This window comes from Vibrio antiquarius (assembly GCF_000024825.1).
GTDB lineage: Bacteria > Pseudomonadota > Gammaproteobacteria > Enterobacterales > Vibrionaceae > Vibrio > Vibrio diabolicus.
This window is the reverse complement of sequence record NC_013456.1, coordinates 2,074,511-2,305,196: the sequence shown is the minus strand read 5'-3', so window position 1 is coordinate 2,305,196 and position 230,686 is coordinate 2,074,511. Positions and strand designations below refer to the sequence as shown.

203 protein-coding genes, 2 tRNA genes and 1 riboswitch (2 of these 206 cut by a window edge) are annotated in these 230,686 nt (G+C 44.3%); of the genes, 110 read left to right on the top strand and 95 right to left on the bottom strand.

What is annotated here, in order from left to right:
* The 3 genes from sbcB to VEA_RS10760 form a co-directional block, all read right to left on the bottom strand.
* Window positions 1-358 carry the beginning of an exodeoxyribonuclease I gene (sbcB, locus tag VEA_RS10770; RefSeq protein ID WP_006741652.1) on the bottom strand. Its footprint begins 1,064 nt before the window's first position, so 358 of the gene's 1,422 nt are visible here — the first part of the coding sequence; its start codon is at window positions 356-358; its stop codon lies beyond the left edge, outside the window.
* A gap of 156 nt (window positions 359-514) precedes the next feature.
* A complete protein-coding gene (locus VEA_RS10765) occupies window positions 515-1,888 on the bottom strand; it encodes an L-cystine transporter (protein WP_006741651.1) in 1,374 nt (457 codons plus the stop codon).
* Window positions 1,889-2,088: 200 nt separating this feature from the next.
* Complete coding sequence (locus VEA_RS10760) at window positions 2,089-2,778, bottom strand: NAD(P)H-binding protein (RefSeq protein ID WP_006741650.1); 690 nt, start codon at window positions 2,776-2,778, stop codon at window positions 2,089-2,091.
* A 248-nt stretch (window positions 2,779-3,026) separates the two neighbouring features.
* On the opposite strand from VEA_RS10760, the gene cobT reads away from it, so the two are divergent.
* From cobT to btuD, 8 genes are all read left to right on the top strand, one after another.
* Entirely contained in the window at window positions 3,027-4,070 is a 1,044-nt protein-coding gene (gene cobT, locus VEA_RS10755) for a nicotinate-nucleotide--dimethylbenzimidazole phosphoribosyltransferase (protein ID WP_006741649.1), read from the top strand.
* Window positions 4,070-4,876, top strand: coding sequence for an adenosylcobinamide-GDP ribazoletransferase (locus VEA_RS10750; RefSeq protein WP_006741648.1), 807 nt, complete (start codon window positions 4,070-4,072; stop codon window positions 4,874-4,876). Before cobT ends, VEA_RS10750 begins: the two co-directional genes overlap by 1 nt.
* The gene (gene cobU, locus VEA_RS10745) at window positions 4,873-5,406 is read left to right on the top strand and encodes a bifunctional adenosylcobinamide kinase/adenosylcobinamide-phosphate guanylyltransferase (RefSeq protein WP_005397778.1); all 534 of its coding nucleotides are present in this window, start codon (window positions 4,873-4,875) and stop codon (window positions 5,404-5,406) included. The genes VEA_RS10750 and cobU overlap by 4 nt, the downstream gene beginning before the upstream one ends.
* An 11-nt stretch (window positions 5,407-5,417) precedes the next feature.
* Complete coding sequence (cobC, locus tag VEA_RS10740) at window positions 5,418-6,032, top strand: alpha-ribazole phosphatase family protein (RefSeq protein ID WP_012841905.1); 615 nt, start codon at window positions 5,418-5,420, stop codon at window positions 6,030-6,032.
* Between the two features lie 128 nt (window positions 6,033-6,160).
* Window positions 6,161-7,957 carry a M3 family oligoendopeptidase gene (locus VEA_RS10735; protein ID WP_006741646.1) on the top strand — a complete coding sequence of 599 codons (1,797 nt, stop codon included), beginning with the start codon at window positions 6,161-6,163 and terminating at the stop codon, window positions 7,955-7,957.
* 274 nt (window positions 7,958-8,231) lie between these two features.
* The gene (locus VEA_RS10730) at window positions 8,232-9,260 is read left to right on the top strand and encodes a succinylglutamate desuccinylase (protein ID WP_006741645.1); all 1,029 of its coding nucleotides are present in this window, start codon (window positions 8,232-8,234) and stop codon (window positions 9,258-9,260) included.
* A gap of 82 nt (window positions 9,261-9,342) precedes the next feature.
* The gene (gene btuC / locus VEA_RS10725) at window positions 9,343-10,338 is read left to right on the top strand and encodes a vitamin B12 ABC transporter permease BtuC (protein ID WP_006741644.1); all 996 of its coding nucleotides are present in this window, start codon (window positions 9,343-9,345) and stop codon (window positions 10,336-10,338) included.
* A complete protein-coding gene (btuD, locus tag VEA_RS10720) occupies window positions 10,325-11,092 on the top strand; it encodes a vitamin B12 ABC transporter ATP-binding protein BtuD (RefSeq protein WP_006741643.1) in 768 nt (255 codons plus the stop codon). Before btuC ends, btuD begins: the two co-directional genes overlap by 14 nt.
* A 69-nt stretch (window positions 11,093-11,161) precedes the next feature.
* On the opposite strand, the gene VEA_RS10715 is transcribed toward btuD, so the two are convergent.
* From VEA_RS10715 to VEA_RS10705, 3 genes are all read right to left on the bottom strand, one after another.
* Window positions 11,162-11,737 (bottom strand): nucleoside triphosphate pyrophosphohydrolase family protein, encoded by a 576-nt coding sequence (locus VEA_RS10715; RefSeq protein WP_012841902.1) that lies wholly within the window; start codon window positions 11,735-11,737, stop codon window positions 11,162-11,164.
* Window positions 11,738-11,847: 110 nt separating this feature from the next.
* Window positions 11,848-12,420, bottom strand: coding sequence for a DUF1415 domain-containing protein (locus VEA_RS10710; protein ID WP_012841901.1), 573 nt, complete (start codon window positions 12,418-12,420; stop codon window positions 11,848-11,850).
* A gap of 89 nt (window positions 12,421-12,509) precedes the next feature.
* Window positions 12,510-13,733 (bottom strand): MFS transporter, encoded by a 1,224-nt coding sequence (locus VEA_RS10705; RefSeq protein WP_006741641.1) that lies wholly within the window; start codon window positions 13,731-13,733, stop codon window positions 12,510-12,512.
* A gap of 106 nt (window positions 13,734-13,839) precedes the next feature.
* On the opposite strand from VEA_RS10705, the gene VEA_RS10700 reads away from it, so the two are divergent.
* Window positions 13,840-14,709 (top strand): LysR family transcriptional regulator, encoded by an 870-nt coding sequence (locus VEA_RS10700; RefSeq protein WP_006741640.1) that lies wholly within the window; start codon window positions 13,840-13,842, stop codon window positions 14,707-14,709.
* Window positions 14,710-14,736: 27 nt separating this feature from the next.
* On the opposite strand, the gene VEA_RS10695 is transcribed toward VEA_RS10700, so the two are convergent.
* On the bottom strand, window positions 14,737-14,967 hold the full coding sequence (locus VEA_RS10695) for a glutaredoxin family protein (protein ID WP_005377871.1): 231 nt from the start codon (window positions 14,965-14,967) through the stop codon (window positions 14,737-14,739).
* A 138-nt stretch (window positions 14,968-15,105) separates the two neighbouring features.
* On the opposite strand from VEA_RS10695, the gene VEA_RS10690 reads away from it, so the two are divergent.
* Window positions 15,106-15,621 carry a M48 metallopeptidase family protein gene (locus VEA_RS10690; RefSeq protein WP_005377870.1) on the top strand — a complete coding sequence of 172 codons (516 nt, stop codon included), beginning with the start codon at window positions 15,106-15,108 and terminating at the stop codon, window positions 15,619-15,621.
* On the top strand, window positions 15,608-16,735 hold the full coding sequence (rlmF, locus tag VEA_RS10685; protein WP_006741638.1) for a 23S rRNA (adenine(1618)-N(6))-methyltransferase RlmF: 1,128 nt from the start codon (window positions 15,608-15,610) through the stop codon (window positions 16,733-16,735). Before VEA_RS10690 ends, rlmF begins: the two co-directional genes overlap by 14 nt.
* Before the next feature lie 71 nt (window positions 16,736-16,806).
* Here the strand turns inward: rlmF and VEA_RS10680 are convergent, their stop codons facing one another.
* The 6 genes from VEA_RS10680 to VEA_RS10655 form a co-directional block, all read right to left on the bottom strand.
* A complete protein-coding gene (locus VEA_RS10680) occupies window positions 16,807-17,127 on the bottom strand; it encodes a hypothetical protein (RefSeq protein WP_012841900.1) in 321 nt (106 codons plus the stop codon).
* Window positions 17,128-17,197: 70 nt separating this feature from the next.
* Window positions 17,198-18,790 (bottom strand): S41 family peptidase, encoded by a 1,593-nt coding sequence (locus tag VEA_RS10675; protein ID WP_006741637.1) that lies wholly within the window; start codon window positions 18,788-18,790, stop codon window positions 17,198-17,200.
* Between the two features lie 363 nt (window positions 18,791-19,153).
* Window positions 19,154-19,918 (bottom strand): hypothetical protein, encoded by a 765-nt coding sequence (locus VEA_RS10670; protein ID WP_006741636.1) that lies wholly within the window; start codon window positions 19,916-19,918, stop codon window positions 19,154-19,156.
* Window positions 19,919-19,948: 30 nt separating this feature from the next.
* The gene (locus VEA_RS10665) at window positions 19,949-20,623 is read right to left on the bottom strand and encodes a GntR family transcriptional regulator (RefSeq protein WP_005377862.1); all 675 of its coding nucleotides are present in this window, start codon (window positions 20,621-20,623) and stop codon (window positions 19,949-19,951) included.
* A gap of 152 nt (window positions 20,624-20,775) precedes the next feature.
* Entirely contained in the window at window positions 20,776-22,308 is a 1,533-nt protein-coding gene (locus VEA_RS10660; RefSeq protein WP_012841899.1) for an aldehyde dehydrogenase (NADP(+)), read from the bottom strand.
* 21 nt (window positions 22,309-22,329) lie between these two features.
* The gene (locus VEA_RS10655) at window positions 22,330-23,331 is read right to left on the bottom strand and encodes a 4-hydroxyproline epimerase (RefSeq protein ID WP_005389764.1); all 1,002 of its coding nucleotides are present in this window, start codon (window positions 23,329-23,331) and stop codon (window positions 22,330-22,332) included.
* A 109-nt stretch (window positions 23,332-23,440) separates the two neighbouring features.
* On the opposite strand from VEA_RS10655, the gene VEA_RS10650 reads away from it, so the two are divergent.
* From VEA_RS10650 to VEA_RS10620, 7 genes are all read left to right on the top strand, one after another.
* Entirely contained in the window at window positions 23,441-24,697 is a 1,257-nt protein-coding gene (locus VEA_RS10650) for an NAD(P)/FAD-dependent oxidoreductase (RefSeq protein ID WP_006741634.1), read from the top strand.
* 123 nt (window positions 24,698-24,820) lie between these two features.
* Entirely contained in the window at window positions 24,821-25,894 is a 1,074-nt protein-coding gene (locus VEA_RS10645) for a polyamine ABC transporter substrate-binding protein (RefSeq protein WP_005393504.1), read from the top strand.
* An 87-nt stretch (window positions 25,895-25,981) separates the two neighbouring features.
* Window positions 25,982-26,956, top strand: coding sequence for a bifunctional Delta(1)-pyrroline-2-carboxylate/Delta(1)-piperideine-2-carboxylate reductase (gene lhpI / locus VEA_RS10640; RefSeq protein WP_012841896.1), 975 nt, complete (start codon window positions 25,982-25,984; stop codon window positions 26,954-26,956).
* A gap of 56 nt (window positions 26,957-27,012) precedes the next feature.
* The gene (locus tag VEA_RS10635; protein WP_006741632.1) at window positions 27,013-27,927 is read left to right on the top strand and encodes a dihydrodipicolinate synthase family protein; all 915 of its coding nucleotides are present in this window, start codon (window positions 27,013-27,015) and stop codon (window positions 27,925-27,927) included.
* 73 nt (window positions 27,928-28,000) lie between these two features.
* The gene (locus VEA_RS10630; protein ID WP_006741631.1) at window positions 28,001-29,122 is read left to right on the top strand and encodes an ABC transporter ATP-binding protein; all 1,122 of its coding nucleotides are present in this window, start codon (window positions 28,001-28,003) and stop codon (window positions 29,120-29,122) included.
* Window positions 29,119-30,399 carry an ABC transporter permease gene (locus tag VEA_RS10625; RefSeq protein ID WP_006741630.1) on the top strand — a complete coding sequence of 427 codons (1,281 nt, stop codon included), beginning with the start codon at window positions 29,119-29,121 and terminating at the stop codon, window positions 30,397-30,399. Before VEA_RS10630 ends, VEA_RS10625 begins: the two co-directional genes overlap by 4 nt.
* Window positions 30,400-30,401: 2 nt before the next feature.
* Window positions 30,402-31,250: an ABC transporter permease gene (locus tag VEA_RS10620; protein WP_006741629.1), complete on the top strand. Its 849-nt coding sequence runs from the start codon at window positions 30,402-30,404 to the stop codon at window positions 31,248-31,250.
* Between the two features lie 120 nt (window positions 31,251-31,370).
* Here the strand turns inward: VEA_RS10620 and VEA_RS10615 are convergent, their stop codons facing one another.
* Window positions 31,371-31,805, bottom strand: coding sequence for a hypothetical protein (locus tag VEA_RS10615; RefSeq protein ID WP_012841895.1), 435 nt, complete (start codon window positions 31,803-31,805; stop codon window positions 31,371-31,373).
* Between the two features lie 445 nt (window positions 31,806-32,250).
* On the opposite strand from VEA_RS10615, the gene VEA_RS10610 reads away from it, so the two are divergent.
* Together VEA_RS10610 and VEA_RS10605 are read left to right on the top strand one after the other, a co-directional pair.
* Entirely contained in the window at window positions 32,251-32,784 is a 534-nt protein-coding gene (locus tag VEA_RS10610) for a hypothetical protein (RefSeq protein ID WP_012841894.1), read from the top strand.
* Window positions 32,785-33,134: 350 nt separating this feature from the next.
* The gene (locus VEA_RS10605; protein WP_006741628.1) at window positions 33,135-35,579 is read left to right on the top strand and encodes a collagenase; all 2,445 of its coding nucleotides are present in this window, start codon (window positions 33,135-33,137) and stop codon (window positions 35,577-35,579) included.
* A gap of 159 nt (window positions 35,580-35,738) precedes the next feature.
* On the opposite strand, the gene VEA_RS10600 is transcribed toward VEA_RS10605, so the two are convergent.
* The 7 genes from VEA_RS10600 to VEA_RS10570 all read right to left on the bottom strand — a co-directional run bounded on the left by VEA_RS10600 (window position 35,739) and on the right by VEA_RS10570 (window position 44,514).
* The gene (locus VEA_RS10600) at window positions 35,739-37,535 is read right to left on the bottom strand and encodes an aminopeptidase P family protein (RefSeq protein WP_006741627.1); all 1,797 of its coding nucleotides are present in this window, start codon (window positions 37,533-37,535) and stop codon (window positions 35,739-35,741) included.
* A complete protein-coding gene (locus tag VEA_RS10595) occupies window positions 37,535-38,527 on the bottom strand; it encodes an ABC transporter ATP-binding protein (RefSeq protein WP_006741626.1) in 993 nt (330 codons plus the stop codon). The genes VEA_RS10600 and VEA_RS10595 overlap by 1 nt, the downstream gene beginning before the upstream one ends.
* A 9-nt stretch (window positions 38,528-38,536) precedes the next feature.
* A complete protein-coding gene (locus VEA_RS10590; protein ID WP_006741625.1) occupies window positions 38,537-39,520 on the bottom strand; it encodes an ABC transporter ATP-binding protein in 984 nt (327 codons plus the stop codon).
* 9 nt (window positions 39,521-39,529) lie between these two features.
* Window positions 39,530-40,462, bottom strand: coding sequence for an ABC transporter permease subunit (locus VEA_RS10585; protein WP_005377839.1), 933 nt, complete (start codon window positions 40,460-40,462; stop codon window positions 39,530-39,532).
* Between the two features lie 9 nt (window positions 40,463-40,471).
* On the bottom strand, window positions 40,472-41,392 hold the full coding sequence (oppB, locus tag VEA_RS10580; protein WP_006741624.1) for an oligopeptide ABC transporter permease OppB: 921 nt from the start codon (window positions 41,390-41,392) through the stop codon (window positions 40,472-40,474).
* A 144-nt stretch (window positions 41,393-41,536) separates the two neighbouring features.
* Window positions 41,537-43,147: a peptide ABC transporter substrate-binding protein gene (locus tag VEA_RS10575; protein ID WP_006741623.1), complete on the bottom strand. Its 1,611-nt coding sequence runs from the start codon at window positions 43,145-43,147 to the stop codon at window positions 41,537-41,539.
* A 260-nt stretch (window positions 43,148-43,407) separates the two neighbouring features.
* Window positions 43,408-44,514 (bottom strand): M20/M25/M40 family metallo-hydrolase, encoded by a 1,107-nt coding sequence (locus VEA_RS10570; protein WP_006741622.1) that lies wholly within the window; start codon window positions 44,512-44,514, stop codon window positions 43,408-43,410.
* A 538-nt stretch (window positions 44,515-45,052) separates the two neighbouring features.
* Here VEA_RS10570 and hppD point away from each other — a divergent pair.
* The 8 genes from hppD (at window position 45,053) to VEA_RS10530 (ending at window position 50,664) form a co-directional block, all read left to right on the top strand.
* Window positions 45,053-46,126, top strand: a complete 1,074-nt coding sequence (hppD, locus tag VEA_RS10565) for a 4-hydroxyphenylpyruvate dioxygenase (RefSeq protein WP_005377835.1) — start codon at window positions 45,053-45,055, stop codon at window positions 46,124-46,126.
* Window positions 46,119-47,249, top strand: a complete 1,131-nt coding sequence (locus tag VEA_RS10560; RefSeq protein ID WP_006741621.1) for a homogentisate 1,2-dioxygenase — start codon at window positions 46,119-46,121, stop codon at window positions 47,247-47,249. Before hppD ends, VEA_RS10560 begins: the two co-directional genes overlap by 8 nt.
* A 9-nt stretch (window positions 47,250-47,258) precedes the next feature.
* A complete protein-coding gene (locus VEA_RS10555) occupies window positions 47,259-48,296 on the top strand; it encodes a fumarylacetoacetate hydrolase family protein (protein ID WP_006741620.1) in 1,038 nt (345 codons plus the stop codon).
* A gap of 21 nt (window positions 48,297-48,317) precedes the next feature.
* Window positions 48,318-48,986 (top strand): maleylacetoacetate isomerase, encoded by a 669-nt coding sequence (maiA, locus tag VEA_RS10550; protein WP_006741619.1) that lies wholly within the window; start codon window positions 48,318-48,320, stop codon window positions 48,984-48,986.
* 194 nt (window positions 48,987-49,180) lie between these two features.
* Entirely contained in the window at window positions 49,181-49,840 is a 660-nt protein-coding gene (locus VEA_RS10545; RefSeq protein WP_006741618.1) for a DUF2726 domain-containing protein, read from the top strand.
* Window positions 49,841-49,960: 120 nt separating this feature from the next.
* Window positions 49,961-50,299 carry a hypothetical protein gene (locus tag VEA_RS10540; RefSeq protein ID WP_005377830.1) on the top strand — a complete coding sequence of 113 codons (339 nt, stop codon included), beginning with the start codon at window positions 49,961-49,963 and terminating at the stop codon, window positions 50,297-50,299.
* Between the two features lie 179 nt (window positions 50,300-50,478).
* A tRNA-Val gene (locus VEA_RS10535) sits at window positions 50,479-50,555 on the top strand.
* A gap of 32 nt (window positions 50,556-50,587) precedes the next feature.
* Window positions 50,588-50,664, top strand: a tRNA-Val gene (locus VEA_RS10530).
* 138 nt (window positions 50,665-50,802) lie between these two features.
* Here VEA_RS10530 and VEA_RS10525 read toward each other — a convergent pair.
* Window positions 50,803-51,099 carry a YkgJ family cysteine cluster protein gene (locus VEA_RS10525; RefSeq protein WP_074191235.1) on the bottom strand — a complete coding sequence of 99 codons (297 nt, stop codon included), beginning with the start codon at window positions 51,097-51,099 and terminating at the stop codon, window positions 50,803-50,805.
* 223 nt (window positions 51,100-51,322) lie between these two features.
* Window positions 51,323-51,769 carry a DUF3291 domain-containing protein gene (locus VEA_RS10520; RefSeq protein ID WP_005393454.1) on the bottom strand — a complete coding sequence of 149 codons (447 nt, stop codon included), beginning with the start codon at window positions 51,767-51,769 and terminating at the stop codon, window positions 51,323-51,325.
* A 388-nt stretch (window positions 51,770-52,157) separates the two neighbouring features.
* On the opposite strand from VEA_RS10520, the gene VEA_RS10515 reads away from it, so the two are divergent.
* On the top strand, window positions 52,158-53,654 hold the full coding sequence (locus VEA_RS10515) for an EAL domain-containing protein (RefSeq protein ID WP_006741617.1): 1,497 nt from the start codon (window positions 52,158-52,160) through the stop codon (window positions 53,652-53,654).
* Window positions 53,655-53,827: 173 nt separating this feature from the next.
* On the opposite strand, the gene VEA_RS10510 is transcribed toward VEA_RS10515, so the two are convergent.
* Window positions 53,828-54,715 carry a DMT family transporter gene (locus VEA_RS10510; RefSeq protein WP_005393452.1) on the bottom strand — a complete coding sequence of 296 codons (888 nt, stop codon included), beginning with the start codon at window positions 54,713-54,715 and terminating at the stop codon, window positions 53,828-53,830.
* 110 nt (window positions 54,716-54,825) lie between these two features.
* On the opposite strand from VEA_RS10510, the gene VEA_RS10505 reads away from it, so the two are divergent.
* The 5 genes from VEA_RS10505 to VEA_RS10485 all read left to right on the top strand — a co-directional run bounded on the left by VEA_RS10505 (window position 54,826) and on the right by VEA_RS10485 (window position 57,544).
* Window positions 54,826-55,308 carry a MarR family winged helix-turn-helix transcriptional regulator gene (locus tag VEA_RS10505; protein WP_012841890.1) on the top strand — a complete coding sequence of 161 codons (483 nt, stop codon included), beginning with the start codon at window positions 54,826-54,828 and terminating at the stop codon, window positions 55,306-55,308.
* A 24-nt stretch (window positions 55,309-55,332) separates the two neighbouring features.
* Window positions 55,333-55,686 (top strand): MmcQ/YjbR family DNA-binding protein, encoded by a 354-nt coding sequence (locus VEA_RS10500; RefSeq protein WP_005393450.1) that lies wholly within the window; start codon window positions 55,333-55,335, stop codon window positions 55,684-55,686.
* Between the two features lie 77 nt (window positions 55,687-55,763).
* Window positions 55,764-56,198 carry an Mpo1 family 2-hydroxy fatty acid dioxygenase gene (locus VEA_RS10495; protein WP_012841889.1) on the top strand — a complete coding sequence of 145 codons (435 nt, stop codon included), beginning with the start codon at window positions 55,764-55,766 and terminating at the stop codon, window positions 56,196-56,198.
* A 211-nt stretch (window positions 56,199-56,409) separates the two neighbouring features.
* A complete protein-coding gene (locus VEA_RS10490; RefSeq protein ID WP_005393448.1) occupies window positions 56,410-56,721 on the top strand; it encodes a hypothetical protein in 312 nt (103 codons plus the stop codon).
* A gap of 208 nt (window positions 56,722-56,929) precedes the next feature.
* A complete protein-coding gene (locus tag VEA_RS10485) occupies window positions 56,930-57,544 on the top strand; it encodes a sugar O-acetyltransferase (protein ID WP_006741616.1) in 615 nt (204 codons plus the stop codon).
* A 44-nt stretch (window positions 57,545-57,588) separates the two neighbouring features.
* Here VEA_RS10485 and VEA_RS10480 read toward each other — a convergent pair whose 3' ends face one another.
* From VEA_RS10480 to metA, 7 genes are all read right to left on the bottom strand, one after another.
* Window positions 57,589-58,680, bottom strand: a complete 1,092-nt coding sequence (locus VEA_RS10480; protein WP_006741615.1) for an outer membrane protein — start codon at window positions 58,678-58,680, stop codon at window positions 57,589-57,591.
* 1 nt (window position 58,681) lies between these two features.
* A complete protein-coding gene (locus VEA_RS10475; protein ID WP_012841887.1) occupies window positions 58,682-59,158 on the bottom strand; it encodes a hypothetical protein in 477 nt (158 codons plus the stop codon).
* A gap of 9 nt (window positions 59,159-59,167) precedes the next feature.
* Window positions 59,168-62,335: a response regulator gene (locus tag VEA_RS10470; RefSeq protein ID WP_012841886.1), complete on the bottom strand. Its 3,168-nt coding sequence runs from the start codon at window positions 62,333-62,335 to the stop codon at window positions 59,168-59,170.
* A gap of 157 nt (window positions 62,336-62,492) precedes the next feature.
* Window positions 62,493-64,652, bottom strand: coding sequence for a GGDEF domain-containing phosphodiesterase (locus VEA_RS10465; protein ID WP_006741613.1), 2,160 nt, complete (start codon window positions 64,650-64,652; stop codon window positions 62,493-62,495).
* On the bottom strand, window positions 64,652-65,581 hold the full coding sequence (locus VEA_RS10460; protein ID WP_006741612.1) for a phosphate/phosphite/phosphonate ABC transporter substrate-binding protein: 930 nt from the start codon (window positions 65,579-65,581) through the stop codon (window positions 64,652-64,654). Before VEA_RS10460 ends, VEA_RS10465 begins: the two co-directional genes overlap by 1 nt.
* 269 nt (window positions 65,582-65,850) lie before the next feature.
* Window positions 65,851-66,576 carry a type IV pilus biogenesis/stability protein PilW gene (pilW, locus tag VEA_RS10455; protein ID WP_006741611.1) on the bottom strand — a complete coding sequence of 242 codons (726 nt, stop codon included), beginning with the start codon at window positions 66,574-66,576 and terminating at the stop codon, window positions 65,851-65,853.
* 178 nt (window positions 66,577-66,754) lie between these two features.
* Window positions 66,755-67,696 (bottom strand): homoserine O-acetyltransferase MetA, encoded by a 942-nt coding sequence (gene metA, locus VEA_RS10450; protein WP_006741610.1) that lies wholly within the window; start codon window positions 67,694-67,696, stop codon window positions 66,755-66,757.
* Between the two features lie 340 nt (window positions 67,697-68,036).
* On the opposite strand from metA, the gene VEA_RS10445 reads away from it, so the two are divergent.
* Together VEA_RS10445 and VEA_RS10440 are read left to right on the top strand one after the other, a co-directional pair.
* Window positions 68,037-68,423 (top strand): DUF6559 family protein, encoded by a 387-nt coding sequence (locus VEA_RS10445; RefSeq protein WP_012841885.1) that lies wholly within the window; start codon window positions 68,037-68,039, stop codon window positions 68,421-68,423.
* A gap of 173 nt (window positions 68,424-68,596) precedes the next feature.
* Complete coding sequence (locus VEA_RS10440) at window positions 68,597-68,932, top strand: DMT family transporter (protein WP_065646842.1); 336 nt, start codon at window positions 68,597-68,599, stop codon at window positions 68,930-68,932.
* 74 nt (window positions 68,933-69,006) lie between these two features.
* Here the strand turns inward: VEA_RS10440 and VEA_RS10435 are convergent, their stop codons facing one another.
* Window positions 69,007-70,434, bottom strand: coding sequence for an APC family permease (locus tag VEA_RS10435; protein ID WP_006741609.1), 1,428 nt, complete (start codon window positions 70,432-70,434; stop codon window positions 69,007-69,009).
* Between the two features lie 696 nt (window positions 70,435-71,130).
* On the opposite strand from VEA_RS10435, the gene VEA_RS10425 reads away from it, so the two are divergent.
* Window positions 71,131-72,081, top strand: coding sequence for an LpxL/LpxP family Kdo(2)-lipid IV(A) lauroyl/palmitoleoyl acyltransferase (locus tag VEA_RS10425; RefSeq protein ID WP_041853039.1), 951 nt, complete (start codon window positions 71,131-71,133; stop codon window positions 72,079-72,081).
* Between the two features lie 70 nt (window positions 72,082-72,151).
* Here VEA_RS10425 and VEA_RS10420 read toward each other — a convergent pair whose 3' ends face one another.
* A complete protein-coding gene (locus VEA_RS10420) occupies window positions 72,152-73,624 on the bottom strand; it encodes a carboxypeptidase M32 (RefSeq protein WP_012841884.1) in 1,473 nt (490 codons plus the stop codon).
* Between the two features lie 223 nt (window positions 73,625-73,847).
* On the opposite strand from VEA_RS10420, the gene VEA_RS10415 reads away from it, so the two are divergent.
* Together VEA_RS10415 and VEA_RS10410 are read left to right on the top strand one after the other, a co-directional pair.
* Window positions 73,848-74,483 carry a LysE family translocator gene (locus VEA_RS10415; RefSeq protein WP_005393419.1) on the top strand — a complete coding sequence of 212 codons (636 nt, stop codon included), beginning with the start codon at window positions 73,848-73,850 and terminating at the stop codon, window positions 74,481-74,483.
* Window positions 74,483-75,049, top strand: a complete 567-nt coding sequence (locus tag VEA_RS10410) for a hypothetical protein (RefSeq protein ID WP_005393418.1) — start codon at window positions 74,483-74,485, stop codon at window positions 75,047-75,049. The genes VEA_RS10415 and VEA_RS10410 overlap by 1 nt, the downstream gene beginning before the upstream one ends.
* Before the next feature lie 115 nt (window positions 75,050-75,164).
* On the opposite strand, the gene VEA_RS10405 is transcribed toward VEA_RS10410, so the two are convergent.
* Window positions 75,165-76,541 (bottom strand): alanine/glycine:cation symporter family protein, encoded by a 1,377-nt coding sequence (locus VEA_RS10405; RefSeq protein WP_006741605.1) that lies wholly within the window; start codon window positions 76,539-76,541, stop codon window positions 75,165-75,167.
* A 122-nt stretch (window positions 76,542-76,663) separates the two neighbouring features.
* A riboswitch (glycine riboswitch) is annotated at window positions 76,664-76,763 on the bottom strand.
* 529 nt (window positions 76,764-77,292) lie between these two features.
* Between VEA_RS10405 and VEA_RS23930 the strand changes: the two genes are divergently transcribed.
* Together VEA_RS23930 and VEA_RS10395 are read left to right on the top strand one after the other, a co-directional pair.
* Complete coding sequence (locus VEA_RS23930; RefSeq protein ID WP_005377784.1) at window positions 77,293-77,451, top strand: hypothetical protein; 159 nt, start codon at window positions 77,293-77,295, stop codon at window positions 77,449-77,451.
* Window positions 77,452-77,482: 31 nt separating this feature from the next.
* Entirely contained in the window at window positions 77,483-78,217 is a 735-nt protein-coding gene (locus VEA_RS10395; protein WP_012841883.1) for a hypothetical protein, read from the top strand.
* Between the two features lie 91 nt (window positions 78,218-78,308).
* Here the strand turns inward: VEA_RS10395 and VEA_RS10390 are convergent, their stop codons facing one another.
* The gene (locus tag VEA_RS10390) at window positions 78,309-78,692 is read right to left on the bottom strand and encodes a hypothetical protein (protein WP_012841882.1); all 384 of its coding nucleotides are present in this window, start codon (window positions 78,690-78,692) and stop codon (window positions 78,309-78,311) included.
* Window positions 78,693-78,792: 100 nt separating this feature from the next.
* The gene (locus VEA_RS10385; protein ID WP_012841881.1) at window positions 78,793-79,158 is read right to left on the bottom strand and encodes a VOC family protein; all 366 of its coding nucleotides are present in this window, start codon (window positions 79,156-79,158) and stop codon (window positions 78,793-78,795) included.
* Between the two features lie 219 nt (window positions 79,159-79,377).
* On the opposite strand from VEA_RS10385, the gene VEA_RS10380 reads away from it, so the two are divergent.
* Window positions 79,378-80,634, top strand: coding sequence for a hypothetical protein (locus VEA_RS10380; protein WP_006741603.1), 1,257 nt, complete (start codon window positions 79,378-79,380; stop codon window positions 80,632-80,634).
* 113 nt (window positions 80,635-80,747) lie between these two features.
* Here the strand turns inward: VEA_RS10380 and VEA_RS10375 are convergent, their stop codons facing one another.
* The 11 genes from VEA_RS10375 to proV all read right to left on the bottom strand — a co-directional run bounded on the left by VEA_RS10375 (window position 80,748) and on the right by proV (window position 92,859).
* Complete coding sequence (locus VEA_RS10375; protein ID WP_006741602.1) at window positions 80,748-82,697, bottom strand: LTA synthase family protein; 1,950 nt, start codon at window positions 82,695-82,697, stop codon at window positions 80,748-80,750.
* 186 nt (window positions 82,698-82,883) lie between these two features.
* On the bottom strand, window positions 82,884-84,296 hold the full coding sequence (locus tag VEA_RS10370) for a sensor histidine kinase (RefSeq protein ID WP_043884574.1): 1,413 nt from the start codon (window positions 84,294-84,296) through the stop codon (window positions 82,884-82,886).
* Window positions 84,286-84,942, bottom strand: a complete 657-nt coding sequence (locus tag VEA_RS10365) for a response regulator (RefSeq protein ID WP_006741600.1) — start codon at window positions 84,940-84,942, stop codon at window positions 84,286-84,288. The genes VEA_RS10370 and VEA_RS10365 overlap by 11 nt, the downstream gene beginning before the upstream one ends.
* Window positions 84,943-84,945: 3 nt before the next feature.
* Window positions 84,946-85,581: a tetratricopeptide repeat protein gene (locus VEA_RS10360; protein WP_006741599.1), complete on the bottom strand. Its 636-nt coding sequence runs from the start codon at window positions 85,579-85,581 to the stop codon at window positions 84,946-84,948.
* A 14-nt stretch (window positions 85,582-85,595) separates the two neighbouring features.
* A complete protein-coding gene (locus VEA_RS10355) occupies window positions 85,596-86,390 on the bottom strand; it encodes an SDR family oxidoreductase (RefSeq protein ID WP_006741598.1) in 795 nt (264 codons plus the stop codon).
* Between the two features lie 8 nt (window positions 86,391-86,398).
* On the bottom strand, window positions 86,399-87,082 hold the full coding sequence (locus VEA_RS10350) for an iron-containing redox enzyme family protein (RefSeq protein ID WP_006741597.1): 684 nt from the start codon (window positions 87,080-87,082) through the stop codon (window positions 86,399-86,401).
* 25 nt (window positions 87,083-87,107) lie between these two features.
* The gene (locus tag VEA_RS10345) at window positions 87,108-88,667 is read right to left on the bottom strand and encodes an AMP-binding protein (protein WP_006741596.1); all 1,560 of its coding nucleotides are present in this window, start codon (window positions 88,665-88,667) and stop codon (window positions 87,108-87,110) included.
* A gap of 80 nt (window positions 88,668-88,747) precedes the next feature.
* Window positions 88,748-89,359, bottom strand: a complete 612-nt coding sequence (locus tag VEA_RS10340; protein WP_006741595.1) for a thermostable hemolysin — start codon at window positions 89,357-89,359, stop codon at window positions 88,748-88,750.
* Between the two features lie 216 nt (window positions 89,360-89,575).
* Complete coding sequence (gene proX, locus VEA_RS10335; protein ID WP_005393392.1) at window positions 89,576-90,583, bottom strand: glycine betaine/L-proline ABC transporter substrate-binding protein ProX; 1,008 nt, start codon at window positions 90,581-90,583, stop codon at window positions 89,576-89,578.
* Window positions 90,576-91,667, bottom strand: coding sequence for a glycine betaine/L-proline ABC transporter permease ProW (gene proW / locus VEA_RS10330; protein ID WP_005393390.1), 1,092 nt, complete (start codon window positions 91,665-91,667; stop codon window positions 90,576-90,578). The genes proX and proW overlap by 8 nt, the downstream gene beginning before the upstream one ends.
* Before the next feature lie 4 nt (window positions 91,668-91,671).
* The gene (gene proV / locus VEA_RS10325) at window positions 91,672-92,859 is read right to left on the bottom strand and encodes a glycine betaine/L-proline ABC transporter ATP-binding protein ProV (protein ID WP_005393388.1); all 1,188 of its coding nucleotides are present in this window, start codon (window positions 92,857-92,859) and stop codon (window positions 91,672-91,674) included.
* Window positions 92,860-93,297: 438 nt separating this feature from the next.
* Between proV and VEA_RS10320 the strand changes: the two genes are divergently transcribed.
* From VEA_RS10320 to VEA_RS10290, 7 genes are all read left to right on the top strand, one after another.
* Window positions 93,298-95,178, top strand: a complete 1,881-nt coding sequence (locus VEA_RS10320) for a DUF294 nucleotidyltransferase-like domain-containing protein (RefSeq protein WP_006741594.1) — start codon at window positions 93,298-93,300, stop codon at window positions 95,176-95,178.
* A complete protein-coding gene (locus VEA_RS10315; RefSeq protein WP_006741593.1) occupies window positions 95,178-95,924 on the top strand; it encodes a 3'-5' exonuclease in 747 nt (248 codons plus the stop codon). Before VEA_RS10320 ends, VEA_RS10315 begins: the two co-directional genes overlap by 1 nt.
* A 191-nt stretch (window positions 95,925-96,115) precedes the next feature.
* Entirely contained in the window at window positions 96,116-97,777 is a 1,662-nt protein-coding gene (locus VEA_RS10310; RefSeq protein ID WP_006741592.1) for a BCCT family transporter, read from the top strand.
* A 315-nt stretch (window positions 97,778-98,092) separates the two neighbouring features.
* On the top strand, window positions 98,093-98,626 hold the full coding sequence (gene ectA / locus VEA_RS10305) for a diaminobutyrate acetyltransferase (RefSeq protein WP_005393379.1): 534 nt from the start codon (window positions 98,093-98,095) through the stop codon (window positions 98,624-98,626).
* Window positions 98,627-98,660: 34 nt separating this feature from the next.
* Window positions 98,661-99,926, top strand: coding sequence for a diaminobutyrate--2-oxoglutarate transaminase (gene ectB / locus VEA_RS10300; protein WP_005393371.1), 1,266 nt, complete (start codon window positions 98,661-98,663; stop codon window positions 99,924-99,926).
* Between the two features lie 15 nt (window positions 99,927-99,941).
* The gene (locus VEA_RS10295) at window positions 99,942-100,328 is read left to right on the top strand and encodes an ectoine synthase (RefSeq protein WP_005393369.1); all 387 of its coding nucleotides are present in this window, start codon (window positions 99,942-99,944) and stop codon (window positions 100,326-100,328) included.
* Window positions 100,329-100,412: 84 nt separating this feature from the next.
* The gene (locus VEA_RS10290; RefSeq protein WP_005393366.1) at window positions 100,413-101,834 is read left to right on the top strand and encodes an aspartate kinase; all 1,422 of its coding nucleotides are present in this window, start codon (window positions 100,413-100,415) and stop codon (window positions 101,832-101,834) included.
* A gap of 184 nt (window positions 101,835-102,018) precedes the next feature.
* Here VEA_RS10290 and VEA_RS10285 read toward each other — a convergent pair whose 3' ends face one another.
* Window positions 102,019-103,584, bottom strand: coding sequence for an arylsulfatase (locus VEA_RS10285; RefSeq protein ID WP_012841879.1), 1,566 nt, complete (start codon window positions 103,582-103,584; stop codon window positions 102,019-102,021).
* A 393-nt stretch (window positions 103,585-103,977) separates the two neighbouring features.
* Between VEA_RS10285 and VEA_RS10280 the strand changes: the two genes are divergently transcribed.
* Window positions 103,978-106,299: a multiheme c-type cytochrome gene (locus tag VEA_RS10280; protein WP_006741589.1), complete on the top strand. Its 2,322-nt coding sequence runs from the start codon at window positions 103,978-103,980 to the stop codon at window positions 106,297-106,299.
* Between the two features lie 58 nt (window positions 106,300-106,357).
* Here the strand turns inward: VEA_RS10280 and VEA_RS10275 are convergent, their stop codons facing one another.
* Window positions 106,358-107,146, bottom strand: a complete 789-nt coding sequence (locus VEA_RS10275; RefSeq protein WP_006741588.1) for a formylglycine-generating enzyme family protein — start codon at window positions 107,144-107,146, stop codon at window positions 106,358-106,360.
* Between the two features lie 177 nt (window positions 107,147-107,323).
* Here VEA_RS10275 and VEA_RS10270 point away from each other — a divergent pair, with 177 nt between their 5' ends.
* From VEA_RS10270 to VEA_RS10240, 7 genes are all read left to right on the top strand, one after another.
* Window positions 107,324-108,646, top strand: a complete 1,323-nt coding sequence (locus VEA_RS10270; RefSeq protein ID WP_006741587.1) for an anaerobic sulfatase maturase — start codon at window positions 107,324-107,326, stop codon at window positions 108,644-108,646.
* A 40-nt stretch (window positions 108,647-108,686) separates the two neighbouring features.
* Entirely contained in the window at window positions 108,687-109,769 is a 1,083-nt protein-coding gene (locus VEA_RS10265; protein WP_006741586.1) for a tetratricopeptide repeat protein, read from the top strand.
* A 159-nt stretch (window positions 109,770-109,928) separates the two neighbouring features.
* Window positions 109,929-110,930: an HAD family hydrolase gene (locus tag VEA_RS10260; protein WP_006741585.1), complete on the top strand. Its 1,002-nt coding sequence runs from the start codon at window positions 109,929-109,931 to the stop codon at window positions 110,928-110,930.
* Between the two features lie 187 nt (window positions 110,931-111,117).
* Entirely contained in the window at window positions 111,118-111,891 is a 774-nt protein-coding gene (locus tag VEA_RS10255) for a DeoR/GlpR family DNA-binding transcription regulator (protein ID WP_006741584.1), read from the top strand.
* Between the two features lie 11 nt (window positions 111,892-111,902).
* The gene (locus VEA_RS10250; RefSeq protein WP_012841876.1) at window positions 111,903-112,943 is read left to right on the top strand and encodes an oxidoreductase; all 1,041 of its coding nucleotides are present in this window, start codon (window positions 111,903-111,905) and stop codon (window positions 112,941-112,943) included.
* The gene (locus VEA_RS10245) at window positions 112,940-113,416 is read left to right on the top strand and encodes a heme-degrading domain-containing protein (RefSeq protein WP_005393342.1); all 477 of its coding nucleotides are present in this window, start codon (window positions 112,940-112,942) and stop codon (window positions 113,414-113,416) included. Before VEA_RS10250 ends, VEA_RS10245 begins: the two co-directional genes overlap by 4 nt.
* Window positions 113,417-113,605: 189 nt before the next feature.
* Window positions 113,606-115,183, top strand: a complete 1,578-nt coding sequence (locus tag VEA_RS10240) for a sensor domain-containing diguanylate cyclase (protein WP_006741582.1) — start codon at window positions 113,606-113,608, stop codon at window positions 115,181-115,183.
* Between the two features lie 51 nt (window positions 115,184-115,234).
* Here VEA_RS10240 and VEA_RS10235 read toward each other — a convergent pair whose 3' ends face one another.
* The gene (locus VEA_RS10235; RefSeq protein WP_012841873.1) at window positions 115,235-115,792 is read right to left on the bottom strand and encodes a DUF3750 domain-containing protein; all 558 of its coding nucleotides are present in this window, start codon (window positions 115,790-115,792) and stop codon (window positions 115,235-115,237) included.
* Window positions 115,793-116,272: 480 nt separating this feature from the next.
* Between VEA_RS10235 and VEA_RS10230 the strand changes: the two genes are divergently transcribed.
* The 5 genes from VEA_RS10230 (at window position 116,273) to VEA_RS10210 (ending at window position 120,606) form a co-directional block, all read left to right on the top strand.
* Entirely contained in the window at window positions 116,273-116,635 is a 363-nt protein-coding gene (locus VEA_RS10230) for a hypothetical protein (protein ID WP_012841872.1), read from the top strand.
* 35 nt (window positions 116,636-116,670) lie between these two features.
* Window positions 116,671-117,138 (top strand): GNAT family N-acetyltransferase, encoded by a 468-nt coding sequence (locus tag VEA_RS10225; RefSeq protein WP_012841870.1) that lies wholly within the window; start codon window positions 116,671-116,673, stop codon window positions 117,136-117,138.
* A 248-nt stretch (window positions 117,139-117,386) separates the two neighbouring features.
* Window positions 117,387-118,805, top strand: a complete 1,419-nt coding sequence (locus VEA_RS10220; RefSeq protein ID WP_005394158.1) for an SLC13 family permease — start codon at window positions 117,387-117,389, stop codon at window positions 118,803-118,805.
* Between the two features lie 3 nt (window positions 118,806-118,808).
* Window positions 118,809-120,146, top strand: a complete 1,338-nt coding sequence (locus VEA_RS10215; RefSeq protein WP_005394159.1) for a sensor histidine kinase — start codon at window positions 118,809-118,811, stop codon at window positions 120,144-120,146.
* Window positions 120,133-120,606: a response regulator gene (locus VEA_RS10210; RefSeq protein ID WP_012841869.1), complete on the top strand. Its 474-nt coding sequence runs from the start codon at window positions 120,133-120,135 to the stop codon at window positions 120,604-120,606. The genes VEA_RS10215 and VEA_RS10210 overlap by 14 nt, the downstream gene beginning before the upstream one ends.
* 128 nt (window positions 120,607-120,734) lie before the next feature.
* On the opposite strand, the gene VEA_RS10205 is transcribed toward VEA_RS10210, so the two are convergent.
* On the bottom strand, window positions 120,735-122,438 hold the full coding sequence (locus VEA_RS10205; protein WP_006741581.1) for a putative bifunctional diguanylate cyclase/phosphodiesterase: 1,704 nt from the start codon (window positions 122,436-122,438) through the stop codon (window positions 120,735-120,737).
* 486 nt (window positions 122,439-122,924) lie between these two features.
* On the opposite strand from VEA_RS10205, the gene VEA_RS10200 reads away from it, so the two are divergent.
* The 4 genes from VEA_RS10200 (at window position 122,925) to VEA_RS10185 (ending at window position 127,622) form a co-directional block, all read left to right on the top strand.
* Window positions 122,925-124,142 (top strand): cyclic di-GMP phosphodiesterase, encoded by a 1,218-nt coding sequence (locus VEA_RS10200; protein ID WP_006741580.1) that lies wholly within the window; start codon window positions 122,925-122,927, stop codon window positions 124,140-124,142.
* Between the two features lie 192 nt (window positions 124,143-124,334).
* A complete protein-coding gene (locus VEA_RS10195) occupies window positions 124,335-124,958 on the top strand; it encodes a LysE family translocator (RefSeq protein ID WP_012841868.1) in 624 nt (207 codons plus the stop codon).
* A 214-nt stretch (window positions 124,959-125,172) separates the two neighbouring features.
* The gene (locus VEA_RS10190; RefSeq protein WP_012841867.1) at window positions 125,173-126,717 is read left to right on the top strand and encodes a YjjI family glycine radical enzyme; all 1,545 of its coding nucleotides are present in this window, start codon (window positions 125,173-125,175) and stop codon (window positions 126,715-126,717) included.
* Between the two features lie 23 nt (window positions 126,718-126,740).
* Window positions 126,741-127,622, top strand: a complete 882-nt coding sequence (locus VEA_RS10185; RefSeq protein ID WP_006741577.1) for a YjjW family glycine radical enzyme activase — start codon at window positions 126,741-126,743, stop codon at window positions 127,620-127,622.
* Between the two features lie 24 nt (window positions 127,623-127,646).
* On the opposite strand, the gene VEA_RS10180 is transcribed toward VEA_RS10185, so the two are convergent.
* The gene (locus VEA_RS10180; protein ID WP_041853038.1) at window positions 127,647-128,585 is read right to left on the bottom strand and encodes a LysR family transcriptional regulator; all 939 of its coding nucleotides are present in this window, start codon (window positions 128,583-128,585) and stop codon (window positions 127,647-127,649) included.
* 414 nt (window positions 128,586-128,999) lie between these two features.
* Between VEA_RS10180 and VEA_RS10175 the strand changes: the two genes are divergently transcribed.
* The gene (locus VEA_RS10175) at window positions 129,000-129,770 is read left to right on the top strand and encodes a TerC family protein (protein ID WP_006741575.1); all 771 of its coding nucleotides are present in this window, start codon (window positions 129,000-129,002) and stop codon (window positions 129,768-129,770) included.
* Window positions 129,771-129,930: 160 nt separating this feature from the next.
* On the top strand, window positions 129,931-130,533 hold the full coding sequence (locus tag VEA_RS10170) for a 2OG-Fe(II) oxygenase (protein WP_041852966.1): 603 nt from the start codon (window positions 129,931-129,933) through the stop codon (window positions 130,531-130,533).
* A 62-nt stretch (window positions 130,534-130,595) separates the two neighbouring features.
* Here the strand turns inward: VEA_RS10170 and VEA_RS10165 are convergent, their stop codons facing one another.
* Entirely contained in the window at window positions 130,596-131,861 is a 1,266-nt protein-coding gene (locus VEA_RS10165; protein WP_006741574.1) for an HD domain-containing phosphohydrolase, read from the bottom strand.
* 625 nt (window positions 131,862-132,486) lie between these two features.
* Between VEA_RS10165 and VEA_RS10160 the strand changes: the two genes are divergently transcribed.
* From VEA_RS10160 to VEA_RS10125, 8 genes are all read left to right on the top strand, one after another.
* A complete protein-coding gene (locus VEA_RS10160) occupies window positions 132,487-133,680 on the top strand; it encodes an iron-containing alcohol dehydrogenase (RefSeq protein ID WP_006741573.1) in 1,194 nt (397 codons plus the stop codon).
* Window positions 133,681-133,841: 161 nt separating this feature from the next.
* Complete coding sequence (locus tag VEA_RS10155) at window positions 133,842-135,047, top strand: aromatic amino acid transport family protein (RefSeq protein WP_006741572.1); 1,206 nt, start codon at window positions 133,842-133,844, stop codon at window positions 135,045-135,047.
* Window positions 135,048-135,321: 274 nt separating this feature from the next.
* Window positions 135,322-136,446 carry an HD-GYP domain-containing protein gene (locus tag VEA_RS10150; protein WP_005394178.1) on the top strand — a complete coding sequence of 375 codons (1,125 nt, stop codon included), beginning with the start codon at window positions 135,322-135,324 and terminating at the stop codon, window positions 136,444-136,446.
* A gap of 87 nt (window positions 136,447-136,533) precedes the next feature.
* The gene (locus tag VEA_RS10145; protein ID WP_005377723.1) at window positions 136,534-136,752 is read left to right on the top strand and encodes a hypothetical protein; all 219 of its coding nucleotides are present in this window, start codon (window positions 136,534-136,536) and stop codon (window positions 136,750-136,752) included.
* 325 nt (window positions 136,753-137,077) lie between these two features.
* Window positions 137,078-137,842, top strand: coding sequence for an ABC transporter ATP-binding protein (locus tag VEA_RS10140; protein WP_006741571.1), 765 nt, complete (start codon window positions 137,078-137,080; stop codon window positions 137,840-137,842).
* A gap of 10 nt (window positions 137,843-137,852) precedes the next feature.
* On the top strand, window positions 137,853-138,737 hold the full coding sequence (locus tag VEA_RS10135) for an ABC transporter substrate-binding protein (RefSeq protein WP_006741570.1): 885 nt from the start codon (window positions 137,853-137,855) through the stop codon (window positions 138,735-138,737).
* Complete coding sequence (gene fhuB / locus VEA_RS10130) at window positions 138,734-140,710, top strand: Fe(3+)-hydroxamate ABC transporter permease FhuB (protein WP_006741569.1); 1,977 nt, start codon at window positions 138,734-138,736, stop codon at window positions 140,708-140,710. Before VEA_RS10135 ends, fhuB begins: the two co-directional genes overlap by 4 nt.
* Window positions 140,711-140,920: 210 nt before the next feature.
* Window positions 140,921-143,143 carry a TonB-dependent siderophore receptor gene (locus VEA_RS10125; protein WP_006741568.1) on the top strand — a complete coding sequence of 741 codons (2,223 nt, stop codon included), beginning with the start codon at window positions 140,921-140,923 and terminating at the stop codon, window positions 143,141-143,143.
* A 41-nt stretch (window positions 143,144-143,184) separates the two neighbouring features.
* Here VEA_RS10125 and VEA_RS10120 read toward each other — a convergent pair whose 3' ends face one another.
* The 6 genes from VEA_RS10120 to VEA_RS10095 form a co-directional block, all read right to left on the bottom strand.
* Entirely contained in the window at window positions 143,185-143,733 is a 549-nt protein-coding gene (locus VEA_RS10120; RefSeq protein WP_012841863.1) for an MSHA operon transcriptional regulator, read from the bottom strand.
* A gap of 251 nt (window positions 143,734-143,984) precedes the next feature.
* Complete coding sequence (locus VEA_RS10115; protein WP_006741567.1) at window positions 143,985-145,760, bottom strand: ABC transporter transmembrane domain-containing protein; 1,776 nt, start codon at window positions 145,758-145,760, stop codon at window positions 143,985-143,987.
* 3 nt (window positions 145,761-145,763) lie between these two features.
* The gene (locus tag VEA_RS10110) at window positions 145,764-147,503 is read right to left on the bottom strand and encodes an ABC transporter transmembrane domain-containing protein (RefSeq protein WP_012841862.1); all 1,740 of its coding nucleotides are present in this window, start codon (window positions 147,501-147,503) and stop codon (window positions 145,764-145,766) included.
* 273 nt (window positions 147,504-147,776) lie between these two features.
* The gene (locus tag VEA_RS10105; RefSeq protein ID WP_041852965.1) at window positions 147,777-148,289 is read right to left on the bottom strand and encodes a prepilin-type N-terminal cleavage/methylation domain-containing protein; all 513 of its coding nucleotides are present in this window, start codon (window positions 148,287-148,289) and stop codon (window positions 147,777-147,779) included.
* Window positions 148,290-148,482: 193 nt separating this feature from the next.
* Complete coding sequence (locus VEA_RS10100; protein ID WP_041852964.1) at window positions 148,483-149,826, bottom strand: sodium/glutamate symporter; 1,344 nt, start codon at window positions 149,824-149,826, stop codon at window positions 148,483-148,485.
* Window positions 149,827-150,401: 575 nt separating this feature from the next.
* Entirely contained in the window at window positions 150,402-151,088 is a 687-nt protein-coding gene (locus tag VEA_RS10095; protein ID WP_012841859.1) for a DNA-3-methyladenine glycosylase I, read from the bottom strand.
* Between the two features lie 86 nt (window positions 151,089-151,174).
* Here VEA_RS10095 and VEA_RS10090 point away from each other — a divergent pair, with 86 nt between their 5' ends.
* On the top strand, window positions 151,175-151,369 hold the full coding sequence (locus VEA_RS10090; protein WP_005394200.1) for a hypothetical protein: 195 nt from the start codon (window positions 151,175-151,177) through the stop codon (window positions 151,367-151,369).
* Window positions 151,370-151,467: 98 nt separating this feature from the next.
* Here the strand turns inward: VEA_RS10090 and VEA_RS10085 are convergent, their stop codons facing one another.
* From VEA_RS10085 to VEA_RS10075, 3 genes are all read right to left on the bottom strand, one after another.
* A complete protein-coding gene (locus VEA_RS10085; protein ID WP_012841858.1) occupies window positions 151,468-154,278 on the bottom strand; it encodes an Hsp70 family protein in 2,811 nt (936 codons plus the stop codon).
* A gap of 61 nt (window positions 154,279-154,339) precedes the next feature.
* Window positions 154,340-156,295: an Hsp70 family protein gene (locus VEA_RS10080; protein ID WP_006741563.1), complete on the bottom strand. Its 1,956-nt coding sequence runs from the start codon at window positions 156,293-156,295 to the stop codon at window positions 154,340-154,342.
* Complete coding sequence (locus tag VEA_RS10075) at window positions 156,295-156,927, bottom strand: DUF2760 domain-containing protein (RefSeq protein ID WP_006741562.1); 633 nt, start codon at window positions 156,925-156,927, stop codon at window positions 156,295-156,297. Before VEA_RS10075 ends, VEA_RS10080 begins: the two co-directional genes overlap by 1 nt.
* A 289-nt stretch (window positions 156,928-157,216) precedes the next feature.
* Here VEA_RS10075 and VEA_RS10070 point away from each other — a divergent pair, with 289 nt between their 5' ends.
* Together VEA_RS10070 and VEA_RS10065 are read left to right on the top strand one after the other, a co-directional pair.
* Window positions 157,217-158,758, top strand: a complete 1,542-nt coding sequence (locus VEA_RS10070; protein WP_006742955.1) for a sensor domain-containing diguanylate cyclase — start codon at window positions 157,217-157,219, stop codon at window positions 158,756-158,758.
* An 83-nt stretch (window positions 158,759-158,841) separates the two neighbouring features.
* The gene (locus tag VEA_RS10065; protein ID WP_005394213.1) at window positions 158,842-159,372 is read left to right on the top strand and encodes a 3'-5' exonuclease; all 531 of its coding nucleotides are present in this window, start codon (window positions 158,842-158,844) and stop codon (window positions 159,370-159,372) included.
* A gap of 251 nt (window positions 159,373-159,623) precedes the next feature.
* Here VEA_RS10065 and VEA_RS10060 read toward each other — a convergent pair whose 3' ends face one another.
* The 3 genes from VEA_RS10060 to VEA_RS10050 form a co-directional block, all read right to left on the bottom strand.
* Complete coding sequence (locus tag VEA_RS10060; protein ID WP_005394215.1) at window positions 159,624-160,064, bottom strand: tellurite resistance TerB family protein; 441 nt, start codon at window positions 160,062-160,064, stop codon at window positions 159,624-159,626.
* Window positions 160,065-160,254: 190 nt separating this feature from the next.
* A complete protein-coding gene (locus VEA_RS10055) occupies window positions 160,255-162,195 on the bottom strand; it encodes an alkaline phosphatase D family protein (protein WP_012841857.1) in 1,941 nt (646 codons plus the stop codon).
* Between the two features lie 9 nt (window positions 162,196-162,204).
* Window positions 162,205-162,555, bottom strand: coding sequence for a VC1380 family protein (locus VEA_RS10050; RefSeq protein ID WP_041852963.1), 351 nt, complete (start codon window positions 162,553-162,555; stop codon window positions 162,205-162,207).
* Between the two features lie 237 nt (window positions 162,556-162,792).
* Here VEA_RS10050 and VEA_RS10045 point away from each other — a divergent pair, with 237 nt between their 5' ends.
* A complete protein-coding gene (locus tag VEA_RS10045) occupies window positions 162,793-164,097 on the top strand; it encodes a MipA/OmpV family protein (protein WP_006742954.1) in 1,305 nt (434 codons plus the stop codon).
* A gap of 62 nt (window positions 164,098-164,159) precedes the next feature.
* Complete coding sequence (locus VEA_RS10040) at window positions 164,160-164,579, top strand: hypothetical protein (protein WP_244265467.1); 420 nt, start codon at window positions 164,160-164,162, stop codon at window positions 164,577-164,579.
* A gap of 79 nt (window positions 164,580-164,658) precedes the next feature.
* Here VEA_RS10040 and VEA_RS10035 read toward each other — a convergent pair whose 3' ends face one another.
* The gene (locus VEA_RS10035; RefSeq protein ID WP_012841853.1) at window positions 164,659-165,243 is read right to left on the bottom strand and encodes an FMN-dependent NADH-azoreductase; all 585 of its coding nucleotides are present in this window, start codon (window positions 165,241-165,243) and stop codon (window positions 164,659-164,661) included.
* 335 nt (window positions 165,244-165,578) lie between these two features.
* Between VEA_RS10035 and hrpA the strand changes: the two genes are divergently transcribed.
* The 5 genes from hrpA to VEA_RS10010 all read left to right on the top strand — a co-directional run bounded on the left by hrpA (window position 165,579) and on the right by VEA_RS10010 (window position 173,256).
* Window positions 165,579-169,415, top strand: a complete 3,837-nt coding sequence (gene hrpA, locus VEA_RS10030) for an ATP-dependent RNA helicase HrpA (protein ID WP_041853037.1) — start codon at window positions 165,579-165,581, stop codon at window positions 169,413-169,415.
* A gap of 182 nt (window positions 169,416-169,597) precedes the next feature.
* On the top strand, window positions 169,598-170,077 hold the full coding sequence (locus tag VEA_RS10025; RefSeq protein WP_005394221.1) for an outer membrane beta-barrel protein: 480 nt from the start codon (window positions 169,598-169,600) through the stop codon (window positions 170,075-170,077).
* 199 nt (window positions 170,078-170,276) lie between these two features.
* A complete protein-coding gene (locus VEA_RS10020) occupies window positions 170,277-170,792 on the top strand; it encodes an outer membrane beta-barrel protein (RefSeq protein ID WP_005394222.1) in 516 nt (171 codons plus the stop codon).
* Window positions 170,793-171,164: 372 nt separating this feature from the next.
* Window positions 171,165-172,745, top strand: coding sequence for a BCCT family transporter (locus VEA_RS10015; RefSeq protein ID WP_006742951.1), 1,581 nt, complete (start codon window positions 171,165-171,167; stop codon window positions 172,743-172,745).
* A 121-nt stretch (window positions 172,746-172,866) separates the two neighbouring features.
* Window positions 172,867-173,256, top strand: coding sequence for an ATP-binding protein (locus VEA_RS10010; protein ID WP_012841851.1), 390 nt, complete (start codon window positions 172,867-172,869; stop codon window positions 173,254-173,256).
* Between the two features lie 19 nt (window positions 173,257-173,275).
* On the opposite strand, the gene VEA_RS10005 is transcribed toward VEA_RS10010, so the two are convergent.
* The 16 genes from VEA_RS10005 to VEA_RS09930 form a co-directional block, all read right to left on the bottom strand.
* A complete protein-coding gene (locus VEA_RS10005) occupies window positions 173,276-173,914 on the bottom strand; it encodes a sugar transferase (protein ID WP_012841850.1) in 639 nt (212 codons plus the stop codon).
* Between the two features lie 10 nt (window positions 173,915-173,924).
* Window positions 173,925-175,112 carry a glycosyltransferase family 2 protein gene (locus VEA_RS10000; protein WP_006742949.1) on the bottom strand — a complete coding sequence of 396 codons (1,188 nt, stop codon included), beginning with the start codon at window positions 175,110-175,112 and terminating at the stop codon, window positions 173,925-173,927.
* Complete coding sequence (locus tag VEA_RS09995) at window positions 175,105-176,223, bottom strand: glycosyltransferase (protein ID WP_006742948.1); 1,119 nt, start codon at window positions 176,221-176,223, stop codon at window positions 175,105-175,107. The genes VEA_RS10000 and VEA_RS09995 overlap by 8 nt, the downstream gene beginning before the upstream one ends.
* A 220-nt stretch (window positions 176,224-176,443) precedes the next feature.
* Window positions 176,444-177,877: a GumC family protein gene (locus VEA_RS09990; RefSeq protein WP_006742947.1), complete on the bottom strand. Its 1,434-nt coding sequence runs from the start codon at window positions 177,875-177,877 to the stop codon at window positions 176,444-176,446.
* A complete protein-coding gene (locus tag VEA_RS09985) occupies window positions 177,874-178,998 on the bottom strand; it encodes a glycosyltransferase (RefSeq protein WP_006742946.1) in 1,125 nt (374 codons plus the stop codon). Before VEA_RS09985 ends, VEA_RS09990 begins: the two co-directional genes overlap by 4 nt.
* Before the next feature lie 115 nt (window positions 178,999-179,113).
* On the bottom strand, window positions 179,114-180,478 hold the full coding sequence (locus tag VEA_RS09980; protein WP_006742945.1) for an O-antigen ligase family protein: 1,365 nt from the start codon (window positions 180,476-180,478) through the stop codon (window positions 179,114-179,116).
* Window positions 180,475-181,905 carry a lipopolysaccharide biosynthesis protein gene (locus tag VEA_RS09975; protein ID WP_006742944.1) on the bottom strand — a complete coding sequence of 477 codons (1,431 nt, stop codon included), beginning with the start codon at window positions 181,903-181,905 and terminating at the stop codon, window positions 180,475-180,477. The genes VEA_RS09980 and VEA_RS09975 overlap by 4 nt, the downstream gene beginning before the upstream one ends.
* Complete coding sequence (locus tag VEA_RS09970) at window positions 181,898-183,070, bottom strand: glycosyltransferase family 4 protein (RefSeq protein ID WP_006742943.1); 1,173 nt, start codon at window positions 183,068-183,070, stop codon at window positions 181,898-181,900. The genes VEA_RS09975 and VEA_RS09970 overlap by 8 nt, the downstream gene beginning before the upstream one ends.
* An 11-nt stretch (window positions 183,071-183,081) precedes the next feature.
* Window positions 183,082-184,266, bottom strand: a complete 1,185-nt coding sequence (locus tag VEA_RS09965) for a glycosyltransferase (protein WP_006742942.1) — start codon at window positions 184,264-184,266, stop codon at window positions 183,082-183,084.
* A 155-nt stretch (window positions 184,267-184,421) separates the two neighbouring features.
* Complete coding sequence (locus tag VEA_RS09960; RefSeq protein ID WP_006742941.1) at window positions 184,422-185,492, bottom strand: glycosyltransferase family 4 protein; 1,071 nt, start codon at window positions 185,490-185,492, stop codon at window positions 184,422-184,424.
* The gene (locus VEA_RS09955; protein ID WP_006742940.1) at window positions 185,467-186,990 is read right to left on the bottom strand and encodes a sigma-54-dependent transcriptional regulator; all 1,524 of its coding nucleotides are present in this window, start codon (window positions 186,988-186,990) and stop codon (window positions 185,467-185,469) included. Before VEA_RS09955 ends, VEA_RS09960 begins: the two co-directional genes overlap by 26 nt.
* A gap of 276 nt (window positions 186,991-187,266) precedes the next feature.
* Window positions 187,267-187,647: an Hpt domain-containing protein gene (locus VEA_RS09950; protein ID WP_012841848.1), complete on the bottom strand. Its 381-nt coding sequence runs from the start codon at window positions 187,645-187,647 to the stop codon at window positions 187,267-187,269.
* An 11-nt stretch (window positions 187,648-187,658) separates the two neighbouring features.
* Complete coding sequence (locus VEA_RS09945; protein ID WP_006742939.1) at window positions 187,659-188,345, bottom strand: AAA family ATPase; 687 nt, start codon at window positions 188,343-188,345, stop codon at window positions 187,659-187,661.
* Window positions 188,345-190,447 carry an SLBB domain-containing protein gene (locus VEA_RS09940; protein ID WP_006742938.1) on the bottom strand — a complete coding sequence of 701 codons (2,103 nt, stop codon included), beginning with the start codon at window positions 190,445-190,447 and terminating at the stop codon, window positions 188,345-188,347. The genes VEA_RS09945 and VEA_RS09940 overlap by 1 nt, the downstream gene beginning before the upstream one ends.
* Entirely contained in the window at window positions 190,444-191,310 is an 867-nt protein-coding gene (locus tag VEA_RS09935; protein WP_006742937.1) for an OmpA family protein, read from the bottom strand. The genes VEA_RS09940 and VEA_RS09935 overlap by 4 nt, the downstream gene beginning before the upstream one ends.
* 26 nt (window positions 191,311-191,336) lie before the next feature.
* Window positions 191,337-191,657, bottom strand: a complete 321-nt coding sequence (locus VEA_RS09930) for an STAS domain-containing protein (RefSeq protein WP_005394270.1) — start codon at window positions 191,655-191,657, stop codon at window positions 191,337-191,339.
* Window positions 191,658-192,080: 423 nt separating this feature from the next.
* Between VEA_RS09930 and VEA_RS09925 the strand changes: the two genes are divergently transcribed.
* Complete coding sequence (locus VEA_RS09925; protein WP_006742936.1) at window positions 192,081-192,926, top strand: DNA ligase; 846 nt, start codon at window positions 192,081-192,083, stop codon at window positions 192,924-192,926.
* A 15-nt stretch (window positions 192,927-192,941) separates the two neighbouring features.
* Here VEA_RS09925 and VEA_RS09920 read toward each other — a convergent pair whose 3' ends face one another.
* Together VEA_RS09920 and VEA_RS09915 are read right to left on the bottom strand one after the other, a co-directional pair.
* The gene (locus VEA_RS09920) at window positions 192,942-193,940 is read right to left on the bottom strand and encodes a DUF3080 domain-containing protein (protein WP_006742935.1); all 999 of its coding nucleotides are present in this window, start codon (window positions 193,938-193,940) and stop codon (window positions 192,942-192,944) included.
* A gap of 133 nt (window positions 193,941-194,073) precedes the next feature.
* Complete coding sequence (locus VEA_RS09915) at window positions 194,074-195,444, bottom strand: MATE family efflux transporter (RefSeq protein ID WP_005396222.1); 1,371 nt, start codon at window positions 195,442-195,444, stop codon at window positions 194,074-194,076.
* A 394-nt stretch (window positions 195,445-195,838) separates the two neighbouring features.
* Here VEA_RS09915 and VEA_RS09910 point away from each other — a divergent pair, with 394 nt between their 5' ends.
* Window positions 195,839-196,450, top strand: coding sequence for a riboflavin synthase (locus tag VEA_RS09910; protein WP_012841845.1), 612 nt, complete (start codon window positions 195,839-195,841; stop codon window positions 196,448-196,450).
* Window positions 196,451-196,525: 75 nt separating this feature from the next.
* Here the strand turns inward: VEA_RS09910 and VEA_RS09905 are convergent, their stop codons facing one another.
* Both VEA_RS09905 and VEA_RS09900 read right to left on the bottom strand, forming a co-directional pair.
* Window positions 196,526-196,720, bottom strand: coding sequence for a CPXCG motif-containing cysteine-rich protein (locus VEA_RS09905; protein WP_005396219.1), 195 nt, complete (start codon window positions 196,718-196,720; stop codon window positions 196,526-196,528).
* 253 nt (window positions 196,721-196,973) lie between these two features.
* Window positions 196,974-197,840: a fructosamine kinase family protein gene (locus VEA_RS09900; protein WP_005396217.1), complete on the bottom strand. Its 867-nt coding sequence runs from the start codon at window positions 197,838-197,840 to the stop codon at window positions 196,974-196,976.
* A 224-nt stretch (window positions 197,841-198,064) separates the two neighbouring features.
* On the opposite strand from VEA_RS09900, the gene VEA_RS09895 reads away from it, so the two are divergent.
* From VEA_RS09895 to VEA_RS09885, 3 genes are all read left to right on the top strand, one after another.
* On the top strand, window positions 198,065-199,039 hold the full coding sequence (locus tag VEA_RS09895) for a response regulator (protein ID WP_005396215.1): 975 nt from the start codon (window positions 198,065-198,067) through the stop codon (window positions 199,037-199,039).
* Entirely contained in the window at window positions 199,039-200,001 is a 963-nt protein-coding gene (locus VEA_RS09890; RefSeq protein ID WP_005396213.1) for a GGDEF domain-containing protein, read from the top strand. The genes VEA_RS09895 and VEA_RS09890 overlap by 1 nt, the downstream gene beginning before the upstream one ends.
* Window positions 200,002-200,191: 190 nt before the next feature.
* Window positions 200,192-200,536 carry a DUF3802 family protein gene (locus VEA_RS09885; RefSeq protein ID WP_005396212.1) on the top strand — a complete coding sequence of 115 codons (345 nt, stop codon included), beginning with the start codon at window positions 200,192-200,194 and terminating at the stop codon, window positions 200,534-200,536.
* 44 nt (window positions 200,537-200,580) lie between these two features.
* Here VEA_RS09885 and VEA_RS09880 read toward each other — a convergent pair whose 3' ends face one another.
* Window positions 200,581-201,075 carry an NlpC/P60 family protein gene (locus tag VEA_RS09880; protein WP_005396208.1) on the bottom strand — a complete coding sequence of 165 codons (495 nt, stop codon included), beginning with the start codon at window positions 201,073-201,075 and terminating at the stop codon, window positions 200,581-200,583.
* 134 nt (window positions 201,076-201,209) lie between these two features.
* Here VEA_RS09880 and VEA_RS09875 point away from each other — a divergent pair, with 134 nt between their 5' ends.
* The 4 genes from VEA_RS09875 (at window position 201,210) to VEA_RS09855 (ending at window position 205,291) form a co-directional block, all read left to right on the top strand.
* Window positions 201,210-203,228: a methyl-accepting chemotaxis protein gene (locus tag VEA_RS09875; RefSeq protein ID WP_006742570.1), complete on the top strand. Its 2,019-nt coding sequence runs from the start codon at window positions 201,210-201,212 to the stop codon at window positions 203,226-203,228.
* 280 nt (window positions 203,229-203,508) lie between these two features.
* Entirely contained in the window at window positions 203,509-203,922 is a 414-nt protein-coding gene (locus VEA_RS09870; RefSeq protein WP_012841842.1) for an NUDIX hydrolase, read from the top strand.
* 710 nt (window positions 203,923-204,632) lie between these two features.
* Window positions 204,633-205,013, top strand: a complete 381-nt coding sequence (locus VEA_RS09860) for a hypothetical protein (RefSeq protein WP_012841841.1) — start codon at window positions 204,633-204,635, stop codon at window positions 205,011-205,013.
* Window positions 205,014-205,060: 47 nt separating this feature from the next.
* The gene (locus VEA_RS09855) at window positions 205,061-205,291 is read left to right on the top strand and encodes a hypothetical protein (protein WP_012841840.1); all 231 of its coding nucleotides are present in this window, start codon (window positions 205,061-205,063) and stop codon (window positions 205,289-205,291) included.
* A gap of 90 nt (window positions 205,292-205,381) precedes the next feature.
* On the opposite strand, the gene VEA_RS09850 is transcribed toward VEA_RS09855, so the two are convergent.
* A complete protein-coding gene (locus VEA_RS09850; protein WP_012841839.1) occupies window positions 205,382-206,203 on the bottom strand; it encodes a sterol desaturase family protein in 822 nt (273 codons plus the stop codon).
* A 149-nt stretch (window positions 206,204-206,352) separates the two neighbouring features.
* On the opposite strand from VEA_RS09850, the gene VEA_RS09845 reads away from it, so the two are divergent.
* Together VEA_RS09845 and nagK are read left to right on the top strand one after the other, a co-directional pair.
* Window positions 206,353-207,102, top strand: coding sequence for a tRNA-uridine aminocarboxypropyltransferase (locus VEA_RS09845; protein WP_041853036.1), 750 nt, complete (start codon window positions 206,353-206,355; stop codon window positions 207,100-207,102).
* Window positions 207,103-207,275: 173 nt separating this feature from the next.
* Complete coding sequence (gene nagK / locus VEA_RS09840; protein WP_006742573.1) at window positions 207,276-208,184, top strand: N-acetylglucosamine kinase; 909 nt, start codon at window positions 207,276-207,278, stop codon at window positions 208,182-208,184.
* 204 nt (window positions 208,185-208,388) lie between these two features.
* Here nagK and VEA_RS09835 read toward each other — a convergent pair whose 3' ends face one another.
* The 6 genes from VEA_RS09835 to VEA_RS09810 all read right to left on the bottom strand — a co-directional run bounded on the left by VEA_RS09835 (window position 208,389) and on the right by VEA_RS09810 (window position 213,363).
* The gene (locus VEA_RS09835) at window positions 208,389-208,655 is read right to left on the bottom strand and encodes a DUF2960 domain-containing protein (RefSeq protein WP_005377584.1); all 267 of its coding nucleotides are present in this window, start codon (window positions 208,653-208,655) and stop codon (window positions 208,389-208,391) included.
* A gap of 74 nt (window positions 208,656-208,729) precedes the next feature.
* Window positions 208,730-210,508: a bifunctional molybdopterin-guanine dinucleotide biosynthesis adaptor protein MobB/molybdopterin molybdotransferase MoeA gene (locus VEA_RS09830; RefSeq protein ID WP_006742574.1), complete on the bottom strand. Its 1,779-nt coding sequence runs from the start codon at window positions 210,506-210,508 to the stop codon at window positions 208,730-208,732.
* On the bottom strand, window positions 210,505-211,092 hold the full coding sequence (mobA, locus tag VEA_RS09825; protein WP_005453897.1) for a molybdenum cofactor guanylyltransferase MobA: 588 nt from the start codon (window positions 211,090-211,092) through the stop codon (window positions 210,505-210,507). The genes VEA_RS09830 and mobA overlap by 4 nt, the downstream gene beginning before the upstream one ends.
* Window positions 211,070-211,789, bottom strand: a complete 720-nt coding sequence (locus VEA_RS09820) for an energy-coupling factor ABC transporter ATP-binding protein (RefSeq protein WP_005396189.1) — start codon at window positions 211,787-211,789, stop codon at window positions 211,070-211,072. Before VEA_RS09820 ends, mobA begins: the two co-directional genes overlap by 23 nt.
* 50 nt (window positions 211,790-211,839) lie before the next feature.
* Window positions 211,840-212,538 carry an ABC transporter permease gene (locus VEA_RS09815; RefSeq protein WP_005396188.1) on the bottom strand — a complete coding sequence of 233 codons (699 nt, stop codon included), beginning with the start codon at window positions 212,536-212,538 and terminating at the stop codon, window positions 211,840-211,842.
* A gap of 6 nt (window positions 212,539-212,544) precedes the next feature.
* Window positions 212,545-213,363 (bottom strand): ABC transporter substrate-binding protein, encoded by an 819-nt coding sequence (locus tag VEA_RS09810; RefSeq protein WP_005396187.1) that lies wholly within the window; start codon window positions 213,361-213,363, stop codon window positions 212,545-212,547.
* Window positions 213,364-213,696: 333 nt separating this feature from the next.
* Between VEA_RS09810 and VEA_RS09805 the strand changes: the two genes are divergently transcribed.
* The 3 genes from VEA_RS09805 to VEA_RS09795 all read left to right on the top strand — a co-directional run bounded on the left by VEA_RS09805 (window position 213,697) and on the right by VEA_RS09795 (window position 218,987).
* Entirely contained in the window at window positions 213,697-215,148 is a 1,452-nt protein-coding gene (locus VEA_RS09805; RefSeq protein ID WP_006742576.1) for a sigma-54-dependent transcriptional regulator, read from the top strand.
* A complete protein-coding gene (locus tag VEA_RS09800) occupies window positions 215,138-217,177 on the top strand; it encodes a sensor histidine kinase (protein ID WP_041852961.1) in 2,040 nt (679 codons plus the stop codon). The genes VEA_RS09805 and VEA_RS09800 overlap by 11 nt, the downstream gene beginning before the upstream one ends.
* A gap of 217 nt (window positions 217,178-217,394) precedes the next feature.
* Complete coding sequence (locus tag VEA_RS09795) at window positions 217,395-218,987, top strand: ABC-F family ATPase (protein WP_012841837.1); 1,593 nt, start codon at window positions 217,395-217,397, stop codon at window positions 218,985-218,987.
* A gap of 362 nt (window positions 218,988-219,349) precedes the next feature.
* Here VEA_RS09795 and VEA_RS09785 read toward each other — a convergent pair whose 3' ends face one another.
* Window positions 219,350-220,183 carry a formate dehydrogenase accessory sulfurtransferase FdhD gene (locus VEA_RS09785; RefSeq protein ID WP_005396179.1) on the bottom strand — a complete coding sequence of 278 codons (834 nt, stop codon included), beginning with the start codon at window positions 220,181-220,183 and terminating at the stop codon, window positions 219,350-219,352.
* Window positions 220,184-220,508: 325 nt separating this feature from the next.
* On the opposite strand from VEA_RS09785, the gene VEA_RS09780 reads away from it, so the two are divergent.
* The 10 genes from VEA_RS09780 to VEA_RS09735 form a co-directional block, all read left to right on the top strand.
* A complete protein-coding gene (locus tag VEA_RS09780; protein WP_005396177.1) occupies window positions 220,509-220,973 on the top strand; it encodes a DUF3305 domain-containing protein in 465 nt (154 codons plus the stop codon).
* On the top strand, window positions 220,963-221,592 hold the full coding sequence (locus tag VEA_RS09775) for a DUF3306 domain-containing protein (RefSeq protein WP_006742579.1): 630 nt from the start codon (window positions 220,963-220,965) through the stop codon (window positions 221,590-221,592). Before VEA_RS09780 ends, VEA_RS09775 begins: the two co-directional genes overlap by 11 nt.
* Before the next feature lie 308 nt (window positions 221,593-221,900).
* The gene (locus VEA_RS09770) at window positions 221,901-223,562 is read left to right on the top strand and encodes a 4Fe-4S dicluster domain-containing protein (protein WP_005396174.1); all 1,662 of its coding nucleotides are present in this window, start codon (window positions 221,901-221,903) and stop codon (window positions 223,560-223,562) included.
* Between the two features lie 9 nt (window positions 223,563-223,571).
* On the top strand, window positions 223,572-224,198 hold the full coding sequence (locus VEA_RS09765; protein ID WP_006742580.1) for a TorD/DmsD family molecular chaperone: 627 nt from the start codon (window positions 223,572-223,574) through the stop codon (window positions 224,196-224,198).
* 73 nt (window positions 224,199-224,271) lie between these two features.
* Window positions 224,272-224,472, top strand: a complete 201-nt coding sequence (locus VEA_RS09760; protein WP_005396171.1) for a twin-arginine translocation signal domain-containing protein — start codon at window positions 224,272-224,274, stop codon at window positions 224,470-224,472.
* 10 nt (window positions 224,473-224,482) lie between these two features.
* Window positions 224,483-227,338 carry a formate dehydrogenase subunit alpha gene (locus VEA_RS09755; protein WP_006742581.1) on the top strand — a complete coding sequence of 952 codons (2,856 nt, stop codon included), beginning with the start codon at window positions 224,483-224,485 and terminating at the stop codon, window positions 227,336-227,338.
* A gap of 11 nt (window positions 227,339-227,349) precedes the next feature.
* On the top strand, window positions 227,350-227,958 hold the full coding sequence (gene fdh3B / locus VEA_RS09750; protein ID WP_005377536.1) for a formate dehydrogenase FDH3 subunit beta: 609 nt from the start codon (window positions 227,350-227,352) through the stop codon (window positions 227,956-227,958).
* Between the two features lie 14 nt (window positions 227,959-227,972).
* Window positions 227,973-229,025, top strand: a complete 1,053-nt coding sequence (locus VEA_RS09745) for a formate dehydrogenase subunit gamma (protein ID WP_006742582.1) — start codon at window positions 227,973-227,975, stop codon at window positions 229,023-229,025.
* Entirely contained in the window at window positions 229,009-229,425 is a 417-nt protein-coding gene (locus tag VEA_RS09740; RefSeq protein ID WP_012841836.1) for a membrane protein, read from the top strand. Before VEA_RS09745 ends, VEA_RS09740 begins: the two co-directional genes overlap by 17 nt.
* A gap of 423 nt (window positions 229,426-229,848) precedes the next feature.
* On the top strand, window positions 229,849-230,686 hold the beginning of the coding sequence (locus tag VEA_RS09735; RefSeq protein ID WP_006742583.1) for an RHS repeat-associated core domain-containing protein. Its footprint extends 3,317 nt past the window's final position; the window shows 838 of its 4,155 coding nt (coding positions 1-838); the start codon lies at window positions 229,849-229,851; its stop codon lies beyond the right edge, outside the window.

Below are 230,686 nucleotides of genomic sequence, written 5' to 3'. Positions count from 1 at the left end.
CGATAAAGTTGCGATAACAAGTATAACGGGTCACTTCGTCATCAAAGCGAATGCTGTTGTAGCCTAAACTGGTAGTATTTGGTTTCGCGAGTTCAGCGTGAATCTTAGCGATAAACTCTGGCTCAGAAAGGCCTTCTTGAACCGTTTTTTGCGGAGTAATACCAGTAATAAGCGCAGCTTCAGGAGACGGAAGATAATCAGCTGGTGGTTGACAGTACATGACTAAAGGCTCGCCGATGACATTAAAGTTTTCATCTGTACGAACACCAGCAAACTGGCTTGGGCGATCTTTCGCGGGGTTGGTTCCCCATGTCTCATAATCAAAGAAGAAAAAAGTGGGCTGATTATCTTGGTGCATTCTGCTTACCGTTTACAAAACCGATGACAGTATTAGACCATTCAACGCTTTGACTAGCAACGAAAGATGCAAGTTGAATTTTTGAAAATGAAAAAACCGATGGCGAACCATCGGCTTGATATTTTACGTTTTATCGCTTTGGAAGGAATGTGAGTTCTATGCTCGTGTTTCTTCCAATGTTGCTTCACTTTCTGGTGACTTCAGCACTCGGCTAGCAATCGTACCCGCAGTCATTGATCCTGAAACGTTCAGTGCGGTACGTGCCATATCGATCAATGGTTCAATAGAGATAAGCAGCGCCGCGATGGTGACAGGCAAGCCCATTGCAGGAAGAACAATCAATGCTGCAAACGTTGCACCGCCGCCTACACCAGCAATACCAAATGAGCTGATGGTGATAATCGCAATCAATGACAGGATAAAGTGCAGATCCAGTGGGTTGATGCCCATTGTCGGAGCTACCATCACTGCCAGCATTGCAGGATAGATACCTGCACATCCGTTTTGGCCGATAGTGGCACCAAACGATGCTGATAGGTTTGCAATAGCTGGTGGAACGTTAAGCTTCGTGATTTGCGCTTCTACGTTTAGTGGGATCGTTGCTGCTGAGCTACGAGATGTAAACGCGAAGGTCAGTACAGGCCAGATTTTCTTAAAGTATTCCGAAGGGCTAACGCCGACAAAAGAGACTAATACGCCGTGAACAACAAACATCAGAGCGATAGCAACATAAGACGCCACAATAAAGCCAAGTAGGTTTAGGATGTCGCCTGCGCTTGATGTCGCTACCACTTTTGCCATCAGTGCTGCGATGCCGTATGGCGTTAACGCCATGATCATCTTCACTAATCGCATAACGATTGACTGAGCTGCTTCTACGAAAGTACGAATCGGTGATTCTAACTCTGCTTTTTCCATCATCACTTTACGAGCGGCGATACCGGTTAATACACCGAAGATAACGACAGCGATAATTGAGGTCGAGCGAGCACCTGTTAGATCAGCAAATGGGTTGGTTGGAATGAAGCTAACTAGCATTTGAGGAATAGTCAGGTCACTTACTGTACCAGCACGGCTTTCTAAAACGGCGATACGAGCGGTTTCACGAGCGCCTTCAGTTAAACCTTCTGCTGACAGGCCAAAGGTTGTTGTCACCAAGATACCGATAAGTGCAGCAATTGCAGTCGTTACTAGAAGAACAGAGATGGTCAGGCCAGAAATTTTACCTAATGATCCACCTTTCTCCAATTTAACAACTGCAGAGATCATCGATACCAATACTAGTGGCATGATGACCATTTTCAGTAGACCAACGTAGCCACTGCCTACAATGCCTACCCATTCAAGTGTTTGAGCAATTGCGCTGTTGCCTTCACCGTGAATGAGTTGCAAAGCAAGACCAAAAAGAGAACCAGTAACAAGACCGATTAAAACGAGACGAGAGAGTGTGTGTTTCTTTTGTTGTTGGTTAAATAGAAAGAACAATATGCCAACAAAGACGGCTAGAGAGGCTATCACTGCAAAATTCATAATCTGACCTTATCAACCTGCCGAAATGGCGGTTGTTTTTTATACGGGGTTTTATACGGATTTGTTTATGGGGCGTAAGATAACGCTCGCGATATAACTTTAAAAATGACAAACGGGTATTAGCTAGATCTAAAATGAATATAAAAACGAGATCTAAGTCGCGTGAGAGTGTGAATTAGCACGTTAAATGTACAAAATGGTTATTCGTAGTGATGCAGTAAGTCACGCATTTCTTGCCTTTGTAAGTAAACCACCGAGTCTTCTTGATAACTGAAAAGTTGATAAATCATCGCTTTGGCGACATCTTCCGCTCGAATAGGTAAAAAGTTGGACAGTTTGCCAAGCATGAATGGGCGAATTACCTTAAACAGAGTTTGCACTAACTTCTCGTCCGTTCTTGGGCTTTGACGTTGACCAACAAGCGGGCCTGGGCGAACAAACACGATTTCCTCAAAACCCATAGCTTCGATTCTTTGTTCCATTTGTCCTTTACAGGCTAAGTAATGGGATGGTGATTTACTATTTGCACCAAGGCTAGAAACAACCGCAAGGCGTTTGACTCCGATCGTTTTCATCTGTTGGGCGACTTTACACACCAGATCAACATCTACTTTACGTAAATTATCCTTACTGCCTGCTTGCTTAAGAGTTGTGCCTAAACAAATAAAGCCGATGGTCGGTGTTGGTTGGTTATCATCCCATTGGTGGATAGAGAGGTCGGCATCAATGAGAGGAACAAGCTTATTGTCCGCATCTAGGACGCCATCGAGTGGGCGGCGAGAAAGATAATATAAGGTACCAACACCTGATTGATTTATGAGGTTTGTAATGACTTTTGAACCGACTAAGCCAGTCGCCCCAGCGATGATGGCGCAGGTGTTGTTATCCATGTCCTTTCTCCTATATGGGAATATAGCCTAAGCTATTGTAGCGGATTTCAAGGAGTTACTTATAATCGAATGCTCGAAAGGTGAGACGCTCTGCGAACTCAGTAGACTATCCTGAGATAAACTTGATTAGCGCTGCCCCAATTGGATGCAAGTGTATACAATAGTGGGCGCGCAAAAACTGTCGCTGAACAAGACCTCTTGAACAACAGAACACCTCTCACCCAGACAACATCAAAGGAACGTAAAAAATGGATGACTCTTTTGCAGCGGAGATACAAGCGCGCATAGATAACAAAACCAAACCCGTCGGTTCTTTAGGCTTATTGGAAAAGGTGGCACTACAGCTAGCTCTTATTCAAAGTCAGGATAAACCTCAGCCAGTTGATTCCATCGCTATCTGTAAACCGAGCATGCTGGTATTTGCTGGAGATCACGGCGTTGCAGAGGAGGGCGTAAGCATTGCGCCAAGCGAAGTCACTCAGCAAATGGTGGCTAACTTTCTCGCCGGCGGCGCAGCCATCAACTGCTTTTGCGACATCAATGGCATCCAACTCAAAGTAATAGATTGCGGCATGTTGGCACCTATTGATGTGCTGGTTCCAGAATTTAAGTTTCATCCAAACTTGGTTGAACAACGGTTGGGTAACGGTACGGCTAATTTCTCTAAACAATCAGCGATGTCCCCAGAACAAGTGGCGCTAGGTTTAGAGTATGGTGCGAAGATTGCTGAGCAAACCATTTTGTCTGGCTCAAATCTATTGATGTTCGGTGAGATGGGCATTGGTAACACCAGTTCGGCTTCCGCACTGTTATCGGCGCTGAGTTCATTAGATATTGATTATTGTGTTGGCGTTGGCACCGGAGTCAATCAACAGCAGTTGAGCCGCAAATATAAACTGGTTGCACAGGGAGTAAACCGATGTCGAGGTCTTGATACTAAAGCGATTCTCGCACAGGTTGGAGGCTTTGAAATCGTACAAATGGTAGGCGCTTTTTTAGAAGCCAAGCGGCTTAAAACCCCAGTTTTAGTGGATGGGTTTATCGTATCGGTTGCTGCGTATATAGCAACGTTGCTAGACGAAGAAGCACGCGAATACATGTTGTTTGCCCACCGCTCCGAAGAAAATGGACATAAGTTTGTATTAGAGTACCTAAAAGCAGAACCTCTACTCGATCTTGGTTTACGATTAGGGGAGGGAACCGGAGCCGCTCTTGCCTTACCCTTGTTAAAAGCTGCTGCCCAGTTTTACAACAAGATGGCGAGCTTTGAGAGTGCAGGAGTTACAGTATAGTGTCAGTCCCTGATAATTCTGAGAACGTCACGCCGTCATCGTTAAGATACCAGTGGGAGTTGTTTCTATTAGCTATCAGTTTTTTTAGTCGCTTACCCGTACCCCAAGCGTTGCCATACAGTGAAGAACGCATGAATCAGGCTGGCCGTTACTTCGCGTTAGTTGGTCTCGTGCTTGGAGCACTTTGTGCTCTGGTATTTTCGCTCTCCTCAATTCTTTTCCCAGAATCGGTTGCCATAGTATTAACGATGGTGTTTAGCTTATTGTTAACAGGGGCATTTCACGAAGACGGCTTGACTGATATGGCGGATGGCATTGGCGGTGGCATGACTGTCGAGCGACGCCTCTCTATTATGAAGGACAGCCGCATTGGCACTTATGGTGCAGCCACTCTCATTATGGCGTTATTGGCTAAGTATGTTTTTTGGAGTGAACTGGCTAACTTGCCGCAGTTTTGGTTGGTCATTGTCGTCGCTTATACCGCAAGCCGAGCACTAGCCGCGACGCTTATTTATGACATGCCTTATGTCAGTGACAGTGATACGTCGAAAAGTAAACCGCTGGCAAATAGCCAGTCTTCTTTAGAAGTCTCCATTTTGTTGTTTACTGGTGGCATAACATTGCTTGTGCTTGGTATCACGCAGGCGATCTTTATATCGCTTGTTCTCGTGGTATTTCGTTTGATGTTCAAACGTTGGTTAACCAAGCGAATTGGCGGATTTACGGGGGATTGTCTTGGCGCAGCGCAGCAGCTATCGGAACTGCTTGTTTATCTCACTATGATTGGGTTTTATCACATCTCATGAAGCAATTGATACTCGGTGGCGCGCGCTCTGGGAAGTCGCATTTGGCGGAAAAAACAGCCAAGCAATTATCGACCACTTCTCAACACTCATTACATTATGTTGCAACCGCGCTGCCATTTGACCAAGAAATGCGAGAGCGAATAGCGCATCATCAAAAGCAACGAGGGGGCGAGTGGCAAGAGCATGAATGCCCCCTTCATTTATCTGAGTTATTGACAAATTTCGCTAACACCGATGTTGTATTGGTCGATTGTTTAACCTTATGGCTCAACAATTGGATATTTGAGTTAGGTGATGAATGTTCCAATGAGAAGCTAGAAGCAGAAATTGAAAAGCTTATACAGGTGGTACGTGGCTCAGATGCGACGTTAATATTCGTCTCTAACGAGGTTGGAATGGGTATTGTGCCTTTGGGGGCGGTTAGTCGTTACTTTGTGGATAATGCAGGACGGATGAATCAAAAACTAGCCAGTGTTTGCCATCGTGTTACCTTTGTTGCTGCTGGTTTGCCGTTGGTTCTTAAAGAGTAGGGTGGAACAAAATGAAAACACTCAATATCTATCTTGTGCGTCATGGAAAAGTAGATGCTCCACCAGGACTTCATGGCCAAACGGATGTAAAAGTTACGCCTGCTGACCAAGAAAGCATTGCTCGGGCTTGGATCGAGAGTGGACGAGGTGTGGGTGGAGTGATTTGTTCTCCTCTTTCACGTTGTCAAGAACTGGCAAATATAATTGCTGAACAGCAATTATTACCAGTAATGACGGATGAATCTTTACAAGAGATGGCATTTGGTGATTTTGATGGTGTGCCTTTTGATATGCTTACTGAACAGTGGAAAAAGCTAGATGCTTTTTGGCAATCGCCAGCACAGCACACGTTGCCGAATGCTGAGAGCTTAAGCACATTTTCTGAGCGCATATGTCGCGTGTGGTCTCAAATCATCAACGATATCAATGACAATCTACTTATCGTCACGCATGGTGGCGTCATTCGTATGATTCTTGCTCATGTATTGGAGTTAGATTGGCGTAACCCAAAGTGGTACTCGACGTTGTCGATAGGAAACGCGTCTGTCACGCATATAACAATGACCATCGATGAGCAAATTTACGCCTCGGTCCGTTCGATTGGCGTACCTCTTTTAACTCGTTAACTTATAAAAATTAAAATGCCCAGAGCGATATTGCTTGTGGGCATAGTCACGGAAGATGTCAGTGGAAGCCCATCTGCTAGGTGCAGGAAGCGAAAATTGACTCAGTTACATAAAAAGGAAATATAGAAATGACCACGCCGAGTTGGGATTTGTCCATCGTTTATAACGACCTTTCTGACCCACGAATTCAAGACGATATTGCTCTTGTTGAACAATGTATTGATCTTTTGAATAAACAATCAGCAGATTGTGGCAACGTAGAGATCATGCAAAATGCGATTTTGACCAATGAAGCCGCGAGTCGTTTAGCGGGCACAGTTGCAAATTTTGCGAGTTGTTATGCTTCTGTTGATGCAACAAACGCCGAAGCGAAATCGTTACTTGGTAAAATGACCCGCATCTTTTCGGAGCTTTCTCAAGCGTTTAGTCCCTTTGATTTGACACTAACGCATGCCGACGAAGAGTTTATCTTGCGCGTGTTAGATCATGAGAATCCTGATATCAGTGGGCAAGCATTTTCTATCTTGAATTCTAGAAAGTTGGCGGATACTCGTCTTAGCAACGCAGAAGAACAGTTACTGGCTGCGATGAGTGTGGATGGCAAATCGGCTTGGGGTAACCTATACGATAACCTGACTGGCTCATTGAAAGTGAAGCTTAAGTATGCAGATGGTAAGAGTGAAGTGCTTGGGTTTTCTCAAGCGGCAAGCATTCTTTATGGTTCTGAATTCGAGCGTCAAGAAGCCGCTTGGCGAGGCGTACAAGATGCAATGCAAACGCACCAAGAATCATTCGCTGCAATTTTGAATGCGTTAGCAGGATGGCGTTTAACTGAAAACAAAAAGCGTTCGACGAAGCGTGAAGTTCACTTCCTAGAGCCGAGTTTGCATGGTAGCCGAATCCAAGCTGAAACTTTAAATGCGATGATGACCGTAGCCAAAGACAGTCGAGCTATTGGTCAGAAAGCGGGTTTATTGATGGCGAAAGTACATGGTCTGGATGAGATGAAACCTTGGAATCATCTGGCGGCTATGCCTGCTTTGAGCGGTGAAGCGAAGGTCTACGACTTTGATGAAGCGATTGATGTTATTTGTGAAGCATTTGAAACAGTAAACCCTGAGATGTCGGAGTTTGTCCGTTTGATGGTACAAAACGGATGGATTGATGCCGCGCCAAATGCCAGCAAGCGCCTTGGTGCATACTGCACCAAACTGCCAGCAACGCGAACACCACTTGTGTTTATGACTTGGAGTGGCAGTCGCTCAGACCTGATGACTCTGGCGCATGAACTTGGCCATGCGTTCCATAACTGGGTTATTCGTGATTTGCCACTTTGCCAAACTTACTACCCAATGACGTTAGCAGAAACCGCCTCTATTTTTGCAGAAAACATCGTTCGTGATCATTTGATTTCGAAAGCGGAGAGCGTCGATGAAAAGCTAGAGATGTTGTGGGAGGAGTTGTCATCTGCGCTAGCTTTAATGATCAACATTCCGGTCCGCTATGAGTTTGAGAAATCGTTCTATGAACGCCGCCAGGATGGAGAGTTAACCGCAGATGAATTCTGTGAGTTGATGTCTGAAACTTGGAAAGAATGGTATGGCGACGTAATGAGCGAGCCGGATCCGTACTTCTGGGCAAGCAAGCTGCACTTTTCTATCGATAGTGTGAGTTTTTATAACTACCCATACCTGTTTGGTTTCTTATTCAGCAAGGGTATTTATGCACAGCGAGAAACCAAAGGCGAAGCGTTTTACACCGATTACATCAATTTGCTGCGCGATACTGGCTGCATGATGGCGGAAGATGTTGTCGAAAAGCATCTATCGATGGATTTAACTCAACCAACGTTTTGGCAGCAGAGCGTTGAGCTAGTGCGTGAAAAAGTCGATGAGTTTGAGCGTTTGCTCGCACAGCGCGGCTAAGTTTTTCGCAGTGTTGATGCATAATCTGCTTTATAGCTACAAAAATTTGATCAAATCATAATGATCTTAATCAGGGCTGTGGTAAAGTTCACAGCCCTAACACTTTGTAATTGTTTAAAAATTAAACGCCTCAATGCTTGATTTGAGTGCCTGGCGCGAAAAGGTATCGGATTTTCGAGGGAAATAGTGATTTCTACTCATAAGTGAGATCGCAGCAACAAAAATCCTTTGTACAATTTATTAACATACCCGCCGTGCTATTAAGGAGTAACGCATGACGAAGTCTCTCTTTCGCCAATCGTTTTTAACTGACACGTTAGATGTTCATATCGATGTTGCACCAGCGGAGCAGGTGCTTTCTAACGGTGTAAAACTTAAACTCTATCAGCGTGGTGTACTAGAAGTGATCCCTGAGAACTATACTCAGGATACGAAGAACGTCATCATCTCTTGTGGGGTTCACGGAGATGAAACGGCACCGATGGAGCTGGTGGATTCCATTATTCAAGACATAGAATCTGGGTTCCAGACGGTCGATACCCGTTGTCTGTTCATTATCGCTCACCCAGAATCCACTCTGGCGCACACGCGATTCCTTGAAGAAAACCTCAACCGTCTTTTTGACGAAAAAGAACACAAGCAGACAAAAGAGCTTGTCATCGCTGATACACTAAAGTTGCTCGTTCGCGATTTCTATCAAGATACCGACCCGACAACACGCTGGCATCTTGATTTGCACTGCGCGATTAGAGGTTCGAAGCACTATACGTTTGCAGTAAGTCCTAAGACTCGTCATCCTGTGCGAAGCAAGGCATTAATCGATTTCTTGGACAGTGCACACATTGAAGCTGTGCTCTTATCAAACTCACCATCGAGTACGTTTAGCTGGTACAGTGCCGAGAACTTTGGTGCGCAAGCTCTCACAATGGAGCTTGGTCGTGTGGCTCGTATTGGTGAAAATGACCTCGATAAATTGACTGCGTTTGATTTGTCTTTACGTAATTTGATTGCGGAAACGAAGCCAGAACACCTACCAAAACCATGCATTAAATATCGCGTAAGTCGCACAATCGTTCGACTGAACGAAGACTTTGACTTTATGTTCGACGACAATGTTGAAAACTTCACTTCATTTGTTCACGGCGAAGTGTTTGGTCATGATGGCGACAAACCATTAATGGCGAAGAACGAAAACGAAGCGATTGTCTTCCCGAACCGCCATGTCGCAATAGGTCAACGTGCAGCTCTGATGGTTTGTGAAGTGAAAACCCGTTTTGAAGAGGGTGAGTTGGTTTACGATTAATCCAACATTGCTTTGAGAAGTTAATTGCAATTTACCGAGGCTTAACTGTAAGGTTAAGCCTCGTTTGTTTTTATCGGCCGCTATGGATTTTCAACAACTTATCCTGAACAAGGAACGACGCTGGCAACGTAACCTGATGGTTATGTCGATCGTGCTCGCTGTACTCTCTGCCATCCACTTGATGGTCGGAGAAATTTTCCTTTCTCCTTTTCAATCTTTATCTGCATTTGAACATAAGCTACTGGTGGACTTGCGTTTACCGAGGTTGGTGTCTGCGGCAATTATTGGTGCTGCGTTAGCGGTATCTGGCGCGACGTTACAAGTGTTGCTTGGGAACGTTTTGGCTGAACCCGGCGTGCTTGGTATATCTGGAGGTGCAAGCTTAGCAATGGTCTTAATCATGTTCGCGTCACCTGTTCTTCCCACCCCGATTGTTTTTATGTTGGCAGCGATTGCAGGCTCGATGGTGTTCACGTTTGTTTTGGTAGCGATAGCAAGGGCAATGCACCTGACGACGGCTCGATTGCTTTTGGTTGGTGTCGCATTGGGTATTTTATCGAGCGCGATTGTGACGTGGGCATTTTACTTCAGTGATGATCTCAGCTTACGCCAACTGATGTATTGGTTAATGGGCAGTATTGGCGGTGCGAGTTGGTATCAACATACCGTTACCTTGGTGATGTTACCTGTGCTTACCTGGTTGTGCTGTAAAGGCAAGTCGCTTGATAAATTGATGCTGGGTGAGATTCATGCGACCCAATTGGGCGTCGATGTACATCAAATGCGTTGGAAACTGATCCTCGCCATTTCTGTTTTGGTGGGTGGTTCAGTCGCTTTGGGGGGCATCATCAGTTTTGTTGGTTTGGTGGTACCGCACTTGTTGCGTTTGGCTTTTGGTACGGAAAACCGTTATTTATTGCCACTTTCTGCAATATCTGGTGCTGCGTTGCTTGTATTTGCTGATATTGGCGCAAGGCTGTTATTGGACGCCGCAGAGTTACCTTTAGGTGTCATGACAACATCGATTGGCGCACCTATTTTCATCTGGATGCTGGTGAAGAGTCATGATGCACGTTAAACATATGTCGGTTGGTAGTCGATTATTGCCTCTTTCTTTTGAATGCAAAGCAGGCGAAATCGTACATGTCGTTGGGCCTAATGGTTCAGGTAAGAGTACTTTATTGGCTGCGATTTCTGGCACGTTAAGCCACCGAGAGGGTATGAGTGGTGAAGTTTATGTTGGCAACAAAAACTTGCTTACTTTACCGTTGTCAGAGCAAGCACATGTTCGAGGTTATTTGTGTCAGCAATCACGTCCAGCATTTAATGTCGATGTTTTTCAGTATCTCGCTCTATCTCTACCGAGTGGCGCTGAGATTGCGGATATCAAAGTGCGTGATGCCGTCAATATGGTGGTGGAGCTGGTACAGCTGCAAGATAAGCTTCATCGCAGTATTCAAACATTATCCGGCGGTGAGTGGCAACGTGTCCGATTAGCAGGTGTATGTTTACAGGTGTGGCGTACCATTAATCCTTTTTCGCAGTTTTTAATTTTGGATGAGCCAGCAGCACCGTTAGATATTGCGCAAGAGGGTCTGCTCTATCAATTGATTAACGCTATGGCGGCGCAGGGAATTGGAGTATTGGTTGCTAATCACGATCTCAACCGCACATTAAAGCACGCAGATAAAGTATTGCTGCTTAACAACGGTGTGCTGCACTCATCAGGAAATGCCGATACTGTGCTAACGGAAGAAGCCCTCGGGAAAGTATTCAATACTCAAGTCAAAAAGGTCATCGTAGATGAGCAACCTTATTTAATCTTTGATTAGTATTTAAGAGACAATAAAAAACGACCTACTTGAGGTCGTTTTTTTAATCGAGATAGCCAAACTCAACGCTTACTGAGTTAGCGGTTTTAGATCTGCTGGGCGATAGTAAACTGATTTGAGTACTTTGCCTTTACAAATGGTTTTACCTTCCGATACGAAATCTTCGGCGCATTTTGCGATGATGTATTCACCTTTCTGTACCGCCATCAACTTGATGCCTTGTTCCGCGTAGAATGCCTCTGTTTCTGAGTACTCTTGCTCGTTACGGCATACTTTGCTCATGTTGCTTGAATGTACTTCATCCCAGCAAGGAATAAATTCGATACCACGGTTTACCGCAACGTTTAATAGAAGATCAATTAAGTAGCTGATCGCCAGGTTGTCTTCTACTTTGCTGTGGCCAAGATGAACGAGACGGCCCATTAATACATACACGCTGTCTACGATGGCATCTGCTTGCTCAGTTTTACAATCTGCTTCTGCTAGCTCTGTTAGCTCTTCGATCGCCAAAGAGGTGTGTAGTGTGTCTGCTTGCGCATCAAGGCTTGCAGCGTCTGCGACTGGTAAGTCGAACGTACTACGGAACTCGGTGATATCACGGTATAAGTGATCAAAAATCTCTTGGGTTAGCTTTGACAGTTGCATTCTAATTTCCATTGAATCGATTGAAGCGGCAATGATATCAAACCGCACTTTGAACCCCAAGGGCATTGCATCTAACTGGTGATAAATCTGCCTTTGGGGAATGGTGGTGCTTAACGAAATAGGTAAGGGAACAGCTTTTTACGTTCTTCCTCTGAAAGGGCGGAAACACGAGCGATGTTTGAATCGGGAATGGACTCAGGGTCAGGATAGTGTTTTAGTACCTTTTCCATACTCTCTTCGCGAATCAAATGGAAGATCGGGTAAGGAGAACGATTGGTTAGGTTTTCGTCGTCTTCAGGCCTTGCGCCGCCAAAACAGTAATCAGGATGGAAAGTCGCTACTTGGAAAATACCTTCCCAGTTCTGCTGCTTAATTAATCCTTCAACCCAATCTATGCAAAAGTTGTAGTCCCAGAAATCTTGTAGCATGTTGGGAACCACAACCAACGTTGTCTCAAGCTGTTCGGGTTCTGTGTTACTCAGCTCAATCAGCTGCAATAAAATATCTTCAAGAAGCGCTTCTTCTTGAGTCGCTTCACTAACAAAAATTTTGATTTGTTTATTACGTTGCGGTTTGGCAGCAAACGGACAAAGGTTGAGCCCGATTACCACATCGTTGAGCCATTGATCGACCTGTTGAGTGATCGCTTCGATATCTGTGTTTTGTGTTGAATGCGTTGACATACGACTTTCTGGTTTTTATTAAAGTAGCGCAAGCATAGCAGAGTTGGTTATCCAAGTAATCAGAGAGGTATTACGCAAATGAGCGTACCTTAGCTACTCTTTAAACTCGCTGCGTCAGGTGTTTGGTCAGTATGCTTTCTTTCGGCAATGTGTTTCAAATACGCAATCGCAGCAAACATCGCTAGGTAGACTGCGCTTCCCCCCATAAGAACACTCGACCAACCACCATGCTGCCAACAATAAAGAAGTAAGAATCCTCCTAAGCTACCGCCTACGTAGTAGTGTACTAAGTAGAGCGCTGTCGCGGTGGCTTTGGCGCGAGTGGCGTTCTGACCGACCCAACCGTAGGCGAGGGTATGAGTAAAGAAGGCACCAAAACTTATCAGCAACAACCCAAATAGCATTGCAGTCAAGCTTTCAACCGCCGCAATCCACATCCCCGTCATGCTCACTATCGCGCCCAAGAACATACCGAGGATTGAGGAATAACGTTTACTCCAGTGGCCTGCACAACGAGAGGAGAAAGTCCCTCCCAAGTAACAAATAAAGATCAGTGAGGCCAACCCGACGGGCACATTGTGAGGTTCACTCACCAGACGGAAACCCATTACGGAATAAAGGTTGACGAACAAAGCAAAGTTGAGTCCTCCTATCAGCATCGCGAACCACACGCGTTGGTTTTTAAAATGACCAATAAGCGCACGATTTTGATGGCGCAAACTGCTTGATGACGGGGTGAAGTTGCGCTGTGTTGGCAATAAATAGTGAACACCAATGACACCAAGAAGAGTGAACACCATCATAACTTCAATGGCAACATCAACACTGAAATTGTCCGCCAATAAGCCGCCGCTAATACGCCCTGCAATACCGCCTAATGAGTTAGCCGCAATGTACGTTCCAATTGCCATCGAGAAAGCGTGCTTGTCGAGCTCTTCTGCCATGTAAGCCACGGCGACCGCCGCAAAAGCTGCGAGCGCGACACCGATCAATGCTCGACATACCACCAAAAACAGAAATGAGTCACCAAACAGCATCAAAGCGGAAAGGGTAGGAATCGAAAACAGACCGGCCATCATGACTGGCTTTCGTCCCACTGACTCTGATAACACAGCCATTGGAACGAGGCTAAAAGAGAGAGCGAGTGTTGAGGCCGCAAATAGCCAGTTAACTTGCGTTTCTGAGATCGTGAAAATTTGGGCAAAAGTGGGCAGCATTGGCTGTAGTAGGTATAAATTTGAAAAAACCAAGAAGGAACCAAGCGCTAGCGAGAGCGTAATGCGTTTGTATTCCGGTGTGCCAAAACTGACCATGAATCCTGCCTAATGTGAGCAAATGGAGAGACTGTGATCAATCTATCAGTTCGTTGTAAATTAAAAAAATATATTAAAAATATGGATACCATATATTTTTGATCTAATGGAATCGAAACAACTTAAACATTTTCTGGCGGTCGCTGAACATGGAAACATTACCCATGCGGCGAAAGCCCTGCATATTGCCCAGCCCGCTTTAAGCATTTCTATCAAAAAGTTTGAGCAGTCTTTGGGCGTGACCCTATTTCGCCGTGATGATAAAAAAATCAGCTTAACGAAAGAGGGCGAAACGCTACTTGTACATGCCAAGCGGGTGATTCAACAGTTGCACGACGCGCAGCTCGCGATTAATGAGTTGAAAGGCTTAGCGAAAGGAGAAGTACGACTCGGAACGCCATCAATGATGGGCAGTTATTTCTTTCCACGAATTGTGATGGCGTTTAAAAGCCAGTTCCCGGAGTTAAAATTGACCTTGGTCGAAGCTGGGACTCAATCGATTCGTCGTATGCTGCTCAATGGTCAACTCGATATCGGTGTGATCAGTTGTGATAACGTGCCTGATGACCTAGAAACTGACCATTTATTTACTAGCCAAATGGTCGCAGTTGTTTCACCTGAGCATGAGTTAGCCCAGCGAGACACTCTTACTTTTGATGAGTTCTTTGAACACGATTTGGTTATGTTTCAGCATGGCTATTTTCACCGCGAATTTTTGGATCAGGTGAGTGAGGAGCATGGGTTTACCATGAAGTCATCATTCGAGACCAACTTACTGCCTTTGATTTTGAGTATTGTGAAACAAGAGTTTGCGATTACCGCGTTACTGGAATTGGTGACTCAACATGAGTCGGGCGTTGTTGGCCTACCGTTTGAACCACCCGTTACGCTGGATCTGGCACTTGCTTGGCGCAAGCAGGGGTATTTATCAATAGCAGATCGAACGTTTATCGACTTTATCAAGCGCTACGTTTAAACGCAGCGCAGATTCATCGTTCGAGCACTAGTCGCCTTTGTACATCTTCTCGAAGTTCTTTGGGTTCCAGCCAATCATTACCCGATCACCAATTTTTAAAACTGGCACTGAACGAGCACCAAGCGCATCAAGTTCTTTGCGACCGCGTTGCATCTTAGCATTGCACAAACGATAGTTAATATTTTTCGAATCCAGATAACGTTGAGCATCTTTGCAGTGAGGGCATTTGTCTTTGACGTAAAGAACGACACGTTTCATTGAATTTCTCTCCATTATCATTGGGAGGCGAAGTTTAACGGCCTTTCACCATAAATGAAAGGCGAAAGCTAAGGTGAAACTGTCCTTTATCTCAGGTATATTGAGCGCCTTTATTTTGTCATAACAGACGTTAATTCTATGCATCCGTCACTTCGATACATTCAAGGTTACCCACAAAATATCGTAGAGCAGGTGAGCTCATTGATAGCGAGTGGCAAGTTTGTTCCTTGGTTCGAAAAGCGTTATCCCGATAGGCACCAAATCAAAAGCGAAAGGGCGCTCTATGAGTACGCCATGGCAATCAAAAACCGCTACATGAAGAAAGCTGCGCCAATCAGTAAAGTTGTCTACGATAAGAAAATTCACGCGGTAAACAATGCGCTTGGTTTACACAGTGTTATCAGTAGAAACCATGGCGGTAAGCTGAAGTCGAAAAACGAGATTCGCATTGCCAATGTATTTAAGGATGCGCCCGAGCCACTATTAAGAATGCTGGTGGTACATGAGTTGGCGCATACTCGTGAGAAAAACCACGACAAGGCGTTCTATCAGCTATGTTGCTACATGGAGCCTGAGTATCACCAACTCGAATTTGATGCTCGTTTGTTTATGATTTACCTCGATTTAAAAGCGAATTTGAATGAAGAACAATAATCACAACGCGAAGCAAGCAAAGCCAAAGGCTTCAAAGGCGGCTCAGAATACAGACGCGAATAAAGCCAAGCCGAAGCGTGTTAAAGACAAAGTTGCGCGCAAATCTCCGCAGCCTGCAGGAAAGAGCGAAGTCGAGTTTATTAAAATAGCGAAGAATGGCTTGCATGAGCGTAATGCTCATCGAGGTCGTTACGATTTTAAAAAACTTGTGGAAAGTGAACCACAGTTAAAGCCATTCGTTATCAAAAATCCGAAAGGGGAAGATTCCATAAACTTCTCTGATCCTAACGCTGTCAAAATGCTCAATAAAGCATTGCTTGCTGCGTATTATGGTATCGAGTTCTGGGACATTCCCGACACCTACCTTTGCCCGCCGATTCCGGGCCGCGCTGATTACATTCACCGAGTGGCAGAGCTACTTGATGGTGAAGCAAAAGGTCAGTACACGCACCAAAAAGTGAAAGCGTTGGACATTGGCGTGGGAGCAAACTGTATTTATCCGATTGTTGGTGTAACAAAATACGGTTGGCACTATACGGGCAGCGATGTCGATCCAAAATCCATCCAATCGGCTCAAACGATCGTAGAGCACAATCGTGTTTTGACGGGAAAAATTGCACTGGTACAGCAACACAGTGATGCCAATATTTATCGCGGTATCATTCAACCGAATGACCGTTATGATGTGACGACATGTAATCCGCCATTCCACCGTTCGGCGGAAGATGCCGCTATGGTCAGCCAGCGTAAAATCGATAATCTAAAAGCAAACCAGCGTAAGAAGGGGCTAAAACCTCAAACCGCACAAGTAAAGACAAGTAAACCTGCGTTGAATTTTGGCGGTCAAAACGCTGAATTGTGGTGTGAAGGCGGAGAAGCGGCGTTTATCCGAAAAATGGCGAATGAAAGCCAAGCTTTTGCTGCGCAGGTCTTGTGGTTTACAACACTTATATCCAAAAAAGACAACGTTCGCCCGATGCGCAAGCAGCTTGAAAAATTGGGTGTGAAAGCCATTCGTGTGGTTGAAATGAGTCAAGGGCAGAAAGTGAGCCGCTTTGTAGCTTGGTCATACATGGATAAGCAACAGCGCAAAGCATGGATTGAACTAAAGTAACGTTGACCGTTTCACACTGAGCAATAAAGTAGAAAGCCCGCTGATATCAGCGGGCTTCTATTTTGGGAGATCTAAAACTTAATGATGGGCTCACAATCTAGTGAACTGAGAGTGACAAAGGTATCTGTTTTGGCGTAGTACAAGCCACAGGTTTCACCTCTTATCTGCAACGTATATTGGTCTGGAAGAACCGTATAGCTGCCATCCAACAGTTGATTGTTGTTCCCTTTTACTCGTCCTTTTTCAATCAACAAATGCGGTGAGGATTCAAATACGTTATTTGCGATTCTAGGTGCTGGTGTCCCTTGGATTTCTGCGATCGCGTTTTGAATCTCTATGACTGTTTCCGGAGAGTTCTTTTTACTCAATGCTTCAACGGGTTCTTGTGACATAGCTTGGCATCCTATCAAAGAAATCGAAGTGCCTAAGAAAAGCGCAACCCGAATTAGCATTCGTAAAAAGTTAGTTGATCTCAACATGAATTGCCTCTGTTCGTAGCGGAGAGCGAAGATCGCTTAACTCCGGAGATGAAATGTTACGCGGCATGGCGTTGAAACTAGAAGAGGAGACCGGCGGACAGGTTCCAGTTTCCATGTAGTTTAGTGCCGCAGAAAGCATACCTTCAGACGGATCGCCTAATGGTTTTGTTAGGTCATCATTGACCCAGCAACCTTCCACTCTATTGTTTAAGCCTAGCTCGGTATTGATTTGGCTCTTTGGAGTAGGAATAAAACCATCAGAGAAGTCGCCAAATTTTTTCTCGTTCGCTGACTTGAACTGAATAGTGTAGTACATAGTGCCGCAGTTTTGTTCTGCTGAGAACCCATACGGTTTACCTGTGGTTGTTGAGCCTATTTGGATAACCTCAACATCAATGCCGCGCAAAGCGTTGATCAACAGTTCACTTGAGGAAGCCGTGCCTCCTGAAGTCAGCACATATACCCGCTTTTTGTTCAGTGTCGGCAGCATTTGGTCCGAATACTTTTGTGCTGCCCAGTCTATTGCTAGATTCGTAAAGCGATAGATGTTATCCCCATCTTTAATGGTACGCATCACTTTGTCGTTGTGAATCAACTCACTGAAGACTCGGTTCTGACCAGCACCGCTTAGCATGTAGCCTACTTGCGAAGACTGAAGTACTAAGCCACCGCCGTTGTAACGTAAATCAACGACGATCTCGTCAACATTCTCTGCCGAGAGCGTACTGAACGCCTCAATAAGTGGGGCTTGAGCGCTTGGTTCAAAGGAGTTGTATTGTAGATAGCCGATCTGCATACCATTGTGTGCGATCACTTTGGCATTTTTAACTGGAGAAGTCATGACATCAGAGGCGGTAAGTGTCACGGTTTTCTCTAGGCCGTCAACACTCTCAAATGTGAAGGTGTAATCTTGATTGATGTCAGGGTTAAATAGAGTTTTATTAATAAAATCAATGTCGGACTGACTACCGGTGTTAACAACATCAATATTATTGATTTTTAGAAGCTTATCACCACGAGCAATGCCGCTTCTATCAGCTGGAGAGGCTTCTTCAGTGTAGGAAATACGAACGTCTCTAGGTTGTACGCCGCGTAGGAATGCCCAGTTAAAACCAAATCCAGCGACTAAACCAGATTGCGATGATTTCATCTCATCTTCATAAGGGACGGTAAAGTGGAAGCGATCTTTCGGTTTACCAGTCGTGGTAGTAGCAGAGGTGACCAGTGTGTTGAAGTAATCCGTCACGGTTTTGTAGTTTGCTGGATTATTATCAGGAACTTCGTCATACCAAAGGTAAGTTTCGTTAGTAAAAGCTCTTAAAAAGAGTTTTTCGTGTAAAGCAGAACCTAATTTATCTGGATAGGCGGCATAATTGTTATATGGGTCTCGACCCACTCGTGGGGTTTCACATTGGTTGACAAACGAGCTTGATGGTTGGCTAAAATCACCGGCTTTCCATGTTGGTCCGGTTGCGCTGCTAGTTGACGGAGTAGATGAACCATCACCGCCGCCACCGCCACAACCTTGTAATAATGCGAGAGTGACTGCCGTTGCTAAAGAATACTTAAATTTCACTTTTCTATGTCCTTATAAATAATAGAATTGTAATTATCTGTTTTGCTTTTGTTTTTATTAGCTAAGTGAATGTATTAATTTAATTCGTTCGTCTGCAAATTTATATTTAAAGAGTGTGAGGTAAATAACGTAAAAATGTTTATCTTTTATTCTTATAAATCCATTAGTTATTCCTTAAGTTCCTTAGTAGTGTAAACGTAATAATAAGGAAAAAACAAAGATGAAATGGAGGGTTCTCTTAGTAGACTAATTGTTGTTTGCTAAATAGAAAGTAAGTTTCGGGACGGGAAACTCTACTTATTAGAGATTTGGCAGGAATAAATGATGCATTTTAGGTTTGGGGTGAATTTTTAATCTAATGTTTTAATTTATTTTAGTCAATTGGGCGACGTGCTTTAACAGGCTTCCATCAATATCCGGTAAGTCATCTGCGAAAAATATCTGAGCGCCAGGAGTGCAGCGCATTAATATATTTGTTAGTTCACCTTCGTTGTTGGAAGTGTTAACTGCGTTAAGTTTCGCTAATTTATTACAAAGCTCGTCCTCTATTTGCACTTTTTGCTCTTCGGTGAGCCTAATGCGACCCACACACACACCTGGGTTGATGTTATGAGAAAGCGACTCTTGCTGAAATCGCTCTTTGAATAAGGTGTCCAATGCGGTACCTTCTTCCATAATAAATCGACGACCAGAACGGTAAAACAAGCCGTCTCCGAAGTTTTCGACATATCCTAGAATTTCCGCGATACGCAAATAGAATCGTAAGCTTGTATCAGAAAGTCCGTAAGTATGGGCTATCTCTTGCGGTTTAATATCACGAGAAGTCAGCATATAAATAAAATCAAGTAAATAAGGATGCTCAACGAAAAGGGCACTCTCTTCATCTGTTAGCATTTGCTCGTTTTGGTGCTGAAGCTCGTTGGCTAAGGTTGCGAGTTCGATGAGATCGGTATTCAGGTAGTTCAGATAAATAAGTACTTTATCCAAACCTAAAGCAGGATTATGTAGGTGGCGTTTAATACTAGATAAAGGGATGCCACTTTTCTCTGACAAGGAATTATAGCAAAGCCCTTCTTCTTTAATCTTTTGTCGTAGCGCTGCGAGTAAAAACTTTGGTCCAACATTCATCCTTGAATATCACCTTATTCGTTATTCCGTTTACTGGCTGATATTTTGCCTTTCAAGCAGCAGGTTTCGAATCGCTGTGCCTGCTTCTAGAATGTGTTTTTTCAGCAGGTACTTGGCGCCTTCTATATCGCGATTTTGGCACATTTCAAACAAGCTTAAGTGCTCTTCTTCTGCCTTTTTAATGCCTGTTGTGAACAATAGCTGCATACGTATGTATCGGTCACACTTTGTGTTCAAGTTGTAAATGACGTCCATAGTTTCAGGCATGTTGGCTGGCGCATATAGGGCTTTGTGGAACTCGTAGTTGTAGTTGCTCCATTCTTCTACTTCGTCGCCACTGTTCACTACTGACTCGAAACGTTCGCGAACTTCTCGCGCGCGTTCAAGGTCAGCGTCTGTCATATTTTGAATCGCACGCTCTAAAATGTGGCATTCCACGACAGCGCGCAGTTCAAATAGCTCATTGATTTTCTCTGGAGATAGCTCAGTGACCGTCGCACCTTTGTGAGGTTCAAAGCTAACGAGTCCTTGTGCTTCCAATTGAACTAACGCTTCACGCACAGGAATCCGGCTAACATTAAACTCTTTTGCTAACGCATCTTGACGTAAAGGTTGACCAGTTTTTAACTCGCCCTTCAAGATCTGAGTTCGAATTGCTTCCTCAACGAGCTGAGTGCGCGTTTTAAAAACAGGTTTCTGTGACATTGAAGTCTCCCGTGAAATTAATATTGTATCCAATCCATTTTACTTTAGTAGTTTATTGTTTTTCTGGCACAAACCAACTAGGAAAGAAGGTTTTGAGAAGTAGAGTTAAATAAAAGGCATCAGTTGATGCCTTTTTGAGCCATTTGGTGAGCTTATTGGGACACTCTGCCGTCTATGGCGCGTTGAATACCCAGTGGGTTCGACGCTTTTAATGAATCTGGTAATAAAGATTCTGGCAAAGCTTGATAAGCTACGGGACGCAACCAACGATGAATAGCCTCCGCTCCGACAGATGTTGAGGCAGAATTGGTTGAAGCAGGATATGGTCCACCATGAACCATAGCGTAACCAACCTCGACGCCAGTTGGCCAACCGTTGAATACAAGGCGTCCGGCGATTTCTTCCAAACTTGGAAGCAGTTGCTTCGCTTGTTCTTCGTCTTCAGCGGTGGCGTGAAGGGTTGCGGTGAGGGAACCTGCCAGTGAATCACTCAGTTTCAACATGTCATCGAAATCTTCACAGGTTACGATTAACGATTGAGGACCAAATATTTCTTCCTCCCATTGCGGGTTTTTACGCCAGTTTTTACTGTCTGTCACGAACAGTACTGGTGATACATTGGTCGCTTCTGCTTGTTCAGAACGAGTGACGTTAATGCCTGTTTCGGAAGCTCGCTTATCCACTTCGGATTCATACGTTTCTCGGATTCCTTGCGTTAGCAAAGTGGCCGTTGATTGTTGTCGAATTAACCCTTGAGCGGTTTCGATAAAGGCTTGCGTTTCTGGGCTATTCAAGACAAATATAACGCCGGGTTTTGTACAAAATTGTCCACAGCCCAAGGTCATAGAAGCCACAAACTCTTCAGCCAATGATGCGTTTGCTCGTATGGCTGAAGGGAGAATAAATGTTGGATTAATCGCCCCTAGTTCGCCATAGAAGGGGATTGGCTCTGGTCTTTGCTGAGCTAGATTAAACAGCGCACGGCCACCACCGACTGAGCCTGTAAACCCGACCCCTTTAATTTTTGGATGGGTAACGAGTGCTTGGCCAAGTGCGCGTTTGTTGCCTTGCAATAGCGTGAAGATGGCTTGCGGTAAGCATTCTTTCTCAAGTGCAGCCTCAATACACTCAGCAACAAGTTGACTGGTGCCAGGGTGGGCGGTATGGCCTTTTACAATCACAGGACAGCCAGCTGCCAGTGCCGAAGCCGTATCACCACCTGCAGTAGAAAATGCGAGCGGAAAATTAGACGCACCAAACACGGCGACAGGGCCAATTGCGATTTGCTGACGACGAATATCTGGTTTCGGCAGTGGTTGACGGTCTGGGTTTGGCGTATCGAAAATTGCTTGATGGTGATTACCCGAGCTCACAACCTCGGCAAATAGTCGTAATTGGTTGGCGGTACGTCCTATTTCACCGCTTAAACGTGCTTCGGGAAGGGCAGTTTCTAAATGAGCACGAGCAACGATTTCTTCACTCTTCACTTCCAATTCAGAGGCGATAGAGCAAAGTAAGCTCGCTCGCTTTGCATTGCTTAGTTGGCGAAACTCACGCGCAACGTTTTGGGCGGCTGAGGCGGCTTGATTAACTTCTTGCTCTCCATGTACCGGAAACGCTGTGGGTAGAGGCTCACCAGTAAAGGCGTTGACTGCGTAAAAAGTGGTTGGTTCTTGTGGGTTCATCATTCTTCCTTACTATCCTTATTACTTCACTTCAAATCCGTACGCATATGGGTCTTCATCGTCTACCCATATCGTGTTGTGACCGTATACTTGTGCCCATCCTTCAATACTTGGCAAAATAGCGGCTTTGCCATTCACTTCGGTGATGCCTTCTATACGTCCTTGAAATAGGCTGCCGATGATACTTTCGTGAACAAAGTCTTCTCCTTGATTGAGTTTGCCTCTTGCATGCCATTGCGCCATGCGCGCACTAGTGCCCGTACCACATGGCGAGCGATCCAACGCTTTGTCGCCGTAAAACACAGCATTTCGAGCGGTGGCGTTTTCTTGAGTGGGCTCTCCGGTCCATAGCACGTGAGAAACACCGCACACTGTCGGATCTTCTGGATGTACGCATTCAACCGCTCGAGATACCGCTTCGCGAACTTTTGGTGAAAGCATCAAAATTTCATCTGGAGAGTAGTGTTCAAGTCCGGCGTAGTTTTCTTGAGGATCGACGATTACGTAATAGTTTCCGCCATAAGCAACATCGACAGTGAGCTCACCTAAGCCCTCTATGTCCACGGTTACGTCTTGGTGGGCAAGGTAAGCCGGTACGTTAAATATCTTTACCGACGTGACCTTGTCACCTTTTGTTTGGTAGTGCACTTCGATTTGTCCTGCTGGGACATCAAGTATCAAACGACCTTCTTTTTTGGGAGTGATAAGGCGATTCTCGATAGCGGTGGTGACGGTTCCAATGGTGCCGTGGCCACACATTGGTAAGCAGCCACTGGTTTCAATAAACAGAATAGAAGCGTCTGCGTTATCACTGCAAGGAGGCAAGACAACTGACCCCGACATCATTGAGTGGCCGCGAGGCTCAAACATGAGTGCCTGGCGAATCCAATCATAATGCTCAAGAAAGTATTGGCGCTTTTCGCTCATGGTATTGCCTTCGAGTGGAGGCACACCGCCTGCTACCAGCCTAACTGGGTTGCCGCAGGTGTGGGCATCAATACAGAAAAAAGTTCCTTGTCTCATTTTTCGCTCCTTGCTGAAAAAATGGTTGAATTAAACAATAGTGATGTTAACGTAATGTAAAATATATTGTATACAATCTACGTTTTCAAGTGTGACTCGGAGCATATTTATGTTGGTCAAGGATGAAACTAAAAAGGAAAGGATCGCTGTGATAGGTGCGGGGATTATTGGCTTATCAATTGGTTTGAAATTGCAGCAGCAAGGTTATCAAGTCACGATTTTTGATCCCAATGGCGTGGGGAATGGATGCTCTAAGGGAAATGCAGGTCATATCGCGACTGAGCAAATCTTCCCTCTTGCAACGCCAGCGCTGCTTCCGCAATTACCTAAAATGCTGCTAGATCCCAAAAGTCCGGTTTCGATCCGTTGGCAAGATATTCCAAACACAATCGGGTGGATGATTCGTTTTCTATTACAAACAAAGCCATCAGCTGCGGAGCGGGCAAAAAACGCGATTAAGAGTCTTAACGAGCGGTCAGTGGCAAGTTGGCGTGGCGTGCTTGATTCAATCGGAAAAGCACATCTAATAAAAATGAATGGTTCATTGCTCACTTTTGAAAACGAGAAACTGTTTCAGAATTATCAAAGTACGCTTAACTCACTGGCTAAAAACGGTGTGACGTATCAAGTTTGGACACAAGAGGAGATTCGAGAGCGGATACCTGATCTCAGCCATAAGGTTCGTGTCGGAGTCTTTTTTCCCGAAACAGGTAATACACTAGACCCTTATCAGCTCTGTGTTGAGCTAAATGAAGCTTTTGAAGTTCTTGGCGGTAAGGTTTTACAAAAAGGTGTATCTGCGTTGGCGAAAAATGGTGATGTGTTGGTTGAGTCTCAAACACATTCATTTGACCGAATCATTGTTGCCGCTGGTGTACATTCTAAGCCTTTGATACGGCAACTAACCGGAGTCAAAGTGCCGATTCAAGCCGAGCGCGGTTATCACCTAATGGTGGATGACAAGCGTGATGTATTGCCTTTTCCTATTAGCTCTGCCGATAGAAAATTCATCATGACTCCTATGTCAGGTGGGCTACGATTGGCAGGCACTGTTGAGTATGCCGATGTAGAGTCACCACCCAATATGAAACGTTCAGAAATGCTTTTTCAGTTAGGCGATGAGATGTTTGAATCGGGGTTACATCCACTCAAGCAAGGAGAAAAGTGGATGGGTAATCGGCCTTCAACAGTCGACTCGTTACCGGTTATTGATAGCATTTGGGATGGAAATGTATTACTGGCATTTGGCCACCAACACCTTGGATTAACTCAAGCGGCGATTACGGCAGATCTCCTTTTAGAGCTTATCGAAGGAAAGCCGACATCGATTGATCTTTCACCTTTTTCATTACAACGATTTGCCTGAAAAATTTAATATTAAATATTGTATAAAATATATTAAATGCTAGTGTTAACTTAATTTTAACAAAACTGGTATCCAACAGCCGTACTCGGATGCCTCCAGAAAAACAACCAAAAGGAGTAAAACATGTCACGAATGACCAAAGCACCATTGGCGCTGTTGATTTCAGGAATGCTGTTGGGGACCTCTGCTTATGCTGAAGACAAATTGACGGTCGTATCTTGGGGTGGTGCATTCACCAAGAGCCAAGTGGAGGCATATCACAAGCCTTTCATTAAAAAAACAGGTGTCGAGATCGTATCCGAGGATTTCAGCGGCGGATTAGCCGAAATTAAAGCGCAGGTGGAAGCGAACAACGTGCGCTGGGATTTGGTTTCTCTCGACAAGCCGGACATTGTTCGTGGTTGTGCAGAAGGGCTATTAGAACCAGTGAGCCCAAGTATTTTGCCTCCGGGCGCAGATGGAACACCAGCACAAGAGGATTTCATTGATGGTGCGATTCACGAGTGCGCAATTAATACCATCGTTGTGTCCACAGTATTAGCGGTGAACGAAGACGCGTTTAAAGGTAAGGTTTTGCCAAGCAAGTTGACCGATCTTTTTGACCTAAAAACTTTTCCAGGTCGACGTGCATTGCAAAAACAACCTCAGGGCAATCTTGAGTGGGCACTATTGGCTGATGGTGTAAAGCCAGAAGAGGTCTACAGCCTGCTCGAAACCGAAGCGGGGCGTGAGCGTGCTTTTGCTAAGTTGGATACGATCAAATCAGAAGTGCTGTGGTGGACAACTGGTGCCCAGCCACCTCAAATGCTTGCTGACAAAGAAGTGGTGATCGCCTCGGCGTTTAACGGCCGAATTCACAATGCCCGTAAAGATGAAGGTCAACCATTTCGGATTATATGGGACCGTCAAATGGGTTACATGAATGGATGGGCGATACCTAAAGGGAGCGAGAACACAAAGCTTGCATTGGACTTCATCGCTTTTTCTTCAGGAACAAAACCATTAGCTGATCAAGCTAAGTACGTTGCCTACGGGCCTACGCGTAAATCGTCTTCGGCGGAGGTGAACCCAGACATTTTAGCGAACCTTCCTACCGCACCTCAAAACTTCCAAACCGCCTTCCTGATTAACGATGAATGGTGGTCAGACTATGCGGATGAACTAAATGAAGAGTTCAATACCTGGCTGCTTAACTAGGCGTTAATTTGTGTATGGGGCCGAGTTTTCATCCATAAGCGAGGTTCCGTACTTTTCCTCAACTGTATTTATGTTTTCGGAGAAATGATGAAAGTCATCGAAGCACAGCAAGTCGCGCAATGTTTAACAATGAAGTCTCTTATTGAAACGATGCGTGAAATGTACTCGCGGCCAGCGACAATACCTCAACGCCGAGTCATGCCCTTAGAAGAGGGAGAATACGAGGCGTTTGCGCTACTTCCAGCTTGGAACCAGGAGTTGATTGCGGTGAAAGCCTTTACGTATTTCCCGCATAATCCTGAGCAAGGCAAAGATACGCTTGCATCTAAGCTGCTTGTTTTCAGACGAAACGATGGTGAGCCGCTCGCACTCGTGGACGGTAAAGTTTTAACGTTTTGGCGCACCGCCGCAGCTTCTGCGTTGGCAGCGGACTATTTAGCGCGTCCCGATGCTGATCGTCTGTTGATCTGCGGAACGGGCAATCTTGCGCCTTATTTTGCGTGGGCATACGCTGCGGTTCGCCCACTTAAGCAGGTTTATATTTGGGGGCGTAACTCAGACAAAGCCGAGGCGACGGTAGATGCCATTGTGTCATCTTCAGAGTATCAGTCGCTTCCTGATGAGCGTCGGTTTCGCGTTTCAGTCGTAGAAAAAGTGGACCACGTTATCAAACACGTTGACATCATCAGTTGTATTACCGCATCAGCAGAGCCTTTGTTTAATGGCGCGGACGTGCAGCCGGGTACCCATATTGATTTGGTCGGTAATCATGACTTGGATAAGCGTGAATGCGACTCAGAAGCAGTGCAACGAGCGCAGGTGTATGTCGATAGCCGCATTAACGTATTAGCCGAAGCGGGCGATCTTCTCATTCCAATTCAAGAGGGCGTATTCACGTCAGACGATATCAAAGGGGAATTACCGCAGCTTTGCGCCCAACAAATCTCAGGACGTCAAAACGATGAGGTCATTACTTTATACAAATCAGTTGGCAGTGCTTTGGCTGATTTGGCCGCTGTAAAGGCGGTGTTGTTAGAAAATGGCATAGATAGCCATGCCTGAGCATTTTTGCTCGTTTATTTAAATTGCATACAATATACATATAAGGAAAGTAGTTCATGAAAATTGATTGGAAAGGTGTTTATCCGGCGGTCAGTACGCAATTTCGTCAAGATCAGTCAATCGACTTAGACGCAACGCAAACCGTTATAGATAACCAAATTAAAGATGGTGTGAATGGCATTATCTGCTTGGGTACCGTCGGTGAGAACTGCGCGTTGTTCCCGGAGGAGAAACGCCAGGTCTTGCAAGCGGCAAAAGAAGTCGTAAATGGCCGTGTGCCTTTGATTGCTGGTACAGCAGAGTCTATTACCACAGCAGCTGTTGATTACATGCAGGATGCGTACAAAATTGGTATCGATGGTTGTATGGTGATGCCTGCCATGGTTTACCGCACGTCTGAGAGCGAAACGTTCGAATATTACCGCACGCTAGCAGAAGCAACGCCAGAAATGCCAATCATGATTTACAACAACCCGGTTGCTTATGGTGTCGATGTAAACCTCGATATCATGGCGAAACTGGCTGAGTTTGAAAGCATTGTGGCTATCAAAGAGTCGACCACTGATACTCGTCGTATCACCGAGCTTTACAATAAATTTGATGACCGCTTTACCGTGTTCAGTGGTGTTGATGACATCGCTCTTGAATCATTGATGCTAGGCGCGACTGGCTGGATTTCTGGTTTAACCAACGCATTCCCAGAAGAGTCCGTCGCGATTTATAAACTGGCAAGCCAAGGTCGTTATGCTGAAGCGTTAGAAATCTACCGTTGGTTCTTACCGCTACTGCGTTTAGACACCATTCCTACGCTGGTTCAGTGCATTAAACTGGCCGAGCAAGTCTGCGGACGTGGATCTGAACAAGTTCGTGCGCCACGCCAACTTTTACAAGGTGAAGAGCGTCAACAAGTCATTCAAATGGTTGAACATGCGTTAGAAACCCGCTTAGACCTATCCAAATACAATCTGTAATTGTGCTGTTTAGTAGAGCGTTAACTGACGCTCTACTCATTCGTAATATTCAAAAAATGAGAAGAGGGAAGTCATGAGCACGGAAAACAAGGACTATGTCAGCTTTCAACACGTTAAGAAAACCTACGATGGCACGAATTTGGTGGTGAAAGACTTCAACTTAGATATTGCTCCTGGAGAGTTCGTTACTATGTTGGGGCCGTCAGGATCGGGCAAGACCACTTGCTTAATGATGCTAGCGGGCTTTGAAACCGCGACCGGTGGAGACATTTATATCGATGGCGTTCCCGTTAATCATCTCGCGCCGCACAAGCGCGATATCGGTATGGTGTTTCAAAACTATGCGTTGTTTCCACATATGACCATTGCCGAGAATCTTGCGTTTCCTTTAAAGGTGCGAAAACTCGACAGTTACACGATTCAAAGCAAAGTTCAGAGTGTATTAGAAATGGTCGAGCTTGAGCATGTTGCGACTCGATACCCAAAGCAGTTATCAGGTGGTCAACAACAGCGTGTTGCGTTAGCGCGAGCATTAGTGTTTGAGCCTAAACTCGTGTTGATGGATGAACCGCTCGGCGCATTAGATAAGCAGCTGCGTGAGCAAATGCAGATGGAAATTAAACATTTGCATGAAAAGCTTGGCATCACCATTTTGTATGTGACGCACGATCAAGACGAAGCTCTCACTATGTCCGACCGTATTGCGGTTTTTAATCACGGCGAAGTGCAACAACTCGCGACACCAACCGAGCTTTATGAATCTCCGAGTAATACGTTTGTGGCGCAGTTTATCGGAGAAAACAACCAACTCTCAGGTTTAGTCAAAGAGTGGAACGGAAAGTATTGCCAAGTGCTCGTTGGGAAAGAGTTATTTACTGCGAAACCTGTCAGAGTATCTGAGCAAAGGCAGAGAACAACACTTTCCATTCGACCAGAAAAGATTGTTATTCAACCAGAGAAAGCGTCTTGTGAGAACCAAGTCTCGGGTGTCTTACGAGAATTGATTTATCACGGTGATCATTATCGTCTGGTCGTCGAAGTAGAGAGCGTTGGTCACTTCATCGTTAAAGTACCTAACGATAATCGTAAACACTTGCAGTTAACGCCTGGCTCAATTTGTCGTATTGGTTGGCAAAGTGACGATTGCCATGCTCTTGATGGGACACAAACTCAAAGTAGCGAGGTAGCAGCATGAGTCGAGAGCTAACCGCATTAGATTCTGTATTGGAAATCGAACGTCAAGTTCATCAACAAGAAACCAATCTTAAAGCGCAGTTGCAAAAGGCGGAGCGCCGAAAAAAGCTTCGCTCCATTATGCTCACAACGCCATTGGTGTGTTTTATTCTGCTTACGTTTGCTTTTCCTATCCTCGACATGCTTTATCGAAGCGTGGATAACCGAGAAATATCCCAGTCACTGCCACAAACTATTCAAGCCTTGGAAAGTTGGGATTATCAAGGTCAGCCTCATCAAGAAGTCATTGAGGCATTCTCTGTTGAAGTACTTGCGCTTTATCAAAGCAAAGAGCTACCGAAAATAGCCAGCCGGATGAATATTGAAGAGTCTGGTATGCGCAGCTTATTGATGAAAACAGGTAGAAAGTTGTCTCGTTTGACGTCGCTGCCTAGCTCGGTGACACTGTTGGCCAAGCTTGATAAGCGATGGACTAATCCTAAATATTGGGCGGCGTTTAAGAATCTTAGTGGCGCATTAACATTCAGTCATTATCTTGCTGCGCTAGACTTGCAAGTGAATGAGTTTGGAGACATTGAGCCCCAACCAGAAAAACGCCAAATATACGTCGACCTTTTCTTTAAAACTTTTTGGATGTCTATTTCAATCACCTTAATTTGTTTGGTGATGGCGTACCCCGTTGCTTACCTGCTTGCCAATTTACCTGATAAGCGCGCGAACTTACTTTTAATCATTGTGCTGCTGCCATTTTGGACGTCATTATTAGTCAGAACCACGTCTTGGATTGTTCTGCTGCAAAACCAAGGGGTCATTAATGATCTCCTTATTTGGTCGGGTTTTACTTCCGAGCGAATTCAGATGATTCACAATACCTTCGGAACGGTGGTGTCTATGGTTCACATTCTGTTGCCGTTTATGATCCTGCCTCTGTATAGCGTAATGAAAGGAATTAGCCCAACTTATTTCCGTGCCGCTCGTTCTCTAGGCGCGACGCCTTTCATTGCGTTCATCAAAGTTTATATGCCGCTTACGTTACCGGGGATAGGTGCGGGGGCCTTGCTCACTTTCATTCTTTCTATTGGTTTCTACATTACGCCCGCTTTGGTTGGTGGAAGAAGCGGACAGATGATCTCCAATATGATTGCCTATCATATGCAGACATCACTGAACTGGGGGATGGCTGGCGCATTGGGTGGACTGCTTTTGTTCGTTGTACTGGTTCTGTTTTATATGTTCAACCGTGTGGTTGGCATGAATAATCTTAAGGTAGGAGGATAACCATGGCATTACCAAACTATGCATCAAAAGTAGAGAGAGTTGCTTACGCAGGTTACTTAGCTTTTTGTGGGGTGGTGCTGTTCTTTTTAATCGCTCCAATTCTGACCATCATCCCGTTATCGTTTAATGCAACGCCTTACTTTACTTTTACCGAGGGGATGTTAAACCTTGATTCGGCAGCGTATTCTACTCGCTGGTATCAAGAAATGTTTACTAGTGATCAGTGGCTGTTGGCGCTGAAAAACAGCACGTTTATTGCTTTTATGGCGACACTCGTTGCAACAGGGCTGGGAACTCTGGCGGCGTTGGGTTTAGCCAGTAGTAATTTGCCTTTTCGTAATACCATTATGGCGCTGTTGATCTCACCCATGATCGTACCAGTCATTATCTCTGCTGCTGCGATGTACTTTTTCTACACACGCCTTGGCTTATCACAAACTTATCTAGGCGTCATTTTGGCACACGCTGCGTTAGGTACGCCTTTTGTCGTCATTACCGTTACTGCGACGTTAAGCGGCTTTGACCATAGCTTGGTAAAAGCGGCGGCTAGCTTAGGAGCAAACCCTGTTTATACTTTCAGACACATTACCTTTCCGCTGATTCGTCCGGGGATGATTTCTGGCGGCTTGTTTGCCTTTGGCACCTCGTTCGACGAGGTTGTGGTGGCGTTATTCCTGACTGGGGCAGAACAAAAAACCGTTCCGAGGCAGATGTGGTCAGGAATTCGAGAGCAAATTAGTCCGACCATATTGGCGGTCGCTACGTTGTTGATTTTTATGTCGGTGTGTTTGCTCGTGACATTAGAAGTTTTACGTAGACGTAATGTACGCATTAGAGGCATTCAAGAATAACCAGACTTTTTCTTTGTTGGTCACTTTGCACTTTTGTTTAGGGGCACCTCAATTTTTGAACAAATGCGCCTCATTGTAGGCGCTTTTCTTTTGTGTTTGTCGTCAGCGATGACTGACATATCACTCTTGTAGCTTAATGCCAGCTTGCTCGAAACGTGCCAAAGGCGACTTGTTCGATTGCTGATACCAACTAGCTGGCATGTTTGGTTTAAGTTGGGCTTTTTCTTCCTTGCTAATCACAACATAGTGTAAAAACGCATCAAGTGTAGTTCCCATCACGTCAAACGTCATTTCCCCGTCTTTGCTGATGGCTTTCAATAACCCAACGACGGCTTCCTCAGGGACTAACGATTCAACCACCGCCTTTTTTCGCTCTTTTATTGATGTTGAAGCGGGCAGGTTTGCACGTGCCGTCTCCCAGCAAACTTTGTTGGTTTTACTGATAAGGTTGTGCTTGTAGCAGTAGTAACTGAATAAAAAGCGTGGCAGGTTTTGCCAGCGTTCGGCTTGGACTTCTAACCAAAGGTGTTGTAGCTCGATATCAGCGTCGGTCATAAATATTATGCTAGGTTACCAGAGTAGTGGCATTCTAACGTTTCATCAGTAACCCCGTCTATGATCAGCATAGTCCGATGTAGTATGTTGAAATTTTGGTTCTCAATGAAATAGTGGCTTTTCATTACTGTAAATAGTGAGTGTTTTGTCCAATCTCTGACATTGATATTTGACTTTGGTAGTAGAGTGTGAGCGTTTTTGTTTTTATAGTGTCAATTTTATACCGTTACATACTTGGGATTGCCTTTTCTAAAATAAATACTTTTATCAAAGTAACTGTGTGATTTTCATTCAAATAGTTGGTGGTTCTAAGTGATGAAAATTCTGTTTATTACGTTACAATCGAGATTAGGTAGTAATGTGTAGCGTGCTGACGAAAACCTCGCGTCTTCTATCTTGCTTTTTGTGTGCTACTTTTTAGTAAGTATCTTTTGGGTGGATTTTTATGTTTGGAGTTAAAAGAAATGCTGCTATATCTGGCTTGTATCAAGCAAGTGAGTTAAAAGCAAAGCTGTTCTCCAAGGAGTTGGAAATCTTAAGACTTAGGGCTGAGTCTGAGTTTAATAAAGTGCTCGATGAGTTACTAAGAATTAAAGATAACAATACCAGACTACGTGAAAGTGGACTTATTGATAAGCTCGAGCAAGAAAAGTCTAAGTGGAACAGCGGTCAGCTTAAAGATATCGAACAGCGCATAAGTAACGTTGAGCTCTTTATCAAGGATTGTGTTTTATATATCAGCAACATTGAAACCCAATTCGCTAAAGATAGCGACTCAGGGTATGGTGAATTGAGTTGCCGTGCTCTTGAAGATGAATTGGAAACACTGTCTTTTAGTAAGATCCTTAACGCATCAGCGCATGAGTACTTTTATAATTCTAAAGAGTATGAAATGTACCTTGAAAACACACCAAATACCGAATTTTTGCACGCGTTAAAAGAACAAATTACCGCACTCTTCGACCACAAAGCAGCCTAGAACCTACAGAGTATTAGCCCATTGTCCGATTCCTTCTTTAGGGGCTTTGATTCGCGAGTTTTTACCGACCCGCTTTGTAGTATACCTAGCCATTTAACGTGCTGGGTATACCCGTTTAACTACACGTTTCTTCTCTAGCTCATCTCTATTTTTTAACAAATACGAATTTTTAAAGCTCACTCCGTGTTCCTTCTGGTACCAAAAACTGATACCGCCACACCCAGTTGTTAACAAAATGTTTCTTCTTGTCTTGCGAGTAGATTATATGGAGATGCTCTTGCAGTAATAAGGGCAGTGGCGATGCAAAAGACGTAATGCATCTAAGGAAAACTCAATATAGAAGAAATTAGATGGAACTGAAGATTTTGAGTGTCGCGATTGCGACAACATTAACCAGCACTGGCGTATTTGCGTTAAGCGAGCCAGTTTCTCAAGTTACAGAGCAACATGCACATTCGGCTCATACACACGGTGTTGAATCCAATCGAGTTGAATACCAACCAACCGCAACTCTCCCAATTCAGCCCTCTAAGGCAACTCGAGTACAGTCACTTGCAAGCCTTGATGAGTCGAGCACTGCTTGTGATTTGGAGGCATTGGTTACCGAAAGCAGTAACCAATTGATCAGCGAAATTTTAAGTCAGGGCGCGACGTGTGTGAACCAGTTATTCTCTGCTGAAAGTCGGATTCAAGAGTCGGTATTTAGCTCCGATCATATGTACAACATCGCTAAGCACACTACGACATTGGCGAAGGGGTATACGGGTGGCGGGAGCGATGAACTAGAAACGTTGTTCTTATACTTACGCGCGGGTTATTACGCCGAGTTTTACAATGACAACATCTCATTTATTGAATGGGTAACCCCTGCGGTGAAAGAGTCCGTGGATGCGTTTGTTAACAACGCAAACTTCTACGAGAACAGCGATCGTCATGGCAAAGTGCTTAGTGAAGTTATCATCACTATGGATAGTGCGGGCTTGCAGCACGCGTACTTACCGCAAGTGACCCAGTGGCTTACACGTTGGAATGATCAATACGCCCAGCACTGGTATATGCGCAATGCGGTTAATGGTGTTTTCACTATTTTGTTTGGTGGGCAGTGGAACGAGCAATTTGTGCAAGTAATTGGTAACCAAACAGACCTTGCCAAAGCTTTAGGCGATTTTGCTCTAAGGGCGTCATCAATCGGTGCTGAAGATGAGTTTATGGCCGCGAATGCAGGGCGAGAGCTCGGGCGTCTGACCAAGTATACGGGTAACGCGAGTTCTGTTGTGAAGAGTCAGCTGAGTCGAATCTTTGAACAGTATGAAATGTATGGTCGGGGTGACGCGGTTTGGCTTGCGGCGGCGGACACCGCCTCATATTACGCAGATTGTAGTGAGTTCGGAATTTGTAATTTCGAAACTGAGCTAAAAGGCTTGGTGCTATCGCAAACTTATACTTGTAGTCCGACAATTCGAATATTGTCCCAGAATATGACGCAAGAGCAACACGCGGCCGCATGTTCTAAAATGGGCTACGAAGAGGGTTACTTTCATCAGTCATTAGAAACTGGTGAACAGCCAGTAAAAGATGACCACAATACTCAGATCCAAGTCAATATCTTCGATTCAAGCACCGATTATGGTAAGTACGCAGGGCCAATTTTCGATATTAGTACTGACAATGGCGGTATGTACTTGGAGGGCGATCCTTCCCAGCCGGGGAATATTCCCAACTTTATTGCTTATGAAGCCTCTTATGCGAACGCGGATCACTTTGTCTGGAACTTAGAGCACGAATACGTGCATTACTTAGATGGTCGATTTGATCTCTATGGAGGGTTTAGTCATCCAACTGAAAAAATAGTGTGGTGGAGTGAAGGCATTGCAGAGTATGTCGCTCAAGAAAATGACAACCAAGCAGCACTTGAGACGATTTTAGACGGCTCGACGTATACCTTAAGTGAGATTTTCGAGACTACTTATGATGGGTTTGATGTCGATCGAATTTATCGTTGGGGGTACTTAGCTGTACGTTTTGTGTTTGAAAATCATAAAGATGACGTAAACCAAATGCTGGTGGAAACACGCCAAGGGAATTGGAGCAATTACAAGGCCACGATCACCCAATGGGCGAATTTGTATCAAAGTGAGTTTGAGCAGTGGCAGCAAGCCCTTGTCTCAAATGGTGCACCTAATGCAGTCATAACCGCAAACAACAAGGGGAAAGTCGGTGAAAGCATTACATTTAGCAGTGAAAACAGTACAGACCCAAACGGGAAGATCGTCAGCGTCTTATGGGACTTCGGTGATGGCTCGACAAGTACACAAACCAAGCTGACGCACCAATATGGGAGTGAAGGGGAGTATTCGGTCAGCCTAAGTGTGACAGACAGTGAAGGCTTGACGGCAACCGCCACTCATACTGTTGTTATCTCAGCGTTGGGCGGTAATGACACATTGCCACAAGACTGCGCGGTGCAAAGTAAAGTAAGCGGTGGGCGCCTAACAGCAGGAGAACCAGTTTGCTTGGCAAATCAACAAACCATTTGGCTAAGCGTGCCAGCGGTGAATGAGAGCTCAAACCTGGCGATAACGACGGGGAATGGTACGGGCAACCTAAAGCTTGAATACAGTAACTCTGGTTGGCCGGATGATACTAATCTTCACGGATGGTCAGATAATATTGGTAATGGAGAGTGTATTACGTTGTCAAATCAGAGTAACTACTGGGGCTACGTTAAAGTCTCTGGTGACTTTGAGAATGCCGCCATCGTCGTTGATTTTGATGTTCAGAAGTGTCGTCAGTAGGACAATTTAACTACGTCATTTAAACTAAGTGGAGCGCCTCGCTAACATCGCGGGGCGTTTTTGTTTTTACGCCGTTATCTCTATAAAAAAACCAGCCCGAAGGCTGGCAAACAAGGAGTTTGAGATGAAAATGAAAACGTTATAAAACTGGCTTATATCCTATTTCTCAATAAGTTGGGTTGTGCTTTGCAGCCAGTTTTTATCTTGCGCATCAAGAAAAGGGCTAAGCGCCTGATAGACACGTGAATGGTAATGATTGAGCCAGTCTAGCTCTGCTTGATCTAGCATTGATAAATCAAGGGCGTTGGTCGCAATTGGAGCAAGAGTGATGGTCTCAAAACCGTAGAACGTGCCGAACTCATTTTGTTCTACTTCTACAACTTTAAGAATGTTCTCTATTCTTACCCCGTACTCACCTTCGCGATAAACGCCTGGTTCATTAGTAATGACCATACCCGGTTTTAGCTCAACCTCGCGGTGGCTTTGCGAGAAATTTTGTGGGCCTTCGTGAACATTCAAGCAAATGCCTACGCCGTGTCCAGTGCCGCACTTGTAATCAATACCATGTTGCCATAAGACGCCACGCGCCATGATATCAAGATTGGCACCCGTAGAGCCTTTCATGAATCGAGTTTGAGTCAGTCGGATGACCGCTTTGAGCACCAAGGTATAATCTTTGCGCTGCTTAATGGTCGGTGACCCGAAGTGGAAAGTACGGGTGATGTCTGTTGTCCCGCCAAGGTACTGACCACCAGAATCGACGAGAAAGAAGTTGCTTTCATTGACTGCCGCATTGCTTTCTTCATCGGCGGCATAATGCATTTTTGCCCCGTGAGCTGCGAAGCCTGCGATAGTGCGGAAACTGTCACTCACATAATGTCGGGTTTGACGGCGATAGTGATTCAGTTGTGCTTCAGCAGACAATTCTGTAACGAATCCGCTTGGAACTTGCTCTTCTAGCCAGTTCATAAACCTTACGATTGCCACACCATCATCTGTTAATGCCTGTTCTAGGCTAGTTAGCTCGGTCGCATTTTTTATGGCCTTCATTGCCGTTACAGGGCAAGCCATTGGCTTTAGATTCACATTCCGTTCAATCGAACTCACCAATAAGCTGTCTGTGTGAGTCGGGCTAAAGGCGAGCGATAATCCCTCACATTGCTGATTTAAATACTGGCTTACGTAGTTGTAATGGCGAATGTGTACACTCTGCTCGGTCAGCGCTCTTTCAACGTCTTGAGGCAGTTTGGCTTTATCAATAAACAGTGTCGCAAGTGATTGCTCTACGATTAGATACGCTTCAGAAACTGGGCAGTAATTCGTATCACCACCTCGAATATTCATTGTCCACATGACATCATCTAGCGTTGACACTAATAAGCTATCTACTTGGTTCTCGGTTAACCAAGAACGGATTCTCGCTAACTTATTTTCTGTGTCAACGCCAGCAAAAGCGGTGGGGTGCTCGAATACGGGTGCACTTGGGCGAGGTGGTCTTTCAAGCCAAATCGGTGCGAGTAAATCCAGGTCGAGAATGATCTTAATGTTTTTCGCTTCAAAGGCTTGTTTGAGGCCTTGATAAAAAGCGTAACTGATGGCGCGCCCGTCAACTGCGACAATACTGCTTTCTGGGAGCGTGGTAGCCAGCCATTTGGCAATTGTCGGCGTTTCTGGTTGTTTGGCTTTAAACAGTTCAAGTCCTGTGCCGTGTAACTGTTCTTCAGCTTGAATATAGTAACGACCATCAGTCCAAAGGCCACCACCTTGTTGGGTAATGACGACATCGCCTGCTGAGCCGGTAAAACCTGAAATCCAGCTTCGCGCTAACCAATGATCCGCTGAGTATTCGCTGTTATGCGGGTCATTATTGGTCACGATATATGCAGACACGTTGTGAAAAGACATTGCCTCACGCAATAATGTAAGGCGTTGGTTTACTGAGTTAGTATTGTTCATTAAATGGTTCCTAAAGTCATATTTGAGCAATAGATATGATGCTGATCCGAGCCTGTTTTTATTGGGTTCTGTTGCCCGCATACTTCTGTGGCTTCTGGACATCGAGTACGAAAAACGCAACCGCTCGGTGGATTAAGTGGAGACGGGAGATCACCGGGCAATAGTTGTATTTCACGGTCACGTGCTAATTGCGGATTAGCTATCGGGACGGCGGATAACAGTGCTTTGGTGTAGGGGTGTTGAGCATCATCAAATACTTTATCGTAACGTCCTACTTCCATAGGTTTACCAAGATACATCACCATAACGCGGTCGCTGATGTGGCGCACCACGCTTAAGTCGTGCGCAATCATTACCAGTGTTAACCCCATTTCTTGTTTAAGATCATCTAGAAGATTGATGACCTGAGCTTGTATGGAGACATCTAGCGCACTAACGGGTTCATCACACACGACCAAATCTGGATTGAGAATTAACGCTCTAGCAATGCCCACACGCTGGCATTGACCTCCGGAAAATTCATGTGGATAGCGGTTTCGCTGGCTCGCCAAGAGACCCACTTTATCCATCATAGCGATGACGCGCTTTTCTACCTCTGCTCGTTTAAGTTGTGGCTCATGGGTGAGCAGTGGTTCGGCGATGCATTCTGAGATGGTTAATCTCGGATTCAAACAAGCGGATGGGTCTTGAAACACCATCTGAAATTCTCTACGTCGAGAGGAAAGCTCTTTTTTACTAAACCCGAGCATGTCTTGACCTTTCCAAGTCAACTCGCCATGTGTAGGATCAATTAAGCGAAGTAAGGCGCGTGCAAGCGTTGATTTTCCGCAGCCCGATTCCCCCACAATGCCAAGTGTTTCACCTCGATAAACATCTAAGTCGATACCATTGACCGCTTTCACGATTTTACGTCGACTTGGAATAAGGTGACGCGACACTGGAAAGTGGACGTTTAAATCACGAGCAGACATGAGGACTTCTTTTTTATTCATAATGCCTCCTTAAGCTTTTATTTGAATAGGAGTGATAACGCTGGGTGCTTTAACGTGACAGGCAATGGACTGGCTCGTGTTCAATGGGGAAAACCGTGGGGTTTCGTATTGGCAACGCGTCTCTCGATGCTCGCACCGCTCTCTAAACGGACACCCTTGATGGTTAATCAACGCACTTGGTGGGTTACCTGGGATGGTTGGTAAACGTGGCATATCTTCAGTGATAGAAGGAATAGCCTTTAGCAGGCCTTGAGTGTAGGGGTGCGCAGGTTGAGCGAACAATGTCTCGGTATCGGATTGCTCCATTTTTTGACCACCATACATGACCAATACGCGATCACACATCTCGGCGACGACGCCCATATCGTGAGTGATCAGTAAAATTGCGGTGTTGAACTCTTGTTGTAAGTCTCGTAATAGCGTCAAAATTTGAGCCTGAACGGTCACATCCAGCGCGGTAGTTGGTTCGTCTGCAATTAACAACTCGGGCTTACACAACAATGCCATCGCTATCATGATTCGCTGACGCATTCCGCCAGATAATTCGTGAGGGTATTGATTCATCCGAGTCTCGGGAGAGGGAATACGCACCGCATCCAACATGTGAATCGATTCAACTTTTGCTTGTTTTCGGCTCATTCCTTTATGAATCATGAGAACTTCACAAAGCTGTTTGCCAATTTTCATGAATGGATTGAGTGACGTCATCGGATCTTGAAAGATCATTCCGATTTTCTCTGCAAGGATGCGGTTGAGCTGCTTTTTAGACATCGCGAGTAAATCATCACCGTGGAACATCGCGCTGCCAGACACGGCGCCGTTATCCGCGGTTAACCCCATTAACGCGAAGACAGACTGGCTTTTTCCCGAGCCTGACTCTCCAACAATCCCAAGAGTTTCGCCTGCTTTAATCGAGTAGGAGAGATTACTGACCGCTTGCACTTGCCCATCTGGCGTATCGAAGCGCACGTTCATGTTTTCAATAGATAGCATGGTTTGTCCTTATCGGTCTTTCGGGTCAAGAGCATCACGCAAGCCATCGCCGATGAAGTTAAAACAAAAGAGGGTGGCAACTAAAAACAGAGAGGGAAAAAGCAGCATCCACAATGCAACGTCAATCGTTTTTGCGCCTTCGGAGATTAGGATTCCCCAGCTTGTATCCGGTGGTTGAACACCAAGCCCTAAGAAGCTTAAAAACGATTCGAACATAATGAATCCAGGCACCATTAAGGAGGAATAAACCATCACGATACCAAGCACATTAGGCAGAACATGGCGTCGGACAATTGTCAATTTAGAAACCCCAATAGAGTGTGCGGCTTCGATGAATTCTCGCTTTTTGAGACCGAAGGTGACACCACGTACAACACGGGCAATGCCTAACCAAGATACCATTCCGATCACAATAAAGATCAGATAGATGTTGTTGCCAAAAAGGGTAACAAACAGGATAACCATAAACATAAATGGCACCGAATCGAGCACCTCAATAATGCGCATCATTACGCTATCGACAACGCCGCCAAGATAGCCGGAAATACTTCCCCAAATCGTACCAATAACAACGGCGACTAAGGCGCCAACAAAACCTACCAAAATAGAGAGCCTGCCGCCTTGCATCGTGCGAGCAAAGACATCTTGCCCGAGATCATCGGTACCAAAGTAATGACCACTGCTCAGTGAAGGTTTTCCTAGCTCGTATGGATCGATGAGCACTTCCCAGTCAATTTCATCATGGCCAAAAGCGGCAAGAGAGGGGCCGAAAGTGATGCATAAGGTAATGAACGCCAAAACATACACTGATGTCATCGCGGCTCTGTTTTTACGAAATCGAGTCCATGCATCCTGCCAAAGACTGCGACCTTCGACGGCTTCAATATTGTCGACGACTTGATCTTGAAGAGCTTGTGTATCCAGTTTTTTGATCGTTAACATGCTGGACTCCTAAACGCGTATGCGAGGGTCGATAATCGTATATAACAAGTCGACCACAAGGTTAAAGAAGATAGTGAGTGAAGCGACAATCAGAGTAATACCCATTACTAGGCCGTAATCGCGGTTGAGAGCCCCAGACACAAAGTGTTGTCCCATGCCACCTGTACCAAAGAAAATGTCGATAATCACCGATCCTGTCACAACAGACACAAACGCAGGGCCGAGCATCGCAACGACGGGAATCAGGGATGGTCGCAAAGCGTGATGGAATAAAATGTAGGTTGTGGACAAACCTTTGGCTTTTGCCGTTCGAATGTATGGTTGGTTGAGCGTTTCAATCATTGCGCCACGCATGACGCGTGCAATACTCGCAATGGAGCCAATCGCTAAGCTGAGCACGGGAAGAACAAGAAAAGCCAGCTTTCCTCCTTCCCAACCACCAGCAGGGAACCAGCCGAGCTGAATAGCGAAAATCATGACTAAAACCGGAGCAAGCACGAAAGCTGGAACCACAACTCCAGTCATCGAAAGTGTCATCAGGCCGTAATCTAGGCGGCTATTTCGGTTCAATGCCGCAATGGTGCCAAGTAACATGCCAAGTGGAACGGAGATACAAAAAGAGAGTACGCCTAATACTGCTGAAACTGGCCATGATTGTGCGACGAGCTGTGTAACACTGAAGTCTTGATAAACGAAGCTCGGACCGAGATCTCCTTGTATGAAATTACCAATGTAAATCCAAAACTGAGTAAGGAAGGGCTGGTCCAAATGGAATTTTGCTTCGATATTCGCACGTACCACTTCTGGCATAGGCCGTTCCATATCAAATGGTCCCCCCGGTGCAATGTGCATCAGCCAAAATGATACGAGTGCGATGAATAGAAGCGTGGGGATAGCGATAGTTAATCGCTTAACAATGTACCAAATCATGATCCATCATCCTTTGGTCATCCGAAATCACTTCGAACGGTTATGAATAAAAAATGGTCTGAGCTCAGGTTGCCTTCTCCACCGAGAGATATGAGGAACGACAAGTAAACATTGAACTTGCCGACTCAGACCGAAAACATGCTTTTAGTGGGCTTTCACATAGACATTCTTGCGGTAATACGAAGACTCAGGGTTTGTCAGTTCGTAGCCGCCCACATAAGGCTTGATGAGGTATTGATCGTTACCCGGACGATAAATAGGAATAATGGCCATGTCTTCAATCAGCATGCTTTCTGCTTGTAGATACAGTTCTGATGGATTGCTCATGGTCTTTGAACGAGCCATTAACTCGTCGTATTGCGGGTTGTTATAACGAGAATCGTTGTACTCGCCACTAGAAACGAAGATATCCAACCATGTAGAGGCTTCATTGTAGTCGGCCGTCCAGCCGCCGCGAGTAATGTCGGTCGGCTCTTTAAGTGCGTAGAACACTTTCGGTTCTAGCTGCTTTATCGTGACTTGCGCACCCAATCGGCTTTTCCACATGCCTGCCATGGTTGTTGCCATTTTTACGTCCATCGAGAAAGTTGGTACGGTAAACGTTAACTTAAGCGGATTGCTTTTATCGTATCCAGCTTCTGACAGTAATTGCTGCGCTTTTTCGATACGTTTATGGCGGTTCCAAGTTGCGAACTCAGGAGTGTGAGATTTAAAACCATCTGTTTGAGGGGGCACAAGGGTATACATTGGAACCCCACCGTTTCTCAAGATAGCACTCGTTAACAGTTGACGGTCAATGGCATATGAGAGGGCTTTACGGACCCGCACGTCTTTTGTTGGCCCTTGTTGAGTGTTGAGGTAATAGAATGTGGAGCCAAGAGACGCACTGGTGCTTGCCACTTCTTGTGGGCGCTGTTGAATTAGCTTTTTCTTCTGAGCGGCAGGAATGGAAACCGCTTGGTCTATCTCACCGGCTAGGTAGCGGTTTAGCACTACATTTGCATCACCAATTGGTAGCCAGGTGACTTTTTCCAGCACTACATTGCTTGCGTCCCAATAATGTGGGTTTTTAACCATCACTAGTTTTTCGTTAACTTTCCATTCAGAGACAGTAAACGCCCCATTTGTAACGATATGCTCAGGCTGGGTCCAACGGTTGCCATGTTTTTCAACGGTCGCTTTATGAACGGGTGCAAGCACTGGATGACTTAATAGTTTCGTAAAGAAGGGAATCGGCTCTTCGAGTGTTACCTGGAACGTTGTTTCATCCAGCGCCTTCACGCCCAAAGACTCGGGTTCTGCTTCGCCTTTCATAATGGCTTGTGAGTTTGCGATATTTGGAATGGCCGCAAACCAAGCGTACGGTGAAGCAGTGCTCGGATTCAGTAAGCGTTGCCAGCTGTAGACAAAATCTTGCGCAGTGACCGTTTCGCCATTTGACCATTTTGCATCACGTAAGTGGAAGGTATAAACCGTATTGTTGTCATTGACTGACCAAGACTCAGCAACACCAGGAATGGTTTTACCTTGCTTATCTTGAATGACCAGGCCTTCAAATAGGTCTCGACCGAGATTAAAAGCGGGCTCTGCGGCTTGCTTGGCTGGGTCAATAGAAGTAACTTCAGCCCCATTGTTTAGCGTAATTTCTTGTGTCTCATCGAGGGTCACACCTGCGGGATGCGGCGCGGCATAGCTTGGTGTTGCCAGTATTGGACTCATCATCGACGCTAATAAAAGCAACTTAGGTAATTTCATCCTTGTCTCACTCTTTTCATCCTGAAAGATGCTAGAAATGTATATTGTATAAATTATCTACACAATTGAGTTTTAACAATGTTGTAACAGGGTGCCAAATGTTGGGCTATTTGGTATCAAAAAGTGAGCTGGGGGATTGATATGGAGCCAGTACTAAGTCTGCATTACGGGGTAGGCTTTGTTTCGCGCAAATAAAAAATCCCCTTCAAGCGCGCGCTAAAAGGGGAGGGTAGTTCGTCTGTTCTTCAAAAGGTACGACGTTAACTGACTAGGAAATGTTTTACGAACTCAGTGATTTTGACCATATCACTTACCGCGATAAACTCTTCTGTCGTGTGTACTTTTGCCATGCCAGTTGAAAGATTGACCGTTGTGAGACCTTTCTTGTTAAAGTTGTTAGCATCGCTACCGCCGCCAGTGCCTTTTGTGAAAGCCTCAATTCCCAACTCTGCAAACGCCGCTTTTATAGCGCTAACGTGTGGGTGGTTTTCTTCAATAACAAATGCATCGTAGGCTCGGCTAGATTCAATGTCGACTTCTGCACCGTGTTTTTCACAGACAGACTCTAATGTTGAGATCATATGATTGACCTGAGCATCTAGTTTATTGCCATTCAGGGAGCGTGCTTCTGCGACGATTTTTAATTCAGGCATGACAATGTTTGTGGCCTGACCGCCATTCACTACACCGATGTTGGCTGTCGTTTCTTCGTCGATGCGAAGCAGCTTCATTTGGTTGATGGCATTTGCCGCCACCATGATCGCACTGATGCCTTCTTCTGGCGCAAGCCCTGCATGTGCTGGTCGACCTTTGATTGTTACCACGATTTTTTGCTGGCCTGGGGCTGCGGTCACAATAGTGCCAATAGGACCACCCGTATCTAACACGATTGCTTCCGTTGAAGTGACGTGTGACATATCGAAGTATTGTGAACCGAATAAACCGCCTTCTTCATACACGGTGAAAGCAAGTTCTAACGTTTTGTGCTCACGGTTTTCCGCTTGAATACAACGAACGGCTTCCATGATGGCAGCAATACCAGATTTATCATCGCCACCAAGAATCGTATTGCCTTTTGAACGGATAATGCCGTCTTCGATGATTGGCTCAATGCCAATACCTGGAGTGACCGTATCCATATGACAGCTCATTAGGATAGAGCCGTCTTTTTTGCCGTCTAAACGGGCGTACAGGTTAAAGCCGTTAGAAATGTGCTCAGGTACTGGAAGTTTGCGTACGGTAAAGCCTAGCTCGCCTAGCTGTTCTGCCAGTGTTTCTGCAATTTGTTTTTCGTTTTTTGATTCGCTGTCGATACGTACTAGTTGGCAAAAGTGTTCAACTAAGCGTTCTTGATTGATGTGTGTCATTAGATGTCTCTTTTTCTGATCGAGCGTGAAGCCTTGTGGCTCGGCTCGATAGGGAACAGAGCACCACTTATGGCACAGTTACTTTTGAATAAAACTGAGGTGAATCAATAAAGGAGTATCCATGACACGATTCTGACCGATGAGCCTTTCGAACTGTATGAAGCGTCACGAAACATTACTTTTGATGTTTTGCAGGATCAAATGAATAAATCGGATAGAGATAGGGTGCAATAGACTTTCCATCCCCTTTTACTTTTTGAGCTACGTTGCCAAGATAAAATGCCAAAGTAACAACTTTTTTACATTTTGTGTGTTGGCGTAAAGCCGAAAATATCAATCTAATATATTGAAAATAAGCGGTTTGTTTGATGTTTACGAAAGTGGGTTCGATGTGCCTCCTGTGTGTAACATATATTTTACAATTATGCGTAAAAATCGCCAAGGTAAAGATTTCTCCCCACGTATTCCAATTTCTCAAGACCTGCGCCAAGTTAGAAAAATAAGTCCAAACAAAAGCTACTGAGACAAGGAGAAAGTCATGGTTGATGCATATAACCCACTAGGAACAGACGGATTTGAGTTTGTTGAATATACCGCTGCTGACAACAAAGGCATTCAACAGCTTAAAGATCTGTTTATATCGTTAGGTTTTGCGGAAATCGCAAAGCATCGCTCAAAAGAAGCGTGGTTATATCGACAAGGTGACATTAGCTTTATTGTGAATGCGCAGCCGCATAGCCAAGCTGAGGGATTCGCCAAAGTCCACGGTCCGTCGGTTTGTGGCATGGCATTTCGAGTGAAAGACGCGACCGTTGCTCTGGCGCATGCGTTAGAGAATGGCGGTAAAGAATATAAAACGGAAATTGGGCCGATGGAGCTTAGCATTCCTGCTATTTATGGCATCGGTGAAAGCTTGCTTTATTTTGTCGATCGTTATGGAAAGCAGAGCATTTATGATGTCGATTTTCGTTTTTATGATGATGCTGATGAGCGTTTATCAAAAGCGAATGTTGGTCTTTACGAAATCGACCACTTAACGCACAACGTTAAGCAAGGCAACATGGATGTCTGGTCTGGTTTCTATGAGCGCATTGGTAACTTCCGCGAAATTCGTTATTTCGATATCGAAGGTAAGCTGACTGGTCTTGTCAGCCGCGCGATGACCGCACCTTGCGGCAAAATCCGAATTCCTATCAATGAGTCGTCAGATGATAAATCACAGATTGAAGAGTTTATCCGTGAATACAATGGCGAAGGCATTCAACATATCGCATTGACCACAGACGACATCTACGAAACGGTCAAAACATTGCGTGAGCGAGGCATGGACTTTATGCCAACGCCAGATACTTATTACGAGAAAGTCGATCAGCGTGTTGAAGGCCACGGTGAAGATGTAAGCAAGCTTCGTGATTTGCAGATTCTTATTGATGGTGCGCCAACGAAAGATGGCATCTTGCTACAAATCTTTACTCAAACCGTTATCGGCCCTGTGTTCTTCGAAATCATCCAACGTAAAGGCAATGAAGGCTTTGGCGAGGGTAACTTCAAAGCGTTGTTTGAATCGATAGAAGAAGACCAAATTCGCCGAGGAGTATTGAGCGATGCATAAATGGATCACATTCCCTCATCGGGAGGGAGTGTGCTCTAAACAAGCGCATGCTGACTTCCCGGAAGAGGCAATTTATGAACGTGAGGCAGGTCGAAGTGGTTTCTTCGGCCCCGCAACACATTTTCATCATCAACATGCCCCAACGGGATGGACTGAGTGGGAGGGCGAGTTACGTCCACGAGCGTTCGATTTTAATCTAGTCGAGAAAGCCAGCCATATTACCCCGTGGGCAGTCCCGCATCTGTTACACAACGCGAATTGTAAAGTTCGTGTCTGGCGTATGGATGAAAAAATGGACTTCTTGGTGAGAAACGCTGATGGCGACGAACTGCTATTCATCCACCAAGGTACGGCAGATCTGTATTGTGATTATGGTCATTTGAAAGTGAGCGAAGGGGATTATGTCATGATCCCACGCTCAACGAGCTGGCGTTTAGAGCCAAGCGAGCCGATGTTCATTCTGATGATAGAAAACACCGATGCGGCCTATACATTGCCCGAAAAAGGCATGGTTGGAAACCACGCGGTGTTTGATCCGGCAGTTTTGGAAACGCCGTCGATCAACGATCAGTTCCGTGCTCAATATTCCGAGAATCAAACGCAGGTTCAGGTGAAACGCCACGATAAAGTCAGTGTTATAACTTACCCATTCAACCCGTTGGATGCGATTGGCTGGCATGGTGATTTGGCGGTAGTAAAAGTGAACTGGCGTGATATTCGTCCACTTATGTCACATCGTTACCACTTACCGCCTTCTGCACATACTACATTTGTAGGAGCAGGATTTGTGGTGTGTACCTTTGTTCCTCGTCCGATTGAAAGTGATCCCGGAGCGCTCAAAGTACCGTTCTATCACAACAATGACGATTATGATGAAGTCTTGTTCTACCATGCAGGTGATTTCTTCAGCCGTGACAACATTGAAGCAGGCATGGTGACATTCCATCCAGCAGGCTTTACACATGGCCCTCACCCGAAAGCTTTCAAAGCAGGGCGAGAGCATAAGAAGACTTTTACCGACGAAGTCGCGGTCATGATTGATACGCGTCACGCACTTCAGTTTTCGGATGAGCTGGAAAAAGTAGAAAACAAAGAATACGTCTATAGCTGGCAAGAGAAGTAAGAGGCAAGGATGAAATTAGCAACCAAGAAAAATGGCACTCGTGACGGTTTGTTGATGGTCGTGAGCAAAGACTTAACGCGCTGCGTACCTGCGACAGAAATATTCCACCCCATGAACTTAGCTCCGACGATGCAGGTGGCACTTGATAACTGGGATGCGCTAGCACCGCAACTGGAAGAGCTATACGTTGCACTGAATAATGGCACAGTCGCAGGGTATGAAGAGTTTGAAGCGCACTACTGTGAGTCGCCGCTTCCTCGCGCTTATCAGTGGGCTGATGGCAGTGCTTACGTAAACCACGTTGAGTTGGTTCGAAAAGCTCGCGGCGCTGAAATGCCAGAGAGTTTTTGGACGGATCCGCTGATGTACCAAGGAGGCTCTGATGCCTTTATTGGTCCTTGTGACAACATCGAGTTTGCGAGTGATGAATGGGGTATTGATTTCGAAGGCGAAGTTGCTGTGGTAACTGGTGACGTACCAATGGGCGCAAGTGTTGCAGAGGCTCAGGAGTCGATTCGTTTGATCATGCTGGTGAATGATGTCTCACTGCGTGGGCTAATTCCCGCAGAATTAGCTAAAGGGTTTGGTTTTTTCCAATCTAAACCTTCTTCTGCGTTTTCTCCTGTGGCAGTAACACCTGACGAACTAGGCGATGCGTGGTACGAAAACAAAGTGCATTTACCACTGGTCTCGACCTACAACCACAAGCCGTTTGGTCGCCCGAATGCAGGTATCGATATGACGTTTGATTTCGCAGACTTAATTGTTCACGCGACTAAAACGCGCCCGCTATCTGCTGGGGCGATTATAGGCTCAGGTACGGTATCCAACAAGCAGGGAACGGAACATGGCACTTCTATTGAAGAAGGTGGCGTTGGCTATTCATGTATCGCGGAAGTTCGCATGATTGAAACCATTCGTGATGGTAAACCGTCGACTAACTTCATGTCGTTTGGCGACTCAATCAAACTGGAAATGTTTGATGCGGATGGCAACAACATCTTTGGCTCGATTGACCAACAAGTTAGCCAATATCTCAAGCATTAAGAGCGCCAGTTGGGAGATGATATGAGCGATGGCATGATTTTATACGGATACTGGCGATCATCGGCGGCGTATCGTGTGCGTATTTGTTTGAATCTTAAAGAGTTATCGTATGATTCAAAATCGGTACACTTGGTGCGCAATGGTGGCGAACAACACAGTGACGAGTACCATGAGTTAAACGCTTCTGAACTGGTTCCTGTGCTGGTGGATGGGGAGGTTCAGTTAACCCAGTCACTGACCATCATTCAATACTTAGAAGAACACTATCCGGATGTCACTGTGATCCCCGAGCAAACGCCGCTTCGATACCAAGCGCTAGCTTTGGCTCAGGATATTGCAATGGAGATTCATCCCCTGAATAACTTAAGAGTTCTACAGTATTTAGAGGGGGAGTTAGCTTGCGAGCCAGAGCGCAAAGTCGCTTGGATTCATCACTGGATCCACAAAGGTTTTACGGCATTAGAAGAGAAACTTCAGAAGCATCGTAAACTAAATGGTGATTGTAAGTTTAGCCTGACAAGCTCGCCATCTATTGTCGATATTTGTCTGGTACCACAATTTTATAACGCACAACGCTTTGGTGTAGATACTTCTCTTTACCCAACCATTAACGCTGTTGTGCAAGCATGTAATCAATTGCCTGCTTTTATTGATGCGATGCCAGAGAATCAGCCAGACGCTAATAGTTGATTCTTAGCATCATAATGTACTAACAAAATTTAAACGAGCCAATCAGAGTGTGTGATTGGCTCTTTTTTATTGGGGAGCAAAATTTTCTGTTTCTCGCTATCGTCGTGGATCCTCAAAATTGCGAGGTTTTGTTGCTCTGCATAGCATTTCCATTTACGCTTTGAGCAACGAGTTGTTTTGGATGCACTTTATTTATGACCAACATTTTTATCATTGTTGTTCTTCTGGTTTTATTCTTCTTTGTTATTCAAAAGTACGTGATTAAGCACGACGACACGCGTGATTATCCTTATCGCTCGAAAGGACCGTTACTCAGGGGGCAAGAGAGCGCATTCTATAATGCGTTGAGGGCAGCGGTAGGTGAACATGCGGTGGTATTCGCGAAAGTAAACATGTCCAGTTTGGTTACGCCAAAAGAAATCAAAAATAAGAAGCAGTTTTTTGTCGCGAACAATCGCATATCTCGAAGTTATTTTGATTACGTTATTTGTGATCCTAGGACGCTAGAGCCGCGTGTGATCGTTGAATTGGATAACGGGCAAGAGTTAAGCAAGGGCAAGGTAGAAAGACAAAAGTTACTGATCCATGTTTGTAAGACAGCAAACCTACCTTTAATCGGCGCTTCGATAAAGCACAGTTATCAAGTTGGGCGATTACGTCGTTTGCTTGCGGCACATATAGATTTGATTGAGCCTGATAAAGAAGTGCGCTTTTGCAAAAAATGCGGCAGTCCGATGATCATTAAAACCGCAAGCCAAGGTGAATTCAAAGGTCGACGCTTCTTTACTTGCAGCCGCCAACCAAATTGTACTTACACCGAGAATTACAATGTGGTGTTTGAGTCGGACGACTAAAGACGACAGTTGAACAGCAAAACGGATGAGGCTTTGATTCGATATGATCAAAGCCTTTTTTGTATCAGTCCCCAAGGCAAGACCTATACTTTGAAAAAGAGTGCAGAATAGGGAAGCCATATGCGATACGGATGGATTTTGTCAGCGTTGTTCATCGCATCTAATGTTAGTGCGATACCTAATTTGAAACCACTGGAGTGTGAGTTAACAGAGACACCCCAAGATCATTTCTTGTTTTACCGAGAGCAAATGGTTTATCACAGTGAGCAGTTTGTCATATTTCAAAACTTCAAAGGCAGGGTGAGCACTCAAGTGGATGTCAAAACAGGAGAGTTGATCCGTACAACCTATATCGGCGAACCATTTAAACCTAAATATCAGATTTTATTTGGTACTTGCCCTAAGGTATCGCAAACCTTACAGATTTGGATGCTCAGTGAAGTGCCTTACGACAATTAAGTGAGATAATAAAAGTTATATAGATCACACTTTTAAACCCTGCAGGCTCAGTCCTTGTCGATAAAATCATCTGAAAACGCGTGTTGAGTTTACATTTTCGCCAAACGGTTCAAAGTTGGTAAATTTGTGCTTGCACCGTCGTTCGCTTATAGCTAATATCCTCGTCGTTCCAGAGAAATGCGTCCGTAGCTCAGCTGGTTAGAGTATCGCCTTGACATGGCGGGGGTCGGTGGTTCGAGTCCACTCGGACGCACCATTCTGAATTGAATGGTTAGGAACACAAAATTTGGGTCCGTAGCTCAGTTGGTTAGAGTACTACCTTGACATGGTAGGGGTCGGCGATTCGAGTTCGCCCGGACCCACCAAATTTTAGAAAAAGCCCACCAAACGGTGGGCTTTTTTGTATCCATAATTTGTTGATACTCAGATTTAAACACCTTACTTTTCCTTTGCACACTTTCTACAAATACTCCGCATTGCCATCAGTGTAAATTTGAGTGGTTTTACAAGAATTTAACTCGTTCATCTAAACATTCATTGGAGCCCATTTCGAATTCGCGGCAAATCCAAGGCCTATTTTCGTAAATCGTACACATTAATGTGTCTCTGTCTAAAGCTGCACACCAACCATCATTTAGCCGCATCATTGTTTCGCCTCCATATTGGTCACGCGCAATAAACTCTTCAGGTACGCCAGTATCTGAAATAATCATAACCTCGAGACGGCAACAACAAGCCTTACAGTTAGAGCAAGATACATCAGAGGGCAGGGGAGAGGGAGTCTTAGTTGGTATAATCATGAATAACTACAATTTGGTCAATTGTGCATGGTACCGTAAATTTAACACGAATGAACTTTATTTCTGAAATAGAACACCCTATGAACGATAAACCTAGTGAACGCATTTTATGCGTTCACTTGCATTTCTTTCCGAGTAAGTCGGTAGAACTGACAGTGATTCACACCAATTAACCTTATAGTCAGTGTAAATTTGAACGCCGGTTCTTTGGCATACGTGTACTTTACACAAGATCTGCTTCTGTAAAGTTTGTTTTAAATGTGAAAGCAAATGGCGTATCTCCGTTTTCGCGCAAATGCTGAAGGCGTAACAAGGCTTCTTGTGGTGTTGGTATATAACCGTCTTCTACCCACCACAGAACATAGCTATCCTCCGCTAGACGATGAAACCATTCGCTTTTTCGGCGCATAAAATCTCTATGACCGGTACGAAACATAAAGTTTTTAAGTGAGTCAGTACTTTCCCAAATAGACATGTTTACAATCATGTTCGGGTCATCAAATAATTTAATGCTTGTTGCATCACCGGAGTCGTCTTTTAGACGCCAGATAAAGCCTTCACTTTCTTCAGCTATACCATTAATTAAGTCCAAATTGTCTACGAAATCTTTAATTTCTGGTGCATCCAAAGGATATTTAGCAAGCGCAATATTTAATTGAGCTAATTTCATTTCATGACCCTCCCTGGTCGATAAGCCTGTAATGCTGGTAAAAAGCTCTAAGTAGCTTTTCCTATTTTATCATGCAGTGTGTTGCTAGTGCCTTCAAAGGTCAATTAGAAAGTTAGTGACTGTGGCGAGTCATTGGATGGCAAAAAAGTCGTTTTATACATTGGTTATGTTGAGCATAAGCCCCTCTTTTCTCGCGATTATCGTCGGTAAGTCTCACTCAAGAGAGTTGCTATCTTGGATATGCAGCAGTACTCTCATTTTCTGTGGCAAGCCTTGCGCTTCTATACTTCTTATTGAGATTCGATCCTCACTTTTTGGTGTGTGAACGTGAGATAGTGTTCATGTCACTCTTTAATTTAAGTTGTTTGGCTGAACGTTAGGAGGAACTTTGATTACAAAGATAACAAGAAATGCCATTTTGCTTGGCCTAGTTCCCATTGCAGTTTTTGTTGTGGCTTTTAATTCAATAGCCAATTTTTACATCAGCTATATCAAAGAGACTAAAATAGACACCTATGTCGATTATTTACACCAACGATCCATGTATTTGGATGAGGCGATTGTAAAGCAGGTTTCGCAGTTAGATTTCACGTGCAGTAATAGTGATGTTAGAACATTACGCGACCCACGTTTTTATAATCGTTACATCCGTTTTATTGCGATGGAAACGAATGACGGTAAAACATGCTCCACGATTGGTCGCGAAGTATCTCATTTATCCAATGCGCAACGATTTCAGCTTGGCGAAAACTTTTTTGTATCACTTATTTTACCGGAACACCAAGATCAAGTTGAGTGGATGGTCATTTATGAAAATGAACATGTCGAAGTTATCTGGGTTCTCGATAATAGTTGGGTTAAAGAAGTGATCAAAACGCCTTGTGAAGACTGTTTGTTCGTCGAGTTTATATATGATGAGCCTGTATTTGGAGATTTAACAATAAGTCGAGGAAAACCAGCCATTGCAGCAGAAGAAGCGGCAGTTTCAAAGGAGTTATTCTTCTCGGCTGATTCTCAAGCCAATATGCTCATCAAAATACACAGTGGCGAGAAACTGAAGAGCTATGCTCAGGAAAGAGTCTTTCTATGGGGAGGCCTAGTCAGTGTGCTTATGGGGCTGGCTTTTGCGTTTGTATATGTGTCCAGTAAGAGCTTGAGAAAGTCTATCAAAGGCTTGATCCAGAATGGGATTAATAATGCGGAATTTGTCCCTTATTACCAAGCGATTGTCGATAGCCGTGATGGTGCGACAGTGGGGTATGAAGCACTGATTCGGTGGTCTCGTCGTGAGGGTATGGTGTCGCCAAACATGTTCATTGGCGCTGCAGAAGAAAGTGGTCTGATTGTCCCAATGACGAATCAGCTTATTCGTAAAATCATACAAGATCTTAGTGTATTGCCTGAGCATGTGTGGGTCAGCATCAATATTGTTTCTTCCCATTTAGAATCAGGTGAACTCACTAAGTTACTGTCAGAACTGAATTGGCCATGTCCGAAGAGAGTGCATTTTGAGTTGACCGAGCGAATTCCTGTAAAAGATACAGAGGCAGCGAAAAAAGAGATTTTGTATCTGGCGAATAAAGGCTACAAGTTCAAAATTGACGATTTTGGGACTGGGTATGGCGGCTTTTCTTATTTGCAAGATCTGGGTATCCGATGCTTAAAAGTGGATAAGATGTTCATCGATCCAATAGGCTCTGATGACCAAAAATTGAAAGTGTTAGATTCTATTGTCTCGGCAGCAAAGAAAGCGGAATGTGAGATGATTGCAGAAGGTGTAGAGAGCGAGGCTCAAGTCGCGTATTTGGCTCAGCATTCTATTTACCTTATTCAAGGGTATGTCTACGCTAAACCAGAGCCTATTAACAACCTTGTGATGACTTAAAGCAAGGCATAATGGGGCGTATTCATTATTAAAGGTGTCTTTCGGCACCTTTTTTATTGCTGAACCTTTTTGGGTTCACTGTTCCATAAAAAACCTGTTGAAGTCTTAGAATTCAAACAGAGTTTACAGAGAATATGAACGCCCGATTTTAGCATCGGGCGTTAGGATTTTACTTAGGAAGAAAGGGCGGCTTTTTTAGTTTTTAATGAAGCGATCAATTGAGGGAGCAATGACATAACAATCATCCCTAGCATCAAGCTGTATTGGAGAGGGGTGAAAGTCTCACCTAATAGCAGCAAACCTGACACAATGCCCGCAACGGGGTTGGCAATGCCACCAAAAGTAAAGTCAACGACCGACATACGCTGCAATAGCCAAACATACATGCCGTAGCCTAATGCAGTGTTCAGAATGATCACCCACAGCAGCCCAAGGGTGTTCGTCATTGATAAGTTTTGAATGGCTGTAACGTATGGCTCTGGATTGTTTATTGCTAGCACGCTTGTTGCGACAGACATAATCACACCACCCAAAATGAGCTGCCATGTTAATACTGTCCACCAATGCATTTTCGTTCCTAGTGATTTCGTTACGCTACTACCTACCACAATACACATGATGGCGGAGATCATCGCCAGCAAACCCATAGGGTTGAGCGAAATAGAACTAGGATCAAATAAGAACCAAGCCAAAGCAATCAAAGTCGCTCCACTTATTGCCTGTATTGCGCTTGGCTGGCGCTTATAGACTGCCCAGCCAAACAGCATCGCAAAAACGGGCACTGATACCATACCGACACCTGAGATCGCAGAAGGAAGCGTCAACGCCATGACAAAAATGAGACCAAAGAAGCAAGCGATGTTGATAGTTCCTAAAACAAGCAGCACTTTCCATTCACTCTTTTTCGGGAAAGATGGCTTTATTGCGAGGAGCAAAAGACCCGCAGGCAATGCTCTTAGCGCACCAAGTAAAACGGGAGGCCAGTCCGGAAGCGTAAACTGAGTAACAGCATAAGTTGTCCCCCAAAAAAAAGCCGGGATCATTGCAAGCAAAATATTCATGTTAAATATCTTTACGTTGAGATAATTAATTGTAAAGATATCGGTAAGGTTACTTTTTGTAAAGTATCTTTATGTTAAAATAAAAATTAAATGACGTTTGGAGAGAAACCATGGACGCAATTGATAGAGTGGTAGAGCAGTGGGCTAAGGAGAAGCCAGAGCTCGACACTGAACCGATGGCAATTATGGGGCGGCTAATGCGAATTGCTAAGCACATGGAGTGTCGGGTCGCAGACCTACATAAGAAGTACGATCTTAAGATGGGTGAATTTGATGTGTTGGCGACACTTCGCCGAGCAGGTTCACCATACTGCCTTACTCCCTCGGCGCTAATTGATTCGATGATGCTCACTTCGGGCGCGATGACGAACCGATTAGATAAACTCGAGAAGAAAGGCTTTATTACCAGAACACACAGTAAAGAAGATAGACGCAGTGTCACCGTTGAGTTAACTGAAAAGGGCTTAACCTTAATTGACAAGTTGATCTTAGAGCATGTGGACGTTCAGCAATCGCTACTACATGGTTTAGAAGGTAATGAGAAAGAGCAGGTTAACCAGGCGTTAAGGCTACTATTGCCTTTGTTTGAGTAAAAGATACAGGAAGGGTGGGACGGAATGAGAAGCAAAGAGTTAGAAGGCTATTTAAGTACCTTTATGTGTGCAGAGAGTGATTTCCCATTTGGGCCAGAAGCGCTTGTATACAAAATCAAAGGTAAAATGTTTGCGATTATTGCAGAGAGAAACGGTCGGGAGTATGTCAGCGTAAAAGTAAAGCCAGAAGATGGAGAAGTCTTAACATCGCAGTTTACGGACATCACTCCTGGTTATCACCTAAATAAGCGTCACTGGATAACGGTTTATTTTAATGGTGATGTGGAAGATGGATTGATTCAGGATTTATGTGAGCGCTCTTATACTCTCGTCGTTGCCAAACTACCAAAAGTGCAACGAGCATTGCTTGGTCAGTAATAGCTATTACAGAAAAATTCGCACCTTTTCCATCCTCAAGCTATATAAGAATAAGTAGGCGGAAAAGTAGGAATGATATGCGAGCATTATCTGAATGGCTAAAAGAATATGGGGAGAGCCATCAAAACCCCATCAACCAAAAGATTCACACAATCGCAGTTCCGGGTATTTACCTATCTGTGGTCGGTCTAATTTGGTCAATTCCTCAAATCTCCATCTTGGGTTTCGAGTTTAACTGGGTCTGGATTGCTGTCATACCGGTATGGGTTTTCTATTTTCGTTTGTCTCTCAGCGTCTTTATGATGATGTTAGGGTATACATTAGCGTGCATCGGCCTGATATGGTCTTTGGAGGTATTGGCGCTGCCCGTACTGCATATTTCGATGCTCCTATTCGGTGTCCTGTGGATCTTGCAGTTCATTGGTCACAAAATAGAAGGGAAGAAACCGTCTTTTTTCGAAGATTTGCAGTTTCTTCTTATTGGTCCAATTTGGGTGTTCCGAAAACATTAACTCACTCCGTAATTAACAAGCTGATATCTCTCTGTATTGCACGATCATGCTAGCGTCCATAAGGTCGTAAAATGCGCAGCATGATGTGCCGCTTTCTCATTGCCATGACAAGCATTCGCTTCTGATTCACACTATCATTAGAGTGCAGCTAAAGCCGTTACTTTGCCTGAATGTTTGTGGCTAGTGACATTGTCACTTGGGGGGGGGATGAATGTACGACCGACAACATAAATATGCCTATTGGCGAGAAGAGCGTAAAAAAGGCAAATGGCATTACATCATGAAGTCTTTTTTTATGATTTGTTGCGCACTATTGCTTGGTAAAGTCATTGGTTTATTCATTTTTGGTGAGCTGCACTCCCTGAGTGATATTTTGGAGCAGCTGCCCGCGGATCTTTTTATCATGATGCTAGTGGGCTTCCCGGTTAGTGTTATCGGCTGGTATCACGAGGAGTCGAAGTTTTTCCGAGCGTTACGACGTAAAGAAAAGCGCTTGAAAATGAATCGAGATAAACAAAGCTAACTCTGCATCGATCTTTGTGTTATTTAATCGTCTGATTCACATATTTCTTTCAAGTTATTCGGTATTTTGCGTTAGGCCTCGCAAGCATGTCATTAAACTTATTGCAAAAAACGACATCATGCATTCTGTTAGCCAATCTTGACAGGAACTCGTACTGCGAGGTGTTCCAGCAGCCTGAGGCTACTGGGCAGATAGAACGGAGGATATTATGGATAGTGAATCAATGCTTCATAGTCAGAAAATATATTTTTGTAATGATGAAGCGTTAGTCGAGCAGCAAACACAGTGTTTAGAAGTTCTTTACGATTACAATCAAACTCGGCCTTCTGAATCTGAAAAGCGTACAGAAATATTACGACGTTTGCTCGGCGCTGTTGGTGACAACTGCTATTTTGAGCCGCCGCTTCGAGCGAATTGGGGGAGGCATACATACGTTGGTGATAACGTGTATGCAAACTTTAACTTAACCCTAGTCGATGATACGTATATCTACATTGGCAATAGCGTCATGATTGGACCCAATGTGACACTAGCAACGGCAGGCCACCCGATTGAACCGGAGCTCAGAAGAGAAGTTGCGCAATTCAATATCCCTATTTATATTGGTGATAATGTATGGATCGGCGCTAACTCAGTGGTATTGCCTGGCGTCAAGATTGGAGAAAACAGCGTAATTGGTGCCGGTAGCGTGGTAACAAAAGATATTCCAAGTAATGTTGTTGCGGTAGGGAACCCGTGTCGTGTATTGCGAGAGATAGGCAAACATGACAAAGAATTCTATTACAAAGAGCGTCAAATCACGCACAACATGTATCAACGATAACAAAGGTAAATGCCCACGGTTTATACGGTGTCAGTATAGAAAAGTTAAAAAACGAAATTTAACATCAGGGTGTAAAGATTGGCGCTGTTATCTTCTGGTATCGATGAAAACGCTCCAGTATCGTTATTGTGGGCGTTAAACTTTTGCCATTCAGCATTCAGTGACACGTTATAATCTAGGTCGTATCTCACCCCAAGCAGATAGCTGTCCCCATTTTTTGTATCATTGTTATTAAACTGTTGGCCGTAAACTATGTAGGGCGTCAATTTATTCACGTTGTAACCCGTTGTTGCGTACCAAGAGGAGGAAATGTTGCTGGTTTGTCCTTCAGCCATTATCACAAGGTTATCAAGCTCATACCTTACTCCTAGAGAAAACTGGTCAATCGTGTTGCCTTTTTCTTTTAGAACCAAGCGGTCAATTAACATGGCTCCCCCTTCAGGTGTGGATTGCTTGGTATTGGAGAGAACCGTAGTTTGGTCATAATCGCCATGTAGATAAGAAAAGTTCAAACGGTAGGCATTTCCGCTGAGTGTTAAGTTTATTCCGGCTGTGTTGTCTGATTCGATCTTCAGTTCAGTCTCTTCGTTGAGGGTGACATCACTGCTGTCTTTAAACCCTATAAATGGCATTGCAGTAAGCATGATTTGCTCATTGAGGTCGTGATTCCAGCGAATGGATAAACCATTGTAAGCGGTGATGCCTAATATGCTGTCATACACTTCATTTGGTGGTCGAGCTTGGGTAAAAGCGTGACCGACATAATTATACTCAGACATCAAAAACAGCGGCAGCCTCAATCGTCCCCCACGTATCTCTATATTTTTATAGGTATAAGCTAAATATGCCCACTCTAATTGGGGCGAGCTCCAATGATCTTGCGGACGCTTGACTATCTGTGCGGATGCTCGAAATGCCTTGTAAAAGTAATCAAGCTGCAGGCCGAAGGTTGTGTCACAATCGTAGCAGGCTTCATCATGAATAAAGCGGTTGACGAGAACCGTTGTGGAGTTATCCGACTTAGACCAAGATGTCGAACCAAAACCACTCAAAGACAGGTGATCTGATAACTCAATGGTGGCTAAGCTCGGAAAGGCGACAACACTCAGTGATAACATGGTCAAATATTTTTTCATATTAATCCTCCGAGCTCACCACACACAAAATACGAGCATTTCCAGGCACGCTCGACGCAGGGGCATAACCAATCCGATTGGGCTTTTCTTGCATCCACATGATCAGCGCATCAATGCTAGAGTTTGCAATCACTTTGGGTGGTCTCGCTTTGCCTGAAAAAGACAAGCTCGCCCAGTGCGCGTTCATTTGCGCCAAGTTTTTATTGAGAAGGTAGCGATAGAACTCCGCTCTCTCCGCTGATGTCGCTGGCCAGTCAGATAGCTCAATTCTCTGCCCTTGTAAGAGTTGCGTTTTTCCTCTGTACAACTTTCGCGCTTTATTGATGGTTAGGGGCGAGAACTCACTATTAAACGAGAAAACGGCGTAGCTCTCTGCAGCAAGTACTTGACTATCTATGGGTAGAAGGAAAACAACAATGAATAGGTAGCGTTTTATGCAGCGCAAAAGAAAACAGAGGAGAGAAATGTCGCCGCTCATCATCGCTACCTATATCGCATTTTCAATCTGGTACAACAGCTTTTCTCTACGAACAGGCTTGGGTACATAAGCGTCCATGCCTGAATCGAAGCAGCGTTGAATGTCATCATCCACAACACTTGCCGTTAGCGCGATGATGGGAGTCTTAGGAAGACCTTTACTTGCTTCATAGGCGCGTATTTGTCGTGAGGCTTCGAACCCATCCATGATCGGCATCATGCAGTCCATCAAAATGATGTCAAACCCACCATCTTTTTGGAACATTTCGACCGCAACCTGTCCGTTTTCGGCCACTTCAAATTGATAACCTGCTTTGGATAAAAGCAGCGAAGCGACTTTTTGATTTACTCTGTTATCTTCGACGAGCAAAATCCGTTCTGAGCGAATAGGCGTCACGGTCGCTTCTGATTGTTCAGCATGCGAGGTTTTTTCAGGAGTGTGAGTGGTGTTTGTTGCCAGTCGCTTTTCATCAGAAACAATATTGGAAATGCGTAGTCCAATGGCTTTATCTAATTTCTCTTTCAACAAACCCGCTTTAAAAGGTTTGGGCACATAATCATCCATTCCAACATCAAAACACTTTTGAATGTCATCATCGACTACACTTGCTGTTAGCGCGATAATTGGGATTTTGACCGTCCGTTTTTCTTTTGCTTCAATTTGACGGATCATTTTGGTTGCTTCAAACCCATCCATCACCGGCATCATGCAATCCATTAGGATTAAGCAGTATTGATTCTGTTGAAACATATCTACGGCTTCTTCTCCGTTTACGGCGATATCAAAGTCGAAGCCCGCTTTTGTGACGTGTAATCCTGCGATTTTTTGATTGACGGTGTTGTCGTCGACCACCAAGATTTTTGGGAGAGTCTTAGCATTGGGTGTTGTTGTGTTCTCTTTGTTTGCTTGAGGGAAGTTTGCAGCACAAGTCTCAAGTGCTTTTACTAAGCGCTGTCCTAAGAGGGGTTGAGTGACCAATGCACTAATGCTGTTACCAAAATCACGCTGGGCACTATGAAGGTGTTTAATAAGACAAACTCGAACATTTTGCATGCAAAGTCTTTTCATTTCACCTAGATGTTTGGCTGCGGTATTTGGAGAAGTTTCTACGTTGATAACAATGATGCGCTCGTTATCAATCCACGTTGGCAGAGCATCCAGTGTATTTACTGATTGCTGAACATTGATGTGGAAAAAGCTCAACTCGTCACGCAGCTTTTGCTCCAAAGTAGGGTTGTTGCAAACTATCCATATATCGTTGTGATTAAGGGAGTGATAGCCATTGAACTCTTGAGTCACAATTGGAGCCGTAAGTTCGAAGAAAAATCGGCTACCTTTTCCTTTCTCGGATTCAAGCTGAATCTCACCGCCCATCAACTCTACCAGCTGCGTGCTAATTGCAAGCCCGAGCCCTGTCCCTCCAAACTGTCGGGTGGTGGAGTTATCTTCTTGGGCGAAAGGAGCAAATATCTTTTTTTGTTGCTGCTCATCAATACCGATCCCTGAGTCTTTGACTGAAAACTCGATGCTCGCTTCACCATTTTTGATTTCTCTAGTGATGACAGAGAGTTCAACGCAGCCTTGTTCGGTGAACTTTACGGCATTGGACATGAAGTTCATGATAATTTGGCGTATACGGTGATCATCCAACATAACGTGATAGGGCGTATTGCGGCTGATGCTGACTTGAACGTCGATGCCTTTTTCTTTCGCTTTCGGGGAAATAATAGAAGCAATATCGTAGATGGATTCACGAACACAGGTTGAATGAGGGCTGATAAGCAACATACCAGATTCAATTTTAGAGAAGTCCAGAACGTCATTTATTAGGCTCAACAGTAATTGCGAGGAGGTTTCTATCGTGTCGACATAATCACGCTGTGTCGCCGTTAGCGGCGTGTCTGACAAAACTTCTGAAATGCCAATAACGCCGTTTAACGGGGTTCGAATCTCATGAGACATATTCGCCAGAAAGCTACTTTTGGCTTTGCTTGCCTCGATGGCATCATCTTTCGCCTTTTCAGCATCTTCTTTGGCTTGAGTTAACTTTTGTCTTGACTGCTCACGTTCGTAACTCAGTTTTTTTACCTCTTTAGCAAACTTACTGAGCTCATCTTTCCCTTTGGTCAACTCTGTCAGTGGTGAGTTTTCATTGTTGTCCTCTTCGTAAGTGTCTCGACTTAGGAATTCGAGGACTAAATTCAAGTTGCCAGTGACTTTGCGCACTAACCTCAGTGTCAAACTCACAATCAGCAATGTCACGAGGCTCATTAGCGCAATGAAGCCAATGCGGTGCTGTGTTGTTTCACTGATCGTCTTGGATATATCCTTAATAAGTTGCTGTTCCATCTGGTCATCAACGTTACGTAATAAACTTAAGCGTTTATAAAGCGCAGATAACCCGTCATCTATTTGAGTGGGTGTCAATACTCTAAGGTTTGATGGCTGCAACAAATTGGCTCGAAATGCTTGGCTTTTAGCAAAGACATTATCGGTAAAGGTTTCGATGAGGAGGTTGACTTGCTGCTTATTCGCATTAAGTGTGACAAAGCGTTCAAACAGCAGTTGTTGGTTCTGGATTAATGATTGGATACTGGCTTGGATAGCTGGATCGTAAATCTGCCCCTGCTCTGTAGATTCCACTAAGTATTTGCTGAGTCTATGCTCTTCTGTTGACCAAAACATTAACCACTCAAGCTGCATCAATGAGGAGAGGTGAGTATTGGTTTCATAACTTACATGGCTGAAATAGACTCTATCCAAACTCAAAAGAATCTCTTTGAATGTGTCGGCACGCCACTCAGCAGCATCTAACTTATCTTCTGTATTATTGGACGAGAGCATTGACAGTGTTGCTTCTTCGAAATTCGTGAGCTGATTTAATATATCGGCATTGTCGCCAAAAACAGGTGAAGCTGTATCTTGTAAAGTTTGAACGAGCTGGCGGGTTTCTTGAGCGTTATTCGCGACCCTTGGATCGCTCGTCAAATAATACAGTGAGGAAACACGATCTATATATTGGGAGAAGAGTTGTGCTTTTTGAAGTTCTTGAGCTTGGATAGAGAGGTTTTGTACATGTTTACCTGCAAGAAGCAATAACAATAAGATTGGTAGTAGGACCAATCCAAAAAGTTTCTGCTTTACAGACAGGTTGTTCCAAGCAAATATCCCGACCACACGCGTTTCCATATCCAAAGAGTTGATATGAAAAGTGTAGTGTACCTATCTCAAATGTTGGATTTTAAGAGGAAATTCATACTTGTGAGATGGCGAAGTGTGACCGATATTGCAGAACGAATCCCCTTTAATTCAATGAACGCGATAAATTATTCAGTTAAGCATAGTTGCTGGCGGTTGAGTCATCTATTGCTTGGCGTTGTTGCTCAAACTCTATGATTTCTTCTGCCGGCACCGGTCTACCCAAGAAAAAGCCTTGAACAACGTCGCAGTGAAGTGATTCCATCCTTGTTAGTTGGGTCTGGGTTTCTATGCCTTCAGCTACCACTCTCATTCTTAGGTTATGAGCCATGGATATAATCGCACGGACTAATGAATCATCTTGTTCATTTTTTTGGATTTGAGCAATAAATGAACGGTCAATTTTAAGCCCATCAAACGACATTTGTTGTAGGTAGGCGAGGGCAGAGTACCCAGTTCCAAAATCATCTAGCCACACTTCTACGCCGTTAGCTTGTAATTTTTTGAGCACGTACTGCGCTTTCTCAATATCATCAATAAACAGAGACTCTGTCACTTCAACATGAATGGTTTTAGGGGGGACTTGATATTGTTGTAAATATTTCGAAAAGAGCTGACTTAAATCTTGGCGGTAGATCTGCCTAGGAGACAAATTTAATGCGATATGAAAATCAGCAGCGAAATGATCCGCCCATTGTGCTCGCTGGCTAATTGCTGTCTCGATGAGGTATTCACCAAGCTCTAAAATTAAGTCACTTTGTTCTGCAATCGGGATAAATAATTCTGGGCTAATATAACCCTTCTCCGGATGATTCCACCTAACCAATGCTTCAACACCAATCAACTGGTAGGTGTTGAGGTCGAACTGGGGTTGATACCAAAGCTCGAACTGAGACAAATCACGTATTGAGCGGCGCAGTTCTTTTTCTATGTATAAGCGCTGCTTCACTGTCTCATCAAACGCGGAATCGTATATCGTCATGATATCTTTACCGCGTCGTTTAGATTCTTGCGCCGCCAGTGAGGAGAGTTGTAAAAGAGACTCTGCGTTTGAGCCAAATTCCGGATACACCGCGACTCCAAGGCTTGCCGTAATTTGAATATCGTTCTCTTCCAAGTTAAAAGGAGAAAGCAATTGGCGATGAATATCGTCCGCTTTTTCTCTAGCGTGGAGGCTGTCTTTGCATGGAAAGACCAGCACAAATTCGTCAGCGCCGACTCGGCTTACGATGGTTGAAAGACGGTAAAGAGGCTGGAAGTAACTCGGCAAACGACCTTGAAGTTCTGAGGCGAGATGACCTAGCAATTTATCTCCGATGCTATGCCCGTAGTTATCGTTAATATGTTTAAAGTCATCCAGATCAATAAAAACAACCGCGAGTGAGGGTGATTTGCGGTTCGTTATTTGCTTTTGGATATCAATGAGCAACTTTTCTCGGTTAGGCAGGGAGGTAAGAATGTCGTGATACGCCATGAACTCCACCCGGCTTGTGTATCGGTTCACTTTGTTGGACATTTTGTTATACGCCGAAATAAGATCACCCACTTCATCTTTACTTTTTATATCAGTGATTGGCAGTGCTTGAGTATTTGACTCTGTAAATTGTTCTTTAAGTTGTTTGAGTGGTTTTATTAATGAGCGACCCAAAGCATACGCGATGGCACTTCCGAGCAGAACGGATATCGCACTGATCGTGAGCAGCAAGTTAAACATCTTTTGCTTATCGTTTGAGGTAAGCGCTTGTACTTGCGCAATGTTTTGTTCTTTCTCTTCTAATAGATGTGCTAGGTTGAGTTCAAGATACACCGCGCCCAGTGTGATATTCGATTGCTGAATCGGTGCAGCAATTTCTAATTGATGTTTAGAAAAAGAAATGAGAATTCTAGACTCTTCTATTGCTTTTAAAATAAAGCGAGAACGGTAATGAGGCTGGGCAAACATACTCAGCTGAGTCGTACCGTCGTGAAAGATTAGCCCTTCATTATCAACAACGTGTATCTTCGAGACATCTGGTTGGCTTAATGTCGCTTTAATTTGCTCGTACGCTTGGCTGATATTATCCGTATAGAGTGGGTCAAAAAGTTGTTTTGATAATAACTCTGCGTAAACCAATCCTTTTTGCTTGACGTAAGACTCTGTTTTTTCTTGTGAGTTCTCGGTGATTTGGCGGGTTAAGTTATTTGAGTACGTATCGTAACCATGCATGTATAGTGCGAGGTTTATCACTACGACAAACAGGACAACAAAAATGGTCGAGCAAATGTATTTAGTTTCGAGTGAGAGTTTGTGGAACATCAATCCACCTTCGGTAACAAGTGAATAGATGTTCGAACGGTATTTAAGGACGCGGACATTTCTGGCGTTAGAGCGGTGATCTTTTTCGTGTTTTGGAACTGTTTAAGTGCTAAAGCACCTTGCTGAGATGCCTCCATACCGAGCAATATTGACGTGATTTTATGTTGCTGATCTTGGCTTAAGGTCGGAGAGGCGAGAATTAAGTCTCTAGGTATTTCTACCGAGCGAGCGAAAATCGTTAGTTTGTCTTTCATGCTTTCTGGAAGATCTTTAGGGTTGCTCCAATTGAAATTGCTGAACGCTCCTGCAGTGGCTCTCTGCTTATACACCCATACTGAAAGGTTGATTTCATTCGATTGAGCCAAGTGCTCGTCAAGGAATAAATATCCAATACTGTCTTTGGCTGGTTTGTCATCGGAGGAGGGGAGGTATTCTAATTTCTCCCCTTGATTAAGCAGTGTAATAGCGGGTAAGTAATAGCTGCTGGTGGATGTACGCTTTTCAAAAACAAGTGTTTTTCCGCGCAGGTCAGAAATCGACTCGATACCACTCTCTTTGTGGGTAAAGAATACCGTATGATATTTTTGTAAACCTTTTTTCCAGCGTATGGCAATGGCTTGGCTACCAGACTCTGCCTCGAGGGTCATTGCATTGAAGGGGGTGGCTGTTGCAATTTGAACGGTGCCATTTTCAAGTGCCACCGCGAGCTGGCGATAATTTTTAAATACTTTTACTGCACCCTTGGTGTATCCGTATTCAGCCAAACCATTGGTCACGTACTGCGTAAAAGGCGTCGACTTTTTGATTTTGCTTTGAGCTTTATTGGAAACAATGCCAAACGTGAATGTTTTTTCAATATTTTCTTGTGCACTGACGACAAAAGGCGAACTCAGCAAAGTGAGTGATAACAGAGTGCAGGCAGGTTTCATCCGGCTTCAACTTCCTTCTGGTGCATGTCAGTAATATTTAGCATTTATCAATGCGCCCCAAATCAATAGTAGAAACAGTATGATGTACAAATTTCGTTTTACTAGCGCACTTTTATAATGTGACTTGGTCACTTATTCCGTTCAAATAGTACCGAATTTGAAGTTTATGTACAGGATGAATGTGTCACCGTGGGTTTTAATTCACTGGATTCTTAGTCAAGTTCAGTAGTGTCTGTGAGCGAGTACACCTTCTTTATCATGATGTCGTGTTAAGAAAATATCTCCAATTGCTTTTGATATTTTTTCTCGAGTGCTTCATTACCTGCTGCACGTTCAAGTTGAATCATGAGCTGTAAAGAGGGTTTCTTAACGCCATACATTTGATTAAATCTCATTAATCGAATTCTGGCTTCAGTGTAATTGCCGCTATCAATTTCTAGCTTGGCTAGCTGCAAAATAGATTTTGGCCTATGAGGGTCATGATCAATAGCTCGGGCGAAGTAGTATTTCGCTTTGTCTTTATCTTGTGACTTCAACGCGCAAAATGCGGCGTTTTCATAACTGGCCGGAATGAGATAGTAATAAGGCTGCTCAATGGCTCGATTAAACATTTGATCGGCTTTCTCGAAGTCACCCCGCTTGCAAAGAAAGGTGCCGTAGTTATTGAGCACGTTACCGTTTTTGGTGTGTTGGCGTAGAGAGCGTTTATACATTTGCTCGGCTTTAGCATCTTCGCCAACCGTTTCATAGTAGTGAGCCATCGATAACTGAGCACGATAGTATTGAGGTGCGTGGGTTAAGGCTTGTTGCAAGTTATCATGCGCGCGAATCATATTGCCGCCTTCTAAATAACCTAGGCCAAGTGCGATACGTGATTCTGCCATTGCTACAGGATCGGCTTTAACGACAGGACTACCATCTTTTTTCACCGTCACGCAGCCCACAAGTGCAAACTGAGAGATTAATAGTAGTGCACCGAGCTTTGTTGTTTTCATTCTTTGTCCCTACATCCCTGAATCTCCCAGCATGATATGAATTACGTAGCAAAAGCCTATTGAGGAAAAAACACTATGCGATCAGGTTTGCAAACTGGTATGAAAAAGCCGCCATATGGCGGCTTGGTTCACATATTACATTTAGGCATCATAAGCGCTTTGTTTGCGAGCTTTGAGGTTAATCGTCTTTAGTAAAAGCGTCTTCACTGAAGTGATCAAGATCATAAGGTGTTTGCTGGTAAACGCAGTAGTTCAGCCAGTTTAAAAAGAGGAGATGTCCATGACTTCTCCAACTGGCAATTGGTGGATTATCAGGATTGTTGTTTGGATAGTAGTTGACGGGAATGGCTGGTTCCATGCCTTCGCTTAAATCGCGGATATATTCGTTATGTAAGGTATGCGAATCGTATTCAGGATGCCCAGTAACAAACACATTTCTCTTGTCTTTTGTTGTAGCTAAATAAACACCTGCAACATCCGATGTGGCTAGGATGTCTAAGTCGGTATGTTCTTCTAAAAAGTGAGGTGAAAAGTCGGCATAGCGTGAATGAGGCGCTAAAAATGTGTCATCAAACCCACGTAACATAGGATGGAATTGATGATGAATCTGGTGATGGTACACGCCTGAAAGTTTCTCTTTACGCGTTTTTTTAGGTAGATCGTAGAGCAACTTCAGTCCTGCTTGTGCTGCCCAGCAGACATAAAGAGTCGATGTCACATGATCTTTTGCCCATTCCATGATGGTTTTTAGGTGGTCCCAATAAATGACATCTTCAAATTGAACCAAACCTAGTGGGGCACCAGTAATGATCATGCCATCGAAATTTTTATCTCTCACCATTTCAAATTGACGATAAAAAGTATCCAAATGTTCGGTTGGCGTATTTTTGCTTGGGCGGTTATCAATGCGTAATAACTCGACATTGACTTGTAATGGGCTGTTTGAGAGTAGACGCAAAAACTGAGTTTCAGTTTCTATTTTTTTGGGCATCAGATTCAGGATCAGCACTCGTAAAGGACGTATTTCCTGACTCGCAGCACGCGTTTCACTCATTACGAAGATGTTCTCTGTCCTTAGCACATCGGTGGCTGGTAATTGATCTGGAATTCTAATTGGCACGACTTTCTCTCCCTAAGCATAGTCAATCTAGACGTCTATACTTCTAAAGCTAACTTAATTAAGTTTAGATGTCGATACGAAATATGACTTTTCAATCTACTCTTTACATTATGGTAAACCGAGCTCGAAGCTGTCACACAATTGTGACTAGAGCGGAGTTTCTGATGAGATATGTTTGAAACGCTGGTCGTACTATTTGCTGGTAATTATGTGATCACGTTAATATGCGAAAGTGACTTCGTTGTAAGGAAGTCTCAGATTAATGAGCCATACTAAAAACAATCAGCTCACCAATATGCATTAAAGTGTGTATTTGGAAACATCGTCAGTGGAGGACATTATGTTCGGTATTTTTAAAAGAAAGACAAAAATTCAGAGCATCGCTCAAGAGGTTCCTAGCGTACTATTGCGCTTGTTTGGCGATAAAGATACTTATACGCCGAAAGAAATTGATCAAGCCCTTCAAGAGCTTGGTCATGATAAGAGCAAGGATCTAAGTCATTATCAGTATGCCTATGGAATGTTTGCCAATGAAGCTTCTTACGAGCAGCTAGGGCTGACGGATGAGTTAGGTAATTATGGTCACTTTCAACGAGAAGTGGGCAAGATGCTACTCAATACACCAGAGCCAATTGATATGCACATCTACTTTGAAATTGCTCGGCAGCACCAAAAAGCAGGCCTGTCGCTTACTCATCAAGAAGTGAGTGAAAGCGATGGCGTGTGAATGTCTCTATATTCAAGTGATCACGCTGTGAATCCTGCATTTTGAAGCTGCTTGAGTAAGAGGTATTCCATCGAGAGATGAGTTGGGTATAATGCGCGACCTAATTATCCGGACGTGTTGTCGGTTACATTTCTGTTGAGCGTTAATGCCTTATGTTCAAAATGCTTGTCTCTATGCCGCCAATGTTGGCGCTGTCGATCGCGATTGTATGTGAAGTGATTGCCACTTCCTATATTCCCAAAACAGAGCAATTTACGAAAATGATGCCGAGTACAGTCGTTCTGATTGGTTACGGCATTGCTTTCTTCTTGCTTTCCGTCACGGTAAAAACGATGCCTGTTGGGGTTGTTTACGCCATATGGAGTGGGGCGGGTATTGTTTTAGTTGCGACGGTTGGCTACTTTGTTTATGGACAGCGGCTAGATTTGCCGGCGCTTGTTGGCATTGGGTTTATCCTCACTGGTGTGATGATTGTTAACCTGTTATCCAAGACTGTAGGACACGGATAACTAACACAACTTGTGATGCCAAATAAAAAGCCGTAGCGAGAAATTGCTGCGGCTTTTTAATGTCAATCCAATAGTTAACTTACTAGTACCTCAAGCATTTTGCTTTGTTGACGATGTTTTCGATTGCGATACATCACGGCGGCGAACGCTGGGAGGCTAAATGTGATAAATCCTAATATCAGTACATATGCACCAGTTTTTGCGCTAATTCCTGCTGGCACGTCAAAAGATACAACAATCGTCACCAAGCAACTCATCAAGCCTAACCCAGCCACTAAACACATTCCTATTTTTCCGCCCGAAACTCGAAATGGGCGCTCAATATCTGCGTGTTTGTAGCGTGAGACCAAAAAGCTAACAAAAATACAGATGTACATCACCATATAGAGCTGAGTCATCAGGATATTCAATAACCACATGCCTTGATTGACGTTAGGAACAAAAATGAAAACCAAAGAGAGCACGCTAACAATCGTGCCTTGCAAGAGCAACAATGAGACGGGGGCTTGGTTGCGGTTTTCTTTGGCGAGCGACATCGGCATGAAACTATCTTTTGCGGCAACATGCAGACTTTTAGTTGGGGCGATTATCCAGTTATTCAGGCTTGCAAGCGTGCCAAAAACAATAGCAAGGGCAATGACAGGCAGCAGGAATGAGAGGTGCAGATCATCAAAAAAAGCTTTGAAGGCAAGTATCACTCCTTCACTCAAACTAGAATGGTCACTTGAGACGACCGAAGAAATAGACAGTGAGCACGCCGTCAGAGAAACCAAGATTAAGATTGTGGAGATCAGCAGAGCTTTGGGATAGGCTTTTTGCGGATTTTCGACTTCGCTTGCATAAGAGGTCGTGATTTCAAGGCCTGTAAGTGACAGAACTACCGCAGTAAAACCAGCTCCGATCCCATCTTGAGAAAGATCCGGTAACCAGTCAGATACGTGGCGAAGCGAGATATGAGACTCACTAGGGTGGGTATACGCCCAGTACCCGCCTAATCCGATAATCAATAGAATCGGAAATATCAAACCTAGGGTGCCGAATACATTTGTAATCAGGGAAGAGAGGCGCAAGCCAAAGATATTAACTAAAGTTAACGCCCAAAAAATTACATTAATCATCACCAACATAAACATGTTGTTTTGCGCCAGGTCTGGGAAAAAAGGGTAGGCCCCCGTTGCAACAATGAATGAAATTAAAGGTGGATAGTAAACAATATTTTCAGCGTATTGATACCACACGGTGGCAAAGCCAAAGTTTGGCCCTAGTGTTTCTTTGCCCCAAAGATATACACCACCTTGCTCTGGATAAGTGGTACTTAGCTCAGCACACACTAGCGCTGTAGGGACAAAAAAACAGAGTCCAGCAAGTAAGAAGAAAGAGATGGCATGGCTACCAAACAAAGCCGCCCCAGGAATGTTCCTTATGCTGTCGACCGAAGTTACGGTGATCATGATGATAGAAAAAACACTCAATTTAACGGCGGATTTAACGATATTGCTCATTCGATACCTTTAATGGATGAGCGCACAACTTCTAGGTTGTAAAAGTAGCGTGCTACAAGTAAGACTCGCGTATTGTAGATTCCTCATAAATAGTGGGTATATAGCGAAAAACGGTATGTATTTATCCGAAAATGAGCTGAAAACAACGCGCTTTATTTCTTTGGGATATAAACGAGTGATATGTCGGATAAATAAACACTTATAGCGGTGAATTAGAACCTTTGGGTAAAGGTTTGACTTTCCTCTAAGGTCAAGGAGTACATTAATGCCATATCGAAATGAAACGATGGAGAAACACAATGGGATGCTGTAACCAAGCGCCAAAAGGTGGCACCGGAAAGTTGTCTTACTTGTTCAGGGTAATGATTATCATGTTTATTGTTATTTTCATGATAGCTGCATTATGGGGTTAAAAAAACACCATTATCTAGCGCATTGAAAACACAAAGTTATGTTTGTCCAAACTTTATGAAAGTGCGGTAGATTAATCACTCCAATCGATGTTAACGTGGTGATTCATCTTTGCTGCTTTTTCATCCCCCTACATATTTCTGCAAAGTTCTTATTGTGTAGTGTGTCGAAGAACCATAGAATCCGCGCGCTTTAATTTATGTTATTAGCGCTATCAATGATAAAAGTGCAGTCCATTATCATTGTTTTTATCACTTATAGATGGGCACATCTGACAATACTCACATGAATAAATACCAAAAGCCTGAATTCAAGGCTGAATTTCTTTTGCCTCGTTACTGGGGAACCTTAATTATCATCAGCGTGATGTACTTACTCAGTCTCCTTCCTTTCAAAGTTCAGTTAGCATTAGGACGTGGCATTGGCCGTTTAGCTATGCGAATCATGAAAAAACGTCAAGTTACGATTAGGCGCAATCTTGAACTTTGCTTTCCTCAGATGGAAGAATGCCAACGCGAAGCAATTTTAAAAGACAATATCGACAATACAGGTATTGCGCTATTTGAGACCGCGATGGCATGGTTTTGGTCTGATAAACGGGTAAACAAACACGTTACGATAAAAGGAATGGAGCACCTCGAGGCTTTAGAAAAATCAGGCAAGGGGGCATTAATGTTGGCCGTACACTCGATGAACTTAGAGTTAGGTGCTCGTGCTTTTGGCATTAAAAAGTCTGGAACTGGTGTTTATCGTCCAAACAACAATCCTTGTTTTGATTACTTTCAATACAAGGGTCGTTCTCGCTCTAATCGTACGCTTATTGATCGCAAGAACGTTAAAGCCATGCTTGAAGCGCTTAGAACGGGTGAGCGGGTCTGGTATGCACCGGATCATGATTATGGAAACCGACGCTCAACGTTTGCGCCATTATTTGCCGTTAAAAATGCTTGCACGACGACAGGTACAAGTCTGCTGGTTGATTCGACAGATTGTGCCATCGTGCCTTTTACGATGGTAAGAGGAAAGGACGGACACTATACCTTGACGATTAGTGCGCCAGTCGACGGTTTCCCGAAAGAAGATCCTCAAGGTGCGGCAGTTTTCGTGAATAAGATAGTTGAAACGTCAATCATGGCAAGTCCGAGCCAATATATGTGGCTTCACCGTCGGTTTAAAACCAGACCTGAAGGCGAGGATTGTTTGTACAAGCCTAGACTTATCCCTAGCTTGGCATAGCATAGAAAGAGCTTAAAAAAGCCCAAGGAACATACGAACCTTGGGCTTTTACGTTCTATTCTTTTTCTATTTACAGGTAGCGGCCTTTTAGGTGCGCTTGGAAGTGCTTAGCATTTAGTGTTTCACCCGTTGCTTCTCTTACGAGATCATCCGTTGTTAATAAGCTGCCTTTACTCCAGATGTTCTTCGACAGCCAATCGAATATCGGCGTCAGATCGCCAGAGCGAATAACCGCGTCCACATCTACTGTTTGCTTCATTGCGGCCATGAACTGGGCTGCGTACATCGCACCGAGAGTGTAAGACGGGAAATATCCAAAACTTCCATCCGTCCAATGAATGTCCTGCATACAACCATTTTTGAAATTCCCTTCCGTTGAGAGCCCCAAATACGCTTTCATTTTTTCGTTCCAGAGCTCTGGTACGTCTGTATGCTTGATGGCACCGTTCATAAGATCACGTTCAATCTCATATCGAAGAATAACGTGGGCAGGGTATGTTAATTCGTCCGCATCTACGCGAATAAAGCCTTTCTCTACTCGAGTGTAGATTTTGGCTAGATTGTCTTTTTCAAATTCATCCCCAGAAAAATGCTTGGAAGCCATGTGAGCAAGGTGGTCGATAAATGCGTTGTTTCGTCCTATTTGCATTTCAAAGAAGAGCGACTGTGACTCATGAATTCCCATAGAGCGGGCTTGACCAGCTGGCGTTCCTGCTAAATTTTTTGGTAGCCCTTGCTCGTATCGGGCATGGCCAGTTTCGTGGACGATCCCCATTAATGATTGGACAAACTCGCTTTCATCATAACGTGTTGTAATACGCACATCTGTTGGCACACCGCCACAAAATGGGTGGACACTTTCATCAAGCCGACCGTGTTCAAAATCGAATTGAAGTAGCTTCATGACTTCCAGTCCCAGCGCTTTTTGTTTTTCCGCAGGGTAGTGCGCAGTTGGCAATAAGATGTTGTCTGATTGCTGTTTTTCAAGCGCTTCGTCTATCAAGGAAGGTAGCCACGTTTTTACGTCAGCAAAAAGCGTGTCTAACGATGCAGACGTTGTGCCTGGTTCATAAATATCTAGCATGGCATCGTAAGGCGTTGTGCCGTTTGCTTCGGCTCTAATTTGCGCTTCTTCTTGCGATAGCTTGACGACTTCTGCCCAGTTCTTTTCAAAGCCAGACCAGTCATTTTCTCCGCGTTGCGTACGCCATGCATGTTCACATTTGGAGCCAGCAAGAGATTGAGCTTGAACTAATGATTCTGGTAGCAAGTTAGCTTGTTGCCATTCACGTTTCATTTCTCGTAGGATGGACTTTTCACTTGCAGATAGCGTCTCTTCTTCTGCCTGAGCGAAAAGCTCGCCCAAGTGTGGCTGAGTCATCAATGAGTGGACGTGTACATCAAGCTCTGCCATAGCATTGGAGCGCGCTTCAGCGCCACCAGATGGCATGACCGCTGCTTGGTCCCAACCTATGATGGCAGAGAGGTGCTCAAAATTTGCCACTTTTTTGGAATGTTCAATGAGTTTTGTAAATGCTTTCATGTGACTACTCTTATTCTTTTGTTCTTTCCCTAAACACCTGATAACGGGTCCTTTACGTCGAGTTGCACGAAACAACCTGCGTTAATTTACTAATAATTAACAATTAATCGTCACTCATTGTCCATAAATTCACTCAGTTGTATAGCTCTCTTAAAAAAGAAGCTTGCGAATCTCGTGGATTGACGGTATTGATGACGGATTAACAATTAATTATCACGATAATATGGATATCTTGAATTTTGAGGCATTTATTATTGCCATCACTATTTTAACGCTAACGCCGGGTTTAGATACGGCCCTTGTTATCCGTAATACCAGTCGCGCGGGTTTAAAAGACGGATGTACAACCAGTTTAGGGATTTGCTTTGGCTTATTTGTGCATGCTTTCTTTTCAGCGGTTGGTATTTCGGCCATTCTGGCGCAATCTGCAGAGTTGTTCCAAATCGTAAAAATGATTGGTGCAGCTTATCTTATTTGGCTTGGTCTGAGCAGTTTAAAAGCCCTGATGTCGTCGAAGAATGGTTTGTCAGTGACTGAGCAGGTTCATGAAGTGTTTAATGGCAAACGCTCTTTTAGAGAGGGCTTTCTTTCTAACGTCTTGAACCCAAAAACGGCAGTTTTTTACTTGGCGTTCTTGCCACAGTTTGTGAATCCAGAAGGTTCTCCTTTGCTTCAATCAATGATGATGGCATCCGTGCACTTTATTATTGCGATGGTTTGGCAGTGTGGTTTGGCTGGCGCACTTAACTCAGCTAAGAGCCTGTTAAAGAATGCAAGCTTTATGAAGTGGATGGAAGGAGCGACGGGCGCTGTCTTAGTCGCACTTGGCGTAAAGTTATTGATTGAAAAGCCCGTGTAATGCGCAATATTTACCACCTTTTGATATTGCTCGTTGTGTTTATTACTGGCGTGGTTGGTGCCATTGTTTGGCAGACATGGCCACAGGTACAGTTTGCGCAACGTGGCATGACCTGGTCTTGGCACTGGGGCTATTTCGAGCCATTTTCCAATGGAATACAACAGACGCGAACTCAAGATACGAAACAGCTATTACTTCGACGTGTGTATATGAATGACGGTATTGTCGTTTTTGTCTCGACAACAATGGACAATAAATTTGAAGTTGATGTTGTAAAAGAGCAAAGCTGCGAACCTAAAACGACAACTTGGGCTTCAGTATCCGTCAACCATCAACGCATGAGACATGTGCCGATGGTTTGTGATGCACTGGGGCAGAGCTACTTTTATCGCTACATCGGGAAGCATCTTGAATCGATTGAAGTTGGGGTTGGAGATTCGTTCGTAACAGAGGCGTTTTCAGACTGGCCTCTATCAGAGCTGAAGTCGGATCAATTCAAGCAAAAAAATGCGAAGTTTTTTCAAGAACGTGGAGAAAAGGTTGAGCATCAATGGTTGAGAGATTAACCGCCTAGCTTAAGATAAAATAAAGCCCGCTGAATACCAGCGGGCTTTATGTTTTTTACCATTTCCAATTTACTTTCAGCGATTGACGGTTCATTACTGAACACTTGTCATGTCACTAAGCTTTTACTGCTTCAATTTCATCAGATTGCGATGCTGAGCTAAAGAACAGCTTGGTTTCTGCCAGCACGACGTGACGCAGTGCGATCAAACCGATTAGGTTAGGAATCGCCATCAGACCATTTACGATATCGGCGAGTAGCCAAATCATGTCTAGATGGAGGAACGCGCCTGATGCCACCAAACCAACGAAAATCAGCTTATAAGGAAGCACCGCTTTTGTACCAAAGAGGAACACAACGCAACGCTCACCGTAGTAGTTCCATCCAAGAATGGTTGTGAATGCAAAAAACATCAAACCAATTGACACCAGCATTGGGCCAAATGTATCCGCATTCAAACCTACCGCAAAGGCATGAGTCGTCATTGCTGCACCAGAAAAGTCGCTTTGCCATGCGCCAGTAAGGATCAAGGCTAGGCCCGTCATGGTACAAATAATGATGGTATCAAAGAAGGTACCTGTCATTGAAATCAGGCCTTGTTTCACACAAGAGTCTGTTTTCGCTGCCGCTGCTGCCATAGGCGCGCTACCCAAACCAGATTCGTTTGAGAATACGCCACGAGCGATACCTGATTGGATCGCCAGCATGATACTTGCACCTAAGAAACCGCCAGTCGCTGCTGTTGATGTAAATGCTGATACCAACACTAATTCAACGGCGTTGAACAATTGGTCTGCATTCATGATGATCACGCTTAAACACGCCAACACGTAAAATACAGCCATGGTAGGAACCACTTTTCCTGCAACGTTAGCAATGGATTTGATGCCACCCAAAGTTACGAAAGCAACCAAAAGAGTCAGTACAAAGGCAGAGAGCTCACGGTCAACACCGAGAGATATCTCACTTGCATCCAGAATCGCGTTTACTTGTGGAAACGTACCAATACCAAAACAAGCAACACCCAAAGCAAACACTGCAAACATGATCGCGAGGGCTTTTGAGCCAACACCGTATTGCAGATAGTACATTGGGCCACCAATCATTTGGCCTTTATCATCTACTCTTCGGTATTTAACCGCTAACAAACATTCGGCGTATTTAGTCGCCATTCCGAAAAGGGCGGCGAGCCACATCCAGAATAGGGCACCTGGTCCACCAAGTTTGATCGCGGTGGCAACACCAACAATGTTACCAGTACCAATCGTTGCTGAGAGCGCAGTACAAAGTGCTGCAAAGCTAGAAACGTCACCTTGTTTATCAGATGACTTATCTTTACTGAATACCATCGCTAGCGCTGTTGGGAGATGTTTAAACTGGATCAAGCCGAGGCTAAAAGTGAAGTAAACACCGGTACCCACTAGCAAAATAAGCAGTGGTGGACCCCAGACAAAATTATCGATGGTTTGTAGTAAAGATTGTAGGTCGTTCATGATTTCCCCTTAATAAAACAACTAATAAGGAGAAGAGGGAAAGGACGAGATCAACGATCTCTAAAAGAACTAAGCTATTGGTTGTAGGCGGGAAGGCCAAGCAAAATAGTTAGGTTGTAACTTTCCACTCCTCTGTCCTTTTGCCTGAGAGTTTCACCTTGCGTGAGTGCAAGACTTGCTCCTTCGGCGACCGATTTAACGGTTCTCTCCAGAGGTTCCTCCAACTACAGTCCCCGCTACCTAGGTAGCACCTGAAATAGTTAATTCTTCGGCGAGTTATGCTAATCAAATGTTAAAATTTGATTAATAACCACTCTCCTGCAGTCTTCATCGGAACAATTACTCAATTAAATGAGTAAAGGTTAGTTAATGATGCTGGTCATCATTAACGTGTGAACTCTATCATGTTTTTGGTCCATTTCAACACCCTATGTCAATTTATTTTCAACGAAATAACCCCACTTATTTTCACGAAGCTATGTTTACCCAAGTTTTTTGTGTGAGTAACTGCAAAAACAAAACTTATTGGGCTAGGGAATAGAACCAAGAACACACTTCAGAACGATAAATGTGTTTCGATTATTACGGCATAAGTTATTCAATTGAGAACACAAATTTGATTAAAATCGAAGCACTTATTTTAAAATCTACGCTAAGTTGACCTTATGGGGCGTATAAATGAGTTACAATAAATCTTTGTGAAACCGTCTATGGACCTAGGCAGTTTTTCATGAGTGGACAAGGAGGCGGTATGACCAGATTATTAGCCATTGCGGTGTTGATTGCAGTAGCATTTGTGCTGTTTCGTTATCGAACCAATGAAAAAGTCCAAAAAGCGACCGTTATAACATTAATTGGCGCCTTTCTGATTTATACAGCATCGATTATGTTTGCGGAATTGATCCGCTAGCAAAGTAAAAGAGTCCTTGGAGTAGTATACGGTGAGTTCTCAGAACAAGATGGAAGAACAAGACGACGTTGTTGTCATTGAAGAGCGTGACAAACGTACTCATATCTATATCGCGATTGCTGCGGTATTAGGCTTGGCATTTGGTGGCCTTGTTGGATCGATTGTCACTGCGAACAAGTGGGAATCGACTTATCATGTGCTAGAAGAAAAATACCAAGCGTTGACGCAAGATAAAACGCAGTTGGTGTCTCAAGTAAAAGTGCGCGAAGAAGCGCTCGACCAAGAAATACAAGATAAAGTCACTGAACTGCTCGTTGCGAAAGATGAAGCGCACGAGAAAGCGCTTAAGAAGTTACAAAAGCAATTGACTGAGGTCGAGAAAGTTAACTTGTCGCTAGAGTCTCAATTGAAACAACAGGCAGATAAGATCAATACGACGAAGTCGGAAAATGAGAAGTTGAGTCGTCAAGCGGATATGCAAGCGACTATCTTTGAACGATCGCGCGAGGTGTTTCAAAAAGAGCTGAAAATTTCGCAAGAATTGGAGTCTCTAGAGAAAGAAAGGGCGAAATTATTGCCTAAGATCGAGAAACTCAAAAAAGAGTGTGATGTATTTTTGGAAGGTAAATCTTGGGACGTGAAATCGGACGCGTGTGATAAACACGATGAAGCCAATTCACGACTAAGTCAGGTCGATCAAATGATTGAAGTTTATAAAATGGATCTCAAGCAAATCAAAGCAATAACTGAAGATATCGGCCTCTAGATCTTTTATACCTGATTTTGGAAAGTAAAAGGAGCTCTTTAAGAGCTCCTTTTTCGTTGCTAGCTTTAAACTCGGGAGCTAGCGTTTATTCTTAGATACGCGAGGCGTCATAGCCTGAAGCAAGCAGCAATTCTCGCTCATGTTTAATCAGTTGGGCGCGATCTTCAATCAGTTCATTGAGAGCTAGTGAGGGCTTGCCTGCTAAAGCCTTGAACGACTCAAAAGATTCCGCGGTGTCGATTTTTTCAATCATCTGACTGATGACATTACGAGCCTCACACGGGTTACTCGTAGTGGTAAAGTATTCCACTTGCTTTGCTGCCGATTTCATCTCTGTCAACAGCTCAAGTGGGCTGCTCTCTTTTGCTACTGCCATGTAGTTATCCAGCACGCGCTTTGCATAAAGCAGTTCTTTGAGGGGGATATCTCTTCCACTCTCGATTAGAGATTCGCTAAGGATCATACTTGAGCTCATGGGCATTCCTTCTTATATACAACGCAGCTTTTGATGTTTCCCTGAGTCTAATTTATTGAAGTCACATTGGGAATGGGTAAAAAGCATTTTTAACGCATTTTTATTCACTAATGAAAACGCGAATGCGATGTTTATCCGGATCGGTAGCCACAAAATTTAAGCCATACACCGAAGTCATTGGTGGTTGAGCAAACTCAACGCCCATGTTTTTCCAACTGTTGTAAACGTGCTCTAACGTATGGCGGTTGCGCACTGCAAATGATAACTCGGTGCCACCACCTTTGATGTCGCTGGAAGGGGAAAGAACATCACTTTGCTTGAGTGTCAGTTTTAAGCCATTTGCGAGTGGCATAGAAGCAAATGTTGGAGACAAAAACGTGACCTCACAATCAAACAGTTTCGAGTAAAAAGCTTGGCTTACTTGGATGTCCTCAACATAGAGAACGAATGAATTGATAGTTAGCATGGTCTGTTTCTCAATTTACTAGAAGTATGAGGTTGAATCTAACGGAAGGCTAAGACAGGTTTTGTCAGTAGACCAAGTTAAAGTACCTTGTTTGAAATAGTGAGAAGTATCACTTTCAATTTTATTGGCTCAGGATCGAGCATATGAACATATCGTTTGCTTTGTATTTGATTCCATTTATCTTCTTGACATTTCCTTGTCAAAAGCAATCCCGTTCATATGTGTAAAACGATTAGTTTACTGTTAATTATTATTTTTTGTGTTACATGTTCATTAAGTATTTCAGCAAAAAATATAGAAAAGAAAGAAAGTCAAATTTTAGCTATCAATGAAATTAATAATAAAGAAAAAATTCGTGATCTTACAGAAATAGAAAGAGTGAGCCTTTCAACTATCTATCTTCTTTACAAAAATGGAGTGATAACGGAGAGTGAAGCAAGCCAAGAGTTTGGACACTTTCTCGAAAATGAAGACAGAAAAAATGCTTTATTGAAACTCGCTCACATTGATGACGCTCAAAAAGAACTGAAGCAAGCCGAAGAAAGCAGTGACTGGGTGAAACTATTTAACTTAGTTAACTTGATGAAACTATGTGGAGTGTTGCTTCTTATCGCTGCTGTTGCTTATTTTATCGCTCAAACCTACGAACTTCTTCAAGATATCGGTAGGGTATTTTGGCGACTTATTTGCACATTACCCGCGATTTGTTACCAGATTCTATTTGTTATCATTGGCTTAACCCTAGCCTTAGTTCCAATGATTATCAGTATCTCAGAAGCGCAATATGTTGTCATTTTTGGTGTGTTGCTCGCTTATGTCGCACTAGTATGGTGGACTATTCATTACGAAGAGCAGTCAGAAATTCTCCTAGAAAAACTCTCTTTGGGTTTACCAATTGGTATGGTTTGGTCTTTTTATCATGCTATTTACTTTGGCTTTTTTGCCATCCGCGAAGAGATCGCATTTTTACAGCTAGTGACATTTGCATGGGTTGTTCTTGGTATTGCAGTGGGAATTTTTAGGTTATTTAACTTTGAAGACAAACCTTACAAAGGAACAAAGTGTTTTTCTTTAGCGTTATCATCGACCATTGTTACTTGCATAATACTATTCTTAAACCAGAGTTCAGATTGGATTACGCCATATTACAAATTTACTTATTATGGGTTAGTGCCATTGCTGTTGTTGTCCTTTTCTATTTCGGGTTTTTATCTACAAAAACCAAGTTGGGTTAAAAAAATTTCAAATATTATGATGTTTTCACTCCTATTTATTAGCGCACCCTTACCAAGTTTTGGTCTGGATAATTTGTACGCTATGATTAATAGTGGTGTATTTGCCTATGGTTTTATCACGATAACAACGATGGTATTTCGGGTCAGTTTTCTGTTTGGCTTGATATCAACAAGCCTCGTTGTTTACGTGTTGGCCTTAGTCATCGAACACAATCCTGAAAAGTTCATGCTCTACATATGACTATGATTTTCTAGATACAAAGTGTGCGTTCCTCCATGTACTCTAAGAGTGAAGAGTCTTACAGAATAAAGAAAAGGAGCCATTTGGCTCCTTTTTAACTGAATCAGCAGATATTAGTTGGTACATTTCGAAGCGTACCAGTTGTTTTGATACGCCTTAGATGCAAACAATGCGTTTGCTTTTGCGCGTTCAATAACGGATTCATCGACTTCTAGCGGTTTCATGGTTTGGCTTTCAAAGTCGTATTCCATGGTCGACACTTTTTCACCAGGAGAAAGCACAACTAGGTTGTCACGCGTTAAATAACCAAAGTTTTTGTCGTATTGCATCATTGCGCGTTCATCTTCGCGAGCCAGTGGTTTCGTTAAGTCACGACCAATCATCGGCGTTTTGGCGTCTACGCCAATAAGAGACAACAGCGTAGGCGGCATATCTATGTTGTTTGCGATACGGTCATCTTTACGTGGTTGAATGTCTTTACCAATGATCAATGCAGGAATGTGGAAGTGCTTAACTGGAACCAAGTTAGCGCCAGACACGCGGGCATCGTGGTCTGCAATGACAATGAAAATAGTATCATCCCAGTAGGATGAGTTTTTCGCTTTGTCAAAGAACGTACCCAAAGCGTAATCTGAATATTTCACCGCGTTGTTACGCGTCATGTGTTCGGAATCGTATGGCTCAATTTTACCTTTCGGATACTCATAAGGACTGTGATTGCTTGACGTAAAAACTAAGCTGAAAAAAGGTTTGTCGCTTTTTGAAAGACGTTCAAACTCTTCGTCTGCTTTGTTGTATAAATCTTCATCACTGACCCCCCAAGAGCCAACAAAGCTTGGGTTATTGTAATCATCTTCTTCGACGATTTGATCAAAACCATTACCGAAGAAGAAGGTTTTCATGTTATCGAAGTTTGCTTCACCGCCATAAATAAATTGCGTGTGATAGCCTTGTGCTTTGAGTAAGTCTGCGATGGTAAAGAAGCCTGTTTGGCTTTTGCTTAGTTTCACCACTGCGCGAGAAGGGGATGGTGGAAAACCCGTGGTTACGGCTTCGATACCACGAACAGAACGAGTACCCGTTGCGTACATTTGCGTGAACTGCCAACCTTCAGCCATGAGTTCATCCAGGTTTGGCGTAAGAGGCAGACCACCCAAAGAACCCACAAATTGCGCTCCTAAGCTCTCTTGTAGCAAGATCACTAAGTTCTTACGTTTACCATGGTAAGTCGCGGGGTTACTGTTCATGGTTGGAAGTAATGTTGGATCAAAGTCGGACTTTTTTGACGAAGCGCGAACGAGATCCAACATCTTTTGATTATCCATCTTGCCGTAGAACTGCTCTGCGCTTTTTTCTGACTTCATGCTGTTGACAGCAAACAGCAGTGAGTAAGATGAGTTTAATGCTAAGTCGTTAAGAAGTGGATCGTTAGAAAATGCCACCATGGCAGGGTTTAGCGGGCGGTGGCCTAAAGACGAGCGTGCGCCTGCAACACCAAGAAGCACAACAAAAATGGCTAATAGTGGGCGCCACTTCCAGTTGATCTGCTGTGCATTGTCGGTCAGTTTTTTGCTCCACTTCCAACCCAAAACTAGAGTTAATGCCGTGCCTAACGCGCCAAAAAACAGCTCTAGCTTATAGCCAGTCCAAAGCATGCCCATGACCTCTTTCGGATAGATAAGGTATTCCACAAACAGACGGTTTGGGCGTAGGTCATATTCTTGAATGAATGGTGCCGTTGCCAGTTCCATGTACACGAGAGTCCAAAGCCCTAAAACCATCCATATGCGCAATATCCATTTCCAGCATTGCCCAATCTTGCCGTTTAATGGCATTAGGGCAGAAAGCAGTGCAGGGAGGATGAATAACCAGCACAGTGTTGCAATGTCTACGCGTAAGCCTTGGCCTAGGATGTAAATTAAGTCGTTGAAAGAGTCAATTCGATCAAGTTGCCAAAAGGCGAGCAAAACGCGTGAGATAGACAAAAATATAAGTGAAAACAAAGAAAAAGCAGCAATTGGCTGCAAAGGCCCCCACACAGAGCCCTTAGATAAGTTTTTCATATTTATTCGAATAGTTTAATTGTTATGTTGTGTTGTTTTTAACAAAGCAAGCGTGAAATAAACGTGAATTATAATGTGGGTTTATGGTCGAGTAGTGTAAGTGTTGGTATGTCTATGTAAGTGTGGAATGAAGCTCATGTTCGGCTAGAACATAAATTAAACAGGTTATGGTCTGTATCGCTTTTGTTAGCACTTTGGGAAAGTGACGACAAACGTATTCCTACTATTTTCTCTGGGAATGAGCTCAAGTGTTGCACGGTGTAGTGCTGTAATGTCTTTGCAAATTGACATCCCTAAACCCGCACCGTCGCCATGTTCGGAATGACCCCGATAAAACTGTTCGAAGATTCTTTCACGAGTTTCTTTCGGGATTTCTGGACCAGTATCGGAAATTAAGACTTTGATTGTATTATTGTTCTCTGTGACGCTGACTTTTATGTCACTGTGCTCGCCGGAGTAACGAATCGCATTATCGACGAGGTTACGAAATAACACCTCTAACAACATTCGATCACCGGATATAGCGATGTTGGAAGATGATAAACTGATGTCTTGCTTATGCTTCAATGCTAACGGTGCCAAATCAGCAACAACGGTTTGCAACAAAGGGGTTAGCTCAACGGTGTCGAATACAAGTTCTGATAAGCTATCTACTTTAGCTAAAGTCAGTAGCTGATGGATAAGGCGGTCAGTGCGTTCAATGCCTTGCAGAATGTTGTGTAAATCTCCTCTCAGTTGCTCCGGATCATTACTTTCAAGTGCATTTTCTACGTTAAGACGAAGGATTGTTAGTGGGGTTTTTAGTTCATGCGCTGCAGCACGTGTAAAGCGTTTCTCTCTTTGCCAGGCTAACTCTAGTTCAGAGAGGAGCGAGTTGAGCGAATCGACAAGTGGTGCGAGTTCAACGGTGTTGTCTTTTACATGAATGCGATCTAATCGGTGTACGTTTCTTTGTGTGATGGCGGTGCGCAGGTCGTTAATCGGTCGGAAATGTTTATCGATCAACCAAAACAGCAAAAGCAACAAAGTTGGTAGTATCAGCAATTGTTCTATTGATGTGGATAGGGCAATTTCGTGGATGATCTCTTTACGTATCTTGTATTTTTCTGCAACCACGACGTATTCATTATCATGTTTTGTTTGTGGCAGTGAAATCTGAAATGTACGCCATTGTGTAGCGTCTTTTACGATATCAGCGTAGCCGTTATTATCAAAGGACGTAGAGAGCGCGTGCAAGGTTTGATCAGAGCTCCAGAGCAGTGTGTTGTCTCGATAGAATTGAAAAACCAAGTTTTGTTCATAAGGGTGGCCGAACTTTGTGACATTGTCGTCGTCAGACTTTGACATTGACTCAATGTTTTCCATCCACTCATTAAATAATTCTCGATGGTTAGCGAGAGTCCTCTCTTCCGTTGAAATTGAGAGCGTCAGCAACATTAATTTTGCGGATTGTCCAAGCCTAGCGTCATAAACTTCTTCGACCTCGTGCTTCGCAGATTGGAAACTGAAATAAAGTGAGATGAGTAAGAGAACACTTACCAACACGCCTACTGATAGAGTTAACTGACGTTTGATCGAGTACGACTTCTTATCTTTCAAGAATGTACCCCACACCGCGAATATTTTTAATGACCACTTTGGGCGCTTTTTTACGCAAATTGTGAATATGAACTTCGATAGCGTTGTCGCTTGAACCTTCATCCCAGCCGTGTAGTGATTGTTGCAATTGCTCCTTACTTTGCACGCGTCCGGCGTTCGTCATCAAGCTGGTGAGGATTTTAAATTCATTGCGTGTGAGTTTAAGCGGCGCGTCATCGTAGCGAATGCTTTGTTCCGATAAGGATAAAGACAACTGTCCAACTTGAATGATTTCCTCTGCACTACCGGATTGACGGCGAATCAACACACGCAAGCGAGCGAGCAACTCTTCGAGTGCAAACGGTTTTCCGAGGTAATCATCTGCGCCGCCATCAAGGCCTTGAACGCGATCGCGAATGTCGTCTCGGGCGGTAAGTATCATCACGGGGAGCTTAAATCCGCCTTTGCGAATATTACGCAGAACTTCCAATCCATCGATATCGGGGAGAGTGAGATCCAATATTACGGCGGTGAACGCTTCTGTTTTGAGTGCGCTAGTCACGCCATAGCCTTTTTCCACCCAATCCACGGTGTACCCATGGCGACTTAATGAAGTCACCATGGATTGACCGAGTAGTTTGTCATCTTCTACGAGTAATAAGCGCATGGATTATTTCAAACTCCCAAGAGTCGCTTCAATTTCCAGTTTTCGACCTTTATCAGCCAAAGGTCGGTCAGGGCGAGGTGACGCCTGCATTGCGCGAGTCAAATACACTTTCGCTTCCTTGTCTCGACCTTCTTCTGCAAGGAAGTCTCCATAAAAATAGTTCGGATCGATGCCTTTTGGATTGATCTCTAACGCTTTTTTCAACATTTCTTCGGCTTTATCGTCATCACCAAAGCCAATTGGCCAGCCCGGAACTTTGTAATACAGAGAACCTAAACTGGTGTATGCAGATCCATCAAGCGCTTGCGGTGACGTTGCGATTACCCCTTCGAGTAAAGATTTGGCTTCTTTGGCGAGTGATAGTGCACCCAAGCCACCTTGAGCACCAGCCAGCGATGCTTTATTGATTGCCAGCCAAACAGTGAGTTCGGGATTGCCCGGTTCTCTGTCGAGATAAATACTGGTTTTGGCAATCGCGCGATGGAAGCATTGTTCCTTTTCGTCACCGTCAGGCGTGCTGTACTGACATTCCGCCCATTTCTTTTGAACCTGTTGCAGTGGAGCATTACCTGCCAACGCAGCGGTCGAAGCTAACGTTGAACAAATCGTCAAAGCGCAAAGTAGTTGTTTGGTATTCATCGTCCATGTCCTCTTCAGTGACTGACTCGGTTTACGTATTGATGAATGGTTTCTTGCTGCTTACGAATCGCAGAAGAAACCACGCTTGGAAGCAGTTGATTGATGCGCGCAAAAAGCTTTTCTGGCCAACCAATCCATTTCGCGGAAATTTCTTTTTCCAACATGGTGACAACGTGATCGGCTACAACTTGCGGTGAGTCCGTTTTATTACCCAGTTGTCGATTCATTTCATTGACGGCATCACTATTGAGTGAGGTTTCTGTCGCCCTTGGTGCCAAATACAGCGCACGGATTCCGGTTGCGAACAGCTCTCTGTCGAGCGATTCGGTAAAGCGGTGCAACCCCGCTTTTGCCGCGCAATAGGACGTATAGCCTGGGTAGCCAATTGAGCCGAATGTGGAACCTATATTGAGAATCACCCCAGGCTGCTTTAACCACGTCAACGCCGACTGGCACAGCAGCATCGGCGCAACGAGATTGAGTTGGATTTCGTCTGCAATCTGCGTTGGTCGTTTGTGGCTTAACAACGAGAAATCGTTGCTGCCCGCATTGTTAATTAGTGCGTCCACTTTTTGATGTTGGCGCGCTCGATCTTTAATCGCTGTTAATCCTTCTGATGAGGTGATGTCTGCAACGACTAGGTTATGGCGCTCTGGATTCGACAGTTCACGCTGTAGTGTTTGCAAGCTCTCTTCGTTTCGCCCAACAAGAATGAGGCTGGCACCGCGTTTTGCTAACTCTTGCGCGATGGCTTGCCCAATTCCGCCCGTTGCGCCTGTCAGGAGAATGGTGCTGTTGTTAATGATCATGCTTCACCTCACGCCGCTTGTTGGGTTGAGAAAGAAGGCAAAGAACGCAGCATTTGTCCGTACAATGCGAACACCATTTTTGCGGAGTCGATGATGACTTGTTGATCTTCCACTTTGGTGATTTTGTTCATCAGTGATTCAAAAAATTGCAGATGATCTTGGTCTAACACGCTGTGTGAAACTAGGTAAGTCATTGCAGAAGGCGGTAGGCTTAGCGTTGACTGGATTTTTTCAGCCATTTGGCCACCAATGCCGACGCTGGTGCCTTCTAATACCCACACCATGCCAAACAGCGCGAGTGGGTTGTGGCGGTCAATGTTGTGGTAAAGGTAGGAAACCATCAGTTCAATCGGTGCACCTACTTGACCTACATCTTTGTTATTGCGCACTGCTTCGGCATCGCCGCCGCACGCTTTGATGTCATTTAAAATCCATTCTTGATGGCCTTTCTCTTCCTCGATGTACTCGGCAATGGCATCTCGTACCCATTCGTATTCGCCAGATAGTCGGCCTCCACACGCCATCAGCAAGGGAACAGTGTGCTTAACGTGATGGTAAGCTTGGGTTAGAAATGCGATATACATATCTTTGGAAATGTTGCCTTGTTGAACGTCTGCGATGACTGGCGCAGTTAACATTGCTTGTTGAGCAGCGGCAGTGCTTTGTTTGAGTTGTTCGAAAAATAAAGTCATAACCTTCTCCTTAAGAAGCCGTTAACTAAGATGCAGTTTGGAAAGACGTAATGTGTTGCTGGAAGGGCAAATCGATGCGTTGGATCTTTTGCGCTTGCAGCGTTAATTCAGGCGTTGTGCTCGCTAATAACTGAGCCACATCATGTTCGATTTGATTTCGTTTGAGCTTGCCGTTATCCGTGTACCAACCAGAGATGGTTCGGGGGTTGTCAAACAGCAATAAGGTTCGGATTTGAGCGTAATCGGGTAGGGTTCGGTTTAATGCATGAACCTTTGCTTCGACGTCTTCGCTATTGGCAATGACAGCGCATAATGTTTGTTGGTTATCGCCCGTAACGATTAGTGGCGTCATCGGCAAAAACGCCAACGCTTCTGATTCAATCCATTCCGGTGAGACATTTCTGCCGTATGCGGTGACGATAAGGTTCTTCTTGCGTCCTGAGAGAGTGACAAAACCTTGCGCGTCAATTTGGGCTAAGTCGCCAGTTGCTAACCATTCTTGAGTAAACGGCTCATTCAAATAACCAAGAGCAACGTTGCCTTTGACGAGCAGTTCACCATCTTCCGCGATACGAATCTGAGTGTGCGGAAGCGGTTTGCCACACGTTCCTGCTTTAAATGTGGCTGGTGTATTCAAACAAACGACGGAGCCACATTCAGACAAGCCATAACCTTCAAACGCAGGGATGTTCAGCGCATGCGCGGTGTTAATCAGTTGCGACGACACTCTTGCGCCGCCAACGGCAACAAATTTTAGAGAATCTACAAGAGAGGGCTGTTGTTTCGCGATGGGAATGAGCGCAAGCAATAAAGCCGGTGTTAGTACTAAGCTTTCTGGTTTGATGGTCGCTAATGCTTGTGCAAACAAACCCGGTTCGAATTGGCTTGAACCGAGTAAGCCGGTTTGTTCTCCGGGTAAAATATATGACGTCACGCCCAACATGAGTGGAACATAAACGCCTGTTATGTTCTCGAGAAGCGTCGATAACGGAAGCAGCACTAAGTGCGAGTGCGCCGCGCTGTTTACTGCGTCGGCGAGCGATTTCGCCACCAAACACAAATGATCATTGCTTAAACACACACCTTTAGGCTGACCAGTCGAGCCAGACGTAAATGTGATTTTTCCGGTTTCTGGTAGATAAGCTACCTGTGTATCTTCATCTCCCAACTGGTTACGACGCAGCAAAGGCAAATTGGTAATGGAAAACGGATGGTCTTGCTGATTAAAGCTTTGCTTAGGGTTAGAAGCCAACCATGCTTGCCAATCGCCGACTAAAGCATCGACGCGTGATTGCTCTAACGTATGTTCAACCTGTGCATCAGAGAAAAAAGTCGGAATAGGTACGACGACTATGTCTGCCGCCATCGCCGCCAAATCAACAATGGCCCAATTGATGCTGTTTTCTGCGCGTAGCGCGAGTGCTTTGATGTTCTGTGCAATAAGCTCGGCGGCAACGAGTTCGATCTTGTTTAACAATTCAGAGTAAGTCAGTTCAACGGTTTGATTCGCTTCGTAGCCGACAAGTGCTACTCGATCTGGTGTCGTTTTTGCCCATTTTGTAATGGCATCGAGGAGAATATTCATACGTCACCTATATTCTGGAGTGGTGTTTAACCAAGTTGTTCTGGCTGTGTTTGCGGTTTTAACGACGTTTACTTTTCTATCTAGGCTTGTTTGCGTTTTCTTTCTTGGACTAATCGAAGGCGCTCTAGTCCTTTTTGCAAATTACCAGCTAACACACGCGGTTGATGTTCGTAGTACGAACCCCAAGTGGACTTGGCATAGGGGACTTTATTTTGATCGGCCTGCGCGATGATATGAGGCTCCAATCCTAGACGCGCCATCATTGCGTGAAGAGGGTCTGTCGCGGTGAAGATGCACCATTCAAAACCGAGATTGACCAGCATTTCTGCGATCAGGTAGAAGTGCAGAGATGACATGCCCTTAGCGAAAGATGCCAAGTGACCAAACTCCACTAAGTTCGAACGTTTTACGTCGCAGTTAAATACGTTAGAAACCAGCTTTTGAGCGTCGTCTTCTAAATACTGTTCAAGGAACAAGGGCTCATCTTCGGCGATGCGAAAGCCGCATACGGAAATAATTTGAGCGCCTTCAATGAGGGTTAAATACGCCGGCATAAATTGTTTCAGCTCGGCAAAGAATGCTTCTTGATAACGCTGAGAAACATGCTCGATAACTTGGCTCCAAAGCGGATGCATTGGATAGACGATGTCTAAAGTAAAGCCATCTGCAGAAATTTGTGCATGGTGTTTCATGAGCGCTTCCTTTGTTTGATTGGTTATCAACAAAATAAAACGCGAAACTTAAGAAATTCTTAAGGAATGAAATTAAGTAGAAACTTTAAGAAAATACTGAGGAGCAAGGCTCAGTATTGTTGCAATCCTTTTTACTAATGTGAATAAAATAAGAGCCAACCGATGTGATCGGTTGGCTCTAAAGTTAGGTGTCACGTATTTTAATGGTCGTGTCGGTTACATGGCTGCTTTTTTAGCTTCGTCTACCCATGCGTCGAACTTTTTCTGGTTCGCTTTGATCCAGCCATTTACATGAGACTCGATGTCTGCTGAGCTGTTCTTACCTTGGCTCATCATCATATTCTGCGCACTAACATCATTGATGTTTAGCTTGATGATTTCAAACAGCTTCGCTGCTGCTGGGTTCTTTTCAGTAAACTCTTTGTTCGCAACGATGCGCATAGAGTTCATCTCAAAGCCGTAGTTCTTACCGTTCTCTAGTGTTGTGTCGATGTCCTTACGCTCACCAGGAAGTGAAGAGAATGGCACTTCTAACCAAACAACATCTTTACCCGGAACTAAGACGCCACTTACCCAGTAAGGTGTCCAAGTGTAGTAAAGAATCGGATCGCCTTTTTTGTAACGAGAAATCGTGTCAGCGATAATCGCAGCGTAGTTACCTTGGTTGTGCGTTACTGTGTCACGAAGCTTGAACGCATCCAACTGATGCTCAACGACCATTTCACAACCCCAACCTGGGTTACAACCTGTTAAGTCCGCTTTACCGTCACCGTTGGCATCGAAAAGTTTCGCCAGTTTTGGATCTTTTAATTGACCAATATTTGTGATGCCATATTTTTCAGCGGTTTTTTTATCGATCAAGTAACCTTGAGCAGCACCACTTACATATTGACCTTTGCGGAAAAACTTATCATCACCGCCAGACATCGTGTACTTATCGGCGTGAAGAGGGAACCAACCTACAGCTAAGAAAGTGGCGTCGCCTTTAGCAATAGAGGTATAGCCTACGTTGTAATCGACTTCTTTAGTCGGTTTTACGTCGTAACCAAGCTCTTCAAGTGCACGGTTTACGATCAATGTTTGAAACGTTTCCTCTGCAACGGTTGATTGAACTGGCTGAACAGTCACACCTTCACCCGGTAGTTCGCTTGCCACACCATAAGTTGAAAATGCGATAGTACTTAGAGCTCCAACAGAGAGCGCTTTCTTCCATGAATTATTCATTGATGTTTCTCCTAAGTTTTAGATCGTCTTGGTTCGTCTTTGTTTTCAGTTTTAATAGGTATGAAACAGGACCTGTGTGATACCAGCGAAGCTTGGTGTTACCCGCATTAACCCCTAATACTTGGGTAATACGGTCTAATAAAATGGCAAGAATTACGATGCCTAAGCCACCGACAGCAGCAAGACCCATATCAAGTCGGCCGATACCACGAAGTACCATTTGGCCCAAGCCGCCAACCGCAATCATTGAAGCGATCACTACCATAGAAAGCGAAAGCATCAAGGTTTGGTTTACCCCTGCCATAATCGTTGGTAACGCCAATGGCAATTGGATGCGGTAAAGCATCTGTTTTTTGTTTGCCCCGAAAGAGTGGCCCGCTTCGATCAGCTCTTCAGGTACTTGCTGAATCCCTAAAATAGTCAGGCGCACAACGGGAGGCAGTGCGAAAATGATGGTTACTACAACGCCAGGAACGTTACCAATACCGAATAGCATAACGATTGGCACTAGATAAACGAACGCGGGGGTCGTTTGCATTGCATCGAGTATTGGTCTAACAAATTTGGCTGCGGTTTGGCTTCTCGCCAACCATATCCCCATCGGTAGCCCGATAAGCAAACAGAAGAAGACGGCGGTTAAAACCAGTGCGAGCGTTGTCATCGCCTGTGACCACGCACCAATTAGGCCGATAAAAACAAGGGATACAAGTGTTGAAAAACCGAGTTTTACATTGGAAAACTGCCACGCCAGCAAAAATAAAATGAGCACCATGATAGGCGCAGGTGTAGACACCAAAGCAGTTTCAAACGAGGTAAGAATAAAGTCGATTGGAACTCGAATTGCTTGGAAAACAGGACGACCATGTTCCACCAACCAGTTCAATCCCGATTCTACCCAGCTATCAAGTGGTAGAACCGCATCTTGGAATGGGTTCATAATGTCGAATGGCGCTTGCTCTACAGTTTCTGAGCTTAACCAGTCATTACTTGGGGCAGCGTCAGCACCTACACCTTGTGACCAAGGATCATCTTGTGCAGGAGCGGTATTCGACCAGGGATCATTGTTAGTTTGCTCTGAAGACATCGTGTTAATCCTTATCTAGTGTTTGTAGAAGACGTGATTTAGTCACGACACCAAAGTAAGTACCTTGCTCATCAACGACAGGTACGGCATAAGGAACGCCTGCAACTAGCCCCAAAATGTCATTGATTGACTGCTCTGGCTGAAGAGTGACTTCATCCGTCAATTGAGCACTGGCTAGAGAGCGGTTTTCTTTGTGAGCCAAACGTAGTGAGTCAAGAGACACGATGCCGGAATATCGGCTAGATTTATCGACGACAATGCCGTAATCACGGTCATGATCCATCAGAATCTGCATCGCAGAGCCCGGGCCATCATTTTCCGATTTCTTAAAGACGGCGGCTGGCTTCTTGCGAGCGATATCTTTTGCTGTCAAGACACTTGCGATGTTTACGCCGCGGAAAAATGCTTCAACATAATCATTTGCTGGGCTGTGCAATATTTCATCAGGTGTGCCAACCTGAACAACCTCACCGTTTTGCATGATGGCGATACGATCACCAATACGCATTGCTTCGTCCAAATCATGAGATATGAAGACAATTGTGCGTTTATCATCGTTTTGTAGACGAATAAGCTCATCCTGCATCTCAGAACGGATTAATGGGTCTAAAGCGGAAAACGCCTCGTCCATTAATAGAATGTCTGGGTCACAAGCCAATGCCCTTGCTAGACCCACGCGCTGTTTCATACCACCGGATAACTCGTCAGGGAAAGATTCTGCATAAGGGTCTAAGCCAACTCTTTCCAAGGCGGAAAGGGCACTTTTCTGACGTTCATTAACATCAATGCCAGCAAGTTCTAAACCGAATGCAGCGTTTTCGATCACCGTCATGTGAGGCATAAGTGCGAAACTTTGAAACACCATTGAGATATTGTTGCGACGAACTTCTCGAAGTTCGTCTTCAGAGATATGGGCAATATCTTTCCCTTTTAGATAAACACTGCCTTTCGTTGGCTCAATGAGTCGGTTTAGGAGTCGAACGAGAGTAGATTTTCCCGAACCAGAAAGCCCCATGATTACGAAAATTTCACCTTCGTTAATGGTGAGAGATACATCGTTTACGCCGACTGTTAAACCTGTCTGTTCAAAAATACCGTCCTTATCGATACCTTTTTCGATAAGCGAGAAGGCTCTTTCTGGGTCTTCTCCAAACACTTTATACAGTCCCTTAACTTCCAGTATGGGATCCATGTTATCTGTCCTTTTTTGTGTGTTTATAACTGTTTAACGATTTGTACTCTAATTAATTTTAGTTCAACTTTCAACGAATGGGGTTCGGTTAATTGGATTTTATGTGCATACAATAAACAATGAAGGTGGTGTGGTTAAATAGTGTTTTTATTAATAAAAATAGATGTTTATGGTTGATTTTGTCTTCGCTTAACTTTTCCATGACATTGGTTTGAATTTATTTTGAAGTTTTTAGTACATTTCAACTCAGCCCATCTGCATAGCTATAAGGAAAAATAGATTAGAGGTCTATATTTAAAAACATTAGAGCTCTAATTTTTGGTTGGAGTTTTATTCTGCGAACTAGGTTAGGTGTTGTTATTCTTAGATTTATTCATTGATTGATTTCAATCTTGGTGATATTTATCGCTGTAGTTTAGGCAACGTATGGAATAAAAGATGGAAGCCGAACAGTTAGAAGTGCTCAACTTCATTAGCCAGTACCCACCTTTCGATGATCTACCCGAAGAGCAGTTAAAAAAGATCGCTCTAAATGCCGAGGTTGCATACTTTCGGCAAGGCACAGAGATACTCAATTTTGGAGACACGATCCGCGACTTATATATGGTGAGAAGCGGCGCTGTGGAGATCTACCGACGTAAAGGCGAACTCTATAACAGGATTGACGCTGGTGGACTGTTTGGACAGATGGGGTTGTTAATGAACAACCGTGTGCGTATGCCTGCCAAAGCGATAGAAGACACCTTGGTTTACTGTATTCCGGAGGATATTTTCAACGAGCTTTGTGATGAGTTTGAAAACTTTGCTGACTACATGGAACTGGAAGACAGCGCGCGTTTGCGAAGCGCAATATCCAGCCGCTCAGAAAGCAATGACTTTACCACTGCCAAGGCACGTAAAATCTTAGCGAGAGATCCGGTAACGTTGGAGGCGACGGCATCGATTCAAGAAGCCGCGATACTGATGGCGGAGGAAAATGTCACCTCTTTGCTTATTGTTCGCCCAGCAGAAGAACTCACAGAAGAAGATGATGAACAACTACTTGGAATATTGACTGATCGCGATCTATGTATTCGCGTATTAGCTCAGGGCATTGATACCAATATCCCAGTGAGTGAGGTCATGAGTTATGACGTGGTGTCTCTGGATTACAACGCTTATGTCTTTGAAGCCATGTTAACCATGTTGCGCTACAACGTGCACCATCTCCCTATTTTAAAAGATAAAAAGCCGATAGGAATTATTGGCATGACGGATATTGTCCGTTATGAATCTCAAAACAGTTTGTTACTCGTTAGCTCCATCTTCCAACAAACCAGCGTTGAAGATCTCAAGCAAGTTTCTGAACAAGTGAAAGACTGCTTTGTACGAATGGTGAATGAAGATGCCAACGCTCATATGATTGGTCGAGCCATGTCGGTAATTGGTAGTAGCTTTAAACAGCGTTTGGCTGAATTAGCAGAGCAAGAACTTGGCCCTGCGCCAATTCCGTATTGTTTGGTCGCTATGGGATCGATGGCCAGGGATGAGCAGTTAATTGTAACGGACCAAGACAACGCCCTTATTCTCGACAACAGTTATGATGTTGAGATGCACGGGGAGTACTTTGAAAAGTTTGCCAAATTTGTTTGTGATGGTTTAGCAGCATGCGGCTATGCTTACTGTACTGGCGACATTATGGCAACCAATCCAGAGTGGCGAAAAACCCGAGCGGAGTGGGAGGAGTGCTTTGGCAACTGGATAGATAACCCAACTCCTGAAAGGTTGTTAAACAGTAATATCTTTTTTGATTTATTAGGTGTTCATGGGCGAGTGAAGTGGGCGGAACAATTAAGCAGCTTTATTGTTAGGCGCGCGAAAAGAAACAACCGCTTCCTTGCATGTATGGCTTACAACGCGATACGTCGTACACCGCCATTGGGCTTCTTCAAAGATTTTGTTATGGAAAAAGATGGTCGTCACCGCAATTCTATTAATTTGAAAAGAAGAGGTACTGCGCCATTGGCAGATTTGATTCGAGTACATTCATTGGCAATTGGTTCCCGTTCGCAAAACTCGTTTGACCGATTAGACGATATCAATGATGCGGGCATTTTACCTAAAGGTCGAGGAATGGACTTGAGGGATGCAATGGAATTGATCTACATGGTTCGAATTCGTCATCAAGCACTCGATATCGAAAATGGAGATGAACCAGATAACAACATTGAGCCAGAGAACATGTCAGAGTTTGAGCGCCGAAACTTAAAAGCTGCTTTCCAAATCCTTAGTAATGCACAGAACTTCATCAAGTTCCGATACCAGAGAAGTAGCAAATAATGTGGTTCTCAAAAAAGGCAGCAAAAGATCAGCCGTTGTTGGATACGTCTCGGACGCCAGAGTGGTCAACGTTATTTAAACAGCTCGCGACCGAAGCAAGAGACGAGAGACTCAAACGTTATTACTCGACACCGATGGTTAATGGGGAAACCCCAGTTGAGGAAGTGCCATTTGTCTCGGTAGATTTTGAAACGACAGGTTTGAATGCGGAAGAGGATGCAATTCTCACGATTGGACTTGTGCCGTTTACTATTGATCGTGTTCAATGTAGTGGCTCTGCGCATTGGGTTGTTAACCCTAATCGTGAGTTAAACGAAGAGTCAGTTGTGATTCATGGCATCACTGATTCTGAAGTCAAAAACGCGCCCCAATTAACCCACATTTTAGGGGAAATATTGGATGCGCTGTCAGGCAAAGTTGTGCTTGTTCATTATAAAAATATCGAAAGGCAGTTTTTTAATAACGCGTTGCTAAATAGCATTGGGGAGGGGATACACTTTCCCGTTGTCGATACGCTAGACATTGAACACGCGATACAGCGCCGTGAATGCAGTGGCCTATTCAATAAGTTAAAAGGTAAGAAGCCAGGCTCTGTCAGGCTGGGGCATGCTCGTGAAAGGTATCGCCTTCCTGCTTATCAACCTCATCATGCTTTGACCGATGCGCTGGCAACTGCTGAACTGTTTCAAGCACAGTTGCAATACCATTTTAATCGAAGCATGCCAATCTCTTCGATTTGGCAATAAGCGTTGTTTATGATGAAGACAATAAAATGCAATGAAAGGTAGGGGGCTTTGCGATTATGATGGCGGACTGAGTAACCGCTTATAAGAACTATGTTTTTTGAACATGTGCTTGGTAGTGATGGGAGGTTTCATCACTCAAACTCCGACGAAAGTAATTTAAATTTGGTCACGTATTTTTAAGGAGATTATCCGTGAGCACCGATAATAACGGTGGCATTCAACGCCCCGATGGAAAGGTAAACGCGATAGACACTGACTATCAAATTGGTCAGGATAACGTCGCGTTAAAAGTAGGCCCGTTTGGCCTTGATATTCATAACCGTGTTTTTGCAATTTCTGGTTTAGCAATCATCCTATTTGTTGTAGTAACACTATTATTTCGAGAACAGGTAGAGCCGTTTTTCGCAGATCTAAGAGCGGGTTTGTTACACCATTTGGATTGGTTCTTTCTCGCATCTGGTAATATTTTTGTCATTGTCTGTGTTGGGTTGATTTTTACACCGCTAGGTCGCGTACGAATCGGCGGTACAGAAGCGACGCCAGATTATTCCTATGCGGGTTGGTTGGCAATGCTCTTTGCAGCAGGTATGGGTATCGGTCTGGTGTTCTTTGGTGTATCAGAACCTATGTCTCATTTTAGTTCTGCTATTGGTGGCGTGAACGTTGAGAATGGTGTTCGTACTGACTGGGCCCCTCTAGGTGGTGCAGAAGGCGATGCAAGTGCTGCATCTGCACTAGGCATGGCGGCGACGATTTACCACTGGGCGCTTCATCCGTGGTCAATCTATGCGCTATTGGCCCTTGGTTTGGCGATTTTCTCGTTTAACAAAGGCTTACCACTTACCATGCGATCCATTTTTTACCCACTGTTTGGTGAGCGTGTATGGGGTTGGACTGGTCACATTATCGACATTCTTGCTGTTGTAGCGACAGTTTTTGGTCTGGCAACGTCCCTAGGTTACGGTGCGTCTCAAGCCGCAACGGGTTTGAACTTCCTATTTGATGTCCCAATGACGAATACTACGCAGGTACTATTGATTATTGGCATCACCGCACTCGCTTTAATCTCAGTTGTTGCGGGACTAGACAAAGGCGTGAAAATCTTATCTGAGATCAACATGGGTCTCGCTGCGCTTTTACTGCTTTTCGTTATTGTTGTCGGCCCGACGATCGCGATTTTAACGGGCTTCTTCGAAAATATAGTGTCATATGTGGCTAATATTCCTGCCCTATCAATGCCATTTGGACGAGAAGACGTAAACTATTCTCAAGGTTGGACAGCATTCTACTGGGCTTGGTGGATTTCTTGGTCACCATTTGTCGGTATGTTCATTGCGCGTGTATCTCGTGGTCGTTCAGTTCGTGAGTTCATTATTTGCGTTATCCTTATCCCTTCTTCTGTTTGTGTGTTATGGATGACCGCTTTTGGTGGTAACGCTATAAGCCAATACGTGAGCGATGGTTATGAAGCCGTGTTCAACGCGGAATTACCGTTAAAACTATTTGCCATGTTAGATGTGATGCCGCTAGCTGAAATTACATCTTTCGTCGGTATTATTTTGGTGGTGGTATTCTTCATTACCTCTTCAGACTCTGGTTCACTGGTTATTGATACTATTGCTGCGGGCGGTAAGGTCGATGCGCCAACGCCTCAACGCGTGTTCTGGTGTACGTTTGAAGGCTTAGTTGCGATTGCATTGATGCTTGGTGGTGGCCTAGCGGCAGCTCAAGCAATGGCCGTGACCACAGGCCTACCATTTACGATTGTTCTGCTTGTTGCAACGGTTTCTCTAGTAAAAGGCTTGATGGATGAACCTCGTCCAAAAGCGGCTTCTAAGAAGAAATCGAAATAACCAACATCAGCAGTTAAATATTTGAATAAAGCGGCATGCGAAAGCACGCCGCTTTTTTTTTGATTTTTGAATTTTTTGCTGAGAAATGAAGACCATGGAGGACTGTTTTTTCTGTTCGTTTTTTATATTTATTCTTTAAGTGATTTTTTAATAAATTAGACCTCGAACTATTTTAAGATTTGGTTAAATGGCATGCTTTTGCGACATTTGTCACAAAAATGCCGATAAAAAGGCGGATTATTTGATTTTTAGTCGCGAGGAATGCCCATAATAAAAAGGAAATTTAATTAGACCTCAAAGGATATGTATTTCCACATGATCACATCAGCACCTTGGGTTCTTTATCCAGAGATTGGAGAAGACTCAAGTAAAAAATGGATTTTTCGTGAGCCTAAAATCTCTGATGGTGACGACATTTACAGCTTAATTGCAGACTGTCCTCCATTGGACATGAACTCATCTTATTGCAATTTCCTACAGTCTACGCATTTCAGCAAAACCAGTATTTTGGTTGAGCAAAAAGGCGAAATCGCAGGTTTCATTTCCGGTTATCAGAAACCAGACGAGCAAGACGTTTTATTTGTCTGGCAAGTTGCAGTCTCACCTCGCTTTAGAGGTCACGGTTTAGCATTCCGCATGTTGAAAGAACTTCTCACCCGAGAGGAATTGGGCGGTGTTAAATCGGTAGAAACTACCATCACGGAAGATAATAAAGCCTCTTGGGCATTGTTCAAAAAGTTAGATGCGATGAACGGCAACTCTGGCCAAGTAAGCACATTTTTGGACGAAGAAGCCCACTTTAAAGGCAAACACGATACAGAATATTTGTATCGCATTCCTCTCAAATAATCCTCAAACAATAGGAATTAAAAACGGTCTCATCATGGATATTTTCAAAAAGCAGGAATCCAACGTACGCTCATATTCAAACAATTTCCCAGTCGTTTTTCGTAAAGCGAAAGGCTGCTGGCTGGAAACAGAACAAGGTGAACGATACTTAGACTTCCTTGCTGGAGCGGGATCTCTAAATTACGGCCATAACAACCCAGTACTTAAGCAAGCACTGCTTGAGTACATTGAGATGGACGGTATTACTCACGGTTTGGATATGCACTCAGAAGCGAAAGCATCGTTTCTTGAAGCGTTGGATACTTACATCCTTAAACCAAGAAACTTGGACTACAAAGTTCAGTTTACTGGCCCAACCGGTACTAACGCCGTTGAGGCAGCACTTAAGTTAGCGAAAAAAGTAAAAGGTCGCGACAGCGTTGTTGCATTTACTAACGGTTTCCACGGTTGTACAGCTGGCGCACTGGCTGCAACGGGTAACCAGCATCACAGACAAGGTAACGGTTCTAGCTTAAGTAACGTCACTCGTATTCCATTTGAAGGTTACGCTGGCGTTGATGGTCTAGCATTGTTCGAAACCATGCTAAACGACAACTCTGCAGGTATGGATAAACCAGCCGCTGTACTTCTTGAAACTGTGCAGGGCGAGGGTGGTTTAAATGCTGCTTCAAACGAGTGGTTACAACGTTTGAGCAAAATCTGTAAAGCCAATGACATTCTTGTGATTGTCGATGACATTCAAGCTGGTTGTGGACGCACAGGTACTTTCTTTAGCTTTGAGCCGTCAGGTATTCAACCAGATATCGTGACGCTATCGAAATCGATCGGTGGTTACGGTTTGCCAATGGCCGTCGTTCTACTTAAACCAGAGCTAGACCAGTGGAAGCCAGGTGAGCATAACGGCACGTTCCGTGGCAACAACCATGCATTTATTACCGCGGCGAAAGCATTAGAAATTTATTGGGCAAATGATGACTTTGAAACACACATCAAGCAGTGTTCAGACAAAGTAAGTGCTGTTATTGATCGCTGCGTTCGTCGCTTCCCACAAATGTTTGTGCAGAAAAAAGGTCGCGGCATGATGGTTGGTATTGAGTGTATCAACGGTGATATGGCATCTGAAATCGCGAAAAACTGTTTCGAAAACGGAATGGTAATTGAGACAGCTGGCCCTGACGACGAAGTCGTTAAGTTCTTCTGCCCACTTACGATTAGCGAGTCAGAATTAGACCAAGGACTAAGCATCTTTGAAAGTGCAGTGGAAACCATCGCTGCGAAACATTTCAAACAAGCATCTTAATAAGGATTATTAATTATGATCGTCAGAACACTCGATGAGTGTCGCAACAGTGAGCGACGTGTGGTTTCAGATAACTGGGAAAGTGTCCGTATGTTGTTGAAAGATGACAACATGGGTTTTTCTTTCCACATTACTACGATTTATGAAGGTACTGAAACACACATTCACTATCAAAATCACCTAGAATCGGTTTTTTGTATGAGCGGTGAAGGTGAAATTGAAGTCGTTGGTGGAGAAACTTACCCGATTAAACCGGGTACGTTATACATCCTTGATAAACACGATGAGCACTACTTGAGAGCTTATAAGAATAAAGAAATGGTAATGGCGTGCGTATTCAACCCACCAATTACCGGCGCTGAAGTGCACGATGAAAACGGTGTTTATCCTCTCGTTGACTAAAAGATAGAGGTGGGGTGCTTGTCGCCCCACGATCAACTATCTCTTCTTTTTTCTTTTAAAGTTACCAATCAAAAAAGGCTTATCATGACATTTACCGTAGAAAAAATCGGCGGTACATCAATGACAGCATTTGATGCTGTTCTCGACAACATTATTCTTCGTCCTAAATCGCCATACAATCGTATCTTTGTCGTCTCTGCATACGGCGGTATGACCGACGCGCTACTCGAATGTAAAAAAACCAGTAAGCCAGGTGTTTATCAGCTTATCGCGAAACGTGATGACAAATGGGAAGAAGCGTTAGCATACGTTGAAAGCCGTATGCTGCTCACAAATGAAAATATTTTCGCGGACCCAATGAATCGTATCCGTGCAGATAAATTCATTCGCTCACGTATTGCTGAAGCGAAAAATTGTATTGCGAACATTTTAGAAACTTGTCAGTACGGTCAGTTTTCGCTACGTCAGTATTTGCCTCAAATTCGAGAGTTTCTGTCGTCTATCGGTGAGGCGCACAGTGCTTACAACACGGCACTGAAACTAAAAAATATGGGTATTAACGCTAAGTTCGTTGACCTGTCCGGTTGGGACAATCAAGCGCCAAGAAGCCTTGATGAATCGATCAGTGATGCGTTTGCTGATATCGATGTGTCAAAAGAATTGCCAATCGTTACAGGTTATGCTTACTGTAAGGAAGGCCTAATGCACACTTATGACCGAGGTTATAGTGAGATGACATTTAGCCGAATTGCAGCGATAACAAAAGCGGATTTAGCGGTAATTCACAAAGAATATCACTTGAGCTCTGCAGACCCGCGTGTTGTTGGTCCTGAAAAAGTTTTGCCAATTGGTAGTACAAACTATGACGTAGCAGACCAACTTGCTAACCTTGGCATGGAAGCGATTCACCCAAATGCAGCCGCAGGTTTACGTGAGAGTGGTATTGAGCTACAGATTAAAAATACATTTGAACCTGAACACGAAGGCACTTTGATCTCTTCAAGCTACCGCCCAGAAGAAGACAAAGTCGAAATTATCGCAGGTAAAGAAAAGGTGTTCGCACTGCATTTATTTGACCAAGCGATGGTGGGAAAAGCCGATAACGTTAGCTACGAATTAATGGAAATTATCTCTGATGCTCGCGTAAGTTTAGTTGGTAAAGAGATGAACGCGAACTCTATTACTTACTATCTAGGTGGCAGTACTGATAGCTTGAACAAAGTATTGTATAAAGCTGAAAAACGCTATCCGAATGCGTCGATTAAAGGCCGTATGGTCGCGCTGATTTCAGCCATCGGTTCTCAAATTGACACCAACAAGACACTGGCGAAAGGTGTACTTTCTTTGATGAACAATGGCGTAACGCCAGTTGCACTTCACTCATCAATGAGAAATGTAAACGTTCAGTTCGTAGTGGGTGATAAAGAATATCAGCGTGCGATTTGCGCATTACATGATGAATTCTTTCAGAGCAATAGTTTAACTAAATCGGTTAACGTAGCTTAGTTTATTCACGGTTAAAATACAAAGGAGAGCAGGCTTGCTCTCCTTTTTTGTTTTTCTGTGTTCTCAATATAGGCCCGCTTTGCATGGAGTAAACTACCGAGCTAAGTGTGTTCCCATCCCGAGATACAGATAAGCCAGCAGAACTCTGCTGGCTCAGTAACGCAATCTAGAGTGATTAATTAGATTACTTAACTTTATTCACTTCCTGTTTAAGCATTTCTAACTGCTGCATCTTTTCTTGCATCTGCAAAGAGTCGTAATTTAAAGAAGCCGGGTTCATAGTTGTACCGCGTTGCATTGGGTATTCAGGTAACGTTTTAAAGAAGTCGCCAACAACGTCTTGAATTGGTACAAACAACCACATGTTGTCTGCCATCCAACGTAGATACATTTGTGACTCGCTAGGACCTTTTTCAAATGGATCAGCGCGTAAGTGAATGATCTTAGGCCAGTTTGGTACAGATCGCACGGCGTCGCTTAGGTTTCCTTCTAGAGTTGCAAAGTGAAGTTTCCAGTCATTCCAGCGTACTGCGTTTAGTTCACCATTTGAGGTGAAGTAGAGCAGAGACTCACGTGGTCCTTTCTCTTCTTTTCCCTCGAAGTATGGCATGAAGTTGTAGCCGTCTATATGGACACGCCAGTCTTTACCATTTGCTTTGTAACCTTCAGCAAGCTTTTCTTTCACGTCAGGAACGCCAGCTGCCGCCAACAATGTTGGCAACCAGTCTTGATGAGCCATCATTTCGTTGATTTTCGTTCCTGGCTTAATGACACCAGGCCAACGCACAAGTTGAGGCACACGCATACCGCCTTCCCAAGTCGTGCCTTTCTCACCGTGGAATGGGGTTGCGCCCCCATCAGGCCAAGTCATGGTCTCTGCGCCGTTATCTGTTGTATAAATAACGATGGTGTTGTCAGCAACGCCTAACTCATCGAGTTTGTCGAGCAATACGCCGACTTGATCGTCATGCTCTAACATGCCATCAGCGTAAATGCTAACACCGGATTTGCCTCGGTACTTCTCTTGTAATCGGGTCCACACGTGCATGCGCGTAGAGTTATGCCAGATGAAGAAAGGCTTATCTGCTTTAACCGCTTTCTCCATAAACGATAAAGTGCTTTCGAGGAACTCTTCGTCCGCGTGTTCCATGCGTTTACGCGTCATTGGGCCAGTATCTTCAATCTTACCGTCGGCATAAGATTTAATTACACCACGAGGACCATAGTTTTTACGGAACTCTGGGTCTTTAGGGTAATAGTAGGTTTCGGGCTCTTCTTCTGCATTAAGGTGGTACAAGTTACCAAAGAATTCATCAAAACCATGATTGGTAGGTAGGTGCTTATCTTGATCGCCCAAGTGGTTTTTACCGAACTGAGCTGTCATATAACCTTGGTCTTTTAGTAAGTCAGCAATAGTTGGTGCCCAATCTGGAATCCCATGGTCGGAACCCGGCATACCAATCGTCAGCAAGCCAGTGCGAAATGGTTCTTCGCCAGTAATGAATGCTGCTCGACCGGCAGTACAAGATTGTTGGCCGTAATGGTCTGTAAACAAAGCCCCTTCGTTCGCGATACGATCGATGTTAGGGGTTTTGTAACGCATCATACCTTGGTTATATGCGCTGATGTTCCAGTAACCGACATCGTCACCGAAAATTGCAAGTATGTTGGGTTTGTCTGCCGCCATCGCTGCGCTGGACGTTGCTAACAGCCCGACGCCTACTGCGATTTTTCTCAATTGGTTTGCCATAAAAAACTCCAGGTGGTTGAGAGTAACGAGAAGCACAAGTAAACCTTGTGCTTAGGTGCTGCATAAGTTAATGATGTGTATAGAAAAATCCTCTTATACTCTTTATAACCATAAGTTATCGAGGGTATTTAACTATTTGTTTCTAAATAAAAATACTTGTCATTCTGATGATTTGGGGAGGTTTTAAAAATAGAGATGGGTCACTAATGAACACCAGTGCAGATTGCTGGTGAGACGAATAAGGTTTCAGCAAAAACACCGAGATACTCCCTAATCGGGGGACAAAGAATGGAGCACTCATTTTGACGGCCTTTCACTTCTAATTATTTGTATAACCAAGGGGTTAGCTACTATATTGATTCAAGTTGCACCATCTAAATACTAAGGATAGTTATGAGTCAGTGGGCAGTTCGGTTTCGGTGTTTATTTCTGGGTATCGTCATGGTGAGTGGTTCTTTTTTTCCCCAGGCATCAGTGATAGAGAGTCCCCAAAATACCACGAAGCTTGGGTTGGACTATGTCGGCACGCAAACGTGCGCGGAATGTCACCAACAAGAGGTGGAGGCTTGGAAGGGCTCTCATCACGATATGGCAATGAAACATGCAAACTCAGAATCTGTTCAAGGTGATTTTGATAACCGCACAGTGACGCATGATGGGCAACCCAACCGTTTTTTTAGACAAGGCGAGGAGTATTGGGTCAATATTCAAGGCCCTGATGGTGAATGGCATGATTATAAAATTAGCTACACATTTGGCTGGGAACCGTTACAGCAATATATGGTGGAGTTTGAAGACGGTCGTGTACAGCTCATTCCTTTTGCGTGGGATTCAAGGACGAAATCGGAAGGTGGTCAGCGCTGGTTTCACCTCTATCCAGAGACAACAACGACAGATGAGTTTTACTGGACTAACACTGGGCAAAATTGGAATTTCATGTGTGCAGACTGTCATTCGACCAATTTAAAGAAGAACTATGAAGCAATCAAAAATACCTACAACACGTCTTGGTCCGAGATCAATGTTGGTTGTGAAGCGTGTCATGGCCCTGCAAGTGGACACATCGAGTTGGCGAAAAAATCCGCATCTACAGGAGGCTCTTTCGATACAGATAGTCACTATGGTTTTGACCGAAATTTATCTAAAGCGGTAACCGAGTGGGTATTTGAGAAGGGCCACAGAACGTTACAACCAAAAGCAATCGCAGAAACAAATCAAGTTCAGACGTGCGCACAATGTCACAGCCGTCGAACGCAGTTGAATGAGACAGGTGATCACATTCAAGGCTCATTTTTCGATAAATATCGGTTAAGCCTGATCACTCCAGAACTCTACTACCACGATGGCCAAATTTACGATGAAGACTATGTTTACGGTTCATTTCTTCAGTCTGAAATGGCTGAAAAAGGCGTAACATGCACCAATTGCCACGATCCTCATTCGGCAAAACTAAACATCCCAGAAGAGGCGGTATGTTCACAATGTCATATTGCGTCAGAATATACCCCAGAAAACCACACCTTCCATGAAGCGGGAGCCAAAGCGTCACAATGCACGACTTGTCACATGCCAGAAACGACTTATATGCAAGTCGATCCTCGTAGAGACCACAGTTGGCACGTACCTAGACCTGACTTGAGTAAACACATCGACACGCCTAATGTATGTGCGTCTTGTCATGAGGATAAGAGTAACCAGTGGGCGGATGCGCAGATAGCCGAATGGTTTCCTCACTCTCAATACCGCAATCAACAACACTTTGCTGTCGCGTTTTATGCCGATGCAATTGGGCACAAAGGGGCGGCGAATGCTCTGGCTTACTCTGCTCAGGATTCATCATTAAAAGACATCATACGAGCTTCTGCATTAGAGCGAATGGGCGGCAATACTGACCAAAATACGACTGTTTCGCTTGCAAGGGCCGTTAAAAATGAGAATGAAATGATTAGACTCGGCGCAGTCGCGGGCTCGTCTGGTTATGAGTTTCATGATCGATGGCGAATTTTAGAACCACTGCTGGATGATCCCGTACTTTCAGTGAGGGCGGAGGCGGCTTCGGTATTAGTGACCAGCTATGCGCAAATGACGCCGTTACAAAAAGATAGGATTCAACCACCGCTTGAAGAGTACATGGACATTCAAAAGTTTAACGCCGATCGTGGTTTCGGCAGAACCAATTTGGCAAATGTATACCGCAGCTTAGGCGAAATCGATAAGGCAATTGCGTTATACCAAGAAGCGATAAGTATCGAGCCTTATTTCGAAAATAGTTACGTGAATTTATCGGACCTGTATAGACGCCTTGGGAAAGAAAAAGCTGCGCTCTCGGTGTTACAACAAGGGATGAAAGCTCAGCCTAAATCCAGCTCATTACCTTACAGTGCCGGTCTTTCTTTGTTACGCCAAGGCAAGGAAGATGAGGCCAAAGCTCTACTTAAACATGCCGCAGAACTAGGAAAGACAAACGCTCACTACTGGTATGTTTATGGTCTAGCTTTAGAAAAAAGTGAAGTTCTGGAAGCCAGTAAGGCATTGCAGACTGCGTTTAAAGTTGGTGGGAACCCTCAACATTTATATGCTCAATGCGAAGTTCTAGCGAGAAATCATAAAAAAGGTGCTGTCGCTTTTGCTTTCGATAGGTGTCTAAAAGAGCTGAGTAATTATGCTCCTAAGCAGGCTATTGATCAGCTGAAAGCATCTATTGCGAATCTGTAGAGATTAAACACCAATAGTAAAAAGTGGAGCCTTTATCGCGCCACTTTCTCTACTTAGTTTAGTCTACGTCTTTCGCTAGTCTAAGGCCCATGTCAGACATAATGACGGATTGGCTGGCAAAATCGCGGCGATAGTTTTCAGATTCGTCTGCGCCATAAGCAAAGCTGCCGCCACGTACAGACTTGTGTGCAAGGCTTTCTTTTTCCTCTTTTGCGTTTACCGGATTATCACTGGGCGCTGTTTTGTAATAACCTTCGTCAAAAGCATCAATCACAAACTCGCCTACGTTACCTGTCATATCGTACAACCCAAGCTCGTTTGGTTGCTTTTGACCTACCTTATGAGCCTTATTGTGCGAGTTATTCGCATACCAAGCCACATCGTCAATATTGTTTGATCCAGAAAAAGTGAAGCCTTTAGTTAAAATTCCGCCTTTAGCGGCAAACTCCCATTCAGCTTCTGTTGGTAGACGGTAATGCTCTCCCGTTTTTTCATTCAATTTCTTAATGAAATAATTGGCTTGTTGCCAACTAATATTATTGACGGGTGTATTTGGATCTCGAAAGTAGCTCAGAGAGGAGCCAGTGACAGCTTCAAAAAGCGATTGAGTTACCTCAAATTTTGACAAATAGAATCCATCAACGTTAACAGTGCGAGCTGGGCGCTCTGACTTTTTGGCTGATGGATTATCTGCGCCCATCGTAAACTGCCCACCTTCGACAAGAACCATATCTTGATCGATTTTCTGAGCGAGAGAGTGTGGTGGGGTTGTTGCACACCCATTAATTATCAGCGTGACCGACATGGTTGAGACAAAGGAAATAATCTTACTTTTGGGATGCTTCATTCGGCGACTCCGTCAACGACTTTGGTCAGAAAGTCTAGCAAGCAAAACCATAACAAACGGTTATACACACTATAACAAGCGCCGAGAATAATTGAACATTATCATCACCCTAGGCGATTAACTCGATGATTAGGTTTGACATCATTGGGGACAGGTTAGCAACTAAGAAGGTGATGAATGCACATAACTCAAGGGCCGCAGTTCAACGGAAAAGCATCTAAGCGTTTACATGTGATGGCAAAGCCCATTGGTGCTGCTTGCAACATCGATTGCACTTATTGTTATTACTTAAGCAAACAAGATTTGTTGGAATATAAGCAAGGGTGCTCGCCAATAATGGATGACGAAACCTTAGAGAGCTATATCCGCCAATACATAGAAGGGCAGAACACACCTGAAATTATCTTCTCTTGGCAAGGTGGAGAGCCAACCATGCTGGGGTTGGATTACTTCAAAAGAATTGTTGAATTACAAGATAAATACCGCCCTCATGGTATTACGATCTCTAATGATCTTCAGACTAATGGCACGCTTCTTAATGATGAGTGGTGCGAGTTTCTAAAAGCGAACCACTTTCTCGTCGGTTTAAGCATCGATGGCCCTGAGATGATGCACAACGCTTACCGAACAAACCGAGCGGGAAGAGGTACATTTAAACAAGTGATGAACGCCGTTGAGCTATTGCATAAGCATGAAGTGAAGTTTGCAACGCTCACGTGTGTGAACAACTTGACTAGTCGTAACCCTTTGGAAGTGTATCGCTTCTTACGAGATGAAGTATGTTCCCCTCAAATGCAGTTTATTCCGATTGTTGAGCAGAAAACTTTCAGAACAACAGCGCCACAAACTTGGAAGCCCAATGATCAACTAATGCAAGGTGATAAACGTCTGATTCCCGGCCACAAGGATTCGGTTGTCGAGCCATTTTGTGTGGCGGATGAAGCATGGGGTAACTTCCTTATCGCGATATTCAATGAGTGGGTCGTGCATGATATTGGTAACGTTTTTGTACAGTATTTTGAAGCGAGTTTGGAAACATGGATGGGAAGAAAAAACCCACTATGCACGCTAGGTGAAATCTGTGGCAAAGGTTTAGCAATGGAACCAAACGGTGATGTCTTTGCGTGTGACCACTATGTTTACCCGGAATACAAGGTCGGAAATATTCACCGCGAAAAACTCGATACTCTCGCTTATAGCCCTGACCAGCAGAAATTCGGGTTTGCTAAAAGTCGTACACTGCCTCAGCAGTGTGTTAATTGCGATTATCAGTTTGCATGTTTTGGAGAATGCCCTAAAAACCGCTTTATTCGCACCAGAGAAGGTGAGCCCGGCCTCAACTATCTATGTGCAGGTTGGAAGAAGTTTTTTGCGCATGTCGACAAATCAATGGCGTACATTTTACGAGCGATGGGCAACCCTGTGGTACACGGCAAATACAGTGATATGGCTTTGCATCTGAAAGCGTCTAATCGACCTGTTTTTGACACTAAGTTCTAAGATTCAACTAGTCCAGTTTTATAAAAGTAAGGTCTCATCAATGCAAAAGATAACGCGTTTTACGAAGTCACTTTTAACGTTCACGATGAGTGTAGCGTTAAGCCAAGGCGTTTGGGCTCAAGATAAACCTCCGCTCAATTCAGATAGAGTTTCACCCGTTGAGATAGCATCTCAAGAAGAACTAATGACGCTAGCACAGCTAGTCGAAAAATTGTCTTATGATGCACAAAACAAGAAGTTGTCTTCAGAAAAGCGTATTGATGCTTTACGTGAACTAGCCAACTACCCCAGCCAAAACGCTTTGGTTGCCGTCGCTCGTGGTTTGAAAGATGCAGATGCTGGAATTCGTGAAGCAGCAATTGTAGGAGCTCAACCCTATATGATAGAGCATCGCTGGCGTCTGGTTTCCCCGTTGCTAAGTGATGACGATGCAATGGTTCGAATTACCGCAGCGATAAACTTGGTTCGAGATTACGCCAGTTTAAGTTCGGAGCAGCAACAGTCACTTGAAGGCGCGGTGACTGATTTAACATCCTACTTGTCGCAGAAAACTGACAACGTTTCTAGATTACTCCTTGCCGATGTATATCGTTGGCATCGAGAGTGGGACAAAGCGGCATTGATTTATCCAGAGCTAACCAAGCTGATGCCAAGTAACCCGCAAGTCTGGTTAAGCTATGCGGACAATTTTCGAGCGCAACAAAAAGATCGACAAGCTATCCAAGTACTTGATGAAGCAATCACACTTTTTCCTGATAACGCTGCTTTGCATTACTCGAAGTCATTGGCGCTAGTAAGACTTGGTGAGAAGCATGATGCCGCTAGCGAAATTGAAAAGGCCGCTAATATGGCGAAGAACAACAGTTATTTTTGGTACTTAAATGGTGTTCTGCAAGAAGAGTTAGATCTTAAAAAATCTGTGCACGCTTTTGAAAAAGCTTATTTGATCTCTGGCGCGCCGGAGCAGCTTTATGCAGTGTGTGATATCTACATTCGGTACGATAAACCCAAGTCTGAACAGTGTTTAGCGGAACTAAAGAAAGTGGCTCCGGATTACGTGATTGATGAGCTTAATCAGAAAAAGGGACGTCAAAGTACTTCAGAGCAGGTTGACGCCAGCTAACTCAACACTTTATCAGTAAGCTTCTTTAACTAAAGCGCGTTTCTAGTTACAGGGTCACTTTTTGGTGTCGTTACATATGTTGCTCTGAATTGCGCTTGTTAATCGTGAACTATACTTTCATTTGGATTTGCATCCCGTACCTCAATATAAGGAATTAAAATGGCTATAAAGTTAAAGGTGATTGTCCTTGCGACAAGTTTTGCTCTGTCTAGCTATGGCATTGCTGCTGATGTGCAAGATCCTCTGCCGTCATGGAACAACACCGGTGCGAAGCAAGCTATTATGGCGTTTGTTACTAAAACGACGACTCAAGGCTCGGACGCTTATATTCCTGAAAGCCAAAGGATCGCTACGTTTGATAATGACGGGACGCTGTGGGCAGAAAAACCCGTTTATCTACAGCTGTTTTTTGCGATCGATAAAGTGAAAGAGATGGCCTCTGAGCATCCTGATTGGAAAACAACAGAACCTTTTGCTTCGGCAATAAAAGGTGACTTGGAGGGGGTTGGCAAGCAAGGCCTTGAAGGTGTGATGCAGCTTGTTATGGCGACTCACTCTGGAATGTCGACTGATCAGTTCCATCAAGAAGTGAAGGAGTGGATGAAAACGGCCGTTCATCCTACGACGGGAAAGCCATACACTGAAATGGTTTATCAACCGATGCTTGAGTTACTCGAGTACTTGAGAGTAAATGACTACCAGACCTATATAATTTCTGGAGGTGGCATTGACTTCATGCGTGTTTGGGCACCAGAAGTATACGGGATCCCAACGCAAAATATCGTTGGGACGACATTAAAAGCGGAGTATCAGGTCGTTGATGGACAGCCGACTATTCAACGCTTGCCAGAAATTGATTTTGTGAATGATAAAGCGGTGAAGCCTGTCACGATCCAGAACTTCATTGGTAAGCGCCCGGTGATGGCATTTGGTAATTCTGACGGTGACTTACAAATGCTAGAGTGGACTAAAGCGGGGTCTGGCCCACGATTTTCAGCGGTTATCCATCACACGGATGACAAGCGTGAATGGGCGTATGATAAAGACTCTCACGTGGGGAAATTAGACAAATCATTTAAAGTGGGTGAAGAGCAAGGTTGGTTGTTTGTCGATATGAAACAAGATTGGAATCAAGTTTTTAAAGAAGCCATGAAAAAGTAGCGACCCAGCCAACGTAAACATTACACCAAAAATTTTTTGATAGGGGGTGATGAGCAAAACGCTCTTCATCTCCTCAACTTAACAATTCTGTTTGGTATCAGCATAAGCAAATATTGCGTGCGTCCGTATTGGTTATTTGATTGCTGTGTGGCATTATTGCTTAAAACCACTTAAGTGAATTTAAGTAATGACGCAAGAAGAGCGATTGATAGAGCTCAGAGCCAAGCTAGACCTACAAAACAAAATAACGTTATCGGAAGTTTGCGAGTATTTTGGCATCTCGCGAGATTCAGCGCGTCGAGACTTAGTCAAGTTGAGCCAACTACCGGGATTACAAAGAATCCGAGGTGGCGTCATGCTTGCCCCGATATCCTCCTATACAGAGGCGTACTCTAATCGACCAATTAGTGACACTAAACATCGCCTCGCTCAAGCGGCCGCTAAGCTTTTGGATGAGCGTGACCACCTTGTTATTGATACCAGTACTATCTTATCTCTGCTCCCACTTTACGTAGAAAAAGCACGCTGTGAAGAAGATAAGCTCAACGTGGTCACCAACAGTATTGACGTACTGCTCGCTGCTGAAAAAAGTGAATCAATGGACGTCCATTTCTTAGGTGGACACTTTGACCCCTACGCCAGAGCGATCTTGGGTGCACAAGCAGAACAGCAAATGAAGCAATATCATGTGAATAAGGCGTTTATTGGTGTGTGCGCGTTGTCATCCCGAGGGTTGACGACAAATAATGAGCTAGAAGCAACCATGAAACAAACCATGATAGAGCAAGCTCAACAAGTCATTGTCGTTTGTGAATCCCGCAAAATTGGAAGCGACAATTTTCACAATGTATGTGATTTGTCAAAGATCGACATCGTTATTACCGATCATGCTCCTCAATCAGATTTTCAACAACTTCTCGACCACAATGATATTGAATGTATTGTTGTTTCACCGAAATAAGGAATCTTAGTATGGCTTACGATCCCGTAAAGACCGCCGTGATTGGTTACGGATATTCAGCAAAAACTTTCCACTTACCCTTCATTAAAGCACTGCCAAACTTAACGTTGAGCGCAATAAGTTCTCGTCAACAGGAAGCGGTCCAAAATGATTGGCCAGATGCTCAGTGGTTTGCTGATGCCAATACTTTACTCGATGACAGTGACGCTGAGCTTGTGATCATCACTGCGCCAAATGACGTGCACTACGAGCTCGCAAAGCGCGCGTTGAACAATGGGAAACATGTCATTGTCGAAAAACCGTTTGTAACGCGCATAGAAGATGGGAATGAGTTGATCGCCTTAGCAGAAGAAAAAGGATTGGTTCTGAGCGTTTTTCATAATAGGCGTTGGGATGGCGACTTTCTTACCGTTAAATCGCTTATCGAACAAGGTAAGTTAGGTGATGTGAGGCTGTTTGAGTCGCACTTTGATCGCTACCGTCCTGAAGTTCGTCAACGCTGGCGAGAGCAGGCTCAAGATGGCGGTGGTATTTTATTCGATCTTGCTCCCCATCTTCTCGATCAGGCCTTGGTGTTATTTGGTTTGCCAGATGCGATAGACGCACAGTGTCGAATGATGCGTCCGGGCGCGACGACGATTGATTACTACAACTTAGTGCTTCATTACCCAGATCATATTGTGCATTTACATTCAAACTTATACAGCCCAGAACCAAACCTGCGTTATAAAGTATTGGGTACTGAGGCTAAATATGAAAAATACGGATTAGATCCTCAAGAAGGTTACTTAAAAGAAGGCCGATTACCGGAGAACGATGCTTGGTCAGAAGAGGACGAGGCGTTATACGGTGTCCGCTACGACGAAGGTGGTGCGCAAACCATCAAAACGGAGAGAGGTGCGTATCAAGCTTATTTTGTTGGTGTAGCAAATGCCATTCGTTTGGGTACTGATAACCCGGTTCCTGCCGTTCAAGCAGTACAGAATATCGCTCTGATTGAGATGGCATTGGAAAGTAGTAAAACGGGTAAAACGATTCAGGTGAAATCATGAGCTTAACGCTTGAGCTCGTCGCTCAACAAGAGCATGAGCTTCAATTGAAAGAGTTTAACCACCAAGTTGCGTGGTCTATTGGTTTAGCTTTAAAAGAAGCGGCGGAAGCCTGTGACGCGGCTGTGGCTATTGAGGTCTACGGTTTTGGACAAACGCTATTTCAATACGCGATGACAGGAACGTGCGCTGACCATTTGGATTGGGTTCGTAGAAAGCGAAACTCAGTATTGAGATATGGTCGCAGCTCTTACTACCTCTCGCTGTACAATAAGCAAAAGCAGCGTGATTTTGAAAATCAGCCACATCTCGATGCGCGTGAGTATTGTGCTCATGGTGGCGCGTTCCCAATTCGAATCATGGGTTCTGGTTTAATTGGGGTTGTGACGGTATCGGGTTTACCGCAGTTAGATGATCATCAGCTTGTTGTCGATGTATTAAAGACAATGGTAATGACCAGCACAGAGCTTGCTTAAAGTTGTGCGATATTACAGTGGCACGGCATTTATTTTGTGTCACTGAATTCTCTTATTAGCTCATTTTACGTCCTATTATGTGAGAAAATATTTAATATTGCTCCCAACTTCCTACCTGAAAATTAAATCGATTTCATATAACCTATACGCTCATTCATACAAAAAGCCATCGAAGCTGGCAGTTGGCAAATGTCCTTTAGAAGAAAAGAAAAACTTAATCTTAGAAACCTTATTGTAATCTTGTGTGTTTTCAGTGTGCTTGTCACTTTGATCAATGCGTTTTATTCGATCTATCGAGTGCAACGAGATCTCATCATCAATAACACGTTAGAGTCCAACCTCGTTTATGCGCAAAAAATGTCAGAAATGACGGACTCTTTCATAGAAAGCTCAATGTCGCAGCTAAAATACAGTGCGAACTTGCTAAAAGATAAGATGCACGATGCTCAGTTTCTTGACGAAGAGGCGGAGAGGCTGAGAAAGCAAACCAAATCATTCAACTCTGTGGTTATCGTTAATGCGAAAGGCGTCATTATTTCTGTATCACCAGAGACACTTCAGGTGAAAGGTGTAAAGCTCGTTGGTGAAAGAAAACGTCAATCTTTAAATGCTCAAGCGCCCGTTGTCACTGAGCCATTCATCTCACCCGCAGGTAATTATCTGTTAACGATCTCATACCCTATATTTTCTCAGTCCAATGAATATTTAGGCTATATCGGCGGTACTATTTATTTAGAGAAGGACAATATTCTTGCTGAATTACTTAGCCAGCATGCTTACAAAGATGGCTCTTTCCTTTACGTTGTGGACGAAAGCAACACGCTGATCTACCACCCAGATAAATCGCGGGTTGGTGAAGTGATCAACGATAATATGGCAATTAACGCCGTGATAATGGGTCAGCGTGGTAACAAAGAAATTGTGAACTCTCGTGGTGTTGAAATGCTAGCAGGGTATGCACCAGTTGAATCATCAGGGTGGGGAATTGTCGCTCAGCGCCCGAAATCAATGACGTTAATGGTGCTAGATGAGCAGATGTGGAGTGTATTTTTCAAATCGATTCCAATTGGTTTATTAACTCTGCTGTTGATCTGGTTCTTCTCTTTACTTATTTCAAGACCATTATGGCAATTGGCTGGCGCTGTTCGAGGAGTAGAAGAGCACTCCTCATCCATCGATGATTTGAAGCTGGTTAAGTCTTGGTATTTTGAGGCTTCACATTTGAAGCTCAGTTTCCTCAAAGCGTTTGGTATCGTTTCAAAAACCATTGATAAGCTGCAACTGGATACGCTAACAGACGCGATGACTGGGTTGTTAAATCGACGCGGCTTAGACAAAGTTCTAGGCTTGTTTAAGCAAGAAAACACCGCTTTTTCTATTTTAGCTTTGGATATTGATCATTTTAAGAGCGTCAATGATAACTATGGTCATGATGTGGGTGACAATCTACTCAAAGAATTCGCTCAGTTGATGAAAGAGCAAGCCCGAGCGAATGATCATCTTTGCCGTTCCGGTGGGGAAGAGTTCATGATGTTCCTTGAAGCGACGGATGTTCATCACGCGGTTGATGTCGCAGAGCGGATTAGGCATAACGTAGAAAAACACGATTTCCTGGTCGTTGGTAAGGTAACGGTATCACTTGGAGTTTCTCACTGGAAAGGCAACGATATGCCAATTGAAGCGGTAATGAAAGACGCGGACAACGCTCTGTATAAAGCAAAGCGCAACGGAAGAAACAGAACCGAGTTAGGTGAAGACGCACAATAGGTATAGTGCTATGCACTGAACGTAAAACGCGCCAGTTACCAAGCTTTTGTTTTACTCGTTGGCGTAGCCGCTACCAATTGCTCTAAATGGCAAGTCGAGTTCTAACTCTGGAATTTGCTTGCCCACCCAAGCCGGGAATGTATTGCTATTTGGTCCTGGAAACAACGTGTATTCTTCAGCCCAAGGGTATTGGTTGATAACGCTTTGTATTTTTGGGATAAGTTTATCGGCTTTTTCACCTTGTATTGAGAGTATTTTTTCTGGCTTCGCACCGTACCAGTAGCGATCTGGTGTGCCCGTTTGGTATTGATACAGAGCGGGTTGTCCACGATTCACGCGCCACCCGACCACTTCATACACGGTATATTCGTTCGCATTTTCAGGCTTTATCGCAAACCAAGTGTGCACCGCAAACCAGCCTCGCCAACCAAATGCATCTGCGGCATAAAACTCAATTACGGCATGTTTCACATTGGAAGGGTCAGGCGCGATACCGGCAGGTTCTCTGCTTGCGGTACGCCAATCTCCTTGAGTGCATCCACCCATCAAAGCTGCGATTGATATCAAGCCAACTTTTAATAGATGAGTAAAACTGAGAGAGTTTTTCATTGATCGCTCCTAGACCAACTGATGTTGGAAATGCTTTATTGATTTTAGCTATAAAATAGGTGCAAGCCTTATTGTTAAAACCTCCCTTCGTTAAAAGAAGGGAAGGCTAGTGCCACAATATCGGATCATACGTGATAATGAGATGAGTAGATTTGTAACATGTGGCATAGAAAATATTGTCTTTCTCTATTAACTCGCTTAGTTGTGTATGAAAAAGTAAGAGCTTGTACGTATATTGCTTACACTATTTGTTTCTTTTAAATTCAATAAAAACAATTGCTTGGGTGTTGTTGGGGGCGATTAAATAGGCTGGTTTATCCTCAGCTGCATTGTGATTTCCCCATTTTTAGCGGAATTTCATCGTACATCCTTTTACTGTATTTAGAGACTTGCGTACACCTGTGGCACAATGGGCGATTATTGAAGGAGTGCTGTTTGGTAATGCAAATGGCAGAAAAATAACTAGAAATTGAATAACCAATGTTTAAATCAAAAAGTATACTTGCATTATGCACGTTCGCATTTGGCTGTTTTGCCAATCAAGATAGTGAACCAACGTCCGTTGTACTGAACTATGGTGACTCTTCACTCAGTGCTGATATTCAAGCAAATCGAAAATTTCATGTGGTCCAAGATAATGAAAATGAGCATGTGGAGTTTTCTGGAGGAGTCACGAAAGAATATTCCGATTACATTGTGAATATACATATCATCAGAAAAAGCAAAATACGCAGATCAAGTCGAGAGCTGAATACCACCGTATTGATGAACAGCGATCAGCTTGAAAAGCCTTTAGTGGTTGGTATTGAAAATGATGAGTTCACCAGTATTACTTTGCGTTAATACTTGGTATTTATCGAATAGGAATGGTTGAACCGATGCTCTCAATACGTCGCTATCGCACAGAGGATGCTCCAATATTGTGGACACTTTTTTACCACGCTGTACGAGTCATTAATCGTCGCGATTATACCGAATCACAAGTTTCAGCTTGGGCCCCATCAGATTTTGATCTCAACTCATGGCAACGCACAATGGATGCTATTCAACCCTATATTGCGGAAATAGAAGGGCAGGTCGTTGGCTATTGTGATTTGCAAAGTGACGGCTTGATTGACCATTTCTTTTGTCACCATGAATATCAAGGCCAAGGTATTGGTCGTGATTTGATGTCTTTTCTATTTTCACAGGCGAAAGTACAGGGGATAGAGCGACTGTACTCTGAGGTGAGTATCACTGCACGACCTTTCTACGAGAAAATGGGGTTCACAGTTAAGGTTCAGCAACGTGCTGAAGTTAGGGGAGAAACCTTAACTAACTTTATGATGGAAAGTATATTTCACTGAAATCGTGAGCATTTAGTGAGCTTGAACACAGATATAAAATGTTTTCCAATGTGAAAACAAGTTCATTGATCTCGCACCAAAGTTTTGTTTGAAAACAGTGTGCATAATCTTCTCTGGAACAAGCCATTACTGCATTTTTCGTCTCTGAAGGCTTAGTCAGAGCCTAAAAGCCTCGGTATTGCGGTGGGTAATGGCGTTCCAAACGCCAAACGTGTCTGGCTAACCATCTCAGGAAGAGAAGTAGTACTATGCGCCCTTATCTCAAATACATTATTCCAACATTGATACCATTGCTTATTTGGTTAATGCCCCTCTCTGCATTCCCATTTGATGGCATTACTATCGTCCAGCAGAGAGTGATCGCAATCTTCTTGCTTGCTGCACTCTGCTGGGTGTTTGAACCTATTCCAATCTACGCGACTTCGGTCGTTATCATTGTGCTCGAATTATTGCTTGTTTCGAATAAGAGCATCGTGCTTTTTCGCTTGCAAGAAGGGCAGCCACATTTTGGTGAGCTGTTGCAATATAACGAGATAATGGCGACTTTCGCTAGCCCGATTATTATGCTGTTCCTCGGCGGGTTCTTCTTAGCTATGGCGGCGACAAAGTACAGGCTGGATGTCAACTTAGCGCGCGTGTTGCTAAAACCATTTGGGCAAAACCCAAAGTTCGTTATGTTGGGTTTGATGTTGATCACCGCTGTCTTTTCCATGTTTATGTCAAACACCGCAACAACAGCGATGATGTTGTCGATTCTAACCCCTGTGATTGCGGTATTTGGGCCTAAAGATCCCGGTCGAATTGCGTTTGCCTTGTGTATTCCTGTTGCCGCCAACATTGGTGGTATTGGTACACCAATCGGCACGCCCCCGAATGCTATCGCGCTGAAATATTTGGTTGGTGACAATTTAATTACCTTTGGTGAATGGATGGTATTTGGCGTGCCATTCGTCATTGTAATGATGGCACTAGCGTGGTTTCTGATTGGCTTTTTGTATAAAGCCGAGCAAACCACCATCGATCTGAATATTAAGAGCAAGTTTTTGAAAACACCAAAAGCGATGATTGTCTATGTCACCTTCGCAGGTACGATTATTCTCTGGTTGATGGGGTCAGCACATGGGATGAACTCTTACACAGTGGCATTAATTCCGGTCGCGGTATTCTCATTGACGGGCATTATCAACAAGGAAGATTTGAAGAAAATTTCTTGGGACGTGCTTTGGTTGGTGTCAGGTGGTATCGCTCTGGGTCTTGCTCTGGATAAAACAGGGCTTGCGAAGCTGGTGGTACACAGTATTCCGTTTGATCAGTTCTCGCCATATGTGGTCTTGTTTGGTGCGGCGTTCTTGTGCTTGTTAATGGCAAACTTTATGTCGCATACGGCCACTGCAAACTTACTTATGCCGATTATGGCTGCGCTAGGTACCTCAATGACTTCGTTAACGCCATTGGGTGGAGAAGTGACGCTGATCTTAGTCGTGACATTTGCCGCGTCACTCGGTATGTCGTTACCAATCAGTACGCCACCAAACGCGTTAGCTCATGCTACTGGGCATGTCGAAAGCAGCCAAATGGCTCGTATCGGTGCAGTACTGGGCGTGATTGGTGTATTACTTAGTTTTGTTATGGTTTGGATTTTACATACCGTTGGGCATATTGGGTAACCCATGTACGAAACGAAACTAGATGCGTTAGTACAACGCTATTTTAACCATCTTGAACGCCGATTAACGGTTTTATCCGGATCGGTGCTGATCGAGCAAGCTGGCTACAACGATCGGTTGTACTACGTGCTTTCAGGAGAGTTGGCTGGCTATTATGCGGAAGACGACAAGAAGCCAATTCAGGTATTTTCTGCGTCTCAAGGTGCGTTTATTGGCGTACATAGTTTCTTTTCTGGTACATGGACGGCCTCTTCGACAGTGATTGCTCAAACCGACGTTGAACTGGCTTGGATACAGCGTGATACGCCCGCGGTGGAAGAGGCGACATACGGACCATTGACGACACAATTTATGCCTGTGATGGTGAACGAGTTATCTCGGCGTCAACGGCGTGCAATGCAAGAGGCCTTGGCTAAAGAAAAAGCGTTGCAAAAGCTGCATACCGCAGAGCAAATGACAACGTTAGGGCAGCTTGCTGCGGGTATTGCTCATGAGTTGAACAATGCTATTGGTGTGGTAAGCAGTAAATCAGAGCGACTCGAGTCGGTCATCATGGAATTGCTTGAAGAAGTTCATCCGGAAGCGAGTCAGTTTTTTGATTTTGGTTTGATGCAAGGACAGAAAGTCTCTTCCAGCGAAGCGAGAAAGCGGGGACGTCACTTCGAAAAATATTACGGCTTACCCAAGGATCTCGCGCGTGATCTCGCACGTGCCGTTCCAAATAATTTCCTGTCGGAGCATTGGTTAAAAAGACCTGAAGAAGCGATACGTTTCTGGCAAATGGGGCGAGACCTTCATGATTTGCGTATCGCCTCTAAACATACTGTTGGCATTGTACGTTCAGTGAAACAATTGGGGCGTACGGATATCGACCTGGATGAAGCGTTTAATATTAATGACTCAATAAATCGAGCGCTAGCCCTATTGCAAAGTGACTTAAGACGCGTGAGCGTACGTTTTAGCCCAGCGGAGTTGCCGGACTTTGTCGGCTCTCAAACCGAACTCGTCCAAGTTTGGGTCAATATTTTAAAGAATGCGTGTGATGCACTTGGTCAAACCGAAGACCCGGGGATCGAAATACATACTCGAGAGAGTAAGGGGAAAATTTTGGTCACGATTGCTAACAACGGACCAGAAATCGATGAAGCGACACGCAGAAAAATTTTCCGGCCAAACTTCACCACTAAAAAGGGTGGGTTGTCGTTTGGTTTAGGATTAGGGCTGTCGATTGTGAAACGCATTATCGCCGGATATAACGGCTCTATTGTGGTAAAGAGCGACAGTGAAAAAACAATTTTTAGAATCAAGTTACCAGTAGAGGGTGAACATGGAGAAGCTTAATGTAATTTGCGTTGATGACCAACGAGAGGTATTAAGCGCGGTTCTACAAGATTTAGAGCCGTTACATCAGTGGTTGAATATCGAAGACTGCGAATCCGCAGGTGAGGTTCTAGAACTGATGGATGAGCTTGATGCAGAAGGCGAGATGATCGCATTAATAATTTCCGATCATGTCATGCCAGGTAAAACAGGAGTGGAACTACTGACAGAGGTATCAAAAGACAGTCGTTTTGTTCGCACACGTAAAGTGCTTCTGACGGGGCAGGCGACACACACGGATACCATTAATGCGATTAACTCCGCAGGTATTGATCGCTACTTTGAGAAGCCATGGCAAGCGAGCCAATTGATTGAGTGCGTTAGAAACTTGGTGACTCAATATATCTTTGATATGGGCTTAGATTACACTCAATATCATGAACACTTAGATCAGAGTGTTGTTTTTGAGCGCCTACGTTAATCAAGGCTCTCTAAGGTTGTTTTCGTCACGGCCAGTTAGTGTCTGAAATTTACTGTGAGTAGTTCAGCATGCTTAACGTGGCCGTGCGGAATAGCGTTAATTCTGGGATTATTTCGCCGAAGAACGGTTTAGCTCAATGAATAGCGACTGGCACTGGCAACAGAGAGTGGTTTAGAGAACCAATAACCTTGCAAATAATCGACGCCCATCTCGGAAAAGAAGTCACACATTTTTGCGTCTTCGATGCCTTCTATCACCACTTCAATATTGTTTTCCTGACACATAGTGATAAGAAACTTCAAATACTCTTGAGAAGAGCGATTGGTCAATGTCTTCCATGCCATCGACTTATCAATTTTGATTTGTGTCATCGGCAAGTCGAAGAAGCTATTTAATGAACTGTAACCAGAGCCAAAGTCATCGAGCGAGAGTGCAAAACCTAACTCCCTGAGCGTGCTTAGGGGAGCAATGGCCGTCTGGTTATTATCCAAAATAAACGTTTCTGTCAGTTCCAAAACAATAGACTCGGGGTCAACGCCAGCTTCATCCGCCATGGCTTTAATTCGCGTAGGGAATTCGCTGTTCATCAACTGAAGTACAGAAACGTTCACGTTAACACGAACTTGGTTTTGGTAACGTTCACGGTAGTTTTTGATGAATTCACACGCTTTGGCAAATACTTGATATCCCAGTTCGACGATCAATCCTTTGTTCTCTGCTACAGGGATAAACTCGTCGGGATAAATTTCGCCAAACTCTTTGCTACGCCAGCGAACTAGCGATTCGAAGCTCACCACTTTTGAGCTTTTGGCGTCAATAATTGGCTGAAACTTAACACTTAATGTCTGTTTTTCTAGCGCACTTTTAAGACCTTGCTCAATAAAGAAGTAGCGATCAACGGCATGCTGCGTCTTCTCACTGTAGACCGCGACGCGGTCTCTATTTTGTTCGCTCGCGTACTGACAAGTTCTTGCCGCTTTACGTAAAATCTCCTCTGCGGAGTGACTAGGGTCAATACAAGGATACAAACCAATGCTAATGTTGCTACCTAGGTATTGGCCTTCTTCAATCACCGCTTCATGGTAGGTTTGTTTTAAACTTTCAGCGTAACTCTGTAGCGCTTCTATTGAGCACTCATCGTGAATCAAAATCGCAAAGTCATCATCATGCACGCGATACACCGAGCTGTTTGGAGAGGGCAAGTGACTGAGAGTTTGTAGCAACTTCTCTACTAACCCGTCGACCAGTTCACTGCCATATTGATTCAAGTAAGATTTGATGTCTTCGATCTGAATATAACAAATAGACGCGCAAGAATCGGTGGTACGTACACTGTCCTCGATATCCAGCAAGAGATGGGCGCGGTTAGCCATGCCTGACGCGTTGTCATGAAATGCAACTTGATGGATGTAACTTTCCATCAGCTTACGCTCAGAAATATCGCGATGGCTGCCAACCATGTAATGGCCATGTTCTGTTTCTTTGGTCATGGCTACGCCTTCTATCCAGACGTATTGTCCATTGGGTTTACGAACTCGGTAAGTGGTTGTAACCCTCGTATTGTTGGTCGTGATGTGCGCATCGACCCTTGTGGACAGCCTTTCTCGATCAAGAGGATGAACAAGTTCTAACCACTGCTCTAAACTGATTCGGCCAGCGTTAATACCGAGCTGTTCATAGAAGCCTTTGTTGTAAAATACCATGGTACCAAACTCATCCATGTAGAAGAGGCCTTCGTTAAATACGTCGAAGATATGAATGAATCGTTCTTCAACGATTTTCAGGAACTCTCGGTCACTATCTGAGGCTTGTTGGTCAAATATGGTGGTCAAGATATTTCCTCCTCGAGCGTTTTAGCATCAGAGATGAGTGTGGGGGTTTGATAACATAGAGTTGATCTGTTGGCGTACATTACAATCACAAAAGTATCAGTTCAAATTGTTTGGCTATCATTTTATGCGCTACTAGGTTAATAACATACTAAGATTAGGCGGCTAATCATCGACATTTATAAAAAATAGTCAACAGTAAAAATCATTTATAAAATACAGTTATTGATGCTGTCCGCAATCTATAAATATTTATGAATAATTATCCTCAAGTTATTTTAAGACGTGTCGGTTAGAGGTTCTGTTCTTGAGTGTCATATCTGTATATTTGCTAGGCTAAAGACCATATTAACAAAAAGGGCTTAGTGATCGCGATGGGTTATTAATTGACAGGATGCTCATTAATAGTAATCAATTCTAATTTATTATCACGCCAATTAATCAAATCTCTTATAATACTGCCGTTAATATCGAGTAAGCTTTCTTTTTATGCAGTACGATCCAAAAAATTCAATCAAAATTGCGCTCGCTGATGTCGGCGTTGGTATGTTTGTTACCGCGATAGAGCACAACAAGCGCGTAAATTTAGCCAATGCAGGGCGGATATCTAGCCCAGAGGGCATTAAGAAGCTTACCGCGAGCGGCGTGAAGTATGTTTGGGTAGATCAAACATTATCTTCTCAGAAGTGTGTCTTTAAGCCTGTGGATGAATCCATTGTTGCCGTAGAAGAGGAGCGAGAGCCCAAGTCCTCTGACTTTTCGAAGGTTCAACGCGCTTATCGCTCGAGAGATGTTCAACATAAACGAGCCAAAAAGCTAATTGCGGAAGCAAAAGATCTGGCGCAGAAACTATTGAATCAAACTTTTGAAGGCAAAATCATTGAAGTTGATGAGGTAGAAGCTTGGGCCGATGATGTCATTGAAAGCGTTTTTATCGACTCAGATGCGTTGCAATGTGTTTCTGCACTCCGAAAAAAAGACTCCTACTTGTTGGAACACTCCGTCAATGTGGCTTGCCTTTTAGTATCATTTGGTAAGTACTTGGGGTTAGATAAGCAGACATTAAAGCAGCTCGCTATTGGTGGCATCATTCATGATGTAGGTAAAATTAAAGTTGATGACAAGATTTTGCATAAACCAGCAAAGCTAACACCTGAAGAGTTTGAACACATGAAGCTACATCAAGTGTTCGCTGGTGAGATTATTCTCCATGTAAAGGGCCTTAGTGATGTGAGTCGCGATGTCTGTTTGATGCATCATGAGAAGTTAGATGGCAATGGCTACCCTAGAGGCTTGAAGGGCGATGAGATTCCGATTCACGGCCGCATGAGTTGTATTGTTGATATTTACGATGCATTGACGGCCGATCGTTGCTACAAAAAAGGCATGAGCTCAGCAGAAGCGTTTAAAATCTTGTTGAGTTTAACGCCATTTCATTTAGATGCAGACCTAGTCTACAAGTTCATTAATTGCGTTGGGGTGTACCCAGTGGGCTCTATTGTTGAGTTGAGTGATGGGCGTGTTGGTATTGTTTGGTCCTCAAATGACTCTCAAGCTTTAAAGCCAGAAGTGAAGTGTTTTTACTCACGCAAATATCAACGTTATATCGATGTGGCGATGGTCGATTTGAAAAATAGCCTACACAAAATAGAAAGAGCAGTCGCTCCGTCATCGTTAGAAATCGATCCCAAGCCTTTTTATGATTAAGAAAAATAAACATGCTTTACAACCTTGCATGCAGAGCGTATTTTGATTGCATAACTATCTATTAATGGTTTCTAAATTATGTAGGGACTAGGTGGTTATTAAAGAATCGAGTTTCATGGATGGAAACTGAGCTAGGAATATCTCAATAAAGATTGAGATATAACCCTCTACTTTTTGCGGGAAGGGATGCCAATGCAAATTGATACATGGATTTTTTACACCCTGGCCATTTTGGTGCTCACTGCATCGCCTGGGCCAAGCTCATTGCTGTGTTTAAGTAAAGGTGTGAGTAGTGGGTTTCGTATTGCCCTCATGACTGCGCTAGGCAGTTTATCAGCGATCACTATTATACTAACGCTTTCTTTTACCGGGTTAGGGGTTGTGATTGCCTCATCTGAGCTGGTCTTCAATATCATCAAATGGTGTGGTGCCGCTTATTTAATCTGGTTAGGCATTCAAGCGCTGCGCTCTTCTCAAACGGATTTTGACAAAACGGCAGCCGTCCAAAGCTCCTCGAATGGGATCAGCGCGTTCACCAGTGGTTTTATTGTTGGCGCTAGTAACCCGAAAGCGATTGTCTTTTTTACCGCTTTGTTTCCTCAGTTCATTGATCCCTCTGCGACTTTGCTGGCTCAATACGCGATTTTTGCATCTACATTTGTGGTGTTTGAGCTAAGTTGGCTAACATTTTATGCATTATTAGGTGTAAAAGCTTCAGACTGGCTGTTTGTCGCTGGAAGAGCCAAGTTGTTCAATCGCCTGACTGGCGGAGTATTTATTAGCGCGGGCGTCATGTTGTCGACGGCAAACCGATGAGAAAGCGCGTGTTCGGTGCATGGTTGGATTATTTCAATAGCGTAAGTTGCAATAACCTAATTTAGCGTTAGCTTATTTCCATTATGGAAATAGACGTTTTGTTTATTTTCATTAGTGGCAACAGGTAAGCCGGAGTAAAATCACGTTACTCTTTAGGGGTAGAATCCATGTTTTATCTTGTGGGTTTGTGGTTACTTTTTCAGGGACATCTCAGATGAAAAGCCTTTCTGAACTACAACAACGTTTTCTAGACATTGCGACTGATGTTCGTCTTTCTCCAAAACAAAAGTCGAACTTTTTGGCCTTGGAGGCGGAAGCATGTATTCCTTACATGTCGATTTCCCCATCGCTAAGACAAGCAATGGATGAAGGAATCATCTGTGATATGTTTGAAGGCCATGCACCTTTCAAACCACGCTATGTGCTGCCTGATTACGCTAAGTTCCTATCGCAAGGCTCTGAGTATCTAGAGTTGCTTCCAGCTGACGATTTCGATGATGCGCTGAATATGCTCACCATCATTTACCATCATGTTCCATCGGTAACGAATATTCCGGTGTATTTAGGTCAGTTGGATGATGTCTTACTGCCTTACATAGGCGACCTGACAGAGAATCAAATTTACAAAAAGTTAAAACATTTTTGGATCATGTTGGATCGCACATTGCCAGATGCGTTTATGCACGTGAATGTCGGACCGACAGACAATATTATTTGTCGCACTATTTTAAAAGTGGACGCCGAGCTCAAGCAGATTGCGCCAAATCTTACTTTCATGTACGACGAGTCGGTCACGCCTGATGATTTACTTCGTCAAGCGACGCAGAATATTTGCGAGTGTAGTAAGCCTCATATTGCCAATTACCCTGCGCACTCTAAAGCCTACAGCGGTTCACGTTTTGGTATTGTAAGTTGCTACAATTCACTGCCACTGGCTGGTGGTTCAAACACGCTGGTGCGAATGAACCTAAAAGAAGTCGCAGAACGAGCATCGGATTGTAACGACTTCTTAAACAGTGTTTTACCTCTATACCATCAATTAATGGTTGAGTTGATGGACGCTAGAAGTACGCACTTGCATGAAAAGTCCAATTTCTTTCAAGGATTTTTGACGCAAGAAGGGGTGATTGAAGAATCCCGTTTCGCACCAATGTATGGCATTTATGGTATGGCAGAAGCGGTGAACCTTCTGTTCGAAAAAGAAGGGCAATCGGGGCAGTACGGAAAAGATGAACGTGCGAATGCTTTTGCTCATGATGTTTCAGCCACACTGGCGAAACTAGTGGAGTCAACCCCAGTGAAATATGGTTTGGATGGCAAAGCGCTCTTACATGCTCAAGGTGGTATTAGCTTAGATCTTGGCGTTACGCCAGGTGTGCGTCTTCCTTATGGCACGGAGCCAGACCCTGTCACTTATGTACAAGCAACAGCTGAGCATCACCAGTATTATCGTGCAGGTATCAGCGATATTTTGACGATTGATGAAACGGTGAAATCAAACCCAGAAGCGATGTTCAATTTGTGCAAAGGGGCGTTAAATGCTGGTTATCGTGAGTTTACCGCGAATGTGGTCTCAAATGATTTGATTCGCGTTACGGGATACATGGTCAAACTTTCTGATATCGCAAAATATGATGCAGAAGGTTCGAGAACCAATACGACGTTTCTGGGAGCAGAGGCGGCAAAAAATACTGGGATTTTAGACCGCTCACCACGTGTGGTGAGTCATGAAATGACACCGACCTACACGCAGGCGTAAAGGTCGGTTTAGGAAAGAACAAGATGTCTAGACGAAGTGGAAGCCTTTTGGCAAAAGTCACTCGTATCCTTCCTTTCTCTTGTGTTGATGGGCCAGGAAATCGTCTAGTCATCTTTCTACAGGGTTGTAACTATCAGTGTTTGAACTGTCATAACCCTCATACAATAAACCATTGTAATCACTGTGGTGATTGTGTGAGTGAGTGCCCGGCAGACGCACTGAAGTTCGACGAAAACAACAACGTTGTTTGGCTTAAAGAGGAGTGCACCCACTGCGATCATTGTATAGAGATATGTCAGAACCAATCTAATCCAAAAATTACTGACTACTCTGTGGTAACAATGCTCGATTTGATACGCAAACATCGCTTTTTCATCAGTGGTGTTACAGTATCCGGTGGGGAATCTACCTTACAACTTCCTTTCATTATTGAGCTGTTTAAAGGGATGAAGCAAGATCCTGAGCTACAGCACCTTTCTTGTTTCATCGACAGCAATGGCTCTTTATCAGTGACAGGTTGGCAGCGTGTGCTTCCTTTTCTGGACGGTGCGATGATCGATTTGAAATCGTGGCAGACAGAGACGCACCAGTGGCTAACTGGGCGTGATAATCACCGTGTATTCAAAACGCTTCAGTACCTCGCAAAGCATGAAAAATTGTATGAAGTTCGGTTACTGCATATTCCAGGGAAAAGTGATTTAGATATAGAAATCGTAGCGATTGGGCGCTATTTGAGTACTTTGCCTGAATCGGTGCTTATCCGTTTAAATGCATTTCAACATCACGGAGTCATGGGGGAGGCGCTAACTTGGGATGCGTGCTCTCGCCATGATATCGAACGCTTAAAATCAGAACTTTTACGTTACGTGAGTAACCCCATCGCAGTGCCGACTGTACTCACGTAATGCAGTTTTGATTCGTTATCTTACTCACGCATCGCACGCGTCTAGCATGGCACAGGCATCGAGCAATTGTTTTTGTAGCCATTTTAAAGCCGGATCGTTCAAGCTCGCTTTGTTCCAAACGAGGCTGTAGGCTACCTGTCCATAATCGAATGGAAGGGATTGTTCAACCAAGCCTTTTGCTTGCATGGCCGCCCTTGCCCAAAGTTTGGAACAGGTGAACAAGTAATCTGAGTGCTGACACATCACCGCAGCTGAACCAAAATCCGCTACACGCATAGCCATGTTTCGCTTCGAGTGCCTTTGTGTGAGGTTCTGCTCGAAATAAGGTTGTGAGAGATCTTTATCATGAATCCCAATGTGTCTTGCACAGAGGTAGCTTTCAATAGACAAAGGCTGATTAGAGAGTGGATTTGATGGTCCCATTAAACAAACCATTTCATCTTTCAGAATGGTTTGCCATACCAAGTCTTTGTTTTGCGTGGGCGGCTGACTAAGATCGTGTGGAAGCAGCAAAAAGTCCACTTGGCCTCTTACCAACGCATCGAAACTCATTTCCTCTTTTGCATGCACATTCAAATGTGCGTGATTACCGAGTTGCTGAGATAAATGTTGTAGAACTGGCGCAAAAAGCTCAAACGAACTTTCACGCATAGCTAATGAGAAACTGCCCTGATAGTAAGCTGGATTAAATGAGCCCTGATGTAATAATCCATTCATGCTAGAGAGTATGCCATGGATCGAGGGGCCAATGTGCAGCGCAAATGCCGTTGGTACCAAGCGAGTACCATCGCGATAGAAAAGGTCATCTTTCAGCGTTTCACGTAATTGCCCAAGTGTTTTACTGACGCTCGAAGGTGTCACACACAGGCGCTCTGCGGCAAGCGTAACACTGTGAGTGGTTAACAACATATGCAATACAGTGAGATGTTTTAGGCTAATGCGTGAAAGAGCAATGTAGTCCATAAATAGCATGGTTTCTTATGATTTTTGGCAGTATATCAGGATGAAACAAATTTTTACTATTGTTTATCTCGTAAATGAGCATCTTTCGCTTTGAGCTCAATGTATTTAACGTGTTGCGTAAAAATAACTTGAGTTTTGTAAGATCAAAGAATTCTCTTGGGTTTGTTAGGTCTTTGTCGTTTTCCTTTCTTCAATTTAAGAATTTCTATTTCATTTATCTTTCTAGTGCGAGGGCTGAATAGTTTGTGTACGAATGAAAAGCCGCCATTACCTTTAAAAATAGCCATTGTGTTGTTGATTATTTGGTGATTTACTCAAGATCCTTAAGTAACAGAGGTATAAATAATTAATGGACGACCCCTTTAGTCGACAGAACCCTTCACCGTATGTCTTCCCATCACTGGAGGCGTACTCATGTTAGAACTTTTCATGCAACCAGAGGCTTGGGCGATTTTTGCCACTTTGTTTGCGCTTGAAGTTGTCTTAGGCGTTGATAACGTCGTTTTTATCTCCGTCCTATGTGAAAGATTGCCACATCACCAACGTAAACTGGCAAGAAACCTTGGCATCGGCCTTGCCGTTATTGCTCGTATTGCATTGGTTTTTTCCATCTCTTGGATTATGCAGTTGACTCAACCACTGTTTTCTATCGTAAACCAGGCGTTTACCGGAAGAGACGTGATCATGATCGCGGGTGGTGCATTCTTATTGGCAAAAAGCCTGAAAGAGTTGTGGAGCTGGCTAAATCACAATGAATCTGGCCACTCGACTCATGCTCGTACTGGATTAGCGGTAGTGCTGCTGCAGATTGTTGCTGTGGATGCGGTATTCTCAATGGACTCGGTGATAACCGCCGTCGGTTTGACAAGTGATGTCCCGCTTATGGTCGCGGCGATTGTCTCGTCTGCAATCGTGATGGTAATGACTGCTGAAAAAATCAATAATCTGGTGACGCGCTATCCCGGCTTTAAAACGTTGGCATTGCTGTTCCTGGTTTTATTGGGTGGCTTATTGATGGCAGAAGGCTTCGCAATTCATATCAATAAAGGTTATGTGTACTTTGCGATGGCATTTGGTTTGATTCTGGAACTTTGTCATATCCAGCTAAAAAACAAACAGCGTCCTAGCATTAAGCGTCTTCGTCCGTTGCGAATTCGAGCAACGAGATTAGAAGCTCGTCAATAACAAACGACATTGCCGCTCACATGAGCGGCATTTTTGTATCTTGTATCGTCTATTTTAATTCTCGTTTTGCTTAGTTGTCGTCTCGATAAAAAATCGCATTTGTTGTTGTGTCGCAGATTTTTTATATAGAGCGCCCAACTAACACGAGTGAACGAAAATAATGAATAAAATGATCGATGCGTTAGCAACCAATGGCTACTACATCTGGGATGACTTTCTTTCTGAACAAGAGGTGGCTCAACTGCGAGATTGCATTCCAAGCAATTGGAAAAAAGCACGTATTGGTCGTAACGATGATGTTACTCGTATTGAATCTATTCGTAGTGACAAGATTCAATGGTTATCGCCAAATATGGGGCATGCTGTTACTTCTTACTTGGATAAAATGGAAGAGATCCGCCAAGAAGTGAACCGTCACTTGTTTCTTGGACTTTTTGAGTACGAAGCTCATTTTGCCAAGTACGAGAAAGGGGACTTCTACCAAAAACATTTAGATTGCTTCAAAGGTAACGAAAACCGTCGATTGACGACCGTTTTTTATATGAACGAATCCTGGACGGAAGAAGACGCGGGTGAATTAGTAGTATACGATTTGAATGACAATAAAATTGCAACCATTCCCCCACGCTCAGGGCGTTTGTTCGTATTCTTATCAGAGCAGTTCCCACATGAGGTGTTACCAACCAATGCCGAGCGTTTTAGTATCGCTGGTTGGTTCAGAATCAATGGTGTGCGAGATAATTTACTTGATATTGCTAGCTAACTATTTGTCGGCCTAGTCTTATCATCCTAAAAAAGGGGGGCGTGTGTTCGCCCCTGTTTTGATTAAACGTCGGTTGAGAGTTCGTAACACTCTGTCATGTTTCGTTCTAATACCGCATAAACGTCAGAGCAAAGCTCCTCTTTGGCTATTTGCTCACCCATAATGTCGGCGATCTGTGTTTGAGTCATTCGTCCTCGATAGGGGCGATCTTGAGACAGGGCTTGGAAGACATCCGCGACAGCAATAATACGCGATGGTACATCGAGCTCGTCGCCTGTTTTGTGATAGGGATAGCCCGACCCGTCTAAACGTTCATGATGATTGGAAGCCCACTCCGCTATTTTCGCGTTAGGGAAGACCTTATGCAATGCGAGCTGAGTATCAATGGTATGGCGTTTAATGCGTGTGTACTCTTGTTTGTTTAGAGAGCCTTCTTTGTGAAGGATTTCATCTGGTGTTTTTAACTTTCCAATATCATGCACCAGCCCTGCAATATATAACATTTCTTGGTCGTGCTCGTTTAGCCCAAGCTTAATTGCTAGATAACGAGATAATTCCGCTACTTTTTGTGAATGTTGATAAGTGAACGGGCTCTTTGCATCGACAATTTGAGCGATAAACATTCCCAAACTGTTCATATCTTGGATGGTTAATTGCTTTTGAAGCCAATCAATGCTTTTAAAATTTAGGCCTATGGTTTCAATATTTTCCGACTCCATCGCGAACCAAAACGCGTCGGTCATGACGAGTTTAACCATTGCTTCGGCCATACTTGGATTAAACAAGGTTCCAACGTTTGCCATGATGCACTCAGCAATCAATTCTTCATGAAGCGTGACAATGTCACAGTGGCAGTTCATGACGTATTTTGAGCGCATAAAATCAAGGCGGTCTGATAAGTAGAGCAGGGCGGCCACCTCTTTTTCAAAAGGCGGTAAATCGAGCTCTTTTAGTTCGCTCCAATGTGTATGGTGGTAAAGAACTGGTGTCGCAAATTGGCGCAACAAACGACATTGCTTGAGGCTTCGGTACCCTCTTAAGCAGTGTGTTTTCACGTCTTGTGGCACCAGCTCTCCAAGTAACATTTTATGTTCTTGTGTTTCGGAGACTCCACAGTCGTGGATCATACCTGCGAAGTAACAAAACTCCGCTTTTTCTGGCTCCCAACCCATGACGCGAGCACATTGGTAAGCGATATAAGCGACACGATGGCTGTGGTGAGTATCGTCAACACCGACATAATCGAGTGCTCGAGCAACCCAGATAAGTGCTTGTTTTAGATCGACTTCAAAGCCCGTGTCCGTATGGGAATGGCAAGAATGATTCATGGTTTATACCGACATTGCTAATTAGCCCACGCGAAACCCAAATCAGAAGGTGATAGGAAAATTGGGTACGACAGCGAATAGACCCCAAAAAGGTGGGCGTTTAGACGTAGTTTTAATTATGGGGCGGATAATAATCCTAGTTGCATAACAATATCACCTGAAGCTCATGATTAAGAGTCAGTTATTTGAACTAAGTATTAGTTTTGAAAGATTATTGTTGCTTTTATTGACTTATTTGAAAACGACAATAAATCATGATGTAACGCATTCTTATTTGTATTTTTATAAGTGATGTTCGGATTAGATTACTGATATACCGTACCGTTATGTGATTAAGCAGAATTCATATTTTTGAGTTTGTATGAATGATAAGGCACCTTCAATAACCACTTTATGATCGGCAAAGCCGAAGAGGGGTGAGTTATTAAGGTAACGCTAATGGAAAGTCATAAAAAATAATTTTCTCTACAGCTCACATGGTGTGGGGAGATCAAGATAACGGTATTGCTCCCTCAGCAGCATTTATGTGTTGATGAAATGACTTAATTAAAAAATGTGTGATTGCAAAGTAAGCATAGGTGATAAAAGTAGCTAGAATGATAGCTCTAAATGAAAAGGATTTCGTATGTTGAAGCATCGCTTATATCGGACTTACACCGCAGGGCTAAAAATAGCGGCTCTTATCCTTCCTATGCCGAGACCAACCTTGTTTTCCGGGCCCGGTTCGGTGAATGAGCTATTAGAATCGATGACCGAACTGGGATTTAAACGCGTCTTATTAGTTACCGACGAAGGGTTAGTCCAAGTCGGTATTGTCGATAAGGTGCTCAAGGCGGCAGCACAACTCGATTTACAGTTAGATGTTTTCTCGAAAGTGCAGCCCGATCCTACCTATGATCAGGTAGAAAGCGGTCTAGAGGCTTACCATCGTTTTCATTGTGAGGGCATATTAGCTTTGGGTGGTGGCTCGGCAATGGACTGCGCAAAGGTCATTGCTGCGAAAGTTACCAATAAACGGTCAATAAAAAAGTTAGCTGGACTATTGAAAGTATGGCGAATGCCAGCGCCACTTTTTGCTATTCCAACGACCGCAGGAACAGGAAGTGAGGTCACCATCGCCGCGGTCGTATCAGATCCCTCCTCACACATTAAAACCCCTTTGATGGATCCAAAGTTAGTGCCACTAATGGCAGCTTTAGATGCGAACTTAATGATTGGTTTACCTCCTAAGATCACGGCTGATACTGGCGTTGATGCATTAACTCACGCTATTGAGGCGTATGTGTCGAGAAATGCTACTCAAGAAACTAGGGCTTACTCTGTTGCCGCCATTAAGTTAATTTTTAAGTATCTTCCTCGGGTCGTAGCACAAGGGGATGATGTTGAAGCTCGACATAAAATGGCCATGGCATCCTATTACGCAGGTTTAGCATTTACGAAAGCGAGTTTGGGTTATGTTCATGCGTTTGCTCACACATTCGGTGCGAAATATGGAATACCTCATGGCATGGCAAACGGATTAGCCTTGTTACCTGTGTTGCGCTTTTCATTATCAGAGATAGAGCCTCAACTAAGAAAACTCGATGCGTTGACGGCCGAAGGGCAGTCAGGTGAGGCGAGTGCTCAACACTTTTTGACGCACGTGGAGTCTTTGTTTGCAAGCATTGATATTAAGCAGAAAAGTGCACTCATTAAGCGCGAAGATGCTGATGCGCTTGTAGATTTAATTCTGAAAGAGGCGCACTGGAATTACCCTGTCCCTAAGTTCATGAGCAGGGAAGAATGTACTCAGCTATTGTTGGATATCAGTGATGTGTAAATTTTTATTTACACTTGTGGTTTTTTATCCTTACACTTTGCTTGATCTTCTGCTGAAGATCCTACAATATCGACAGCATTACAAATATGGTATTGGCTTCGGTACGCCGTTGCCCGATTTAATACCGATAATTCCTAATAAAGTGTAAAGATAAATATACAATGAGTCGTTCTAAAGTATTCGGTAGTACTCTAATTATCGCGGGAACTACAATAGGTGCTGGCATGCTAGCCCTTCCACTTGCCTCTGCCGGCATTGGTTTTTCAACTTCAATCATCATCATGCTCAGTTTATGGGCTCTGATGGCTTTCACTGCCTTACTCATGCTAGAGCTTCATCAGCATGCAGAAAGTAGTGCAACTCTTCATACTTTAGCGAAACAGATCCTGGGCCAAAAAGGCAAGTGGGTGGCAAGTTTTGCGATGTTGTTTCTGTTCTACTCATTGTGTGCAGCGTACATCGCTGGCGGTGGTGCTCAGTTCGGAGATCGCCTCGCACAATGGTTTGACCTTGATATTTCAGGGTCTACATCAACGATAATCTTTACCTTGATTGTGACTTTAGTTGTGACAGTTGGTACCGGTACGGTCGATAAAGTTAACCGCGTGTTGTTCGCGATGAAACTTGTTGCGATGGTTGCTGTGCTTTCTTTTCTTGCTCCAAACGTTACGGAATCTTACTTATTGAGTATGCCGATTGAGCAAGGTCTTATTGTAGCGGCGATTCCTGTTATCTTTACTTCGTTTGGTTTTCACGGAAGTATTCCGGCAATTGTGAATTACTTAGATGGCGATACTTCTTCTTTGCGCAAAGCTGTTATTATTGGCTCGACGATCCCGCTCGTGATTTACATCTTTTGGCAGATCGTGACATTGGGTGTGGTTAGCCAAAGTACGCTTATTGAAAACGGCGGGTTGAGCGCCCTTATTGGTCAACTATCGCAGACGGTGCACCAATCAAACTTAGGCAACATTGTCGGTGTATTTGCTGATTTGGCACTGTTAACGTCATTTCTTGGTGTGAGTTTGGGTCTATTCGAATTTTTGGGTGATACCATCAAAGGGAGCAACGATAAGCCTAATCGCTTGGTTGCGGCACTCGTGACGTTTACCCCACCGCTGGGCTTCGCACTTTTTTACCCTCAAGGCTTTATTATGGCTTTGGGCTATGCAGCGATTGCCTTAGCGATTTTAGCCATCTTTTTACCTCTGGTTATGGTGATCAAGGTTCGTAAATCGGATGATTTTACAGGAGAGTACCGAGTAGCTGGTGGCCAAGGCGCATTAGTGATAACGGGTATCGCTGGCACAGGTATCGTATTAGCTCAGCTGTTAATTACGCTGGGTGTGCTTCCTGCTCTGGGCTAGTTGTTTAGAACGTTCTCTGAATAACCTCTAGTTACTGAATCCATCGTAATCAATCAGTATTGTTAAGCCAACGAGTTTCGCTCGTTGGCTTTTTTAATCTGGATCAAATTACCGTAAGATATTCGGTGAAAGAATTGGTAGAAATGTGCTTTTATTTCGTACACTTAAGTTGTGGTATATCGATAATTTAAGTGGAGAAAACCGCTCAAAATACCATTGAATTTACAACACAATGAGCTTCTCTTGTTTCTCTGCTTGGGTGTGGAGGTGAAGTATGGCGCACCGGAGTTTTTACCCGTTTGCAAAACCGCTTAATGAGCAACTGCAAACGCTAAAGGGCAGGATGCAGGCGCACTTGCCGTGTATTGATAGGGTGTCATTTGCTAAATATCACCCAGACCAAGATGTGCTCAAATCATTTGCAGAAAGTGAGTTCGACACTTGGTGTTTAGCCCACCATGAGTCAGCATTCCGTAAACTCCACCACCTCAATATTGCCTCCAAAAACGCGATTCCTCGCATCGTCGAAGACCTTCACGATATTAATCATTGTCCTCGGGTTCAAACCTTACTCAAACACGGATACCAGTCGTCGGTTGCGATTCCTTGTTACGACAATAAAGCATTTACTGGCTTTGTGTTTTTAAATTCTACTCAGCCCAATGCGTTTAGCTTAGAAGCGTTGAATAGTCTCAAACCTTATTTCGAAATGATTCAATTTGCGGTTGAATCAGAAGACCACGTCGTTAGCGCGATAGAAACGTTGGCGAACCGAATGCAATGTATGATGCCAGGCTACTCCCCTGAGTTTTACGCGCATACCAAACGAATGAAGTACTACAGCCAAGTCATCGCAACGCAGTTAGCGGATCGTTATCACCTGAATGATGAAATGGTCGAAGATATTGGTATTTTTGCTCAATTCCATGCGCTCAGTGATATTCAGCTGCCAGTTGAAATTGCTAGTCGCCGAACAAATTATACTCAAGAACAAGAGGCGATATTGATGCAACATATTGAGCGTTGCATCGACTCGGCCGATGACATAGTGGCTCGTATCGGAAATCCGGTTCACCCGAGTGTGACTTTGTTTTTGCAGATGGTTACGTATCAATACGAAAACTTAAATGGTACTGGTTATCCGTATGGTTTAACCAGTGACGATATACCAATCGCCGCGCAAATTACGGCTGTCGCGAATGCCTTTGATTTTATGACGACGCACCATCCGTACAGACAAGCGTGGTCCATCCCATACGCATTGTTAGAACTTGAAAAATGGGTATATCAGGGATGGTTATCTCGAGAATGTGTTAATGCTCTGCGAGAGCATCAAGGTTATATAAAGAAAATCATCCACAAATATCCGGAGCACTATACAGGCTTGGGGTTAATGTGAAGAGCAGTAACAAAGTTGAAATGTTGACGAGGAGGAATATTTAAACAATACTGTTTTTATATACAGTGATAAGTTTGGAGGTGAAGTATGTTGTGGGAAACCCTTGAAAGAGTAAACCGCTTACGCCAACAAGCACTTGCAAATCCTGAGTTTGTTGAGTCAGCAAAAGAGCACGAACAAGCACTTCAGGAGCAAGAATACCATTATCAAACGAAGAAAAAGCGTTCAGCCAAAGACAAACAAGGTAAAAAGTCGCTGGCCGATATCTATAAAGAAGTAGAGTTTGGCGCTGACGCTCGTCATTAATTTATTCACTGCGGCATTTCTCATTTCTTCATGCGCCGCAGTATTCATTCAAATTTATGCGAGGGCAGTGGTAGACCGCTGCTCTCGTTGACCTGCCGACAATCCACTAATGAAGTCATCCGCAACAAATAATCATTAACACTTAGCAATTCTCTCAATGACTTTGTTGATGTAATGATAATGACAACGGTTTGCATTTGTATCTTTGTTGTTATATAAAACCTCCCTTATTAATCGTTCTGTTGAATAAGAACGGCAAACGTGATGAACGAATGAAAGCGATTGATTAGCTTTCATTTGTGAATGGCTATTAGGTGAAGTAGGGATGTTGGAAGCTAAAGCACTCCAGTTTGAGATTGAAGGCAAGTCATTGCTAAAAGCGTTTGATGTGACATTTGAACCTGGGAAAACATACGCTCTTGTTGGGCACAATGGTTCAGGAAAATCCACATTGTTAAAGTTGCTGGCACAGCAACAGCCATACACCGCTGGTGACGTGGTTCTGCATGGAACGAGCATTAACGATCTCTCAGCGAAAAAATTCGCCCAACACATTGCCTACTTGCCTCAGCATCTTCCGGTGACCGACAGTATTTTAGGTCGAGATTTAGTCGGTTTTGGTCGTTACCCATGGCATGGTTTACTTGGTCGTTTGAGCAAGAAAGATCATGACATTGTTGAAGAATCAATGGCGATGACAGGAACACTAAAATACGCAGATCGCTTAGTTGATACGCTATCTGGAGGGGAGCGCCAACGAGTGTGGCTAGCCATGCTATTAGCGCAAAAAACCGAGTATTTGCTTCTTGATGAGCCTTTGTCTGCGTTAGATATTAGCCATCAAGTCGATATGTTGAAGCTCATCTCTAAACTCAGTAAAGAGTTGGGTTTGGGCGTTATTATCGTATTGCACGACATCAACTTAGCGGGGCGCTTTTGCGATCATATCGTTGCATTACATCAAGGTGATTTGATTGTACAAGGCAATGTTGAACAGGTGTTTACTGAACCTAAACTGAGGGACATATACGGGATAGAGATGAAGATCTCTGACCACCCTGCGGGTTATCCGGTGGCGATGCCAAGCTAGAGGTTGAATAATGAGCAGTACAAACACTCGACTTAAGCATTTCTCTTTCGCTCTCTCACTTAGTGCGCTTTTGGTCAGTTCCTTTCAAGCAGTAGCTGAGGCGTCACCTCGGGTGATGTCGGTTGATTGGACACAAACTGAAACGATGTTGGCGTTAGGGGTCGTGCCCGTAGGCGTCGCTCAAGGGCAAGATTACGATGCTTGGGTAAAATCGCCACCGTTACCTCCTCAAACTAAGGATGTAGGGTTAAGAACTCAACCCAATATAGAGCGTATTTACGAGCTCAGACCTGAACGTATTTTTATTGCCCCGTACTTCTCCTCAATGAAGCATCGCTTAGTCGATATTGCCCCCGTTACCACGATTGACTTATATGAAAGCGGGATTACAGATTGGTCGGTACTTACTCGTTTCACTCGGAGGTTTGGTGAAGAGCTAGGAAGAGAAGCGGAAGCTGAGGCACTTATCCAACAATATGAAGAACGTTTCTCTTTACTAAAACAGCGCATAAACAAAGACCAGCCGCCGCTTTTAATGATTCAGTTTATGGATACGAAGCACGTTCGTGTTTTTGGTCAGAATAGTCTTTACTCTCAGGCTATCGAAAAGATTGGGCTGAGTAATGCGTGGAACGAAGAGACGAATAGCTGGGGCTTCAGCTTGGTCGGCATCGATAAGTTAGCAGGTATAAGAGCCCAAATTGTTATCGTTGAGCCATTGCCTCACGGTGGCAAAAAGCGGCTCTCTCAAGATCCGTTTTGGCAATACGTTGTTCAACAGTCTGGTGAGAAGGTCATGCAAGTCGCGCCTGTTTGGAGTTTTGGTTCTATGCCTTCAGCGCTTCGGTTCGCGGAGTTAGTTACGGCGAGTAAGGTCGAGGAGTTAGAACAATGAAAGCCATGCCTTTAAGCCTTGTGGTGTTACTTTCGGCATTTACCTTTTCTATTGGTGCTTTCCAATTGTATCAAGCAAGTTCATTCTCACTGGCTCTTAGCAGTTTATGGAAACCTAACTTTCAATCTATCGATTCCGTCTTACTTCACTTTAGCTGGTGGCCTCGAGTCTTCACCACGATTATATCTGGTGCTGGATTAGCGGTTGCTGGGGTATTGATGCAGCAAGTTCTGCGTAACCCTCTCGCTTCACCCACGACACTTGGTGTGGCGAGCGGTTCAAGTTTTGCTTTGATGTTAGCTACGCTATTTGCACCTTGGATGTTGGATATTGCGCCTAATTTGGTTGCTCTCATCGGCGGTGTGATATCGATGGGGTTGGTGATACTGTTGTCATGGCGACGAGCGTTATCTCCAACGGTTGTCGTCGTTTCTGGGTTAGTGATAAACCTGTACTTTGCATCATTAAGTACGGTTATTCTGATGATGAATACCGAAAAGCTGAATGGATTAATGATATGGGGAGCGGGCTCGCTTGTTCAAAGCGGATGGGGAGATTTCTCGTATCTTGCACCTCGAATCGCACTTGCCACGGTTATCGCATTTGTGTTTGCAAAGCCGTTAAGTCTGTTAGAACTCTCCGAGCAAGGTGCCAAGAGTTTAGGTGTCTCGCTAGCCAAACTGCGCTTTGTCTGTATTGGGCTTGCGGTACTAATCACTTCTTGGGTCGTTTCTGCAGTAGGAATTATCGGTTTCATCGGGTTAGCAGCGCCTGCGATTACTCGATTGATAGGTATCAATAAAATCCAGCATAAGCTTTGGGTATCGATGCTGATTGGTGCCATGTTATTGACTTTAACCGATTTGGTTATTCAGCAACTGCCGGGGCTAATGGCGAGTTTTATACCAACGGGAGCAGCAACGGCTGCATTGGGCTCTCCGCTACTGTTATGGTTGTTACCTCGCTTATCACAAAAGACGCAGGGCCATACTCAAACAGTGTTAACTCGACACCGTCAACATGTTTACAAGCTAAACCCTAAAGCGATCTCATTGGCGTTGATCGGCACGTTAATTTCCGTTGTTCTTTTTGCCACGGTTGCTGTGCAAAATGAAGGGTGGACAAACTTATTTTCTAGCCAAAATTGGATTTTTTTGGAATGGCGCGCACCTAGATTATTTGCAGCAGCAATTGCGGGGGCAATGTTGGCGATTGCTGGGACCATGATTCAACGCCTAAGTGGAAACCCAATGGCCAGTCCTGAAGTGATCGGCATCAGTTCAGGGACAGCGATGGGATTGATCATCGCGATGTTTACTGGGTTTGGTTCGTCAATTTTCACTCTTTCTCTAGGCGGGCTCGTAGGCGCATTAGCGACGGTATTGGTCATTGTGCTGCTAAACCGTAAATCAGGTTTTCAGCCGGAGCGCATTTTGTTGACTGGTATTGCTATTACCGCACTGATGAATGCAATACAGAGCTTTATTCTAGCCACTGGTGACCCAAGAAGTTATCAAGCATTGGCTTGGTTGTCTGGGTCTACCTACTATGTTTCGGTTGAAACGTTACTCCCATTGTCTTTATCTGCGCTTGTCTTTATAGGGTTGAGTTTTCTCTGCGTAAGATGGCTAGATATTCTTCCTGTTGGCGCCGCTTCCTCTAAAGCACTTGGGATTCGCGTTGATCGTTCGCGCGCGATACTGCTGCTTTTAGTTGCTTGTCTCACGGTCAGTGCGACATTGGTTGTTGGTCCTATTAGCTTTGTTGGGTTACTGGCTCCGCATTTAGCTCGCTTATTTGGCTTTAACAAAGCGTCACAACACATGTTATGCGCCGCGATATTGGGTTCCGGCGTGATGTTGTTGGCCGATTGGTTGGGACGACAAGTTCTTTACCCGCAAGAAATACCAACAGGGCTGATGGCGTCTCTCATTGGCGGTTTGTATCTGATGTGGGGATTACGCCGTTTATAGATACCAGCTAAGCCTCAACGAAGAAAGTACTTATACAACAAACAAGCACTCGCAATGGCATTGGTAACCTATGCCACTGCGAGTGCCTTATGCAAAAACCTCTGGTTTGTCTTTATGGAAACAACTGGCGATGCCGTAACTCGCTTTTCTTTCAGCGTTCGCTGAAGTCATGAAGGGTTAGTTTGGCTGCCGACAAAAAAGGAGAATAATATGACTCGGCAGTTTATGCTGACACCAACGTCAATGGCGGTTGTATTAGCGTTATCAACACCAAATGTCTTGGCTCAGGAAGATCAAAATATAGTCGTGATTGGACAGCAGCAAGACAGTGCAGTTGGTCCTGATTTTAGTTATCTTGGAGCGAAGAGTCGGGCAGCGACGAAAACTGATATTGCCATCAATGAGACTCCAAGAGCGGTGTCTGTTGTTACGCGAGAACAAATGGATGATCGTGCCTCTATTAGCATTTCTGACGCACTACAGTACACACCAAGTATTCAAACTAATTATTTCGGCGAAGATAACAAGCAAGATTGGTTTATTATTCGTGGTTTTAAACAGGCGAACAGCGGGCTGTATCAAGATGGTACCCGTTTATATTCTTCTGGTTTCTATAGTTGGCAAATAGATCCGTTTGCTTTGGAAAGGGTTGAAGTTTTACGTGGTGCCGCTTCTGTTCTTTATGGGCAAAATCCTCCAGGTGGGGTCATCAATGTCGTCAGTAAGCGACCTCAATTTGATGGGGGCTCAGGGCTTGTATCTTTGGAGTACGGATCTGAAGACCGTAAACAACTTTCTCTTGACGTAAACTCTGAGGTGAGTGAGCAGTTGGCTTTCCGCTTTCAAGGGTTAGCGAGAAAAAATGGGACGAGAATTAGTGGGGTGGAAGCAGAGCGCATTCTTTTCTCTCCATCAATGACTTACAAATTTACTGAGACGTCTGAAATTACCTTTTTAATGAGCTATCAAAAAGACGACTCAGATCCTTATCTGCAATTTTTGCCAGTTGAAGGAACGTTAACGCCAAACAAAAATGGAAAGATCAGTGATAGTTTAGCGATAGGCAATCCCAACTGGGAGACGTTTGAGCGTGATCAGGTGTCTTTAGGCTATGAGTTTTCTCATGCGTTTAATGATACCACTTCGTTTGTTCAAGCTGCTCGTTACAGTGAAATGGATGTTAAGTTGAGACAAATGTATTCGTACGTTTACTCGGCTGATGTACCTGGGTTGGGGCCGATTTTAGATCCATCAAATGAACGCAAGACCATACTTCGGGGCGCTTCAACAGAAGATGGATCATCCGATGCTTTTAATATTGATAATCGTTTGATGCACCAAGTAAATTGGGGAAGCGTTGAGCATAACTTGATGTTGGGTTTAGATTTTCAAATGATCAGTATCGATGGTAAGGACTTTGCGAATGATCCTATCGTTGCTGATGGTAATGCGCTCTTAAACACACCAATGGGAGCTTTGCCTGACCCTAGGTTTAATGTATTTAATCCCACTTATTCGGATAATATAACGTTACTCGATCCGAATACGCTACAGCCATTGAGCGAAACCGATAAGCAAAGAACGAAAGTTGAGAACCGACAGCTCGGTGTCTATTTTCAAGATCATATGCTGATTAACGATAAATGGACAATGTTATTGGGTGCGCGTTACGACGATACAAGTAATGAAGTACATAATGTTACCACGGGTGCTCGCACGAAAGTCGATAATGGAGAGTGGACGTTTAGCGTGGGAACGGCTTATATTTCTGATTCTGGCTTCACGCCATATTTTAGTTACTCTCAGTACTTTGATCCAATTATTCAAGAAGACAGCAATGGTAAGCCAGCGAAGCCGGAAAGCGGTGATCAATTTGAAATCGGTATGAAATACCAACCGGATTCATTTGATGGCTATTTCAATATTGCAACGTATCGGGCAACAAAAGAAAACTTGGCTCGTATCTACTTGAGTGAATTAACGCAAATAGGAAAAATAGAAAATAACGGCGTTGAGTTTGAAGTTGTAGCTAATGTGACACCATCCTTAACATTAATCGGAAACATAGCCTATGTTGATGCAGAGATAAAAGAAGACGTCAATAAGACATGGGTTGGCAAAACACCTTCTCAAGTCGCGAATACCGTATCATCAGCTTGGGCACATTATCGTTTCTTTGATGGACCTCTTGATGGCGTGGCTGTTGGCTTAGGTGCGCGCTATACAGGTGAGTCATACGGAGATAATGAAGAGAGACTAAAAGTACCAAGTTACTTTTTAATGGATGCGACGGTCAGCTATCGCATTGGAGATTACAAGCTACAAGTCGCAGCCAAAAATATCACTGATAAAGAGTACATAGCGACATGTGATGGTTTTTGTTGGTATGGCGATCGACAAAATATTATTGCCAGTTTAACTTACGATTGGTGATTTAACGGATAAATAAACACCCCTAGTGTAGGGGTGTTTATTTAGAAATCGGCTTTGCGGACAAAGTGTGGGTTTTTATACTTTTTCTGCGGACCAAACGATGATACGACGAGCTTGTTCCATAACGTTTTGTCAAACTCACCCTTTGGAATCGAAGGGTAGAGGGTTTCCTCTTCTTCTCTTGCAAAGTTCATGTACTGTTTCTTCTTAATTTGATTGTACTTTTTGGCGATCTGGTTATGTTTCCTTACCCACTCCAGTTTGTAATTGTGGAGCACTTTTTCACCTTCTTCCGCACTCATTCGAGATAGGAATAATCGCTTGTACGAGACCTTTCTGTCCAACATTGTGCGCATGACGGTTTGGATATATTTACCGTGGTGCGTGACAGTAATATCTTTTTCGTCAATAGGAGTGACGCACCAGCCTTTAGGTAAAAAGTCTGGCTTCTTAAACTGCTTATTACGCTCCATTAGCGCCTGATGTAAAATCAAATCAGAGGTACCGCGGAACGTTTTTTGCCATTTACCGATACGAATTTGAATCGAACCAGGCAAGCGATAGATGTTAGTAAACTTATCTTTGTCCATGGACTTGTGTCATGAGATTAATATGCATTATTAGAAAGTGAAAACAGTCTAGTGCAAAGGGCGCCAGACTGAAGTACCGTACGATTTTACAACGACCTTGCGTGATATAGCGAGGGGTTATGTCAATAATAGGTAAGAAATAGAAAATTAGTTCACATTATGAAGAAATTGGAAGCTAATCAGGCTAACTTTTGAAGTTGGGCCGATTATGCCCATGCCTACCAAATAAAAAGAAGGCATGGGTATAAACATCACACCGCTTCTTCGAGTTGCTTGGTTTCTTCTTCAATCTGCTGTAAATGTCGGTTTGCTTGCTGTAACTGATACATTTGGGCATAACGACCATTTTGTTTCAACAGTGTTTTGTGTGTGCCTTTCTCTACTAACTCCCCATGATGAAGAACAATGATTTGGTCCGCATCCAAAATAGTTGAAAGTCGATGAGCGATAACGACTAGTGTCATGTCTTGTCTGAGTACTGCCAAGCTCTTTTGTATTAAAGCTTCTGTTCCTGAGTCAATATTGGCCGTTGCTTCATCTAATATCAATATTTTAGGTTTTACCACAAGCACACGTGCTAACGCTAAGAGCTGTTTTTGTCCAGCAGATAGATTGGTTTCACCTTGACCTAACTGCGTGTCTAGCCCATTAGGATAACGGTGAATTTGCTCTGCCAAACCTACCTTGTCTAACGCATCCCATATTTGAGTATCGTCAACCGCTCGACTAAGAGAGATGTTTTCTCTGACTGAAGCAGGGAGAATGTGCGGATCTTGCTGAACCATTGCCACATCTTTACGAAGGACGTCTTTCCCTAGTGTTTTAAGTGGACGACTATCGATGAGCAGTTCACCATATTGCGTTGGATAAAAGCCCATTAACAGTGACGCTAATGTGCTTTTACCGCTTCCTGTATGCCCGACAAGCGCGATAAAGTCTTGGTGGTTGGCCCTCAACGAAATGTCTTTTAGGACGTCCTGTTTACCATCGTAGCTAAATGTGAGGTCTTTAAGTTCGATAGCACCTGACCTTAATGGTTGATGATCGTTCCCGTAAGTTTGTTCTTTCGCATCAATCAATTCAAAAACACGTTCGCTTGATACTAACGCTTGCTGAAGTAGAGCAAGTTGCTGAGTCATCTCAATTAGTGGTTCAGTAACTCGCGCAAGATAACTGATAAATGCATACAGTACCCCCACACCAATCAACTCAATACCATTAAAACCAAAGATCGCAACCAAGCAAAGCAACGCAAGACCTGCGAGCAAATCCATTAATGGTCTTAGCAGATAGCCGTTTAGCCGAATCACTCGTTTAGATGCCACCAAGTGCTCTGCGGTTAGCTCGTTGAACTGTTTATTAAAACGCTCTTCTTGTTGCATTAATTGAATGACACTCATCCCTTGAATGGATTCACTCAGATTCGCATTTATATCAGTCAATAGGTCACGCATCTTTCGGTAGCTTTCTGTACTTAGCTGCTTAAACAAGTACATAAAGCCGATGACGATCGGTAGCAATACAAGCACAACAAGTGTGAGTTTCCAGCTCATGAAAAACATAACGCCAAGCATCACCACAATCATGACCACGTTTTTCACCACGGTCGCGATCAAGAGCTCATAAAATTGCTGTAGAGATTCCGTATCGTTGGTGATTCGCGATACCAATTTTCCAGCAGGAGTGTAATCAAACGCAGATAACGGCTGCTTAATCACACCAGAAAATACTTGCTTACGAATCGTTTTGATCGTGTTAGCCGCGACAATGCTAAATTGCAATGACTGAAAATACTGAAATGTTGCCGATACAATCTGAAGAGCGATATAACCTACTGCTAGCGAAATCAGAACATTCTGTGAATAGTCACCTTTAGCGATGTGCTCATCAATGAAATATTGAATCAACCAAGGGCCGCCAGCGCTGGCTAACGCTGCGATAAACAGCAAAGCAAGTCCTTTAATCATTGGCTTTGGTTGAGATAATGGGTAAGACATCAACCGTTTAAACGTACTGGTCTGGTTCATTCATTATTCCTCCATCGCCTGTTCTAGTTTTTGGTACTCGAACATTTCGGCGTACCATCCCTGATGCGCTAATAAAGCGCTATGTTGCCCACGTTCAGTAATGTGGCCGTGATTCAAGACAATGATCTCGTCTGCTGCTTCCAATGCGGTGAGGCGGTGTGCAATAACGATTAGGGCTTGATCACGGTAGTGTGTTTCCAAATTCTTAAGGATTTGATGTTCGGTCCGGCCATCAACAGCCGAAAGCGCATCATCCAATACCAAGACTTGTGCATTTAGTAACATAGCGCGTGCTATCGCAATACGTTGTTTTTGCCCGCCGGAGAGTGTAATGCCTTTTTCACCGACTTCTGTTTGGTAGCCTTCAGGAAACTTCTCAATATCGTCATGTATACAGGCTAACTTTGCAGCTCTATAGACTTCTTCTTTCTCTGCATTAGGGTTACCTAAGGCAATATTATCGAAGATAGATTTGGAGAATAGAAACGGGCTTTGATTAACCACGGCAAAGCGGTTGCGCCACTGAGGAAGTAGGGCATCTTTAATCTCAATATCCCCGAATGTAATTGAACCGTTTGTTAGGTCGTGCTGACGCAAAAGCAGCGTTAGCAGGGTTGATTTTCCGCTTCCGACAGGGCCAGCTACTCCCAACATTTTACCGGGCTTGAGCTCGATTTTTATTTCGGCTAGAGCTGGTGGTAAATCACTGGACCAGTGGAAAGCATCGATATCAATTTTTAATGGCAGTGGTTTATCTTCTAATGGTTTATTTCCACTGACAATCTCTGGTGTTTCATCAAAGATCTCTTGTAGGCGATTCCATGCTGCGGAGCCTCGCTCTAAAATATTAAATAAGAAAGCGAAGGCCAGCATAGGCCATATCATCAACCCTAAATACATCGTAAAGGCTGTTAGATCACCAAGCGTGATCTCTCCCTTATCGACAAGGTAAGCACCAGCAGCGACACTGAGAAGGAAAGAGAGGCCGATGGTGAGTTGGATAGCTGGATCAAATCTCGCGTCGACTCTAGCGACAGCGATATTTTTCTGACCGGTATCATCGACTACATCTTCAAAGCGCTGTTGTTCTTGATTCTCTAACCCAAAAGCTCGCAACATTCGCACGCCGTTAAGTGACTCTTGCGTCATGTCTGACATGGTAGAAAAGGCTTCCTGAGCAATGCGGAAGCGTTGATGCAGTATACGGACAATAAAAAAGATGATGATTGCAAGAAACGGCATTGGAAGAAGTGCCATAACGGTGAGCTTCCAGCTAACTTGCGTTACCATGATGATTAAAACTGCAATACCCGTGATCAAGGAATCGGCTGCCGTTAAAACCCCTTCGCCGGCTGTCATTACGATGTTACGTACATCATTAGTACCACGCGCCATCAGATCACCGGTCTTATAACGTTCGAAAAATCGGGGTGGTTGTGTCGATAAGTGCCTATAGAGACGATTACGTAGAATGGTTCCGAGTTCCCAGCTTGCGCCGAAAAGCCAAATTCGCCATAAGATACGGCATCCATAAATGGCAAAGATCAGTGCAGTGAGTCCCAAGAGCCACAGAATCAGCGTATTTGTATCTAACGTGTTATCTACGACCCCATCAACGATGATACCGACCGCTTTAGGAGGAACAAGTTGTAGAGTTGATATCACAGCGAAAAGCAAAATCGATCCGACATAATGCTTCCACTTTTGTTGGAAATACCAACGTAACTGCCAGAATATTCTCATCATGCCTCCCGCTTTAAATTATTGAATTTGTTATAGAACTATTATTGAGCGAAATGATGAGTTTACAAGCACAAATTATTGGCGGTCGGAAAAACGATAGATTGTTTCGATTACGGGCGCGTGCGGTCGCGAATTACTTGTTTTCTCGCTGCAAGCTAACTATGAAACAACATTATGTGAAATAGTTGTTAATAATGGATTTTGGGGCCAGTATTCTGCTAAAAGCGATGAAAGCACCAAAAGTGCAACTGTCACTTTCACTCACTAGGAGAACTAGCAGTCGTCAGTTTGTATTTTGTAGCTGACTTGGCCACCTGGAGTTTCTGGGTAGTAAACTTCGACATAACACATATGGTCTGGACCAACAGGTTTGTTTGCAAAGCCGATAAGGAAATAGGGTTCGTCCGGGCTGTCTACCCCGTACCAAGTATTGATAGTGAGTTGAGGGTCGAAACCTGCCAGCTCTTTTGCGGGAATGACATTCTTAATAAATCCAAAGTAACCAATTAGGTCGTTATTGCCGTCATTATCTAGATCAATGTTATATTGTTTGCCGCCATCTATCGTCTCTTGAGATTGAATAACGGCTTTAGTGTACACAAAGTTGTTTGCAGTCATGAGCGCTTCCCTCGCGCCATATAGTACTGCCACTCGGGCATCTTTTTGCAGACCAAGAAATTTAGGAAGGGCAATAACACTAACGACACCAAGGATAACGATGCACACAATGAGTTCAATGAGGGTAAATCCTTGAGAGCGATGCACTGCCTTTTCTCCATGAGTCATGAATAGTTTGGCCGCTATTTTGATATAAAAATGCGTAGGTCAAGTATTAAAAAAGGATGGGAAGGGGTGACCAAGCTTGCAGATCTTAAATATAAAACAAGTTGCTTATTTGTTGCATGCTGGTGGGAGGCGGCTATCGAATAAGGGGAGAGAGTTAAATTCGGGAGGATAAAATACCTCCCGAAATGAGCAATTAAGACTCATTTGCGACGGCTTGACCGCTACGCTTAAACACAAATCGCCAAATAAATAAGACAACGGCGATATAGGTTAGACCAACACCTAACGCTTGCCAGTGCATGCCGTTATACATTGCGATTGGCATAAGCGAGATGATGAAAATGTCCGTAATTGAGCCTGGAACATAAGCGATAGCATAGTCGTCTAACACTTTACTGCGCATTTTGGGGTCGACAATGCGTAATAACGCGATACCCATAGCGACTGTACCTGTTAACCATCCCCAAGAGAAAATGCCTTTCTCAAACCAGTCATCTCCCATGATGCGAGGTGCAACCCAAAAGATAAGCCATAGCGTGAACGCGATACCACCAATTGCGAGCACTACCATTGGCATTAAATACTGCGCTAGAACCGTGATCTTAATCGCTGAGATACCAAAGATGATCAGGTAATCCGTACTAATACCCGCTGCGTGTTTGAATGCGCCGTCACATAGGTAATGAGATGCCTTGGTTTGCTTAGCGATGATTCGAACTAACATACCGCCCAGAAAGCCAGTAACGAAAGTCGGAATTTGTACCTTATCGTGGAAAGAAGATAAGTAGTTGGCTGCTACATAAGAGAAAGCGGTTACCACTACAACCAGCGCCGCGTGAATCGCGAAAGAATCGACTGACAATGATGACATCGTATCTTTCATCACAGGTTCTTGATCGTCAGGTTTCACTAAGCCTTTGCGTTCGTGTTCGTCCATGCTGTCGAATGTCGTAAAGCTACGAATCCAGCCCATTTTCAACGCAAACTGAAGCATTAACATGCCCACCGAGATTGAAATAAAGATCCCAACCGTGGCGAACGTTAAACCAAGTGTAAAACCATCTTCCCAACCAAGTCCCGTGAAGATTTCACCGACTACAGATGCTGAACCATGTCCGCCCATGAATCCCGCGGACATGGTTACGCCAAATCCAGGATTAATGTCAGGCCAAAAGAAGGTGGTAAGTACTAAACCAAACATTGCTGCAAACAGCCATTGCGACACGGATGCAATTTGGTTAAACGCCCACAATGAGCCTGCTCGTTGAGCAACCACTTTTGGTGACGGGACATCTGTTGCTAAACCCAACGCAGAAAAAAGTGCAGCAGTTAAGAGGCTTGCGTTTGCGGTAAAGGTATCTGTCCAAGGTAATACGTTAAGCAGAGCTGGGCCAAAAATAAGACCAAATAACCCAGCCAATACAGCAGATGGAATGTACATGCGTTGTAGTAAAGGCATATGTACACGAATTACTTTTGCTGCAATTAATAGTAAGCCAGCGATGGCTAAGTCAGTCAGCATTAGACCTTTTGGCATTTCTTGTCCTCCAGTAAATGCGTTCAAGGGGCTCATCCTTTTAACCAGCCTTGATGTAATAAATAACTTCCAGCACAAAACCACGAAAATAGTCACTCATGTGACATCGCGTCATGGTTGTTCTAGTCAGCACTCTATTGCGCTGTCGAATTTGTATTAACGGATCTGTTGATCCTTAAATCTATAAAGTGAGTGCAATTGTTGTGAGTGCTCACGAAGTGTTGAGAAATTTGAATAAATTCCTCGATCAAGTTTCTGATAGTTCACTCAGGAAGGGCGTGTATCCTAGTCAGTTTGTCAGCGCAATGCAATTGAGCGTCATCAATATTTAGTGCCTAAAAACTGGGCACTTGTAATTAAATATTTGATAAATAAAAATATTGAACAAGAAAAATAATTTGTCGATATGATAACTTTTTGTGATTTGAAGGGGGATTTTGCCACTTTAAGGAGGGATTTTTTGGAGGAATCGAGAAAGTAGTAATATCAGCAAGAGCTAAAGTAGAGTGATTCGTGCAAATATCATGCGTTATAGGGGGGCCGGAATTTCGCCCCCAGAGCTACAAAGTGCTTGTTTAAATTCGGTTGTCACCAGTACTAAACGCGATAATTTGACTGATTTCGGTCAAGCTTCTTCCACTTTCTTGCTGCCACTGAATAAAGGCTTTATTAGCAGAGTCCAAGGACTTTTTCGTGTCTTTGCCGCCTTCAATGATCTTGCAGTTGCGTAAATAAGCTTCGACATCGTTAGACAGAATAAAAGTGTCCACGCCCATTTGGCGTAAAGTGTAAGGGCCTGTATTTCCACCCAAACGACTACCATGCTTCTTCAAGTAGCCCCATAGATCCGTGATCTTTTCCCGAGGCCATTCAGCAATCATGTTACTGAACGAGCCATATTCGATTCTTGCTTCATGGATCATGCGAGCGTTGGCCGGAATCGACATGACTTTAGTGAGGTGGCGAATAATGCGTTTGTCCGTTGCTTTGGTTTCCCATTGTTCGTCAGACAGCATCAATAGTGGCTCAATCTTAAAGCCGAAGAACACTTCTTCGAAGTTCGGCCACTTGTTGCGAACCACGCTCCACGAAATCCCGCTTTGGAACACCTTCATCGAAAAAGCGGCGAGCCAACGGTCATCGGGAATCGCTGCTAATTCCTCTTTACTTAATGGGTGAGACAATAGCGCTTCAAGCTGATCTTCTCCGCCTTTTCGCTCAGCAGCACGTTGATAAATCGCGTCAAATTTTTCGATACTCATAAAAGAAGTTAGTCCTAGTTTATGTCGATATTTGCGAAACATACTACGCTTAAGTGGCTGAATCGTAAATTGATGGAGTGTCACAAATGAAGAAGGTCACATTAACGTTTGTCGGGGAAGGTTCGGAGCGTATCGCGGATAAATTTTATACTTGGCTGGCTGATGGCGGATTAGAAGACAGCTTAATTGAAACTCTATCGGACAGAGAAGTGTCGGTGGTCGGTATTAGCGATATGGATAACGAAACGCGCGATGTAGTGATTACGACAGAAATGAATTAGCGCGTTGTACACGATCAAAACTAAAAGAATGCGATACAACAAAGCCCTTCGTCGGAAGGGCTTTGTACTTCTAACTCGTCTTCTTGTGTAGAGTGGATTTAATGATGAACTAGCGTTAAACCGCTTGGTAAAGCATCACCGAAGACGCGTTTTGATTCGCTTTCTGAAAGCTCTTTCACTTCTTTAACTAGTGATACCCAAGATTCGGGCACTTTACTTTGTTTCAGCTTCGTTAGAACTTGATCTCGGTAATCGTCAGAAATATCAAACAGGCGGTCACCCGTCTTACGACAAATCATTACGGCTGCGAACGCGATCATTGGCTCTTTCTGCCAGTTCTGCTCTAACAGCTTAGGCAACCACTGTTCTGCTTGTTCACGAGGAATGACGTTGTGCTGGCTGCCATAAAGTGGTGTGCGAGAAGCCAAACGTCCCATCGCCCACCAGTGCGCTTGTTCAAACTGGTTTTGGTTGATCGCTTTACTCAAGAACCACGTTGCCAATAGAACTTTATCTTCCACTTCTAGATGCTCTAGAGAGGCTGAAAGACGCACCATGGATTCATAACCCATGTCTTGTGCCGCTTTGGCGGATTGTGGGTTTTTCATCGCGCCAGGGTGTAGGTATTTCGCGATGTCCGCCAAGATGGTCTCTTGTTGCTCTTGGCTCAAGCCACCTGCGATACGACGCCAGAACACCCACCAGTCTGTCCAACCTTGATGGTTCTTAAACTGAATGTTTTGTTGGTAGAGACCCCAAACTTGCTCAATGCGCCATGAGTCGGTTGGATCGCCAAAGCCTGGACGCAGTGCAAAACCTGCCAAACGAAGCCAGTTTTTCTCGTGCTGTTCAGAACGACGGCGACGCTTACGACCTTGTGCAAAGGTATCGAAAAGTTGACGGAGTGTGGTGAAATCCCACTCGTCACGTTTGCCGAGCTTCTTCTCAAGATCTTTGGCTAAGGTTTTGATCTCTTTGCCTTCTGCGCTTTTCTTATTACCGCTGTAAAGGCGAGCGATCAGCTCCTTACATTCGTTCAGTTTAGGGTGAAGCTTAACTTGTTCACTGTCGTCGGTTTGCTTGTTACGGACTTCGAATTCCAGCTCCCAACGTTTGTTGTCGTCTTCTGCGCTGACACATTCCATCTTAAGTGTGCCGACTTCAGTCAACTGACACGCCAGTTGTACTTCTACGCGCTCTTTCTGGTTGGCTTGCAGTTCGGCACCTTCACCTTCAAGGGTGGTGATGTAAGGCGGTAGCGGAGCAAACAAGTCTGGGTCAACATCAACCATCACGCCATTTTGAATGGCGGTGTTATTGGTTAAGGTATCGTGGGTAGAAGTCAGCAGGTTAAAGCGGACTGGCTCTCCAAGAGTGAGCGAGAAACGACGACCGCTTAAACGGATCTCATGGCCTTCTTCTGTTCCTTTTGCAAGTAAACAGAGGGCTTTACCCATTTTGTTTTTTTCTTGAAGATGCAAGAAGTAAGAACGCGCTGCACCACCACCAATTTTAAGCTGCGCACCACGACGTGCTTTACCAAACGCAACAGCACCCAGTGCAACAGACCAATCTGGATGTGGGTTCTCTAATACCGTAACTGGTGCACCGCGCCAGTCAGAAAGTAGGGCGGTGACACGTTCAGTCACCAGATCACTGTTAAACACGCCTCCGTTCAACAACACGCCAACTGGAATCGCGTTTTGTTTATCGTCTTCAATGCCAAGAGCGGCACGAGCGACTTGCTGGTGCTGAGTTAAGAACTCGGCAACGTGCTTGCTCACCGCTGGGTCAGCAACGTATGGAAGGCCAAACTCGACAACCGCGCTACGACGTTTGTCTGGTACGTCACTGAAATCAGAAAGCGGGAAGAAGCCATCTAATGCGATTTGGTGCACTTCTTGTTTGCTTAGAGCAATACTCTTTGTGCCCCCAAGTAGCTTAGAGCCGCTACCTAACATGGTGATCTTCACTTCGTCAGGTGCGCTCGCTGAAAGCAGGTTCTCTTTCGCTTTACGTGTTTGCTGAATTAGCTTTGTTAGGCTTGCTGCAGTGAGCTTCTTACTTTGATTGAAGCGGCTTTCTGCAAGGTGTGCTAATGCTAAGTCGAGGTTATCACCACCCAGCATCAAGTGTTCGCCAACGCCAATACGATCAAGGGCTAGCTCATCTTGAGAAGAGAAACTTGCTTCAATCAAACTTAAGTCGGTGGTACCACCGCCCACATCGCACACCAGAATCAGCGGTAACTCTTTGAGCTCATCAGCTGCGGTTTTCTGATGGCGTGCGTACCAGTCGTAACATACGGCTTGTGGCTCTTCGAGCAGGACGATTTTCTTTAAACCTGCCAACTCTGCGGCTTCAAGCGTGAGCTTACGAGCGGTTTCATCGAACGATGCTGGAACGGTCACAACCACATCTTGGTCTTCTAGCTTGTTACTAGGATGACGGTAGTTCCATGCTTGACGAATGTGGTTAAGGTAGCTTGCGCTGGCAATGACGGGCGAGACTTTATCTACGCCTTGCGCGCCAGCCCAAGGGAGAATGTCTGAGCTACGATCTACCGCTTGGTGCGATAGCCAGCTTTTTGCACTGGATACCTGACGTCCTTCCACCTTCGCGCCTAATTCACGAGCCCATTCACCCACGATCACATTGTTAATGTCGCCAGCAACAGGTTCGTTGTCCCAAGGAAGAGTGAGGTCAGAAGGGGAGATTTGACCTACAGCTGGATGATAGCGGAAAGAGGGCAGAAGTGGTTTACGAACGACTTCGCCCGGACCAATTAGTTGGTCGATGTCAAATAGGGATACTTCGGATTGTTCAAGGTTGTCGGTGATTTCACAGTAGGCCACCACAGTGTTTGTGGTGCCGAGGTCAATACCAACAAGGAAACGAGGAGATGCCATACAAAACCAAACCTTCGTGTATTTAAAAACGGCACCCGATTGGATGCCGTTTGACTTCTAATTATTGTTCTTCGTTTGAGTCACTTTTCGCGTCTTCGCGCACATCGAACTCAACATGCCATTTTTGCCCGTTATCAGCGGCAATGGCTTCTAAGTAAAGCGTACCAAGCTCTGTTACGCGAGAAGCTAGGGTAACTGGAACCACTTCACCTTCACGACGACCTTCTGATACAGGCAGCGTTACTTGGATTTCTGGTAGCTCTTCAAGCTCTTCTGGTGCCCAGTAGTCAAGGTGAGTACCTGCTAGGTCGTCACGACGAACGGTTGAGCCGAAGAATTGGAAGTTAACTGGCTGGCCGATGATCAAACCAAACTCTTGGCTTGGTACGTCAACGCTTGAGCCTTCTTCCATACCAAATGGTGCTACACACAGCGCTTCCATTGGAGGCGCCATGCCCGGAATCGCAGGCATCGCACTTTCGATACCCACGTAGTACGCCGAAGCAATACCGCCGCGGATACGAACGCCTTGACCACGACGCACAGAGCCGTAGTAAGCCGCACCGCTAGCAACCGCAAGGTCTAGATCCACACCTGTTAGGCGTTTCGCCATTTCTGCGTCTGCTTCAATTAGCCATTCGTTAATCGTGTCTTCTAGATGAGTGGCTAGAAGTTTTGATTTCAGCACACCACCGTTGAATAGGATTGCCGTTGGTTTGATGAAGTCAGCCGATTGCGCTGCATCCGCGCCTGGCATACCTGGCATGTTTGCAAATGGGTTGAAATCTTGAGCTTGCGCTGATTCACCACCGCTTTGCGCGTGTGCTTGCTTAGACAAGAATGCTGCAATGTGGCGAGTAATACCCGCATCTTGTGCGTAAGGCAGACCCATTTGTGTTAGTGCACCACGGTTACGTTGAACAGGGTGGTCGGTAATCGCAACTTGAGGGAAGAAACCGTCAACTAATGTCTGTTGTACTTCTTCTTGAGTCAGTTCAGTTTTCAGCGTTGCGCCAAGCAGTTTAGAACCGCGGCTTGGTACAACGATTGGCACTGACTGAAGCTCGCTGTCGTTCAATAGCGCTTCTTTAGCATCACGACATGCGTGCGTCATCGCCTGAACTTGCCATGGCTGTAGCTCTTTGCCTTCTTGCGCGAGCTTCATCTTCAAGCGGTACGCAAGTGCAAGGTCCATGTTGTCACCGCCAAGTAGGATGTGTTCACCTACCGCGATACGGTTCAGAGTTAGGTTGCCGTCGTCTTCAGTTACTTCAACCAAAGAAAGGTCAGTTGTACCACCACCGATATCGACCACAAGTACGATGTCGCCAACTTCAACTTCGTCGCGCCATTTGTCGTTGCTGTTATCAATCCAGTTGTAAAGTGCAGCTTGTGGCTCTTCTAGAAGCGTTAGGTGCACAAAACCAACGTTGCGTGCAGCTTCTGCAGTTAGATCACGAGCCGCAGGATCGAAAGAAGCCGGAACCGTAATGGTAACGTCTTGATCGGCAAGGTTGTGATTTGGGTTCGCGTGATTCCAAGCATCTTTTAGGTGCTCTAGGTAAAGCTCTGTCGCGCGAAGAGGGGATACTTTTTCCACTTCTTCAGGGCTACCTGCTGGCAGGAAGGAATCACGACGATTCACACCTGCATGGCAAAGCCAAGATTTCGCACTTGCAACAAGGCGAATCGGTGTTTTTGAACCTAGGTTACGCGCGATAGCACCAACCAGAGCTTTTGGCTCACTCGACCACGGAAGAACGCGTGATTGCGGGTTCATTTCGTGTTCGTGTGGTTGGTATAGGAAAGAGCCTAATTGGCTACGAGTCTCTACCGTACCCGGCGCAGTCAGCTGCGGGATAGGCATTACTTCTACGCGAGCGTCTTCGTCGTGCGTATCAACAAAAGACATGACACAGTGTGTTGTACCTAAGTCGATACCAACACTGAATTTAGGCGTCTGTTGAGTTTCAACAGACGCTTCTTGAGAATGGTTTTCTTGGTTCATGTGTTCCATTACAGCTCAACCTCGGCTGGAGCAATCACAGATGCATCGTAGTTTTCAGCCAGTTTAGGCAGGTTCATAGACGTTGCCTTCCAACCTTTGTGAACTAGAGTGCCGTGGAACGGCGCGCTGCCTGTCACGTTACCAGTTAGGCGGATTTCTTGTGGGTTGAAGCCTTCTTCAACCGTAATACGAGTTTCTTCTTCTTCGTTGCGAACGTGCGCAAGTGTTACGTAATCGTTCAATACTTTCTGGCCACCAGTATGAATTACGCGAGCTGCTGCGCCGACTTCTTCATCAGAGAATGACGTTAGGTCTTCTTGTAGGAAGTCGATCAGACGAGCTTCTTGCTGCATGATAGAAAGTAGCTGCATTGCAGAATCAGTAGAAGCTGTTGCGAGTTTCGATTCAACTTCAACGACTTTTTCTACGACCTTCTCAACTTCAACGACTTTTTCTACTTCGACGATCTTTTCAACTGGCTTCTCAACTTCGACGATTTTCTCGACCGGTTTTTCTACGACTTTCTCAACCACTTTTGATTTGCGAGAGACCGCGACTAAAAGAAGCAAAACGCTCGATGCGGTTAGGCCAGCGTGAAGCATATCGAACGTTTGAGGAATTAGGTTCAAATCAATGTTCATGACGTTTTTTCTCTTTCTATTGATTATTGGTGCTCAGTATTGGCTCATATGTGTTCACTAAAACGATCGTCTTTGCGATCTTGCACCAAGTTTAGACATTAAAATGATGACGGATGGTAGCATATTCAAGGCTTAAGGCTGTAATAATTCGTGACTATACCGTACGAACAGCGTGAAAAATCGACGATCGGACTGCCCAGCATAGGTTGTTGCTTGATGTTTGTGCGTTGCTAACGCAGTATTTCAATAGATCCCGAAGTTTAACTTACGGAAGTATCAAAATTACGATATGACACAAAGCACCGCTCACAAGAGCGTTATCAAACGACATTCAGACTCTATTCTAGCTTTTGCAGCGACGTTGTGTGTCACTGCTGGTGTGGTCGGTGCTGCTTATACGATGCAGCAACGGTATACGCAGACGACGTTTGATACTTTAGCTGACCGACAAGCAGAATCACTGAAAGCGAACGTCGAAAATGATTTAAAGTTTATTGGTGCAGGTGCAAACTTTTTTCATTCGATTGAACGCACCTATTGGTCTTCGTTCCCAATGTATGCGGAACACGTAATCAATAGCTCGCGAAGTCTAATTGGACTTCAATGGATGCAAAAGGTCGAATTCGAAGACCTTGATGAGCATATTTTAAAGACCCGTCAAACATTTCCTGATTTCCAACCGTTTACCGTTCCTAAAGATGGCCCCAAAACCTACGGGTACATTTTTGAACACAAAGAGCCAATTTTTATCGCATCGGATATTTATCCAAGAACACCAGAAAACCTTTCTCTACTGGGTTTCTATTTTTCACGTAAACGCTTCGCTCTCATCTTGGATGATATATCCACAAATGGGCGAGCGAATGTCTCGGATAAAGTTCGCTTACTGCAAGATGGGTATGACAAGTCCATTCCTAAAACTGGGCTGCTAGTGTTCCATCCAGTGTTTGACTTCGAGAACCAACATTTATTAGGTGTAGTGACAGGGGTGATTCGAAGTACGGTTTACTTTGAGGATTTGATCACGAAAACCGCGACCGAGCTAGATATGTCGGTGCGCGTAGAAGATTTAGGCTTTGACGCAGCAGATGACCCCGTTCTCTTCCAAAGTTCAAACTGGGACAACATTCGAGGAACGGTTATAAGCCGTACCATTCAACTGCCTAATCGTGAGTGGCGGATTGATTTTAAACTTTCTGATGCCGTCTCTGCTTGGGAGCGTTCTATTTTAGCGGGCACGACATTAGCCGGGTTGGTAATCGCCTTTTTGATTAGTTGGATTGTGAATTTACAGTCACGAGAAAAAGAGCGCTTGGCGGTCATGTTAGAGCTTAAAACCGTCGAATTAAAAAGGATGGCTGAGCGTGACCCTCTAACTCAGTTACTCAATCGCCGAGCGTTTAACGATCACTTGCTTAGCCAGATAAATAAAGGTGTTAGCTTCGCATTGGTTGGTTTTGATATCGACCACTTCAAAGTTATCAATGACAAGCATGGTCATTTAGGGGGAGATGAAGCATTGCAGCATGTGACTAAGCTAGTCAGTGCGAATCTAAAACCTGGAGACCGATTTTATCGTGCTGGTGGTGATGAGTTCTGTATTATTTCTAAAGTCATTGATAAAGAAGCACTGGAAGCTTATCTGGAAAAGTTGCGGAGTATCGTGGCAAGTACGGCTTTTGACTATGGCGATACTTCAATCATTTGCACGTTAAGTATCGGCGCGGCTGTCCATAAAGATGAAGATCCTGAAAGCTTGTATCACAAAATGGATAATCAACTTTATTTGAGTAAAAAAAACGGTCGTAATAATGTGTCGATTGGCGATTAAATGGGCGCGCAAATTCGAGTTTTACACCGTGTTACGGTAGAATCGCACGCTTTAAAATTTTATGTTAGGAATCAAGACAAACTATGAACCATAACCGTATTGTATGCTTCGATTTAGAAATGTGTTGCTGGAACGAAAATGGCGTCGGCAGCACGGGTGAAATTATCGAAGTTGGGTTGGCTGAAATAGATTTGTCTAGAGGCGAGATAGTCAAGCGAGCTCAATACTACGTAAAACCTGAACATGATGAAGTTTCGCTGTTTTGTGCCGAGCTAACAGGTATTACGCCACGTAAAATTGAAAAACAAGGACGCCCATTAGAAGAAGTGCTTAAATCCATGGTTAAGAACTTCGGTGGTCGTAACAAGATTTATGCATCATGGGGCCGAGATGACCTCATCCTGCTTGAAGAGTGTAAGCAAAAAGGTATTGAAGCGCCATTTACGGAGTTCATCAACTTAGCGACGCTTTATCGCATTCAAAATCGTCTTAAGGATAAGCGTATTGGTCACCGAGCAGCTCAAGAAGCAAAAGGCATTGATTGGGAAGGGCGCCAACATTCTGGTTATGTGGATGCGTACAATTTAGCGAAGCTTGCTCTGACTATGCTTTAATGGTCCGATATAGATAGGCAAACTTGTAATCAAATCGTCATTCACCCATTGTTGTTTTGTCATGGAATCTGTTTAGTGTAGAGCTCGTTAAACACATTCATATCTTGACCAGTATTTTAATAACAATGTCGTTGGCTTATCGAAAAAACGCGCGTAATGCGCGTTTTTTTATGGCTATAAAACTCATCTTCGACATCATTTCACGGTAGACTTGAAATAGCTTGCGCGACTTACATGTTTACCTTGTTGTCTTACTGAGATTGCAACTTTGCTCGAATGAACTCACTGTGATCAACGTAGAGTAGTTCTGCTGTTTTGCGGATCACTGCATCTTCTAGTGGATCAATTTCGCCATCGGCATACGCCACTTCCCACATGCTTTTGATTAAGTTGTAGCGCGTTTCTTGAGTCAGTTCTCTCAGTTGAGAAGTAAAATCGTACAGAGACGCAGAATCTTTTATTTTCTGTTGCGCTTGCTCTAACAAAGCGTTTGATTCTTCTTCATTTAATGATAGGAGCTTCATCAATAATGAACGCTTTGTTTCTTGTTCTTTATCATCGACGTTATGGTCTGCGCCAGATACTTCACACAGCAAGCACGCGATAGCCATATTTGGAGAGAGTGTGTTGGTTTGGCTTAAATCAGAACCTTCAATGAGCTGTTTAAATAATGAGGTAAGAGAGTTAAACATATTGAACACCGAGCTATTGTTTATTTGGTTAACATGGTCATAAATACGGTAGATCTCAAGGTGTGGTATCAAATTTAGCACGCCGTTGACAGTCAAGAGCTTTGCTCATCTACCCAAATCCCTCGTACTTTTAAGTTCAGTCAAAAATGACTTGTCTTCAAGAAAGGGCAAGTCATTTTGGGAGCGAGATTTAGCCTTCTGCACGAGTTGGTGGAAAATGTACCTCTTCGCCATCGCTCGTTAGAATGCTAATTTGGCTCGGCTTTCCTTCGTCATCAAGACGCAGCTCACCAATGGCGCTGTGGTTAACTAAGCGATAAAAATTGTGCGAACTTGGTGCGCGTTTGTAGATCTTTAGCCGCTTACGTTTTGTGAACCAGTTTAAAGGCGAACGAGGGCTATATAGCAGTCTATCTAGACCATCACAAATATTGAGCAATTGGGTTGGGAACTGATTTTTAATCCCGCTACAGGTGATTTGATAGATATTCGGACTATTTTTTCGGTAGCGAAGTTTAATGTCGTATGCAAAAGAGTAGTGCACGTCGCCAGAGAGAATAACGAAATTGGTCGGCGTCTTAGTATGTGTAAAAATACTAATAAGCGTATTCGCACTTCCGGGGTGCGCCATCCAGTTTTCAGCATCGACCATCAATGGTTTACCAAGCATCGTCACTACTCGCTGCAGTGCTTCGATAAACTTCACTCCGAACATTGGCGCGGCAGAAACAATGATAACTTTGTCTTGATGAACAAGTTCTTGGTGGAACTCAATCATTGCTTCCCAGTCCATTAACCCAGAGGGCTTGTTCATTTTAGACTCAGAACGCCAGCGTCTGGTTCGCGTATCTAGCACGACAACTTTTGGCGTCGTCGGAATGGTGTAATGCCAATTCTCAAAGCGATGCAAATATTGAATAAATGCATCTTGAGTTTGTGAGGAACCCTCGTTGAAAAAGTGTCGAGCGATACTCATAAACTCATCATTGAATTTTTCTGGCGCGTTTCCCCACCCTTGGCAGAGCCAGTAGGCAATCAGGCTGTTCCCGATAATACGTTTCGCAAAGGCGTTGCTGTACGCGGCTTGTTCCCAGCCTATGGTAAGGTTCCAATCGTCGGTAACATCGTGATCATCAAAGATCATGTAGGTTGGAATGTGAGCAAGTAGGCGTTGAACCTTATCCAGACCTGAGACGAATTTATCTATTTGAGCTTTTTCTTCGCGCCATTGCTGCTGCCATTTGGGATCGAGAGTTGCTCCGCCGACAGTAAACTCATTTTCTAATAAGCGATCTGTCCGAATGAGCTTCCATAAGGTTGGAGACCAAACCAATAAGTACATTGCAAAGCATTCGGCAAAGCTTATTAGATGGTTTTCACACTCTTTGGCGCTGAATATTGGCGTCCCTCTGTGTGGGAAAAACGTACTCAGTAAACTGCCATCATTCACATAATGAGGCAACAATTTGTCCCGACCATAATAACAAGCTGAGTGCTGGTAGAGGGCATTGGTATTTTTTATCGGCGCTTGCTCGAATTCTTCGCCCGGTAAACCGAGCAGGGCAATGACTTGTTCGATGGCGTCCAGAGTAGGGCCTGCAACATGGTCTGCGTAGATTTGGTCACCACTCATGATGAGCATATCTGGTCTTTCTTCGATGGTTTGAGATGCGATTTTATGATCCGCAGCGACCAATGTATCTTTACTGAAGTGGTGGGGATTCCGGCACGAGCCATGCAGAACATAATCTGCTTTTTCGCTGATTAGGAACTCAACGCCCAAATTTGGACAGTTATCTCGTTCATAAGTCAGATGAGGAAGCAGTTCCGTTACTGAGCCGTGTTGCGTTTGTATTTGATAGCGTAACGTTTGATGGGTCGGAAACTCGCCCTTTAATTGCAACAAACAGCACCACGCATTGAGACCGATTTGAAGCTGTTCTTTTTGCTCACTTAAAGGGGCTTGATGAAGGACGGAGGCGTTTTCATCCGTAATTTGCACCATACCCTCCAAGCGTTGGGTGGTGACTAGCCAAATATTGATTTCAGTTGCGGTCACTTTGCGCAAAATCGGACCTGCAACGATAAGAGGAAGTGAAGATGTTTCAGTCGTATTCATCAATGCTGGCAAAACGGCTCCTTATGTGTCAGCTTCTTCTTCTAATATTTCGATAACTTGGGAACTGCTAAGTTCATGTCCCATAAGGAATAAACCTAGCATAGCATCGGCTTTTGACGCGTTATCACTGTCTTCATCCAAAATTTGCTGAAGCCGCGTTCTGATTAGATCTATTTCGTGCTCGACGAAGCCGCGTCCCTCCTCGTCTCCCTGACCATCTTCTGGAGCATTATCAAAGTGCAAAAATAACATGTCCCCATCAAGTTGAGTCCCTATCAACCTTTCAGGCAGCCATGCTTCTCCCATCACAATGTCTGGGTCCGTGTCTGAGGGTATATGATTCAAGGTAGAGATAAGTTCTGATGCTTTCACTTTTTACTTCATTATGTTTGATTTAGAGCTAAGCTAGAGTTTTAAGAGCTTGTTACGATAGTAAAAATATTCACAAATAAGCTCATCTAGGCGTGCAATATTAATATAATCTTGGGACTCAAACTGTCACGAGGATGACAACATTTGTCATTGTAACGGCTATCATCAGAAGAACATAAGCTTTAAATGGCAAATCATTGATGTTTGCCTGCTTCTCAACCAACATTTTTCGAACTCATGAAGAGATTAATTCTAACAACACTCACTTTGCCTTTAGCTGCGATGGCTTCTTCTGCGTATGGTGTAGAAGAGCAAACGTGGGGAATTGCAGCGATGTATCGCACTGCATCGATCCCGTTTTATACCGCCGATAATGACTCGACGGTGAGTACATTTGTACCAATGATGTTCTTTGAAAACGAGCATTTGTATATCAATGGCATTGAAGGCGGCGTTTTTCTGTATGACGAGAGTGATTCTGACTGGCGCGCGAGTGCGATTATGCGATTGAGATTTGTTGATATTCCCATGTCGCTACAAAATGCCAATGAAGGGGACAGAGTCGACTTCGGTGGTCAAGTTCGTTATAGCATTAACGACAACTGGCGCGCAGAAGTAGAATTAATGACGGACGATGAACTCCAGTTTCACTCTAATTATCGCCTTGCCGCTAATTATGCGTTTGGTGATTGGGAGTTAGAGCCATCTATCACGATTCGATACAAAGACGCTGACTTCAACAGTGAATATTATGCGTTTAAAGATGTTACTGGGGAAAGAATTGGAGCAGGACTTGACGCCAACCTCGGCATCAAAGCGCGTTATCATGTGACTTCCAACTTGTATTTATTGGGGGAAACGAGTGTCACTCGCTTAGATGATAATGCCTACAACAGCCAGCTTGTAGAAGACCGATATCAAGGTGAAGTGTTTGTCGGTTTTGGCTTTTTCAACGATAAAGGCAAAGCTCCGAAATCAGCACTGAGCAATAAACCATACCTACGTATCGCGCATGGTTGGGCGACGCCTTCAAATATTGGTGAAATATTTAGCTTTGAGAGAGAAAAAGACCCATACAACAATCAACTTACTTCACTGTTTTATGGGCACCCGCTAACGGACGAGTTGTTTGGTTTTCCTCTTGGTATTTATTTAACGCCAGGTTTGGTTCATCACTGGTCGTCAAGTGTTCAGTCCGCGAGCACAGAATACGTGATGGCGATTAAGGCTTATTATACCGTTAATTGGCCAACGACTTGGCGATTTGGTGTTGCGGAAGGTATGTCATACGTCGACAACATTACCTACATCGAAGGAACCGAAATGGAAGACAAGGGTTATACACCAAGTAAGCTACTGAACTACTTAGACTTCTCGTTTGATGTAAATATAGGTGACTTATTCAACCAAAAAAACTGGGAAAATATGTGGGTGGGTTATTCATTGCATCACCGCTCAGCAATTTTCGAAAGTGCGTCCCAGTTTGGGCGCATTAAAGGCGGGAGCAACTACAATACCATTTACTTCCAGTTCGAGTTTTAGAGCATCGTAAGATGCATATAGGTCGGATTTGCAACTGACTTCTTTATCGCCCATTATGAGTAATGATGAATAATACAATGCTGCTTTCAACGCGAACCTTCGTGTATCGTGCCAAAGTTAAGGCTGTTTGTGATGCATCTGATGAATCGGATGGCATGAGCACCATGAGTATCGACTCCTCATTCAATATTCAAATTGAGGCGATAAACTGTACCAACGATGAATTTGCCAAGCGCTTTTTTGTCGTCTTCGGGGAAGGACATTTAGAGGGTGATGAATGGTTAGTGTTGTACGTCAATTCTCTTGAGGTTGACGTTGGAGACGATCTCGAAATTCCGAGTGATGTCGCGTTTGATGCGATGATTGAGAATATGATAAACGAAGCTGAGCAGTCTTTGGAAAAGCTCTATCACGAAGCGCTACACAACTTAGAGAAAGTGAATCGCTCTGGGAGAAATAAGATAACTTCTAAACACGATTAGGGTATTTTGATCGACAAGGGATTGGCGCGAACCAATCCCTTGTTATTTGTATTCTACTTGTTCTTGAACTTAGGCCAATTTACGCTATCGCTGCAAGTTGGCTCTGCGCTTCAGAAATGCCTTTCGCAGCGAAATCTTCACCCATGTTTAGCGCTTCCGCATAAACAAATTCCACATCAGTGATACCAACGAAACCTAGCACGGTACGCAGGTATGGTGTGACGTTGTCTGTTGGTGAATCTTTATGGATACCACCGCGAGTCGTGATGACAATCGCTTTCTTACCTTCGATCAAGCCTTGAACGCCGTTTTCTGTGTATTTGAATGTCACGCCAGCGCGAGCAATCAAATCAATCCAGTTTTTAAGCTGAGTCGGAATCGTAAAGTTATACATTGGTGCGGCAATAACCAAAGTGTCTGCGGCTTTTACTTCTTCAATAAGGGTATCCGACAGTTCGACAACCGCTTGTTGTTCATGTGAAAGATCTTCCGTTGCGCGAAGTGCAGTGGCAACGGCGAAGTCCAAAACTGGTAATGGGTTTGCAGCCAAATCACGAACAGTTAGCTTGTCTTGGTCTACATTTTTGATGAAGTCTTCAACCAGTTTGTTTGATTGAGAGTAATCGCCAAGGATGCTTGATTTTAGAGCTAGTATACGAGACATAATGGTTATTCCTTAAATAAGTGCTTTTGACTATGGGAGCCATTATAAGCGAGGCACGTTGGTTAAAAAGCATAGGGATTCGCTGAACATGTTCGAAAAATTTGAATGTGGTTTCGGTTATCTTGTTGCAGATCTTGTGTGATACAATCCGCGCAGTTTTTGTAATGAAAAGAATAGGAAACGCTTTGACTTCGTCACAGCCCCCAAAAAAGAATCCCGCTGAAGAGCAAGCGACACCGTCAAATGGTGTGCAAAAGGCGACAGCGAAACAAGATAAAGCACCTCAGGCTCAAGTGAATAGCGCGGCGTCTCTACGCAAAGCGTTAAGCCAGTGCATGATGCGTGACCGCTTCCGTTTAAGTAAACGCATTTCTGGTGCGAGCAAAATTAAGAAAGATGCAGCACGTAATGCTGTGTTTGATGAAATTGCACTCGACATTGCTAAATCGATGATGGTTGCGGAACAACGCAGCAACTACAAACCAACGATTGAATACCCAGAAATTCTGCCCGTCAGCCAAAAGCGTGACGACATCGCTAAAGCGATTGAAGAAAACCAAGTGGTTATCGTCGCGGGTGAGACCGGTTCTGGTAAAACCACTCAGCTGCCAAAAATCTGTGCTGAGCTTGGTCGCGGTAAGTACGGTTTGATTGGCCATACTCAGCCTCGTCGTCTTGCGGCGCGTTCGGTTGCGAACCGTATTGCCGAAGAGATGGAAACTAAGTTGGGTGAGTTTGTTGGTTACAAGGTTCGATTCAACGATCAGATCTCTGAAAATACCCAAATCAAATTGATGACGGACGGTATCTTGCTGGCTGAAATTCAGCATGACCGTTTCTTGAATCAATACGACACCATTATTATCGATGAAGCGCACGAGCGCAGCCTTAACATCGATTTCATCTTGGGTTACTTGAAAGAGTTGCTACCACGCCGTCCTGATTTGAAAGTAATTATCACGTCGGCAACCATCGACCCAGAGCGTTTTTCAAAACACTTCAACAATGCACCAATCATTGAAGTATCGGGTCGTACTTACCCAGTAGAAACGCGTTACCGCCCACTAAGCGGTGATGACGACAATGATCGTGACCAACTTGAAGGCATCTTCGAAGCGGTCGACGAATTGTGCGATGAAGGTTTAGGTGACATCCTGATCTTCATGAACGGTGAGCGTGAAATTCGTGATACCGCAGATGCACTGTCTAAACGCAATCTGAAGAGCACCGAAATTGTGCCGCTTTACGCGCGTTTGTCGGCGGGCGAGCAGAACAAGATTTTCCAACCTCATGCTGGTCGCCGAATTGTACTGGCAACCAACGTGGCAGAAACCTCGCTAACCGTTCCGGGTATTAAATATGTTATCGACCCGGGCACGGCTCGTATCAGCCGATACAGTTACCGCACCAAGGTTCAGCGTCTTCCAATCGAGCCGGTTTCTCAGGCGAGTGCGAACCAACGTAAAGGTCGTTGTGGTCGTGTGGAAGAGGGTATCTGTATCCGTCTGTACTCAGAGGAAGATTTTGAGTCGCGCCCAGAGTTTACCGATCCCGAGATCCTGCGTACCAACCTAGCATCGGTTATCTTACAGATGACCGCACTTGGCTTGGGTGACATTCAAGCCTTCCCATTTGTGGAAGCGCCGGACAAACGTAACATCCAAGATGGTGTTCGTTTGCTGGAAGAGCTTGGCGCGATTAATTCTGAGGTAAAAGACCCGAAAAAACGCCTGACTTCCATCGGTCGCCAATTAGCTCGTTTGCCAATCGACCCACGCTTGGCGCGTATGGTTTTGGAAGCGCCAAAATATGGTGCGCTTAAAGAAGTGATGATCATTGCAGCGGCCTTGTCGATTCAAGATCCACGCGAGCGTCCTTCAGACAAACAACAATCATCAGATGATAAGCACCGTCGTTTCTTCCATGAAGAGTCGGACTTCCTGACGTTTGTGAATTTGTGGGAATACATCCAAAAGCAGCAAAAAGCGTTGTCTAGCAACCAGTTCCGCAAGCAGTGTAAGCAAGATTATTTGAACTACTTGCGCGTGCGTGAGTGGCAAGACGTGTACTTCCAAATTCATCAGTCGATGCGTGAGATGGAATTCAAACTTAACGATGAGCCTGCTTCTTACCATGGTGTACACAGTGCGATCTTGGTTGGTTTGTTGTCGCACATCGGTATGAAAGACCAAGAAAAGAATGAATATCAAGGCGCGCGCAACGCTCGTTTCCATATCTTCCCTGCATCGGGTCTATTTAAGAAACAACCTAAGTGGATAATGTCAGCCGAGTTGGTGGAAACCTCGAAACTTTGGGGCCGTATCATTGCCAAGATTCAGCCGGAGTGGATTGAGCCATTAGCCAAACACCTTATCAAGCGCAGTTACAGCGAACCGCATTGGTCGAAGAAACGCGCGGCGGTGATGGCGCACGAAAAAGTCATGCTTTACGGCGTGCCAATCGTACCGAAACGTTTGGTGAACTACGGCAGTATCGATCCGACCGTTAGCCGCGAAATCTTTATTCGTAGTGCATTGGTTGAAGGTGAGTGGGAAACCAAACACGCGTTCTTTAAGCAAAACCGTAAGCTTCTGCAAGAAGTGGAAGAGCTTGAACACAAATCTCGTCGTCGTGACATCTTGGTGGATGATGATGAGCTGTTTGATTTCTATGACCAACGTGTTGGTACCGAAGTGGTGTCTGGTAAACATTTCGATACGTGGTGGAAAAAAGCATCGAAAGAAGATCCTGAACTGCTGAACTTTGAAAAAGAGATGCTGTTCAAGGGCGATGCTAGTCATGTCACCGATTTGGATTACCCGAACTTCTGGCATCAAAATGGTTTGAAGCTCAAGTTGAGTTACCAATTTGAACCGGGCGATGATAGTGACGGTGTCACAGTGCATTTGCCGTTGCCGATTTTAAACCAAGTTGAACCAGCGGGCTTTGACTGGCAGATCCCGGGTTTGCGTCATGAGCTTATTGTTAGTTTGATTAAATCGCTGCCGAAGACGATTCGTAAGAACTTTGTGCCTGCGCCAAACTATGCCGATGCATTCTTAGCACGCGTAACACCAATGGAAGCACCGCTGCTAGACTCGCTAGAAAAAGAACTGCGCCGCATGACGGGTGTAGAAGTATTGCGTGAAGACTGGAACTTGGAACAGGTGCCTGAGCACTTGAAAGTCACGTTCCGAGCGGTTGATCATCGAAATCGCAAACTGAAGGAACATAAAGACCTTCACGAATTGAAAGAGAGCTTGAAAGACAAAGTTCAAGAAACACTTTCCAAAGTGGCAGATGACGATATTGAACAGCAAGGTCTGCATACGTGGAGCTTCGGTGAATTGCCGAAAGTGTATCAACAAAAACGTGGTGGCTACGATGTAAAAGCCTATCCAGCACTTGTTGATAGCAAAGACAGCGTTGAAATCAAACTCTACGAAACGGAGTACGAGCAGATAACGGCAATGCGTGCTGGTCAGCGTCGTTTGATTTTGTTGAATGTGCCGTCTCCAATTAAATATCTGCACGCTAACTTACCGAACAAATCGAAGTTGGGTTTGTATTTTAACCCTTACGGCAAAGTGCTTGATCTGATTGATGACTGTATCGCCTGTGGTGTCGATAAGCTTATTGAAGAGCAGGGTGGCTTAGTTTGGGAGCCAGAGAAGTTCGAAGCGTTGAAAGAACACGTTCGTGCTGAACTGGGTGATACCGTCGTAGAGATCGCGAAACAGGTTGAGACTATTCTGACAACGGCGTTCAGCATCAATAAGAAGCTAAAAGGCAAAATCGACTTCACTATGGCGTTTGCTCTGTCGGATATCAAAGCACAAATTGAAGGCTTGATCTTCAAAGGCTTTGCGACGGAATGTGGCTGGAAACGCTTGCCGGATATTCTTCGCTACATGCGTGCGATAGAGCGTCGTATGGAGAAGTTGCCAATCGATCCAAACAAAGATCGTTTACACATGCTGAAGATTGAATCTGTGACTCAAGACTATAAAGAGTTGCTGAACAAGATCCCGAAAGGTGTGGCCATTCCTGAAAACGTAAAGGAAGTGCGTTGGATGATTGAAGAGCTTCGCGTGAGTTACTTTGCTCAACAATTAGGCACTCCTTATCCTGTTTCAGATAAACGAGTCAAAAACGCGATTGATGCTTGCTAATCAACCAGTAAAATAGCGTCAGATTTGTAATTATCGCGTATGAGGTTACTGGTACACTAATTGCTAGTAACTCAATAAGCGTAATTTTTTAGTTCTGGGAGGCAATGGTTCGCCTCCCTTTATTTGTAGTACCAACGACTGAGTTATGCAGACGTGGGAATAATAAAGAGTAAAGGTAGATGATGAAAAAAACTCTATTAGCAGTGGCGCTACTTGGCGCATCTTCTGCGGCAATGGCAGATTCTTGGATTTACGGTGGTGCAACAGTAGGTCAGTCTGACTACAAAGGTGAGACGGATACATCATACTCTGTTCACGTTGGTACAGGCATCCTACCTATCATTGGTATTGAAGCAGGTGTGACGCAACACGGTGAATTTAACGTAAATGGTCAAGACACTAAGCTAACGTCTTACTACGCAGCACTTAAGCCAAGCATCGACTTTGGTCCACTGCATGTGTATGCAAAAGGTGGCTTCCACCAGTGGGACAAAGAAGTGAAAGGCGGCAAAGACGATGACGATTTGGATCTAATGTACGGTGTAGGTGCTGAGTACTTCATTTTTGGTCCGATGTCTGTTGGTGCTAGCTACATGAACTACACGGCGGGTAAAGACGATATCGGCACGTTCTCTGTTAACGCAACACTGCATTTCCTATAAGCGTCTAGCTTTCTAACACCCATATGAAAAACACCGACTTTATGTCGGTGTTTTTTTGTCTGGAAGTCACAAAACAAAAGCTGAACATAAATTATTCACTTTTGGATCTTAAAATGCTCATGCTTTCCAATATATAGTGGCGATTAAATGCGCATATTTGCGTAATGTTTCGCTTAGGAATCGCTCAGGAAGGGATAGTATGAAAAAAACACTCTCGTTATTAGCTCTAACGTTGTGCTCAACATCAGCAATGGCTGACTCATGGATTTACGCTGGCGGTCAAATTGGTCAATCTGATATCGATAGCGAAAACGATACAACCTACGGTATTCATGTAGGTACTGGTATTTTGCCATTCATTGGCATTGAGGCAGGTTACTTTAACCACGGCAAAGTGGATTTATCACTGAGTGGCAGCAGGGGTAGTGCTGATTTTGATTCATTCTATTTAGCAGCGAAACCAAGCATCGACTTTGGGCCGCTTCATGTCTATGCCAAAGGTGGCATCAATGCATTCAATGTTGATTATGACGGCGGACTGAGAAATCTAGATAAAGATGATGGTGTCTCTTACATGTATGGTGTCGGTGCCGAATACTTCTTGCTCGATAATGTTTCTATTGGGGCAAGCTATCAAGCGTTTGGCGTGGATATTGACAGCGATAGTGACACCGTGAGCAGTGTGACAGGGAATATTACCTTCCATTTCCTATAATAATCAGTCTCTATGAAAACGTTACTGACTTGGTTTCATCGCTAGCTTTGAAACTAAGTCAGTGTTACTTATCTCAATTTATGCGTCCATCAATGATAAAGCCACAGAGCGCAAGTATTTCCAGTGCTTTTCCAACGATCAAATTACGATAAAATCAATCGTTAGACCTCATAATTTTTGTGTTGATATTACTTTGTTCTTATCTGCCTTTAACTGAGCCAAAAATGCAATAAATGGCGATTTTTTGCAAAAATATGTGATTACTGCTAAACTTCGCCCCGCTTTAAAACTTTAGAGTTCAAATTAATGGAGGGCGGTATTGGAGTTCTTCTCACCTGAGGGGCGTTTCAAATTCACGTTAAATTTGTATTTATGGATAATGCATTTAAAAAATATAGTATCGACACAACAGACTATCAGGTTGGACAGGACAACGTTCAAAAGTGGGGATTCGACATACATAACCCCGTTTTTGGCATCAGTGCGGGTCTCGTTGTTTTTTGTCTAATTTCACTTCTTCTTGTTGAGCCAACCACTGCTCGTGATGTATTAAACGGTCTGAAAAACGGAATTATCGAACAGTTTGATGCGTTCTTTATGTGGTCGACAAACTTCTTCTTATTATTCGCTGTTGCTCTTCTTTTTTCTCCGTTGGGTAAAATCCGCTTAGGTGGCAAAGAAGCAACGCCGGATCACTCAACCGTTTCTTGGTTGTCGATGCTCTTTGCAGCTGGTATGGGTATTGGTCTTCTGTTCTGGAGTGTGGCGGAGCCGACCGCGTACTTCACTGATTGGTGGGGAATGCCACTGAACGCAGTGCCATACACAGAAGAAGCGAAATCTCTAGCGATGGGTGCCACCATGTTCCACTGGGGTGTGCATGGTTGGAGTATTTACGCACTCGTTGCACTAGCACTTGCGTTTTTTGCTTTTAACAAGGGTTTACCGCTTTCATTGCGCGCGGCGTTTTATCCAATTTTTGGTGACCGAGCATGGGGTTGGTTAGGACATGTTATCGACATTCTTGCCGTTTTATCCACGCTGTTTGGTCTTGCAACGTCGCTGGGTCTCGGTGCTCAGCAGGCGACCAGTGGTATTAACCATGTCTTTGGTCTAGAAGGCGGCATTGGTACACAAATGATTGTGATCATCTTTGTTACCTTTATCGCGGTGCTATCAGTAATTCGTGGTATTGATGGTGGTGTTAAACTACTGAGTAACGTCAATATGGTGGTTGCATTTGCCCTGCTTATTTTCATTACCTTTATCACGTTTGATACGGCGTGGGGTTCGCTACGCGACACAACAATGGCTTACATTGAAAATATTATTCCGTTGAGCAACCCCCACGGTCGTGAAGATGAAACTTGGATGCACGGCTGGACGGTATTCTACTGGGCTTGGTGGGTATCTTGGTCACCGTTTGTTGGTATGTTTATCGCGCGTGTGTCTAAAGGTCGTACGGTTCGAGAATTCCTGTTCGCAGTGATCGTTATTCCTACTGTCGTTACCTTGATTTGGATGTCTGTATTCGGTGGTATCGCGCTTGACCAAGTGGTGAATAAAGTCGGTGAGCTAGGTGCAAATGGTCTAACTGATATTTCATTGACTCTGTTCCATGTTTACGATGCGCTTCCGTATAGCTCAGTGATTTCAATGCTTTCTATCGTGCTGATTCTGGTGTTCTTTATTACATCATCAGACTCTGGCTCACTGGTTATCGATAGTATCACTGCGGGTGGTAAGATTGATGCACCAATTCCACAGCGTATTTTCTGGGCTTGTATTGAAGGTGCAATTGCAGCTGTTATGCTTTGGGTTGGTGGTAAAGAAGCCTTGCAAGCATTGCAGTCCGGTGTGGTTGCAACGGGATTACCGTTTACCTTTGTTCTGTTGTTGATGTGTGTAAGCTTGGTTAAAGGGTTAAGAACCGAACTGTCAGCTTACAAATAAACACTATCCACTATTGAATTTAAATGCCGAGCCTAATGCGCTCGGCATTTTTTATTTCTACTTTTCTTTTTCAATAATTCCGTTACAGTTTGGGCTTATTCCCACCTCATTTAACAGCATTATGTCACTGGCTAAACTCATTCTTATTCGTGGACTTCCAGGTTCAGGTAAAACAACCTTAGCAAAGCAATTGGCGATAGAGCTTGGTGCTAAGCATTTTGAAGCTGACATGTATTTTGAAAATGATGAAGGTGATTATCACTTTAACCCAACTGAGTTACCCCAAGCGCATGAATGGTGTTTTCAGCAAACTCGAAAGTGGTTGAACAAAGGGAAAGTCGTGATTGTGAGTAATACGTTTGTTCGGCACTGGGAGATGAAGCGTTACTTGGACTATTGCGTGAAGAAGCGCATTGAGGTGGAAGTTAAGGTGTGTCGCGGAACGTATCAAAGCATTCATGATGTACCACCAGCGACCATCGAAAAGATGCGACGCCAGTGGCAAGAGTGACCGTTACCAGAACCAGGGGTTACTGACCTCGTCCGTCAATCATCACAACGAATGTTTTGCTCATGATTGAAAGGTCCATTGAAATCCAAGAGTAGAACGAACCTAAGCTTAGTGCGTAACTGTGATCAAACCCAACTTTACGTCGCACATCTTCAATGCAAGCATCATAGCCTTGGTTAACTTGTGCTAGGCCTGTAATTCCTGGTAATACGCCATATGTGCGTTCTACAAAATAAGGGATTTCATCTTCCAACTTTTGGTAGAAAGCAGGGCGCTCTGGACGTGGCCCGATCATCGACATTTCACCTCTCAACACATTAAACAGCTGTGGTAACTCATCTAAACGCGTCTTACGTAAAAAACGTCCTATTGGTGTGATTCGAGGATCATTCTCGGTTGCCCAAACTGCACCGGAGCGTTGCTCCGCATCAATATACATGGTGCGAAACTTCATGATTTGAAAAAGATCCATTTTTTCTGGTGTACAGCGCCCAACACGCAGTTGACGATAGATCACTGGGCCTTTCGATGTGATTTTTATAGCTAGCGCGATAAATGGGAATAGTGGTGCAGTGACGAGCAAAATAAACATTGCAACCAGTACATCAAACGTTCTTTTCGCGTGGCATACATTTGAATCGTAGCGTGAGTTTTTCATGATGCTTTCCTTATTGGTTGACGCGTTTCCAACGCCCATTTTCCATTCCTAGCAAATACTTCATTCCGCCGATGAAATTGGCGAGATGACCAATGACGATGTAGCTAATCAGTTTAAAAGGCTTGACCGTGTTAAGTGCAGGCACCAAATAAGTGACAAGTGCGATACCATAAACACAGGCTTGAGCGAGCAGCATTATTTGAAACAGCGGGTTGTGTGCCAGTAGCAGTGAACAAACCAAGCAAACAATCATCAAATAGGGTGTTGCTAAGCGCAGAACCTTTCCCGATAGAAATGCAAAGGCAGTGCCACGATAGCGAGGTAGCAGTAATTTCTTTAATTGCATGAGCTGCTGCATGTTACCCGCTGAAATTCTTAGGCGTCGCTTGAAGTCTGCGTCGTCTGAGCTTTGTTCGAGTTCAAGAGCTAGCATGTTAGGTTCGTAGATAGCGTTATAGCCTCGCAAAACGATTCTCATAGGGAGAATAAAATCGTCATTAATGGTGCTGACTTCAAGTGGTTCAAATAGGTGGGTTCTGAATGTATAAAACGCACCGTGAGAACCAATCGTTGAACCTAGCAAGGATTCTTGGTGCTTCACTCGAGACTGGTATTGCCAGTACGCTGCTTCACCTTGGTTATCGGTACTCATTATTTGATATGTCGCGTTAACCACTCCAACCTTCTCATTTTGATAATGCTGACTAGCTAGCAACAGAGAATCGCAAGAAATCAATGCCGATGTATCACTCAGTGCGGTAATGTCCGAGCTAACATGACGCATTTCTTCGTTGAGTAGGGCAACTTTACCGCGATTGACTTGGTGGTCATTAATGATGAACAGTGTATCGGAGCAGATTGCTTCTTGAATCGTCGCTTGAGCAATCTCGGCTGTGTTATCTGTGCAGCCATCACATGCGATCACCACTTTCAATTTATCTCTTGGGTAATCTAAGCTCGCAAGGTTGCGGATCTTTTCTGCTATCCATTGTTCTTCATTGTAGGCGGGCACGATGACAGTAATAGATGGTAACTGACTGTCTGTTTGAGAGGCTTTGTAAGCTCGCTCTACAAATGGTGCTGTGGTTTTTTGCTGTTTTAAAGGAAGCCATTTAAGTAGCAATGGATAACCAACATGATGATAGACAATCAAAAATGCGGATAAACCAAAACCTGTAATCCAAAGTAAATCATTCATAGCTAGCCTCCTTGGCCAAACGTGAGTAGCGACTCACCATGTCTCTGATATCAAAATGTTTGAGAATAAAAGTTCGAGGAGAACCATGGGTTGATTTCAATTGCAGCGACAAAGCTTCCGCCAAAGAGAACACTCGGTTGGCTTCAACCAATGTGCTGTTAATCGGGCAGAGCGTCTCTTTCACGCCACCAACATCGGTTGCGACACAAGGAATGTCACATGCTTGAGCTTCTAGTGTTGAGAGGGGGAAACCCTCTTGAAGCGACGGTAAACAAAATAAATCGAGGCTTTGGTAAAAGCTGGGCATATCATCGACCAAGCCTAAAAAGGTAACGCGATCCTCAAGTTTTAACGTTCTAACTTGTGCTTCCAATTGAGCTCTCTGAGAACCATCTCCAGCAATGGCTAGGTGTGTGTTTGGCGTAAGATGAGAGAATGCTTCGATAAGCACTTTATGGCCTTTAACTGCTTCTAAACGTCCAGCCACTCCAATCACGGTTTTGTTGGCTGGAAGCCCAAACAAGTTTCTCTTGGTTGCTTGATTACCGCTTTGAAATTTCTGGCAATCGATTCCATTATGTATGGTGCAGACTTTGCGGTAATTCAGTTTTGTCTGGATTTGTTCGGCGACAAAGTTCGCATCGGCAACCACATGTGGACGAATCATTTTTAGCAGTAGGGACTGAAGTCGAGCTGACTTTCTGTTATTCAGATGCCAGGCGTCGTGCTCAGTATGGATAATTACTGGCACCTGCGCTAAGCGTGCCGCAATCCCACCATATAATAGTGGACCGATATGGTGAGTGTGGACCACATCAGGCTTAAGTCCTTTGAGCATGGAAGTCAGCGTACTGATGGTTTTTCCGCTGAATCCAGGTTTCTTATTGAGAAAGTGCAGTTGGCCTTGGTAGGCCGAGAGTTTTGACCAGCATTGCAGTGCTTGCGCTTTGCTTCCCTCTAAACTTACGACAAACACGGAATGATTCGGTTGCGCAAAACGAAGCATCTCTAATACGAGCGTTTCCAAACCGCCAGGAGCTAAGTGCTGCACGACGTGTAATATCACTTTTTTATTGCGTTGAGTGCTATTTTGTTTTTGTCTGAATTCCATTCTCAAACCCTCGTTGAGTTCTTTGTTTATTTAGGAATTGCAGACTGCGTGCCAATAAATTAAGTTTTTAAAAACATAAGGTTAATGGCAATGCATATGAAGGGCGATGTTTATTCTCAATTTGAGATTCATATTAGTGGAAACCTTACACGGAGTTAGGATAAGCACAAAAAGAAAAGCACTCGCTGAACGAGTGCTTGTAATGGAGTGTTAACGGCTGTTAGCTTCCGTATACCACTTTAGGTAGGGTGGTGATCACAGGAACGCCAAGATGCTTTTCTAATGCTCTTTTAGAGCGGATAGAGTTATCGGCTAACTCAAGTATCGTCGCTAATCCAATGCCCAAACCCGCGCCACCGATAAACCCTAAAATGACAAACACAAAACTAGGTAAGTTAGACGGAATGGTTGGTGTGAAAGGCTCATCAATGATTTTCACGCGTTTATTCTCTTCAAATACGCCAAGTGAACCAGTTAATTGAGCCATTTCATAACGCTCTACAAGGTCATCATACATTTCTCTTTTTACCGCGACATCACGAGCTAGGCGGTTGATTTCTGTTGCGGTGCTACCAAATCGATGCGCATTACTTTCTAACTCTTGAATCATTGTTCGTAAGCTATTTGTTTCTTCTGTGAGGGCTTCAAAGCGTCCGCGCATAATTTGCAGTTGGTGAAGCTGAGAGACCAGAAGAGGCTGAGCTTCTCCAAGACTGTTTACGGTGGTATTGCTTGCGATATCCCAAAGTTGGGCGCTGTTTAATTCCGGTTGTTTAGAGTTCAATAGTACTGAGCGCTCTTGCTCCAAGCGGTTTAACTCTCGTAGCTTGCCTTGAACCATGCTATGCGCCTCAGTGTACTTGGCGCGAAGCAAAGTGAGCTCACTACGAATGTCTATGATTTGTTCTTCAAGCTTACCGATAACCGGGTTGGTTTTAGAAAGTTGTTGGTCCAAACTACCTAGGCTTCGGGTAACACCAGCAAGCTCCGCTTCTTTTTCTGCCAAGGTTTGTTTAAGGCTTGCCAGACGAGTCAGGCTTTGTGCTTGCATTTCAGGCGTCGCGTGAGAGTAAGTATTCTTGTATTCCGCGAACGCTTGCTCTGCTTTATCCAACTCTTCTCTGCGTTTATTAATATGGATGGTTAAAAAGTGACTTGAATCTTTAATTGAAGATCGTTCAGGAGCCAAAAGCTGTTCGACAAAATGTTCGCTGACGGAGAGTAACATCGACTCCATGCCATTCGGTTTGCCACTTCGTAGTTGGATTTGAATGAAGTCCTTACCAAGCTGCTGAACAGACAAACGCGACGCGAGATCTTTAATGATGAACTCTTGCTCTTTGGCACTCATTTCGTCACTAATCAGCGCTTGTTCTTTGGCAACTGAGTACAAAACATGTCGGCTTTTTAGCAAGGTACTGAGTGCGCTCAATCGATCTTTCAGCATGGTTGAGACGGCAAGGTCTTGAAGGAATGGGTTCATTTTCGCTGTCTCTTGGATAAGCATACTTGTATGAGCGACATAAGTCGTCGGAACCAGTTTACTTACGATGAAACCCAGCACAGGCAATACAAGCATAGGAATAACGATCATGTAGCGACGTCTCCAAGCACCATGTAACAGTACGCTGAGGTTTTCTCTTAAATCGTTCATAGCGCCCTCACTAATTTATCAACTTGGTTGGCTCTTGCTTCCCAGCTTTGCTGTTGAACAAATGACTTTGAATCTGTCGGTGGCGGTAGGAGGTGATCGAGACTGGCACGTACGTCTTCGACATCTTGAACCACATGAAGCATATGTTTGTAGGGCATTAATGCAGGAAACGGTGTGCTGATAACAGGGGTTCCTGTTGCCAAGTACTCAAGAAGTTTAAGCGGATTACATGCCTTGATTTGAGCGTTATCAACAAAGGGCAACCAACTGGCATCCCAGTGTTGGGAGTAACGTGGCAGAGTGTGATGCGCTCTCGGGCCCAGGTAGTATATGTTGCTTCTTTGTGGAAGCGGATTATCACTGAACTCGTTGGGGCCGATGAACACGAGATCCCAGTCAGGCGCTTGGTCTGCGACTTGGGCAATTAAGTCGTAGTCTAACCATTCAGACAAACTGCCATAAAAGCCCAGCACTTTGCGACCATTATTAGGAAAATCTTCAGCCTTAGGTGCTGGCTCAGAAAACAGACTAAAGTCGACACCGTGAGGCAAAGTGACGGTTTTACCAGATGTAAATTGAGTGGCGAGTTTGTCACTTGCTGTAAAAATCACATCAGCCGCGTTAACCAGTGTACGTTCATGCTTGGCAACCGTGTCGTGGTCAACACCAGCTAAAGCGCTAAAGTCATCGCCACAATAGTAAATTAGCCCACGTGAATTCATTTCCGCACAAACATCTGCGGCCGTCGGGAGCGATGTCCAAAATATAGGCTTATCAAAACCAAGAACGTATAACTGTTTATTGAGCTGGTATTTCATCATCTTAGCCGCTACTTTTCTTGCCAGCGCAGAACTTGGAGCAGGAATAGTGAGTAGGTTAATGGTGTGAATATTTGGGTTTATTGCAGACTCTAACGTTGGCTTATGCGATCCAGCGTTATTAAATACACGAGTGAGCTTGTTTAACGCACGTTGCATGTCTTTAGTGGTCAGCCTAGGTTGACGAAGACCGATTGAGTTAACCCAAAGGATGCGGTGGCTCGTTGCTAGTCGTTTGACAATGTGTTGAGTGGAGGAGGGTAACCCGCCAAAATCTTCTCCAAATACTACGATGTCTGTCATGTGGCTCTCCTTGAGTCTTTGTTATTTGATTACTAATCAAGAGAGTAATCACAATACGTGCCAAGGATTTATTTGTTATAAAACAGGTGATTGGGCTTTCTGTTGGTATTTGAAATTAGGGTTTCTCATTTTGACAATCACTTTGAACGATTCGGCTAACGACTACCGTTAATGCCGCCAGAATGTATATTGGCCAAGTGAAACCTTGAGTGAGGAAGGTGCCTGATACGATGGTCCCGATCAGCCCACTTAAGACTGCATTTGCTCCAACAGATAGGGTGTAATCCGATGTTGGCGTCAGTAGTGAAATAGAATGCAAAGAGGTTCGAATCAATGACACAATCAATGTAATGAACACGGCGAGTCCAACAAACCCCGTTTCTGCTAATACGCCAAACCAAGTACTGTGTACGGCGTGATTGATACCATCCCAGTGAGGGCTATAGAAATAGTAATTGAAGTAGAAATTATCAAGCCCAACACCGGTTAACGGATGGTGGAGAGCCATTTTAAATGCGGCTTCCCACGCGTAAAGTCGTCCCATCGCAGAGGCATCTATACCATCCTCGGCTGCGCCACCCGATTCTCTCCCTGAGATACCAGCAAATGCGTAGAGTACGATGGCTGCTACGGCGCCTAGTACTAAGACTAACGTTTTGCTTTTGATGTGCTTAAAGGCAAAGTACGCAAATACCGATAAAGAGCCTAACAAGCCTCCGCGGCTTTGTGTCTCAATAATCGCAAAAAACAATACCAAACAGGTAACAAGTGCAAAGAGCCGGAGATGCTTAGGTGAACGTTTCTCCATTAACTGACTAACGGTAAAGGCGAGAGGAAACATTAACACCAGCGCCAAGTCGTTCGGATCGCCGAGTACTGAACCTATGGAGCGTCCAATCGATACGCGCGTCCCTTCGACTAAATCAATGCCATTCGCTGCGTTTTGTAATGCGACTAAACCAATCAACAATCCGGCGAAAATTATCGCTTTCGACATTTGTGCTAACTGAGCAGGCTTGGTAATAAGCCAGGTGATCGCCAATGTCATAATGATGATTTTCCAATAGGTATTTTTGAAAACTGTAATGGCAATGTCACGACTGGAGGCGAAGACGATGCCGATGATCACCAGCCCCCAAAATATGCACAACCATTTTAATGAAGGGTGCCAAAAAGCCGTAAGCTGGCGACTTATCAAAAGGTGGAAAGCAAGTGCGGCCAGTGCCCCCAATGATAGTAGCAATGGGATCTTAAAGTTATAGATAACGGGAAACGCTTCATGAATACGGAAGAATGAAAAAATAACGAACAGCGTGACAAGCCAAAACGTTTGGTTGAGAACGAACAGTAAAGCCAGCGGGGCGAAACATAGTGCGACGATCAAAATAGGGTGAGGCATAACAATCCAAAGCAGGCCGATACAGACGGTAATCGTCAGCGCTGCGATGGACTGTTTTCTTCTCACCTTGGTTTCAGTCATAACGAGTATCTCTTCACCTGTCCACGCCATTTCACCATGTATCGAGTGAGCGCATTTAGCGTCTCTTTACTCATATAGCGAGTGGCTATCCCTGCCAGCAAAGTGCATGTCAAAATGCAAATTGCGATGGCGATGCCTATTGATTGTGAAGAGTGAAGCAGGAACAGTGCCACACCGGAGATAATCTGCAATAAAACCATCAGACTTAGGTGAAAAGGCAACGGCATGCATTGTTGGCCTACCACATAAGTAAGGCCAAGCTTACACAGTTGAGCGTAATAAAGCGCAATGAAAACTCCATAGATACCCAGGGACGACAGGCCAAACAGCAAAGCAATTGCAACGCATGCTGAGACGACATTAATACCCAGTAACCAGCGAGTACGACGCTTGTACAAAATGGAAATATTAATGAGTTCGCTCCACTCTTTTAGCATGGCGATAGGCAGTAAGAACAAGCTGAACAGTACCGCCTCATGATAGGTTTCTGGTAACAGGTAAGTGATCATCACCATTGCTAATGTGCCGACTGCAACACTTAAACCGGTAATGTAAATCATACCTAGATGAGTGATGCGCACAGCTTCTGTACTCCTACGCGCTTCTAGGTAATTAAATCGACGTGGCATCCACCACATGCCAAATGGCTGAACTAAAATACACATGCCAACCGCAAATTTTACGGCTATCGCGTAAATCCCTAATGTCGCAAGTGAGGCGTTCGCGCCGATGAACCATCGTTCAGCGCCATTGAGACAAAACGAAACCAATCCAGCCATCATCATTGGCAGACAGTAATTTAGGTATTGTTTCGCCACTGTCAGATTTGGAAGAGTCATGCTGTAGCGGTTAATGATGTGCAGCCAGACAAACTGAGTAATAGCAGCCAACAAGCCACCCCATAAAACAGAAATAACATGTGGGTGAACAGACAGCGCCGTGATGATGAAAATGACCTGAAAAACAGTGGTAGTCACCATGACGTTGAGTAGGGTTCTTGCTTTGTCGTCCTGTGTTCTCAACCAAGCTGTGCCGATTGCGATACTGCCTTCTAGAACGATAGCAAACATAACAATAGCAAACTCGACTCGCGTAAAAGGTGCAGGAATAGGCGCGAGCATAATGATAGCGAGTAGGCATAAAGCCACGATGCCAGCGATGAACAAAGCAAGTGAGTACAGCTGGTTTAGAAGGCTTGTGCGCGTATTTTGATCCTTTTCAACCCCGACGAATCGATACAGCGCTTCATGCAAAGCGAAACTGACGAATAAGGTTGTGACAACGCCAAAGGTGGTAAGCAGTTCAAGCTTGCCCATTTGTTCTGGTGAGAGAAAGTGGGGCAATACAGGCAGCATGATTAAGCTGATGCTTTTGTTTATCACTAACGCGATAGCGAACAGCGACATGTTGGTCATTGCTTTAGACATGGTCATATCCTTTGATGTATCGCGGTGTTTTGAGTTTACAATCGCCATTCGGTGCGGATTCTGCTGCAAGGTGCTGAGCGATTGGCAGATAACAACGTTCGGCCGTATAAAGTTGAGAAACGTTGAGTGCTTCGATACCCATTGTCACTTTCATCCATGGAGACTCATTCAAAAGGCGAATTGCGTTATGTAACGACGCCACATTGTTTGGTGTGTACTTGATGCAATTGCGGCCATGCGTCAATACGCGATCCCAGTAGCTATCATCATGTGGGATGACGATGCACATGCCTGCTGCGAGAGCTTCTAAAATGGATAATCCAAAAGGTTCGTTAACACTGGTAGAAACAAACACACCACACTGAGAGCGTAGGTCATCGAGGTTATCTGGGCATTCATGCCATTCAACACCTTTTGTGGTGAAGTCTGGTGTTGAATATTCCACACCTGCCACATTTGGTTTGATGTAACACACGGTAGATTTGATCTCTTTTGTCTTATCAAGTGTTAAAGCATCAAGAAAAAGATCGATGTTCTTCCATTTTAGTAAGCTGGCCGCCCAGAAGACGCGGTTTGAAATCGGATTTGCTTGTTTTGGCCAACGGTCTCTCGATAGTCCGTTAACAAACGTAGACGCATTCAAACCACACCAATAGCGTTCAGTGGCTGGCTTCTCTGTTTTGAGGTAGACCTGTAAGGCCTCTAGCATCGATTCTCGGGTGTTTGCCAAGTAATAAATTGCGGATGCTTTTACCAAGCAGTAGCCGGAAGATCTTGAACGACCAACTGGACCATGAACCATTTGTACCACAGGCTTTTTGCTGATTAATCTTAGTAAGTACAAAGGCATATCATTACTTGGGCAAGATAGACCTAAAAAGCTATCTATCTTTGGTAGTTTCATGCACGCAAAAATCAGTTGGATAAAGTAATACGCGTTCATTAACCAGTAAGTGAGGCCATGAGTGGAGCTCAATGGTGATGGTTTGATTTTGATAATCTGCACACGAGGCGTATCGCTAAGTAGTGACTCCCAATGCTCTGGATTCGTGGTCAGAAGATAACCAATTACGTTCAGTTTATCGCACTGTTTGAGGAGCTCTGCATTCGCAATTTTAGAACCACCTTGCATTGGGATTGCGTCGAACATTAATACACGTTTCATGACTGGCCTCCTCAATTGATGCTCAACCAGCGTGAAAGAGGCTTCATGCAGTGAGTCATTGGCATTGGTGTAATACTATTGTTCTCAAGCTCACCTTCATAAATACGTTCAATGGCGCTTATGGATGCTGCAGTCGTGAGGTTTTGGCTAGCATGAAGATAGGCGTTTTCAGCTAGCTTGTTTCTTAGCGCTGCATCTTGCATGACTTGTTGGATAGCGTTTAATAAGCTTGCCATTCCGCGATTCTGGTACAGTAGTGCAGAGTGATTATGCTCGAACAACTCAGGGATGCCTCCTGTTTTAGGAGCCACGATAGGCAGTTGAGCTAAAGCCGCTTCCCCGAGCACGAGACCAAAGGCCTCTTCATAGGCGCCGCTAATAAAAGCGTCTGCATTCCCAGACATCCATGCACCAGCATTGCTTTTTTCCCCGACAAAGTGGACTCTGTCTTGGATACCGAGATCTGAAGCAAGTTGTTGCAATGTTTCTCTTTCCTCGCCATCGCCAACGATAACAAGATGAGGATTATCGTGATGGTAATTGTGCATGCGCATAGCGCGAATAAGGCGGTCGAATCCTTTTCTTTTAATCAACGAACCTACCGAGAGGAAGGTAAACGCTTGTTGAGGTATTCCGAGGTGATCCTTGATATCAATGGGCGTATCAGAGTCCAGAAGCGATACACCGTTGTGCACAACATAAAGCTGGTCTTCTGGGTAACCGTCCTGAATAATTTCACGACCGACATCTTTACTAACGCAAATCAATTTTGGGGAGAGGTGTAACCCAAGAGAGAAGCGATCTCGCAATGTATAGTGACAATGAAGTTGGGTGACAAGTGGGATGTGATTCATGCGTGCAGCCAAGCACATCCATTGACAAGGACCACCGCTATTAACGTGTACCAAGTCGATATTGTGTTTTTCGATCAGTGCTGAGCCCTGTTTGATAAGGCTATTCCATCCGCTAATATCCCAGCGAGGCGCACTCCAGCCACCAACGAGATTGAAAACAGAATGTTCCGCTTCAATTCCGAGCGATTGACACTTATCGATTAGTGGCTGGCAGTTGGACCACACGAATGGCTCAAACTTATCACGGTCAATCCCTGAGATGAGATCCAGAAGTACCACTTCACTGCCGCGAATCCAGTTATCACCATAATGAACATATAGAATGCGTTTTGGAGTAGTCATAAGTCACCTCTGTCTCATCATTAACTTGTGTTAACTGCTGAGTTGCAACAGAGATGCCAAAATATGCCATTAGTTTATGTATTTGAATGTTATTAGATATTTGTGCTTGGACTTAAGGGGAGAAGCAATATTCTCATATTGAGAACCAATATGGCTTATTGCTCCGTTTCAATTTGATATTTTCGTAGCAATACAGGAATAACGCTTTGCGCCGAGAAATTATCAATAATGGTCTGCCGAGCGTTTTGACGAATGTGAGATTGCTGCGCTTCATCAAGAGACATCCAATGTTTAAGGCATTGAGCGAGAGATGGGATCTCATTGACAATAAAGCCATTTTCGCCAGTTTGGATAATATCGGGCAAGCGACCCACGCGTAGGCTCATCACTACTATTCCTCTAGCCATTGCTTCAAGCGCCGCCATAGGCAGGCCTTCATAGCGAGAAGAAATTACCAGCACGCCAATGTTTTTCCAAACGGTCTCCATTTCAGTTTGATGACCGAAAAATGTCACATTTGAAGGGGCAATTTGGGCGAGTAATTCTCTTTCTGGTCCATCACCGTAAACACTAAAATGCAGTGTTGGGCAGAGCTTTGCTACTTCGATAAATTGGTCGGCACCTTTTTCTTTGCTCAATCGGCCGACGAAAGCGATTTCTTGATAGTTGAGATTACGATCGGGAATCGAAACAAAGTTATTCAGCAGTTCCGAAGGGAAAATGACTTTACGCTGAATGCTTGGGCTGACGGAAAAGCAGTGGTTAGAGAGGTAGCCTGAACTTCTATCAAGCCAATCATAGAGCCACAGTTTGCCCGAGGATGATTCTCCTGCATGATAAGTTGAAATCAAGCGAGGAAATGTGCGCGTGAGTAGCTTGGCACAGCGCGCTAAGATTGACGCTTTGTAACCGTGGGAGTGAATGACCGATGGTTGGTGATTGGCGACCGCGCTTGTTAGGTGTTTGATCTTTAATGCCTTATGTGGCTCACCAGACAAATGGTTCAAGTAACTCACAGGGATGGTGGATTCTTCTGCTTTCTCTACAATCTGTGCTGGTGGCGAGTACTCAGTCGTTAAGACAACACGTGCTTTGTGCCCAAATGTCATTAATCCACGAGCAAGCTCTATGACGTGACTTTCGATACCGCCAAACAGGCGGCTATCAAGAAAAATCCAAATTTCACCAACGGCAGGTTTCTCAAGATTGTTCGAGATTAATTTCATCCGCTTCCCACGCTTGTTTTTTTCGGTAAACCGTAGATGGGCTTAGCTCCAGCATTACGGCGGCATTGAGTACGTTGCCATCACAGTATGCGATTGCGTTTTGAATCGCCTCACGCTCCACTTGCCACATAGGGCGAATGGTTCCATCAGAGTTAAAGTACGGCGAGGCAGCCGCTGAGGATTGTATGTTAGGTTCCGGTGTCGGTATTGACGGTTCTCTAGCGGAGGCCGATTGTTCCTCAACATACACTGGTCGGGATGTTATTGTTGGAGGGGTTGCTGGCTCTTGAGTTACATGTGCGGGGGTGGATGTTCTCGCTGTTTTAGACTTTCTAGTCAGTTGAGCGGGTAGGTGATTCAGCGTGACTTTTTCGTCATTATTAAGCACCACAATGTTACGTATGATGTTTTGCAATTGCCTTACATTACCCGGCCATTCGTAGTGCTTGATGATATGTTGAGCTTCGCTGTCGATTGTTGAGAATTTCTTTTTGTCCTGTTTAGCATAAGTGGTCAAAAAGTGCTTGGCTAACGTGACGATGTCACTTCCTCGCTCACGTAGGGGGGGCATATCGATAGGTATTACGTGTACGCGGTAATACAAATCTTCACGAAAACGACCTTCTTCCACTTCTGTTAATGGATCTCGGTTGGTGGCACAAATGATTCGGACATCCACCTTCATCTCTCGAGTGCCACCAAGCGGTGTGTAGGTTCCTGTTTGAAGAAAACGGAGCAACTTCTTTTGCATCTCAAGTTCCATTTCACACAGTTCATCGAGAAAAAGCGTTCCACCGTGAGCCAGCGTCGCAGCACCTTTTCGGTCTGTTGTGGCTCCGGTAAATGCGCCTTTAACGTGGCCAAAAATCTCACTTTCCATTAAATCTCGGGGGATGGCCCCGCAGTTAATAGCAATAAAAGGCTTGTCTTTACGATCGCTCTGACGGTGCACGGCTTCAGCACAGACTTCTTTACCTGTGCCGCTTTCACCCACAATAAAGACACTGGCAGATGTTGGAGCAACGGCATCAATGGTTTTATATACCGCCTGCATTGGGAGACTTGAACCGATAAATCCGTGATAGTTATGGCGATCAAACTTGGACTGAATGTTTTCTACTAAATCTTCCAGTTTGGCGCGTTTGAGGTGCAATGCAACAGAAGTTTTTAGGCGATCAGCGTTAATAGGTTTTTCTAAGAAATCTTCCGCGCCTTTTTGAATTAGGTTAACGGCTAAGTCTACGCTGCCATGCGCTGTAGCAATAATAACGGAGGTAGGAATGTCATTCTGGTTGATCCAATCCAACACGTCTTCACCAGACATATCGGGCAGTTTCAAATCGAGAATGATGAGCTGAGGTTTGCTTCTTTCAATAAATTGAATTGCTTCGCGACCTGTTTCGACATGAAAAATGTCATAAGGTTCGTCTTTGACATACTGCTTATAAAGTATGGCTAATGAAGTAGAGTCTTCTACCAGTAACACCCTTGGTCTCATAGTCCTATCCCAACGTAGTTCGTTTCACTTTTATGATTTTTGTCAGCACTATTATTTGTATTTGGCGTGATGAGCGAGTTATATGACTTAGTGCTCTCTAGTACTGAATATTCTCAATTTGAGAAAAGCGTTATCTAAGTATTAGCACAAGGTGGGAAATTTGCGAAAAATCCATACTTTTTAATTGATTAAGTTAAATTGTAAATGTCTTAGATGATATCGGCATCGCACTTTAATAAGTGCGATGATTCATAAGGTAATTTATTATTGAAACGGTTACTCGAACCCTTGATCTTTTCGCTTTTCTAGCGCGTCAAACGATTCAATTGCCAGCTGGGAAAGAGACTCACAGAGAGCCAATGCTTCTAGTGTTTTCCCTTCCACACAATATTTCTCAATCATTCTTGCTTGTCTGGAAAGCGTTCGGTTACCTAAAGCAAGGGCAGAGCTGCCGAGTGTATGAACTTCGAACTCTAATGTTTGGAGGTCTTTCGCGCTTAATGCTTGCTCTATTTTCTCCATGCGCTCTCGTGACTCTTCAATATAGTGTTCAATCAGCGTTGGGATGATTTCGGCGCACGTATCTTTGATCATTTGCTGGAGAATGTGTTCATCCACCAATTCTTGTTCGATAGTCGGTGTGTTATTTGCAGTCATATTGGCGCTCCCTATAACATAAACAGTTCACTTTTCTTAATTTGTTGAGATATCTTTTCTTTCCACTTTTTGGGTAAAAAGCGTAGCTTGGAAACTTGGCGGATCAACTCATCTTTCAGGCTAGGTGTATGCTTCATGTTCAGCACGGAACCAATCAAATTCGCATCGCTAGCATCAAGTAGTTTTTTGGCGTGTTCGAGTTGGGTTGCCGTCGTAGAGCCATAATGTGCGACTAATAAGGTGGCATCACATACGCCCGCAATCACTTGAGGGGCAATATTGCTTCGGTTGACACTCAGAAGTGGAGATGTGTCTATCACGACGCGCTCGTACTGCGTTAACCACTCTGCAATATTGCGCTTCAGCATCGTCGGGTCTCGGTACGCCAATTGAGTGCTGGCGAGAGATGGAGCAGGGAGACCGACTAAGGTTTGATGCGTATTTTCTCTTGTGATCAGGTGGCCAACTTTTTCGGCATCATCAAACTCGTGAATGGTGCGATAAGCGGGCTTGAACAGGTTAAGATCCACATACAAAGTATTGTGTCCAGCTAAAACCAGACGCTCAGCTAGAGATGAAGCCACGGAAGTGACGCCGTCTTCAGACTTACAACCCACAACACAAATCGTTTTGTGGCCTTTCTGTTCACTCTGAAGATAAATTTGCTCAATCTCAGCGTGAGTGGCAGGAATAGTCATTACAACGCTCCTATTAACACGATGGTTGTGGTGATTTGTAGAATATCTCTTAACCCGGCTCTTGCTTTTTCAGCAAAGCTTTCGTCTTTATGTGGAATATAAATGGTGTCGCCTGCACGGATGACTGGTAAATCATAAATGTTGGCGGTTTTGCTAAAGTTCACCAAATCAAATGTTCGAGCTTGGCCCTGACAGCAAGACATGTTGACCACACTGATTTTTTCAAGATACGCATTGTTAGTCGGGCCTCCTGCTTCGGCCAGCAGGTCAAGTACCGTCATGTTGTCATTAAATACATAGCGCCCTGGGTCTCTTACTTCACCTAATACGCGCACGGTGGATTCTTTGGAGCGATCCAACCAGTTTTTGTTTTTTTCCGGAATGTAAATGGTATCGCCGGGACGAACGTGGGGCAGAATAGACTCATCGCCCGTTTCAAAGTACATCGACAAATTCAATTTACTCACTTTGGCATAGCCTAGGCCTCGGTGCGTCACACGAATATTGTGAATATCGGCATCCATTGTTGGTCCATCGGCGGCAGATAAAATATCCAGAAAGTGCATCTCTTCGGTAAAGCGATAGCGGCCAGGGGCATTGATTTGACCGAAAACATATATCGAGGCATCAGAGCTCTGGCTTACCCATTGCGATTTGTTGTCTGATGGATCGTCAGGTAATGCATGGACTCTTACTACCGTGCCAGCAGAAACTCGGGGCAGATTCGATGTTGGTGAGCCATCTAAAATGTATTGATCTAAATCGAACTGTGTCATTTGACCATTATTGGCGACTTCAATTTTTGTGGTGTCAGCTCTACGTGTTGGGCCGCCGACATGGGCAAGCAGATCAATTAAATCCATTTCGTCTGACCATTCAATACGTCCCGGGCGCACGACTTCTCCCATCACAGCGACCGCTCGACTTGGCGCCACTTTTAGCCATGACTTCTCGTTGAAATCGGTTTTTTCAGGCACGAAAATCGCGTCTCCGGGTCCGACATTCGGTGGTCTAACCGAAGACAGACCCTCGGTATGCGCGGTTAGGTCGAATTTGATGACCTTACCATCGGCTTTTATGACACGAATTTGGCGAGATTCTGCATAGCGAGTAGGCCCGCCTGCATTGGCGAGAATATCCATGAAGCTAGCGTCTTGCTTTCCCTCATACGCGCCAGGGTGGGCAACTTCACCCATGACATAAACCACATTTGCACCCGCTTTGATTTCTTCTTCCTGTTTTGGAACAAAGATGGTGGCACCCGGTAGGATTTCTGGTAGTAAGCTTTGATCACCCGTATCCAGATATTTTTTTAGATTAAACATGGTTGGGTTGTTATTTGTGATCACGCGAATTTGCTCAACACTGGCATATCGTGTTACGCCGCCAGCTCTCATCACGACATCAACGAGCGTGGTGTTCGGTTTGTAAGAGAATGAGCCGGGTGCATTCACTTCACCAAAGACTTTGATGGCACGAGCGGAGTCTGCGCTGTCGCCTGAATTCGCGAGTTTTGCTGCATCAAATTCTTGCTCAATATTTCCAACGAGTGGAGATGCTGGAACAAACAGTACGTCCAGTGATTCCAATTTCGGGAGCTGGCTATTGTCACCAGTATCAAGGAAACGTTTGTAGTCAAACTCGATGTTTTTTTCGCCGCGTTTAACGATCATTTTATCGAGCTGAGCACCAGCGCGAAGGCCGCCAGCTTCGTATACAAACATTTGAATGTTGGAACCTGAAGGTAAGGTATATTCCCCGGGTTTGACCACGTAGCCTTGGACTGACACTAATAACTGTTGTTGTTTGATAAAGACTCGAGCGTTGTTTACGTCACGATACACGGTTTTTAGCGTTTCGATAATCACGTCTTGGAGTTGTTGCTCATTATATCCAGCAACAAATACAGGGCCGACTTCTGGTAAGTTAATACGCCCACGGCGATCAACTTGAAACCCTTTGTTTAAAGACGCTTCTCCAGGTAGGTTAATCTGAATTAAATCGCCAACCTTAACAGTATTGTTTTCATCTGCTGACGAAGTAGGTACCCAAGCAACCAAGCACAAAAGAACTAAGGTGATAAATGGTTTCATCGTGTTCATAACGCACCTCCTACAGATAGGTTGCGATTTACTGAGGTATCGCTATCTGAATTAGGGCTAATAACCTCGATGCTTACGCGGCGGTTGGTTAAACGCACGGCAGGTGTTTCACCTTCATAAAGCGGTAGGCTATCTCCCACAGATTTGGTGGTTACGCGTTCTGAAGTGATGCCAAATACAGTCAGGTAACGCTTCACTTGTTCTGCACGCGCTTGAGCGAGTTTCTGGTTGTAATCTGGTGCTCCAGTGACATCTGCATGCCCAGTCACCACAAGAGTTAGGTTAGGGTGGTCACGTAAAATGTAGGCAGCTTCTGCCAAATGTCCCATGTACTTTGGATTAATTTCTGCTGAATCGACAGCAAATTGATTATCAATATTGAGGAGTGCATAAATTTCAGCGACGACGTTCAAATCGCTACGCAATGCTTCAATATCATCGGGTGGCGTACAAGTGGTTTGGCTTAATACATAGTCGAGTTGCTGTTCAAGTTGGTTTAAACGTCGACGTTGAATCACCAGGTCGTTAGCAGCATCGAGTAGAAGTCCGCCTTCTAACTCGCGTGCGATTCTGTTTTGCTTCTCAAGCGCTTGCACGACTGCTGCAGGAAAGCACCAGCGTGCGCCTTCTTGAATCAACGCGTCTAGGTGTAGCTTGGTGAGTTGCCAATCAAACCTCAACCCATGCTCTGGACCTAACGGTTCATCGGGCATGACTGGGGAAAACTGATAATTTTCAATTGAGATATCTTGATAGTTTTCCGCCAAGCCACCTTTTCCGTGGTCTGGGTAGTCAAACGACGAACAACCAAACATGCCGACAACAAGACCGCTTACTACATATCGTCGTATAAGATTTACCATGCCAACCTCCGTTTAAACCGGTATTTTTAGTGTCCTTTTGAGTTAACGGGAATAGCATGGTTAATACGAAGCAAGCTCATGATTTCTAAAGGTTGGCCTGATACGTTTTCAATACTCATGCTTCTTTCACGTTCAACTAGACGCTTATATAAGTAAACAATGGCACCAATCCCTGAAGAATCAAGAAATTGGACGTGCTGCAGGTTAATTTCGACTTCTTTGTGATGATTGTCGTGAATTACTTCATCAATGTGATGTTGTGCTTGTCGACAGCCACTTGCGTCTAAGTCACCAAAAAACTCAATGGCTAATTTGTCTTGATTAATTTCTAGTTTGCGTAATTCCATGACTCTATCTCCGTTTGTTTTCTCTACTTGGATATAGAGCAGGTAACGTGCCAAATTTAAATGCAAATAAAATCAGATAGTTATGAGTATTTGGTAATGTCATTCAAATTGAGAAGGAATAGGTTCTCAATTTGAGAATCAAAAACGCATAGACAAACGGCTTGTTCAGGAGAGATGTCGAATTAATATCGAGCGCTAAAGCAAGAGTCTCATCGAGATTAGGTTGCGACTTGATTTGAGACTCACCCATCTTATTGTGAACAATGTGTAAATATTAAATGCAAAATCTGTCTAAAGTTTATGATTGTCCTTGCAAATCATTACTTAAGTTGATTGTTCTGAGTCGAAGAATGACTAGTAACAAATAGGTCATCGAGAGGAGTTACGGTTCAATAAAGGCGCTTTTTTGTACAAGGTCTTCTTATGCCATTAAAAATGACATTAATCGCGCTGGCTGTTATGACAGCGTCTTCACAGCTTCAAGCTGATACTTCTCTCACGCCTCCAGTTTCTCTTGCGCAAAGCTATCAAGATGGTATCGATGTATCTGAATACTGGTATAGCGAAAAACTCGACGGCATTCGCGCCTATTGGACAGGACAACATCTCGTGACGAGAAATGGTAACCGAATCTACGCTCCAGATTGGTTTATAGATTCACTACCTGACTATCCGTTAGATGGTGAGCTATGGGCGGGACGAGGCAATTTTCATCTCGTACAACAAACGGTTTTGGATAAAACGCCTGTGGAGTCAGCTTGGCGAAACATTGATTTTATGATCTTTGATATGCCGTATTCTGCTGGTGATTACCGGAAGCGTTATTACAACATCAAAGACTTAGTGCTCGAAGTAGACCAAGCTCATATCAAATATGTCGAACACCGAGCGATCCAAAATGAAGCTCACCTGTTTGCGCAATTGGATAAGATTTCAATATCCGATGGTGAAGGGGTGATGCTACGTAAGGTATCAAGCCGTTATCAAGCTGGACGTGGTAGTGATTTACTTAAACTGAAACGATACGCGGATGATGAAGCGCTAGTTGTGGGCTATAAGCCAGGCACGGGGCGTTTATTGGGTATGATGGGGGCGATGTTAGTTCGCTTACCAGATGGTACAGAGTTTTACATTGGTAGTGGGTTTACCGATGAAGTGCGTCGTCAGCCTCCGAAAATAGGTTCAACCATCACGTTCAGGTACAACGGTTTTACTCATAACGGTAAGCCACGTTTTGCCCGATTCTTGCGTGAGAGGCTGAAGGAATAGAACGCTCTGCACTTACTAGTTACCAACGGTTACACCGCACCGCTTGAAGAGACCCTGCCAAAACTGAACGTGGTTTAGGGTTTCTTGTCTAAAGGTTTTGTGTGCCTCTTTTATACCATATTGATGACCATGAAGTTGCATACGCTTTTCTATCAAGGTGGCGCCATCATGAAGTTGCTGATAGGTACTGTCTAAATAGGCTAAGTAAGGTTGCACTTCTTCAACGTAAATAGATTGGAAGACATTTCTTAGGTAGCGGAACTGGGTCACGTCTCGGTTTGGCCCGCACAATACATTATTCTGATGTTGTTCAAGTAACTGAGTCGTAGCTTTTAGCCAGTGAGAAGCGTTTATCATCGAATAGTAAAGCCGTCCGATTAAACGAGATTTCTCTAGCTCTTCTTGATACTGCACAATCTCAATATCGGGCAGACGTGAAATGGCGCGATGAGGCAAGCCGTACATTTCACTGAAAAGGCGATAGACGTCGTTAAGACGTGCAATATCATTCGTCGTTTCTTGAGATAGCCAATCCGACGCCGTTAGCTGCTTTTGCATTGCATCACTCGCGAGTAGTAAGTTGTCGAGATGAATGTCTAAATGTTGCCACTTAGTCGAATAAAGCTTTGTCAATGTAGCGCGTTCTTCATCGCTAAGCGGAAATTCGGATAAACATCGATTCATGACTCGTAACAGTGAAGTTTGGTAGTCAAAATCATGAAATGCATCTTGCACCTTACCAAGTTGCGAGTTTTTCTCGGCAAGTAGATTGAATAATCCACACTGGCGTAATTGGTAGCTTTCTAGTAAACCAATCGATAGCCTTGGAAGTGGCTCGAATAAGTCACGTTTTGCAGGTATGGTCACCGTAGATTGCGATTCGATTGGAAGAGTAGGAGCGTCCAACACATTGGCGACACGTTGGTGATACTTGTCAAACATGGCGTTTTCTGGGTTGAACCAGCTATCGCAACCGTTAAGAAACAAGACTAAGAACAATAAAATAGACCGCACAAATATCCTTTTTATAACTTCGTATTCGTCACCAAAAGAGCAGGCTGAACTGACTCACAAGCTTGCTATAAGTATACTCAACAGCGTTATTATTCGATCAAAAAAGCCAGCGTGTGCTGGCTTTTTCTTATTATCACTGAACTGAAAAGTTCAATTGCACCTCTGGTTCTTGGCGGTGCATCCAGCGCATTCTTACCCCTAACATAAGTGCGGCAGAAGAAAGGCCGATGATAAAGCCTAGCCAGAAACCTTGCGCTCCCATTGGCTCGACGATCCAGTCTGTGCGGCCAAGGACGTAACCCATTGGTAAACCAAGAATCCAGTAGGCGATAAAAGTACGGTTGAAGATGGCTCGCATATCTTTATAGCCACGTAGTGCACCTGCCGCGATTACCTGAACTGCGTCCGTACATTGATAAACAGCAGCAAATACGAGCAGTTGCATCGCTAGAGTGATGACTTCTGGGTTGCTAGTGTAAAGTTCGGCGATCCATTCACGAGACAATACGGTTAATATCGCTGTAAGAACAGATAAACCTAGACCAACCATTATGCCCACTCGTGAAGCAACGCGAGCGCCATCTACGTTTTCTTCGCCAAGTCGATGGCCGACACGAATGCTCACTGCGGCACCGATACTCATTGGAAGCATAAATACCAACGAAGAGAAGTTAATCGCAACCTGATGCGCAGCAACGATGATTGGTCCTAATGGTGATACCAATAATGCAACGACAGCAAATAGTGTCACTTCAAAGAACAACGCTGCTGCAACAGGAAAGCCGAGTCTGAACAGACGAACTTGCGCTTTCCATTGTGGTCGATGCCATTCACCAAATAAGTTGATGCTTTTAAGTCGATCTGATGTCATTACATAAAGCAATAGTAGGGCAAACATGACCCAGTAAACAATCGTGGTTGCAACACCACAGCCAACACCGCCTAATTCAGGTGCGCCAAACTTGCCATACACGAAAATCCAGTTTAGAGGAATGTTGAGCAGTAAACCGATAAAGCCAATGACCATTGCTGGTTTCGTCAATGACATACCATCCGTAAAGCTTCTAAGCGTTTGAAAAAGCAAGAAAGCAGGGACTGCTAAGATAACAGCATGAATGTACCCCACTGTTTTTTCTGCCATCAGCGTTTCAACATCCATAAATCCGAGAATAAATTGAGTTTGAAGCAGCACTGCAATAATCGGCACACTGATCAACAATGCCAAAACGACGCCTTGTTGAATTTCAAACGGGATTTTTACTCGACGACCAGAGCCATTTAACTGTGCGACAACAGGGACTAACGCCATTAACAAACCCACACCAAATAAAATGGATGGAAGCCAAATACTTGAAGCGACAGAAACCGCAGCCATGTCGGTGGCACTAACGCCTCCGGCCATAACGGTATCAACAAACCCCATACCAGTTTGAGCAACAGATGCGATCAATACCGGGGTCGCCAATTTGATGAGACTTGATGCTTCTTCTTTATAGCGATGCACGAAAAATACTCCAGAGCGGAACAATAAGTTGAAAGAATGAGAGCGCTCGAGGACAAAAGATGTGGTGAACTGATCTGATGGTTGATTTTAGTCACGATAAGGTGAAAAAATGCCTCGGAGAAACTCCGCGCAAATGATAAACAATTGTATGTTTATATTCCATAGTTAGGTTGCGAATAGTGGATAACACTAACTTAATGCTTGCTAAGCTCAGGATACGCTAATACTGAGAGCTGTAATAAATCATGTTAATGTTAGAGGCATGTATGAGAACAAGGCTCCATTTTTCAATAGGTCGTTGCTCTATAATCTACAGGTTTTATCTCGATACACAGTGCTGTGCTTAAGGCTCTGTCATCGATTGCAGCTTGTATGAAATCAATAGGTAAAAAGAATGTTTACAGGAATAGTTCAGGGTACGGCGAAGGTCGTTAAAATTGATAAAAAAGAACGCTTTCAAACGCATGTTGTAGAGTTAAGCGAAGAGCTTTGTAAAGGATTAGAAATAGGGGCATCTGTCGCTCACAATGGCTGCTGCCTGACCGTGACCAAAATTAATGGCAACCTTATCAGCTTTGATTTAATGCAAGCGACATTGGCTCTCACCAACTTAGGCGAGCTAGTTGAAGGTGACAGCGTAAACATTGAGCGAGCTGCCAAGTTTGGTGATGAAATTGGCGGACACAGCATGTCTGGCCATATTAGTTTGATGGCTGATATTGTCGAGATCATCGATACGCCTAATAACCGCACGATTTGGTTCCAACTGCCGCAAGAATCAATGAAATATGTATTAGCGAAAGGTTATATCGGCTTGGATGGTTGTTCTTTGACGATTGGTGAGGTTGAAGCGTGTCGTTTTTCAGTACACCTAATTCCAGAAACCTTGCAACGAACACTCTTTGGAATAAGACAAGTAGGGGACCGCGTTAATATTGAGTTTGACCCTCAGACTCAAGCCATAGTTGATACTGTTGAGCGAGTTCTCACAGCAAAACAGCTTTAGAATGATAAAAAGGAGCCAAGCGCTCCTTTTTAATTCAAGTGACTTTGTGTTTCCAACGCTTACACGCTCGAGTTGTTATTCGTAATTGTCATCGATAAACAGTTCGACTTTATCTTGCAGCTCATCTACTCGCATATTTAAGTGAATGGCATGGCAACAAGCTGGGCAATCATCATAAAACTCTTGGTCACCATTACTTGCATCTAGTGTAATGCCGATTGAATGTCCACAATGGGGGCATTTGACATGCCTTTCGGTATAATTTTTCATACAACAACTCCTAATATCGCAGGGCTTTTAAACACTCTATTCTTTAAGGAAGTACAGCCCTTCACTTACTTTGCCTACAAGGAAAATAGGCACAATCCAAAGTTAAGTCTCCTTTGATATTAGGTGGAGTTGTTGCTAATTGAGTCGAAATAAGTATAAAACTTGACCCCAAACTCAACCTTGAGCTTAGGGTCATTTTCTGTAGTGATGTGCCTCGAGGTTTTACATCTTGAAATATGCAGTGGCTTCCAAATTAATAAGAAATAATTTTATTAATAACTTGTTGAGCCTGCTCCAAGTAATGGCCGCCAAATAAATTGCAATGGTTGAGAACATGGTAAAGGTTATAGATATCTTTACGCTCTTGATAACCAGCAGAAAGTGGCATAACAGATTCATAACCTTGATAAAATTCCGGTTGAAATCCGCCAAAAAGCTCAGTCATCGCAATATCACACTCCCTGTCACCCCAGTAGCAGGCGGGGTCGTAACAGATAGGGCCACATGCCGTGAGAGCCGCATTCCCATTCCATAAATCGCCATGCAGCAAGGAAGGCTCTGGAGCATGGTTTGCTAGCAGTTGTTTTACGACATCTATAAAGTCGTCGATATCAACTAAAGTGACGCCTTTTTCTTTAAGGAGCTGTAATTGCCATCCTATGCGTTGTTCAGCAAAGAAGACACACCACTTCTTGTGCCACTTATTGGGTTGTAGAGTGGACCCGAGATAGTTATCCGTATCAAAACCAAATTCCTTTTGCTCGCCCCATTGATGAAGGTGAGCTAATTGCTGTCCTAATTTAAAGCTGTTTGGGCCATCTTCTAATGGCTTTGTTGGAAGGTAGTTAAGAATTAGGAATGAGGCATTTTTGGTTTTACCAACCAACACAACCTCTGGAACAAATAGGGTAGATGTCTCACGCAAAAGATGCAGACTTTCTGCCTCAACTTCAAACTTAGACAAAAACTCGCGATCGTTAATTTTCACGAAATAGCGCTGTTCGCCGTCATTGATCATGTAGCTTTCACTGATATCCCCACCAGACAGTCTTACTTTTTCCGTGATCTGGTACTCGAATAATAAAGTATCAGAAAGCTGTTGCGATATTGCTTGCCACATACAAAACCTCGCGAATCTATTTGACCACCAACAGTTTAGGATAAAAAGCAAGGTGTTGGCGCTACGTTGAGCATACTTCGTAAAGAAACCTTCCTCTCAGTGTAGTCAATTTGTATAAATGTGAATCAAATCGCTTATAAGCCTCTGATTTGTCGGCATAGCATATGGAGATGAACGTATACAACAGGTATTATTATTTTTTTGACGTTAGTTCCATTGGTGACATGAAAATACTGATATGTGATGACTCAGCGGTTGCAAGAAAGCTCATTGCGCGCTCCATCGTACAAGATACATCATTGCACCTGATCGAAGCTCAAGATGGGTATGAGGCGCTAAATATTCTTGCGGAGCAAAATATCGATATTTTGTTTCTCGATTTAACGATGCCGATCATGGACGGTTTTGAAGTCCTCGAGTCATTACCTGTTAGTCACTACCAGACTAAAATCGTCATTATTTCTGGAGATGTTCAACAAGAGGCAAAACAGCGCTGCATAGAGCTAGGTGCTCAAGCTTTTATCGCTAAGCCTCTGACAGAAGAGCAGGTGATACCGCTCTATGAACAATTGGGGCTGCACTATGCGTTCAAGCCTAGCCATTCGATTGATCCTAAAAGCCAGATTTGCGAGGAGTTCTCCTCATTAGCCAAATTCCGCGAGATTGCAAACATTGCACTTGGTAAAGGGGCTGCGATTATGGCAGACCACTTACACGAGTTCATCCAACTTCCTGTTCCACATGTTGGTCCGTTATCCTATGGCGAACTTCATATGACGCTTGTCGACGTTGTTGGGCGTGATGGCTCCGTCGCGGTTGCACAGAGGTTTGTTGGTGGCGGTATTCATGGTGAAGCTCTGGTGTGTTTACGTGGTAGAGACATCAATCAAATTGGTGAGAAGTTAGGCTATCTGCTTGAGTTTACACCTCATAATGAAATCATTTTGAATATCTCGAACTTACTGGTTTCTTCATTTCTCACATCGTTAGGGGATCAGCTCGACAAGCAATTCTCACTTCGTCAGCCAGGCATTGTGGATACGTTAACGCCTTACTGTGAAGAGCAGGGTGAATTAGGTGAGCTGTTTACTATCGAATACACCTACATGGCAGAAGCGCTCGATTTTGAGTGTGAGGTACTGTTTTTAATTGATAAACCATCCGTAGAAATTATTTATGAAATCATGGAGCTAATCTAATGTCCGATATTACGCTGGACATAGCAGACTTTCATTGGGTCACACAAATTCTCGATACGATGGACTCAGGGCTTATCGTGTTGGATCAAGAGTATAAGGTCTGTGTGTGGAACAGTTTTATGCAGTCATACAGTGGCGTTCTGTCACAAGAAATCCTTGGCCAATGTTTATTTGATCATTTTGAAGAGCTGCCAAAAACTTGGCTAGAAACCAAGATAAAAACCGCCGCCGATCTGGAAACTCGTTCCTTCTCTAGCTGGGAAAACCGGCCGTACCTTTTTAAATTCAACAATTTTTCTCCGGTTTCAAACAGCAGTGATTTCATGTATCAAGACATCGTAATCACCCCGTTAATTGGGCTCTCAGGAGAGGTCAGTCACATTGCTATTCAAGTGAATGATGTCTCTGAAACGGCAAGAAATCGCATTCATTTGAAAGAAACAAATCAACATTTGTCTGAAATCAGTCGCAAAGATGGTTTAACAGGTTTATTTAATCGTGCTTATTGGGAGCAATCGCTGAAAGAAGAGTTTGCTCACCTAAAAGTTATCGACGGACCATGCTCATTAGTAATATTTGATATCGACCACTTTAAAAAAGTGAATGATACCTATGGTCACCCGACGGGAGATGAAGTCATTCGTCGTACTTCTTCGTTATTAAGAAAGACAGCAAGAAGCAGTGATGTGTGCGGTCGTTTTGGCGGAGAAGAGTTTACGGTATTGCTTCCTCATACGAATCAAGAACAAGCTTGCTATTTCGCGGAGCGTTTACGTAAAAGAATTGAGCAAGAGATCGTGAAAGTGGAAGATTTTTTGATTAATTACACGATAAGTATTGGTGTTTGCGAGTATAAACCTTATTTTGAAACTCACACTCAATGGTTAAAGAGTGCCGATGCTGCGTTGTATCGTGCAAAAGAAAACGGTCGTAACCAAACTTGTTTGCATGAAAATGACTGAAATACAAAAAGGTTTGAAGAAACCCTGTATCCGAACGCAGTGAGGCAAAGCGCAATTGTTTGAAAAACATCCAGTTGGTTCGTGAATGTTTGTTAATATGAAATAAGTTAATGAAATTTTCTCGACATGTCTTACTATTGAAACTATTCCGCTTTCAGCTTCGAAGGCTTGCAATAAACGGAGAAAAACAGTGGTTTTAGAAACCGATGGATATCTCGCTCTTATCGAGCACTTGTCGCTAAATCTAGATATTTTCACGACTGAAATTGGCGACACTGGATCCGAAAGCATCGAAGATGTCGTCACCGATATGGTGGCTTCAAACATCATGGCGATCTTTGAGCAAAACCCAGAGCTTCACTCAAGCGTACGCTTCAAATTACTAAAAGAGGCGGATGCGGTTGTTGAAGATCTTGGTGAGATATTGGCTGGTGTATGGCATAAAAAAGCGACTAATGAACAGATCACGTTCCTTGATGAATACATCGCTTTGGTTAAAAACCTATTCGATACTGCCGTTGCTACTTACGATTGATATTGTTTGATACCAGTCATCTCCAATTCTAAAAGTAAGAAGAGTTACATTGTAACTCTTCTTACTTGCCAAAACTTAGATGCCCAGTATGGGTTGTCGATTCTTGAAATGATCACACCTTTAGACGTTGACGCATGCATGAACTGCTTGTTACCCAAGTAAATCCCTACATGATAGGTCGTCCGTCTTGTCTTAAAAAACACCAAATCTCCTTGTTTGGCGTCCGTCCAATTTAATTCCACACCTTGTTTCGATTGTTGTCTCGTTGTCCTGGGTAACGATAGTTGATAAGCCTCGACAAAGGCTTTTTGCACAAATGCCGAGCAATCAATACCAGATTTTTGTGTGCCGCCTAAGCGATAAGGTGTGCCATGCCATTCTGTATAAAACTGGAACAAGTCAGGGTTATTGTCCAATAACTGATTTGTAGGTGTTGTCACTTGCACTTGCTCGCTAGGTTCAGGCCCCGAAGAGCAGGCGCTTAGTAGCACACTGATTATCAAAGGAAAATATACTCGACGCAAATCACCACCTGTCATCTCTATGACTCACAACTGAAATATTAGTGTCATAACCAATCCATAGTATGGGCTGCAAATCACGGTTTTGTCTCACAAATGTGACGGAATCACTGCAAAACCGATTCAACCTTAAGAAAGAATAAAAATTGATTATGGCAAAGCGAAAACGCTCACGCACATCACTTTCACTGATTCAGGCTGTCAGTGCAACATTTTTAACTATCATAGCTCTTGTTATAGCCCTTTCTGTCTCAAGTTTCAAAGGAATGGAACAGGTAGGAGAGCAATTTGAAGACTTGTCGCAAAAAGCGTTGCCAATCGCGATGGCGAACGCAAAGTTAACCAGGAATGTATTGGAGATGGTTAAGCTACTCAACCATGGTATGCAAACTACTGAGCCAAAAGAGTTGCCTCTAATAAAAGAGCAAATCGATTCACTTGCGACTCAAAGCAAAAGTTTGGTTGGAGAAGCTTCTGGTGTTGCTGAACAACTCTCTGAGGAGTTAGATACAAATTTAGCGCGTTTACATAACATCACGCAGTCCATTTTACTGAAGCAATCTTCAGTGATAAAAATTCAAATGGATATCGATGCAGGAGTTGGTGGGTTCCGCTATGGGCTCAGCTCTATCGGCCCGGAAATGAATCGAATCAGCTCGTTTCTTAGTGCCGAAAATCCTGAATCGAGTGATGCCGCCAACCGATTTATTGCCTCAGCGAGCTCAATGGAAAGCACGTTCTTAGTAATGATGATGCATTCTGAACTGAGCAAAGCCGAAAAAGAATACCGAGAAATGCGTAACCGTATTGCAGGTATTAATCTCGCCTATGAAGATTTCCAGTCTTTACATCCAGAAGTAAGCGAATACGCAAGCCTAACGGCACCGTACGAGATGGTGAAGCAAGGCTTTAGTGAAAAGGGCGTGCTGCGTTTGATCCTCGCCAAACTAGAACAAGGGGAATTGCAACGTTCAGAGTTTAAACAGGCTTCGATTCTTGCGGATGAAACCATGCGGTTGCTTGATCAAATATCACAAGCTGCTGGTGAGTTGATTGCGGATAAAGAGAGTGTGGTCAATGAGACCATTGAGTCGGTGAGTGTTATGATCGTTTTTGCGGCGTGCGTGATATCTTTCATTATTCTGGTTACTTGGTTTAGCCTTAAGTCATGGACAAACCGAGGGTTAAGGAATGTACTAACGCGTCTTTCAGCACTTACCGAGCATGACTTTCGTGACAATGCAGATGAGGTCGGCCCTTATGAGCTGAAAGAAGTAGCACGAAAGTTGAATCAAGTGATCGATTCCACACACGATTCCATTCAAACGGTGACGCGCAATTGTGAAATGCTTTATCAGACGGCTGAAGTAAGCCACAGTGCAGCTGAACAAACGAGCGATGGGCTGACGACACAAAATGAAGCATTGGCGAGTATGATCACGACCATTACGCAACTTGAAGCCTCCATTCGTGAAATCACAACAGTGACAAATGCCTCGTCACAGGACTCGATGCTTGCTACCCAGCACACTGAAAAAGGCGTTCACGTTGTGGAACAAAACCGTGAACGTTTGGAATCACTTGAACGCTCTTTGGATATGAATGAGCGATCTATGTTAGAACTAGACCAGCGTGTTAAGCAGATTCGTGAAATGGTCGACATGATCAGTGGTATTGCTGACAACACAAACTTGCTTGCTCTCAACGCAGCAATAGAAGCCGCTCGAGCTGGTGAACAAGGGCGTGGGTTTGCTGTTGTCGCGGATGAAGTCCGCAAACTAGCAAGTGATACTTCTCAACAAACAACGAACATCCGAGCAATGATGAGTGAGCTTATTACCGCAGCAGAGCGTTCTCGCCAAGCGGTAAACGATTCGCGAGAAGAAATGGCCCACGCGCTGCATTCCAGCAATGAAGTGAAATCGACGTTCTCTGACATCAACCTCGCGGTTAAGCATATTCAAGAGCGTGTTGAGCAGATCTCTGTTGCCACGGAAGAGCAAGAACGTGCGACGGCGGATGTGTCTCAATCCATCAATAATATTTCCGAGCTTGGAGAGCGTACAAAGCTACAACTTGAATCCATGGTTGAAAGCTCTGAACAAGTGGCAGAAATTGCAGGGCATCAACAAGCGATGTTGCATAAATACGAGCTACATCAGTCCGCCTAAGTGACATGTTTTTATCTTCTATAAGCAGAACTTCGGTTCTGCTTTTTTGTTGCTTCTACGCAACTTCTCATCGCTATTCAAATCGCAAAAGTGAGTTATATCGCATCTTGCTCATTTCTTAAGGGCTGAGTTATCACTACGTGGTGTTAATGCTATCTCGGTGAAACAAGATGGCTAGAATGTTGTCCGAATTCAAAGGAATGAATCATGCAACTTCATGCGATTCCTTTATATCCAGAACAAGCCAAAGCTTTCTGCTTAAACAACGAGGAGTGGTTTTGTGATCGATAAAGTTTGTCCCGTCGTTCTGCGTAAGCAAAACCAAGAGCTCCTACTTTTTAAACATCCGTTGGCGGGTATTCAGCTCGTCAAGGGCACTATTGAGACGTTTGATGAAAGTTACATCACGGCTGCAAAGCGGGAGCTTGCTGAAGAATCTGGAATTACGCACGTTATCTCCGCTCGGTATTTATGCTCATGGGACAGTGGCTTTCAAAATCAAGTATGGCACTTTGTTTCGTGCGAGTGTGCTGACCTAGCGGATTCATGGACGTTTCATACGCAAGACGATGGCGGACATGATTTTGCGTTCTTTTGGCACGATATAGGGAGCGATATTTCCTCACAAGCGCATACCGTTTTTCAGAACGCACTGGAAAAAGTTCGAAAACTGATAGACCAAGGGGTGGTGTAAGTGAGGTTGCAAGTTGGAGGTTTAACAAAGAAGAACTTGTTAAAGCACTTGAGTCAAAAAGGTGTTCAATTGAATGCCTTCGCCCAACAACTATTCGATGATGACAAAGTCGAGTGCTCAGATGACATTCAATCGATCTTTTTAACGATAAAAACACCGTTTGACTTCGGACTTTATTTTGGCGCGACCCTTGGAGAAATGATTGAAGTGGCGTCGACACAAAACCTATCACCTTGTCCTTTAGCTGTTGCGCCATACCTCCGCTTACAAGAAATTGACTTGGCGAAGGGAGAGTACCTTACTGTGGTGTCTTCCCCGCTTTCGAATGACAAAGCTTATCCACGTGGTTTGTATCTACGGGATCTCGACGACGGATTCTGGCTACGAGGCTTTAGATGCTCGGAAGATTGTATCTTTCCGCCGTCGAAAAAGTTTGTTTTTGTGTCTGAAATAGTGAAGGAGAGTAGAGTGTGACATACCTTTATTATCGCGCGCCTGACAACCTTTCTCACCTTATCACTTGGGAAAACTAGCGGATTTGAGCGAAATGCCAAAGCTAACACTATGCTTCTATCAGGAGCGAATAAATTTCTTTCACACGCCTCGCGTACTGTTTAAAGGCACTGTCGATCTCAAAAATGGCTATGAGATTACAAATGTTTAACTGACTTCTATATGCTTTGCGCATTCATTCAGATAAGGAAACGATAATGGATAAATTCGTCGTGTTTCTCTTATGCCTTTTTATGACAGTTGGCGGTGTGGTTCATCTTTATGACAACATTGCTAACGGTTTTTTGCCTTATGCTTTTGCGCCAGGCTGGTTGAATATTTATTGGAGCTCATTGGGGCTGTTAGACTTACTAGCGGTGTATCTGTTGGTGAAGCACCGTCGTTCCGGATTAGTACTTATGCTATTGATTCTGACGACCAATGTTATTTTTAGCTCGCACGCTCACTATACATTAGAAATATTGGACAACAATGCCGCACTTCAAATGAAAACACTCTTTTTAGGTTTTTCATTCGGCGTATCTATCTGGTTATGGAACGCGCGTAAACATCGACAATCACGCCAGATATTTCGTTAACTTTCACTTTTCATCACTCAATTAAGGATAGTAAACAGGGATTCGTTATGACCGATTTTAAAGACTTGGCCAGTTTCGCTGGTTTCAGCGTACTGACAGGTTTAAGCTTTGGTACCACTTTCTTCAGTCTGGCTTTTCTATACAGCTCAATAGAAGCACAACAAGCAATGAATACTAATGCTTTGGCGTGCACGGTGCTTGGTGTGGTTGGTTTATTTGTTGGTATTACTCAGTTAAACAAAAAACGTCAACTAACGGAGAGTGAATCCACTAGCTAGCATCGCAAGGATGAAGTGGTGTTTAACTGGTTGGTGTTTAGGTTTAGTCTATTCGCTTTGTTTACGCACTTCATCCACAAAAACTTTTCTTCAACTGTTGCGTCTTCTTCGGTTATAGCGAAAAGGTTGCGTTAACAGCTTGTCTAATCGTTGTTCTGCTTCATTCCTAATTTCCGGTATACCAATTACGACATCATCATGGCCAAGTTCAGGCTGAGCTCGATATGTCCCAAAAAGTCGGTCCCAAACAGAAAGGAAGAAACCGAAATTCGAGTTGGTTTCTTTTGCTATCACGGAATGATGAACGCGATGCATGTCTGGCGTCACTATGACGTTTCGCAGTTTCTGATCCGCTGATAAAGCCAGTTTTGCATTACTGTGATTAAACATCGCACTGGCATTGAGCACTATTTCGAATACCACGATAGCGATAGGAGAAACGCCTAAGATAAATACAGTGGCAATTTTGACACCCATCGAGATGATGATTTCGATGGGGTGAAAACGTGCGCCAGTAGTGACATCAATGTCGAGATCGGCATGGTGCATTCGATGAAGCTTCCACAGTGGCTTTACATAGTGAAAGACCACATGCTGAACGTAAATGACGAAATCAAGCAGAATAACCGCTAGAAGCACGTTTAACCAAGCGGGCAGCGAGAGCAAATTAAATAGTCCCCATTGTTGCTCCTGAGCGATAATTGCAGCTTGAAAGGCGGCGATAGGCATGACTAACGCAACAATCAAGCTATTCACAGCAACCAGTGATAAGTTATTGACCCAGCGAAACCCACGTGAAGCGGTAAGTGTTTTTCTCGGCAGTTTGTTTTCCCAAAGGGCACAAAGTAATAATACGCCGAGAAAAAAGCCTAATCTTATCCACGAGGGATCTTGAAACGTCGTTTCTGTCACTGTCATTTCCTTATTTATTACTTTATCTATGACCGAGATAAGGGTGAAATTATTTCAACAAACAGTAAGGTGCGTTGAAGGGCTTATCTTGAGGCGAAACCATAATGTCAGTAGAATCGCGCTCTACTTTTTACTTGGCATTACTTACCATGAGAATTCACGCTTTCCACCGTTTATATCAGTACCGACAATCTATCTCAACCAAGCCTTTCAACGCGCGTGGATGTAAAGTGGTTCGTTGCCAATATTGCCAGGTTTCTGAGCAACACTGTTTGTGCGATCTTCAGCCAAACATCAAGGCTAATATTGCATGTATGTTGATTGTTTCTGAAAACGAAGTATTTAAGCCAAGTAATACCGGTCGTCTAATTGCTGATACGATTCAAGAGACTTACGTGTATCAATGGAACCGAACAGAACCGTCTGAGGAGATGCTGGAGCTACTACAGGATGACAACTACCAACCAGTGATTGTATTTCCTGCAGACTATGTGGATGACCCATCTCGTTTAATTGAAGATCTGGAGCCTGCGCGATTAGTAAACGAAGAGGCTCAGAACAAAAAATGGTTGCTGATCTTTATTGATGGTAGCTGGCGTGAGGCACGAAAGATATTCCGTCGTTCTGACTTTCTTAAATCTTTGCCTGTGCTTTCTATTGAGCCAGAATCTCTGTCTGAATACATCATGCGCCGTTCTGAGAATGAGCAGCATCTTTCAACCGCCGAAGTCGCGACGTTAGTTTTGAAACAAGCCGGTGAGAATAAAGCATCGGAATGCCTGCAGTTGTGGTTTGAAGCCTTTAGAGAAACCTACATGTTGACCAAGACCCGAGTCAAAAACGATCCCAACCGACCGCATTTAAAACGTTTCAAAGAGTGGGTGAAAACCGAGAGCTGACTCTAAGGAATGAACTTTTGTTGATGGCATGTTGTTCAACTGGCTGCGGTGAGGGGATAAATCTGCATTCGGTCACGGTTTGCAGGCGTACAGATATGGATAATGCCACTAGTTTATACTTTTGACTCCAGCCATTTTTGGAGTCGTTTAAGCATTTTTTAGGAGAGAAATACATGTATTACGGCTTTGATGTCGGTGGCACTAAAATTGAATTTGGTGCATTTAACGAGAAGCTTGAGCGTGTAGCGACGGAACGTGTACCTACACCAACAGACAACTACGAGCTGCTGGTTGATACCATTGCGGAATTGGTTAACAAATACGATGCAGAGTTTGGTTGCGAAGGCACCATTGGTCTTGGCCTGCCAGGTATGGAAGACGCCGATGATGCAACGGTATTAACGGTTAACGTTCCTGCGGCGAAAGGCAAACCACTGCGCGCGGACCTTGAAGCGAAAATCGGTCGCAGCGTAAAGATTGAAAACGATGCGAACTGTTTTGCGCTATCAGAAGCATGGGACGAAGAGCTTCAAGATGAGCCTTCTGTACTTGGTTTGATCCTAGGTACTGGCTTTGGTGGCGGTTTTATCTACGATGGTAAAGTTTTCTCTGGCCGTAACCACGTAGCAGGTGAGGTGGGCCATACTCGTTTACCTATCGATGCTTGGTTCCACTTAGGCGAAAACGCACCTCTGTTGGGCTGTGGTTGTGACAAGAAAGGTTGTTTAGACAGTTACCTTTCTGGTCGAGGCTTCGAGCTGCTCTACGCCCATTACTACGGTGAAGAGAAGAAAGCGATCGACATCATTAAAGCGCACGCAGAAGGTGAGGCGAAAGCCGTCGAGCACGTTGAGCGTTTTATGGAGTTGCTGGCTATCTGTTTTGCAAACATCTTTACAGCGACTGACCCACATGTTGTTGTGCTGGGTGGTGGTCTTTCAAACTTCGAATTGATTTATGAAGAGATGCCAAAACGCATCCCTAAACACTTATTGTCTGTGGCTAAGTGTCCTAAGATCATCAAAGCAAAACACGGTGATTCAGGCGGTGTACGCGGTGCTGCGTTCCTAAACATCAAGTAGTGACTGAAACGTTACTCGATATAAAGTAAGAAGAAATCTACGCCCCGTTTAGACCATCAAGGTAAAAACGGAGCTTTTTACTTATATATAGAAGTAACTCATATACCCAAGTAACTTCTATATGCTTGGGTATAGAGCACGAACAAAAATAGCATGCATAAAAAAACTCGCGACGAATCGCGAGTTTTCTGTTTACAGCTAAGCTTATTTGTTCTTTTTGCCTACGCCTAGGTTTTCTTTTTGAGCTAGGGTAATTTTGCTAAAGCCTAATTTTCTGAAGTAGTTATCGCGGTAGTTGCGCACCGCTTTAGTGTCAGACACTGCTTCGATTTGTTGCTCCATCTTTAGGAACTCAGTGATATCGATACCTTCTGCTTCTGCAACCGCTTCTTGAATGTTGCGGTGCTGCTGGTATGAGAACGTCAGTTCTTTGTCTTGGTCTTTGTAAGTGTAAAGAATGGTGCGAGCCATAGCTGTCTCTCTGAAAAGGTTTCTGTATTAAACAAAAAGGCCAGACTCGCTGACCTTTGAATTTCTAGTTTGGGCTAGATTCTGCCTTGAAGTGGGATAATTGTCACGCTTTCTCCCGCTTTTACTGTATCAATAGCTGGGGAGATTTCGATTAAACAGTTTGCTTCACTCATTGAGCGCAAAATACCAGAGCCTTGCTTGCCTGTTGTACGAACGGTTAAACGGCCAGTGTCATCCAGTTCATAGATTCCTCGACTAAACTCGGTACGACCTTGTCGAGAGCGAAGATTCTCAGTTGCGATGGCATTCACTTTCAGAGGCTTCCAGCCTTGTTCGCCTTGCATCTTACGCAGTGCAGGCTCGACAAAGTTAATGAAAGAGACCATCACGGCAACAGGGTTGCCCGGCAGACCAAAGAACGGCTTGTTGTTGATTTGACCAAACGCTAGTGGACGTCCCGGACGCATGTTGATTCGCCAAAAATCGATTTGACCAAGTTTATCCAAGGCAAGTTTGATGTAATCCGCATCACCAACGGATACGCCACCAGAAGTCATAACCACGTCCGCTTGCGCCGATGCGTTTTCCAACGCTTCAATCATTAACTGTTCGTTGTCTTCCAGAATACCGAAATCCAAGATCTCGCAGCCGAGCTTTTCAAGCATGCCCATGATGGTAAAACGGTTGGAATCGTAGATAGAATTCGCTTTTTGCTCTGTTCCCGGCGCTTGTACTTCGTCACCGGTGGAGAACACGGCAACTTTCAATTTGCGGAACACATTCGCTTCACCAAAACCAAGCGAAGCGATCATGCCCATTTCTGGAGAGGCTAGGCGAGTGCCTGCGGTAAAGACGTCACTGCCGATAGCGAGATCTTCACCTGCTTGACGAACGTTTTGGCCTGCTTTGATATTCGCACCGTTAAAGGTGACCTTGTCACCTTCTTGAGAGGCTTGCTCACGCATGACCACTGTGTCGCCGTTAAGTGGTGTTGGTGCGCCGGTCATGATCTTCACCGCTTGACCAACTTCCAGAGGCTGATCGTACGCATGGCCCGCCATCACTTCAGCAACCACTTGGTAGCTATCGCGGTCAATATCATCACTGCGGATGGCATAACCGTCCATCGCGGAGTTGGTGTACTGCGGCACGTTTACTGGTGAAATGATATGTTCCGCGAGAACGCGGCCATAGGCGTTTTCAATCTTGCATGCTTCTATTTCCGAAACCGTGTTCACCAAAGAAAGGATTTTTTCTTGGCCTTGAACCACAGAAAGGAAAGCCGGAGAAAGTGTGTCGCAACATGCGGCGTCTTTCTCTTTAGATTTTGGTGCTTTTGCATCTTGAACGTATTGAAGAACAAATTGAGCGATGGCATCCAAATCATTGATGTTCATTTGAGGGAGCTCAGAATCTAACTCCGCACTGTCGGAAGCGATAGCAATGATGTTTTCATCGTGAGGGTAAAGCCAAGGTTTACCCACTTCTTCACGGTGCAATTCAATTTTAGGGAACGCGATGTTTTTACAGCCTTCGACCAAAACTACATCGAGGTTGTCTTCATCAAAACGTGTTAATAGGTATTCAAACTCTGCTTCGGCTTCTGGCGTTTCTGTCATTAACGCAAAACGGTTGCGAGAAGCAATCAGCATTTGAGACGCGCCAGCTTTGCGTAAACGGTAGCTGTCTTTACCCGGCTTATCGACATCGAAGTTGTGGTGCGCATGTTTTAGCATGCCAATGCGTAAACCTGCTTCGGTCAACTTTGGTAGCAATGCTTCAAGTAGCGTAGTTTTGCCCGTACCAGAGTAGGCAGCAAAACCAAGAATAGGGATGTTTAGCGTGTGTTTCATGATTCTAATTGTCCAAATTGCGCCAGTTCTTCCGGAGTGTTCAAGTTGACGAAACAGTTTGGTGAGTCGCTAAAGTCAACGTAACTGGTGTTGCACTCTTTGTAGAGCAGAATGATTTTTCGGTCGCCACGTTCTAAAAATGCGGTGAGTTTTGGCAGTACGCGCTTGTGGTAGAGCGTGAAAACAGGTTGCTGATGGTCACCATCATGCGCGACTAAAATATCACTGTCTTCTTTGACTGCCTGGCAGAAACGCTCGACAAGGTCGGTGTTAATTTGAGGGCTATCGCAAGGTACAAATCCGACCCAGTCAGTTTCAGCATGCATCAAACCCGCGTGAATACCGCCCATAGGTCCAGGGAAATCTTTGAATTGATCACTAAATACGAAACCAAATTTGCTGTACGCATCTTGGTTTCGATTGGCATTAATTAAAATGCGTGGTGTTTGTGGAGATAAACGTTCAATAACGTGTTCGATGAGTGGCTTCTGATTTAATTCAATCAGACCTTTATCTTTTCCACCCATACGGCTGGCTTGGCCACCAGCCAAAATGACCCAACTAGTTTGTGTTGGTTGAAGCATATGCATTCTCTTGGGATGTTTCTTTTGGTATGACATACAACAGAGGAGACTCTATCAAAGTCTTGTCTTTAATCCACCACTGTTTTTTACATAAGTCGGTCAGTGCGTTGGTTTGATGGCTTGTCACCACGATACTGGAACCACGATCCAAAAGATCTTTCGCCATCACCACCAATCGTTCAATGGATTCTTGGTCTAAAGACGCACTTGGCTCATCCATCAATAAAATCGACGGTTTTAAGATCCAAGCTCTTGCCATGGCAACACGCTGTTTTTCACCGCCGGACAACACGGAGATATGTTCGTCCGCTAATGTTTCTAAACCTACCATACGTAGTGCGTGAATAACTTGAGCTCGCTTGTCTTTTGGTGTGTCTTGTTGATATTTCACTCCATAGACTACGTTCTCATAAACAGTGCCGTCAAAAAGGTAAGGAGATTGATGGAGATAAATCACATCGACACGGCCGTTGCGGCGCGTCAGTCTTTTCAGCCACGTATCTTTTGGTGCAACAACATCGCCAGTAGAAGGTTTTAGCAAGCCAGCAAGGATTTTGAGTAGGGTAGTTTTGCCCACACCATTGTCACCCTTGAGATAAATGGCATCATTTGGGCCGATGGCTAACTCAGGGATGTGGAAAAGCACACGCTCTTTAAATCGCATGGATAACTGCTCGGCGGTGATTTTTATAGTCATAATGCGCCTCTACATGGGGTTAATGGTGAGTCGTTTGTTTGCTTCATGTTTTATGTTCTGAGGTAGCCTTTGCCTCTCATGCTTGATAAGAAGAAGTTTAGTGCCAACGCTAAAGATAGTAATACAATTCCTAATGCAACTCCTTGCGCAAAAGCACCTTTGCTGCTTTCCATTGCGATAGCGGTCGGAATATTGCGCGTTACGCCCATAATGTTTCCGCCTACCATCATTGAGCAGCCCACCTCGGTTACGATACGTGAGAACCCTGCAATGATAGCTGCGAGTAGAGGAAAGCGGGTTTCCCAAATCATCGTAGCGGCCACGCGCGGAATGGAGACGCCTAGCGTGATGGCAGTTTCCACAGCGCGACGGTCGCTAGATTGCAATGCACCATGCATCATCGATACCAAAACAGGGAAACAGATCACCATTTGGCCGAAAATCATCGCCTTCTGAGTGAACAGCATTTGCCAGTCTCCCCAAGGGCCAGCGCGCGACAGCAACATGTACAGCAACAGGCCAATCACGACGGTAGGGACCGCTTGCAGCGTATTCACGATCGACAACAAAAACCATTTACCGCGAAAGTCGGTATACGCCAGTACAAAGGACATCAAAATAGCCGGCAATACCACTAAAGATATTGCCGTGATAGAAACACTAAAGGAGACCGCAACGATCTCCCATAGGTCTGCATCAAAATTCACCAGTAAGCGAAGCGCTTCCAGTGTTGTATCAGCAAGATTCATATTGCGTTATTTGCTCTCAGCATTCGCAACAAACAGTTGTTTACCGTTTAGGCGGAAACCATTGATAAGTTCCTGTCCGCGAGGGTTCACCAACCAATCACTGAATGCTTTCGCGCCTTGGTAGTTGATTGTTGGGTAACGCTCAGGATTAACAAGAATAACTTGGTACGGGTTAAACAGTTTTTCATCGCCTTGGAACAGAATTTCTAGATCCAATTTGTTTTGATAAGCCAACCATGTGCCGCGGTCTGTCATGGTGTAGCCTTGCATTTCAGACGCCATGTTCAGAGTTGGGCCCATACCTTGACCTACGCTGCGGTAACCGCCAAAGTTTGGTTCGATTTTAGTTTGAGCCCAGAAGCCCATTTCTTTTTTGTGCGTACCAGAATCATCGCCGCGAGAGATGAACGTTGCGTTTTTGTTTGCGATCTCTTTGAATACATCTAACACGCCTTCGTCATTTTTGATTTTTGCTGGGTCAGCTTTCGGGCCAACAATTACAAAGTCGTTATACATCAGTTTACGAGGTAGAACGCCGTAGCCTTTCTCAACGAATGTGCCTTCGGCTTTTGGTGCGTGTGTCATCACCAAATCTACGTCACCGTTTTCGCCCATTTTTAAGGCCTTGCCAGTACCCGCAGCGATAACATCGACTTTGTAGCCCGTGTCTTTCTCAAATTGTGGAAGCAGGTAATCAAGTAACCCTGAATGGTAAGTACTGGTAGTGGTTGCTAGGCGAACGTGCTCGCCATCTTGAGCGGAAAACGCAGAGTAACTTACAAGCGTGATTGACGTCGCAGCCAGAGTTAGCGCAATTTTTTTCATTTTTATGTGTTCCTTTCCAATGATTCTTTGGCTTTTCTCCCGATGCATTGGGAGAGGCCTCTTGGGCGAGAGCGATTGGTTCAAAGTGCAAGTTGTCTTAGGGTGTTGGAATAACAAACACCAACATCCTGAGATCACTTGAATACGCCCCGTAGCCACCTTATAGCAAACAAGATGCCAACCTTTTACAAGCGAAAAGTGCTCGATTTATGCACTAAATCATGGGGTTATTTGCACAAAAGTTTGCGTTGGTACAAAATGTCGCACTTTTTGTAGGGTATCTCTGTTTAAACTTGGTACACTCTGTCCCATCCGAAGCCATCTGGGGTAAATATGTCTACTCAATCCCATATTAGTACAAACCAACAATATAACGCCTTTTCCGTACTGGTCGTTGATGATGAATTGGGCATGCAAGCCATTTTGAAAAAGGCATTGGGGAAGCTTTTCTCACATGTCGATACTGCTGGCAGCATCGAAGAAGCAGAGCAACTGCGCAATTCTCGCCATTATGATTTGATTTTGCTGGATATTAATCTGCCGGGGCGTTCTGGGATTGAGTGGGAAGAAGCGTTTGAAGATGATGAAAAACGCGCCGATGTGATTTTCATGACGGGTTATGCGGATCTAGAAATTGCCATTCGAGCGCTGCAGCTCGGAGCTTCCGACTTTATCCTCAAGCCCTTCAACCTTGAGCAGATGCTAAAAGCGGTCAGTCGCTGCATGGACCGACGTCTAAACGAGCGCATGCAGTACGCCATGAAGCGCGATTACCAACGTCACAATACCTCCGAGATCATCGGTGGTTCAGAGAAAACGCGTCAGCTTAAGCAGCTTATTAACCAGTTTGCACCGTCGCGTGCTTCTGTTTTGGTCGAAGGTGAGTCGGGTACGGGTAAAGAGCTGGTTGCGCGAGGTATTCACCAAGCGAGTGGGCGAACGGGCCCATTTGTGCCAATCAACTGTGGCGCCATTGCGCCAGAGCTACTTGAAAGTGAGTTATTTGGTCATACATCGGGGGCGTTTACCGGTGCGAAAAAATCTCGTGAAGGTTTGTTCCGTGTTGCGAACGGTGGCACCTTATTTCTTGACGAAATTGGGGAAATGCCACTTGCAATGCAAGCGTCGCTGTTACGAGTTTTGGAACAGCGAACTATCCGTCCTGTTGGTTCAGAAAAAGAAATCAGCATTGATGTCCGTATTGTTGCCGCCACCAACCGAAGCCTGCAAGAAGAGGTCAACCAAGGAAACTTCCGCAGTGACCTGTATTACCGTTTGAATGTGCTCAAAATCGAAGTGTGTCCGCTGCGAGAGCGTAAAACCGATTTGTTTGAGTTAGTGCCATTTTTCAGCAATATGCTGACGCGGGAGCTTGGTATGCCTGCGCCAAAATGGGCGCACGAGGACATGGAAGCCATGAGTGAGTACGATTGGCCAGGCAATATTCGTGAACTGAAAAACTTGATTGAGCGATGCATTTTGCTCGGTAAGCCGCCAGCGCATTATTGGCGGGAGCTGAATGGTGGACACTCATTGCCTAATGTGTCGATTACCGTTTCTCATTCTGCTGAACTACCGACGTTTAAAGAAGGTAGAGAGTTCACTGGTGAGGGGTATCCAAACAACTGGACACTTAAAGAAGTCGAAAAAGCACATATAAAACAGGTCGTTAACTTGCACGAAGGCAACAAATCAGCCGCTGCTCGTGACTTAGGCGTGGCGCGTAAGACCTTAGAACGTAAGTATAAAGAATGGGATTCTGAGGATGAGGAATATGCCGACTAACGGCCCACAGCACAAAGGATTGTCGAAATGGACGCACCGTTTTAAAACTATGGTGCGTTATCGCTTATTATTTTTAACCTCCGCACCTATCTTTCTGACTTTGATAGCCCTGATCGGGATTACCATTTATTGGTCTATCCATTACACGTGGCAAAACGCGCTGCTGGATGTGTCAGAGCGTTTGGGTGTAGCAAATAACAGCGTGACGTTGTTACAACAAAAGCAAGCCAATTACGTGCGAGCGTTTGCTGACTCCTACGACTTCCGAACCCGAATCAATCAAGGGACACCACAAGACGAGCTACAAAAGTGGGTTACTGAACAGAAAAAACGTTACTCCCTAGACTTTCTCTCTTTCCAACGCGTTAATTCGATGGAAAACAAATTCCGTTTTATGGATCTCACCAAGCGCGAATCGTTTTTTGATGTACTCAATCGGGAAGAACTCGAACAGCTCGATCCGGAACTCGCCAAGCGAGCTGAAGTGCCCATTCTGGCTGACGGTGGAATGGAAGCGCGCGGCTTGGTGAGCCGTACCGTTATTCCGGTATACAGCCAAGTGAACGATTTGATCGGCTTTCTTGATGGTGGTTTGCTTCTCAATAACAGCACTGTATTGGTAGATCAAATTCGCGACTTAATCTATCTCAGCGATAATGATCGCCTTCGTCCGGTTGGCACGTTGACGGTATTTCTTGATGATTTGCGTGTAAGTACCAACGTTCCTCTAGACAGCGAGTATAGGCTAGGGCGCGCCATAGGCACTCGCGTGAGCGCAGAAGTGTATAACCAAGTACTTTCAAAAGGTGAGCAGTGGGTTGACCGAGCCTATGTGTATGACGCTTGGTATATTACGGCGTATCAACCGATCAAAGACCAATACGACAACGTCATTGGTATGCTTTATACCGGTTACCTCATGTGGCCATTCGTTAAAGCCTACATGACCAACATTGCAGAAATTAGCTTGATTACCATTATGTTATTGCTGGTTTCCGGCGTGATGGTATATCGCGGTTCTTATGATCTGTTTCGACCGATCGAACGCATTCATAAAGTAGTCAAGCAGGTCCAACAAGGAAAAGAAAAACGGATTGGTCCATTGGGCTTAGATGCCGATCATGAACTTGCGCAGTTAGCCAGACAGTTTGATGATATGTTAGACGCGCTAGAAGAGCGCAAAATTGAACTGAAGAACTCCGCAGCGCAACTTGAATGCAAAGTTCAAGAACGCACGGCAAGCCTTAGAGAAAAAACCCAAGATCTAGAGCTGCATATTCAATTGCTCAACCAAACTCGCGACAAACTCGTTGTTCATGAAAAACTGGCAGCACTGGGAGAACTCACCGCGGGGATTGCTCACGAAATTAATAACCCAACCGCCGTGATTCTTGGCAATGTAGAATTGATCCATTTTGAATTGGGTGACGATGCAAGTCGAGTTCAAGAGGAGGTTGATGCGATTCACGCGCAAATCGACCGTATTCGCAATATCACGCGCAGTTTATTGCAATACAGTCGCCAAGGTGGTGTTCAAGATGAAATCACTTGGCAACATGTCAATCCTATCATTGATGAAAGCATCACCTTGGTTAAAACGGGCACCAAGAAACGCGACGTCGAGTTTGTGACTGATCTACAAGCGCATACGTCCGTTGAGATAAACCGTCACCACTTGCTACAAATCTTAGTTAATTTGCAAATGAATGCCATTCACGCAATGAACGGCAAAGGCACGTTAACAGTAGTCAGTGAAGACTGGATTGAAGAGGGCGAAGTGAAAGGAGCCGCGATTCATGTTATTGACGAGGGTTGCGGTATTAAGCCAGAAAACTTGAACCGAATCTTCTCACCATTTTACACGACGAAGCGAGAGGGTACTGGATTGGGACTGTCGGTCTCTCAAAGTATCCTCAGCCAAACGGGTGGTGAGCTAAAAGCCGAGTCGGAATGGGGAAAGGGCAGTAAATTCAGTATTTATTTACCTAAAAAAGCCGAGCTGATCCTAGAGGTGACGAATATCGCTTAGTCACTTGTTGTAAGCATTACGGAAGAAAGAGCCAGTTATAATACTGGCTCTTTTTTGTATTCAATGACGCATTTGTGCTTGAGCTTTTTGCTTTGAAGAAGCACTGCGATGGTTTCACTAGCGATGAATTAATAAAAACAACACTTGCAGTATGTAGCATGAACAAGTACCGTTGCCCGGTTTTTCTAAATACACCCCAATTGCTAAGGTAAAGGTTTTGATCTCCACAGCGAATATTACTCAACAATTCGGCGCTAAGCCGCTATTCGAAAACATTTCAGTTAAGTTCGGCGAAGGTAATCGCTACGGCTTAATTGGAGCTAACGGTTGTGGTAAATCAACCTTTATGAAGATCCTCAGCGGCGAGCTTGAGCAAACCAGCGGTAACGTGAGTTACGATCCAAACGAGCGCGTTGCAAAACTAAACCAGGACCAGTTCGCTTACGAAGAATTTACGGTAATCGATACCGTTATCATGGGTCATAAAGAGCTATGGGAAGTGAAGAAAGAGCGTGACCGTATCTACTCACTTGCTGAAATGAGTGAAGAAGACGGCATGAAAGTGGCTGACCTAGAAGTTCAGTTTGCGGAAATGGACGGCTACATGGCAGAAGCAAAAGCGGGCGAGCTTCTTCTTGCGGTGGGTATTCCAATGGAACAACACTTCGGTTTGATGAGCGAAGTGGCGCCGGGCTGGAAACTTCGTGTGCTTCTAGCGCAAGTTCTATTCGCAGACCCAGACGTTATGCTGCTTGACGAACCTACCAACAACTTGGACATGGATACGATCCGTTGGTTGGAAGACACGCTAAACGCGCGTAACTGCACGATGATCATCATCTCGCACGACCGCCACTTCCTAAACTCAGTATGTACGCACATGGCTGACTTGGATTACGGTGAACTGCGCATTTACCCAGGTAACTACGATGAGTACATGACAGCAGCTTCTCAAGCTCGTGAACGTCTATTAAACGACAATGCGAAGAAGAAAGCACAAATTGCAGAGCTACAAACGTTCGTTGCACGTTTCTCAGCAAACGCATCGAAAGCAAAACAAGCGACATCTCGTGCGAAGCAAATCGACAAGATAAAACTGGATGAAGTGAAAGCGTCTAGCCGTCAAAACCCATTCATTCGTTTCGAACAGTCGAAAGAGCTGTTCCGTAACGCTCTGATTGTTGAAAACCTAAGCCAAGGTTTCGAAGAGGACTTGTTCTCAGACTTCAATGCAATTTTTGAAGTGGGTGAGCGCGTTGCGATCATCGGTGAGAACGGTGTGGGTAAAACCACACTTCTAAACACGCTTGCTGGTGTGCTTGAACCGCGTGCGGGTGAGTACAAATGGTCTGAAAACTCAAACATCGGTTACTACGCGCAAGACCACGCGCATGACTTTGCAGAAGACATGAACCTAACGGATTGGATGGGTCAATGGCGTCAAGAAGGTGATGACGAGCAAGTCGTTCGTGGTTTCCTTGGTCGTATGCTGTTTGGTCAAGACGACATTAAGAAGTCAGTAAAAGTACTGTCTGGTGGTGAGCAAGGTCGTATGCTGCTTGGTAAGCTGATGATGCACAAGCCAAACATGTTGCTAATGGACGAACCTACCAACCACATGGATATGGAATCGATTGAATCTTTGAACACCGCGCTTGAGCAATACAAAGGCACGTTGTTCTTCGTATCTCACGACCGTGTATTCGTAGACTCGCTAGCAACGCGTATTATCGAAATCCGCGATGGCAAGATCACGGACTTCAAAGGCACGTACTCTGAGTTCCTAAAATCTCGTGGCGTTGACGCGTAATTACTCGCAAAGCGTTTAAAAAGCAAAAGCCTCGCTATTTAGCGAGGCTTTTTATATTGGTCTTAATCCTTAAACTGACCGGTTATATACGCATATATGCCGACGACACCAAATGTAATGATCATTGAGAGCATGATGCCACTGGGCGTGAGCAAAAAATTCCACAGTTGGTCATTGTCCATAGTTCACATCCTTTGTGAATGAGCTGTAGTTAGCATCAATTAAAGCAAGCGTTGTTATTGCTACAACACATGTTGCTATTTCTGACTTATATCGTTTAATTAAGCCTTCATAACGTGATGATTTACTTATCCCAATTGTTATAAGTTTACACGAATCGACGGTTTTGTATTATTTTCTCGTTAACGAGATGCACTTTCGCCTTTCACATCAAACTCAATCTTGTCGGCTCCGGTAAATACTTGGAATCGCAAACCTTTTGCTCGCGCAATCGTCGTAATGCCAAATTGTTTCGCAAGATCTAACCCCATTTGAGTAACGCCAGAGCGAGAAAGCAGAACAGGAATGCCCATTTGGGCCACTTTAATCACCATCTCTGAAGTAAGGCGACCAGTTGTGTAGAAAATTTTATCTTCACCTGTTTCTTCTTTGAGCCACATCTCACCTGCAAGCGTATCCACAGCATTGTGGCGACCGACATCTTCCACAAATGACAATACCTCATTGCCTTTGCAAACCGCACAGCCATGCACCGCACCTGCTTTTTTGTAGGTGTCGTTGTAATGAGTCAACGCTTCCAATGCGGAATAGATTTCTGATTGTTTAAGCGGAACTTGAGGCACTTGGTAGTTCTCAAGCTGCTTCATCACGTTGCCATACATGGTGCCTTGACCACAGCCAGATGTGACGGTTTTCTTTTTCAGAGCGCCTTCTAAATGTTCGGTATTTTCTTTAGTAATTACCGCTGCGGAATGCGTTTCCCAGTCAATAATGACGGATTCAATCGCTGCTGGATCGGACAGGAAGCTTTGGTTTTTCAAATAACCTAGTACTAACGCTTCTGGACGCGAACCTAGCGTCATGAGCGTGACCACTTCTTTCCAGTTCAGCATGACCGTAAGAGGGCGCTCGCATGCGATTTGCTTTGTCAGTTTTTCGCCGTACTCGTCGTACACGTCGACTTCAATGGTTTGCAGGGGATTTTCACTGGTTTTAATAATATTTGGTTTCAGCACAGTCGTGTCCTAGTGATTAAGAGCGTTAGGTTGCTACGCATTTAGCTTGCTAAGTGGTTAGCAAAGCAAATCTCGTTCCAAAATAACGGTTCCCACAAAAATTGCGAGGTTTTATGTCAACAATGCATTAAAACTGCGAGTTCGCAGTAATGACACATCAGTACATTTGAGTTTCGGCTAGTTTGGTACTTATAGCCAGAGGACATGAATAGGCTAAGCTTTATCAGTGTGGCTCGTTTATTGCTTATAAGTCAATAAAATGGTCGAAAGTAAGGTCAAAGTGTCCTGATTGCTTTCAGACCAAAATAGAAAAACTGGGTGAGTTATGTCGGATAAGAAAGATTTCGAGAACAATTACGAGAAGACCGAAGACGCATGGCCAATTGGCGTAGAGCTTGTTGAGCATGAGATCAGTACAGGGATTTGGGTAACAACCCAATGGCAGTTGACGGGATTTGCGCTAAATCCGACGGAAGAGACTCCAGATGTTTGTCTGTTGCAATTGCACAAAGACGAGCGTACAGACTACCGCTTTAACTTAAGCTCTCAGCAACCTAAACTTTTTTTAGTGATGGATAACGTCGAGTCTGGTGAAAAACCAGCGATACAGCTACTAACGGCTTCACAATCTGTCGCGGCGCAATATATGGATGGCGACAACCTTGTACTATCCAACGATATGCCGTTAGCCGTTCAGGCTTGGATGGAAGCCTTCATCGGTCGCCACGGTGAGTTGTTAGAAGTAAGACGTAAGAAACGCAAAGGAGCGGGCAGAGCAAATGGCAACTAGTTTTTTAAGCCGTTGGTCGAAACGTAAATTAGAAGAATCTTCCCAATATGATGAAGAGATCACGCCGATAGCAGAGACGGAGCAATCCGAAGATAGTGTCACAGCGCTTTCAAACGCAGACGAAAGCTCAGACGCTTTGAACGTCAATGAGGTTAGTCAGGCTCCAGACATTACCGCGAGTGTAGAGACTGAAAAGCCCGAAGAAATGTCTGTGGCGCAACTGCTGGTTTCTGAAGCTTCAGAAAGCGTTAAGAAAGACGCGCTGCGCAAAATGTTCTTGTCCGAAGAATTTAACGTGCGTGATGGCCTAGACGATTACGATGATGATTACAGTAACTTAAAGTCACTTTCTAAAGACGTCGCAGAGACGCTGCGTGATTGGGTTAAAGAAAAAGTGGAAGAAGAACCAGACGCTGAAACGGCGCAAGGATCTGAACTTAACGCTGACGATATCGCATCTGAGGTGGTTGAAGACTCAGAACTAAACGCCGAAAAAAGCGCCGGAATTACCCAAGATGAAAATGAACTGTATATAAATACAGCATCTGGTGAAAGTGATACTTTTGCTGAGGAATCACCGCCTAATGAGGTGAGACAAAATATACCACACAAAGAATAGGTACATTTTGACTAAACACTCAATGAACCGGCTGGGACAAAATGTCTCAACCGGTTTTTTTATCCCTACTATTTGTCGGTAAAATATCTAAGTGATTGAATTTTAATTGATATTTTATTGGCATGACATTTGCTATTTGTTGCTCAATACCAATCTGGTTGAAGTTAGCACGGACGCACTGCGTAGTATTCATCGCCTATAGATGGCGGAATAAGGATGCTCATTGATAAGTTAATCAGCAGAATCTCCGGCGCTAACTACACTAAGAGATGGAAAAGACTATCCATGTTCATAAATGGAATTGAGCAATGCTGAAACAATTATTAGAACAAGCAACTTCCAATAACGGTAAAGCGAGGCTGTACGCTTTCGAAAATACCGTAGAGTTGACCAATCTTATTCCACCAACCGTAAGCTATGAAAGCGGCGGTAATACTTTGATTGTGGGTCCAACGGCAATCATCGAAAGTGCGGCAGCGCAATTGTCGCAAATGAACAGCCTAACGCTGCTTTCTACCGATGGCGAAAAGGGAACAAATCCCGAGCTTTACTACGCCAATTCGGTTCAGGTTTCAGGGTTCTTAGGTACGTTTGAAGTTCTGATTGAAAATCATGGTTCGACCAACAATCTTGCCAAGGTCGCGATCAATAGCGATTGTTTCGATATCGTACTCGATCTTTGCCTAAACAGCTGCATGTCGGAAGAAGTACCAGTACCGGGCTACTACCCAGTTGGTCGTGGCTATCCGAAACTGGCTGAGGCGTTGGAAGAAATTCCAACCTTGATGGGGACATTCGATAAACCGAAATTCTTCCGTTTAGATACCGATCTATGTGCACACAGCTCTCGTGGCGTAAAAGGTTGCGAACGTTGTGTGGATGCTTGTCCGGCAGGGGCGCTATCGAGTGAAGGCAGCGACAAAACGGGCCATCGCATCGAGATCAATCCATACCTATGTCAAGGCGTGGGTACTTGTGCTACAGCGTGTCCGACAGAAGCTATTCATTACGCATTGCCAAACCCCGAAGATACACAAAAGTTTATTGAACGTACGCTAGCCAACTATGAGCAAGCGGGTGGTTTAGATCCTATCGTATTGATTTGTAGTTCTCGCCACGAGAGCTACAACGTGATGGCACTAAAAGCACTTCCAGATAATGTGATTCCCATTGTGGTGGAAGAACTGCCTTCGGTTGGTATAGATACTTGGTTTGCCGCGCTTGTGAACGGTGCCACTCAGGTGCTGTTTGCGGCTTCGCGTTTTATGCCTCAAACCATTATTCGTGTGCTGAATAGCGAAGTAGGTATTGCTCAAGAGCTGCTCGACCAGCTTGGTATCGCCAAAGAAACCATCGACATTCTGTATCTAGAATCACTACGTGAAGGTGCTCCGACACTTTGTACCGAGTCTTTTGATTTGGCATTAGGTGATTTGCAAGGTAACAAACGTCAGCGTCTATTTACGGCGTTGGATGCGTTGTCAGCATCGCGTATTCCAGTTGAGAACATTGTTGAACTGCCAGCGAATGCACCTTACGGCACGGTTTCTTGTGAAAGCAAAGATTGTACGTTGTGCATGAGCTGTGTGGCGGTGTGTCCAACACGTGCATTGCATACGGACGGCCAATCTCCGTCGCTTAAATTCGTCGAGCAAGACTGCATTCAATGTGGGCTGTGCGAGAAAGCGTGTCCAGAGAAAGTGCTGACGCTTACTCCTCGTATGAACTGGGTGAAAGAAGAACGCCAGAAAGCGGTTGTGATTCATGAAGAAAAGGCAGCCGAGTGCATTCGTTGTCACAAGCCTTTTGCTCCGCAATCGATGATCGACATGCTGCAAAACAAACTTCGTGGTCATTCTCATTTCTCTGATGAAGCTGCCATTAATCGCATCGCCATGTGTGAGGACTGTCGTGTGATCGACATGTTTGAGTCGATGGCTGCTGATCCAATGAATCAATTGAAATACTAGGAGCTCGCAGTGGATACACAACAAGAACAAACACTGAGAACAGACATTTATCTCGTTCTATCCGCACTTTTTCGTAGTGCGCCAAGTGATGAAATGCTGGCGTTCCTGAAATCGCTAGAAATTGAACCGTCTGAGAGCGCGATGCAAAAAGCTTGGCTCGCACTGCAACAAGCCGCGAACGAAGCGCAACGAGAAGCGTTAGAAGAAGAATATCAAGATCTGTTTATTGGCATTGGACGTGGTGAAGTTGTGCCATTCGGATCTTGGCATCGCACTGGCTCGATGATGGAAAAACCGTTAGCGGAAATTCGTCGCGATTTGGAACTTTTAGGCATCGAGCGAGAAGAGAACGTGAAAGAGCCTGAAGACCATATTTCTGCACTGTGCGAAGTGATGGCAATGCTGACGGGTGAAGAGGAAGAACTTCAACAAGCGGTGTTTAACAAACACATCGCCCCTTGGTTCCAATCTTTTACGCGCCAACTAGAGAACGCAGAAAGCGTGAACTTCTACAAGCCAGCTGCACAGCTTTGCGATGCATTTTTAACGTTAGAGCAAGTGCGCTTTAGCGTGAACACCAAAAGCAGTAAGAGCAAATTAAAAATTGATGTGAAAAACGTCACTGATTACGAGTAATCGAGCAGTACTTGGTCATATCGATAGAGAGGCATCAGTCTCCAAAGATCTACCGTAAGGTAAGGAAGCAATGATGAAAGATAATAAAGAAATAAACACAAGCCGTAGGGATCTCCTAAAAGGCTTCACAACCGCTGCCGTTGCTGGTGCTGTTGTTGCGGGAACCACAAAAGTGGCCGTTGCTTCAGAAACGGTTGAGCCTTCTGAAAAAGACGTGAAGAAGAAAGGGTATCGTGAAACTCAACACATTCGCGATTACTACGACACACTTTAGGAGATAACGGATGAAACTTGTCAAACGCTCCGACAGTGTGAGCAAAGAAACGAACCAGCTTGGCGTATCTCGTCGTGCATTCATGAAAAACACTTCGCTTGCCGCTGGTGGCGCAGTGGTTGGTGCTAGTCTATTCGCACCGGGAATGATGAAAAAGGCGCAAGCAAAATCCGTCGATCCAGAAGCGAAAACAGAAGTTAAACGTACTATCTGTTCTCACTGTTCAGTGGGTTGTGGTATTTACGCAGAAGTTCAAAATGGTGTTTGGACGGGTCAAGAGCCTGCATTCGACCACCCATTTAACGCCGGTGGTCACTGTGCAAAAGGCGCAGCACTGCGTGAACATGGTCATGGTGAGCGCCGCCTTAAATACCCAATGAAGCTTGAAAACGGTAAGTGGAAAAAGCTTTCTTGGGATCAAGCGATCGAAGAAATCGGTAACAAGGTGATGGACATCCGCAAAGAGTCTGGCCCTGATTCGGTTTACTTCTTGGGAAGCGCAAAGCACAGCAACGAACAAGCGTACTTGTTCCGCAAAATGGCATCACTTTGGGGCACTAACAACGTTGACCACCAAGCGCGTATTTGTCACTCAACAACCGTGGCGGGTGTAGCGAACACTTGGGGTTACGGTGCGATGACCAACTCTTTCAATGACATGCACAACTGTAAGTCGATGCTGTTTATTGGTTCAAACCCAGCTGAAGCACACCCAGTAGCGATGCAGCACATTCTGATCGCGAAAGAGAAGAACAACTGTAAAATCGTCGTAGCGGATCCTCGTCGTACACGTACGGCAGCAAAATCGGATCACTATGTCTCACTTCGTCCTGGTTCTGACGTAGCATTCATTTGGGGTGTGTTGTGGCACATCTTCGAAAACCAATGGGAAGATAAAGAGTTCATCCGTCAACGTGTATTCGGTATGGATGAAATCCGTGCTGAAGTAGCGAAGTGGACGCCAGCAGAAGTTGAGCGCGTAACAGGCGTAAGCGAAGAAGACGTTTACCAAACAGCAAAACTGCTTTCTGAAAATCGCCCGGGCTGTATTGTTTGGTGTATGGGTGGTACTCAGCATACTACTGGTAACAACAACACACGTGCTTACTGTGTGCTTGAGCTAGCGCTTGGTAACATTGGTAAATCAGGCGGCGGCGCAAACATCTTCCGTGGTCACGATAACGTACAAGGCGCAACCGACCTTGGCGTACTTTCTGACACGCTACCGGGCTACTACGGCCTTTCTGAAGGTGCTTGGCGTCATTGGTCAAAAGTGTGGGAAATCGATTACGAATGGATTAAAGGTCGTTTCGATGACAACGCTTATAGCGGTCAGAAACCAATGCACAGTGCAGGTATCCCAGTCTCTCGTTGGGTCGATGGTGTACTGGAAAACAAAGACAACATTCGTCAACGCGAAAACATCCGCGCAATGTTCTACTGGGGACACGCAGTGAACTCTCAAACACGTGGTGTTGAGATGAAAAAAGCGATGCAGAAGCTGGACATGATGGTGATCGTGGACCCATACCCAACTGTTGCTGCGGTAATGAACGACCGTACCGACGGCGTTTACCTGCTTCCTGCAACAACGCAGTTTGAAACATACGGCAGTGTTACCGCTTCTAACCGCTCTCTACAATGGCGTGATCAGGTGATTGAACCTTTGTTCGAATCAAAACCAGACCACGAAATCATGTACCTGCTTTCGAAGAAACTGGGTTATTCAGATCTTCTGTTCAAAAACATCCGTGTTGAAAACAACCAGCCGGTGATTGAAGACCTAACGCGTGAATTCAACAAAGGTATGTGGACGATTGGTTACACAGGCCAAAGCCCAGAGCGTTTGAAAGCGCACCAACAAAACTGGCATACGTTCCACAAAACCACGTTGGAAGCGGAAGGTGGCCCTGTCAACGGTGAAACCTACGGTCTACCTTGGCCATGTTGGGGTACACCGGAAATGAAACACCCAGGTACACACATTCTGTACGATACGTCTAAGACGGTTGCAGAAGGTGGCGGTAACTTCCGTACGCGCTTTGGTGTGGAATTCGAAGGCAAGAGCCTTCTTGCAGAAGACAGCTACTCGAAAGGCTGTGAAATCAAAGATGGTTACCCAGAGTTCACTGACAAGTTATTGAAACAACTTGGTTGGTGGGACGATCTAACTGCTGAAGAGAAAGCGGCAGCAGAGGGTAAAAACTGGAAGACTGACCTTTCTGGCGGTATTCAGCGTGTCGCGATCAAGCACGGTTGTATTCCATTTGGTAACGCGAAGGCGCGTGCGATTGTTTGGACGTTCCCAGACCGCGTACCGCTGCATCGTGAACCACTATACACACCACGTCGTGACCTTGTAACGGACTACCCAACTTGGGAAGACAAAGATGCGATCTTCCGTGTTCCTACGTTGTATAAATCCATTCAAGAGCAAGACAAATCTGGCGAGTACCCAATCGTTCTGACTTCTGGTCGTCTGGTTGAATACGAAGGTGGCGGTGAAGAGACGCGTTCAAACCCTTGGCTTGCCGAGCTTCAACAAGAAATGTTTGTTGAAGTGAACCCGAAAGACGCGAACGATCTTGGCTTTAGAGATGGTGATGATGTTTGGGTTGAAGGTGCAGAGAAGGGAAGAATCAAGGTGAAAGCGATGGTAACACGCCGTGTGAAACCTGGCTTGGCGTTCATTCCGTTCCACTTTGGCGGTAAGTTCGAAGGTGAAGACCTACGTCCTAAATACCCAGAAGGTACACAGCCTTACGTTGTTGGCGAATCGGCCAACACGGCAACCACTTACGGTTACGACCCGGTTACCTTGATGCAGGAAACCAAAGTAACCCTATGTAACATTCGTAAAGCGTAAGGAGTCTGACAATGGCACGAATGAAATTTCTATGTGACACCAAGCGCTGTATCGAGTGTAACGGCTGTGTTACTGCATGTAAGAACGAAAACGACGATGCGCTTGAATGGGGCATTCAACGTCGCCGCGTGGTAACACTGAACGATGGTGAAGCCGGTGAAAACTCCATCTCTGTTGCTTGTATGCACTGTACCGATGCGCCTTGTATGGCAGTTTGTCCAGCAGACTGTTTTGAACATACCGAAGACGGGATCGTTCTTCACAATAAAGATCTGTGTATCGGTTGTGGTTACTGTTTGTTTGCTTGTCCGTTTGGCGCACCTCAGTTCCCTAAACAAGAAGCGTTTGGTGAACGTGGCAAAATGGATAAATGTACTTTCTGTGCGGGCGGCCCTGAAACAGAGCCTGGCTCTGAGGAAGAGCGCCAAAAATACGGTGCGAACCGTATCGCAGAAGGCAAGTTACCAATGTGTGCATCGCTTTGTTCAACCAAAGCGCTGCTTGCGGGTGACGCAGAGAAAGTCTCTGACATTTTCCGTCAACGTGTGGTAGAACGCGGCGCGAAAAACGCAGGTTGGACAGACGGAAACGATCTTTCTTACGATGCGACGAAAAGCTAAGTAAGGAGAGGCACATGTTAAACACGCTTAAACGTGCATCTCTAGCAATGCTGTCAATGATGACGGCATTGCTGCTGACTTTCGCAATGCCTGCTTCAGCAGAAGAACAATCTTCTAAAGTTATTCAACAGGAGATCACGCAACTCGCCGGGGCAGACTATTGGCGCGAAGTTAGAGAGGGGCAAGAAGGCTACACCACGTCTCAATCTCCAGAACATGGCATATTAATCAGTAAACCTGGTGAGACTTGGTACATTCTAAAAGAGAAATGGATGTCTCCTGCGGGTGCTGTCGCGATTTTCGGCAGTATTGCAATGGTAATCATGGCTTACGTATTCGTTGGTCCTTTGATGCTAAGTAAGCCGCGTACTGGCAGAAAGATGAAACGTTGGTCTCGTTTAGACCGCGCGCTTCACTGGAGTATGGCGTTTACATTCTTAACGTTGGCATTCAGTGGTTTGATGCTAGTTTACGGTAAGCACTTCTTAAAACCGTACGTTCCTACTGAGTTCTGGGGCTTTATCGTCATGTTGGCGAAGCAGTACCACAATTACATGGGACCATTGTTCTTCATTTTGCTGATGCTCGTGCTCTTTAAATGGTGGCGCAAGTCGATTCCAAACATGACAGATGTTCGTTGGTTTATGAAAATGGGCGGCATGGTTGGTAAACACAAAGGCACACATCCGTCAGCTGGTTTCTCAAACGGTGGTGAGAAGGCAATCTATTGGTTGTTGATCTTCTTTGGTGCTATCGCGGCAGTGAGTGGCTTAGTTCTAGATTTTCCTATCTTTGGCCAAACTCGCCGTGACATGGAGCTTTCTAACTTAGTTCACGCGATTTCGGCACTGATTCTAATCTGTGGCTTTATCTTCCACATCTATATTGGTCTATTCGGTATGGAAGGTGCGCTAGAAGGCATGGTGACAGGTGAAGTTGATGAAACATGGGCGAAAGAGCATCACGATCTTTGGTATGAAGAAGTGAAATCCAAAGAAGCGATGGGCGAAACAGATACGGCACAAACGGAAGCAAAAGGAGCGAAAGCGAATGAACAAACCTCATAATGGGATTTGGGTTGCGTACATCCTGAGCTGTCTGACCCCGTTTACGTTTCTGATCTCAGGCGTTATCGCAATTATCTATGCTGGTTACCGATTAGATAAGGGAGAAGACAGCGACGTAGTGATTTCTCATTACTACGGTTTAATTCGTACCTTCTTTCTCTACCTGACGTTTTTTGTGGTGTTGATCGTCACCGTCGCGACTTCTAATGGTGTACTCGTTGGCGTGAGTGATTATTGGTTGCATAGTACTTTGCTTGAAACCATCGCTTACTTTATTCCTTGGGTAGGGATGGTGTTTGCTGCATTAGCCATCTTGGTGTGGTTTATGCGAATGTTTCAAGGGATGCAGCAACTGCGCAATAACCAACCACACAGACCATCGACAGGTCCAAACCTTTAATCAGTATTCTTTAAGCAAAACCGCCGTAATAGGCGGTTTTTTTGTTGCTGTCATGTCTCAAATATGAAGCGCTGAGTCCCACAGGTGATACTTGATGCAACTTATTGAGTGAATTTACGTAACTGGGCAGAAAATCATAGTTAAGTAAGAAACATGTAAAAAAATCGCGTCGCGATGAGACATTAGTCTCACTCACGCTATTGTTCATTTACTCAGGATTCATCGTCCCGTTAAAGTACGCTGCGCTCAGAAATTCAAAGAGTTGCATACGTGAAAATTGCCATCAATACATTCAGTCTACGCATACAGATGAATCTCTATCGGAGGGTGTTTGATTAAGGCATCTTGCTCTCACAAATAAAAAGAGCGAAACGAGCATTAAATGATGCGGCAAGGTAAGAAAAGGACAAACACGTTACGGCTATGATCCCTCAATTCGTCATTCCTATCACGAATCGCTTTGGCGAAAGCTATCACTTCTCAGGTCAGTTACTTACTAGCGGCGAACCTAAAACATTCGTGACCAAACAAGAGGCAATAGAGTTTCTTGAGAGCTTTGGTGAGCTTGACCTTCGCTCTGTCGAGGACTTGTTTTATTTGATTGGTCAATTCAAGCCAAACATACCTGACGGTGAGCTTACTTCCCAACACTATAATTCAACGTTTGCCAACGCTTTAGTGAACGGTGACTTGCATGTCGCTCGAATTGTACCTACCGGCGAAAACTACGCACTCTCGTCAGCGGTTACGCCTCCACCGACTCAAAATACCGTCAATGCAAAACCATCGAAGGGAAAGGGGAAGTCGAATAAAAAGAGTGGCAGAAGTGCCGCATCCGCCAAGCCTCAGCAACAAAGCAGCGAAAAACATGAGAAAGCCGGTGATCCTGTATCACTTGTGACGGGTGAAGAAATTCTCGAACTCTATGATATCGAGCTACAACAAGGTACTACTTGGCAGCGTACTTACCGCTCTTCGCAGTCGGATGTAAATCATGGAATGGGCTTTGGTTGGCGACATGCATTTCAGTTTGAATTACGCGAAAAGACGGACGAGAGAGACAACGTTATCGCTTGGGAGTTTGTTGACGATAAGGCAGATATCACAGAATTTGAGCCAGTAGATATTGGAGCAACAAGTTACCAGATATACGCTGGTGCGAGCTGTTATTTCCTAAATTCAGCAACTCGGATCGTGACGCTCGCTAATGGGCATCAATATCGATTTGAACAGAAAGATGATCGTTGGCTTGTTAAACAAG

Excerpts from the sequence above, each read along its gene's own strand:
- VEA_RS10105 (WP_041852965.1), bottom strand. The coding sequence starts at position 148,289 with ATGACTCATGGAGAAAAGGCAGTGCATCGCTCTCAAGGATTTACCCTC.
- VEA_RS09940 (WP_006742938.1), bottom strand. The coding sequence starts at position 190,447 with ATGAACACGATGAAACCATTTATCACCTTAGTTCTTTTGTGCTTGGTT.
- VEA_RS10695 (WP_005377871.1), bottom strand. The coding sequence starts at position 14,967 with ATGAAACGTGTCGTTCTTTACGTCAAAGACAAATGCCCTCACTGCAAA.
- VEA_RS10010 (WP_012841851.1), top strand. The coding sequence starts at position 172,867 with ATGTCACTGGCTAAACTCATTCTTATTCGTGGACTTCCAGGTTCAGGT.
- VEA_RS10525 (WP_074191235.1), bottom strand. The coding sequence starts at position 51,099 with ATGATTATACCAACTAAGACTCCCTCTCCCCTGCCCTCTGATGTATCT.
- VEA_RS10235 (WP_012841873.1), bottom strand. The coding sequence starts at position 115,792 with ATGAAAAACTCTCTCAGTTTTACTCATCTATTAAAAGTTGGCTTGATA.
- VEA_RS10170 (WP_041852966.1), top strand. The coding sequence starts at position 129,931 with ATGAATAAAATGATCGATGCGTTAGCAACCAATGGCTACTACATCTGG.
- proW (WP_005393390.1), bottom strand. The coding sequence starts at position 91,667 with ATGTCTTCAGAGCAAACTAACAATGATCCCTGGTCGAATACCGCTCCT.
- VEA_RS09760 (WP_005396171.1), top strand. The coding sequence starts at position 224,272 with ATGAAAGATAATAAAGAAATAAACACAAGCCGTAGGGATCTCCTAAAA.
- VEA_RS10245 (WP_005393342.1), top strand. The coding sequence starts at position 112,940 with ATGAGCTTAACGCTTGAGCTCGTCGCTCAACAAGAGCATGAGCTTCAA.
- VEA_RS10220 (WP_005394158.1), top strand. The coding sequence starts at position 117,387 with ATGCGCCCTTATCTCAAATACATTATTCCAACATTGATACCATTGCTT.
- VEA_RS10225 (WP_012841870.1), top strand. The coding sequence starts at position 116,671 with ATGCTCTCAATACGTCGCTATCGCACAGAGGATGCTCCAATATTGTGG.
- VEA_RS10620 (WP_006741629.1), top strand. The coding sequence starts at position 30,402 with ATGGCATTACCAAACTATGCATCAAAAGTAGAGAGAGTTGCTTACGCA.
- VEA_RS10705 (WP_006741641.1), bottom strand. The coding sequence starts at position 13,733 with ATGGTCAGTTTTGGCACACCGGAATACAAACGCATTACGCTCTCGCTA.
- VEA_RS10290 (WP_005393366.1), top strand. The coding sequence starts at position 100,413 with ATGACATTTACCGTAGAAAAAATCGGCGGTACATCAATGACAGCATTT.
- VEA_RS10445 (WP_012841885.1), top strand. The coding sequence starts at position 68,037 with ATGTTCGGTATTTTTAAAAGAAAGACAAAAATTCAGAGCATCGCTCAA.
- VEA_RS10570 (WP_006741622.1), bottom strand. The coding sequence starts at position 44,514 with ATGACACACATCAATCAAGAACGCTTAGTTGAACACTTTTGCCAACTA.
- VEA_RS09950 (WP_012841848.1), bottom strand. The coding sequence starts at position 187,647 with ATGACTGCAAATAACACACCGACTATCGAACAAGAATTGGTGGATGAA.
- VEA_RS09855 (WP_012841840.1), top strand. The coding sequence starts at position 205,061 with ATGACCGATTTTAAAGACTTGGCCAGTTTCGCTGGTTTCAGCGTACTG.
- VEA_RS10365 (WP_006741600.1), bottom strand. The coding sequence starts at position 84,942 with ATGCGCTTATTACTCGTAGAAGATGACAAACTACTCGGTCAATCCATG.
- VEA_RS10680 (WP_012841900.1), bottom strand. The coding sequence starts at position 17,127 with ATGTCACAAGAACCCGTTGAAGCATTGAGTAAAAAGAACTCTCCGGAA.
- VEA_RS10655 (WP_005389764.1), bottom strand. The coding sequence starts at position 23,331 with ATGAGACAAGGAACTTTTTTCTGTATTGATGCCCACACCTGCGGCAAC.
- VEA_RS10435 (WP_006741609.1), bottom strand. The coding sequence starts at position 70,434 with ATGAGCAATATCGTTAAATCCGCCGTTAAATTGAGTGTTTTTTCTATC.
- VEA_RS09935 (WP_006742937.1), bottom strand. The coding sequence starts at position 191,310 with ATGGTAAATCTTATACGACGATATGTAGTAAGCGGTCTTGTTGTCGGC.
- VEA_RS10115 (WP_006741567.1), bottom strand. The coding sequence starts at position 145,760 with ATGAACCAGACCAGTACGTTTAAACGGTTGATGTCTTACCCATTATCT.
- VEA_RS10625 (WP_006741630.1), top strand. The coding sequence starts at position 29,119 with ATGAGTCGAGAGCTAACCGCATTAGATTCTGTATTGGAAATCGAACGT.
- proV (WP_005393388.1), bottom strand. The coding sequence starts at position 92,859 with ATGGATCCCATACTGGAAGTTAAGGGACTGTATAAAGTGTTTGGAGAA.
- hrpA (WP_041853037.1), top strand. The coding sequence starts at position 165,579 with ATGATGCGTGACCGCTTCCGTTTAAGTAAACGCATTTCTGGTGCGAGC.
- VEA_RS09965 (WP_006742942.1), bottom strand. The coding sequence starts at position 184,266 with ATGACTACTCCAAAACGCATTCTATATGTTCATTATGGTGATAACTGG.
- VEA_RS09990 (WP_006742947.1), bottom strand. The coding sequence starts at position 177,877 with ATGAACGATTTAAGAGAAAACCTCAGCGTACTGTTACATGGTGCTTGG.
- VEA_RS10480 (WP_006741615.1), bottom strand. The coding sequence starts at position 58,680 with ATGAAAAAATATTTGACCATGTTATCACTGAGTGTTGTCGCCTTTCCG.
- VEA_RS10285 (WP_012841879.1), bottom strand. The coding sequence starts at position 103,584 with ATGGCAAACCAATTGAGAAAAATCGCAGTAGGCGTCGGGCTGTTAGCA.
- lhpI (WP_012841896.1), top strand. The coding sequence starts at position 25,982 with ATGAAAGTCATCGAAGCACAGCAAGTCGCGCAATGTTTAACAATGAAG.
- VEA_RS09910 (WP_012841845.1), top strand. The coding sequence starts at position 195,839 with ATGTTTACAGGAATAGTTCAGGGTACGGCGAAGGTCGTTAAAATTGAT.
- VEA_RS10270 (WP_006741587.1), top strand. The coding sequence starts at position 107,324 with ATGCACATAACTCAAGGGCCGCAGTTCAACGGAAAAGCATCTAAGCGT.
- VEA_RS10485 (WP_006741616.1), top strand. The coding sequence starts at position 56,930 with ATGGATAGTGAATCAATGCTTCATAGTCAGAAAATATATTTTTGTAAT.
- VEA_RS10070 (WP_006742955.1), top strand. The coding sequence starts at position 157,217 with ATGACACAAAGCACCGCTCACAAGAGCGTTATCAAACGACATTCAGAC.
- VEA_RS10020 (WP_005394222.1), top strand. The coding sequence starts at position 170,277 with ATGAAAAAAACACTCTCGTTATTAGCTCTAACGTTGTGCTCAACATCA.
- VEA_RS09815 (WP_005396188.1), bottom strand. The coding sequence starts at position 212,538 with ATGAATCTTGCTGATACAACACTGGAAGCGCTTCGCTTACTGGTGAAT.
- VEA_RS10600 (WP_006741627.1), bottom strand. The coding sequence starts at position 37,535 with ATGAACAATACTAACTCAGTAAACCAACGCCTTACATTATTGCGTGAG.
- VEA_RS10495 (WP_012841889.1), top strand. The coding sequence starts at position 55,764 with ATGCGAGCATTATCTGAATGGCTAAAAGAATATGGGGAGAGCCATCAA.
- VEA_RS10510 (WP_005393452.1), bottom strand. The coding sequence starts at position 54,715 with ATGAATATTTTGCTTGCAATGATCCCGGCTTTTTTTTGGGGGACAACT.
- nagK (WP_006742573.1), top strand. The coding sequence starts at position 207,276 with ATGTATTACGGCTTTGATGTCGGTGGCACTAAAATTGAATTTGGTGCA.
- pilW (WP_006741611.1), bottom strand. The coding sequence starts at position 66,576 with ATGAAAACAACAAAGCTCGGTGCACTACTATTAATCTCTCAGTTTGCA.
- VEA_RS09945 (WP_006742939.1), bottom strand. The coding sequence starts at position 188,345 with ATGACTATTCCTGCCACTCACGCTGAGATTGAGCAAATTTATCTTCAG.
- VEA_RS10630 (WP_006741631.1), top strand. The coding sequence starts at position 28,001 with ATGAGCACGGAAAACAAGGACTATGTCAGCTTTCAACACGTTAAGAAA.
- VEA_RS09805 (WP_006742576.1), top strand. The coding sequence starts at position 213,697 with ATGTCTACTCAATCCCATATTAGTACAAACCAACAATATAACGCCTTT.
- VEA_RS10610 (WP_012841894.1), top strand. The coding sequence starts at position 32,251 with ATGTTTGGAGTTAAAAGAAATGCTGCTATATCTGGCTTGTATCAAGCA.
- VEA_RS10415 (WP_005393419.1), top strand. The coding sequence starts at position 73,848 with ATGGATATCTTGAATTTTGAGGCATTTATTATTGCCATCACTATTTTA.
- VEA_RS10100 (WP_041852964.1), bottom strand. The coding sequence starts at position 149,826 with ATGCCAAAAGGTCTAATGCTGACTGACTTAGCCATCGCTGGCTTACTA.
- VEA_RS09770 (WP_005396174.1), top strand. The coding sequence starts at position 221,901 with ATGCTGAAACAATTATTAGAACAAGCAACTTCCAATAACGGTAAAGCG.
- VEA_RS10585 (WP_005377839.1), bottom strand. The coding sequence starts at position 40,462 with ATGTTAACGATCAAAAAACTGGATACACAAGCTCTTCAAGATCAAGTC.
- VEA_RS10645 (WP_005393504.1), top strand. The coding sequence starts at position 24,821 with ATGTCACGAATGACCAAAGCACCATTGGCGCTGTTGATTTCAGGAATG.
- VEA_RS09890 (WP_005396213.1), top strand. The coding sequence starts at position 199,039 with ATGTCCGATATTACGCTGGACATAGCAGACTTTCATTGGGTCACACAA.
- fhuB (WP_006741569.1), top strand. The coding sequence starts at position 138,734 with ATGAAAGCCATGCCTTTAAGCCTTGTGGTGTTACTTTCGGCATTTACC.
- VEA_RS10165 (WP_006741574.1), bottom strand. The coding sequence starts at position 131,861 with ATGAATCATTCTTGCCATTCCCATACGGACACGGGCTTTGAAGTCGAT.
- VEA_RS09930 (WP_005394270.1), bottom strand. The coding sequence starts at position 191,657 with ATGGAATTACGCAAACTAGAAATTAATCAAGACAAATTAGCCATTGAG.
- VEA_RS10730 (WP_006741645.1), top strand. The coding sequence starts at position 8,232 with ATGACGAAGTCTCTCTTTCGCCAATCGTTTTTAACTGACACGTTAGAT.
- VEA_RS10390 (WP_012841882.1), bottom strand. The coding sequence starts at position 78,692 with ATGAGCTCAAGTATGATCCTTAGCGAATCTCTAATCGAGAGTGGAAGA.
- oppB (WP_006741624.1), bottom strand. The coding sequence starts at position 41,392 with ATGATTTGGTACATTGTTAAGCGATTAACTATCGCTATCCCCACGCTT.
- VEA_RS10035 (WP_012841853.1), bottom strand. The coding sequence starts at position 165,243 with ATGTCTCGTATACTAGCTCTAAAATCAAGCATCCTTGGCGATTACTCT.
- VEA_RS09745 (WP_006742582.1), top strand. The coding sequence starts at position 227,973 with ATGTTAAACACGCTTAAACGTGCATCTCTAGCAATGCTGTCAATGATG.
- VEA_RS09780 (WP_005396177.1), top strand. The coding sequence starts at position 220,509 with ATGTCGGATAAGAAAGATTTCGAGAACAATTACGAGAAGACCGAAGAC.
- VEA_RS09845 (WP_041853036.1), top strand. The coding sequence starts at position 206,353 with ATGAGAATTCACGCTTTCCACCGTTTATATCAGTACCGACAATCTATC.
- VEA_RS10665 (WP_005377862.1), bottom strand. The coding sequence starts at position 20,623 with ATGTCACAGAAACCTGTTTTTAAAACGCGCACTCAGCTCGTTGAGGAA.
- VEA_RS09905 (WP_005396219.1), bottom strand. The coding sequence starts at position 196,720 with ATGAAAAATTATACCGAAAGGCATGTCAAATGCCCCCATTGTGGACAT.
- maiA (WP_006741619.1), top strand. The coding sequence starts at position 48,318 with ATGAGCGATGGCATGATTTTATACGGATACTGGCGATCATCGGCGGCG.
- VEA_RS09985 (WP_006742946.1), bottom strand. The coding sequence starts at position 178,998 with ATGACAGACATCGTAGTATTTGGAGAAGATTTTGGCGGGTTACCCTCC.
- VEA_RS10155 (WP_006741572.1), top strand. The coding sequence starts at position 133,842 with ATGAGTCGTTCTAAAGTATTCGGTAGTACTCTAATTATCGCGGGAACT.
- VEA_RS10765 (WP_006741651.1), bottom strand. The coding sequence starts at position 1,888 with ATGAATTTTGCAGTGATAGCCTCTCTAGCCGTCTTTGTTGGCATATTG.
- VEA_RS10175 (WP_006741575.1), top strand. The coding sequence starts at position 129,000 with ATGTTAGAACTTTTCATGCAACCAGAGGCTTGGGCGATTTTTGCCACT.
- VEA_RS09755 (WP_006742581.1), top strand. The coding sequence starts at position 224,483 with ATGAAACTTGTCAAACGCTCCGACAGTGTGAGCAAAGAAACGAACCAG.
- VEA_RS10660 (WP_012841899.1), bottom strand. The coding sequence starts at position 22,308 with ATGAACCCACAAGAACCAACCACTTTTTACGCAGTCAACGCCTTTACT.
- VEA_RS10240 (WP_006741582.1), top strand. The coding sequence starts at position 113,606 with ATGTCCTTTAGAAGAAAAGAAAAACTTAATCTTAGAAACCTTATTGTA.
- VEA_RS09875 (WP_006742570.1), top strand. The coding sequence starts at position 201,210 with ATGGCAAAGCGAAAACGCTCACGCACATCACTTTCACTGATTCAGGCT.
- VEA_RS10605 (WP_006741628.1), top strand. The coding sequence starts at position 33,135 with ATGGAACTGAAGATTTTGAGTGTCGCGATTGCGACAACATTAACCAGC.
- btuD (WP_006741643.1), top strand. The coding sequence starts at position 10,325 with ATGATGCACGTTAAACATATGTCGGTTGGTAGTCGATTATTGCCTCTT.
- VEA_RS10280 (WP_006741589.1), top strand. The coding sequence starts at position 103,978 with ATGAGTCAGTGGGCAGTTCGGTTTCGGTGTTTATTTCTGGGTATCGTC.
- VEA_RS10545 (WP_006741618.1), top strand. The coding sequence starts at position 49,181 with ATGACCAACATTTTTATCATTGTTGTTCTTCTGGTTTTATTCTTCTTT.
- VEA_RS10000 (WP_006742949.1), bottom strand. The coding sequence starts at position 175,112 with ATGAATGATTTACTTTGGATTACAGGTTTTGGTTTATCCGCATTTTTG.
- VEA_RS09900 (WP_005396217.1), bottom strand. The coding sequence starts at position 197,840 with ATGTGGCAAGCAATATCGCAACAGCTTTCTGATACTTTATTATTCGAG.
- VEA_RS09975 (WP_006742944.1), bottom strand. The coding sequence starts at position 181,905 with ATGTCTAAAGCAATGACCAACATGTCGCTGTTCGCTATCGCGTTAGTG.
- VEA_RS10215 (WP_005394159.1), top strand. The coding sequence starts at position 118,809 with ATGTACGAAACGAAACTAGATGCGTTAGTACAACGCTATTTTAACCAT.
- VEA_RS10505 (WP_012841890.1), top strand. The coding sequence starts at position 54,826 with ATGGACGCAATTGATAGAGTGGTAGAGCAGTGGGCTAAGGAGAAGCCA.
- VEA_RS09995 (WP_006742948.1), bottom strand. The coding sequence starts at position 176,223 with ATGGAATTCAGACAAAAACAAAATAGCACTCAACGCAATAAAAAAGTG.
- VEA_RS10295 (WP_005393369.1), top strand. The coding sequence starts at position 99,942 with ATGATCGTCAGAACACTCGATGAGTGTCGCAACAGTGAGCGACGTGTG.
- VEA_RS10735 (WP_006741646.1), top strand. The coding sequence starts at position 6,161 with ATGACCACGCCGAGTTGGGATTTGTCCATCGTTTATAACGACCTTTCT.
- VEA_RS10615 (WP_012841895.1), bottom strand. The coding sequence starts at position 31,805 with ATGACCGACGCTGATATCGAGCTACAACACCTTTGGTTAGAAGTCCAA.
- VEA_RS23930 (WP_005377784.1), top strand. The coding sequence starts at position 77,293 with ATGACCAGATTATTAGCCATTGCGGTGTTGATTGCAGTAGCATTTGTG.
- cobT (WP_006741649.1), top strand. The coding sequence starts at position 3,027 with ATGGATGACTCTTTTGCAGCGGAGATACAAGCGCGCATAGATAACAAA.
- VEA_RS10260 (WP_006741585.1), top strand. The coding sequence starts at position 109,929 with ATGGCTATAAAGTTAAAGGTGATTGTCCTTGCGACAAGTTTTGCTCTG.
- VEA_RS10065 (WP_005394213.1), top strand. The coding sequence starts at position 158,842 with ATGAACCATAACCGTATTGTATGCTTCGATTTAGAAATGTGTTGCTGG.
- VEA_RS10420 (WP_012841884.1), bottom strand. The coding sequence starts at position 73,624 with ATGAAAGCATTTACAAAACTCATTGAACATTCCAAAAAAGTGGCAAAT.
- VEA_RS10575 (WP_006741623.1), bottom strand. The coding sequence starts at position 43,147 with ATGAAATTACCTAAGTTGCTTTTATTAGCGTCGATGATGAGTCCAATA.
- VEA_RS10150 (WP_005394178.1), top strand. The coding sequence starts at position 135,322 with ATGGCGCACCGGAGTTTTTACCCGTTTGCAAAACCGCTTAATGAGCAA.
- VEA_RS10355 (WP_006741598.1), bottom strand. The coding sequence starts at position 86,390 with ATGATCATTAACAACAGCACCATTCTCCTGACAGGCGCAACGGGCGGA.
- proX (WP_005393392.1), bottom strand. The coding sequence starts at position 90,583 with ATGAATAATTCATGGAAGAAAGCGCTCTCTGTTGGAGCTCTAAGTACT.
- VEA_RS10350 (WP_006741597.1), bottom strand. The coding sequence starts at position 87,082 with ATGACTTTATTTTTCGAACAACTCAAACAAAGCACTGCCGCTGCTCAA.
- VEA_RS10090 (WP_005394200.1), top strand. The coding sequence starts at position 151,175 with ATGAAGAAGGTCACATTAACGTTTGTCGGGGAAGGTTCGGAGCGTATC.
- VEA_RS09895 (WP_005396215.1), top strand. The coding sequence starts at position 198,065 with ATGAAAATACTGATATGTGATGACTCAGCGGTTGCAAGAAAGCTCATT.
- VEA_RS10385 (WP_012841881.1), bottom strand. The coding sequence starts at position 79,158 with ATGCTAACTATCAATTCATTCGTTCTCTATGTTGAGGACATCCAAGTA.
- VEA_RS10015 (WP_006742951.1), top strand. The coding sequence starts at position 171,165 with ATGGATAATGCATTTAAAAAATATAGTATCGACACAACAGACTATCAG.
- VEA_RS10210 (WP_012841869.1), top strand. The coding sequence starts at position 120,133 with ATGGAGAAGCTTAATGTAATTTGCGTTGATGACCAACGAGAGGTATTA.
- VEA_RS10255 (WP_006741584.1), top strand. The coding sequence starts at position 111,118 with ATGACGCAAGAAGAGCGATTGATAGAGCTCAGAGCCAAGCTAGACCTA.
- VEA_RS10135 (WP_006741570.1), top strand. The coding sequence starts at position 137,853 with ATGAGCAGTACAAACACTCGACTTAAGCATTTCTCTTTCGCTCTCTCA.
- VEA_RS10095 (WP_012841859.1), bottom strand. The coding sequence starts at position 151,088 with ATGAGTATCGAAAAATTTGACGCGATTTATCAACGTGCTGCTGAGCGA.
- VEA_RS10110 (WP_012841862.1), bottom strand. The coding sequence starts at position 147,503 with ATGAGAATATTCTGGCAGTTACGTTGGTATTTCCAACAAAAGTGGAAG.
- VEA_RS09925 (WP_006742936.1), top strand. The coding sequence starts at position 192,081 with ATGCCATTAAAAATGACATTAATCGCGCTGGCTGTTATGACAGCGTCT.
- VEA_RS09775 (WP_006742579.1), top strand. The coding sequence starts at position 220,963 with ATGGCAACTAGTTTTTTAAGCCGTTGGTCGAAACGTAAATTAGAAGAA.
- VEA_RS09970 (WP_006742943.1), bottom strand. The coding sequence starts at position 183,070 with ATGAAACGTGTATTAATGTTCGACGCAATCCCAATGCAAGGTGGTTCT.
- VEA_RS10440 (WP_065646842.1), top strand. The coding sequence starts at position 68,597 with ATGCCGCCAATGTTGGCGCTGTCGATCGCGATTGTATGTGAAGTGATT.
- VEA_RS10360 (WP_006741599.1), bottom strand. The coding sequence starts at position 85,581 with ATGAATACCAAACAACTACTTTGCGCTTTGACGATTTGTTCAACGTTA.
- VEA_RS10590 (WP_006741625.1), bottom strand. The coding sequence starts at position 39,520 with ATGCTATCTATTGAAAACATGAACGTGCGCTTCGATACGCCAGATGGG.
- VEA_RS10275 (WP_006741588.1), bottom strand. The coding sequence starts at position 107,146 with ATGAAGCATCCCAAAAGTAAGATTATTTCCTTTGTCTCAACCATGTCG.
- VEA_RS10475 (WP_012841887.1), bottom strand. The coding sequence starts at position 59,158 with ATGAGCGGCGACATTTCTCTCCTCTGTTTTCTTTTGCGCTGCATAAAA.
- cobU (WP_005397778.1), top strand. The coding sequence starts at position 4,873 with ATGAAGCAATTGATACTCGGTGGCGCGCGCTCTGGGAAGTCGCATTTG.
- ectA (WP_005393379.1), top strand. The coding sequence starts at position 98,093 with ATGATCACATCAGCACCTTGGGTTCTTTATCCAGAGATTGGAGAAGAC.
- VEA_RS10120 (WP_012841863.1), bottom strand. The coding sequence starts at position 143,733 with ATGGACAAAGATAAGTTTACTAACATCTATCGCTTGCCTGGTTCGATT.
- VEA_RS09800 (WP_041852961.1), top strand. The coding sequence starts at position 215,138 with ATGCCGACTAACGGCCCACAGCACAAAGGATTGTCGAAATGGACGCAC.
- VEA_RS10715 (WP_012841902.1), bottom strand. The coding sequence starts at position 11,737 with ATGCAACTGTCAAAGCTAACCCAAGAGATTTTTGATCACTTATACCGT.
- VEA_RS10375 (WP_006741602.1), bottom strand. The coding sequence starts at position 82,697 with ATGAAAAACTTATCTAAGGGCTCTGTGTGGGGGCCTTTGCAGCCAATT.
- VEA_RS10005 (WP_012841850.1), bottom strand. The coding sequence starts at position 173,914 with ATGAAAAACTCACGCTACGATTCAAATGTATGCCACGCGAAAAGAACG.
- VEA_RS10125 (WP_006741568.1), top strand. The coding sequence starts at position 140,921 with ATGACTCGGCAGTTTATGCTGACACCAACGTCAATGGCGGTTGTATTA.
- VEA_RS10710 (WP_012841901.1), bottom strand. The coding sequence starts at position 12,420 with ATGTCAACGCATTCAACACAAAACACAGATATCGAAGCGATCACTCAA.
- VEA_RS10320 (WP_006741594.1), top strand. The coding sequence starts at position 93,298 with ATGGAAGCCGAACAGTTAGAAGTGCTCAACTTCATTAGCCAGTACCCA.
- VEA_RS10315 (WP_006741593.1), top strand. The coding sequence starts at position 95,178 with ATGTGGTTCTCAAAAAAGGCAGCAAAAGATCAGCCGTTGTTGGATACG.
- VEA_RS09860 (WP_012841841.1), top strand. The coding sequence starts at position 204,633 with ATGGATAAATTCGTCGTGTTTCTCTTATGCCTTTTTATGACAGTTGGC.
- VEA_RS10340 (WP_006741595.1), bottom strand. The coding sequence starts at position 89,359 with ATGAAACACCATGCACAAATTTCTGCAGATGGCTTTACTTTAGACATC.
- VEA_RS10670 (WP_006741636.1), bottom strand. The coding sequence starts at position 19,918 with ATGAATGTTGGACCAAAGTTTTTACTCGCAGCGCTACGACAAAAGATT.
- VEA_RS10250 (WP_012841876.1), top strand. The coding sequence starts at position 111,903 with ATGGCTTACGATCCCGTAAAGACCGCCGTGATTGGTTACGGATATTCA.
- VEA_RS10080 (WP_006741563.1), bottom strand. The coding sequence starts at position 156,295 with ATGGAACACATGAACCAAGAAAACCATTCTCAAGAAGCGTCTGTTGAA.
- VEA_RS10040 (WP_244265467.1), top strand. The coding sequence starts at position 164,160 with ATGATGAATAATACAATGCTGCTTTCAACGCGAACCTTCGTGTATCGT.
- VEA_RS10700 (WP_006741640.1), top strand. The coding sequence starts at position 13,840 with ATGGAATCGAAACAACTTAAACATTTTCTGGCGGTCGCTGAACATGGA.
- VEA_RS09740 (WP_012841836.1), top strand. The coding sequence starts at position 229,009 with ATGAACAAACCTCATAATGGGATTTGGGTTGCGTACATCCTGAGCTGT.
- VEA_RS10060 (WP_005394215.1), bottom strand. The coding sequence starts at position 160,064 with ATGTTTAACTCTCTTACCTCATTATTTAAACAGCTCATTGAAGGTTCT.
- VEA_RS10180 (WP_041853038.1), bottom strand. The coding sequence starts at position 128,585 with ATGGACTACATTGCTCTTTCACGCATTAGCCTAAAACATCTCACTGTA.
- VEA_RS10045 (WP_006742954.1), top strand. The coding sequence starts at position 162,793 with ATGAAGAGATTAATTCTAACAACACTCACTTTGCCTTTAGCTGCGATG.
- VEA_RS10200 (WP_006741580.1), top strand. The coding sequence starts at position 122,925 with ATGCAGTACGATCCAAAAAATTCAATCAAAATTGCGCTCGCTGATGTC.
- VEA_RS10160 (WP_006741573.1), top strand. The coding sequence starts at position 132,487 with ATGTTGAAGCATCGCTTATATCGGACTTACACCGCAGGGCTAAAAATA.
- VEA_RS10380 (WP_006741603.1), top strand. The coding sequence starts at position 79,378 with ATGTGTAAAACGATTAGTTTACTGTTAATTATTATTTTTTGTGTTACA.
- VEA_RS10595 (WP_006741626.1), bottom strand. The coding sequence starts at position 38,527 with ATGAATAAAAAAGAAGTCCTCATGTCTGCTCGTGATTTAAACGTCCAC.
- VEA_RS10490 (WP_005393448.1), top strand. The coding sequence starts at position 56,410 with ATGTACGACCGACAACATAAATATGCCTATTGGCGAGAAGAGCGTAAA.
- rlmF (WP_006741638.1), top strand. The coding sequence starts at position 15,608 with ATGAAGAACAATAATCACAACGCGAAGCAAGCAAAGCCAAAGGCTTCA.
- VEA_RS10425 (WP_041853039.1), top strand. The coding sequence starts at position 71,131 with ATGAATAAATACCAAAAGCCTGAATTCAAGGCTGAATTTCTTTTGCCT.
- mobA (WP_005453897.1), bottom strand. The coding sequence starts at position 211,092 with ATGCTTCAACCAACACAAACTAGTTGGGTCATTTTGGCTGGTGGCCAA.
- VEA_RS09955 (WP_006742940.1), bottom strand. The coding sequence starts at position 186,990 with ATGAGACCAAGGGTGTTACTGGTAGAAGACTCTACTTCATTAGCCATA.
- VEA_RS09810 (WP_005396187.1), bottom strand. The coding sequence starts at position 213,363 with ATGAAAAAAATTGCGCTAACTCTGGCTGCGACGTCAATCACGCTTGTA.
- VEA_RS10555 (WP_006741620.1), top strand. The coding sequence starts at position 47,259 with ATGAAATTAGCAACCAAGAAAAATGGCACTCGTGACGGTTTGTTGATG.
- VEA_RS10635 (WP_006741632.1), top strand. The coding sequence starts at position 27,013 with ATGAAAATTGATTGGAAAGGTGTTTATCCGGCGGTCAGTACGCAATTT.
- VEA_RS10185 (WP_006741577.1), top strand. The coding sequence starts at position 126,741 with ATGTCTAGACGAAGTGGAAGCCTTTTGGCAAAAGTCACTCGTATCCTT.
- VEA_RS10345 (WP_006741596.1), bottom strand. The coding sequence starts at position 88,667 with ATGAATATTCTCCTCGATGCCATTACAAAATGGGCAAAAACGACACCA.
- VEA_RS10520 (WP_005393454.1), bottom strand. The coding sequence starts at position 51,769 with ATGAAATTAGCTCAATTAAATATTGCGCTTGCTAAATATCCTTTGGAT.
- VEA_RS09960 (WP_006742941.1), bottom strand. The coding sequence starts at position 185,492 with ATGAAATTAATCTCGAACAATCTTGAGAAACCTGCCGTTGGTGAAATT.
- VEA_RS10540 (WP_005377830.1), top strand. The coding sequence starts at position 49,961 with ATGCGATACGGATGGATTTTGTCAGCGTTGTTCATCGCATCTAATGTT.
- fdh3B (WP_005377536.1), top strand. The coding sequence starts at position 227,350 with ATGGCACGAATGAAATTTCTATGTGACACCAAGCGCTGTATCGAGTGT.
- VEA_RS10190 (WP_012841867.1), top strand. The coding sequence starts at position 125,173 with ATGAAAAGCCTTTCTGAACTACAACAACGTTTTCTAGACATTGCGACT.
- VEA_RS10410 (WP_005393418.1), top strand. The coding sequence starts at position 74,483 with ATGCGCAATATTTACCACCTTTTGATATTGCTCGTTGTGTTTATTACT.
- VEA_RS10405 (WP_006741605.1), bottom strand. The coding sequence starts at position 76,541 with ATGAACGACCTACAATCTTTACTACAAACCATCGATAATTTTGTCTGG.
- VEA_RS10760 (WP_006741650.1), bottom strand. The coding sequence starts at position 2,778 with ATGGATAACAACACCTGCGCCATCATCGCTGGGGCGACTGGCTTAGTC.
- VEA_RS10500 (WP_005393450.1), top strand. The coding sequence starts at position 55,333 with ATGAGAAGCAAAGAGTTAGAAGGCTATTTAAGTACCTTTATGTGTGCA.
- VEA_RS10560 (WP_006741621.1), top strand. The coding sequence starts at position 46,119 with ATGCATAAATGGATCACATTCCCTCATCGGGAGGGAGTGTGCTCTAAA.
- VEA_RS09835 (WP_005377584.1), bottom strand. The coding sequence starts at position 208,655 with ATGGCTCGCACCATTCTTTACACTTACAAAGACCAAGACAAAGAACTG.
- VEA_RS10465 (WP_006741613.1), bottom strand. The coding sequence starts at position 64,652 with ATGTTCCACAAACTCTCACTCGAAACTAAATACATTTGCTCGACCATT.
- btuC (WP_006741644.1), top strand. The coding sequence starts at position 9,343 with ATGGATTTTCAACAACTTATCCTGAACAAGGAACGACGCTGGCAACGT.
- VEA_RS10085 (WP_012841858.1), bottom strand. The coding sequence starts at position 154,278 with ATGGCATCTCCTCGTTTCCTTGTTGGTATTGACCTCGGCACCACAAAC.
- VEA_RS09820 (WP_005396189.1), bottom strand. The coding sequence starts at position 211,789 with ATGACTATAAAAATCACCGCCGAGCAGTTATCCATGCGATTTAAAGAG.
- VEA_RS09980 (WP_006742945.1), bottom strand. The coding sequence starts at position 180,478 with ATGACTGAAACCAAGGTGAGAAGAAAACAGTCCATCGCAGCGCTGACG.
- ectB (WP_005393371.1), top strand. The coding sequence starts at position 98,661 with ATGGATATTTTCAAAAAGCAGGAATCCAACGTACGCTCATATTCAAAC.
- VEA_RS10230 (WP_012841872.1), top strand. The coding sequence starts at position 116,273 with ATGTTTAAATCAAAAAGTATACTTGCATTATGCACGTTCGCATTTGGC.
- VEA_RS09880 (WP_005396208.1), bottom strand. The coding sequence starts at position 201,075 with ATGACAGGTGGTGATTTGCGTCGAGTATATTTTCCTTTGATAATCAGT.
- VEA_RS09830 (WP_006742574.1), bottom strand. The coding sequence starts at position 210,508 with ATGAAACACACGCTAAACATCCCTATTCTTGGTTTTGCTGCCTACTCT.
- VEA_RS10075 (WP_006741562.1), bottom strand. The coding sequence starts at position 156,927 with ATGAACATTGATTTGAACCTAATTCCTCAAACGTTCGATATGCTTCAC.
- cobC (WP_012841905.1), top strand. The coding sequence starts at position 5,418 with ATGAAAACACTCAATATCTATCTTGTGCGTCATGGAAAAGTAGATGCT.
- VEA_RS10690 (WP_005377870.1), top strand. The coding sequence starts at position 15,106 with ATGCATCCGTCACTTCGATACATTCAAGGTTACCCACAAAATATCGTA.
- VEA_RS10140 (WP_006741571.1), top strand. The coding sequence starts at position 137,078 with ATGTTGGAAGCTAAAGCACTCCAGTTTGAGATTGAAGGCAAGTCATTG.
- VEA_RS10650 (WP_006741634.1), top strand. The coding sequence starts at position 23,441 with ATGTTGGTCAAGGATGAAACTAAAAAGGAAAGGATCGCTGTGATAGGT.
- VEA_RS10460 (WP_006741612.1), bottom strand. The coding sequence starts at position 65,581 with ATGAAACCTGCCTGCACTCTGTTATCACTCACTTTGCTGAGTTCGCCT.
- VEA_RS10025 (WP_005394221.1), top strand. The coding sequence starts at position 169,598 with ATGAAAAAAACTCTATTAGCAGTGGCGCTACTTGGCGCATCTTCTGCG.
- VEA_RS10145 (WP_005377723.1), top strand. The coding sequence starts at position 136,534 with ATGTTGTGGGAAACCCTTGAAAGAGTAAACCGCTTACGCCAACAAGCA.
- VEA_RS10265 (WP_006741586.1), top strand. The coding sequence starts at position 108,687 with ATGCAAAAGATAACGCGTTTTACGAAGTCACTTTTAACGTTCACGATG.
- hppD (WP_005377835.1), top strand. The coding sequence starts at position 45,053 with ATGGTTGATGCATATAACCCACTAGGAACAGACGGATTTGAGTTTGTT.
- VEA_RS10195 (WP_012841868.1), top strand. The coding sequence starts at position 124,335 with ATGCAAATTGATACATGGATTTTTTACACCCTGGCCATTTTGGTGCTC.